Genomic DNA, 230,686 nt, shown 5'->3' on the forward strand with positions numbered 1-230,686 from the left:
TTCGCCACCGTCATGTCGTCGAGCCCCGGGCCGTAGAACTCGACGAATTTGCCGACCACACCGCGCTTGCGCAGCATCTGCGTCACCGTCAACACGAGATCGGTCGCCGTGACGCCCTCCTTGAGCCGGCCGGTGAGCTTGAAACCGACGACTTGCGGCAGCAGCATCGAAATTTGCTGGCCGAGCATAACAGCCTCGGCCTCGATTCCGCCGACGCCCCATCCGAGCACGGCCAGGCCGTTGACCATCGTGGTGTGGGAATCCGTGCCGACGAGCGTATCGGGATAGGCCAGGTCATTCCCGCCGTCTTCAGCCCGGCCGATCCAGATCGTCTGAGCCAGGTATTCCAGATTGACCTGATGGCAGATACCGGTCCCCGGAGGGACCACCCGGAAATTCGAAAATGCGCCCTGTCCCCATTTCAGAAAGCGATATCGCTCACCGTTGCGCTGGTATTCGAGCTCGACGTTCCTGGCCAGTGCCTGACCATTGCCGAACGCATCGACGATGACGGAGTGATCGATGACGAGATCCACAGGTATCAGCGGATTGATCTTTTGTGGATCGCCGCCGAGGGATTTCATAGCGTCCCGCATCGTGGCAAGATCGACCACGGCCGGAACGCCGGTGAAATTCTGCATCAGCACCCGGGCCGGCCTGAAGGCGATTTCCTTCTCGGCCGAGCCCTTGTCTTGGCTCCCCAGCGCGGCATGCTCGATGTCAGCCTTGCTCATGCTGCGGCCGTCTTCGTTGCGCAGCATGTTCTCGATGATGACTTTCAGGGAGAATGGCAGTCTCGAGACGCTGGGAAGGCCATTCTTTTCCGCCGCGGCAAGCGAATAGTAGGCGTAGGTCTTTGCACCGACGACAAGTGTCTGGCGTGCGCCGAAGCTGTTGAGATACTGCTTCACAATCGAGTCCCCCTTCGCTGGAATCGTCCGCCTCCCGCAGATCTGAAGCCGGTCTATTTCTCCGATGCTGCAAAGGGATCGAGACCCGCTTTTTTCAGGGCCGGAGCGGCTGCAGCTGAAGCGAGGAAGGCAATGAGAGCCCGTCCGGCTTCCGGCTGACTGGCACTGGAGGTTATGCCTGCAGAAAAGATCGTGATTTTCTGGACGTCTGCCGGGAGCGGCCCGACAAGGTCGGCACCAGCGATCGGCAAAAGTTCACTGATCTGCTGAAAGCCGAGTTCGGCGTCACCGCGTGCAACAACACTCGCGACCGGCTCCGCGGGAATCATTTTGGCTTTGTCCTTCATCTCGGCGGCAATCCCGAGACGCTTGAACAGCTCGGTGCCTACATAGACGCCGCTGGCGCTATCGGAGTATGCAACTGACTTCGCGTTCAACAGTGCCTGCTTCAATGCGTCAGGCGTACCGATATCAGGCTTTGGAGTCCCGGCGCGTACAGCGATCCCGATCGGCGAGCGTACCAGGTCGACGCGGCTGGTTCTGACCGCCCTGCCCTGCTCGATCATCTCGCCAAGCGCATCGCCGACCATGATGAGCACGTCCGCCGCCTCGCCGCGCGCCAGTCCCACGGGGATGGCGTTCTCCGTCGTTCCCATCGAAGGGCCATTGGCCGTGACAACCGTGTTTCCCGTCGCGCGTTCGAATTGCGGTACGAGTTCCTTGTAAGGTGTCGCCAAGCCTCCCGAGATCATGACCCTGACCTCGGACGCCCCGGCTAGTCCCGCCGCGGCCGTCAAAACAATCAGCAAGCTCAGCGCAACTAGCCTGCGCACGACGATCGTCACGCTCATCGGCAATTTCCTTCGATGCAATTATTCGGGGACTGTGCTTGCTCGATGATGGTCGACGTCATCGAGCACTTTGGTGGTCACGTCCCTATCACCGTCTCGGCCGAACTGGCCCCGGATAGCGCGCGTCGTTCCTGCGGCCTGTAAACGAGGTACGTCCCGGCCAGACCACAGAGTGCTGCCGCGCTCATCCAATATCCCGGCGACGCATTGTCACCAGTGGCAGCGATCAGCCACGTGCAGATCGCTGCCGTAAACCCGCCGAACGTCGTTGCCAGACTATATGCGAGGGAGAATCCAGACGTTCGTACACCCACCGGCATGACTTCGGTCAATGCGACGATCATCGCGCCGTTGTAGCTGGCGTAGATGAAAGACAACCAAAGCAGGACCGTCAGCATTTTCGGGAACGTCGGGCCTGCGGCCAACCAGGAAAGCGCGGGATATGCAGTCAGAAATGCCAAAGTCGAAAAGGCGATGAGGATCGGCCGACGACCAATCCGATCGGACAACGAGCCCATGATGGGAAGCCAGATGAAGTTCGATATTCCCACGCAAATCGTCACGATCAGGCCATCGGCCGCGGTCAGCTTGAGGACCGATTTGCCGAATGTCGGCGTGTAGACGGTAATGAGGTAGAAAGACACCGTGGTCATGATCACCATCATCATCCCGGCAAGAACAATGCTCCAATTTGCGAGGATGGAGCGATAGATCTCGCGGGGTGTTGGATGATGCTTCCGCGCCAGGAATTCATCGGTTTCCTGCAGCGAGCGTCGAATGAAGAATACGAAAGGAACGATCAGGCAGCCGATGAAGAACGGAATGCGCCAACCCCAATCGTCAAGTTGCGCCGGTGCAAGCCATGCATTCAGAGCGAAACCCAGCGAGGCCGAGACGATGATCGCGACCTGTTGACTCGCCGATTGCCAGCTGGCGTAAAAACCCTTCTTTCCCGGCGTGGCCATTTCCGAGAGATAGACGGAAACACCACCAAGCTCGACGCCAGCCGAGAAGCCCTGCAGCAGGCGTCCAATCAAGACGAGAATCGGGGCCAAGATGCCAATGGTTGCGTAACTTGGCACGAACGCGATGAGCACCGTCCCGGCAGCCATGATGGACAATGTAACGATCAGGCCTTGGCGCCGGCCGATCCGATCCACGTAGGCTCCGAGGATGATGGCGCCGAGCGGACGCATCAGAAAGCCTGCGCCAAACGCGACAAAGGTCAGCAGCAGTGACGCGTATTCATTTTCGAGCGGGAAGAATGCCTTGGCGATGTACGATGCGTAGACGCCCGACAGAAAGAAATCGAACATCTCAAGAAAGTTGCCACTGGTGACGCGGAGCACCATGCCAAGCTTCGACTGTCCGGTGGTAGCCGTCATGCCGTCCTCCCATTTTATCGTTTGTGATTCTTTGTCTTGTTCACCCGTCAGGCAGGTGTTGCAAACTTGATCGCGGCCGGATTGACCGATGCGCAAGGCGCTATCATTCAAGCTAGGCTGCCTCACCGTATATCAGCTGCCTGTCATCAACCTGTCGCTGATGCACCCTGCAGGAGAATCTGGTCGGAGTCGGAGTGAAGACGGTGCGCTTGGCGAGCCGGCAGATATGGGGGGTTCTCTCGGATGTTATTCCGTTTGAAATCCAAATCCGTGGATTTCTATCGATCCTGCAATGCGCGGCGCCACTCTTTGAGAAAGCTCGCTCGTTTCGACTGATCGAGATAGGTGAGCAATTCTGCACCAATATGGATTGGTTTGACGGCGTTGCTGCGATCCGCAGGTATGACACCTTCTGCACCGAGGCCGAGGCGCACAGGACCGACCGACCGGGCCAGGAGAAACTTCTGACCGCGTTCCGAAAGCAAGTAATCGAGGAACAGTTTCGCGGATTCTGGGTGCGGCGCGGTGACCGGTATGAAGGCTATGCGCGACATCAACGTGATGTAGTCGGCAGGAAACACTATTCCGATTGAGGCATCTTCCTTGGCCCGTTCGATCGCGTAAGACCCTATCATATTGTAGGCAATCAAATGTTCGCCGGATGAAATTCGATCAAGCACCGTTCCGGTGGTCGAGTAGAGCTTGATACCGGCGCCGCCGAAGGCACGGACCAAATCCCACGTTGTCCTCGTGATTCCGGCATCGCGCGTGATGAACAGGAATCCGGTCCCGCTCTGCTCCGGGTCATAGGTTGCGATCTTGCCCCGATAGGTGTCAGGCTTTCGGCTTAGAAGGCTCTTCAGATCAGCGCGGGATCGGGGAACATCAGACTCCGCAACGAGGTTCTTGTTATAAACAATGACAATCGGTTCCGCCGTGATGGCGTAGGCTTCGTCTTTCCAGATTGCCCAATCCGGGATATGCGCAATTTCCTTCGACACATAGGGTTGGGCATAGCCGTCATTGACGAGCTTGATCTGCAGATCCATCGCGGAGCTCCAGACAATGTCTCCGGGTGCTGCGCTGGAGGTCGAGGGATCCACGACTTGATTGTAGATCTCGTTGGAGTTGATCTTTGTATGGACGATCTCGATGTCCGGATGACTTGCCCGGAAATCGGCAAGCAAGTCGGCGACGTCCGCGTCCTGGGTCGTCGATACGATGTTGAGTTGCTCTCGAGCTCCGGCGATAGCGGATGCTTGCCCCTTGAGAGGGCCGAGCTGCGCCTGCTCCGACCTGGCAGGCCATGCGAGCAAGACTCCAACGCACAAGGCCAAGGCTTTGGCAGCCCCCATCGGGACGTTTCCTCATCGATAATCCGCTTTGCAGACTTCAGTTTGTTCGGAACTGCAGCCACTTCTACAGCAGCGCACAATCCGGCCTCAACTTGAGCTTTCACTATCACGCTTGGCAAGAGGAAAGCTCACGGAAACCCGCAGGCCCCGGCCTTCCGGGCCAGGTGCGAGCACGATTTGAGCCCCGAGACGGTCCGACAACGCTTTCACGATTGCCAGTCCAAGGCCGCTTCCCTCAGGGCCGTTCGCCATCGGAATCCGATAAAAGCGTTCGAAGACACGGGCCAGATGGGCCTCCGGAATTCCCGGACCGGTATCCTCGACTTCAATTCGCGCGGTCGTGGCGTCAACAACCGCGCGAACCAGGACCAACCCGCCGGGTCGGTTGTAGCGGATGGCATTGTCGATCAGGTTTGCCAGCAACTCGCCAATCAGGACGGTATTGCCGGCGATAATCGCGGGACCGTCAAATCGATCGAACTGGACGTCGATATCGCGCGCGAAAGCCTGTGGGGCACGCTCCGACAGGACATTGAAGGCGACCTCGTTCAGGTCAACGTTCTCCGCGGCCGGTTGCGCAATGTTCTGCTCGTCGACCCGAGCCAGTGTCACAAGTTGCCCGAGCAGCCGTTCAAGGCGGTTGATGGCGTTATCGACCTCGTTGAGGGCAGATTGGCCCGCCGGCGTCTCCGACCCCAGGCGTCGCACCAGATCGAGATGCGTCCGCAATATCGCCAATGGCGTTCGCATCTGATGCGAGGCATCGGCGGTGAACCGGCGCACCAGTCCAATGGCCAGATCCAGCCGCTGTAGCAGGGAATTTACCGCGAGCGCCGGTGCTAAAGCTTCCTGCGGCACCCGGGAAAGGTCGAGCGGACTGAGATTTGGACCGCCCTGAATACCGCGCGCATCGATTTCTTGCTTGAGTTCGCCAAGCGGCCTCAGGCCTCGATCGACTGCGTACCAGCCCAGGCAAGCGATGAGGCTAATCAACCCGGCCTCGAGCATCGCCAGTCCGATCAGCATTTCACGTTCGACGACGCGGCGCGCCTGCACCGTTTCGGCCACTGCGACGAGGACCAGCCCTGGCCTGCCGTAGACCTGCCGCGCCTGCGCGCCGATACGAACCGTCTTGCCGCGATACGCACCATCGCGATGGCCGGTTTCGCCAGCCTTCAATCGATCGAAGCCGGCCAATGGAAGATCCTTGTACCCGGTGATCAATTCGCCGAGGTAAGTCACGCTGTAGTAAATGCTATCGTGCGACTGGCTTTCCAGCATGCCGAGCGCAACCTGCGGCAAGTCGACGGTCAGTTCGCCATCTTCCACGCCGACACGTTCGGCGATGGCGAGAACCGACCCATCGAGCAACCGGTCATGGACCGTCTGGACAACGCGCTGGATCAGCAACATACCGCCGATTCCAAGCACGATCGCCAATACAATGGCGGGCGCCACCAGATTGGTGAGGAGCGTTCGCCTCAACGACGGCCGCCAGGTGGCGATCACTATACCTCCAGCAGATACCCTAGCCCACGGACGGTGCGGATCCGCGGCCCGTCGGGACCGAGTTTCTGGCGAACGCGACCAACATAGAGTTCCGCCGCGTTCGGCGCTACCGCCTCGTCGAAGCCAAATACCTCCGCGATCAGACGCTCCTTGGACACGACTTTGCCGGCGCGGGTCATCAGCACTTCCAACACGGCAAACTCGCGCCGTCGCAACTCAAGCGGCCGGCCGCTCAGCGTAATCGTGCCCGCGGCGCGGTCGTACGCGAGCGGGCCACAGATCAAGGTCGGATTGGGCAGCCCCTGCCCCCTTCTCACGAGCGCACGGACGCGGGCATCAAACTCGGCGATATCAAACGGCTTGGAGAGGTAATCGTCGGCGCCGAGATCGAGCCCGCTGACCTTGTCGCCGACCGTATAACGGGCAGTCAGAATCATGACCGGAACGGTTGACCCCGCCTGCCGTATCTTGTGCAGGACTCCGAAACCCGACACGTTCGGCAAGTTGATGTCCAGGATGATGAGGCTGTAGGGTTCCAGCAACGCGGTCTGCGCCGCCGAAGCCCCGTCAGACTCGATATCGACGGCGAACCCAGACAGCTTGAGCCGCTCGGCAAGGCCCCGCGCCATGGCGGCATCGTCCTCGACAATCAGAATCCTCACTGAACAAGCCCTTGCGTTCGCACCACCCGTGCCAGGGAGACGTCACCGTGAGGCTAGAAGGACAGTATCGAAAGATCAAATCGGAGCTTCCTCGCGGATACTAGGTCTTGGCGCAGACAGAAATCACTCGCGCGCGGCCTGTATTGCTCCTGACCAGCGATGTCGACACAGTCTTGGCTCCGAACACAAACACATCGAGCGCAAATTCCGCCCTGCTCCCTTTCGAGAGCCCTTTGCGCGATTCAGATCGAGGTCGCTCAAATGGCGTTCGGACTTTCCAGGATTTTTTCAGTCCACGCATCGTGCACACGTCGCTCTCTAACCAATTGGAAAAATTAAACTCTCGCTCCAATCCATGCTGGCCCCTACGGCAACCGAGGCCCAACCAGATCCAATCAGAGACGGTCTCTCCAACTAAGGACAGCAACTGCGATTCGAGGATCACGTCAAGGACGTCGCCTTATGGCGGGCGGCCGGCCAACCTTGTCCGAATTGAGCGGTTAGTTTTGCCCCATGCGAAGGCTGGATACGAACATGTGACCGGTATGATCTTCGGACTTGAGACGGCCATCGCCCCCACGCACGAGCGGCACAGTTGAGCAGCAACGTGTTGAGCCCGATCAGATCAGGCTCGACCTGCCGCGGCTGAGAATGTCGCCTGCGCCTTTGTCGCCGACGATCCTGCCGTGCTCGTACACCACCCGGCCACGGGCGATCGTCGTTACCGGCCATCCCGTGACGTCGAACCCTTCCCATGGCGTGTAGTCCGAGCCGTGATGCAGATCGGCCTGCCGAATGGGTTTCTTCAATTTGGGGTCCCACAGCACGATATCCGCATCGAAGCCGACACCGATCGAGCCCTTGCGCGGATAGAGGCCGTAGATGCGTGCATGGTTGGTCGCGGTCAGCTCGACGAATTTCTGCAGGCTGATCCGTCCCTTCGACACGCCTTCGGAGAACAGAATCGGCAGCCGGGTCTCGACACCCGGAATGCCGTTCGGCACCCAGCGGAACGAGGTGCGGCCGTTCGGCGTCAGCTTGCCCCTGGCATCGTCGTAACGGAACGGGCAGTGATCGGACGAGAAAGTCTGGAACACGCCTGACGTGATGCCTTCCCAGATCGCCTGCTGGCTTTCGGCATCGCGCGGCGGCGGCGAGCAGACATATTTCGCGCCCGTGATGTCCATGTTGAGGCCCTTCATGTCGTCGGCCGTCAGCGTGATGTATTGCGGGCAGGTCTCGGCATGCACAGGCAATCCGCGCTGCTGGGCCCAGCGCACCTGCTCCATCGCCTCGCGCCCGGAGACGTGCACGATCATGATGGGAACGCCGATCACTTCGGCGTGACTGATGGCGCGATGCGTGGCTTCGCGCTCGACCGCCTGTGGCCGCGACACGCCGTGATAATACGGCGCGATATGGCCCTCGCGTTCCAGCCTGTTGGTCAGAAAGCGGATGGCGTCGTAACCTTCGCAATGAACCATCACCAGCGCTTCCTCGCGGCGCGCGACCTCAAAGACCTCAAGCAGCTGCTTGTCGCTGAGCACGAGGTCGTCATAGGTCATGAACACCTTGAACGAGGTGTAGCCGTCCTTGACCAGCGCCGGTAGTTCCTGCCCGAGCACGACCGCGGTCGGATCGGAGATGATGAGATGGAACGCCGTGTCGATATAGCACTCGCCTTCGGCAAGCTTGCGGTAGTTCTCGACGCAGGTCCGCAGCGACGTGCCTTTCTCCTGAAGCGCAAACGGGAGGACCATGGTGTTGCCGCCGGCGGCTGCCGAACGGGTCGCTGAGGCGAAGTCGTCGGCCATCACCACGTCGGGGCCGGAGGCCTGAGAGATGTGGACGTGGCTGTCGATCCCGCCGGGCAGCGCCAGCAGACCTGTTGCGTCGATCTCGCGGGCAGCACCCTCGAGATGATCAGCAATACTGACGATGCGGCCGTCGCGAATGCCGATATCGGCGCGAAACTCGTCGCTAGCCGTCACGATGGTGCCGCCGCGAATGGCGAGATCGAACTGCGTCACGGGAGTCTCCGTCACTTGATGACCGCCGATGTCTGGAAGATCCGGCCCCAATCGACAAGAGCCCCGATGTCGCCACCCGCGAGCTCCAGGGTTCGCCATAGCGTAACCGCTACCGAATCGAGCACCGCGACTTTCAATTCCGGTTCGAGCGAGTCCGCCAGCGCGGCGCCGTCGAGGTTGGTGCAGAGGATGACGACAGCATCGGCGCCGTCAGCCGCCACAGCGCGGATCATGCCAGCAATCGTCGCAGGCGCGACCTCGCCGAACGAGAAATTGTCGCGCAGGCCGAGGTGCCGCTCCGTGTGCGGGGCGATCCCCTCCTCGGCCCAGACGTCACCGATCCGCCGCTGCACGTCATCGGTATAGGGCGATACGAGACCGACGCGCTTGGCGCCGAGCGCACGGGCGGCATCGATGCAGGCAAGCGTCGACGTCGTCGCGGGCACGCCGGTGCGCGTCGTGATTGCCTCGCAAAGGTTCCGGTCTCGGCCGATGCCGAGCCAGCTTGCGGACGTTCCGTTCCAGGCGATGGCATCGACCTTGGCATCGGCCAGCAGGTCCGCCGCCGGAAGCATCACCGAGGCGTCGAACTGGCTCAGCGCCGCAGCATCGAGCGCGATCTCGGTGACCCGGAAGCGTGAAAAATGGGCGGTGACGCCATCAACATCGGCGAGCATCGCCGCGGTAACGGGTTCGAGCACCGAGTTGGAGGACGGCGTGATCATGCCGAGGCGCTTGCGCAGAACTAACATCGATCGCGTCCGCTCCATTTTCGGCGAAGCGCGGTTGCGCTCCTCGGCAGGATCATCCGCATCCCGCGTACCCGCGCAACCCGCAATCTGCATACTGCATGCAATTTGTTCGAAATGCTTTTATTTTGAGCTACATACGTCTTCTATTTGAGCACGGATTTTGACAGCGATTGACTAGGATTGCGCGCAAGCAGCGAGGTTTGCGTGCAGCAAAAATCCGAGCCGACCCCGGGACGAAAGTCGCCCAAACTCAAGCGGATGGGCCTGCATGAGCGCGCCGCCGCACGGATGCGAGCGATGATCATTCGCGGCGAGCTGCCGCCGGGATCGCAGACCCAGGAGACCAGGTTGTCGAAGGAGCTGGGCGTATCGCGCACGCCCTTGCGCGAGGCGATGAAGGTGCTGGCGGCCGAGGGATTGATCGAACTGCGCCCCAACCGCAGCCCGCGCATCGCCGACATCGCCGTCGACGGCATCTCGGAATTGTTCGAGGCACTGGCTGGCGTCGAGCGGCTGGCCGCGGAGCTCGCCGCGGAGCGCGCCACGGAGCGCGATCTCGCCCGCCTGCGCACGCTCCAGACCCGCATGGAAGGTCATCATCGCAACGGCAAGCTCGACGAGTACTTCGCCATCAACGGCGAGATCCACAACACCATCGTCCGCATGGCGCGCAACACGCCGCTGCGCGAGGCGCACGAGACGCTGATCTCCCGCGCCGAACGCGCGCGTTATCTCGCGCTCGGCGCCGACCGCCGCTGGAGCAATTCGGTCGACGAGCACGCCGGCATCCTTGCCGCGCTCGAGGCGCGCGATAGCGAAACCGCAGGACGCCTGCTTGGCGCTCATGTCCGGCGCACCGGCACCGCTCTGCTCGAAGTGATCGGCACCTCTCAAGCCAAGCAGACGGCGGCGTAATCATGAAGCTGCTGCTGCTCAACCCGAACACCAGCACCGCTGTCACCCAGTTGATGACGGATGTCGGGCAGCGCGCGGCTTCGGCCGGGACCGAGTTGATCCCCTGCACCGCGACCCGCGGCGTCCCCTACATCTCGACGCGCACCGAGGCGCAGATCGGCGGCGCTATCGCACTGGAAATGCTGGCCGAGCAGCACCGCAAGGTCGACGCAGCGATCATCGCCGCCTTCGGCGATCCCGGCCTGTTCGCCGCGCGCGAAACCTTCGACATTCCCGTGGTCGGCATGGCGGAAGCGGCAATGCTGACCGCTTGCATGGCCGGCCGCCGCTTCGCCATCGTCACCTTCGCCCAGGCGCTCGGCCCTTGGTACGAGGAATGCGTCCGCGCCCACGGGCTGTGGGAGCGTTGTGCCGGCATCCGCATGCTCGATACGCCATTCCAGGCGATCTCGGAGGTCGGCACCGAGAAGGAGGATGTGCTGGTAGATCTCGCCCGGCGCGCGATCGTGGAAGACGACGCGGACGTGTTGATTTTTGCGGGTGCGCCGCTCTCGGGCCTCGCCGAGCGCGTCGCCGACCGGATCTCCGTCCCCGTGGTCGATCAAGTCATAGCCTCGGTGAAGCAGGCCGAGGCGCTGGTAGCGCAGCGCCTGCGCAAGGCAACTGCAGGCACGTACCGCCGCCCCGCCGCCAAACCCACCCTTGGCCTTGCCGATGCGCTCGCCGCCCGGCTCGAGCATCGCGACAGCTAGGGGAGCTTCGGCCAGCGATGGGAAAAACCGAGTTCGTTCTCGATGGCACGGCCGAAGGCAAACAGGCGGGATTCGCATCCCGGTGGGGCAATGATCTGGATGCCGAACGGCAGCTCGTTCTCCCCTCGCGGCGCCGGCAGGGTCAGGACCGGGAAACCGACCAGCGACACGATGAAGGTGATGGCGAGATAGTCGATCGGCGTCTCCAGCGCCGCGCCATCGATCGCGGTGACATCGCTGATTTCGTTCGGCCAGGGCAAGACGGACGCCGCCGGCGCCACCAGGAAATCGGCGCGGGTGAACAGCTCGCGAAAGCTGCGGTAGATCGCGGTGCGGCGACGCTCGGCGTTGAGATAATCCTCCGCGGAGAGCTTTGCGCCCGCCTCGATGTTCCAGATCACGGTGGGCGTGAGCTCGACGCGGTGCGTTTTCAACAGCTCGCCATAGCTGTTGGCGATGTGCGCGGCGCGCAGCGTCCGGAATGTCTCGATCGCACCGCCGCAATCGGGCGCGGACGGCACCACATCGGCAGCGGCCGCGAGCGCCTCGCAGGCCGCGGCGAACCGCGCACGGACTTCGCGCGCCACGGGCGCGACACCGAAATCGGGCGTCACTGCGATGCGGGGACGTGCTGCAACCGGCCGGTCGTCATTGACGACGCCCATCGAGAGCGGGTCGTGCACATCGCCTCCCGCAAAGACCGACAGCGCCAGTTCGAGATCGTCAACACCGCGGGCCAGAAAACCGTGGGTGGCGAGCATGTCCCAGCCGAGCGGGCGATGCGGCGACGGGATGCGACCGGGCGTCGGCCGGATCGAGGCGACGCCGCAGAAGCTTGCGGGCGTCCGCACCGAGCCGCCGAAATCTGTGCCGTGCGCCAGTGGCACCATGCCAGCCGCGACCGCGACAGCGGAGCCGCCGGACGAACCGCCCGAGGTCAGCGCGGAATCGAACGGATTGCGGGTCGGGCCGCACAATTTGTTGGTGCAGACCGCACCGAAGCCGAATTCCGGCGTGTTGGTCTTGCCCAAGATGATCGCGCCGGCACGCCGCAGCCGCGCGACCACGAGATCGTCGTCGGCCGGGACGTGATCACGAAACAGAGCCGATCCGTAGGTGGTCGCAAGTCCCGCAGTGTCGGTGAGATCCTTGATCCCGACGGGCATCCCATGCAGCGCGCCGATCGGAGCGGGCGCGGCGTCGCAGATATCCGCAGCACGGCGAGCCCGGTCCGCGTCGACGGTCACGAACGCCGCCAATTGCACGTCTTGGTGCGCAATCCGTTCGAGATGCGCCTCGACAACTTCGCGCGACGACAGCTCGCCCTTCGCAATGGCGCGCGCAAGGGTTGTGGCAGTGAGGTCGCAAACCGATCGATCCGATGTCATCGCCCCACCATGCCAAACCTCGCATCGAAAGGCGAGCGCGGCGGGCACGAGACTTGCTTTCTGCTTTGGGGTAACGGGAGGCAACATCATGGCTGAAGTGCAAGGCGGCCGATCGCTCGTCGTGGACGCCGTCACCCACCGCTATCCGAGCGGCGCGCTCGCCGTCGAGAACATCAATCTCGACATCAAGGGCGGCGAGATCATCGCGCTGCTTGGGCCCTCCGGTTGCGGCAAGACCACCCTGCTGCGGATCATCGCTGGCTTCATCGCACAGACGCAGGGGCGGATCATCATCGGCGACGACATCGTCGACCCGCTGCCGCCGAACCGTCGCGCGGTCGGCATCGTGTTCCAGAACTACGCACTATTCCCCCATCTCAGCATCGGCGAGAACGTCGCTTATGGGCTTGCCGCGCGCGGTATCGACAAGACGACCCGCCAGCGCGAAGCGCAGCGCCTGCTGGATCTGGTGCAACTGCCGACCATGTCGGAACGGTTGCCACGGCAGCTCTCCGGCGGCCAGCAGCAGCGCGTGGCGCTCGCTCGCGCACTGGCGATCAAGCCGTCGATCCTGTTGCTCGACGAGCCCTTTGCCGCGCTCGACAAGAATTTGCGGCTCGACATGCAGATCGAGGTCAAGCGGCTCCAGCGCGTCTCCGGCATCACCACGGTGATCGTGACCCATGACCAGGAAGAAGCGCTGTCGATGGCTGACCGCGTCGCGGTGCTGAGCCACGGCAAGCTCGAGCAGTTCGGATCGCCGTCCGACGTCTACGACCGGCCGCAGACGCTGTTCGTGAACACGTTCGTCGGCGCCAGCAACCGCATGCCTGGCGTGGTCGTCTCGGCGGACCGGACGGCCGCCAAAGTCCGCCTCGATGCTGGCGCTGAGATCATCGCGCGGCCGGCGGATGGCGCGTTTGCCGAAGGCGGCCGCGTCACCGTCTGTATCCGCCCCGAGCATCTGCAATTCGTCGGTGACGAGACCGGCTTTGCCGGAGTGGTCGGCATGTCGCTGCCGCTCGGGGCCACGGTCGTGCACGAGATCACCACCGCCGACGGCTCCAGCGTCAAGATCTCACAGGCGCGCATCGGCGAGACGCGCACGCTGGGGAGCGGCGCCGCGGTGCGCCTCGCGCCACTCGCCCCGTCGCTCGCCAACGCTTTTCCTGCAACGCTTTAGATCCAGTTTTTGTCCAGAGGGAGTTCGACCATGATCATGAACCGCCGAAGCCTGATAACGACCGCACTCACACTCGGTGCCATGAAGGCGTTTCCCGGATTGAGCTATGCCCAGGCCCGCCCGCTAGTGTTTGCGACCTTCACCGGAAGCTGGGAGGAGGCGCACAAGGCCGTGCTGGTGCCGGCGTTCCGCAAGGCCAACGCGGACGCCGCAATGGTGCTCGATCCCATGCTCTCGGTCGACCAGATCGCCAAGGTGAACGCCGCCAAGGCCAATCCGCCGATCGACGTCATGCTGCACGATCCCGGCCCCGCCCTGGTCGCGATCGGCCAGGACCTGGTTGAGCCCTATCCGGTCGAGAAGAGCGCCTATTACAAGGACCTCATCGCCGAGGCACAGGAGCCGATGGGCCCCGCCCCGTTCTTCCAGGTCGTCGGCCTCACCTACAATCCGGAGGCGGTCAAGACGCCGCCGACCTCATGGGCCGATCTGTGGAAGTCCGAGTTCAAGGGCCGCGTCGGCATCACCAATCTTAACTCGACGCTCGGGACCGGCTGGCTGGTCGAGATCGCCAAGATGCGCGGCGGCTCGGAAGCCAATGTCGATCCCGGCTTCAAGGCGATCGAGGAGCTGAAGCCCAATCTCGCCGCGGTCGCGGCCAATCCCGGCGCGCTCGCCACCCTGTTCCAGCAGGGCCAGATCGACATCTCGCCCGGCAATTTCAACGCCATCCAGATCCTGAAAGCGCGCGGCGTGCCGGTCGAGTTCGTGGCCCCGAAGGAAGGTGCCATCGCCTTCAAGACCACGATCCACATCGTCAAGAACTCGCCCAACCGCGAGCTCGCCTTCAAGCTGATCGAGGCGTCGTTGACTCCCGAGGTGCAGACCACGCTGATGAACCCGCCCTATCTGATCGTGCCGACCAATTCCAAGGTGACGATGGGCGGCGAGATTGCGCGCGTGCTCGCCAAGGACACCGCCGAGCTGAAGCAGAAATTCGTGTTCCAGGACTGGAAGAAGATCAACGAGCAGCGCTCGGCCTGGATCGAGCGTTTCAACCGCGAGATCAAGATCTAAGAGCTTTAGGGATCCGACGATGGGCGCAGCACCGGCACCACGGGACGTGACCTCCCACGGGATGGGATTGGCAGTGCCGCTGGCGCTGTTCTTCCTGGTCTTCTTCTTGGCGCCGCTGCTGCAACTGCTTTGGCTCTCGCTCCACAACGACACGGCCGCGCTCCATTGGGGGCTCGGCCAATATTTGCACTTCCTCACCGACCCCTTCAGCCTCAGCGTGCTCGGCTCGACGCTGCTGCTCGGGGCGGAGGTGACAGCCGTCTGCCTGGTGCTCGGCTTTTCCATCGCCTGGCTCTACCAGCGGGTCGGGCCGCGGCTTCAGACCATCATTATCCTGATCGTGCTACTACCGCTCCTGACCAGCGTCGTGGTGCGCACCTTCGCCTGGATCGTCATTCTGGGCCGCCAAGGCATTATCAACGCGACGCTGCAATCGCTTGGCATCATCAATTCGCCCTTGAAGCTGCTCTACACCCAGTTCGGCGTGGTGATCGCGCTGGCGCAAGTGCAGATGCCGCTGATGACGTTGCCGCTGATCACCGCGCTCGGCCGGATCGATTCCAATCTCGACGATGCCTCCTGCTCGCTCGGCGCCGGAAGCTGGCGCACCTTCTTCAAGATCGTGCTGCCGCTGTCGCTGCCCGGCGTGATCGCTGGTTGCACACTGACCTACGCCGCCGCAATCACGGCCTTTATAACCCAGTCGCTGATCGGCGGCGGCCAGATGCTGTTCATGCCGATGTATCTCTATCAGCAGGCCTCGACGCTGCAGAACTGGCCGTTTGCCTCCGCAATCTCGATCATCTTTTTGCTGGCCGTGCTCGCGGTCGTTTCCGTCTTCACCACACTCGGCCGCCTGTCGCGCGGCTATGGAGGTGCGTGATGAGCCGGCGCAAGCGTACTCTGGAGGCGTTCAGTTTCGAGCTGGTCATGAGCCTGATCGCCGTGATCGCGCTGATCATCATCATCGCGCCGTCGCTGGTGGTGTTGATCGTCTCCTTCACCAGCGGCTTCTCGCTGCGTTTTCCGCCGCCGGGCTATTCGCTGCGCTGGTACGCCGAATTGTGGAACGCCTGGCAGCTGCACTTCGCAGCCAAGAACAGCCTCATCGTGGCACTGTGGGCGACGGGCCTGTCGGTGGTGCTCGGCGTTGCCGCCGCGCTCGCGATCTCGCGCTCGCCGAGGCTGTCGGCCCGGCTGCTCGATTCCCTCTTCATGTCGCCGCTGGTGCTGCCGGCGCTGGCCTTCGGCCTGGCCGCGTTGATGCTGTTCTCGTTGGTCGGATTGCCAGTGTCGCCGCTGACATTGGTGATTGGCCACACCGTCGTCTGCGTCCCCTATGTGGTGCGCAACACGATTGCCGCGCTCGCTCAGCTGGAGCCGACCCTGCTCGAAAGCTCGGCGGTCCTTGGCGCGAGCCGGCTTTACACGTTCCGGAGGATTGTGCTGCCGCTGATCCGGCCGGGCATCATTGCGGGCGCTTTCATCGCCTTCATGTCGTCCTTCGACAACGTGCCGGTGTCGCTGTTCCTGCGTGATGCCGCCACCGACATGCTGCCGATTCGGATGTGGCAGGACCTCGAGGGCAAGCTCGACGTCACCATCGCCGCGCTGTCGGGCGTGCTGATCATCGCAACCGTAGCGCTGGTCGCGATCATGGAGCGTGTCACGGGACTGTCGCGGCGGCTAACCAACTGATCAAGCGCCGCGGAACAGCGAATAGCCCCAGCGCGTGAATTTCAGCGGTAGATGAAAATGCTCGTCGACATCCTTGATGCGAAAGCGGAACGGCGTCACCGTAAGGAACTCCTCGCGCTCGCCAAAGAACTCGCCGAGATGAAACAGGACCTCGTACTCGCCTGCCGTCACGCCCGCGCCCTGCGCAACGGGATGATCGAGCACGCCGTTGGCACCAAGCCGACCGTCGGCGACGCGCAACGAGTCCGGATCGATCCGCCAGATCTCGACACGCAGACCCTGCGCCGGACGTCCGCTCGCCACATCGACCGCGTGAATGGAAATACCGCCTGCCACAATGTTCCTCCCGTGAGCGCAGCACCATGGTAGACGCAAACACGGCCGTTCGACCAGCGCCGGCATTGCTGCCGGCGCTTGGCGCCATGACCTCACTGCAGGCGCTGGTGGCGCTGGCTCTGTTCGCGCCGGGCGTGGTGGCACCGCGCGCCCAGATCGAAGTCTGGCAGCTCTCGATGTTCTCCTGCGCCGTGTTCGCGGTCGGCATTCCCGCCTCGTTCTGGGGCGGCGGGTTCATCGCCCGCTTGGGCTCGCTGCGGATCGCGAGCCTCTGCGCGGCGGCGATCATCGCCAGCATGGCGCTGGCTTCGCTCGGCTCGACGGCGGCCCTGCTCGCAGCCGGCCTCTGTCTTGGCCTCGCCTTCGGACCGGAGACGCCCGCAAGCGCGGCGCTGCTGGCGCGGCTCGTGACGACCGAGCGGCGCGCGTTCGTGTTCTCGGTTCGCCAGACCGGAAACCAGATCGGCGCCGTCTGCGGCTCGCTGGTTCTGCCCGCGATCGCAATCTCGCTCGGGCCCGCCTGGTGCTATGCCGCCGTGGGTGCCTGTGCGCTGCTGGCGATAGCGTGGTTCGAGTGCTTGCGGCCGGCTTACGCCGCCAAGGTCATTCCGCAGCCACAGCTTGGCCTTCGCATGCGGCTGGCATTGGTGACCGCGGATCGACGCATCGGAATGCTGGCGCTGGCCTCGATGCCGTTCAGCGCAATGCAGGTGTCGCTCAATACGGTCTTCGTCACGCTCGGCACCCGCGAACTCGGCCTCAGCCATGTCGAGGCCGGTATGGCGCTCGCCTGCGCCCAGGCCGGCGGGCTGGTCGGCCGGCTCGGCTGGGGCCTCGTCGCAATGCGCCTCAACGCCTCACGCGGAGTTCTCGTCGTCATCGGCCTCGGCATGACTTTCTGCGCCGCGCTGCTGGGTCTCGATGGCGCATCGCTCGGACGGACGGGCCAGTTTGCGATTGCAACTCTGTTCGGCCTGACCGCCTCGGGCTGGAACGGTGTCTTCGTGGCCGAGATCGCCCGCCTCGCGCCGCAGGACAGGATCGGCGAAACCACCGGCGCGGTGCTGACAGCATCCTACGCCGGCCTCTTGGCAGCACCGGCACTGGTGTCGCTCCTGGACGGCGCAGCCAGTCTCGGTGCCGCCTTCTTCGCCTTGGCGTGCCTCGCCCTCTGCGGCACATTGGCACTGATCTGGGGAGGCCATGACAACCCGAAAAAGTAGAGCGTGCGAGATTGCGGCCGACGTCTCCGCCGGACGAACGAGTGCGGTCGAGACCGCCAAGGCCGCGCTTGCGCGCATCGAGGCCGCCAAGGCGCTGAACGCGGTGGTGACGACCGCTCCCGCGCGTACGCTTGCCGACGCCACAGCGGTCGATGATCGCTTGCGTGCCGGCGAGGCGATGCCGCTCGCCGGTGTCCCCGTCATCGTCAAGGACAACATCTGGGTCGGCGGCTGGCGTGTGACACAGGGCTCGCGCCTGTTCGCTGAATTCGTCGCGCCGCAGGATGCGATTGCGATCGAGCGGCTGCGCAAGGCCGGCGCCGTCGTCGTCGGCATCGGCGCAACGTCGGAATTCGCCTGCAAGGGCGTGACAACCTCGCCGCTGTATGGGCCGACGCGGCATCCACTCGATCCCACGTTGACCCCCGGTGGCTCGTCGGGCGGCCCTGCTGCCGCGGTTGCGGCCGGCCTCGTGCCGCTGGCGATCGGTACCGATGCGGGCGGATCGAGCCGCAGGCCGCCGGCTCATGTCGGCATCGCCGGGTTCAAGCCGTCGTATGGCGCGATCCCCTATGGGCCCGGCTTCGCCGAACCGTTCTTCGGCCTCTCCGTCATCGCGCCGATCGCCACCGATATCGCCGATATCGCGTTGGCGTTCGAGGCCATGGCCGGTATCGATCCGCGCGACCCGGATTCAGCCCCCATCGCTCAAGGGGCTAAAAACATCGCCGGTCTGCGCATCGCGTTCTCGCCACGCCTTGGGCTCGACGTCGCCGTCGATGATGTTGTCGCTAACGGGCTCGTTTTCGCCATCGCGCGTCTCTCCGCCGCAGGCCTCGGCATCGCGCAGCGCGATCCCGTCTGGCCGGCGGGCGCGACGGAAGAGGCCATCATGCCGCTTCAGCACGCCGGGCTCGCCGCACTCTATCGAGACGCGTTCCGCGAGAATCCGGCGGTCTTCGATCCTGACATCGCCAGGCAGATCGAGCGAGGGATGTCGTGGTCGGGCGCCGACGTTGCCGGTGCGTTGCTGGCAAGTGCCGGGATCGCCAATGCTTTCGCGGCATTCTTCGCCGAGGTCGATCTGCTGCTGGCGCCCACCGTCCCCTGTGTCGCGTGGCCATTCACCCAGTCCGGACCCGACAGGATCGGTGGCCGCGCGGCGAGCCCGCGCGCGCATGCGGCGTTAACGCCCTTCGTCAATCATGCCCGGCTGCCTGCGATTTCGATACCGTGCGGAACGGACCGGTCCGGACTTCCATTCGGCCTCCAGGTCATCGCCGCGCGCGGACAAGACCGCACGCTGCTTGAAGCAGCGCAAGATATCGAGGCGATGCTGCGAACATAAGTCCGGCCGTCAGATGTCTCTTCCGAAGACGCCGATCCCCCTTATGGGCTTTCAACGGGCGCGGGGACGAGTAAGATGCTGTCTCGTGGTCCCGGAGGCGGAATGAGCCAGCGCAAGTTCATGGGACTTGGCGGCGGTGCGACAGCATCGGGGCCGGGCATTGCGCGAGCGAGCCAACGATCGGCCAACGCAGCCGCCGAGCCCGCCTACGATGATGAGCAAGAATTCCCATTGATCATCGCGAACATGCCCGCGACCCCTCGTCAAAAGGCCTGGGCGGTGGGTGTCGCCGTCTTGCTCATCGTCCTTGCAGCGGCCATCGCGCCGTTCGCCCGGATCCAATTGGGCCAGATCAATGGTTTCGTTCCAGTATTGCAGACCGCGTTGGCCCTGGCCGAATTCATCACGGCAGCCCTGCTGTTTGCTCAATTTTCGATCCAGCCTCAGCGGGCACTTCTCGCACTCGCGAGCGGGTACGTTTTCAGCGGATCGTTCGCATTCCTGCAAACGCTCGCCTTTCCGAACGGATACGCCACCGCAGGTGTCATTGGAAATGGACTGGATAGCCCCGCTTGGCTTTACGTGCTTTGGCACACCGCTTTTCCCGCGGCTATCCTGGTGTACGGATTCACAAAGGATCACTCCGCCGCCGGCCGACCAGGCAGACCTGCAATAGCCGCGATCGCACTAGCTTTCGGCTGCATCGCTGCCACCGTGGCAGCACTGACGTGGATGGTGACCGCGAAAGCCGAATTTCTCCCTAGCTTCTACGTGAACGACGTCAGGCATCAGACCCCTCTCGGTAATCAGGTCAACCTGATACTTTTGCTTTGGAATGTGACCGCTCTCACCGTCCTGTTTGCGCGCATGCGCACCATTCTTGACCTTTGGCTAATGGTGACTTTACTCGCCTACCTGCCCAATTTCCTGGTGGCGATCATCGGCAGTTCGGTTCGGTTCACCATCGGTTGGTACGCAGCACGCGGTTTCGTTCTGGTCGGCAGTTGCATGTTGCTGACCGTATTGCTCATCGAAACGATGTTTATCTATTCGCGCCTTGCCAGCGTCATTGCCCTGCAGCGACGCGAACGAGCGAACCGGCTTCTCAGCATCGACGCGGTCACTGGCGCGATCGCCCATGAGCTGAGGTCGCCATTAGGGGCCATCTCGCTCAATGCTGCGACCGGGTTGAGTCACTTGCGAGCTGCCTCCCCTGAACTCGAGGAACTCGAGAACATCCTCTGTGACATCGAAGCCGACGGCGGTCGGGCGGCTGACATCATATCGAGCATTCGCGAGATTACAATCAAAACGGCGCGCGGCGGCGCTTCGGCAAACGTCGAGGACATCGCGGAGCTTACGCTGAGACTGTTGAAGCACGATCTCCTGGCCAATGGCGTATCAGTGACGACGGAGCTTCAGGGCAACATACCTCCAGTCGCACTGGACGGCACTGAGCTTCAGCAGATTGTCCTGAACCTCTGCAAAAACGCGATTGACGCAATGAGCTCTGTCCCCGCCGACCAACGAGAGCTCCGTCTGAAAACCGCCCTCGATGGTGGCGCAACGGTCCATTTGTCCGTCGAGGACTCGGGCACCGGCATCACACCGCGTCATCAAGAGCGCATCTTCGACCCTTTCTTCACGACGAAGCAAGGCGGTATGGGGTTGGGACTGGCCATCTCCTCCAACCTCGTCGCAAGGTGCGGAGGAAGGTTGAGGCTGGTCAAATCGGACGTCAGGGGCTCCGTTTTCGAGTTGGAGATGCCAATCTCCGCTCCCACTTCGTCGCAATGACACCACGAGACCCTCACGATCGTTCCGCCTTTCGCTCACTTCATAGAGATCATGATCGTGCTAAGGTTGGCGACCGATACGAGGGTGCCAGACGCACTATCTGCGTACGTCGCTCAGGGTTTTGCACCATCGACCTTCTTCCAGGTCTGGTCCGGATCGAATGCAGTCATGCGGGACACGAGAACCTTGGTCCGATAACCGAGATCCTTCTGGTAGATAACGCCCGCATGGTTGACCAGGAAGGTCATGACGCCGGAATTGCCGTACTCGGCAGGCCAGGCGACCAGTGCAAAACCTCCGATCATCTTGCCATTGACCACATAGTTGAGCGCGCCGCCTGGCGCGTTCGACCCCTGCCCCTTCAGGATCCGGAAATAATAGCCGTGGTAGGGCGCCGCACCCTCCTCGGCCTTGTAGCCTTCAGCCGAAGCCTGCGCTGCTAACGCGCCGAGCGGGCTCTGGTCATTGTCGTCACGCCAGAACAACCCGTCCTTCTTGCCCGCGCTGCTGACGATGCGTTGTGCGTACACGCCGGCCCCCTCGCCGCGATCCTTGTCGGCGTAGTCGTTCTCGGCATCGACAAAGGCGAGACTGGTCTGGATGGCGTCGAGCTCATTGCGGCCGATGCGGCGATAGAGCACCTCGATGCGACCTTCGGCGATATCGAATTCCCAGCCGGTCCTGGTGTTGACGAGCGGGATCGGGAACGGGAATTCGTCCGGACCCAACATCAGCATTGCCTTCTTGTTACCCTCCGCTTTGATCGAATGCTTGGCGTCGTACATCGAGGTGAAACGTTTCCGGATGTCGACGTCGGCGACCTCATCACCGGACGAGACGATGTCCTCGGCAGCGCTGCCGAGCACTTTCAGGATAGCCCGTTCCGGTCCGTTCTTGACCGCCGACGCGAGCGCCGCCGCTGCATCCTCCGGTGTCGGATACGATTGCTGCGCCCGGGATGGCGAACTCGTGAGCGCCAGCGCCATGATGGCCGGCAGGGCGACGCGATGAAGCGACTTGAAGCTTATCATGGCATCACCTGCGCAGGAATCGTCGCGCCGCCGGCGAGCCAATCCCGATACGTACGGAATTTTAGACCGAGCTTCTCGTAATAGACCCGGAGATAACCATCGGCTCCGCGGGTAACGGCTTCTGGCTTCACCTCTTCGACTTCCTGCGCAATGATCCCGACATAGGCCTTGTCGCTGCCGATATAGCTGAAGCGGTAGTAACCAAGGCCGCTTGCGAGATGGCCGAGCAGAACGACATCATGCTTCAGCCCGATATCGGAACGCCGTCCGCCACCGCCACCACCACCGCGGCCACCGCCACCGCCACCTTGGAAGCCTCCGCCGCCGCCTCGGCCGGCGAAGCTCGCACCTCCGCCGCCGCCACCGCGCGGTCCCATGCTCGCCATGCTCGCCTGGCCACGGGCCGATGCTGCAGCCGCCGAGCGGCCCGACGACACGTTCAGGGCGCCGCCACCCCCGCGGTTCGCTGCCTTGGCGCCACCGCCGCCCTTGGCGCCGCCCGCTTTAGAGCTGGCACTTTTTGCGCCGGCATTCTTGGCACCACCACCCTTGGCCGCGCGATCGCCACCACCTTTAGCACGATCGCCCCCCGCCTTGGCACGATCCCCCGGGCCTTGTCGGTCACCGCCTCGATCACCTGCGCGGTCGCCGGCACGATCTCCTGCGCGATCTCCCGCACCAGGCCGATCCTGTCCCGGCTTCTGCTGTCCGTCGCGGCCGCGGAAATCCATCCGGTCGGCGGCGCCGGCCTTCAGATTGCTATTGCCGAAGCGCTGCTGAACATTTGAATTGTTGTAGCGAACGCCCTGGCGATGCGACGGATTGTGTTGCCAGGCGTTTCCGATGTTGGTAGTTCGGTGATTGATATAGACGTTGCGGTTGCCCCAGTTGCAGCCGCCGCCCCAATAATTGCCCCAGCGGCCAATGGCCCAAGCCGTGCCGAATGCAAGACCAGCCGCGACCACACCCGCGCCGATATAGGAGGGATAGCCAAAGTAATACGGTGGATACTCGGTGTAGGGCCACGCGCCGTAGACTGTCGCAGGCTCGTAGTACGGCACGTACATCGTATCGGGAACTGCCGGCTCGATCACGACCACCTGCCTGCTTTCCTCGGTCTTGACGCTGACCTTCTGCTGCGTGGTGGTCACCAGCTTCTTGTTGTCATAGGCCTTGGTGCGCAGCCGCTGCACCGCATCCATCACATCCGGTTGCTGCGCGAGCACGGCGTCGCCCAGCGCCTTGGTCCAGTCGAGCTTGTCGCTCATCATGGTCAACACTTCGGCGGTTGAGGCCAACGCCTTGACGCTGTCATCCCAAGGCTGCTTCTCGACTTCCGTCTTCAAGGGATCACCCTTTAGAGTCTTGCGCTCCTTCAGCCAGCGATCGGCCTGCACGACTTCCAAGGGATAGGTGGACGCGGCCAGCACGTTTGCAAGCAGTTCGTCCGGATAGAGCGCAATCGGTGCGACCAGAGCTTCGAGCTGCTCGGGCTTGAGCAACTCAGCAGCCGCTGGAGGCTTGCCGGCGGTTTGGACTTGGCTACTTGGGGCCGCCGGAGCGTCTGCGGTTTGGGCTACTGCGGCGACAGGCATCGCCAAGAGCAACGCCATCGCGATCAGAGTGTTCCCGCAACGAAGCATCACGTCCTCCCTTGAGCTCCCGTTGGACCAAGCATCTTGGACGATCAGTATCTTCTATTGATCAAGATCAAAGAAGATGGAGCTCTCCCGGAGGTCGGAGCTATTCACTCCGCGGCCGGACGTTCGATCCGGTCGATGTCCGGCCGCACCGCTTGGCCGCTGCTGCCCAGCCGCGCAGAAAGTAAGATCCGGCGATCGTGGATCAGGCTTTGAAGGCGGTGCGCGGCTACATTCAGTGTGGAGACATCGAGCGCATTCTCGTCTCCTGCAGCGGCCTTGGCGCGCTGGCCCTGGAGCACCCGGTCGATCTCGACCTCGATATCGGACAGTTCGGCCTCCGCCTCAGTCCTGCGTATCCGCGCGCCCAGCGCATACAGCAAGTCCAGGCCTCGTTCGTCTTTAGAGGAATCACGCACCTGAAGGAATTTCCAAGCCGCCGCCAATACGGAGATGAGGCCGCCGAAAATCATGGGCGCGAGAAAGATCGCGTTTCCCCATTCGTCCAGAAAGCTCTGCTGCGTTCCGTTGTAGAATGCTGCGGCGCCGGGATGGACCGGGAGGAAGGCGTCCGAATCCGTGCTCGGCGCGGTCATTTGCGAGAGGATCGGCAATTCGCCGAGCAGGTCCCTGCGTGCCTTCATCAGCGCGTCGGCCAGGCTGCCCGCCACCTCTGCGCTGAGCTGCTTTTGCGCGACCACATAGAACGAAACCCGCAGCGTGGTGATATCCTCGCTCGGGACAGGCGGCGAACCGCGCAGCGTGCCCTTCGGGACATCGAAGCTTTCATAGGCGCGCTGCTTTTCCGCGATGGCACCAGCCGCCTCGACGGGAAGGAGGACCGGCGCGGTCTTCGGCGTCTGCAGAAAGAGGCCGCGCAAGAGGGCCAGATACTTTTCGGCAAGAGGAACGACGATCAAAATCGCTCGTACCTCCTTGGCATCGAGTGCCCGCCGCGCGTCTGCCGGCTGGAGATTGCGGAATGTCACGTTGGCGCGTCCAAGGCCGTATTCGTCGCTGAGGACGTCGACGACCTTGCGATTCATCTCGCCGCCGATCACGCCGACGCTGGTGCGCTTCAGACCAGCGATTTCGGTAATCGAGGAGCCCGGCGGCGCAACCAACAGGACAACGGCATGGGCGAGGACCACGATAGCCTGCGCCTGCGATAGGTCGCCGACGTCACCGCGGACGACAGCAAGCTCGACCTTTTCCGCCGCAAACTGCTCGGCGGCATCAAGCGCGTTGGTGGTTTCCACCAGCTTGAGCCGGACCGGCGCGTTCGCGACGGCAAGCCGGCTTGCCAACGCCGATACCAGACGCGTGGCTTCGCCATCCAGCGATCCGACCGCGATGGTCAGCGTCGTCGGGCGAGAGTACCAGCGGTAGCCGAACAGCCCAGCTCCAAGCACAAGCACAACAGCGCTGGCGACAATGATAGAACGAAGCCAAACCGGCATTCTCGCAGGGACCATGTGGCGCTCACAGTTGATATGCGCTCGGTGGTCGGACTGGCTCATGAGGCCAGACCGGCTCAACTGAGGCGCATCGCTGAACCGAAGTGCGATTCAAACCAAAGCGAAGCCTGTCAGTGCCCGCTCAGCACCAGCGTTTTGATCGGCAGCAAGAGCGCCTGAATTCTCAAGAGCATGGCATGCACGAGGCCAACACCATCGACGACGTGCAAGGCAATTGCCCGCCCCGTGCCCGTCTCCTTCGCGGAGATCTCCTCATGATTGCTGGTATAGGCATTGACGATGCAGCTGCTGCCCGGCGTCACGCCTTCTAGCCCGCCCTTGTAGAGCGGCTCCAGGAAAGCCAGAATCGTTCCAGGTCGCCCGACATTCTGCGCCTCGATCAGTTGCTCGCCGGTTCGGAACTGCCCGGCCGCGATGAAATCCTGGACGCTGGTGACGACCATGGGAATGATCACCCACGGCTTCGAGATGCAGGTTGCTTCCGCCACCATGCCGACCTTCATCACCTGCGCCTCGATCTGACCAAAGCCGGCCTGCAAGGCGCGCCTGCCGGCACCGTCCGGAACCAGCACACCGGCCGGGCGCATCAGCTGATTGACGACATCGCCGGTGCGGACCAAGAATTGCTCCACGCGGCCGTCGACCCCGGCGCGAACAAAGGTCTTGTCCAGATCGACCTGCGCTTCCGCCAAGGCCGCCTGGGCGCTCGCCTTTTCAGCCGGCAACAGCGTTGAAAGTCGCAACGTCGCTGACGTCTTGGACGCGGTGGCAGAGTCCACACCAGCCTGCCGCTGGTTGACCACGACCTGTAATTTCTCGATATCGCGCTGCGGGACGATACCGGGGTTGCGGCGCTGCAACTCCGTCTTGACGTCCAGTTCGTCCTTGGCCTGCTGAAGGCTGGCCTTGGCTTCCTGGATTTGCGCTTCGGCTTTGACGACGTCGTTTTCGGCGCTTGTCATCGCAGCGTCGACCTCGACGATCTTGCGGGTGGCTGTTTCCAAAGCAGCCTTCTGCTTCGAACCGTCCAACCTGAACAGCACGTCACCCTTCTTCACGGCCTCGCTGTAGCCGACATTGACTTCCGCCACCCGGCCGGAGCCCTCGGGCAGGATCGGCACCGTGCGAAAATAGAGCGTGGCCGAGGTGGTTGACGGGTGAAAGTAGAAGATCATGGTGATCAGAGAAATCGTCAGCATCAGGCAGCCGGTGATGCCCCATCGCAATTCATACCAGATGGAAAAGAAGGTGATCTCCTTGCCGAAACGTTTGCCCTGGGCATAGCGGCGGTAGAGGTAGTCCGGCAGGATGGTCAGAAGGGAGCAGAACATGAGCTCAAACATGGCTATGCTCCTTCTTGGCGATCGGCTTCTCGACCGGCGGCAAGCCTGGTAGTTCGGGCTCCCGACCCTCACCTGGCGCGGCGTCAGCGATCCTCTCGACCGAGCCTGCGATACTCCGCAGCGGCGTGCCGAAATCTGGCAAGTCGATCATCGCGAGCAGAAGGCCGGCCACCCAGAAAATGTGCATGTGCGTAAAGAGCGAGATGATGCCCAGCACGGCCACGATCTCGAACTGCAGCTTCTGCGACTTGTGCGCCATTCGTTCGGGCAGGCTGTGCAGCTTCCAATAGAGCGTACCGACCCAGAGCACGGTGCCGACCAGGAAGATTCCCATCACGACCATCAACACGTCCGTGCCGCTTCCCGGCGCGAGATAGAACGGCAGATGATGCGGGGCCATCGGATGAAGTTGCTCGCTCAATGGTCGCCTCCACAGAAGGGATCAGGGCGGTCTGCGCGCCGGCTCGTTACCGTGGCCGCGCAGGTGAGAAAATTGCTTGATATGAATCAAAGGTCCGAACGGCGCGAAACCTAGCTTAGCCCTGACTCCGCTCCCACAGCAAGCCAGGAACGTACCAATCATGCCCGGCATCGATGAGCTCATTCCCAACGCACTGCAAATTCGCAAGGAAGCTGCACTCGAGGAAGCCAGAAAGGCCGAGGAATATGTTCGCCTCGCCGCCGCGGCCGAAGCCGAGAAGCGCGACTTGATCGAACGGCTGAGCAAACCGTCCGGCAAATCCGAGGAGGAGAAAATCAAGCTCGCCTCGACCATCATCCAGCGCGCGGTTCGCAACGGCCTGACCGAAGTGCAGGTCTATCGCTTCCCGAACACCCTGTGCACCGACAAGGGCCGCGCGATCAACCAAATGGAGGCGGGCTGGGAGAAAACGCTGACGGGAATTCCAAAAGAGATCTTCGAGCTCTGGTCCGAATACCTCAAGCCTCGCGGCTATCGCATCGGCTATCAGATCATCGATTTTCCTGACGGCGTGCCCGGCGACATCGGCGTCATCATTTCCTGGGGCGACTGATCACGTTTCGGCCGAGTTAAGAGAAGGCGGAGCGGCATGGCAAAGGACGAAGCCTCAGAGCGGATGAAACGCAAGGACTACGAGAAGGAGCTCGAAAAGCTCCAGATCGAGCTTTGCCATCTCCAGGATTATGTAAAGGAAAACAAGCTTCGAGTCATCGTCCTGTTCGAAGGCCGCGACGCGGCCGGCAAGGGCGGTACGATCAAGGCGATCACCGAAAAGGTCAGCCCGCGCGTATTCCGGGTGGTGGCGCTGCCGGCGCCATCGGATCGCGAAAAGACGCAGCTTTTCTTCCAGCGCTACATGAAGCAGTTTCCGGCCGGCGGCGAGATCGTGATCTTCGACCGGAGCTGGTACAATCGCGCCGGCGTCGAATATGTCATGGGGTTCTGCTCGCCCGCCGAGCACGATCGTTTCCTCGCGCTCTGCCCGCAGATGGAAAAGTACGCCATCGACGGCGGCATCATCCTGATCAAGATCTGGCTCGAGGTCGGGATGGACGAGCAGGAGCGCCGCTTCAACGCCCGCATTGACGATCCGGTGCGGCAATGGAAGCTGAGTCCGATGGACCTCGAATCCTTCAAACGCTGGTATGATTATTCGCGCGCGCGCGACCTGATGCTCAAGAAGACGAGCACGAAGGACGCGCCTTGGTACATCATTCGCTCCGACGACAAGCGGCGGGCGCGGCTGAACTGTATCGCGCACATCCTGGAGGCTATCCCGCACAAGCGGATCAAGAAGGACAAGGTGAAGCTGCCGAAGCGTTCAGACAAGGGGCGCTACAATGACCAGGCGGTTCTGCGCGGGATGAACTTCGTCACCGAACGCTATTGACGAGGTGATCGGGCCGCACGGCGGGCGCGGTCCGATCGATGCTGCCGACGGACTTCGCTGGGCCCGTCAGCAACGCATTCTTTCAATACGGGTACTGATTGGGACAGACCCAGTTGCCGTACGTGTCCTGATAACAACCGTTGTTGTAGTTGTTGTTGTAGTATCCATAGGCGCCGGCGGCGGCCGCACCGACGGCAGCAGCACCGTAAGCCGCGCCTCGATAGCCATATCGCGGATAGCCTCCAGGATAACCTGCGATCGGACGGCCGGGACGGCCCGCAACAGGGTAACCGGGGCGACCCGGACGACCGGCGATCGGATGGCTTGGCCGCGGACCTCCTGCGTAATGGCGTCCGCCTCCGCCATGGATCCGACCGGCGTGAACGGCGCCGCCATGGAAACCTCCGGCGCGCATGCCCCCTCCACCTCCGCGATAGCCGCCACCGCCTCCGCGGCGGGCATAGGCGTCATCAGGAATGAGCGTGGCCGTGAGAAGAACGAAGGTCGCAGCAAGAGCTAGGAGATAACGAAGCATGGCATGTCCTCCTCGGTATGGGTGCCGTGATCCGCTTTTCGACGATGCCTCGCGAAACGCGGTTGGCACCCGAACCTGGCGCTGATCTGCGGCCGCTTCCCTGACTTACGTGCCTGAGAGAAGCAGCCGCCATTCTGGCTTGAACGCCGCGACCGCCAAAGCGGCCCGACTGCCGCTCTAGCGCTTCAAACTTATCGTCACGCCCCCCACCGCAGCTGACAGCTCGGCTCCGACCTTCGGTCCGCTGAGCTGCAGAATCACGCCGTTGCCGTTTTGCAGCTGAACGGCACCTGCGCCGGCGGCGATGGCACCGCCCGCCCCGCCCACAGCATAGGAGCCTTCGATCGACTCCGGCCCCCTCAGGTTGAGGGCGCGGCCGACCAGCTTGGTGGTCGAGGCGCCGATCGTGAAGCCGACGCTCATGCCCGAGACGGTGAAGGGATATTTGTGGCCCCGGAGCAGCAGAACGCCCTCGCCGCCACCGACACCAACGATGAAACCGCCCTTGGTGAAGACAACGGCCACCTGACCGGTCTCTGCCCGCGAGGGCGTGCTGAAGCCGGCGACGCCTGCCAGCGAGGCGACCAGGGCGGCATAGATAGCGACTTTTCTCATGAGTTTTATTTCCTCTGGTTGTGACGCCGAGCTATTGAGCCAGGATCATCGCGAAGTAGCCGAACACGGTGAGCAGAATGCCGGACACCGCGTAGCCGACCGGGAATCCGATCCAGGGCACGGAGCTCTGGATTTCCACCGCGGCTTCGCGGCACGGACCGGAGTGCGACCGCGCACCGGCAACGCCGCCCATCAACACGGCCGGATTAATTTTGAACACGTGATAGCCGATTGCCCAGACGATGAACGGCGGGATCGTGCAGGCAATGAAGCCGGCGACGAAGATCTTCAAGGCAACCGCGCCCGTGAGTTGCGCCAACAGTCCGGCGCCGGCATTGATACCGACGATGGCGACGAAGACCACGAGGCCGAGATCCTCCAGCACGTTGCGCGCCGCGTTCGGCGTATTGCCGAAGAAGCGGAGCCGCGAGACCAGCGACGAGACGATCACGCCGGACAGCAACAATCCACCGGCATTGCCGAGGCCGATCTTGGCGCCGAAGGCTGGAAATTCGATCATCCCGATCAGGAAGCCGATGATCATGCCTGAGGCAAGCGTCAACAAGTCGGTTGAGGTGTTGGTCCGCGCAATACGTCCCCACATCTCACCGAGCTCGCTGACTGCCGACTTGATGCCGACCACCGAGACGATGTCCATCCGCTGCAACTCAGTCTTGAGACCCGCAGGGATCTGTACGCCGCCACGTTCCACCTTGGTGACCTGCAGCTGGCCCGCGATGGCCGTATCGCGGAAGGATTCAAAGGTCCGTCCGGCCATCTCCTTGTTGGTGACGAGGATGTCCGCCTGATCCATGGGAATGCCGAGCGCCTTGGCGTCGGCAACCTCGGGACCGATCAGGCCCATCTTGTCGGTCAGATGTTCGGTCGAGCCGCCGAGCGCGACGACGTCGCCCTTTTGCAGGACGAATTCGGGATCGGCGCCCTGCGGCTCTCCGCCGCGCGCCACGTTGACGATGCGGTATTCGGGATTCATCACACGGAATTTGGCGATGCTCATGCCGACCTGGGCCGGGTTTTCGAGCCGGTAGGCGCGCAGGCCGAACTGCCGGTAACCCGTCAGGCCGCCGCCTTCGAGATCCTTGACGCCGAACTCCTGCTCGTACTGCCTGGCAGCCGCCTTGGCGTCGACGCCCCACCAGCGCGGCAGGTACTTGCAGATCAAGATGATGCCGACCGTGCCCCAGATGTAGGTGATGCCGTAGGACAGCGCGATCATGCCCGACGCGTCCTCGGCCTTCATGCCGTCAGGAAGCTTCACGACACCGGAGGTGATGGCTTGCTCGGCCGAACCGATCGCGGCCGACATGGTCTGCGACCCCGCCAGCATGCCGCCGGCAGCCCCGATCGGCAGCGCGAAGAGTTTTGAGCAGATGACGACAAGCGCCAGACCAAGGACGCTCGACACCAGGGCAAGGATACAGAATTTCAACCCATCGCCCTTCAGGCTGTTGATGAAGGACGGCCCCACGCGCAGGCCGACGCCATACATGAACAGATAGTAGAAGAGGCTCTTGGCGAAGGTGTTGAGCTCAAGCTTCACGCCGTAGGTCGAGGCCCAGACCGAAAGGGCTGCGCCCACTACGATGGCGCCGGCAACCATGCCGAGGCCGTACCCCTTGATGCTGGCCCGGCCGATCCAGACGGCGAGCCCGACGACGAAGAACAGCAACAGAAACGGGTTCTGCTGCAAGAACGTGAAAAACCCTTGCATGTCCGTCCCCTTTATTATGATGCGGCCTTCAGCTTCGGCGCGGCGCCGGGCTTGGGCCGACCGATCTTTGCCAGGGCTTCGGCGCGTACGAGCTTCAGCCCTTCCTTGGCGTCGTAGCCGTGGATTTCCTTCACATCGAGCTTGCGCATGAAGTCGATGGTTTCCTGGGTGATGACCTGCCCCGGCACCATGATCGGGAAGCCAGGCGGATACGGGATCACGAAACTCGCGGAGACGAGGTCCGGCCCGGCCTTGAGGCGACGGTCGATCTCGGAATCGCCGAGCCGGATATATTCGCATCCCGCTGCGTCATAGGCCGAGTAGAAGCCGCTGCGGATGTCGCCCTCGTTGGTCTTGGTGCCGGCATCGCCACGGAAACTGTCGTGAAACTGCGAGAAGTTCGGCAGGTCGGGCACATCGGTCATCAGACTCTTGACCCGCGCCTCGAAGGTCTTCTTCGCATTGGCACCGCCCTGAACCAGCCCGCGGTCGACCTCGCCCGCGATCTCGGCCAGCACCCTCACCAGATGCGCAACATCGCTACGGGTGTTGTTGATGTTGGACTGGAATAGCACCGAATTGCGCGACGTCTTGTTGATCTGGATATTGTAATCATTGGCAAGGATGCCCTTGAACTGCGTGCCGTCGTAGCCGGCGGTGCCGCACACCAAGGTCATGCGGGTCGGATCGAGGCAGAACTCGTCGTCGTCCAGGCTCTTCAGGATGCTCGCCCAGTTCATGCCTGTTGCGAGATAGTCGGTGAAGCCGCTCTGGCGATATTGCGCCGGCACCATCGCGTCCGCGCCGAGAATCCGGAAGTATTTCGAGATCAGCGGATTGCCGTTGACCGCCCTGCGGATCGCGAACGCGATTTCGATCGCGTTGGCCACCAGGCCGTAGCCCTCGAGCTCCATCTGGCGACGCGAGACGTCGAGGCTGGCGATGAGCTGCTGGTTCGGGCTGGTCGACGCGTGCGTGAACACCGCCTCCTTGAATTGCTGCTCGACGGTGTGGAATTCGACGTCCTTGACCGACAGCATCGAGCCCTGACGGATCGCCGACATCGACTTATGGGTCGAGTTGGTCTGGTAGACGCGCAAGCGGATCTGCCGCGGATCGGGAACCAGTCGGGTCTTGAGCAGTACCTCGTCCGACGGAGTCTTGCCGAGCTCGGCCTGCTGCTTCTCGTAAGCCGCGACCGATTTCGGGTCGTGCATCCAGGCCTCGATCTCGTTGGCGGCGCCCATCGCGGTCCGTCGCCGCAGGAACGGCGAGAAGCGCGCGAAGCCGAACCAGGCTTCGTCCCACAGGAAGATCAAATCCGGCTTGATCGCGAGACACTCCTCCATCACCCGTCGGGTGTTGTAGATGTGGCCGTCGAAGGTGCAGTTGGTCAGGTCGAGCATCTTGACGCGGTCCAGCCTGCCGTCGGCCCTCGCGTTCAACAGCGCCTGCTTGATGGTCTTCAGCGGCACCGCGCCGTACATCGAATACTCCGTCATCGGGAACGCTTCGACATAAATCGGCTGGGCGCCGGCCAGCACCATGCCGTAGTGGTGCGACTTGTGACAGTTGCGATCGACGATCGCGATGTCGCCCGGCCCAAGCAGCGCCTGCACTGCCATCTTGTTTGAAGTCGAGGTGCCGTTGGTCACGAAGAACACGCGATCGGCGCCGAGCGCTCGCGCCGCCTTGTCCTGTGCTTTCTTGATGGTGCCGGTCGGCTCCAGCAGGCTGTCGAGGCCGCCGGTGGTCGCGCTGCTTTCGGCCAGGAACAGGTTCAAGCCGTAGAACTCGCCCATATCGCGGATCCAGTCCGACCTGAAGACAGACTTGCCGCGAGCGATCGGCAGCGCGTGGAACGTGCCGATCGGGCGTTGCGCGTATTTCTTGAGATTGTCGAAGAATGGCGTATCGAAGCGGTCCTGGATCCCTTCGAGGATGGAGAGATGGAGCTCGAGGAGCTCCTCGATGGAGTAGAATATCCGCCGGACCACATTGGCTTCGGGGTTCCCCGCCATTGCCTCCACGTCGCGATTCGACATCAGATAGATGTCGAGCTCGGGACGGACCCGCTTGATGACGTGCGCGAGCCGGAGCGCGGACGCGTCCGCCTCGTCATTGATGCCGGCGGCGGCGGTCATGGTGCGGAGTATCGGCGCGTCGTGACGCGAGCGCAGGCCGAAACCTTCGTTGATGACGACGGCGGCGATATTGGGGTTGAGCATTGTCGCGCAGAAGGCGTCTTCGAGGCTGCCGACGATCACCGGCTCATAGGCGAAAGAATCGACCGGACGGCGCAACTTGCGCCATTCGGCAGCGAGAGCCGGCCACTTCTCGGAGGAGATGCCGGTGACGACCAACGTTTCGAAATAGGGTCGCCGGGCTGCATGTGAGCCGAAAGTCGAGGACACGAGTTCGGGTGCGTCGCCACTGCCGTCGTCCTTGGGATCCCAATCGCCGGCATGTTGGCGGAAGGATCTTGTCATCAGGGCCTGCGTAATCCGCGTCGCAAGACCAAGTGAACCCGCCGCATCCCCGGCCGAAGCCGCTTCGCGCAAAGCGGCCATCAGTTGTAGCCCGGGATACCCGTGAAACTCTTCAATGACGGAGAGATCGGCCAGTGCCGCATCGTACCTGGCGCGATCGCCGGCGCGCGCCCATGCTTTGGCTGCTTCGACCAGATCGCGCCAGTCGTCCGCCCGGCCGCCGGGCCCGGAAATGAACTGATCGATGCGCTTTTCTGCAGCCTTGGCGTCCTTGGACATGTCTTTCTCCGGATCTTTGCGATGTCACGGCTAGGATCGTGGTGCCCGCTCACCTCGGTCTATTGATCCAAGTCAAGGGTCGAGCATCTTGAAGAGGCCTGGAGTAATTTCCGGTGCGACATCGTCCAAAGCGCTGCCGCATGACGGATCGAGGACGATGGCGAGATCGCATCAGAGCCGACTGGCCAATAAGTCGGGCGGATCCTATGGATTGGGATCAGATGATTGTCCAGTCATGCTTTCCCCGAGCACGCTGTCGACCGAACGAAGCCACGCCCCGCTGTCGGTCTTTTCCGCCAGCCCCTCAGCCCGCAGCAGATCGCGCAATTGCGCGTGCGCGCCGACGATGCGGAAGGTGATATTTCGGGAGGCGAGTTCGTCATAGAGATCATGCAACATGCGCGCGCCGGCCAGATCGATGTAGGGTGACGCCGACAGATCGCAGACAACCAGCCTGACGCCGACCGATAGCGGCAAGGTGCCTAACACTGTTTCCAGGATCGTTTCAGCATTGATGTAAAGCAGCGAGGCTTCGGGTCGAAACGCGATGATGCCGACCAATGGCTCGACGCCATCGTGCCTCGCATTGTCGGAGTAACGGCCAGTACCGGGGAGCCGGCCGAGGAACGCGACATTCGGACGCGAGGCCCGCGCCAGCAGCAGAACGATCGACGCAATGGCCGCCAGCAGGACGCCTTGCAATATCCCCAGGAGCAACACGGCCAGCAGCGCAATCGCCGCGGCATGAAAGTCGATGCGGCTGACTTGCCACATCCGCAACAGCGCGCGGATGTCCACCAGCCTGTAGACGGCGGCAAAGACGATCGCCGCAAGCACTGCCTTGGGCAGGTTCGTCAACAACCCCGTGAAGAACAGCAGGCATAGCGCAAGCGTCACCGAGCAGATCACCAGGGCCAGCGGCGTGCGCGCTCCGGCATTGTCGTTGACCGCGGATTGCGACAGCCCGCCGGCCACGGGATAGCCGTGGCCGAAGGCGGTAACGAGGTTCGCCGCGCCCAGCCCCAAAAACTCCTGCCGGACATCGAGCGCATAGCCGTGTTTGGCAGCAAAGCTGCGGGCGGCGGAGACGCCTTCGATATAGGCCAGGAGCACGCATCCCGCAGCCAGCGGGAAGAGCTCGTCGGGCTCCAACAGGCCAAAACTCGGCAACCCGATAGCCGGCAATCCCTCTGGGATTTTCCCGGTGACCGGCACGCCAAGGGACGGAAGGCCAAGCAATGTCGCCACCACAATCGACAACGCCATGATCGTGAGCCCGACCGGCCTTCCGGGCAGCCGCCGTTCTCCCACCAACAGGAACAAGAGCGCGAGGGCTCCGATCGCCAGAACCAGCCAATTGATGCCGCCGAGCTGACCGGCGAGCTTGATGGCGCGATCGAAAAAATTGTGACCGCCTCCGGCGACGCCGAACAGGCTCGGCAACTGGCTCATCATGATGGTAAGTCCCGCGCCGGCCTTGAAGCCGACCAGGATACTGTCGCTCACCAGGCGGACGAGAACGCTGAGCTTGAACAACCATGCGATCAGGCACAGCAGCGCCACCGCGCATGCGGCCAGGCTTGCGATCTCGGCGTATTTCGCCGCGTCTCCGCCGGACAATGTCCCAACCGTCGCCGCAATCATCAGCGAGATCGCCGAGGTCGGACCGACCGCAAGCTGGCGCGACGACCCGAGCAGCGCATAGCCGATGCCGCCGAGCATGTAGCCGTAGATTCCGATCTGGGGCGGCAGGCCCGCCAGCGTGGCATAGGCCAGTGACACGGGGATCGCATAAGCCGCGAGGGTGATTCCGGCGATCGCGTCCGAACGCAGCCAGGCACTGTGATACCCCGCCAGCCAAGCCGCGGGCGGAAACAGGAAGGGCCGGCGCGATCTACGGTCCGATGAGGTCATGGGCTGGCCTCGTCGTCCGGACTTTCGCAACGCAACAGCACAACCAGGAGCGCGATCACGGGGACACCGAGCGCCAGGTCCGGGATCTGCTTGGTCGCGAAGGCGCCAAGAGCGGCGCCAAGGCCGAACGTGATGCACAAGACAGCAAAAATGCCTGGCGGCCGTAGCGAGCCATTCCGGGAGGCCACAGCGAACATGCCTTCAATCGCTTGCCGCATGTTGCCCGTGATCATGACGGAGCTGTAGAGCACGCCCTCAACCCTCGTGAAAACGGCGCTCTGTACGGCGGCGACGAACGAAATCCCAAGCGTTCCCGCGAGATCCGGCAAGCGATTGTGCAGGACTGCGATGATGACGAGCAGGAGAATCTCGAGCAGCGTGCTGATGGCACTGGCGCGCTCGCGCGCCGCCCGACGCAGCCATGACGCGGCGACAATACCGACCGCGAACGCAAGGATCGGTGGGACGAAGTGGAGCGCCTTCGTCCAGTCGCCGACCGAGCCATAAACCCACAGCAGGACGAGATTGGCCGTCTGGGCGTTAGCCATGACGCCGTGGATGATCCACGTATAGGCGTCGAGGTAGCCACCGGTGAAGGCCAGCAACAGCGCGACTGGCAGCGTTTCGTCGCGGCGTATCGACGAAGCAGCGGTGGCATCCATCGTGCTCATGTCCCAACGTCGGGTTCTGAAATCCTGCGCTTGAATAGGGAGCGTCTGGCCGATCGCGAGGGTTGATCTGGATCAAGCATCGCCGGGTATCGCCAACCAGATTGGCGCAAATGGCTGGAGGGCCTGCACCATGAGCACGGTCAGATGGATCATCTCCGCCGCTCCGGAAATCTTCCTGCTGCTGTCAGTCGCGCTCGGGACCATTCTTGGCCGCGTCCGGATCCGCGGCTTTTCGATCGGCACCACGGCGTGCACGCTCATCGTTGCCGTCCTGATCGGGCAGCTCGGCACCTTCACGTTTCCTTCCCTGCTCAGGGTCATTCTCTTCAGCCTGTTCGTGTTCACGATCGGCTACCGGTCCGGACCCGAGTTCTTTGCCTCGCTGAGCATCCGGACCCTGGCTCAGGTCGCGCTCGCGCTCGTGCTTGGTGGTACCGGCCTCATCATCGTTCTCGTATTTGCCCATGTGTTCGCGCTCGGTCCCGGCACCGCCTCCGGTCTTGCAGCGGGAGCTCTGACACAGTCGTCGGTCATCGGCACCGCATCTGGCGCGCTAGCCCAGCTTGGACTGGCCAAAGAGGTGCTGCAGCAGCAGGACGCCAATATCGCCGCCGGCTACGCCGTCACCTACGTGCTCGGCTATATCCTCACGCTCCTGTACGTGCCGTTTGTCGCGCCGAAATTGATGGGGATCGATCTGAAAGCGGAAGCTGCAAAGCTCGAGGCGGAGCTTTCGGGTGGCAACCCGCAACAAAATGAGAATCTGCATTATCGAAAATTCCAGGCGCGCGCGTACCGGGTGTCGGCAGCGGCGGGACGGACCGTCGGCGCCGTCGAAGACGAGATCGGCAGCCGCAGCGTGATCGAGCGGATCGTGCGCCAGGGCGCCGATGTCGAGCCGCATCGCGACACCGTCCTTCAAGTGAGCGACGACATCGTCATTGCGGGACGCACCGCCGCCATTGTCGCCGCGAAACCGATTGTTGGCACAGAAATCGACGCCGATGAGATCCTGAAGGCGCTTCCGGGCAACGTGATCGACGTCCTTGTCGACAATCGCAAGCTCCATGGCCGCTCCGTCAAGGACGTGGCCGATCGTGTCGGCGATGCCGCACGAGGCGTGTTCCTCCGAACGTTGACGCGAATGGGACGTGAAGTCCCCTTGAGCGCGGACACCCGCGTCTATGTCGGTGACGTCATGACGCTGGTCGGCAGCACCCGCAACATCGAGCGCGCCGCCTCGCATGTAGGACAGATTCTGCGCTCCGAAGATCGCACCGACATTGCATTCCTTGCCGCAGGCATCGCCGTGGGTCTGCTCGCCGGTCTCGCAAGCGTAAAGATCGGGTCGGTGCCCCTGACGTTGGGAGGTGGCGGCGGCGCCCTGATTGCGGGGCTCTTCTGCGGCTGGCTACGCTCGCGGCGGCCGACAATGGGCGCAATGCCGCCCGCAGCGCAGCAGACGCTGAGCGATCTCGGCCTTGGCGGCTTCATCGCGGCGATCGGGCTCGGCAACGGCCACGCAGCCTGGGTCGCGATCCAGTCGCAAGGCATGCTGCTGGTCGGCATGGGCCTGGTGGTCACGCTGGTGCCGCTGATCGTGACGACCCTGTTTGCCCATCGCGTGCTCCGCATGAACCCGGTCATCATCTGCGGCGCGCTGGCCGGCGCCATGACCGTCGACGCCGCCGTTACCGGCGCCTGCGAAGTTGCAGAAAGCCAGACGCCCGTGCTCGGCGTCGCCGTGCCTTACGCTGTCGGCAATGTTGTGCTGACCGTGCTTGGACCGATCATCGTGGCCAGCACTTTCGCCGGTTGAAGGAGGCGCGCGTGAATTTGCGGTCAACAGTGACCTACCTGGCGGCGGCATTGAGCATTTCGGCCTGCTTTCTTGCCCCTGTACGCGCCGACGACAATGTCCGGATCCAGGAAGAGATGTGGGCCCTGCCGCTACCGCTGCCGATGTTCGCCTATGTCGTGCGGCCCGTCGGCGACGGCCCCTTCCCGCTGGCGATCATGAACCACGGCGTGTCGCTCAAGGCCGTCGATCGCAGCTTCTTCCCGCTGGTGGAGTTCCGCGACGCCGCCAAGTGGTTTGCCAAGCGCGGCTACCTCGTGGTGGCACCAGTCGGCACCGGCTACGGCGCAGCCGCGATCGATATTCCCGAGCACGGTCTCTATGGACCGTTCTTCTCCAAGGTCGGAAACTGCACCAATCCGAACTTCCACGACGCCGGGCGTGCGGTGGCGCAGGTCGATCTCTGGATCATCGACTACATGGTGGCCGAGAAACGCGTTCTGCCGATGGACGTGGTCGTCGTCGGACAGTCCGCGGGCGGCTGGGCGTCCATTGCGCTCTCGAGCGCAAACCCACCGCAGGTGAAGGCAATCATCACATTCGCCGCAGGACGCGGCGGGCGCGTCGACGGCAAACCCAACAACAATTGCGCACCGGACAAGCTGGTCGAAGCAACTGCCGATTTCGGCCGAACCTCGCGGGTGCCAATGCTGTGGTTCTATATCGAGAACGACACGTTTTTCGGTCCGGCCTTGTCGAAGCGCATGCATGACGCCTTTACCGCTGCCGGCGGCAGGGCCGAATATCATCTGATGCCGCCCTTTGGCAACGAAGGGCATTTCTTCATCGGCTCGCCCGACACGATCGCGACGTGGTCACCACTGGTCGAAAAATTCCTCAATGCGCAAAAGTAGCCGCAGACGCCGACGCCTGGAGGCGCAATATGATCAACCCTGCTCTCAAGCCGCGACGTAGGCCTACGCGAGCCCATCTGTTGCTTTTGTTCGCAACGGCTATTGCCGCACCCGCTTCGTCCCAGAATGCTGCAGCGCAACAGCATGCGCGCGAGGCAAAACCCACCGAACTCGCGCCTCGCGGACAGCGCGAAGCCAGAGACATCACCTATGGCGACTGGCGGAAGCTTTGCGTCAAGCCCGGCGGTGCGCCGATGCTGTGCCGGACCTCGATCACCGGCAAGTTCGCAACGGGCCAGATGGCGGTGCGCGTGGACCTGATCGAGCGTGACGCCGACCCCACTGCTCGGCTACAAGTGTTTGTCCCCGTCGGGATGTATCTGCAACGGCCTGCCAAGCTGACCGTCGATCAGGGACATTCCCAGTCGTTGCCCTACACCTGGTGCCTGAGCAATGCCTGTATCGCCGCCGACGCCGCCGATCCCAAGTTCGTCAAGGACATGGAAGCCGGCAAGGCGCTGGTGCTCGAGGTCACCGATTCCAATCTTCTGTCTCTGACGACATCGTTGCCGCTGGCGCAATTCGCCGCAGCTCACAATGGCCCGCCCGCTCAGACGCTGGAGCAGGATATCGAGGAGTGAGCAACGGCGAGATCAGCTATGCCTGGCGCAGGCGCGTTCAATGGAGTCGATGAGTGCGCTTGCCGCGAAGGGCTTGGCCAGATAGGCGGCGCACCCGGACTGAATCGCGGCCACTTGATTCGCCTGGCAGTCGTTGCCGGTAATGTAGATGATGGGGGTCGTGGCACCCTCGCTAGCGAGCCTGCGGCGGAGTGAGATGCCCGACTCTCCGTTCAGATTGATATCCAGAACGATGCAGCACGCCTCGTCGATGCAGCCATAACGAAGCAGCGCGGCGGCGGAATCAAAAGCAACCGCATCAAAGCCATGCTTTCGAAGCAACCGCTCCAAGCTTCGGCGCATTGATAAATCATCATCCACGACGTAAATCGGCTTACGTGCAAACAATGGGTCCGTCTTTCTCATTCGAAACCTGGCACTCGCGTCGTAACGACGTTACCCGGCAAAGGTTCCTGCGCTGATCTGACGGCTAACGATGCCAGTATGTAGGCGGTCCAGGCCGAACTATGTCAATAACATTTCATATTGTCCCATCGTACAGGTCTCACCGCAGACCTGACGAAGCGCACGAAAATAGGCCCGCACTACGCCTTTTCCGAATCCAGAAGACCGAGCCGCTCGGCAGCGGACACCAGTTCGGCAAACGACAGTACCTGCATCTTTGTCATCACTTGGTGGCGGTGCGCTTTCACCGTACGTTCGGTCGTTCCAAGCTCATAGGCGATCTGCTTGTTGATTTTACCGCGTACGATCAGGTCGAACACCTGTCGTTCACGCCGCGACAAAGACGTCAAGCGAGAACGCAGCGAATCGAGCTTGCTCTGTTGGCTGCGCACCGCCTCCTGTTGAGCCATCGCGCGCTCAATCGCATCGATCAACTGTTCTGACGATACCGGCTTGGTCAGAAAATCCTCCGCGCCGGCCTTGATCGCACGGACCGTCGTCGCGGTATCGGCATGTCCGGTCAGGAAGACGATGGGCAGCGGCGACTGGCATTGGAGGAGCGAGGTTTGCAACTCCGGCCCGCTCAGGCCCGGAAGCTGCACATCAAGCAAGATACATCCCGGATGGCTGGACCCTGGCGGATCATCCAGTAGCTGCTGCGCGGACGCGTAGGTCACAACTTCATACCCGGCCAGTTTGAGTCGACGCTGGATCGCCATCCGGAAGGATGCGTCGTCGTCCACGACATAAACGAAGCCGGGCAAGTTTTTCTCCCTCGACGGGTACTTCAAATGCAGAAACCAGACGTGCCGTTAATGCCTGAGCAAAGCAGCCCGATTGGGATGCCACAACCGCGAACGGAGCGTCCGTTTTCGGCATATTGCCGCACCATCTGACAGACACTCTGACGGGTTCTCAATCCAGCGCGTCGAACCCTACCTGTACCTTGGTACAATGCACCTACAGACAATGGTTGAAAACCCCACTTATGACCTAAACAACCCTCGCGGGAAGCGGATTTTCGGCGGCTCCTTACTCCCGGCCATGGAAATATCGCGCCACCATCAGTTCGGGAGTTGGCCATGTTCGTTCGCACCGCTGCCGACGCCTCTTCGCCGCTTCATTCGCTCCGGGAGCTCGGGCTAAACACCGAGTCAAATCCAATCATCAGTTTAAACGAATTTACCTATAAGAAGGGCTCGGAAGTCTACGGCGAAAAGGAGGCCGCGGAGTACGTCTATCAGGTGAAGAAGGGTGCTGTGCGGAGCTACAAGCTCCTGTCGGACGGCCGACGCCAAATCGGCGCATTTCATCTTGCGGGTGACATCTTTGGGCTCGAGAACGGGGGCGTGCACCGATTCACGACCGAAGCGATCGTCGACACCACGGTTCGCCTGGTTAGGCGCCAAAGCCTCGAACTGGTTGCGCAGGACGACGCCGTGGTGGCTCGTAACCTGCTGAGCATGACCACGACCAACCTTCAGCATGCGGAAGACCATATGCTGCTGCTCGGCCGCAAGACGTCGCTGGAGCGGGTCGCAGCCTTCCTGATCGAGATGGACAAGCGGCTGACGGCCGCCGGGATCATGGCGCTGCCGATGTCGCGGCGCGATATCGCTGACTATCTCGGATTAACGCTGGAAACCGTATCCCGGGCACTTTCGCGGTTGCATGAGCTCGGTATCCTCGGCTTCATCGGAAATACCCAGCGCCAGATCGTGCTGCTGGACAGGCTGAAGCTCGCTAGCCTCGATCTCCAGAATTAGACTGGGGCGCCGCGATCGCCGCAAGATGCTCCACCGTCTTGCGCAGCACCTCGAAAAGAACTGCGGTTGACCAACCAAACATCAGGATGCCGTTCATCGCTGTCATGGGTCCCGTCAGCCGCCACCCCGCGGCGGGCGTGATGTCCCCATAGCCGAGCGTGGTGTAGTTCACGAAGGTGAAATATAGCAGATCGCTCCCCGAAGGCGCCGCGCCGACCGTCGCATAGGCGAGCGCCCAAATGAGAACCTCGACAGTGTGCGCAACCATCAAAATGACGGCAGTGGTGACCATCACGGCCATCAGGTGGGACCGGGGCCGCCCCGTGTGCTTCAATCCGGCAGTACGGGCGATGTCGATGGCCGCAACGGTCACCAGCGCGTGAATCATGATGTTGATCACGCTGATCAAGGTACCGAGCAGGAACTGGACCGCCATTGCGCACTCCTAGCGCGGACATCGAAGAAGTCGTCCGATGATCCGGCAAGCGCCGACCACCAAAGCTCTCTACGTTTGACTGCAACCCCGATCAAGCAGAACCGATCACGATGCCCCCTTTGATGCTGTCGCGCTGCTGTTCATCAGCAGCGCCAACGTGTGTCTCGCGATCATGAGATCCACGTCGGACGGCACGACGTAAACCGGAATGCGGCTCGCTGAAGACGATATCAGCTGCGATTGCCGCGCGTTCTGCGCCACATCAAGCTCGACACCGAGCCATGCGAGCCGCTCCGCCACGCGCAAACGGATCGACGCGGAGCTTTCGCCGATCCCGGCGGTGAAGACGAACGCATCGAGCCCCTGCAACGCAGCTGAGAGCATACCGGCGTTAAGCCCGACCCAGTGAACGAAATAGTCGATCGCGAATTTCGCGCTGACATCTTCACTTGCCTCGAGCTGACGGATATCGCCGCTGAGGCCCGAGAGGCCGTTCAGCCCGCAATCCCCGTGGAGAAACTCCTGCACCCTGGACGCCGCCATTCCCTTCTCCGAAATGAGATAGAGCACAACCCCCGCGTCGATCTGCCCTGGTCGCGCTTCCATCGGCCGTCCGTCAATCGCGGTGAAGCCCATGGTGCTCTCGACGCTCCGTCCTCCATGGAGGGCGCACATTGATGCCCCGCTCCCGAGATGCGCGACAATCACGCGTCCCATCGCGATTTTCGGCGCAACCCTGAGCAAGGTCTTCGCGATGTATTCGTAGGAGAGGCCATGAAATCCATAGCGCCGTACGCCCTCGGCATGAAGCCCACGAGGGATCGCGTAGTGATCGGCCACCGCAGCATGGGCTCGATGAAATGCGGTCTCGAAGCAGGCGACCTGCGGGAGCGTTGGGAAGTCAGTCAGGATCGATCGTATGGGCGCCAGATTATGCGGCAGATGAAGCGGCGCCAACGCGGTCATTCCTTCCAGGCGCGCCAGGATCCGATGATCAATCAGGACCGGCCGGTCATGCTCTGCACCGCCGTGAACGACGCGGTGCCCGATAGCAATGGGGCTGATATGAAGCTCATCCCGCAACCAGGTACCTGCAATGTTCAGTGCGGCCGGAATATCCGGCACTGCGTCGATCGGATAGGCGCGATTGGCAAGCGGATCGCCGCCGGCGCTGCTCGCTTGCAGTCGCGGGCAACGCCCGATCCCGTCGATCCGTCCCTTGATCTGTTGCCGCAGGCTTCCTTCTCCTTCGATCGAATAGATCCGGAACCTGAGGCGGGAAGAGCCGGCATCGATGACAAGGATAGTATCCATGGCACTCACGTCGCACTCGTCGGAGCATGTCGAAGCCCTGCATCAGCACCGGCGGCCACAGCAGCTGGACCAGGCGGGTCAGGCATTTCCACCACCACGTTCCGACCTCGTGGTTGTATCGCTTTACCTGAAAGGCTCGGTCGAATTGATATGGGTCAAAGCTCGATCGCCAGTTTCGCCGGCACGGCACGTTCGGTACGAATCCAGGCCACCGTCAGCTCCCAGACCACAGATAGGATGATAGGTCCGATGAAGAGGCCGATGATCCCATGGAAGAGGGTTCCTCCGATCACCCCGATCAGGATCACGAGCGCTGGCGTGGTCAGGCCGCGGCCCATGACAAGTGGTTTCAGGATGTTGTCGAGAACCGAAACGATCACGAAAAACACCGTCAGCAGGAGCGCGATCGGAAATTCCTTGTCGGTCCAGATCCAGATGATGACCGGCAGGATGACAATAGCGCCGCCTATTTGCACGATCGACAACAACAACACCGCAAATGCCAGCAGCCCCGCGCTGGCGATGCCGGCCAGCTTGAATCCGATGCCCGCCAGCAATGCCTGGATGATGGCGACGCCGATCACGCCTTGGGCCACAGCACGGATCGTGGCACCTGCCAGGTCGAGAAAGTGCTCGCTCTGGTCGGGCACGACGCGCGACAGAAAGCTGCGCCCCGCCCCCACGAGCTGAGGTCCATACGGAAACAGCACCCCGGCCACCGCCACCGACAGCAGAAACTTGACCGTACCTACCCCGGCATTGCCTGCAAATCCGAGCAGAGTCGCCGCGAATGGCTTCAGGTAGGGCACCACAGCGCGCAAGAGCGATCGGAGATTGGTCGTCGCTTGGTCCCAGAGATCGAAGAGCTGAGGGCCGATGACGGGCCAATCCTTGAGAGACTGCGGCGGCGAAGGCACGTGCAGTTCGCCAGCCGTCATTTGGGCGGCAAGATCGGTGATCCCGTCGACCGCGCCCATGCCCAGCCAGGTCGCGGGTCCGATCACAACAGCAAGATTGACGAGAGTAAGGATCGTTGCTGCAAGCTTCGGTCGGCCACCGAGAATGTCACTGAGGCGCCGAAACACCGGATTAAGGGCAGCGGCAAGCACGACACTCCAGGCCAATATGGGCACGAATGGGCGGACCAGGAGGAGCGCCCAGATGAGCAACAGCCCCAGCAACCCCAGCCGGATGAGAAGCTGGATGATCTCGTCTCCGGAGAATATCTGGCGGAGTGTTTTCACGGACTCGCCTTCAGCTCATGCCGCGCATGCTGAGGCGAACTAGCCCCCTGCTCTCGCTCAGCTGGCTTGATCCAGATCAAGCGTCGCGGCTCTCCTACAGCTGAAGTCCGGGCGGGTTCAGCTCACGCTTGGCCTCAAACACTGTAACGATCGCAACATTTCATATGCACGGTCATGCGGCCGGCGCGACGGAATCCCTCCCTCGCCGGTCAGTCGAGATTTCAACCAGGTGGAGGACATGATGAGGTTCATCAAAGGGGCATTTGCAGCAATTGTTACTGTCGCGAGCGCCATGATTTCCGTGCCCGAAAGCGAAGCAGCGCCTTTGCCCACCAATGTTGGCGCGATGAGAGCCACGCTTGATAACGACGTGGTGAAAGTGCGCTACGGAGGCTGGGGTTATCGCGGCGGATGGGGCGGAGGCTACCGCGGAGCGGGATTGGGCTATCGTGGCTTGGGGTATCGCGGCGTCGGATATGGCTACAGAGGTTACGGATCTAGAGGCTACCGTGGCTGGGGCGCCGGCGCAGTGGTCGCGGGGGCGGTCGTCGGTGGCGCGATCGCAAGCTCCGGCTACTATGGTGCATATCCCTACTACGGCGGCGGATACTCCTCTTACGGCGGAGGATACGGCTATGATTATTGTCCGCCCAGTGCCTACAGCGCCTACGGAAGCTATGGCGGTTATGGCGGCTACTACGCGAGGCGGAGCTACTATTCCGGCTGGTAGATTTGCCTCGGATTCTCTCGAGCACGCGCGCCTGGTGTCGCCGTGGCGCAACGCGCAATGGCAGCGCGAGCGCGATACCTTCATTGACCTGGATCAGCTCGCAGGCAGGAGCGCTGACATCGACTTGCGGTTTCGAACAGAGGAGGCGCATCGACTAACAGCTGCATTCATGACGACCGAGCTGGTTCTCGCGAGTCCTGAAAGCGCCAACGTCATTATATACTGCCAAAACGTGGACTATCCGGCGCATTGCGTCGCGAGGCCAGGCGTCGTCTTGGGAGTGCGTCCCGTCGCGCGCGCTGCCGCACGGGAAGCGGTGCGGCCCGGCACTCCGACCAACCGCGGCGGTCCGGTCGATCGCGCCGACAGGCGCTGACCGGCTTGCGCGGTACGGCCACAAAAATGAGGGCCGACATGACTGCCGGCCCCCTGAAGACGTCAGACCCTGGAGAGCTCAGTACCTTGCGACGACCGGGTTGGCCCCGCCGAAGCGGTAGTTGAAGCGCACGGTGAGCATATCGACGTCCTGGGTGATCCGGTCGTTCACAAAAGCGGCAAGGCGCGGATCGGCGACCGTGAACGAATTATTCCGGTGCCCCATGAACAGATGATCGTATTCGAGCCCCACCGACCAATTCGGGGTGAAGCCGTACTCGAATCCAACACCAATGACGCCACCCCAACGGGTCGCACTTTGCGCGGCGAGTTCGACGCCGGACGCAGTATCAAGGACGCTCAGCCGGTTGTCTGTCACCGCCGCGCCGCCCTTCACGTAGAGCAGTGACGCATTCCAGGCGTAGCCGATCTGGCCGGTGAAGAGGCCGATGGCGCTCGTTTTGGCGCGCGTGGAGAGCGTCGGATCGAACAGGCTGACGCGCTGGTTACTGAGATCCGCCCAATCGCCCTGAGCCTCCAGACCAAACACCCACTGGCTGGCCTGCCAGCGATAGCCAAGCTGGCCACCGATGACGCCACCGGATCGATCGCGGCAGCCGGAAGCGACGGCGACGCCGGCCGCGTCAAGGAAATCCACGCAGTTGTGGTTCTGCGCCCAGCCACCATTGCCGCCGATGTAGAACCCCGTCCAATTGTAGATCGGAATAATCGGTGCCGGAGGCGGCGCCTTCACGGCCATATCGGCAGCCATGGCGGGTCCCATGGCCAACGCCACCAGGCCAATTGTTGTCAGCAGAAGTCTTTTCATCATGCTCTCTCCTTGCCAGCCGCTTTTTGATTGCTCGAACGGCGGCTTGTTGCATTGCAATCATCCCCCAACTTCCAGCTGAAACTCTACGGGCGAGGCCGCAAACTCCACGTGCCAAAATGGCAACACTCAAGACATTTCGAACCAGGCTTCGGTTTGCCTCGCCCGCGGAGTCGAACGACTTGCGCCAGTATCCGAATTGGCCGAAAGGCAGCCGTCCGCTCCGAGTCACCTCCAGTCATCCGCATCAACCACCGTGATGGCCCGCCTATTTCTCCGGGTCGCGCTTGGCATCGGGGCCGGTAATCTCGTCGCCTCGGCCTTGCTCGATCCAGGACGGAATGTCGCTCGAGGGAATCAACCGTCGCGGCAAAAAGGGATTGAGCGTGCCTGCGAACACGATCAATCCCTCGTTGAATTTCTCTCGCGCGAAGGTCCGCGCCTCGGCTTCGCTCTCGAATGTGCGCGTTTCCCGGGGACTTCGCCGCTTCGGCAAGGTCCCGCGCTTGTGCACCTCGAACGTGACGTACCAGGTTTGCGGCATCCGCCAGCTTCCGGATCTCAATCAAGCGGACATCTGTCGGCAAATGAAGATCGGTAAGATCATGTGACGTCCTAGTTGCGCCGCTCTTCGCGGCGCTCCGTGCGCCCTGTCCGCCTTTCCTGACGGCGTTCAGTCTGGCCCCGTGCGCCGTTCCTGACGCCGCTCGTGGCGGGCTCCCCGCCTCTCCTGGCGTCGCTCCATGCCGATCGTCTGCGCCGGCGCTTCTGTTCCGAACAGGAACGTGCCGGATGTCGCCGATCCGAGTACAGCGGCCCATCCGAGCAACGAAAAAGCCTCGCGACGATCGACCCGTCCAGACCTTAACGTTTCACTCATGTCAGTTACTCCCGATCTTGAGGACGTTTGATTGGGCAATGCCTCGACGTGCGCTCGTTGACAGTATCATGGCGGGCGCCCCACTCCGAAGATGCGACCATCGGAGACGCTCACCAAACCTGGTTACCAAACCAACCGTACTGCGGCGGCCGCGCGACGAGCCGGATATTTTTTTCGATGTGCCTCCTCACAATTTTGTTTTGACGCTGCGGCTTCGCATCAGCCTTTGCCGACGAACGCGCTGGCGGTCGTTCGGCATCGAGCGGTCCGAGCTGAGCAAAGGCCTCGCGAACGCGCGTCAGTTGGAAGTCGGCGCCCGGCAGGGCGCCAAGCTCGACCTTGGCGATGTCGGTTGCGACAATCGTGGGCCGGCTCGTGTCGAGAACGACCCGCTCCGGCAATTTCCAATCGGAATGGATGCGGATGGTGGCGGAGCGCGCAGCTTCACCGCGTACGGCAGACCGATCCGGCACCAGGGCATCCGCAACGAAGAGCATCGCGAGCAACGTACCGCCGACATAGAACAGATATCGTGAGATGGGCATCGTCAGCGCCATTGCCGCCGCAGATCTCCGTCTGGCAAGCAACGGCCCACGGCGGCAGAATTGGCGCAGCAATGCAACCTGCATGGACGTGGCACCTAAATCGACCCGCCGTTGCGTCAGCTGCGGCGCGCCCCTGGTGAAGCACTTGCTGAGGCATGGCGGCACTTCGTCGGTAAGCGCATGCACGCTGCAGCAAGGCTAATGTTCACCGCGTCCGAACGCGGCTTCGCTTGAGCCAGATCAACGAATTGAATTGTCCCAAACGCGGCCTCGCGTAGTGCCGCACGGCTTGGTCAGTGTCAGTGACATGCCCTTTGGTACGATGGCCGGGAGGGCAATTGCAGAGATGCAGCAGGCAAGGCAGATTTCTCACCGCGTACATCGAGCTTCTGGCAGGAAGGGCCGATGATGAGCCAATTCGAACTGAGCTCGCGTGCAGCACTTTGCCGGCAGCTTGCAAGCGAGGATCCGGCAAACCAAACGGCCTGGATGGCCGAGGCAAGAAGCTGGTCACGCCTGGCGGCCGAGGCGCTTCCTGATGAGCACCGATGGAAAGGCGGTATCACCGCCCGGCTATTCTTCGCCTTCAACCAATTGGTCGCGGCGCAACACGAGCCTACGCCGGCAGAAATGATGAAGAGCAGATCCAAACGCGTTATGCCGTCTCGGAGCTTGTCACCGACGGCCTGACGCATTCGAGCGAGAAGCGTTCGCACGATGGCATACTTGGCTCAAGTGTGGAGAGAGCCGGCGCACCACGTGACAGCATGCTTTCCGATGCGACCCGGCGGGCTGCACTCGACGTCAAAGCGTCGTCATCCAGATTCCCTTAACGCGATCCGAACTTGACCCGGTAAAATCGAAGACGAAGCAGATGCGATTTGTTGAATCCCTTGATCTAAAGCAAGCCACGGCCCTGGTGCTGCGTTGGTCTTATGACGTTGAAGTTCATTTTTGGAGAAGGTCCATGAACTCAGCGAGCGCAAGGAAGATTGCCGCTGCCGTCGCCGTCCTCGTATGCGGCACGACGTTGTCCATCGGCTGGAACGACCAAGGCGGAATTTCGCTGCAGGTCGACAAGGCGCAAGCGGCGACGCGATTATACGTCACTCCCTATTATCGCGGTCACTACTACACGAATGACGGTCTGCCCTGGTACGCGGTGCGAGCCTATTATTTTACCGGACCGTGGAGCTACGGCTATAGCGGCTGGACCGACTATGCGGCGCGCAACGGCATCGGTTGCGTCCCAGGCTCGTTGGTGAAGGGCGGCGAAGGCATCATGTACGTGTGCCAATAGAGCTTTATGATGGCGCGATGGGCGGCGCTCATTAAGCCGCCTCTCGCGCTAATCTGCGCTTAGGAGGTGACGGCTGAGGGGAGGATACCATGACCTATGTTCTGGTCGTCATCGGCTGGCTTGACGTCGCGAATGGCGCCGTCATATCGACACAAGAATTTCAAGCGCAGAGCGTTGCGAAGCAGCCCGGACGGCGCTGATGGAATACGCGAAAGCGCGCAGCAGCGACGAGAAACTGAGGCCGCTCTGCATACAGAAGTAAAAAAGCGGCGAAAAGGGTGACGCATGTACCCGAACCCGACTGAATCGTTCTGGTGTTTCGCTTTCGCTTAACAGCTTCACGATTTCGACGGTTCCTTGATCTTGATCAATGGTCCGAGCGCCAGTCCGTGGAGCGATCCAAATTCACTCTCACAGGCGGAGACTATCATGAAGCGTGGTTTGGTCACAAAGCTATCACTCGCGGTTGCCGTGGTCGCCCTCGGAGTGTCCGGCTCGATCGACTGGTCGGCGGAGGAAGGCCTTTCGCTCTCGCTCGGCCGGGCTGAAGCACGAGTCGGGCGGCCCTTGACGCCCGTATCAGTCGCCGGCGTAGCACGGCGCACCACCAGGCGCGCGGTCGTCGGCGGCGCGGCAGTCGGTGCAGCCGCTGTCGGCACGGCATGTGTCCGCGTTCTGGTCAATGGCAGCTACGTCTGCCGCTGACAGCCCTCGTTGCCGGCTCCGCACATCGCATCCTGCCAGATAATTTTTTTTCGGCAGGATGTGCGGATCAGGTTTCGGAGCGCGATTGGCGTTGCCACGTGCGAGCGGCGATGTACCGACCAAATCCTCGTTGGCCACCTTAGATTTTTCAGTCTCCCAGCGGCCCTTTGGCGTCCCCGTCGCTCCCCTTCAGCAACTCGTACTTAATCCGCCGCATGCGTGCCTGGGCTTCGAGCGGCTTGCAATAGGCGGTTGACGCTGCGAGCAGATCGATGGTGGCGAGAAATGCATAGCGCGACGCCGTCGGCTTAAGCGCGTCTGGCGCTTCGGGCACGTGCACGCCAAGCGCAATATCGGCGATTGAAGCCAGCCTGCTTTGCGGCTTGGTGATTGCGACGACCAAGGCGCCGTATTGCTTGGCGATAGTGGCTGCCTCGATCACTTCGTTCGCCGCACCGGTGGTCGAGATGGCAACGACGACGTCATCCCGCCCGAAAGTCGCGGCGATCATGCGCATCAAGCTCGGATCGGAGGCATGCGAGACGGCGATCCCAAGACGAAAGAACCGGTTCTGAACTTCCGCCGCCGCAAGAGTGGAACCGCCCCCCACCCCGAACGCAGCAAGCTTCGAACAGCGGGAGATCGCTTCGGCAGCCCTCTCGATGTCGTCCTTGCGAAGTCCCTCCTCGGCAGCGGCAATTGCACGACGAATTTCCTGAAACACCGACCGCCAGAGCGCGGGGCGTGCCAGATCGGTCCCGAGATGCGGGGGAGGCTCAACGTAAATCCGCCCAACCGCCATTGCTTGAGCCAGCCTCACCTTGAGATCGCGGACGCCCCGGCAACCGACGGAGCGGCTGAACCGGGTTACCGTCGGCTCGCTGACGCGCGCCCGACGGGCCAACTCGGAATTGCTGGCGTGAACGGCAAATTCCATATCGGCCAGCAGCACCGTGGCAACGCGCTGCTCCGACGGGCTGAGGCTTGGAGCGCTCTGCCTGATGAGGGAGATGATGTCGCCGGCCACGACATTGTCGTCGCCCGGCGGCTTCGAGATCGCTGCACCAACGGCTCTCGCCGGATGATTTCGCTTTGCACGCGCCATTGCCTGCCCTTCCCCAGGTCAGATCCACCTGCGCCCTTGGCACTAAAGCTGCCGTAAGAAATCTTCAGCATCGACCAAACGTATATCGACATGCCCCATCAATAACAGCATTTTCCGCTTGATAATTGCCAAATTGTGTATGTAACTTTCAAACAAGCAATAGCGTGCCATCAGCTCAACAGCTGAAAGGCACATCCCCTGCACCGGGAAGCAGGCGGTCAGCAAGGCGGGAGGGCGATCATGAGATACGGTCCAAGTGTCTTGATGCGTGGCGTCGTGGGGCTGGCCACCGCGTCATTCTTGCTTGCACAGGCCAATGCCGCCACGCTGCTGCGCGAAGCCACCATCGGAGAACCGCCGCCGCTCGATGTCATGCTGACGACAGCCGACGTCGCATCGGTCATCGGCCGCCACATCTTCGAGACCCTGTATGCGCTGGATTCGACCTATACGCCGCGTCCGCTGCTGGCCGAGAGCGATCGCACGGAAGACGGCGGTCGGACCATCGTCATCAAGCTCCGCGAAGGTGTCCTCTTCCACAACGGCAAGGAGATGACCGCCAAGGACGTGGCCGCCTCGATGACGCGATGGGGCAGTTTCGGTGCCCGCGGCAAGCTCCTGATGGCGGCGGCTACGTCGGTCGAGGCCACCGGACAGTATGAAGTCACCCTGAAATTGTCCGCGCCGAACGGCGCCTGGAAGGCTCTCATTGCGGACGTCAATGGCGGTCTTGCGATCTATCCGGAAGACATAGCCGCCAAAGCGGGGAACCGGCCGATCGAGCAAAAGGACTATATCGGCACCGGGCCTTACAAGTTCGTGGAGTGGCGGCCGAACCGCTATGTCGAGGTGGAGAGGTTCGACGGCTACAAGCCGGTGAAGGAAAAGGGTGACGGCTTCGCCGGCGCCCGCGTTGCGAGCTTCGACAAGATCCGGTTCATTCCGGTGCCTGACGTCGGAACGCGCGTGAGCGGCGTGCAGGCGGGCGACTACGACTATGCGGAAATGATCTCCGGTGATCTGTACGAGTCCCTGAGCAAAGATCCATCGGTTCAGGTGCAGCGTACCAACGCGCCGATCTTCGGCCTGTTCTTCATGAACTCGAAGCAGGGAATCCTGAAGGACAATTACAAGCTCCGTCGCGCTATCCAGACCGCGCTGGATAAGTCGCAGGCGCTGCGCGTCGCCTTCGGTCCCAAGGACCTATGGACTGCCGAAGGATCGATCTTTCCAAACGGCACACCCTGGTACTCGAGCGAAGGCGTCTCCAATTACAGTGCGCACGACCCGAAGAAGGCCAAGGAGCTCGCAAAGGAGGCGGACTACACGGGGACGCCGATCCGCCTGCTGGTCTCGACGAACTACCAGGCACACTATGACGAAGCCTCCGTCTTCACCCGCCAGCTGGCCGACGCCGGGATCAATGTTCAGATGATGGTCGTCGATTGGGCGACCCTTCTGAAGATGCGCGGCCAGCCGGAACAATGGGACATCTTCGTCACCCACCATTCCTTCGCGCCCGACCCGCTGCTGCTCACGTTCTTGAATGCGAGCTATCCCGGCTGGTGGGACAGCCCCGAGATCGGCTCACTTAGAGCTGAGTTGATCAACACGACCGATCCAGCCGCGCGCAAGTCGACTTGGGGCAAGATCCAGTCGCTGATCTATGAGCAGGTACCGGTGATGAAAGTAGGCGATGCCTACACCTATGACATTGCTTCTCCCAAGCTCAAGGGGCTCAACCCAAACGGCCCCGTGTTCTGGAATGTGTCCACGAAATAAGGACGGGCAATGAGGCCGCGAAGACTGTCGAGCGCCGGCGCCGGCGCGCATCGTTGCAGCTGACCAGGCGCTCAATCACATGTGGTCTTACGCATTCAAGCGCGCAGCAACGACGGCGGTGACGCTGCTGGCAGCGTCCATCATCATCTTCGCGTTCATCCATATCGTGCCGGGTGACCCGATTTATGTTCTGCTCGGTGACACCGCGACCCCCGACCAGATCGACGCCTTGCGACACCAGCTCGGTCTCGACCAACCGATTATCCTGCAATATCTCACTTGGGCCGGCCATGTGCTCGAGGGCGACCTCGGGCGGTCGATCTTCTTCCAGGCGCCCGTGCTGTCGGTAATTGCCGATGGCGCCGAGACCAGCACTTTGCTCGCCACCATGACGATGATCTGGGTTGCGGTCATCGGGGTGCCGATCGGCATGATTGCGGCGGTCCGGCACGGCACGTGGCTCGATCAGGGATTGTCCGGCGGGGCGATGCTGATGGCCTCGATACCCACGTTCTGGGTCGGGCTCTATCTGATCCTAATCTTTGCGGCCTGGCTTGGTTGGTTTCCGAGCTCCGGCTATCCGTCGATCTTCGAAGGTGGTGTCCTCAATCTCCGCTATCTCGTCCTCCCAAGCCTGGCGCTTGCGGCTCCGAATGCCGCTTTGATCCTGCGGCTGACGCGCGCCAGCATGCTCGACGTCTCCCGGGAGGACTATGTACGCACGGCCCGTGCAAAGGGAATCCGGCCGTGGCAGGTCGTGCGCCGCCACATCTGGCGTAATGCACTCCTGGCGGTCGTGTCGGCATTCGGCTTCACCTTCGCCGCGCTGCTGTCCGAAGCGGTGGTGACCGAAACCGTGTTTGCCCTGCCCGGCATCGGCCGCCTTGTCGTTCAGTCGATCCTTCGCCGAGACTACCCTGTGATCCAGGGCGTCATCCTGGTCATCGTGGTGGTTTATCTCCTGATCAATCTGATCGTCGATCTGAGCTATCGTCTGCTCGATCCGCGGGTTGAACTTCAATGAGCAGCAACAGCGTGACATTGTGGCTCAAGCCGTTTGTCGCCCGCCCGATCGCGCTGGCCGGGCTCGGGGTTCTTCTGGCGACTGTGCTCGCCGCCGTATTCGCACCCTGGCTGTCGCCTTACGATCCGTATGCCATCGATCCCCTGATCCGCCTGACGCCCCCGAACGTGACCCACTGGTTCGGCACCGACCAATTCGGCCGGGATACCCTGTCGCGCACCATTCATTCAGCACGCATGGCACTTCTGATCGGCTCCGGCGTGGTCGTCTTCGCTCTCGCGACCGGCGTTCCGGCCGGCGTACTTTCCGCTCTGTTCCCGCGGCTGGGGCACCTGCTGATGCGCATAGTCGACGTGCTGATGGCTTTCCCGACTCTGCTTCTCGCACTCGGCCTGATTGTCATCTTGAGCCCGAGTGTGGCCACCGTCATTCTGGCCATCGGGATCGGCTACATGACGACGACGACCCGCATCGTCTATGGACTGACACTGCGCTTGCGCGCGGAAACCTACGTCGAGGCGTCTCGCAGCATGGGCGCCGGAGCGGCGTGGCTCATCACTCGGCACATCTTGCCGAACCTGGTCTCACCACTTCTCGTGCAGGCCAGCTTCGTCTTCGCGTTCGCGCAGCTCGGCGCGGCTTCACTCGACTTCCTGGGCCTCGGCGCCCCGCCGGACATTCCGAGCTGGGGCAATATGCTGGCGGAATCGCGGACTTTCATCACGCGCGCTCCGTGGCTGCTCTTCTTCCCGGGCATGATGATCGTGGCGACCGCATTTTCTCTGAACCTGGTCGGCGATGCATTGCGCGATCGACTCGATCCGCGGTTCCGTCAAGTCTTCGGTGAGAAGGGTTAGGCCGTGCTGACAGTTTGCGACCTTACGGTGTCAGTGGGGACGGAAACCGCGCCGGTCGACATCGTCGCGGGCGTGTCCTTCGGATTGGCCAAGGGCGAGATCCTCGGTCTCGTCGGCGAGTCCGGTTGTGGAAAGAGCATGACCTCGCTTGCAGTCATGGGATTGCTGCCGCAGCCCGGTCCCCGGGTCCGGGCCGGGCGGGTCCTGTTGGAGGGCTGCGACGTAACGCAGCTGCAGCCCTGGCAACGTGTCGAAGCCGGCCACGGCCGCATGGCAATGATCTTTCAGGAGCCGATGACCTCACTCAACCCGGTTCGTCGGATCGGCGATCAGATCGCCGAAGCCGTACGCGTACATGAGGGAATTTCGGGCGCGGCGGCGCTCGTCCGCGCTCGCGAGCTGCTCGAACTGGTCCGCATGCCCGACCCCAAAATGCAGCTGTCCGCGTATCCACACCAGTTGTCCGGAGGCCAACGCCAGCGGGTCATGATCGCGATTGCGCTGGCCTGCAGGCCACAGGTGCTGGTCGCCGATGAACCGACCACCGCGCTGGACGTCACCATACAGGTTCAGATTCTCGGGCTCTTGCGCGAGCTCTGCAATCGGCTCGATATGGCGATATTGTTCATCACCCACGACATGGGGGTCATTGCGCAGCTCGCCGATCGCGTTGCTGTCATGTACGCCGGCCGGATTGTGGAAACTGCGGCAGTCGATGCGCTGTTCGGCGCACCCCGTCATCATTACACCCGCGGACTGATGGATTGCATGCCGTCGCGAAATTCCGGCGCGCGCCGGCTGCCTACAATTTCTGGTCAGCCGCCGCTGCCAGGTTCGGTCGCTGCTGGCTGCGTGTTTGCCTTGCGTTGCGCAGCGGTACGCGATGAGTGCCGCGTGGCGACCCCGCCTCGCCTGGAGGCCTCCCAAGGGCACGAGGTGCTCTGCGCATTTCCACTGGCCGGCGGGGAGCTGCCATGAGCGGCAATGCCATCCTCGACGTCCGGGACATGATGGTCTCGTTCAGTGCTAGGCGAGCCGGTCGGAAATATCGGGTGCAGGCGGTGGACGGTGTATCGCTGTCGCTGGCCCAAGGCGAGGTCCTCGGGATTGTCGGCGAGTCCGGCTGCGGCAAGACCACGCTGGGCCGCACCCTCGTCGGGCTGGTCCAGCCCGACAGCGGCAACATCAAATTGAAGGGAACCGAATTGATCGGAGCCGGCGGCTCCGGCCTCCGTGAGAAGCGTCTAAGCGTTCGAATGGTTTTCCAGGATCCCAATGCATCGCTCAACCCGCGGCGCGCTATTGGAGATTCGGTGGCGGAGGCGGCCGACATCAGCGGCTTCTTCAAGAGCCGCGCCGAGCGAAGCGCAGCCATAGCTGCCACCTTAACGGCCGTCGGGTTGAACCCCTCTTTCGCCGCTCGCTATCCCTACGAGCTGAGTGGCGGGCAGCGGCAGCGGGTCGGAATCGCACGCGCCATTCTTCCCACCCCGTCCATCATCGTCGCCGACGAGCCGGTCTCGGCCCTCGACGTTTCCGTGCAGGCGCAGGTGCTCAATCTGATGATGGATCTGCGTGACCAGTTGAGACTGTCGATGCTCTTCATCTCGCACGACCTTGGCGTGATCGGACAGATCAGCAGCCGCGTTGCTGTCATGTATATGGGCCGGATCGTAGAGCAGGCCGGGACGCGGACGGTCCTCGATTATCCGCTCCATCCCTATACGCGCGCGTTGGTGGCAGCAATTCCGAAGCCCGATCCATCGAAACGGATCCAGGGCGCGATCGAAATGGGTGAACCGCCAAGTCTCTTCACGCGACCGCGCGGTTGTGCATATGCGCCCCGCTGTCCAATGGCCAGCGATCGCTGTCTCGTCGATGTGCCACAACTTCGATCTGCCGGCGCGGACGGTAGGACAATCGCTTGCCACAACGTATAACCAGCGAGTGCCGCGCGCGGGCGAAATCACGCAACGCCTACGATTGATTTCTCCTCTATTCGAGCGATCCTGTTCACGCGGCCGCAGTCGCAACCGCCATGCGGCTGGCGGGTGCCAATTCGGGAAGCCTGACGCCTGTTGCACCGCGATGTTAATCGCGACGCAACATTCAAAATGAGACTGCCCGTTAAGCCGCCCACGGCTCCGACACGTGCACTGCATCCGAGTTCGGATAGCCTCCCTTCAAGAACCGTTGGCCTTGTCCGAACGCCGCATCGCGCGGCGGACGCGTCAGGGCGCGGTGAAAAACAGCGACAAGAACGCCCTGGGAGGAGAGCAATGTTGAAAGGCAGTCTAGGACTGATCGCGTTGAGCAGCCTGTTACTTTCGGGCACCGCCTTCGCACAGGAGAAGATCAAGGTCGGCGTCACCGCGACGCTCGAAGGTACCTACACCGTGCTCGGCGAGGACGGTATCCGCGGCTTCCAGACGGCCCTCAACGTGCTCGGCAAGAAGGTCGGCGACAAGGAACTCGAATTTGTCATCGCTTCGACCGACGCGACGCCGGACTCCGCCGTGCGAGCCGTGCGCAAGCTGATCGAGCAGGACAAGGTACAGATCCTGCTGTCGCCGCTCTCTGGCGACGAAGGCATCGCGGTCAAGAATTTTGCAAAGACCCATCCCGAACTGACCTTCATCAATGCCGCCTCCGGGGCCCAGGAAACGACCTATGTCGATCCCGCTCCGAACTTTTTCCGCTACAACATGGACGGCGCGCAATGGCAGGTGGGTCTCGGCAAATACGCTTATGACCAAAAGAAGTATCGCAAGATCGCGACCGTCGGCGAAGACTACTCCTTCATCTATACGCAAGTGTTCGGCCTCGTGCTCGAGTTCTGCGGTGCTGGCGGACAGGTCACCAACCGGCAATGGGTGCCGCTCGGCACCAAGGACTTTGCCTCGGTTATCGCCGCACTGCCCGACGACGTCGACGCAATCTATCTCGGCCTCGGCGGCGCCGACGCCGTCAACTTCCTGAACCAATACCAGCAGGCCGGCGGCAAGGCGCATCTGATGGGCGGGTCGATCATGATCGACCAGACCATCCTGTCGTCCAAGGGAAACGCCAAGAATGCCCTGATTGGCACGCTGGCCGCGAGCGGCCAGGCCGATACCTGGGAGAACCCGAGTTGGCAGAAGTTCGTGAAGGACTATCAGGACGCCTTCCCGCCCAACAAGCGCTTCCCGAGCCCATCGCTGCTCGCCACCAACTATTATGGCTCGACAATGGCGCTGATCCTGGCGCTGCGTCAGGTCAACGGAGATCTCTCCAACAATCAAGCCAAGTACAAGGAGGCCCTTGCCAAGATCGAACTCGACGCACCCAACGGAAAGATCAAGCTGGACTCCAACCGCCAGGCGATCGGCACCAACTTCGTCACCGAGGTTGTCGACGACGGCAAGGGCGCGCTGTTCTCAAAGGTCGTGAACGTGATCCCGAACGTCAACCAAACGCTCGGCTACGATCCCGCGGTGTTCGCCAAAATCGGTTTACCGAGCCGCACAGTACCGGAATGTAAGAAATACTGACCTAGTCTCATTCGCGAACGATGACCGGCCGGGGAGAGATTTGCCAGAAGCGCGACACGTGCGCCCTTGCATTCTCTCCCCGGTTGTTGAACGCTACCAAAAAATACAAGAGCTTTTGGGAGGAGAGGCATGAGCCGGGCGCTCGCCGTCTTCCACGGCCGCTTTGGTCGGGCGACGGTCTATCAGTTGAACCGCCCTTTCAACATCCACGCACATCGCGAAGGTCATTTGATCTTCCATGTCGGCGGGCGTTCCGCATGCATCGATGTCAGCGACGGACGCTACGAGCTCACCGAAGGTTCCGTCGTCGCGATCAATCCGTGGGAGCCGCATAATTTCCTGCCGTCCGATCTCGAAGGCGGCGCCGTTTTCTTCGTGCTCTACGTCAATGCCGAGTGGTTTGCGCCCGATGCGCCCGGCGCCGACCGCCTGCGCTTCGGCCGCACCCAGTTCACGCGGTCCGTTGCGCTGGACAAGCATATCAGGCACGCAGCCGCCCTCGTGTGCGGCGCTCCCTCGCTCAACAGCCTCGATGGCGAGCTGAGAAGCCTGATCGACATCTGTTACGACGAAAGCTGGCAACAGGCGGCGACCGCGCGCGATCCACGCGCAAACGGCTCCGTCACGGATTTTCGCGTTCGCAAATGCATCAAGATGATGTCGGAGAGTCCTGGCGCCGAGATCGAGCTCGACACCATCGCGCGCGAATCCGGCCTGTCGCGGCCGCATTTCTACCGGCTCTTCCGCACCCAGACCGGCGTCACGCCACACCTCTATCTCAACACGCTGATGATGGAGCAGGCACTGGAGGCGCTGGTGGCGAGCGAAGCGCCGATCGCCGATATCGGCTTCGATCTCGGCTTCTCGTCGCAGAGCGGATTCACCCGCTTCTTCGCCGCCAATGTCGGCATGGCGCCGACCGATTATCGCCGCGCGGCCAAGGTTTTGCGCGCCTGAGGCCACGCGAAAAGATACTCACGATCAAGCGCCTCCCTTACAGCCGCATTAGGATGCGCCAAACGCGGTCCCGAAACGAGGATCGCGCGCGATAGGGAGCGCACGTGCATGGCAGGGCTTGCGGCCGGCAACGGTCTGCGTGCCCCTCCGCCCCGCTTGCGGGGCGGGAGATGGGGTGACGTGAAGACGGAGCGGCGATCATGACCCGCTTTGTCGAACGCCATCCCGCCTGGGCACTGATCGTCATCATTGCGATCGCGTTAGGACTCTGGCTGATTTTCGCGGTCTGGCCGCAGGGCGTTGAAGATGCGTTCGGCCGCAAGCGGGTCTTCCTCAACGCTCTCTTCAACGGCATCACACTCGGCGGTCTCTATTTCCTCGTCGCCAGCGGTTTTACGCTGATCTTCGGCCTGATGCGCAACGTCAACCTCGCACACGGCTCGCTCTATTTGTTCGGCGGCTATGTCGGCTACGCCATCAGCGCCGCGACCGGCTCATGGGTCCTCAGCTTCATCGTCGCTTTCATCCTGACGGCGCTGGTCGGCGTCCTGCTCCAGGTCCTCGTCTTCCGCCGCATGGAAGGCCAGGACCTGCGCCAGACCATGGTGACGATCGGACTCTCGATCGTATTCGCCGATTTAATGCTGTGGGCTTGTGGCGGCGATTTCTATCAGATCCAGACTCCGAACTGGCTGATCGGACCCGTGGAGCTTCCGCTGGTCACCGCGGTCAAATCCTCAGGCGAGCCGGTCTATCTCCGCTATCCCATGGTCCGACTCGTGATCTTCGCCGCCTCCGTCGTGATCGGCGTGGCGATGTGGCTGGCGCTCAACCGCACGCGCATCGGCATGATCATCCGCGCCGGGGTCGACGATCGCGACATCCTGGCGGCGACCGGAGTGCGGATCCAACTCGTTTTCGTGGTGGTGTTTGCGCTCGGCGCCGGCCTCGCCGGCGTCGCCGGCGTCGTCGGCGGAACGTTCCAGTCGCTCTCGCCCGGCGAGGATATCCGCTTCCTGCTCGCCTCCCTCGTCGTCGTGATCGTCGGCGGCATGGGCTCGATCCCGGGGGCTGCGCTGGGCGCGCTCATCATCGGCCTCGCCGAGCAGCTCGGCTCGGTCTACATCCCAACCTACGCCATCGTCGTGACCTTCCTGATCATGGTTCTGGTGCTGGCAATTCGGCCGCAGGGCCTGTTGGCGAGGCGCTGACATGTCCCTCGCTCACGACGCCCGCGTCCCGGTTCGTCCCACCGCTGCTGTGCAACGCTCCAGATTGCGCGGATGGCCGGAGATCGACAATCCGGCGGCCTGGACCGTCGCGGCCATTCTCCTGATCATGCCCCTGATCGCCAACGGCTTCTTCCTGATCGAGATCTTTGCGACCACGCTGATCCTTGGAACCATGGCGCTGAGTCTGATGTTTCTTGCCGGCTATGGCGGCATGGTCAGCCTGATGCAGCTCACCATCGCGGGTTTCTCCGCCTATATGGTCGCGGTGTTTGGCGTCAGCGGCAACGCCAATATCAGCCTGGGATGGCCGTGGTGGCTTGCGGTCCCGATGGCGCTCGCGCTCGCGACCATCTTCGGCACGCTCGGCGGCGCGCTGGCGGTACGCACCGAGGGCATCTACACCATCATGATCACGCTCGCGATCGGCGCGGCGTTCTATTATTTCACCAACCAGAACTGGGCGATTTTCAACGGCCATACCGGCATCAATACCATTGCCACGCCGCATTTCTGGGGCGTCAACTGGCGTGCCGACATTCCCTTCTATTATATCGTCCTCGCGGTAGCCGCGCTGTGCTACTTCGCCGTGGACTACATCTCCCGCGCGCCGTTCGGCCTCGCGCTGCAAGGCGTACGCGACAATCCCCGCCGCATGGCAGCGCTCGGCTTCAACGTCAATGCGCATCGCGTTGCGGCCTACGCCTTCGCGTCCTTCGTCGCGGCGCTGGCTGGGGTACTCCAGGTCTGGAACTACCGGCAGATTTCGCCGGGATCCGTGAGCGTTGGAGCGTGCATCGATATCCTCATCATCGCGATCGTCGGCGGCATCACGCGCCCCGTCGGACCCTTTATCGGCGCGCTGATCTTCGTGCTGCTGCGCACCTTCGCACTCGACTTCCTGGTCAAGCTGGGGCTCGACGGCAACCGCTTTCGGCTCCTGATCGGCCTCGGCTTCCTCGCCATCGTGTTCTGGTCCTCCGACGGCGTCATCGGGCTCTGGCAGAGCTGGCGGCGCCGCCAACGCTCCGGCGCGGCAAGTTCAAGTGGACGACATGGCCGAGAACTTGGCCGAGACTCTGGCCAAGGAACCACCCAAGGATCCCGCCATGGATAGCGTCGCGCACCGCCTCTCTGTCGTGGGCGCCGGCGCGGCGCTGGAGCTGCGCGGCGTGACGCGTCTGTTCGGCGCGCTCGCGGCACTCACCGACATCACTATTACCGTCCGCCCCGGCGAACGGCGCGCCGTGCTTGGCTCCAACGGCGCCGGCAAGACCACGCTGTTCAACTGCATCACCGGCGACTTCCCACCTTCTAGTGGCACCATCCGCTTCTTCGGCGAGGACGTCACGCACTTCCCGCCCTATGAGCGCATCCGCCGTGGCCTGCGCCGGACTTACCAGATCTCCGCGCTGTTTCCCGGCCTCACCGTCCAGGACAATGTCTACCTCGCCTGCCGGGGCGTCTCACGCGGGCGCTTCTCGTTTCTCCGCCCCGGTCAGAACGATGCGTTGATGCACGCGGCCGAAAATCTCGTGCAGGCCGTCCATCTCTCGGGTGTGAAGGATCAGCGCGTTGCCGAGCTCGCGCATGGCCAGCAGCGCCAGCTCGAGATTGCACTTGCGCTTGCCGGCGCGCCGCGATTCGTCCTGTTCGATGAACCCGCCGCGGGGCTGTCGCCGACCGAGCGTGCCGAGCTGATCGAGATATTGACCTCCCTGCCCGCGCATATCGGTTACATCATCATCGAGCACGACATGGACGTGGCCCTGCGCGTCGTCGAGAGCGTCACAATGATGCACAACGGGCGGATCTTCAAGGAAGGCCGTCCGCAGGAGATCGAGTCCGATCCCGAAGTGCAGGAGCTTTACCTCGGAGGCGGCCATGAGTGAGGTCCGCCGTACCGCCGCCGCGCTCGAAGTCCGCGGCCTGGACGTCTATTACGGCCATTCGCACGCGCTGCAGGGCGTGGACCTGACGCTCGAGGTCGGCGTGTTCTCGGTCGTCGGCCGCAACGGCATGGGCAAGACCACGCTGTGCAAGGCCATCATGGGGCTGGTGCCGGTCAGCGGCGGCTCGATCCGCATCCGCGGCGATGACATCACCCGACAGCCGCCTGCCCACATAGCTCGACTCGGCGTCGGCTACGTTCCGCAGGGACGGCGGCTATGGCGTTCGCTCAGTGTCGGCGAGCATCTGCAGCTTGCCGCCGGCTTGCGCCGCGGCGCCTGGACGGTCGAGCGCATCTACAAGACGTTTCCGCGGTTGGCCGAGCGCAAGGATCACGGCGGCGGCCAGCTCTCCGGCGGCGAGCAACAGATGCTTGCGATCTCCCGCGCGTTGCTGACCAACCCGCGGCTCCTGATCATGGACGAGCCCACCGAGGGGCTCGCGCCGGTCATCGTGGCCCAGGTCGAGGAGATGCTGCTACGGCTTGGCGAGGACGGCGAGATGTCCGTGCTCGTGATCGAGCAGAATATCGGCGTGGCGACGGCCGTGTCGCGTAACGTCGCGATCATGGTCAACGGCCGCGTCAACCGCATCATCGATTCGGTGCGGCTTGCCGCCGATCGAGAACTGCAGCAGCGCCTGCTCGGTGTCGGAATGCACGCCGGACTCGAGCTCGACCTCGACGTGCCGCCGGCGGATACGGAACCGAAGCCTTCTCCGCAGCAGACGCGGCCAGGCGGCGCGATCCGCATCTACATGTCCAACCCGACGCCGCCGACACGCTGGTCGCAACCGGTGCCGATCGCCCGCATCGAGGCCGCGGCCCGCACGTTCTCGACACAGGTGATGCGTCTCGACGAGGCGGCACGACGCCGGCGCGAACCGGTCGCGGCACAAACGCAGGGCTCTCCGGTCGTGCTCGTCGTCGGTACGCTCGACACCAAGGGCACCGAGCTCCGCTTCATCCGCGACATCATCGCCGGGACCGGCCTGCGAACCCGACTGGTCGATGTCTCCACCAGCGGCAGGCACGCGACCAGCGACGTCTCCGCCCAGGAGATCGCCTTGAACCATGGTCGCGGCGGATCGGCGGTATTCGGACCCGACCGCGGCGCCGCCGTCACCGCGATGGCCGAGGCCTTCGCCAGCTGGCTGCGGCGCCAGAGCAATGTTGCCGGCGTGATTTCGGCCGGCGGCTCGGGCGCAGCGTCACTGGTCGCGCCCGGTATGCGGACTCTTCCTGTCGGAGTGCCGAAACTTATCATCTCGTCCGTCGCCTCCGGTGACGTCGGGCCCTATGTCGGCCCCGCGGACATCACCATGATGCATTCGGTCGCCGACGTGCAGGGCCTCAACTCCATCTCGCGCGCCGTGCTGGCCAACGGCGCCAACGCGCTGGCCGGCATGGTCAAGGCGCGCCTTGATCAGCATGCAGGAAAGGATCGGAGCGACAGCGGATTGCCGTCGGTCGGCATCACCATGTTTGGTGTCACTACGCCGGCGGTGCAGAAGATCGCGGCCGACTTGCGCGAAGATTTCGAGTGTCTGGTTTTCCACGCCACCGGCGTCGGCGGGCGCTCAATGGAAGCACTCGTCGATTCCGGGCAACTCGCAGGCGTCATCGACCTCACGACCACGGAGGTCGGGGACCTCCTGATGGGTGGCGTGTTCCCGGCCACCGACGACCGCTTTGGCGCCATCATCCGCAGCCGGGTGCCTTATGTCGGCTCGGCGGGCGCGCTGGACATGGTGAATTTCGGCGCGCCCGAGACCATCCCGGAGCGCTACCGCGGCAGGAAATTCCACGTCCACAACCCGCAGGTTACCTTGATGCGGACCACGGCGGAGGAGAACGAGCGCATGGCGCACTGGATCTCCGATCGACTCAACCGAATGGACGGCCCGGTGCGCTTCTTCCTGCCCGAGGGCGGCGTCTCCGCGCTCGACGCGCGAGGACAGCCGTTCTGGGATCCGGACACCGATGCGGCGCTGTTCCGCACGCTTGAGCGCAACGTGCGGCAGACCGCCAATCGTCAGCTCATCCGCGTTCCCAAGAACATCAATGACCCCGAGTTCGCCTCCACCATTGTCAGCGCGTTCCGAACACTGTTCGGCCGCACTGGGGCGCGCCGGAGACTAGCGAGGTGACCGATGGCCCGGTTTGAACGCGCTGCACTGTTGAAGCGCTTCCGCGACATGGCAAGGCGCGGCGAGCCCATCGTCGGCGGCGGCGCCGGCACCGGCCTTTCGGCCAAATGCGAGGAGGCCGGCGGTGTCGACCTCATCGTCATCTACAATTCCGGCCGCTACCGAATGGCCGGCCGAGGCTCGCTCGCGGGATTGATGGCTTACGGCGACGCCAACGCCATCGTGCTGGAGATGGCCGGCGAAGTGCTGCCCGTCGTGACCAGGACGCCAGTGCTCGCCGGCGTCAATGGGACCGATCCGTTCCGCGACATGGATCTTTTTCTGGACCAATTGAAAACGCTCGGCTTCGCCGGTGTGCAGAACTTTCCGACCGTCGGCCTTATCGACGGCGTGTTCCGCGCCAATCTCGAAGAGACCGGCATGTCCTATGCGCTCGAGATCGACATGATCGCAAAGGCACGCGAGAAGGACCTGCTGACGACGCCCTACGTCTTTAGCGAGAAGGAAGCCGCCGCGATGGCGATCGCGGGCGCGGATATCATCGTCTGTCATCTGGGCCTGACGACCGGGGGCACCATCGGCGCGCAGACCGCACTCAAGCTGACGGATTGCCCGGCGCACATCGACACCTGGGCCTCCGCCGCGCTCGGCGTCAATCCGGACATTCTGGTGCTCGCTCATGGCGGACCGATCTCCGATCCGGACGATGCTGATTTCATCATGAGGAACACACGAAATTGCCACGGCTTCTACGGCGCCTCCTCGATGGAGCGGCTGCCGGTCGAACGGGCGCTGACGGATCAGGTTCGCAAATTCAAGGCGATCGGCGCGCGATAACGCCGAAAGGTCGAGGGAGAGAAACATGTCAGGGACTCTGGTCGGTGAATTGATCCTTTGGCTGATCGTCGCCGTCGTGGTGATCGTGGTCGGCGTCTACATCGTGAACTGGCTCTATCACCGCTCGTCCAAGGAGACCTCATTCGTTCGTACCGGCCTGCTCGGCGAGCGCGTTGTGATCAACGGCGGCGCCTTCGTGCTGCCGTTCATCCACGACTACACGCCGGTCAACATGAACGTGCAGCCGATGGGCATCGTGCGCTCGCGGCAGGACGCCGTGATCACCCGTGATCGCATGCGCGTCGACATCGAGGCCGATTTCTATGTCCGAGTCCAGGCGACTCGCGAAGCCGTGTCCATCGCGGCTGCCACGCTCGGCCGCCGTACCATGGAGCCCGAACAGCTCCACGCCCTCCTCGCCGGCAAATTCATCTCGGCCATTCGGTCCGTTGCCTCGGAGATGACCCTCGAGCAGATGCATGAGCAACGCGGCGAGTACGTCGCCCGCCTCAAGGCGAACGCGGCCGAGGCACTTGCCCAGAACGGACTCGAGCTGGAGTCAGTCGCGATCACCGATCTTGACCAGACCGATCTCGAATTCTTCAACCCCTCGAACCGTTTCGACGCCGAAGGTCTGACCCGCCTGATGGAGGATATCGAGGCCAAGCGCAAGCTGCGCAACGACATCGAGCAGGATTCGATGATCAAGATCCGCTCTCGCAACCTGGAGGCCGAGCGGCAGGCGCTCGAGATCGAGCGCGAAAGCGAGACGGCGCGCCTCGAACAGGAGCGTGACATCGAGATGCGCCGCGCCCTGCAACGCACCGAGGTCGCGCGCGAGCGGGCCCTGCGCGAGACCGAAGCGGAGCAGGCGCAGATTTCCGCCCGTGAAACGATCGAGAAGGCGCGAATCGCCAACGACCAGGCGATCGCCGAAGCCCGTATCGCCTCGGAGCGCGAGACCCGCCAGCGGGAGATCGAGCGCACCCGCACCATCGAGGAGAAGGAACTGCTCGCACGGGAAGAAATCGAGAAGGCCCGGATCGCCAACCAGCGCTCGATCGATACCAGCCGCATCGCTTCCGAGCGCGAGGTGCGCCAGCGCGAAATCGAGCGGATGCAGACCGTCGAGGAAGCCGAGATCACCGCCCGCGAGGCGATCGAGAAAGCGCGTATCCAGCAGGACCGCGTCGTGACCGACGCCCGCATCGCCAACGAAGAGGAGACCCGGCGCCGCGAGATCGACCGGACCCGCGCCGTGGACGAAGCCGAGATCGCTGCCCGCGAGACGACCGAAAAGGCCCGCATCGCCCAGACCATGATTGTCAATGTCGAGCGCATCGCATCCGATGAGCGCACCCGTGCGCTGGAGATCCAGCAGGTGCGTAACATCCAGGAAGCCGAGATCGAGGCGCAGCGCGCGGTCGAGGCGGCGCGCATCGCCCGCGAGCACAGGCTCGCTGTCGAGCGCATCGCAGTCGAGCAGAATACGCGGCAGTTGGAGATCGAACGCAACCAGACGCTGGAAGTCGCAGAGGTCACCGCGCGCGAAGCCACGGAAGCTGCCCGCATCACTCAGCAAGAACGCGTGCGCTCCCTGGAGATCGCCCGCAACCGCGCCGTCGAGGAAGCCGACATCGCCTCACGCGAAGCCATCGAAGCCGCCCGGATCGCGCAGGAGAAATCCGTTGCAGCCGAGCGTATCCAGGCCGAGCGTGACACACGTGCGCTCGAGATCGAGCGCACAGCCGTGCTCGAGGCCGCCGAGCTGAAGCGTCGCGACACCATCGAGCGCCAGCGCATCGGCGTCGATCTCGCGCTAGAAGCCGAGCGCATCACCTCCTCCAGGAAGCGCGAAGTCCTCAACATCGAGCACAAGAAGGCGATCGAGATCGCGGACGAGGACCGCGTCATTGCGCTCTCGACCAAGAAATCCGAGCGCATCGACGCCGACCGCCAGGTCAGGCAGGCCGAGATTGTCGCGCGCAAGGAGATCGAGACCACGGACGTCTCGCGCGAACAAGCGCTGGAGGCGGCGCGAATCGAACGGCGACGTTCGATCGAACAACTCGAAGTCGCCCGTGTCCAGTCGCTTCAGGAAGCCGAGATTGCCGCGCGTGAAGAGGTCGACCGCGCCCGCATTGCCTCCGATCGCGGCCTCGACGAGGCCCGCATCGGCCGCGAGCGCGAGCTGCGCAAGCTTGAAATCAATCGCGAGAAGGAGGTCGAGACCGTTCTGATGGAGAAGGCGATTGCCATTCACCTGAAGTCGCTCGAAGAATCTGCGGCCAAGGCCTCGGCCGAGGAAGCGCGGGTGCATGCCACTGAAGCCACCGAGCGCGTCATTACCGCGCGCGAGAGCGAGATCGCGAAGCGCCGTAAGACCGTGGAGATCCTGATCGCCGAGAAGCAGGCCGAGGAAACGCGAATTGCCGCGGAAGCCGAACGGATCCGCGCTGCAGTCGAGGCCGAGGCGCAGCGTATGCTCAACGAGGCCGAGAACGTGCTGACCGACCAGGCACGCTACTCGCTGTTCCGTAGAAAGCTGCTCGACCGCATCGAGGGTATCGTCCGCGAGAGCGTCAAGCCGATGGAGAAGATCGAGGGCATCCGCATCCTTCAGGTCGATGGCCTCAACGGCAACGGCCATGGTGGCAATGGCGGCCGTAGCGCCACCGACGAGGTGATCGACTCGGCGCTGCGCTACCGCGTCCAGGCGCCGCTGATCGACTCGCTTCTGGCGGACATCGGCGTCGAAGGTGGCAGCCTCGCCAAGATGCCAGGCCTGATCCGGGAAGCTCGCGACATGCAGGGCATCAAGGACTCCGCACGCAAGGGCAGCGACAGTGGCGGTGGCGAGAAGCCAGCTGCTGTGCCCTCGCCCGACGGGGAGCCGCCCCCCGAGCGCAGCCCCCGGAAGAAGAGCTGAGGTGGCACCATGGCCCGGGTCTACGTCTCAACCGTCGTCAACGCACGCAACGATCGCGTCTGGGCGCGGGTGCGCGACTTCAACGGTCTGCCGAACTGGCATCCCGCGATTGCGGAAAGCCGCATCGAGGGCGGCGAGCCATCCGACAAGATAGGCTGCGTCAGGGATTTTCGCCTGCGCAACGGCGATCGTATCCGGGAAAAGCTGCTCGGCTTGTCCGATTACGACATGTTCTGCACCTACTCGATCCTCGAATCCCCGATGGGGGTCGAGGACTACGTCGCGACGCTTCGGCTGACGCCGGTCACGGATGGCGACCAGACCTTCATGGAATGGACCGCTGAGTTCGACTGCGCACCCGAGCGGGAGGCGGAGCTCGTCGCGAATATCGGCGGCGGCGTGTTCCAGGGCGGCTTCGATGCCCTCAAACGCCAGTTCGGAGGCTGAGCGCCGTGCCGCATATCGTCAAGAGCACGATCCTGGACGCGCCGACCGGCTCCGTGTGGCCCGTACTGCGCGACTTCAACGGCCACGATCGCTGGCATCCGGCGGTTGCGACCTCCACGATCGAGCGCGCGCAGGCCTCAGACAAGATCGGCTGTGTCAGGCGCTTCAAGCTGCAGGACGGCTCCGAGCTGCGCGAGCAATTGCTGACGCTGTCGGATCTGGAGCAGACCTTCAGCTATTGCCTGCTCGATACGCCGGTCCCGATGTTCAACTACGTAGCTCACGTCCGCCTGCTGCCCGTGACGGACGGCGACCGTACCTTCTGGCACTGGGAATCCCGCTTCTCGACACGGCCCGGGGACAAGGACCGGATCACCCACATGGTCGCGGAAGATATCTACCAAGCGGGATTCGACGCGATCCGCCGGTACCTCAAGGAGGCTGTATCAACATGACTGTGACGGTGAAGACCTTCATGAGCTCGAGCGAGGCCGCCGCCGCGCTGTCGTCCGATCGTAACGCGCGCTATCTCGGCGGCGGCACGCTCGTGATGCGCGCACTGAACGAAGGTGACATCTCGGTCTCGACCGTGGTGCGCGCCAACGACCATGCCTTGACGCGCATCGACCCATCCGGCCCGCGGATCACCTTGGGTGCTGGCGTCACTTTCGCCCGGATTCTGGGCGAGCGCGACCTTGCTTTCCTGCACGCTCCCGCCCGCTCGATCGGTGGCCCGGCGGTGCGCAACATGGGTACGGTGGGCGGCAATCTGTTCGCGCCCAGCCCCTATGGCGATTTCACCGTCGCCCTGCTTGCGCTCGATGCCACCGTGGCTCTGCAAGGCGGTTTTGGATCGCGCGACATTCCAATCGAGGAATTTTTGCAGTCGCGCGAAAGGCAGGCGGGCACGCTCGTGCTGTCGGTGTCGTGCACACGACCGACAAACCCAGAGGCTTTCCGCTACCGCAAGATCGCACGGATCAAGCCCAAGGGCGGCTCGGTCATCACGCTCGCCGCACATCTGCCCATCAGTGGCGGACGGATCGCCGGGGCACGCATTGCATTGGGATCGATGGCGCCGACGCAAATACGCGCGCGGGCGGCCGAACGCGCTCTCGAAGGCCGCGCGCTCGATGCCGCGACCGTTGCGGCCGCAGCCTCGGCAGCTGCGGAGGGAACATCGCCGTCCGACAACGCGCTCGGCAGCGCCTGGTATCGCCGCGAGATCGTCGGGGTCCATCTGCGTCGTCTTCTTTTGGGTCAGGAATAGATCGTATGGCCAAGACTGCCCTGCAATTTCGTCACAACGGCAGCGAAGTTGCCATTTTCGTTGACGGCGGCACCAACCTGCTCGTCGCGCTTCGCGAATTGATCGGCGACATGACGCCGAAATTCGGCTGCGGCCAGGGCGGCTGCGGCACCTGCAGCGTCCTGATCGAAGGCGAGCTCCATCTCTCCTGTCTGACGCTGGCCGAGACCGTCGCCGGCCGCTCCGTCGAGACGCTGGATAGCCTGAAGCAAGGACCCAACCTCCACCCGCTGCAACGCGCCTTTGCCGAGAATTTTGCTGCCCAGTGCGGCTATTGCACGCCGGGCATGCTGATGGCCGCCAAGGCACTACTCGATCACAATCCCTCCCCGAGCCGCGCCGAGATCGTCGAGGCGATCTCCGGCAACATCTGCCGCTGCACCGGCTACGAGCCGATCATCAACGCCATCCTCGCCGCCTCCGGCGGCCGGGTGAGCGCCTGAAGGACCACATCATGCTGGAACTGCGCAAAGATATTTTCGCCGACGAGCGCGACGACAATCTCAAGGAGATTGGCAAGGGCACGCAGCGCCAGGACATGCTCGGCCATGTCACAGGCACATCGAGCTATTTCAACGACCACAAGCTCCAGGGGATGCTGCACCTGAAAGTCGTCCGCTCGATCCATTCGCATGCAAGGATCCGGCGGATCGACACCGCTGAGGCCGAGCGCTCAGCCGGCGTGCGCCGGATCATCCGCGGCTCCGACGTACCCCGCAACCTCAATACGCTCTTGAGCCTGATCAATTTCGGCAAGGACGACGAGCCCTCGCTCGCCGTCGACAAGGTCCGCTACAAGGGGGAGCCGATCCTGGCCATCGTCGCCGACAGCGAGCGCGAGGCCTTTGAGGCTATCTCGAAAGTCCGCATCGACTACGAGCCGTTGCCAACCGTGTTCGATGTCGAAGATGCGCTGAAGGCCGGCGCACCCGTCGTCAACGACACCTATCCGAAGAATGCCTTCATTTATCACGACACATATGATCACCAGAAACTCCGCTTCGGCGATGCCGATGCCGCACTCGCGACCGCCGATCACGTGCTCGAACAGCGCTACCAGATGTCGCCTATCGAGCACGCGCCGACTGAAACCAACGGGTCGATCGCGGCGCCCGACACCAACGGGCGCTATGTCGTCTATACGTCGACGCAGGCGCTGTTCTTTTCGGTCGACACCTGCGCCAAGATCCTCGATGTCCCCTCCAACACCTTTCATTTCATCGGCGGCACCGTCGGTGGCGGCTTTGGCGGCAAGGTGGACACGCTGACCGAACCGTTATGCATCCTGGGTGCGATGCTGACGGGACGTCCCGTGCGCTACGTGTTCGGACGCGAAGAAGAGATGCAATACGGCCCGCCGCGCGGCGCCGAGCGCATCTACATCAAGGATGGCGTGATGCGTGACGGCCGTGTCGTCGCGCGAAAGATCCGCGCGTATTTCGACAGCGGCGCATATACGCGGCTCTCGAGCTATGCAGCGGTGAAATGCGCGGCCCATCTACCAGGGCCCTACACCATCCCCAACGTCTATGGCGACGTCTACTGCGTCTTCACCAACCGTACGCCGGCAACCGCGATGCGCGGCTTCGGCGTCACCGCAATGGATTTTGCGATCGAGTGCCAGATGGACAAGCTCGCGAACCTCGTCGGCATGGATCCGATGGAGTTCCGCATTCTCAATGCCTATCGCGACGGTGACATGAAGGCGCATCGGCGCGAGGCCAAGAACACGGCGCTGATCGAGTGCGTCCAGGTCGCCGCGGAGAAAGCCAAATGGCCGATCCGCGACGAGTTCAAGCGCGCCTCCTCCCGCAAGGACGGCGGCGGCAGCCGCGCCGCCATTCCGCGGACGCCTGCCGAGACCCCGGCGAGGACGACCACCCCAGCGCAGCAGCGCACGAGCTATGATCGCCTGCCGACGGCCGCGTTGCGCGAACCGCCGCGCGAGCCCCCACCGCCCGCGCCCTTCCCGCCGCAGCCACCGCGACCGGCATCGCCCTCGCATGGGGCGGGCCGATTCTCATCCGTGTTCGGCACCAGGAGGCGTTGAGATGACCCGACATCGCGGACGCGGCATCGCATCGGTCAATTATCCCATCGGCATGAACCTCGGCGGCGATCCCAGCCAGGCCCTGGTTCACTCCAATCCGAGCGGTAAATTCACCGTGGCGCTATCCTCGATCGATCTCGGCCAAGGCATGAAGTCGGTCACGCGGCAGATCTGCGCAGAGACGCTCGGCGTACCCGTCGAGGACGTCTACGTCGACACCGCCGATTCCGACACCGGCCCGCATTGCATGGGCTCGTTCGCTTCGCGCGGCACCCATCGCGTCGGCAATGCCGTGATGGCGGCGGCGCGCGAGGCGCGCGGCGTGATGATGGAGGCCGCCGCCGAGGAACTCGAGGTCAACGCCGCCGATCTCGAAACCGACGGGCGTGGCAACATCCACGTCAAGGGCGCGCCGCACCGCTCGATCTCCACCAAAGACGTCGCCATCGCCGCGCAGTTCAAGCAAGGCAAGACCATCGCCGGCCGTGGCATCTTTCTCGTTCCTCTGTCCAATGTCGATCCCGAGACCGGCGAGATGTCGCCGGCGACCTGCTACGCCCATGCCTGTCTTGTCGCCGAGGTTGAGGTCGACGACGAGACCGGCGAGGTCACGATGATCCGCATGGACTCTGCCTACGAGCTCGGCCGCGCGCTCAACCCGCGCCTGGTCGAGCAACAGCTCGTTGGCGGCGCCTGGATGGGCGTCAGTCACGCGCTCTACGAGACGCCCGAACCCTATTATCCCGACCCTGTCCACGGCCCTCGCGACTTCGTCGAATATGTGATGCCCGGTCCTGGCGACATCTGCCCCCACGACATCGCCGTGTTGGAACGCCCCGCTCCCGATGGCCCCTTCGGCGCCAAGGGCCCCGGGGAAATGTGCGCAAATCCCGTATTGCCGGCCGTTGCGAATGCCATCTTCAACGCCGTCGGCGTCCGGATCGACGATCTGCCGATTACGCCGGAGAAGCTGCTGCGCGCGATCAAGGCCGAGGGCGGCGCGCGCCCTCAGGCGCGGCGCTGAGGTCTCGATGGCCGTCCGCAGCAACATCGTCGGCATCGACAGCCCCGAGGCACTGGAGAAGGCGCTTCGGGCCGCCTATTACCTCGCCGACGAGGGACTGGCGACCGCCGCCTATCTCGGGCTGGCACTAGGCAAGCCATTGCTGCTCGAGGGTGCGCCGGGCGTCGGGAAGACCGAGGCCGCCAAAGCCATTGCTGCCGTCCTCGGCCGCCGCCTGATCCGCCTGCAATGCTACGAAGGCATCGACGCGTCCGCCGCACTCTACGAATGGAACTATCCGCGCCAGATGCTCGCCATCCGCCAGGCCGGCGATGAGAGCATCGACATCTACGGCGAAACGTTTCTGATCGAGCGACCAATGCTGGCGACGCTGCGCGCGCCTGACTCAACAGTGCTGCTGATCGACGAAATCGACCGCGCCGACCAGGAGTTCGAAGCCTTCCTGCTCGAGTTTCTGTCCGACTTCCAGATCTCGATCCCAGAGCGCGGTACCGTGCGCGCCTCGGAACGGCCGGTTGTCGTCCTCACCTCAAACCGCACGCGGGATCTTCATGAAGCGTTGCGGAGGCGGTGCGTCTATCACTGGATCGACTATCCCTCGGCCGAGCGCGAAGCGCGCATCGTGATGATGCGGGCCTCCAGCGTCGCCGAGGGGACCGCGCGCGCCGTCGTCGCGGCCGTCGAGAAGCTGCGACGCGAGCCGCTCAGCAAGGCGCCCGGGATCGCCGAGGCGGTCGACTGGGCTGAGGCCGCCACGCTGCTGCACAAGGGCGGCGCGCGGTGGCCTGATGCCTTCAGGCGCTCGATCGGCGTTGCCCTGAAAGACGAGGAGGATCTGCACTTCATTTCGCCGCGCCTCGACGCTCTGCTGGCGGAGGCCTCTGCATGAGTACCGAATCCGAACTGCCGCGCGCTGCGCGTGTCTTCATCTCGTTCGTCGGGCTGTTGCGAACGAACAGGTTTGCCGTCGCGCCGGAACAGACGACATCGTTCCTGGCCGCGATCCAGTTGCTCGGCCCCCGCAGCCTGGAAGACATTCGGCAGGCAGCCCTCGCGACACTGGCCTCTCCCCCGGAGCGTCGCGCAACGTTCGACCGGCTGTTCGATCTGCACTTTCGCGGAAACGAGGCCATCGAGCACGTCGATGACGGTGAGGACGACGAGACAGTTCGGCTGCAAGAGGAGGCTCGTGGAAACGACGAGCCGCTGTTGTCGGACGAGGCCAACGAGTCCGGTCTCGCAGCTGCGCGCGCCGAAGCCCTGGCCGAGCGCCGCTTTGCGCAGCTCTCGACCACCGATGCGCTGCGCCGGCTTGCCCGCGAGGCGCCGAGGCGCCTGCCGAAGCGGCGCGGCCATCGCCGCATGCGGGCTCGCAGCGGGCCCTACGCGGATTTGCGCCGCACCCTACGCGACTCCGTTCGCAGCGACGGCGAAATTCTCCGGCTGGGACGTTTGAAGCGGCGGCAGCGTCCACGCAAGGTGTTGCTACTGATTGACGTCTCTGGCTCGATGAAGACCCGCACCGAAGAGAATATGAAGTTCGCGCACACCCTGGTGCAGGCGGCGCCCAACGTCGAGGTCTTCACCTTCGGCACGCGGCTGACCCGCATCACCCGGCCGTTGCGTCTCAAGCGGCGCGAGCAAGCGCTCAACGCCGCGGCCTATGCAGTCAGCGACTGGGACGGCGGCACCCGAATCGGCGACGCCCTGCAGGCCTTTCTCGCCGTGCCCCGCTTCGGCGGATACGCGCGCGGCGCCGCCGTGATCATCGTTTCCGACGGCCTTGAGCGGGGCGAACCCGATGCGTTGTGCGATGCGGTCGCGAAACTATCGCGCCGCGCGTGGCGCGTGAGCTGGCTGACGCCGCTCGCGTCTGGTCCCGGCTTTCGCCCGCAGACCGAAGCGCTGGTCGCGATCGAACGCTTCGTCGACGACCTCGTCGATGGTGGATCGAGCGCGTCGATCGTCGCGCATGTGCTGGCGCTGGGACAAAGGAGAGTTGCGTGACCGACATCGTCGATGGGCACCATCATATCTGGCGCCAGGCCGACTTGCCCTGGCTGGTGGGTCCGATGCAGCCGCGCATCTTCGGTCCGTACGAGCCGATCCGGCGCGATTACCCGATAGAGGAATATCTCCGCGACCTCGAAGGCAGCGGCGTCACCCGCTCGGTCTATGTCCAGACCAACTGGGCCCATGACCGCTACGAGGACGAGGCCGCCTGGGTGCAGCAGACGGCCGAGGAGCACGGCTGGCCGCATGCCATCGTGGCTTACGCCGATTTTTCAGTCGACGACGTGCGTCCACAACTCGATCGCCTGAAGCGCTATGCCCTCGTGCGCGGCGTCCGCATGCAACTTCATTGGCACGAGAACCCGCTTTATCGCTTTGCCGCGCGGCCGGATCTCTGCACCGATCCCGTGATCCAGCGCAACATCGCCCGGCTAGCGGACTATGGCTGGAGCTTTGACCTTCAGGTGTTCACGCCGCAGATGCCGGACGCCGCACACCTTGCGGAAGCCTGCCCGAAGGTGACCTTTATCCTGCAGCACGCTGGCATGCTGGAGGACCTTTCACCCTCAGGCCGCGCCGCGTGGCGCGCCGGGATGGCCCGCCTCACCGCATGCCCGAACGTCGTGTCGAAACTGTCGGGGCTCGGAACCTTCATCCACCGCAACGACCCCGCGCATATCGCATCCGTCCTGATCGATACGATCGCGATCTTCGGCGCCGAACGCTGCCTGTTCGGTTCGAATTTCCCAATCGAGAAATTGTGGACCAGTTACCGCGAGCTGATCGATGCCTTCCGTGCCGCCGCGGCGCCGCTGCGCGATGATCAGCGCGAAGCCATTTTCAGAACCACCGCCATACGCGTCTATCGGCTTTGAGCGCTGAGGAAACGAACAAAAACGGATACAGGGAGGGACGGAATGCCGCTGGAGATCAAGATCCTGGACTATGGCGATATCGAGCTGGAATCGAGTTTTCTGGTTCTCGGCCACGACTGCGGCCGGACCCGCCGTGTCCTCACACTCGGCTTCCTGATCCTCGGCGGCAAATATCCGGTCGTGGTAGATACGGGTTATCGCTCCAACCAGATCATGGAAACGCTGGGGATGCGCGGCCTGCAGTATCACGAGCACATGATCGAGAACCAGCTTGCGCGGCACGGCGTGCGGATGGGCGATGTGCGCTTCGTCTGCCACACCCATCTGCATATCGACCACGCCGGCAAGGACGATCTGTTTCCGATGAACACGACCGTCGTCCTCAACCGCCGCGAGCTCGAATATTCCGTGTCCGGCCTGATGCATCCGCAATATCCGGCGCCGGATATCAAGCATCTGATCGACCGTCTGCACACCAAGAGCGCGCTGCGCTTTCTCGACCTCGAGATCACAGGTCCGATCGAGTTGATGCCGGGCGTCTACTGCGACGCAGCGAATGCGCATACCGAGGGCTCGATGAACATCATCGTCGAAACCGCCGACGGCATCGCCACGATCTGCGGCGACGTGATCTATGATTTCAACGACCAGATCGTGACGCCCTTCAACGAGATCCACGACTGGGAGCCACGCACCACGGGCAACCACGGCACCACCAAGCGCGCCGAGAAGGCCGCCATCAAGAAGCTGCTCAGCAATTCGCGCTATCTGCTGCCGGTCCACGACCGTCCCGCCAAGATCGAGGGCGGCAACGTCGTCGGCAGGCTACACGACCAGGTGCCTGGGCCGATCGTGCAATCCCTGCCCCAGCGCAACTGGTTTCCGGCCTAGACGCCAGAGGATCGACCGATGACGCACGTCACCTTGCGTTCCGAATTCGAGACCCTGATCGACCCCTACGCGCCAGTCGCGCAGATCGGCACCGGTTTTGACTTCACGGAGGGACCGATCTGGCATCCGGTCGATCATTATCTGCTGTTCTCCGACATGCCGGGCGACGTACGCCGGCGCTGGGATGCGCGGCACGGCGTCGCCGAGGTCAAGCGTCCCTCGAACAAATGCAACGGCATGACCTATGACGCCGAGCTCAATTTGATCGTTTGCGAGCACGCGACATCGTCGCTGATCCGCGAGCGGCCGGACGGGCGGCGCGAGGTGCTGGCCTCCCACTTTGGGGGACAGGAGCTCAACAGCCCCAACGACGTCTGCCTGCACTCCTCCGGCGCGATCTATTTCTCGGATCCCTGGTATGGCCGCATGCCGGTCTATGGCGTCGAGCGGCCGAGGCAGCTCGGCTTCCAGGGCGTCTATCGCGTCGTGCCCGGCGCCGAGCCGAAGCTCGTCGTCGAGCGCAATCTGTTCGACCAGCCGAACGGGCTGTGCTTTTCGCCCGACGAGAAACTGCTCTATGTCAACGACACCGTGCAGGCACTGATCCGCGTATTCGACGTCAACGGCGACGGCTCGCTGTCGAGTGCGCGTGTGTTCGCGAGCGGCATCCGCTCCGAGCTCGAGCCCGGCTTGCCCGACGGCATGAAGTGCGACCAGCACGGCAACGTCTGGGTTACGGCACCCGGCGGGGTCTGGGTCTATTCGCCGCGGAGCGAGCTGCTCGGCAAGCTCCGCTTGCCCGAACTCGTCGCTAACCTTACCTGGGGCGGGCCGGATTTCCGCACGCTGTACCTGACTTCGACACACTCGGTCTATGCTATTCCCACCAAGGTCGGACCGCGCCACGAGCCCTATATGAGCGGCAAGCGAGGCGGCGGCACAGCAGCCGCCGGCTCTGCTTCCGCTGCACCCGTCCTCGCCGAGGGCGAGATGCAGCTCGACCCGCGACGCTGTGCCATGATCATCCAGGATCTCCAGAACGACGTCATCATGGACGGGGGCGCATTCGCCGATTCCGGCGCACCAGGTCACGCGAAGCAGCAGCACGTCGTCGAGAATGTCCGCCGCCTGGCTGAAACCGCCCGGGCGCGCGGCGTCGCCATCATTCATGTCTGGTTCGTCGTCGAGCCCGGCGCGCCCGGCGTGACGCTGAATGCGCCGCTGTTCGAGGGTCTCGTCGACAGTAAGGCGATGGTGCGCGGAAGCTGGGGGGCAGCACCGGTGTCAGGTCTCGAGCCGAGGCCCGGCGATTTCGTGGTCGAGAAGGTGCGAATGAGCGCCTGGGAAGGCACGAGGCTCGAAACGATCCTGAAAGCCACCGGCCGCGACATGATCATCAACACCGGCGCCTGGACCAACATGTCGGTCGAGCACACGGCGCGGACCGGTGCCGACAAGGGCTACTTCATGATCGTTCCTGAGGATTGCTGCTCGACCATGAATGCCGATTGGCACGCGGCCTCGATCAACTTCGCCATGCAGAACGTCGCCGTCGTAACCAAGGCCGATGCGGTCATCAAAGCGCTGGGATGAGCGGTGGCGAAGCTCCTGCACCTGTCCTGCTCGCCCCGCGACGACTCCTTGTCAAGCGCCGGCGCACGCGTTTTCCTCGACGGCTTTCGCCGAGCTCGGCCCGATTGGGACGTGGACGTCATGGATCTCTGGCGCGAGCGCCTGCCGGAGTTTTCAGGCCCCATTGTCGAAGCCAAATATGCACGGATGAAGGCGCAAGCCTTCAACGACACGCAGCGGGACAGCTTCGCGGAAGCCGAGCGGATGGCGGTGCGCTTAGCGCTCGCCGAGCGGGTGCTGATTTCGACGCCGATGTGGAACTTCAGCATTCCCTAAAAGCTCAAGCAATTCTTCGACGTCATCGTCCAGCCCGGGCTTAACTTTCGGTTCGACCCATCCCTTGGATACATCCCGTTGCTGAAAGACCGGCCGACCATCGTCATCATTGCCAGTGGCAGCGATTTCGCCACCGGAATGAACCGCGGGCGCATCGACATGGCAACGCCTTACCTGCGCGAAATTTTGCGTTTTGTCGGTATCAACAATGTCCGTTTCATTCCGATCGGGCCAACCACCGGACCGCAACAGCCCATTGAGGCGGCCCGCGAAAGAGCCCACCAACGTCTGGCCGTAATGGCCGCGAGCTTCTGATGCACCCCGCAGGCCATTCAAAGGTTACGGCAAATTGTCCCGCAGAAAAATGTCGATGCGGATGCGCTCCTGGTCGGGGCTGATGGGCTCACCCGAACAATGCGCGAGCAGGACTCGCGCTGCGGACCGGGCCTCGTGGCCGGGATCCTGGTTGATGATGGCATCGAGGGTGCCACGGACCAGGAAACGCCGCGTGTATTGAGTCAGCTCGTGGGCAATCCAGACCACCTCACGCGCCCGTCCCGAGGCCTCGAGCGCATCGGCGATGCCACGGTTCCCGGCGCCACAGCAGTATATGCCGCGCAGATCTGGCTGGCGCGCGAGCAGTGCCGCAGTGAGCTCCCGCGTCCGCTCGCTGTCGTCGCGACCCTCGATCACCGGCAGCGCGAGCAGGTTCGGATACTCGCTGGACAGGATTTGGTGGAAGCCGAACTGCCGCTCAGTGTGATCGCGCAGCGACAACGATCCTGCGATCACGGCAACCGTCCCCTCGCGACCAGTGAGGAACCGTCCCATCAGCGTTGCAGCGGTGCGGCCTGCCGCCGGGTTGTCGATGCCGACATAGTGCAGACGGCGCGAGCTCGGCGCGTCCGACACAAGGGTCACCACAGCGACCCCGCGCGCGGTGAGTTCGTCGATCGCGGCGCGCACCCTGGGATGATCGAGCGCGATGACGGCGACGCCCTGATAGGCAGGCGAGAGACTTTCCAGCGCGGCGGCGAGTACGTCCGGATCGAACACGTCAACACGGAGGATAGCAATGAAGCCGCGCTGGCCGGCGAGCCAGTCCGCGGTGCGCTGGACCTGCTCGGTTAGGTTGGTCATGAAGCTGTTGGTACCGGTCGGCAGCACGAAGGCAAAGCGGAACGTCTGCCCCCGTGCAAGCCGAGCGGCCGCGACGTCGGCTCGATAGCCGAGTTTTGCCACCGCGGCCTCGACCCGCGCCACGGTCTTGGCGCGCACGCCCTCGCGCCGGTTGACGACGCGATCGACCGTGGCGAGCGAAACACCCGCCGTGCGCGCGACGTCTTCAAGCGTAGCGCGAACCACCGACTGGGTCGCAACGGCTGTCATTCGCGCGCCGCCCACAACATGCCACGGGTCATCAACGTCCGGATCTCCGGTACGTCGAGCTCGTAAGCGCGGTGGCCGAGCGAGGAATAGAACACCCTGCCCGCGCCGTATCGCTTCTTCCAGACCACGGGCATCACCACGCCCTCGATCCAGGGCGCGTGCTCGCCGGTGAAGGTCGTCGTCGCCAACACCTCGTTGGCGGGGTCGACATGCATGTAGTATTGCTCGGAACGATGCTCGAAACTCTTCAGGCCCTTCATGATGGGATCATCCGGCTTCGTCAAGTCGACCTTGTAGTCGATGATGTTGCCGGGATGCGCAACCCACTGCCCGCCGCACAGGAACTGGTAATCGACGGAATCGCGGAATGCGTCGCCCATGCCGCCATGATGGCCGGCGAACCCAACGCCGCTACGGACCGCAGCGCAGAGATTGAGCGCTTCCGCCTTCTCGATTGTCGACATGGTATAGATCGGGATGATCAGCGACAGGTCGTGAATCGCGGGATCGGCGAACGCTGCGGTGGTGGTTTCGGTCCGCACCTCGAAGCCTTCCGCCTTCAGCCAACCACGGATCATCGAAGCACAGAGATCGGGATCGTGCCCTGGCCAACCGCCCCATACAATCATTGCCTTGCGCATGTTTCTGTCCTTAGTCGATCTGTCCGGTTTCACGCCCGGCCGGCAGCATCGCCGGCCGCTCGACGCAGCTCTCGATCTTAACGCGTCGCCCTTCGTCGGCAGAGGTCTGGAACGCTTCCATCACCTCCAGCACGTGGAACGCGAGCGCGCCGCTGGCACGATGCGGCCGGTTGTTCAGGATCGCGGAGGCCATGTCCGCGACGCCAATGGAACGGAACTCGCCATCGACATGACCGTGGGTCAGCGGCACCGGCTCCCAGTCGCCGCCGGTCTTGGCGACTTGTACTTCGCCGCCGAAGCGGTTCGGGTCGGGCACGAGCATGCTGCCCTTGTCGCCATAGATCTCGATTGGCGCGTGCCGGTGCTTGGGGACATCAAAGCTCATCGCGATCGAGACGACCGCCCCGCTCTCGAATTCGAGCGTGCCGGCGACATGGGTCGCAACTTCGACCGGAATCAACGTCCCGTTCATCGGCTGGCTGGCGACCAGCCGCTCGGATTTCGGACGCGCGGTCGAGCCCATCACGCTCGCCACGGGGCCGAGCAGCTGCACGAGATCGGTGATGTAGTACGGACCCATGTCAAGCATAGGCCCGCCGCCGCGCAAATAGTAGAAACCCGGCGCCGGATGCCAACGCTCGTGGCCGGGGCAGCCGAAGAACGCGCTACCGGCCACGGGCGTGCCTATCGCGCCATCGTCGATCAGCTTGCGCGCGGTCTGATGCCCACCGCCAAGGAACGTATCGGGCGCGCAGCCGACGCGAAGGCTCTTCTGCGCGGCGAGGTCCATCACCTTGCGGGCTTCCGTGACGTTGATGCCGAGCGGCTTCTCGGAATGAACGTGCTTGCCGGCGTTCAGCACCGCGAGGCTGACGTCAGTGTGGGCGAGTGGCACAGTGAGATTGATGACGATCTCGACGTCGTCTCGCTTGAGCAGCTGATCAACCCGCATTGCCGGCAGCCCGAAGGCGGCGCCCTGCCGCTCTGCCGCATCGCTGCGCATGTCGGCGAGCGCCTTGATTTCCATGACTGCGAAGCGCTGGGCCGCCTTCAGATAAGCGGTGCTGATATTGCCGCAGCCGATGATGCCGATGCCTACTTTTCTCATTGTGATCTCCGTGAGGTACCGTTCATCCCTTGACCGCACCGGCGGTGAGGCCTGCGACGATGTGTTTCTGCGCCAGAAGAAATAAAATGATCGTCGGCAGGATGGTAAGCGTGATGAAGGCCAGGATCAGATGCCACTCGGACGAATACTCGCCCTGATAAACCATGATGCCGAGCGGCCAGGGATAGAACGCGTCGGTGTTGAGCATCACCAGCGGCAGCAGATAGGCGTTCCAGCTGTTGACGAAGGTGATGGTACCGACGGTCGCCAGGATCGGCCGCGATAACGGCAACGTTACATAGCGGAAGAATTTGATATAGCTGCAGCCGTCGACCAGCGCGGCCTCCAGCAGTTCGTAGGGGATGTCCTTGAAGAAACGCCGCAGCAGCAGCACGCTCATCGCAAGACTGAAGGCCGCCTGCGGCAGGGCTACCCCGAGATATGTATCGAGCAACCCGAGGTCGCGCACCTTGATGAAGAGCGGCAGCACCGCCGTCGCGGCCGGAAACAGCAGGCCCAGCGTCAGGTAGCTCAGCAGCATCGAGCTGCCGTAGAACCTGATATGGGCGAAGGTGAACGCCGCCATTGAGGCGACGATCAGGGTCAGTGCCACCGTGAGGGTCGAGATGATCAGCGAGTTGCGCAAGAGCTGCCAGTAGCGTGCAGAGAACAGGATGTCAGCATAGTTCTGCCACTCCCAGTGACGTGGCAGGCCGAACGGATTGACGCGCAGTTCGCCGAGCGATTTGAAGCCACCGAACAAGGTCGCAAGCAGCGGTACCATTACGATGATGGCAATGACGGCCAGGAACACCAGCTTGAACAGCATTGAGAGCTCGAACGGCGCATGGAAGGTCCTGGCGTTACTCATCGCGCATGAACCATCGCTTGTACGTGAAAGCAAAGGTCACGCAGATCGCAAACAGGATGACCCCGATGGCGCTGCCGTAGCCGACCCGCATGCGCGAGATGCCGTTGTTGTAGAGAAAGCTCACCATCGTGTTCGAGGAGTCCGCTGGCCCGCCGCGCGTCAGGGGCATAACGAGGTCGAACAGCTGCAGCGAACCGACGATAGCGAAGAACACGGAGAGCCTTATCGTCGGATAGAGCAACGGGATGACCACATGTCGCAGGGCTTGCGATCGGGTCGCGCCGTCGATACGCGCCGCGTCGACCAGGCTCTTGTCGAGGCCCTGGAGCGCTGCGATGAACAGCATCATGTGGAAGCCAAAGTACTTCCAGACGATCACGATCAGCACCGCCAGCATGGCCGTATCGGTCGAGGCAAGCAGATGCGGAGGCTCGGCGCCGAAGCTACGCCAGATCGAAGCCACAAGGCCATAGTCGCCATCATAGACGAAGCTGAAGATCAGCCCGGTCGCGATCTCCGCCAGGATATAGGGCATGAAGAACAGCATGCGCAGCGCCACTGCCCCGCGAAAGCGCTCGGCGAGCATCAAGGCCAGCGTGAGCGCAAGCGGCAGCTGGATGGAGAGCGAAACAGCGATGATCAGCCCGTTGTTGCGCAGCGCGAGCCAGAAGGCGCGGGTCTCGAGCACGAAGCGGTAATTGTCCAAGCCACTCCAGTTGGTCGGCCTGCCGAACCCGTTCCAGTTGAACCCCGAATACCAGGCCGCTTCGCCGATCGGCAGCACAACGAACAACGTGAACAATAGCAGCGCCGGCGGCAGGAACAGGATGAGCACCGTCAGCCTGCCGTCCCAACTCGGGCCACGGACCGTGACCTTGGGCACTATCTCGCCAGCAGCGCCGATCGCCGACACGCTCGCGGTCCGCCGCGCCACCGTCAGTTGCCCTGCTTCCACGCCGTTTCGATCGCCTTGGCAGCCTCTTGCGGGCTCATGCTGCCGCCGGCGATCTCGGCCGTGACGTCGTTGACGACGCGGCCGACCGACGGACCCAGGCTCTGGTCATAAAAGTTCTGGTGGTAGTTCGACTTCGCCAGATTGGCGGCGATCAGCTTCATGAAGCTGTTGTTCAGCCCTGCGTCCGCGCCCTGCACCACTGGGATGATGAAGTTGCCGGCGGCAAGCCGCGTCTGCACCTCTTTGGAGACGAAGTATTTCAGGAAATCGACAGCCTCCTTCGGCGAGCCTTTCGTAATCAGCCAACCGGTGATGCCGCCGAGCGTATCGGTGGGCGCACCCTTGCCGCCAGTCACGACCGGGAAGTCGAACCAGCACATCTTGTCCTCGGTCAATCCGACCTTGTCGGCGGCGAGAGCGCGCTGCAGATGATAGACCGTGCTGATCGCCAGCGTCATCGCCGCCTTGCCATCGCCGAAATAGCCGACCGCCTGCGGATTCTTGAAACCCAGGAAGCCATTCTGGAACGGCTGGAGATCCACGAGCTGCTTGAACAGCTCGCCGGATTTCTGGAAGGTTTCCCCGGCAAAGCCGCCGTTCTCGCCGCGCAGCGCCGCATCGAACGCCGCCTTGCCGCCGATGCGCACCGCAAGATGCGTCCAGTAGAAGTGCAGCGGCCATTTGTCGGCGCCGCCGACCACGATCGGGGTCACGCCGGCGGATTTCAACGCCTTCACGGCAGCAAGCAGATCGTCCCAGCTCTTGATCCCGGCAGGATCGACCTTCCCCTTAGCCATCAGCTCCTTGTTGCAGAGGAAGCCGACCTGCGAGAGCGCTGTGGGCAGACCATAAACCCGGCCGTTGCTGGTGAAGGCGGCGAGTGCCGCGGGTGTGAGATTGTCGCTGTAGCCCTTCACAGAATCGGTGATGTCGTCGAGCACGCCGGCCTCGATCTGCGTCTTCAGGACACCGCCGGCCCAACTGTAGATGATATTGGGCCGGTCTTTGGATTGCAGGATGGTCGGCAGCTTGGCCTTGTAGGCCTCGTTCTCGAGGAACTGCATCTCGACCTTGACGCCCGGGTGCGACCCCTCATAGGCACGCGCGACCTCCTCCCAGATTTTGACCTGGGCCGGATTGGCCTCGATGTGCAGCCATTTCACCGTCGTATCGGCCGCAGCGAGTTTCGCTCCGAACAGGCATGCGACAACGGCCAGTCCCAGTTTCCCGAGCAGTCTCATCACATTCCTCCCAACGGCTCTTATTCTTGGTGCAATCCTGCCTTCGATTTTTGAGGTACGCAACTGAAATTCTGATCTATGCACCTCACGAAGGAGATCGCTAAGGTGCGCGGGAGAGTCGGGCGGCGCGTCGCGCTGCCCCAACGCAAATCGAGGGATATCCATGGCTGCCGTTTATTCCGACCTCGCCGGCAAGGTCGTTCTCGTCACCGGGGGCGCATCTGGAATTGGCGCTGCGATCGTGCGGCGCTTCGCCCAGCAGAAATCCAATGTCGTGTTCTTCGACATCAAAGTCGACGAGGGCCAATCCCTGGCACGCGAGCTGTCGGATCAAGGTCTTGGCGCGCGTTTCATGCGTGTCGACTTGACCGATATCGCCGCGTTACGTGCCAGCGTTGCGGAGGCGCGCAACATGCACGGCGCGATCAACATCCTCGTCAACAACGCCGCGCATGACGAGCGGCACAGCACCGAGGAAATGACACCGGAATATTGGGACAACCGTATCGCGGTCAACTTGAAGCACCAGTTCTTTGCTGCGCAGGCCGTGTTGCCGGACATGAAGGCGGCGAACGCCGGCGCCATCGTCAATTTCGGCTCGGTGTCGTGGATCGCCGGACAGGGCGGCATGGCCGCCTACACCGCCAGCAAATCAGGCGTGATCGGTCTCACGCGCTCTCTGGCGCGCGATTACGGCGCCTACAACATCCGCGTGAACGCAATCGCGCCGGGATGGATCATGACCGAGCGCCAGCTCGATAAATGGATGACGCCACAGGGCGAAGTCGAGCTGATGCAACGACAATGCCTGAAGCGTAAGCTCGTGCCGGATGAGGTCGCGAAGTTCACCATCTTCCTCGCTTCCGACGAGGCCTCCGCCTGCACAGCTCAGCACTACATCGTCGATGGCGGCTGGGTCTGAGGCGGACCAAACCCAGATCGTGCAATCGCTGGCGAACGGCTCGAACCTCGTCAACCAAGCTCCTGCCGAACCTTGGCCGCCGCATCGCACATCGCTTTCAATTTCCCAAACGCGACGGCGCGCGGCATGTATTTCATGCCGCAATCGGGCGCCGGAACGAGACGATCGGGCGACACATATTTCAGGCCGTTGCGAATGCGGTCGGCGACCGTGTCGACGCTCTCAATCTGGGGGTCCGCGAGGTCGAGCACACCAAGCATGATTTTCTTTGAGGAGAGGTCCTTCAGAACGCCGAGGTCGAGCTTTGGCTGCGCAGCCTCGATCGAGATCTGGTCGGCAGTCGTATCGTCGAGCTCGGCGAGGAACGAATAGCCGGCCGGCTTGTTCGAGCCTGGCACGACCGCCGCATAGCCGAAACAGAGATGCACGACGGTCGGCACCGTGATGCCCTTCAGCGCGCGGTTGATTGCCTTGACGGCGTAGCGCTTGGCAGAATCCGGATTGTTCCGCACCCAGGGCTCGTCCAGCTGGATCACGTCTGCGCCTGCTCTTTGCAGATCGAGCGCCTCGGCATTGACGGCCTCCGCCAAGGCCATCGCGAGCTCTTCGTCGTCCTTGTAGAACTCGTTCTTGGCCTGCTGGCTCATGGTGAACGGACCCGGCAGGGTGATCTTCGCTGCACGATCGGTATTCCTGCGCAGGAACTGCATGTCATGCAGCTCGACCGGTCCCTTGCGTTTCACCGGGCCGACGACGCGCGGCACCGCGGTCTGGGTGTTACCGGTGCGCGCAACGATCATCGCGGGATTGTCTCCGTCGATCCCGTCGAGCGCCGTGGCGAAGCGGTTGGAGTAGCTCTCGCGACGGATTTCGCCATCGGTCACGATATCGATGCCGGCGCGCTCCATGTCGCGGATCGCGACGATCGTCGCATCGTCCTGGGCCTCCTCCAGATGTTCCGCTGGCAGCCGCCACATGTCGTGCAGGCGGGTGCGCGGCACCACCTTCGACAGCATGGCGCGATTCACCAGCCATTCCGGTTGCGGATAACTTCCGACCACCGTGGTCGGGAGGATATGCGTTGGCATCGGCATGAGGGTCTCCTTCTTGTTGTTGTCGAGCGCAGCCAATCAGGCTGCGCGCGTCGCCTTAGCCGGCTCTTCGTCCTTGACGGGATTGCGGAGAATCCCGATCCCGGAAATCTCGATCTCCACGATGTCGCCGCCCTTCATCCACAGCGGCGGATTGCGATAAGCGCCGACGCCGCCGGTCGTGCCTGTGACGATGACGTCGCCTGGCGCGAGCTCGGTGAAGGTCGAGCAATAAGCAATCAGCGCCGGCACGTCGAAGACGAGATCGGAGATCGGGGCCTTCTGTACCTCGACGCCGTTGAGCCGGGTAATCAAGATCTGTTTGCTGACGTCGGTCAACTCGTCGGTCGTGACCATCCATGGCCCAAAGCCGCCTGTGCCGGCGAAATTCTTGCCAGGCGCGAATTGCGAGGTGTGGCGCTGCCAGTCGCGGATGCTACCGTCATTGTAGCAGGCATAACCGGCGACATGGCTCAACGCGGCTTCGCGCGAGATGCGGCGGCCGGCCTTGCCGATGACAACCGCCATCTCGCCCTCATAGTCGAAGCGCTCGGATTCGAGCGGCCGGATCATCGGCCGGCCATGTCCGACCTGGCTGTTGGCGAAGCGGGTGAAGATCATCGGGTGTGGCGGAGTGGGATGGCCGCTTTCGGCCAGATGGGTGGCGTAATTGACGCCGATGCAGAAGATCTTGTCGGGATCAGGGACCGTCGGCAGCAGCGTGACGTCCTGCAGCGCGTAGTCGGGCTTCTCGCCCGCAAGCTTTTTCAGTTCGTCGAGCGATCCCTTGGCAAGCAGCGTCTTCAGCGTCGGACAGGTCTTGAGACGCTTGCCCGCATCGATGACGCCGTTGTCGGTGACAATGCCAAAGCTCGCTGTGCCGGCGATCGTGAAACTTGCGATTTTCATCAGTCAAACGCTCTCTTCGATGGAGGAAACATAGTCGTTGATCGGAAGTGCTATCGCGCCGTTGCGGATCGGAACGCATTGCGGCGGGAAATCCTGGCGGAAGCGGGCACCGGCCGCCTCGGCGCGGTCGAGGAACCGCTCAAGATGGTCCATCGCCCCGGTTGGAAGATCGTGCAGAACCATCAGCGTCCAGGGCTGCCGGCTGCACTGGACAATGGCGCGCTCGGTCCAGCCGTCGGGATCGTCCCAGTCGCGGGGGATCGCGTTCCAGAGCACGCAGCTGTGCTTGTGGCGGGTGAGATAGTCGACGACGCATGGCTTCAGCAGCCGCGTATCGAGATTGCCGCCGCCACCGAACGGCCGGAACCAGCGCTGTGGATGGACGAGATCACCGATCGCGGCCTGTGTGCGGCCAATTTCGCTCTTCGCTGTATCGCGATCCGGCTGCTCACCGAGCGGGACGCTGTGGGTGAAGGTGTGATTGCCGATCCAGTGTCCCTCCCCGTGCGCGCGCATCGCAAGGCCATGCCGCGCGGGATCGGCGAGCTTCTCGCCGATGACGAAGAACGTGGTCTTGATGCCGCGCTCGCCCAGGATGTCGAGCACGCGCGGCGTCACGTCGGGATCGGGGCCGTTGTCGAATGTCAGGGTCAGATCGAACACGCGAAATTTCCTCAGGTCGCCGGCTGCATCGCGCCCGATGCGATGTCATCGTTGGCCTGACCGGCGCGCGTGCCGGTCTGCCAGATCGCCGCCTTGCGCTCGATCCACCGGATCGCGGCATTGAAGGCGATCGCCATGAACAGCACGAGGAGGACGCCGGCGAACACGTGCGGACTGTCGAGGATCGTGCGGTAGCGCGAGATCAGATAACCGATGCCGGCCGAGGAGATCAGCATCTCCGAGACGACGACGCCAACGATCACCAGCGCGCCTCCCACGCGGAGCCCCGACAGCACGGTCGGAATCGCCGCGGGAATGATGACGCGAACCAGCCGCTGGCTCAGCGTGGCGCCCATGCTGCGTGCCGCGAGCAGGAGTTGAGGGTCGATGGTCTGGATGCCGGCGGCGGTGGCCAGCATCGTTGGCAGGAAACCGTAAATCGAGGCGAAGGCGATCTTGGATTCCGAGCCGATGCCGAGCCACACCGTGAAAACGGGATAGAGGATCACGAGCGGCACTGCATAGAGGCTCGACACCATCGGCATGATCAGGACGCGCGGACCCGGCAGGCTGCCGACGATAGCGCCAAGCAGGATGCCGCCGCCGCAGGCGAAGGCCATGGAGACCACGACTTCGTAGAGCGTCACCGCGAGCGCATGACCGTATTCGGGTGCCTCGGTCCATCCGGCCATCAGCGTCGATGACAGGGACGGCAGGAACAGCTCGGGAACGAGACCGGTGCGCGGCAGCAGCTCCCACAGCGCAATCAGGCCGATCACGATCAGGTATCGCAGTGTCTTCGCACTTATCTTCGCAGTCAGCTTGGCGCTCATCTCCGCCTCACGCCGATTTGCGGATATGCCGCCAGATGCGGTCGCGCAAGCTCCCGAAGGCATCGCCGCTGAGCATCTCGTAGGTGCGGGGCCGCGGCAGCTGGACTTGGAGATGATCGACGATGCGGCCGGGCCGCGCCGACATCACGATCACCTCGTCGGCGAGATAAACCGCTTCGGTGAGGCTGTGCGTGACGAAGACCACGGTCTTGCCGGTCGCCGCCCAGATGCGCAGCAGCTCGTCACCCATGGTCATGCGGGTCTGCTCGTCGAGCGCAGCAAACGGCTCATCCATCAGCAGCACCGGCGGGTCCTGCACCAGCCCGCGCGCGATCGAGACGCGTTGCTTCATGCCGCCCGAGAGCTCGTGCGGATGGCGCCTGCCGAATCCGTCGAGGCCGACCAGCGTGAGCGCATCCTGCGCCTTGGCGCGGCGCTCCGCCTTGGGCACGCCACGCAGGGCCAGCGGAAACTCGACATTGTCTTCGGCCGTCAGCCAGGGAAACAGGCTCGCCTCCTGGAACACCACGCCGACCCTGTCCGGATCGGGCTGCGGAATCGGCGCGCCATTGATCGTGATCGTGCCCGAGGTCTGCTGGCGCAGGCCCGCCATCATCATCAAAAGCGTCGACTTGCCGCAACCGCTCGGGCCGACCAGCACGACGAAGCGACCCGGCTTGATATCGAGCGAAACGTCTTCCAGGGCGACCACGTCCTGGGACCTGGTCTTGAAGACCTGGCCGACATTCTTCACCTCGATCGCGCCGGCGCGCGCGGGAGGCTTCAACAGGGTCACGTTCGCCAATGGCTGCATCGCGTTTCCACCCATCTGACAAGTTCGTTGAAGGTCATGGCGATCGCGGCGACCATCACGACGCCGGCGAGGAGTTGCTTCATCTGAAAGTTCTCGCCCCAGGTCGCGATCTGGTGGCCGATGCCGTCGCGAGAGGCGTACATCTCGGCAAGGATCACGCCGGTGAGGTTGAAGATCATGGAGATTCGCAGGGCCTCCAGCAGCACCGGCAGCATGCTCGGCAGATAGACCCGGAACGCGGCCTGCATCGGAGTTGCGCCATAGGAGCGCGCCACCGTGAGATGCTCGACCTTGACCGACTCCACCGCCGTGGTCGTCGACATGATCACGATGAAGATCGTGGAAAAGAAGCCAAAGCCGACCTTCTGGGCGAAGCCGACGCCGAATACGAGGATGAACATCGGCAGGAAGATCGACTTCGGGATACTGAACGCGAAGAACAGCAGCGGCTTGGCCACGTCAGCGAAGTAACGGTTCTCCGCAACCAGGAAGCCGATCACGGCACCGAAGGGGACGGCTAGCGCGAACGCAGCCAGCACTTCGGTCGCGGTCACCATCAGGTCTTTCCGCACGGCCGCGCGCTGCAGGAGATCGCCTAGCGTCGCAAACGTGTCGGACGCCGAGGGCAGCAGGCGCGGATTGACGATGCCGGTGCGCGACAGCAACTCCCATAGCGCCGGGACCGCGATGACGATCGCGATCCGTGCGAGCTTGATGGCGAGCGAGTTCTGCATCGTTACGGCTTGGTTGGAACCGGCTTGAACCTGGTCGAGATGACGTCCTCGACCGGCACGATGTCCTTGAGCCCGCCGAGCTTGGCGAGGTCCAGCGACAGCTGCACGGCCGCGTTCACGTCAGGCGCGCCCATGTCGCCGCTGGTCTCGAGCTTCATGATGGTGTTGTCGTATTCCAGGGCGGCGATCTCGGCCGGCATTTCGTAGAGCTCGGCGATCAGCTTGACGGTCACATCGCGATTGGCACGCATGAACGCAACCGCGCCATAGAGAGCGTTCACCGCCTTCTGAACCAGCTGAGGCTTTGTCTCCGCCAATTTGTCGAGCACGATCCAGCCTGCCGTGAGGTTCGGCGGCACCGCCGTGGCGTAATCGAGGATCGACTTGGCTTCGCCCGACTTCGAGATCTGGAAGCTCAGCGGCGAATAGACCACGGCGGCCTCGACGTTGCCTGCCAAGAGGTTCGGCACCAGACCGCCGCCCCCAACCGGGACGCGCGTGAAATCGATTTTCTTGTCCTGGAGTGTCCACAGTGCGAGCAGGTCGGAACCGGAGCCGGCGGCGGTGATTCCGACCTTCTTGCCGTTGAGGCCCTTGACGTCGAGCGTCGACTTGGCCGGGACCATCAACTGCCAGCCAAAATTTCCCATCGCGGCATTGGCCACGATCCGTGACATCACACCCTTCTTGCGTCCCGCGGAGACCAGCGAGGGCGGATCGAGGATGATATCGGCCGCGCCCGCAGCCATGCCTTCGAACGTCTCTGCACCGCTGCGGTAGATCGTCAGCTCGGCCTGGATGCCTTCCTTCTCGAACAATTTCTGCCGCACGGCCGTCTCGGCGATCGTCGTCGGCCAGTAGGTCTTGGTCGGCAGGCCGACGCGAATGGTTTCGGCGGCGGTGGCAGGGCCGGCGAGCACGCCGGCTGCGAAGAGCGACGCCAATAGCGCCTTGCGGCGAGTTATTTTCATGATCTGTTTCCTCCCGGTCCCTGGTTTTTCTTTGCCGGATTTTTCCGGATTGTCAGTTCGCGCCGTTCACCTCCGCAATGCGAGGCGCGGCGAGCTCGACAAACTCTTTGGTGATGCCGAAGTGCTTTGCCAATGCGCGAACCGCCGCATCCGCGTCGCGCTTGACGACGGCAGCGACAATCGCCTTGTGTTCAGCCTCGACGTCGCGCGGCTTGCCGACCTCCCTGCGGATCGAGAGGCGGCGATATCGCTCGCTTTGTTCGTGCAGCACGTCGCGGAAGCCGAGCAGCCACGGCGAGCCGCAGGCATTGACCAGTGCACGATGGAAGATGCGATGGCGGACCACCCACTCCTCATAATGCACTGTCGGATCGTCGGGGTAGCGATAGGGAACGGCCTTCAGGTCGGCCCAGGCGGATTTCACGGAGGCAAGCCAGGCATCGTCGCCCCGCTCGATCGAGCGACGGAGCGCAAGGCCCTCGATGTCGATCCGGGTCTGCGTCACGTCGGCGAGATCGGCGAGTGACACCGGGCTCACCCGGAAGCCACGCTGGTCGGACGCCAGCACGAGCCCGTCGGCGACCAGTCGGGAAAGTGCCTCACGTACGGCGGCAAGGCTCACGGAAAACTGCTTGGCGAGGCCGGCGATATGCAGCTTCTGGCCCGGAAGCAGCCGCGTCGCCAGGATGTCGGCGCGCAAGCGCTCGTGCAACGCAGATGTCAGGCTGCGCGGACCGTCCCCGGGGCTTCCGGACACATGAAACTGAAGCGGACCCATGGGTCGAATGATGGCAAGGCAACGCGGAGGGGTCAATAGAAAATCGAAAATCGATTTTTCTGCTGAACGCCCGGGAATGGTACGCCCCTATCCCCGCTCAACCATCTCTGGATCCCAAACGCACCATCAACCAGGATCAGCGTAGTCGTGGTTTCCCGCGCCCACCACCTCGTACAAGATTTGATTGGCGCGCCGCTACTTTGCCAGCCGGAACTTCCCGCCTTCGACCTTGATGAGAAAGGCCGAGCGCTCATCATAGCCGTTGTGATCGGCCTTGCTCATGTTCGACAGCCCATTGTTGAGATAGATGTTCTGCCCTCGCTCGAGTGCGTCCCGCAGAGCCGCGCGAAATTCGGTTGTGCCAGGCTTTGCTGTCTTCAGCGCATCCGGTGCAGCTTTTCCGATCAGCGCGACGACATCCCAGAGGTGAGCAGCAAACATGTTGGGCTTTTGCCCGTTCGCCGCTTCATACGCGGTCACGAACTCCTCCGTCGAGCGACGGAACGGATCCCTCGTGGGAAGATCGGCGGCAATGGTAAAAGCCTCGCCCGCGAATACGGCACCTTCGACGTTCGCGCCACCGAGCTTGATGAACTCCTCACTGGCCACGCCGTGTGTCTGAAATATCTTCCCAGCGTATCCGCGCTCGCGGAGCGCCTGCTGCGGCAAGACTGCCGGAGTTCCTGCGGAAGCAATGAAGACGGCGTCGGGATTGGTCGACATCACCTTGAGCGCCTGACCCGTGACGCTGGTGTCGGCGCGTGCATAGACCTCGTGTGTGGTCACGGTCAGGCCCAACGCGGGCGCGAGGCGGCTCACCTCCTTGTAGTAGCCCTCGCCGTATCCATCAGAAACGCCAATATAGCCGAGCGTCTTCACGCCTGATGTCGCGATATGCTTGAGGATGGCGGCCGCCATGAGGTCATCATTGGGAACGACCTTGAAAGCCCAGGCGCGCTTCTCATCCATCGGTTGGACGATGGCGGTAGCGGCGGCGAGCGACAGCAGCGGCGTCTTTGATTCGAGCGCGACATCCAGCATCGGCATGGTCACCGGGGTCAGAGAAGAGCCGACCAACACGTCGACCTTGTCCTGGATCACCAGCCGGCGTGCGTTCTGGACCCCTTTGGTCGAATCCGACTCGTCGTCCAGGACGATATAGGTCACCTTCTCTCCACCGATCTCTTTCGGAAGAGCTGCAACCGTCTTGAGCTGCGGCTGTCCCAGCGCGGATCCCGGGCCGCTTGCCGAAATCACGATTCCAATCTTGATGTCCGCGTGAGCAGCATTCCCATAGAGGACGCATGCCACAAGAAGCGAGACTCGCGCGAAACCGATCTTCATGTCCTGTTCCTCCACGTCCGCTTTGATGACTCCGCCGGCTGCATCGGCGCCCCGGCTCGAGCTTGCAGTGCTCCCCAGGGCACCGTCGCCGCTCAAGAGGCATGTCGTCCGACATACGCGTTTCCTCCGGCGGTCCCGAGCAACCGGGACGGGCCATGCTAAGCGGATCCCAGCAACGTGTCTGTCCCTAGCGTTAGGGACAAGTCATCGGTGCCCGAACCGGAATATTGGGGTGGGCGGACGCACAGCCGCGTTCTCGCGGCGCGTTTCGCCCGAGCTTTGCTTCGTCACTTCACCCTCGTGTCCAAGAGGGCGCAGGGAAGGCCGGGTGCCGGCTGGCACCCGCGGTCCGCTGCGCGAAAAGCACACGCAGGAAGAACCGCACAGCAGCATACAGGTGTAGCCAATCACTCGGCCTTCCCTGCGCGATGGTTGGACGGCTCATGCCGTGCTCTCCCGGGAGCCGAGTTCCTTTTGGCCTCCCTCACCCTCGCGAAATTCACCGACACCACGCCGGTTGACGCAGATGCCGCATTCGCCAGAGCTTGACCGTAGCAACGACGGCCAGGACCACACGGTTTTGCCGTACGCACGGCCCGCCATTTCGTCACCGGTTTCGACGACGTTGTGCACGTTGCCGCCGACCTGATGACGAGACGAAGCCTAGCAGCGCCGCTCGTCGGAACGAAGCCTCGGGCTCACGGAGAGCAATCCGCCCTGCCCTTGGCCTCTCGTACCCGAACGCTGCCGCGTCCACCGCAAGCCCGGCTCGCGAACATGACGACCACAAGATCGCCCCTCAAGGATGAGCCGCGATGGGCGACACATACGCCCTTTCCGAATTTCGGTAAAGCGGAATATTTTTGTAGGATGGGGTCGACGGGGTGGCGGGTGTTTTGCCCGACGGGTCCGGCCCCGGCACCCCTTCCGCAAAATGAGCGGACTCGGGACGCGATTTCAACGCGTCGGCGGCATCAGCGCACGCAGGATACCCGGTTTCCAGGCTTGGCGCGCACTGTCGAACGCCGCGAAGTCGTGATCGAACTGCCAGTAGGCCCATGACCAGCCGAGCCTGTCGGCGCTTCTCGCCACGAATGACAAATACCGCTGTCGGCTGTCGGATGGCGCACGCTCGTACACTCCGAACTCACCGACATAGACCGGGCGCTGCTCTTTCTCCGCCCAGAGGCTCATCTTCCTGAAGTCGGCGGCAGCCTTGGCTTCATCCTCCGGACTGCCCCAGTCCAGGGGCCCGATCCGCGAAAACGTCGGAGACCACGGCGCGCCCTGATGGGTGAACCGTATCGGCGCGTAATAATGAAACGTGACGATGAGATGCCTGTCCTCGGCCGGCAGAACCAGCTCGTCGACAGGGATCTCATCGATGTTGAGAACGGCGGCGATGACCGGCCGTTCGGGATTGGTGCGGCGGATAATGCCGAGACATTCATTGAGGAGCGAATTCCAGCTGGCGGACGTCATTTCTCCACCAGGCTCGTTCAACACCTCGAAGACGAGTGCCGGATATCTGCCGGCATAGCGCTCGGCGATCTGCCGCCAGAACGCCTTGAGCTTCTCGGCGCATTCGGAAACATCGCGCTGGCAAAGGTGGGTGTCGTGCTCGTCGACGATGGGAACGAGCTTCCTCGCGAGAACCTCCTCGATGACGGCGTCAAGCCGCCTCAGGACGATCTCGTCCAGGACATTCCCCGGGCCCATGAACTTGAAGCCGAAGAAATTGATCCTGACATGCGCGAACCCGGCCTTCTTGATCGCGGTCAAATTGTCCAGGCGAAATGGCGCGTTTTCGCCGCCTTCCCAGATTCCATCGTAGCCGAGAATGTTGATACCGCGACCCAGTTTTGGCGTGTCACGGGAGGCGGCCTGCTCGGCCCCCTGGGCGTGGGAGGACAGCGATGCAAGGAAAACCAACATAGCCGCAAGATTGAAGCTTCTCGGCCAACGCGAGCGCATGGCGGTCATACTGCTTCCATTCCTGAAGCCTGGAATTCCGCCGGTCGCACCGGCCTGCACGTCGCAAAGAAAAAGCCCACCAGGAGCACCGATGTGAACATCGTCGAACGAAGGAACGTCGTCTCCGTAAAATTGGTCTGAAAGCTGAGGACGACAAATCCGATGATGAGGGCACAATGCGATCGGTCGATCGTGCGAGCGGAAATCAGATGGAGGATCTTGTGCGAGAACAGGAGGACGCTCGTGGCAAAGAGCGTATACCCCAGAAATCCGGTTTCCATCAGGATCGCGATGTAGCCGCTATGATAATTGTCGAGCACCCAGCCGTGGTTCTGTTCGAAATAGTCGTAGATCGACGGGACCGTCCAGAAGCCGTTGATGCCGAATCCGAGCAGCGGCGCATCGTTGAAATGGCTGATCGCGTAGTGCCAGATGAAGGTCCGCTCGGTGAAATCGATACTGGAATCGCCGATATGGATGGCGTCATATCCCGTCGCGTAAAAATACAGGATCAGAAGTCCGGCCAGAATGCACATGACGAACGGCAGGAGCGCATAGAGCCTCATGCAGCCGACCGACCACATCGAGGTCACGAGCATGGCGCAGGCGGCCAGAGCGACAGCGCCGGCGCCGCGCGATTCCGACGCGAAGACACAGGTTGACGCCAGCAGGAACACCGCGAGGAATGCCAGCCACCCCTGCCCCGTCATCTTTCGATAGCAGGCCAAGAACATCAGATACGCGCCGACGAAGCCGAGCGTCTGCTTCGATTCGTAGACGCCCTGCCATTGACCGTTGTGCATCCAGCTGTGATCGATCCCGATGTCGGGCACGGCCACCGCACAGACAGCCGACGCGGCGACCAATATGAACAGCCCAAAGGCCGTGGCTTTCACGATTTCGTCCAGGTCGACGCGCGTGACGAGGCAAAATGCACCGAACGTCGTCATCGCAAGCGCCGCGCTCTTCATGATCGCCGCGACGCTCAGGCTGGACCAGAACACCGAGACAATTGCGAAGGCGTAGAATGCGACCAGCGCCGCCATATCGGGGTTGACCTGCAACCGCGGGCGCGGCTGCACGAATGCACTTGCGTAGATCAGGACAGCCCACATCAGAAGGGCTATGGCCTGTTGCAGAAAGCTCAGCTCCGCCGGCAGTAGCGCGGCGTTGAAGATGCCCATCGATGCGACCACGTTGATGGTGATCGAACAGGTGATCGCGAACCTGGCTATCTTCTCGACGCCAACGCTGCGCGTCGTCCAGATCGCGCTCCCGGGTGCTCCGGAATCCACCTCGGTCTGCAGGCTGGCCATTAGATGACCTTCCTTAAGCGCGGTTAATAATTTGCTAGCGCAGGTCGATCTCCATCGCTGCGACGCGACGCCGTTGCGAAATTAACATTTTGTTAACGATATGAGCCTTGCGCGACGCATTAATGCAAACTGCACGCCGCCGGTGTCTCGCCCGTAACGACCCTGCTATAAAGCGCAGGTCCGGCTCGACCGTCCCGAGCTATCCGGTTTCCCTGGTATCATGAACAGACCTAGCAGCACGTTCAACATCGCCATCGAGCAGGGATTCGACTTCCTGTCGCCTGATTACGCGGAGCTGTTTGACAACTCGGCCGCCACCGCGTTCCAGCATCCGCTCTGGCTCGACACCCTCTACACCCGGCTCGCGTCTCATGCAGGCGCAACGCCTCTGGTTGTCGTGGTCCGCCACCGCGCGACGGGCGCCCTTGCGATGGTGCTGCCCTTGCTGCGGATCCGGCGCGGCCCGATACGGACCATCGAATTCGCAGACCTCCGCGTCTCCGACTACCTGGCGCCGGTGTGCAGCCCGCAGGTATTTTCCGAGCTGCTCAAGGACGAGAGTGCGTGCGCGGAAATCAGGTACCTCGTCCGCCCGTTCGATCTGCTCCGAATGACCAAGCTGCCGGACGGACGGCTTCCGATCGAGAACCTCCTGGCTACGCCCCGCCGTGTCGCGATGGAGTCCAATGCCTACGCGACCGTCCTTGTCGCGCCGTTCGAGCAATGGCGCGCCAGCGCGATCGACCGTTCCTACCAGAAGGAGCTCGCAAAGAAGTCCCGGCAGCTCCAGAAGAAGGGCGATCTGAGTTTTTCATGCTGCGGCGACAGCGCCTCCGTGATCGAGGCGCTAGACGTGATGCGCAAATTCCGCGGTCCGCGCTTTCAGGCGCAAGGCGACGGAGATCTGCTCCAGCGCCCCGAATATTACGGCTTCTATTCCGAGATGGCGCAGCGCGGCCTCGGCTCCTTTGTCCGGCTCTATGCCATGAAGATGGATGGCGAGGTGATCGCCGCCGTGCTCGGGCTCTGCCATCAAGGCAGCTTCCTCGTCATCATGAGCGCCTTCGACATTGCGGGATACAAGAGCCAGTCCCTGGGCGCGCTGATGTTCGAGCAGGTCGCGAAGGACTGCATCGAGCGCGGGGATCAGATGCTCGATTTCACTATCGGTGACGAGCCCTACAAGAAATTGTTCGGCGCGCAGCCCTCGCCGATGTGGGCGGTCACGCAGGCCGGCAGCACCGTGGGCGCCATTTCCTTGTTCGCACTGAAACAGGCTCCCTGGCTCAAACTGGCCGCCAAGCGAATGTCGGAGTTCAGGCTTCTGCCGACGCGGACGTCAACGCCCACGCGCTGACCGGCGCGAGGCCCCCCCGACGATACAACGGCTCTCAGGCGCGTAGCGCGCTTCGAACATGCGAGAGCCAGCCTGGCCGCATTTGATCGACCCGGTGGGTGATCGTGCGTCGCAGGAAGTGCAGCCGCCGCCGCACGTCCCAGCCGATATCGTTGCGGGACGTCAGGGCCTGCCGGAAGCGCGCCATCTTCAGCGACTGCTGGTCAGCCGCGATCTTGTCAGGGTCGGAATAGAATTCCGAAATCTTCTCCTGGCTCATGCCCTCGGTCACCAGCCAACGCGGCGCATATTCAGTGCAGAGGCGGTCGACGTCGACCAGCAGGCGGGCAACGCCCGTACCCGCGGCCGGGCAATTGGTCTGGAAGGCATCGCCGATGAGCACGACGCCGGGCTGGAGATGCCCTTCCACGACGGACAGGTCCATCACCCAATTCTGCACCCGGTCGATCACGTGGAAATCGCCGAGGTAAGGCCGCAATCCCGGCAGCAGGCGCAACACCGTCGCTTCCGGTTCGCGGCGCAGCTCGCGCATAACAGGATCGGCCGGGTCGCGGAACATGAAGAGATTTGCCCGCATGCCGGCCCGCACGGGAAACAGGCTGAGATAATCGATGCCGTCCGCCGTGCGCTCGCCGTAACAGGTTAGCGCCTCGAAATCGAACGGCACATCGTCCCGGCGCGCGATCGTGAAGCCAAACGTGACCGAATGGCGCTCGGCCAGCACCCGCCGCTTGATACCGAGCTTGTAGCCGAGAACGCCCGCCATGCCCGTGGCCAGCACGACAAGGCGCGCTGTCATGCGCCTTCCGGACGCGAGCTCGATATGCTGGATATCTCCGCTACAGTTGACGGCCGTGACCTCGTCGACGATCAGGCTGGACGGATCGGGCAGTTGACTGCGCGCCATGGCGACGAGATCGGCATACGGAAGTCCGTAAGCCCGTCCGACGCTGACATCGACCACCTTGCCGTCCCTGATATTGAGCACCTGATCATATCGGCAGGCCACCTTGTCGAGCGCGTCGAGGAAGCCCAGCTTACGCAACATCTCCAGCTGGTGGCCGCCGATTTTCTCGACCCGGAACTCGTCGGGATGGACCGCGCGCTTGTCGACGAGAGCGACACGATGCCCTGCCCGCGCGAGCACGGCCGCCGCGAGCGAGCCCGCGAGGCCGCCGCCCACGATCGCGATGTCGGCGACGATCGTCGGCGGGTCGGCTTCGGCAATCGGCTCCGTCACGTTGCTATCCGCCGTCATGGTCCAGGCTCCCACGGTCAACGATGATTGCCCGTGCAATTCTCTCGCCTGATGTCGCATCGCAGGACCAAACGCGATCATTTCTCGATATCTCGGTTAATGCAGCGGAGACCTGCCCGGCCCGATGAGAACCGGCACGCGCCTTGCTCGGGATGGCCCATTCCCGGCGAGCCGGTCCGCATTCCAGCGGCTCATCTCGCCTCATCGGCCGCCGATGCGGCGCTATGCCGCCACGCGATCAGGCCGCAGTTTGCTCTATCTGGGACAATGGGGTCAGCGATGTTCCATAGTGAAGCAACAGACATGGCCGCGACATCGCGGCGGTCGGCGGGATCATGGAGGCCGCTCATTAACACTCGTGGTTTTTCGCCATGCTAGGCTGTCGCAAGTAATCGGAAAGTGTCTCTTCAAGGAAAGTTGCCTCTTAAATTTCCATGATCGAATCCATCGTCCAGTTCATGCGGCGCGACGTGACGCGCGGTGTTGCCGGAACCATCCTTCTCAAGGTTGGTAGCGGTGCGCTTGCGTTCGCGTTGTTCTCGCTTGCGGCACGAACGATGTCGCCCGATGGGTTCGGCATCTTTGCGACCTGGCTTTCGGTGGCCCAGATGGCAGCGGTCGTCGGTCTGGTCGGCCAGGAATCGCTGCTGGTGCGATTTCTGAACGAGTATCGGGTGGGAAATCAGCCCGATCTCACCAAAGGCGTGCTGCTATCGAGCCTGAAGATTTCCTCCGTCGCGATGCTGATCGCGATCGGCGCAATGGCGATCGGCGCGAACATCAAGGGCGCCTCGTGGCTGCTGGTCATCGCGGTGTCGGCCTACACGGCCGTGAATGCGGGACTGATGCTTGGCAGCCAGATCGCTCGCTCGCTGGTCAGCATTCTCATGGGGGAAGGAAACAGGGAGTTCTTCTGGCGCGTCAGCGTCGTGCTGTTCCTGCTCGCAATCATGTGCGGCCATCGCCAGCTCGATCCCGCCGAATTGATCGCCGTGATGACGATTGCCATGTCGGTCGGACTGATTGCACAGATCATCGCGATTGCGCGAACCCTGCCGGATTTCCGCGGCACGGCGGCGGGGTCCGAAACGTCGCGCTGGAGATCGAGCGCGCTTCATTTCTGGGTCGCATCCATCCTCGAAGCCGCGAACCAGTATTTCGACGTCATTCTGGTCTACTGGATGCTGGACCCGACAACCGCCGGAATTTACTTCGCCGCTTCGCGCCTGGCCAACATCTTCGCCATGCTGTCGGCCGCACTGTACAGTTTTGGCGCACGTCGGCTCCCCTCGCTGTACTTCAGCAAGAACCACCAGGAATTCGAGCGAACGTTGCGGCTCATGGCGGAAGTGACCGCGGTGTGCGTGGTCAGCGGACTTCTCCTGATCTGGGTTGGAGGTCCCCATCTGCTCAACCTGTTCGGGCCACATTTCGCTGCGCAGCACTGGGTCCTGATCGTGCTCGCGCTCGGAACGGCGTTCCAGGCGGCGGGCGGTCCTTCTGCGGCGATCTTGCAGCTGACCGGCTATGAGCGCGAGTATGTCCCCGTGATTGCCGGAAACGTAGCGCTGCGGCTGATCGGATTTCTCGTCCTCATTCCCTGGCTCGGCGTTCTTGGCGCAGCGATCTCGGCCACTGTGTCGCTGGCGCTCGCGACCATCGCTCTCAACATCCTCTGTCGCCGGCGAACCGGGGTCGATCCTTCGATTTTGGGACTTCTGCGCTTCTCGCCATCGAAACCTAGCGCCTATGCGGTCCGTGGCGCGGACTCCGGCGAATAGATCTCTGGTCAGCCGAGGCAATGGCGCGGCTCGGCAATCCGTTGCCGGGTGGCGTCAACCAGCCAGCCCCAGCACTTCGCCGCGACGCGACGCGGACGGGCCGGCCGGCACACGATTGACGACGATGCCGGTCGGCACGCCGGCAAACCGGGAGAGCGCAGCGATCGCCCTGCGCATGGCGGCCGAGTCGACTGCGTCTTCGCGCGCGACCAGCATGACAAGATCAGCGTGAGCAGCCAGCGCCGCCGCCTCCGGCTGCAACGCCAGGGAGGTGGCGTGGACGACGATCAGATCGAACTCCGAACGAATATCGTCCGCGGGCGGCGGCGCCGGCCTCTTGCTGGCGCTCAGAAGCTCATCGACGCTGCGGAAATCTGCAGTGGTCATGCCGTCGGCCTGGCCCTTGGCGAGGCCGGCCCCGGCACCGCCGAGATCTGGCTCGACCCGGATCAGGACGCTCAGCCTCCCGGTGTTCACAGCCCATCGATTCAGCGACCGCGCGACGGTGTTGCCGCCGGCGCGCTGCCCGACCGACATCACGAGGACGACCTTGCCACGAGGTCCCGGCACCTTCTCCAGCCGCTCCAACAGCGGACGCAGATGGGGACCGAGATCGAGTTCGGTCGTCGCGGACACCGGAGCTTGCCAGATGTTTCTGGGGACTTCGCCAGGCGTCAGGTCGGGAATGCGGGCCCACACCGGCGGACGTGACCAGGTCGCGGGCTGGCGCGGAGCCGACTCGGGGTCGCGGGTATCAGGAACGGATTTGTCCGATCCGCGTCCCGTGGCGGCAACGACCGCCGTCGATGTCAGCAGCGAACCGATCGCGAGAGCGGCGAGCAGCAAAGACAGCGGTGGAAGGGTCGAGCGCAGCGGCGGAATGGCGGACGACGCAATCTTCGTCTGGGAGCTCTGCAAGAGGCGCTGCTCGTTCGTCGTCTTGGAGCGCGAGAGGAACTGCTCGTAGATGTTTCTGTTGGCCTCGGCGTCGCGCTGCAGCTCCTGGAGGCGGACCAGAGCCTGACCATCGACCAGAAGCTGCGATTCCGCCGCCTTCATCTGGCCTTCCAGCGCCTTCTGCTGCTCGCGCTGGGCCTCGTATTCCGATTTTGCGGTATCGATGCCCTTCGTCCGCTCGACCTCGATCTGCCTGTTGAGATCGGTCAACTGGCTGTACGACATGACGAGGTCGGGATGACGATCGCCGAACACCGCCCGCTTCTGCGCAATCTGGTCATTGAGCGCCGACCGCTGTGCGCGCAGGGCGCTCAGCAGATCCTGCTTGACGGGGCTATCGACATTCGCCTTCACGTCGCGCTGTGCCTGCTCGTAGCGGGCCTTCGCCTCTTCGGTCCGGGCCCGCGCAGCGGCAACCTGCTGCGACAGTTCGGTGACCCGCAATTGCTGGGTGGTGGAATCCTTGCCCGCGTTGACGATCCTGTGCTCGAGCTTGAACGTGGCCACGGCGTCCTCTGACGCCTTCAACCGTTCGTTCAATGATTTGAGCCGGCCACTGAGCCAGTCGGCGGCCTCGTCGGTCGCATCGGTGCGGCTGCGGCCCTGGCTGGCGACGAACGCCTCGGCGATGGCATTGGCGTAGTAGGCCGCCCGCTCCGGCCGGTTCGAGGTGAAGCGGATGGCGATGACATAGGTCAGCCCGCGACGGGAAATGTCGAGGCGGTTGCGGAATCTCTCGAGCAGGCGCGCGGGGTCGCTATGCCCCCCGGAAATGTCCTGGTCATCCCGAATCTTAAGCTGCTCGATCAGCGGCTCGAGAAAGCCGTCGGACTTCGCCACTTCGACCAGGCTTTGCAGCGCGGCGCTATCCTGCCCGATGCCCGGCAGAACGTCCTGCTCCGAGGTCACGCGTTGCTCGCGGGGATCGACCACGACCAGCGCGGTCGCCGCAAATCGCACCGGGATCACCAAGAGAACGACGACGCCAAGGCCAAAAATCGCGAGAGCGAGCGTCAGGATGCGGCGAGCGTTGTCCCGCATGAAGGAGAGCGCGCCCGCGGCCGTGAGCGCACCGCCCAAGCGCGCGGCGGACTCGCGCGACTCGCCGCTCGACGCATTTTGAGTCTGCCACGACGCGGCAACACCGGTCGATCCGGAGCTTGTCGGGTCTGCGCGGCGACCGAACGTCATGGATTTTACTCGGATTCAACTGGCGAACACTGTTCAGTGCCTGCTCCAACGTAAATATCTATGGTTAATCCGCGGTTACCCGCGCCTGGCGCGGTCATGACCAATTGGTTAACGCGCTCGCTTCACTTCGTCCGGAACCAGCGGAATTCCCTCGCGAACCGTGCCCTTGCGGCAGGGCGCACATTAACTCCGTTTATCGCTAGTCGGTGTCCGGGCGAGGCCTCCATGGTAAGCACGGAGTTAAGAATGCGAAAAAACTCGTTTCTCTAGTGGGTCGGGATCCGTGCTCCATTACCAGCCAAACAAGGCGTTGGGCGAGACCACTGCGACAGCACTCGCGCCACCCAACGGTGGCGGACGAAAGCTGCACGTGCTTCTCGTACAGACCCAGGCGGAGAACGCGGGTGCGCAGGAGATCTCGCGCCTGCTTGGCGCCGGGCTGACCGCCCGCGGCTATCGCGTCACCAATCTGTTCTTCTTCCGCAAGTCGGATTCGTTCGATGAGCCGCCCGACACCATCTATTGCGCGTCGAGCCGGCCGGGAAATCCGCTGGCGCTGCTGCAAATGCTGTGGACACTCGGCGGCCATCTCAGGGCCACCAGGCCCGACGCCGTTCTGACCTTTCAGCACTTCGGCAATGTCATCGGCGCCGGTGTGGCGCGCCTGATCTGCCGCGTGCCTGTCATCGCCAATCAGGTTTCATCCGCGCTGTCGATGAGCTGGCCGGTCCGCACCGCCGACATCGTCATGGGCAGCCTCGGCTTCTTCGACCGCATCACGCTCAACTCGCAGGACATGCAGCGCGAGTATTCGCGCTACCCCAAAGCTTATCGCGCGCGCATGGTGCACGTCCCGCACGGCTTCGACGACAAGGCGCTCACCCTGACGAAGCAAGCTGCGCGACAGAAATTCAATCTGCCGCCGGAAAGCACCCTGCTCGGCTGCGCAGCAAGATTGCACCCGCACAAGCGGCTCGACGCGGCGATACGGCTGCTGCCGGATCAACCCTCCTGGCACCTCGCACTGGCCGGCCAGGGAGCCGACGAGGCCCGGCTGCGGCAGTTGGCGGACGAGCTGAGAGTATCGGACAGACTGCATCTGCTCGGCGAAATCACCCCGCGCCAGATGGCGGAGTTTCTCGCCGCTCTCGACGTGTTCGTATTTCCGACGCAGGCGGAGACCTTCGGCCTCGCCGCTGTGGAGGCCGCAAACGCCGGCGTTCCCTCGGTCGTCACCGATCTCCCGGTCTTGCGCGAGGTGTTGTCCGTCGAGGGAAAGCCGACAGCGCTGTTCGTCGATGCCGCCGATCATACCAAGCTGTCGGCCGCGGTCTCCAGGCTCCTGACGGACCAAAAACTGAGCGACGAACTGCGGCAAAACGCCAAAGGCCTGAAGCTGCGCTATTCAGTGGACGCCATGGTGGAGGAATACGTTCGAATTCTCGGCCAGGTCATCTGATCGGGACGCATTGAAACGGATCGGCTCGACATGACCATCGAGTTTCGCTGTGAAATTGAGCATGCGCGGCAGTGGATGGGCCGCGACACGCTGTCGGTTGACGGCCGGGATGTACCGGTCCAGATCGCATGGACGGCAACGGCGGAGCCGCGGCCGACCGGTCTCGACATGCTGTTCGAGCTCGAACGTTTGGTGTTGCACAAGGGCAAGCACAGCGGCACCGACAGGCTGAAGATCAGTCCCGAACGAATGCAGGCTCGCGCCGGCACGGCAGACGTCATCGTCGATTTCACCGGTGGCGCGCGGGATCCGAACTGCTCCGCCCGGCAGTATCTCCGCCCGCTGTTCAATGGAGTCGCAGGCGAAAACGCAGCTCTTGCCGCCATTCTCGCCGGCGATCTGCCGGTGATCGAAATCGTCGACGAGGTCGACGGTGCCGTCCTCGATCGCGGCCACCCCTCCGCCGAAATCGCGGCCGGTCTGAGCGGCGGACTGGAAACCGTCATGGCGCGAACCCTGACCATGGTGGCGGCCATCCTGTCGGGACGGCCGCGCATCGTGCCGCTGATGGCACGACCCGCCCGAATTGGTAACGGCCGCCCGCCGGCGGCGTACGTCGCGCGCGGCCTAGCGACATCGATTGCCAAGGAGATCTATCGCCTCTGCTGCTATGCCCCGCACTGGCATGTCGGATGGCGCTTCAATGATGGCGCCGGCGTCTGGCAGACCGGAAATCTGTCGGGGTCCCGCTGGAACGTCCTTGCCGATCCCGGAAACCACTTCTACGCCGATCCTTTCCCCATCACCTGGCAGGGGCGAACATTCGTCTTCTTTGAAGACCTCGATCACCGGGTTGGAAAAGGAATCATTTCGGCAATCGAGTTCGACGATGCCGGTCCCGTCGGAGAGGTTGTGCCCGTGCTGAACGAGCCTTGGCACCTCTCCTATCCGTTCTTGATCGAGGACGATGGCGCGTTGTGGATGATCCCGGAGAGCTCGACCAATGGGGATGTCGCCATCTACAAATGCGTTCGGTTTCCGGACAAATGGGAGCGGCATGCGACGCTGCTTTCGGGCGTCGAGCTGGCCGATGCCACGATCACGCGGCACAACGGCCTGAACTATCTGTTCGGGGCTTGGCGCGACGGCACCGGCGGCTATTCGGATTCGCTGGCGATCTATTACGCCGAGCACCTCATGGGCCCGTGGTTGCCGCATGCCAGCAACCCCGTGCTGATCGATCGCGCGACCACGCGGCCTGCGGGGAATTTCGTCACCATCAATGACAAATTGTGGCGCCCGGTCCAGGACTGTGCCGGCGGATACGGGGCAGCGCTTGCCCTGGCGGAAATCGTCGAACTCTCGCCGACGACGTTCAAGCAGATCATCCGCCACTCTCTTCGGCCAGGGCCAGCATGGCCCGGCAGGAAGTTGCACACCTTGAACCGCTGCGGCCGCCTCGAGGTGATCGACGGATCGCGTGTCCAACCCAAGACCCGCGCCCTCACGAGCAAATTGCCATCGGGCGTCTTGTCGCCGCGGACCAGTCCCTCTACCGCCAGCTAGCGCGGATGGCTGAACAGGTCGGTCGTGGCGTCGTCGACGGCGATATCGACCAGCGCGGGACCGCTCGATGCCAACGCTTCGGTCAAGATGGCGTCGACGTCGCCGACATCGGTCACGCGCTGCCCCGGACAACCCATTCCCCTTGCGAGCGCCACGAAGTCGAGCCCGGGCAGGTCGATCCCGGGCGGGCGATGCGCCTGCATCAGCTCGCTGAAGGCGCGCATCGCGCCATAGCCTGAATTGTTCATGATCACGAAGGTGATCGGCAACCGGCGTTGCACCGCGGTCCAGATCGCCTGGATGCAATACATCGCCGATCCGTCACCGATCAGGGCGACGATGCGGCGACCCGGCCGCGCCAGCGCTACGCCGACGGAGGCCGGCAGGCTGTAACCAAGTCCCCCGCTCGCCATCGTGTAGAAGCTGTCCGCGCCCGGCCGAGGCAGGAATTGCTGAATGGCGGGGCGATGCGACGGCGCCTCCTCGACCACGATCGCATCGCCCGGCATCAACGCCGAGAGCCGGGCGAGCGCATAGCCCGGCGGAATCGGATTTTGCGCGGCAGGAGCGGCAGGCCGCAACCGCGCGGCCGGCACTTCGCGCTCCGCAATGTCAGGCATCGCCGACAGCAGCCCAGCTAGCGCCTTCGGGAGCGTGCTGATGATGGTGTCACCGACAGAAGCGGATGCGGCTTCTGTCGGATCATCCGTGATCTGCCAGACCGGCGTTCCGTCGTCGAGCAATTCGCATTGTCCTTCGACATGGAAAGTAAACACCGGCGCGCCGACCACGACGATCAGATCGGCGTCGCGCAGGGCACGGGCGAGCCCTCCCGGTGCTGCCGGAAGGAAGCCGGCGAACCGTGGATGCAATTCCGGAAAGCTGGAACGGCTCGACATCGGACTTGCCCAAACGGCCGCGCTCGCCTGCTCGGCCACAGCGACCATCGCCTCGACGCAGCCGCTGCGATCGATTTCGGGTCCGACAACGAAGATAGGTCTCTTGGCGGCTCGGATCGCCGCGCCGAGCCGGACGATCGCCGCCGGATCCGGCGCAAACTCCGTCGCGATGTGGCGGACCGGCGGAGCGACTGCAGGCCGCGCCCAATCATCCGACGGCACGGACACGAATGTCGGACCGCGCGGATGCTGCATGGCAGTAAGGAAGGCCTGCGCAATTGCCGCTGGAACATCTTCGGCGCGCGCCGGTTCCGCGCTCCATTTCACATAGGGCTTTGGAAACTGTGCGGCGTCCTCGGCGAAGAGATAGGGTCGCATCCGCAACAGGCTGCGCGCCTGCTGCCCGGCTGTCACGACCATCGGCGTCTTGTTGCGGAACGCGGTGAAGAGATTGCCGAGGGCATGACCGAGCCCGGCCGCCGAGTGCAAATTGACGAAAGCCAGACGCCCCGTCGCCTGCGCATAGCCGTCGGCCATGCCGACGACACAGGCTTCCTGCAGACCGAGCACGTAGTCGATGTCGTCGGGCCAGTCGCCCAGGAAGGCAAGCTCGGTCGAGCCGGGATTGCCGAAAACGCGATCGACGCCAAAGGAGCGAAGCACACCGAGGGTCGCTTCCCGAACCGTGAGAACTTTCGAATTCATGAATGGACGTCCTGGTGGGCTTCGCTTGCGGCGCGGTTAGAAGGGATAGTGCTGCGGCTGCGTCTCGATGGTGATCCAGCGCAAATCGGTGAACTCGGCGATGCCGGCCTGGCCGCCGAAGCGGCCGTAGCCCGATCCCTTCACGCCGCCGAACGGCATCTGCGCCTCGTCATGCACGGTCGGGCCGTTGACGTGGCAGATGCCGCTTTCGATCCGCTGCGCCACCGTCAGTGCACGCGCGACGTCGCGGCCGAACACGGCAGCCGAAAGGCCATACTCCGTGTCGTTGGCGAGCCGCACGGCCTCGTCCACGCCACGCGCGCGGACCACCGAGACGACGGGACCAAAGCTCTCCTCGGTGTAGATGCGCATGCCGGGCACCACGCGATCGAGCACGGTGGCCGGGACGACTGTGCCAACCCGGTCGCCGCCCGCGAGCTTGACGGCCCCTTTGGCGATCGCGTCGTCGATCAGTGCAACGACATGCTTGGCCGGCGCTTCGTCGATCATCGAGCCGACCACCACCGGACCGTGGCGCGGGTCGCCGGCCGGAAGCGCAGCCGTTTTCTTCGCAAGCTTCTCGACAAAGGCGGCCGCCACCGCCTCGTCGACGATCACCCGCTCGGTCGACATGCAAACCTGGCCCTGATTGATGAAGGCGCCGAACGCGACCGCCGCGACGGCGGCATCGAGGTCGGCATCGTCGAGCACGATCAGAGGCGCCTTGCCGCCAAGCTCGAGCAGCGCCGGCTTGAGGTGGCGACCGGCGAGTTCGGCGATGACTCGACCGACCCGGGTCGAGCCGGTAAAATTGACCCGCCGCACGGCAGGATTGGCGATGAGGCGCTCGACCAGCGCGGGCGCGTCGGCCGGTGCGTTGGTCAGGACATTCACGACGCCGGGCGGAAAGCCTGCGTCCTTGAAAACCTCGCCGATCAACCGGTGTGTTCCCGGGCAGATCTCGGACGCCTTGAGCACGACCGTATTGCCGCAGGCGAGCGCCGTCGCCACGGCGCGAACGCCGAGAATGATCGGCGCGTTCCACGGCGCGATGCCGAGGCAGACGCCGGCTGGCTGGCGAACCGACATCGCGAGACATCCCGGCTTGTCCGACGGAATCACCTCGCCCGCGATCTGCGTGGTGAGCGACGCCGCTTCGCGCAGCATGCCGGTCGCGAGCTTGACGTTGAAGGCCGACCAGATCTCCGTCGTGCCGATCTCGGCCATCATGATCGAGACGAAGGCGTCGCGCTTGGCCTCAAGCGCATCTGCGGCCTTCAGCAACAGGGCTCGCCTCGCATTCGGGCCAAGTGCCGACCATCCTGGCAATGCGGCGGAAGCCGCCGCCACTGCGGCGTCGGCATCGGAAGCCGTGGCAGCGGCCGCGCGGCTTGCGACCTCCTGCGACAGCGGATTGCGCCGCTCGAACACCTCGCCGCCGGAAGCGGCCTGATCCTGCCCGTTGACGAGAAGACTGACGTCCATGAAAACCTCCCTGATGTTGATGATGGCGCTCGGCCTAGCCGAGCAGGCGCGATTTTCCGGTTTCGCGCGCGAAGCCGAGCGCGATCATCGCCGCGAGCGCGAGCACAACGTAGTATCCTGTGATCGCGTAGGTGGAGCCCGTCTGCGCAAACAGGCTGGTGGCGACCAGCGGCGCAATGCCGCCGCCGAGCACCGTCCCGAGTTGCTTTCCGATCGACACGCCGCTGAAGCGAATGCGGGTCGGAAACAGCTCCGGGAAATAGCTCCCTTCGCTGCCGAACATCAGCGGATGGATTATCCCCGCGGCGAGGATCACCGCGCACGTCACCAGCATCGTGTCACGGCTCGCGACCACACCGTAGAATGCAAACATCGAGATGGCTGCGAGCACGACGCCGGCCAGGAACAGACGCTTTCGTCCGATGCGGTCGGACCAGGCGCCGATGAGGGGCATCGCAACGAGCCCGACGAGATTGGCAAACAGCACGGCCTGCGTGATGACGTCCTTCTGGACGCCGAGCTGACGGGTCGCGAAGGAGATGGTGAAGATGGCGGTCAGATAGAAATAGGAAGTCTGCGCCATCTCGGCGAAGAACACGATGAGGATCGGCCGCCAGTGCTCCCTCAGGGCTTCGACCACAGGCGCCCCTTCAGTCACCTTCGCTTCGCGGAACGTCGCGCTCTCCTCGATGCGCAGGCGCATGTAGACGCCGAGCGCGACCAGCACCGCACTGATCAGGAACGGCACGCGCCAGCCCCATGACAGCAGGTCCGCCTCCGGCAGCCTTGAAATCGTGAGCGCCGCGAACGAGGCGAGCACGACACCGACGGGTCCTGCGGCCTGGATCACCGCGGCCGAGAAGCCGCGCCGGTGCCCGGGCGCCGTCTCGATCGCCATAAGGATCGCCGCGGTCGACTCGCCGCCGAGCGCAAACCCCTGGACGAAGCGCAACGCCACGAGCGCGACGGTCGCGGCCACGCCTGCACTGGCGTAGGTCGGCAACAATCCGATCGACATGGTCGCAAGTCCCATCATGAGCAGCGTACACAGCAAGACCGACTTTCGGCCGAGGCGGTCACCGAAATGGCCGAACACAAGCCCGCCGAGCGGACGCGCCAAAAATCCGACGGCAAACGTCGCGAACACCGCAATGGTCGCCGTGAGCTGGTCGAATTTCGGAAAGAACAGCTGATCGAACACCAGCGGCGCGATCAGGCCGTAGATGAAAAAGTCGTACCATTCGATCGCGGTGCCGATGGTGCCGGCAATCAGGATACGCCGGCGGCTGCTCGCCGTCTGCCCGGCAGTGGCGGCGGTCGCAACATGATCGTCGTAGTGCTCCAATGCTCTTGTCGTCACGGTTTCCTCCTCCGGTGTCATTTGCCGTTTTGTTGTCTTGTTGTTATTGGCCGCGCAGCCGCTGGTCGGATGCGACGGCAAGAGTCGATCAGCTGGCCAGCCGTGCGCTGTCGCTCGCATTGTGTCCGAGTGCTCGGGCGAGCACGCGCTCGATCATGCCGGCCTGTGATGCGCTGCCACGCCAGGCCACGATCTGGTCGGGGCGTATCAAAGCCAGATCCGCCTGGTAGAGATCGCGCAGCGATTTCGGCAGCGTGACGAGTTTCACATCGACCCCGATCGCCCGGATGGTCTCGGCGAATGACGCATGCGCGGACATGACCTCGCCAAACTGGAGCAGCGTCCACTCGAACCCGAACAGGTCGTACAGGGAGACGCCGTCTTCCAGCCACGCATGCGGGGCGCGGCCGCCGGGACAGGCGCTCGGAACGTAGACGTTCGCGGCATCGGGCGGCGGCTGGCTGCCGTCGGAAACGATGATCGGCGAGCCGTCGTAGCGCCCACCGAAGGTCACGCCAGGGATGTTGAATTCGGCGCGGGCGTGCTGTTCGAGATAGACGCCCGCCGTCCGCCGCGCCTCGTCGCCGGCATCCGTGGCGTCCTCGATCTCAGGCGCCGGCGCGAACAGACCCAGGGAGTCGGCAAAGCGGCGCGCATAGTCGGTGTTACGAAGCGCCACCGGACGCCGCTCGACCTCGTAGCTGTCGAGCAGCCCCGCCGGGCTCACGCCCTTGACGACGCTTGCGAGCTTCCAGCCGAGGTTGACCGCATCCTCGATCGCCGTGTTGTAGCCAAGCCCGCCGGTCGGCGTGAACAGATGCGCCGCGTCGCCGCCGAGAAACACCCTGCCCCGCTGCATTCCATTCGCGACCAGCGCGTGCCCGGCGGTCCAGGTCAGGAACGACAGCACTTCGCAGTTGATCGGCGCGCCGCAGGCGCGCTGGAACGCTGCTTTGGCTTCATCGATCGTGATCGCACTTTCGTTCTCATCGGGCCGAAGCTGCGTGTGAAACGCAAACTCGTCGCGACCGTTCACTGATGCCATAAACGCACGGCGGTCGCCGTTGAAGCAATTGTACATCCACGCCTTGGCGTGCGGGATGCTCGCGTAGAATCCGGGCGAACGGAGATAGACCGCCAGCATGCGGCCGCCCATGAAGTCGCGCTGCGCTCCGGTTTCGCCGCCGTAAACGATCCCGAGCGACTGCCGGACTTGCGAGCGCGGCCCGTCGGCCCCGACCAGGAAGTCGGCCCGGACCTGAAAGCGGTTGTTGTCATCGAGACATTCGATCTCGGCGACGACGCCGTCATCGCTCTCGACGTAGCTGATCAGACGATAACCGTAGCTGAGCCGTATTCCGGGAAGGCGTTCGGCGTGACGGCGCAGCACTGCCTCGACATATTTTTGCGAGACCCGATGCGGCAGCTCGGCCGCGCTCCAGGAGCCCGACATGCCCTTGACGAGTTCGCCCGCGCGTGACGACGACGGCAACTGAAATCGGGCCAGCTCGTAGCCGGTGTAGCGCGTGAAATACGCAACGTCGGTCGGATAATCCGCTGGCAGACCCTCGCGTCGGATCTCGTCGGCAAAACCCAGCCGCCGATAGTGCTCCATCGAGCGCGCCTGCGTCGCATTGGCTTGCGGATTGAATGCCGTGCCCGGTTTTTCATCGACCAGGATCGCGGACACGCCGCGCCGGCCGAGCTCGTTGGCGAGCATCAGGCCGCAGGGCCCCCCACCCACGATGAGCACCGAGGCCGTCAGACATGTTTCCAAGACGCTTCTCCCTACCAGCATTATCCTACATGGTAAGGTTGCCTGACGATATCGTCAAGTGGCCTGACTAATCGGGCTCGTGGAGCGTGTCGAATTGCGCGCCGTAGACTGCCAATCCCTTCAGGATCGTGTCCATCGTGGCCTTGCCGAGTTCGGCGCGCATCTCCTGCTCGGCAACGTCGACGGCGTCGCGGAACGCATCGAGCCATTTGCGTCCCGCCGGCGTGAACATGACGATGCGCGCACGCCGATCGGTCGGATCGGCGATGCGATCGACCAGGCCGAGCTCGGCGCATTGATCGACCAGCTCGCCCATCGCTTGCTTGCTCATGGAGGCGCGGCGGGCGAGTTCCGTTAGTCTGGTCCCCTCGACGTCGAGATTGCGTGTGAGGCCGACATGCGCGATCCGGGTTTCGTCATGCCCCTTATCGCTCATCAGCTCGAGCACACGACCTTCGAAGCGCCGCACCGCGTTGTTGAGCAGCCGACCGATGTTGGCATGCCGCCATGCGGTGCCGGATGTCCTGGCTTTCAATGGATGTGCCTTCTGCAAAGCCGCCTGAATTCGAAAATGTCGCTCACTTCGCCGCGTCGATCCAGATCCCCGGCTGCGAATGCTCTCGGATGTGGGTGACCAGAAAGTCGGAAAAGACCCTGATCTTGGCGGGCAGTCCGGCGCGGTTCTGGTAGGCGATGTTCATCGTCAGCAGCGGCAGCTCCCAGTCCATCAAAACCGGGACGAGACGGCCCGCCGCGATGTCGCTTTGCACGATATAGAGCGGCTGGATGAGGATGCCGAGCCCCGCCAGCGCGGCGCCGCGGATGACCTGGCCGTCATTGCTGTCGAGCGTCGGCGTGACGCGGACAGTCTGCGCGCCGTTGCCTTTGCGCAGGCGTAGCGAATAGGGATCGTTGGCGAGATTATAGACCAGCATGTTGTGGCGCGCGAGATCGACCGGCTGCTCCGGCTCGCCGCAGCTTGCGAGATAGGACGGCGCAGCAGCGAGCACCCGCCGCATCTGGCCGATGCGGCGGACGATGATGTTCGAATCCGGCTCCTGCTCGCGCGTCCTGATCGCCACGTCGATGCCGGCCTCGATGAAATCGGAGTAGCGGTTGGCGGTGGTGATCTGCATGTTGAGCTTCGGATAGCGCGCGCGGAAGGCCGGCAGCATCGGCGCCAGATAGATCACCGCAAAGGACAGCGAGCTCGTGACCCGCAGCGTGCCTTGCGGCGACAGCGCGCGATCGCTGACGATGTCCTCGGCTTCCGCCAGCTCGCTCAAAACCCGGCTCGAGCGCTCCAGCAGTACCTGGCCCGCCTCCGTCAACCACAGCCGACGGGTGTTGCGCTCGATCAGCCGGACCGCAAGGCGCTCCTCGAGCGCGCTGAGATGGCGGCTCGCGGCAGCATTCGACATGCGCAGGGCTTCGGCAGCTTTGGACATGCTGCCGAGCTCGGCCGTCTTGGCGAACACTTCCAATTGGAGCAGGCGGTCCATTTTTTCGCAAACAGGAAAAGAGACTTACGATTATTGAGCTTTATTTCCACATCCCGCAAGTCAAAATGGACAAAACACAAGCAGGATAGCAGGCGAGGAAACAGGGAAATGTCGGGCCGGATCAGGCACATCGTGATGTGGCGGCTGCGCGGGGAGACGCCCGCGGAGCGGGCCGCCGCCCGGGTCAAGGTCAAGACCCTATTCGAGGGCTTGCGCGGCCGGATCGACGGCCTCACCCATATCGAAGTCGGTCTCGACGTCAGTGATGTCGACTACGCCTGCGACGTCGTTCTGTTCTCCGAATTTACCGACCACGCTGCGCTCCAGGCCTACGCCACCCACCCGGAACATTTGCGCGTACGCGAGGCGCTGGGCGACTTGCGGATCGGGCGCTTCCAGGTCGATTATCCCATCAAAGAGACCGGCGCATGATCGGTACGTTCACCTTTGAAAACCTGCCCTGCCGCGTCGTGTTCGGCAGCGGAACATTGGCTAGCGCCAAGGCCGAGGTCGAGCGGCTCGGCGGCAAGCGCGCGCTGGTGCTGACGACGCCCCAGCAGGAGGCGCAAGGCAAGAGCTTGGGCGCGGCGCTCGGTTCGCTCTACGCCGGCATTTTTCCGGGCGCGACCATGCACACGCCGGTCGAGGTCACGGAGCGGGCGCTCGCGGCGATGAAGGCGTGCGAGGCCGACTGCGTCATTTCCCTCGGTGGCGGATCCACGACCGGCCTCGGCAAGGCGCTCGCCTTGCGCACAGGAATCAACCAGCTCTGCATTCCCACCACCTATGCCGGCTCCGAGATGACGCCGATCGTCGGCCAGACCGAGAACGGACTTAAGACCACTGTGCGCGATGCCGCCATCCTGCCGGAGACGGTGATCTACGATGTCGACCTCACGTTGACTTTGCCGGCGAGCCTGGCCGCGACATCAGGCATCAACGCGATCGCGCATGCGGTCGAGGCGCTCTACGCGCGCGACACCAATCCCGTCACGTCGCTGATGGCGGAAGACGGCATTCGCGCGTTGGCACGTGCGCTGCCCGCCATCGCCGCGAAGGGCGACGATCGCGAGGCTCGCACCGCAGCGCTCTATGGCGCCTGGCTGTGCGGCGTCTGCCTCGGCACCGTCGGCATGGCGCTGCATCACAAGCTCTGCCACACGCTCGGCGGCACCTTTGACCTGCCGCATGCCGAGACCCACACCATCGTGCTGCCGCACGCGCTGGCCTACAACGCGCCGGCCGTGCCCGACGCGATGGCGCGGATCTCCCGCGCCATCGGCGCCGCCGATGCATCGCAGGGGCTTTTCGAGCTGGCGAAGCGGCTGGGTGCGAAGGTCGCATTGCGCGACATCGGCATGCCCGAAAGCGGCATCGACAAGGCCGCGGATCTCGCGGTCACCAACGCCTATTGGAACCCGCGCCCGCTCGAACGCGACGCCATCCGCGACCTGATCGCGCGCGCCTGGGCCGGTGAGCCGCCTGTCACCGGCAAAGCGGTGGCTTGAAGCGATGCGGCGCACGCTGATCAAATCCGCCACGATCATCAGCATGGATGACACGATCGGCGACTTCGACATCGGCGACGTGCTGATCGAGGGCAGCCGCATCGTTGACGTGCGTCCATCGATCGACGTCGGCGGCAGTGCGGCCGAGACCGAGATCGTGGACGGTACCGGCCGCATCGTCATCCCCGGCCTGATCAACGCCCATATGCACACTTGGCAGACGGGCCTGCGCGGCTATGCCGCCAACTGGACGCTGCTGGAATATTTCCGCCACATGCATGCCGGGCTCGCTACGGTCTTCAGGCCCGAGGACATTTATATCGCGACCTTGGTGGGTGCGCTGAACCAGATCAACCAAGGCACCACGACGCTGGTCGACTGGTGCCACAACAATCCGACGCCCGATCATACCAACGCCGCCGTGCGCGGCCTGATCGAGAGCGGTATTCGCGCGGCCTTCTTCCACGGCTCGCCAAAGCCCGAGCCCAAATCGGGCGAGCCGCATTTCTCGGAGATCCCGCATCCACGCCGTGAGGTCGAGCGACTGCTGGCGGGGCCCCTCGCCGACCGCGACGGCCTGGTCACGCTTGGGCTCGCGATCCTCGGCCCGCATTATTCGACGCTGGACGTCGCCATGCACGATTTCGGCATGGCACGCGAGCTCAAGCTGATCGCATCCATGCATCAGGGCGGCGGTCCCGCCAAGACGCCCGGTGGCTGGGAGAAGCTGATCGAGGCGGGTCTCGTCGGCGCCGGCACCAACATCGTCCATGGCAACGACCTGCCTGACGCACTGCTGGACCGGATGGTCGATCTCGGCGTCTCCTTCTCGGTGACGCCGGAGAACGAGATGATCCAGGGCCACGGCTTTCCAATCACCGGACGGCTGCTCAAGCGCGGCGTGCGGCCGACCATCGGCATCGATCTGGAATCCGTGCTGGCCGGCGACCTCTTCTCCGCCGCGCGCGTTGCGCTCTCGATGCAGCGAGCACTGGACAACGCGGAATCGCGCAAGGCCAGCGGCACCATTCCGGCGACGACCACGATCCCCGTCCGCGAGGCGCTGCGCTGGATCACGACGGAAGGCGCCCGCATGCTCGGTCGCGAAGGCCAGATCGGCTCGCTGACGCCGGGCAAGCTCGCCGACCTCGTCATCATCAATGCCAGCGATCTCAACCTCGTACCTGTGCACGATCCCGTCTCCACCGTGGTGATGCAGACCAGCCTTGCGAATATTGAGGCCGTGATGATCGGCGGCGTGTGGAAGAAGCGGAATGGACGGCTGCTGGCCGACGGCCTGGAGGCGAAGAAGGAACTGCTCCTGCAATCAGGCCGGCGGCTGGTGCACGACATCGAACGACAGGGACATTCCGCCTGATGGCGTCAAGGACAACAACAATGACTGATACGCCAAAGAACATCGCTTTCATCGGGATCGGCAAGATGGGCCTGCCGATGTCGGTGCTCGTCGCCAAGGCTGGTTACGCCGTGACCGCGTTCGACCGGAGTGCCGAACGGCTCGACGAGGCGCGCGCGCAAGGCATTTCGACTGCCGCTTCGCCGGCCGAAGCCGTGGACGGCAAGGCCGCGATCGTCACCTCCCTGCCCGATGACGTGGCCTTGCGCGGCGCATTGCTCGGCCCCACCGGCCTCATCGCCGCGATGGCTGCTGGATCTGTTGTGATCGAGACCAGCACCGTGAGCGTCGACGCTTCCGCAGAGGTCGACGCCGCCGCCCAGGCGCGCGGTGTCCTCTACCTGCGGGCGCCGGTCTCCGGCAACGCCAGCATCGTCCACACCGGCGCGCTGAGCTGCTTCGTCTCGGGCCCGAAGGACGCCTACGAAAACGCAAAACCGCTGTTCGCCGTCTTCACCCGCGCCCAGACCTATCTCGGGTCCGGCGAGGAAGCGCGATATGCCAAGCTTGCGGTCAATTTAATGATTGCGGTGTCGGCCGCCATGATGGCGGAGAGCCTGGCGCTGGCGCGCAAGGGCGGCATCGGCTGGCAGGACATTCTGAAAGTTCTCGACGACAGCGCAGTCGCCTCACCGATGGTGAAGTACAAGACCGCGCCGCTGCGTAACCGCGATTTCGACTCGACCTTCTCCTGCAGGCAGATGGCCAAGGATCTCGACCTGATCCTCGGCGCCGGCCACGCCGTCGGCGTGCCGCTTCAGCTCGCGGCCCAAGTGCGCGAGACCTATGGCTCGCTGGTCGCGCAGGGCGACGGCGACGCCGACTTCATCGCGACCGTCAAGCATCTGGAACGTCTGTCCGGGCTTGGCGAGCCCAAACTCTGATCGCGGAGACACCCATGCGCAATTTCAACGAGAACACGATCACGGATGCAGTGCTGGAGCGGGTCGCGGGCGCGACCGACCCGCGCATGAAGCAGGTCAGCGAAGCGCTGGTGCGCCACCTCCATGCCTTCGTCCGCGAGGTGCGACCCACCCAGAAGGAATGGGAATACGGCATCGACTTCCTGACCCGCACCGGTCACATGTGCGACGACAAGCGCCAGGAATTCATCCTGCTGTCGGACGCGCTCGGCGTCTCGATGCTGGTCGACGCCATCAACCATCCGGTGCCGGAAGGCGCCACCGAAACCACGGTGCTCGGTCCGTTCTTCGTGCAGGCGTCGCCCGAGAAAGACAACGGCGCTGACATCTCCGGCCCGATGGAAGGCGATCCGATGCTCGTCACCGGCTCGGTGTCGACCGTCGACGGACGGCCGCTTGCCGGCGCCGTCGTGGATGTCTGGCATTCCGACGATGATGGCTATTACGACGTGCAGCAGCTCGACAAGATCGGCGACCTCGCGATGCGGGCGCGCTTCCACACCGACCAGAATGGCCGCTTCAATTTCTGGTCGATCAAACCGGCTGCCTATCCGATCCCGCATGACGGCACGGTTGGCGACATGCTGGCGGTCCAGGGCCGCCATCCCTGGCGCCCGGCACACGTGCATTTCATGATCTCGGCGCCCGGCTTCGAGCAACTCGTGACCCACGTGTTCGTCGCCGGCGACCAGTATCTCGACTCCGACGTGGTGTTCGGCGTCAAGGACAGCCTGATCCGCGAATTTGTGCGGTGCCCGCCCGGCCGTGCGCCCGATGGTCGCATGGTGGACAGCGAGTATTTTCACCTCAACTATGATTTCGGCCTGAAGCAGGTCGCTAGCAACGCAAGAGCCGCTTAAGCTGAACATCGCGGACCAGACAAGAGTCCGACAACAAGGCAGACAGGGAGCAAGGATGGGACCGCGGGTCAGCACGAGCATATTGGCCGATCGCCTCATGGGCATGATCGGCCCGCGCGCGAGCGTCGCGCGTGGCATGCTCGATCAGCATGGGCAGAGCGAGTCGCATTATCGCAACCTGCCGCCCGACATCGTCGTCTTTCCCGAAACCACGCAGGAGGTCGCGGAGATCGTCAAGCTGTGCGCTGGCGCGAATATGCCCATCGTGCCCTTCGGCGCTGGGACCTCGCTCGAAGGCAATGCGGCCGCGGTCGCGGGCGGCGTCTGCTTCGACTTCGCACGCATGAACAAGGTGCTGACGGTGCACGAGAGCGACATGGACGTCGTCGTGCAGCCGGGCATCACGCGAAAGCAGCTCAATGCGGAGCTGCGCGGCACCGGACTTTTCTTTCCGATCGATCCCGGCGCCGACGCCTCGATCGGCGGCATGACGTCCACGCGCGCCTCCGGCACCATGGCGGTGCGCTACGGCACCATGAAGGACAGCGTCATGGCGCTGGAGGTGGTTCTGGCCGACGGCCGCGTGATCCGGACCGCCAGACGCGCGCGCAAGTCAGCCGCCGGCTACGACCTGACCCGCATGTTCGTCGGCGCCGAGGGCACGCTCGGCATCATCACCGAGATCACGCTGAAGGTGCATCCCGTGCCGCAGGCGATCTCGGCCGCGGTTTGCAGCTTCGACACCCTGCACGACGCCGTCGATACCGCGATTTCCGTGATCCAGTCCGCGATCCCCGTCGCGCGCATCGAGTTGCTCGACGACGTCATGATGCGCGGTATCAACGCCTATGCGAAGCTCGGCTATCGCGAAGCCCCGACCCTGTTCTTCGAATTCCATGGTTCCGAGACTTCCGTCGCCGAGCAGGCCGAAGCTGCACAGGCCATTGCCGCCGACCATCGTGGTCATGGCTTTGCCTGGGCCAAGGCGCAGGAGGATCGCAGCCGGCTGTGGCACGCCCGCGACAACACGCTCTATGCCGGCCTGGGCCTGCGCCCCGGCGCGCGTGCCGTGATCACCGACGTCTGCGTGCCGATCTCGCGATTGGCGGAATGCCTCACGGATACCCGGCGCGATGCGGACGAGCACGGTTTCACGGCGCCTATCGTCGGCCATGTCGGCGACGGCAATTTCCACATGCTGATCCTGATCGACCCGGCAAGGCCCGCGGAAGCCGAAGGCGCCAAGGCGCTCCAGGCCCGCATGGTCGCCCGCGCGATTGCCATGGACGGCACCTGCACCGGCGAGCACGGCATCGGGCTCGGCAAGATCGACTATCTCACCGATGAGCTCGGCGAGGCCGTCGATGTGATGAGGTCAATCAAGACCGCGCTCGACCCTGACGGACTGATGAATCCCGGGAAGATCTTTGCAGGCGGAGCGCGCGCATGAGCACCGCCGCATTGGCCGTCGAGCCCGCCGCCCCCACGCCGCTGCTGGAGCTGCGCGGCATCAGCAAGGAGTTTCCCGGCGTCAAGGCGCTGGATGACGTGTCCTTTGCCGTCTTCCCTGGCGAAGTCCATATGCTGCTGGGCGAGAACGGCGCCGGCAAGTCGAGCCTGATGAAGGTGCTGTGCGGGGCCTACCGCGCCGATGCAGGCGAGTTCTACTGCAAGGGCGAGCCGGTCGCGATCAACTCGGCCGCGGACGCGCAGAAGCTCGGCATTGCCGTGATCTTCCAGGAATTCTCCCTCGTCCCCCATCTCGATATCGCCCAGAACATCTTCCTCGGCCGCGAGCCGAAGGGCCGTATCCCCGGCACCATCGACCGGCGCAGGATTCTGGCCGACGCCGCGCGCGTGCTCGGCACGATCGGCTTCGAGATCGATCCCTCCACCATCATCGACAAGTTGGGGGTGGCGCAGCAGCAGATGGTCGAGATCGCCAAGGCGATCAGCCAGAACGCGCGCATCCTCGTGATGGACGAGCCAACCGCGGCGCTGTCCGATCGCGAGACCGAGCTGCTGTTCGCGCTGATCGCGCGGCTCAAGGCCGACGGCGTCTCCATCGTCTACATCTCGCACCGCATGGCGGAGGTGTTCGCGCTCGGAGACCGTATCACCGTTCTGCGCGATGGTCGCCGCATCGACGGCATTCGCCCGGCCGACGTCACGCCGGACCAGCTCGTCCGCATGATGGTCGGTCGCAACGTCGACATGACCTACCCGCGCAATTTTGCCGACAAACCCGGCGACGTTCTGCTCGAGGTCAAGGGCCTGAGCGCCTCCACAGGAATCTCGGACATCAACATCGAGGTGCGCCGCGGCGAGATCGTCGGCCTGTGTGGCCTGGTCGGCTCCGGTCGCAGCGAGGTCGCACGCGCGATCTTTGGCGCCGATCCCGTGACATCAGGCGAGATCGTCTTCGACGGCAAGACTATCTCCGGCGAGCCTGATCTTGCCGCCCGCCGCGGCATTGCGCTGATCCCGGAGAGCCGCAAGAGCGAGGGCCTGGCGCTGCTGCGATCGGTGAGCGACAATCTGGTGGTGTCGGCGCTGCGAAAGCTGTTTCCAAGCGGTCTGTTCGACCAGCGCAGCGCGCATCGCACCGCCGACGGCCTGATCAGACAACTGCGCATTGCGACGCCCAGCGCGCGCCAGATCGTCGGCCTGCTCTCGGGCGGCAATCAGCAGAAGGTCGTGATCGGCAAGTGGCTCGCCGCCGGCTCGAAGCTCTTCATCTTCGACGAGCCGACCCGGGGCATCGACATCGGTGCCAAGGCCGAAATCTTCGCCCTGATCGACCGCCTTGTCGCCGAAGGCGCGGCGGCGCTGATGATCTCGTCCGAACAGGTCGAGATCTGCCACGTCTGCGACCGCGCCTATGTGATGCGCGAGGGGCGCATCGCCGGGCACCTCGCGCGCAATGAGCTGACAGAGGAGAACATCGTGCGACTGGGGATGCATCATGCGTGAGGCCGCGGTCGCCTCTCAACCGAATCCGCTGCAGCGCGTTCCCGGCGTTGCCATCGTGCTGGTGCTGCTGATCGCGCTGTTCAGCACGATCGCGCCCGGCTTTCTGTCGGTTGCCAACCTCTCCAATGTGCTGGTGCAGTCGACGATCCTAACCATGCTCGCGCTGCCGATGACACTGATCATCATGACCGAGGGGCTGGACCTGTCGATGGGCGCGGTGCTGACGCTGACCTCGCTCTGCGTCGCAATCGTCTCGCTCGCAACCCACTCGATGTTGCTGGGCTTAGGTGCCGGACTCCTCGTCGGCACAGCCTTCGGCTTCGCCAATGGCTGGCTGGTCGCCATCGTGGGCATCCCGCCCTTCGTGGCGACGCTCGGTACGCTCGGCATGGCGCAAGGCCTGTCGCTGATCGTCAGCGACGGCCAGAGCGTGGTCGGCATCCCCCACAGTGTGCGCGACATCTATTCGGCGACGCTTCTCGGCGTGCCCGTGCCGATCGTGATGGCGCTGGTGACCTATGCCGCCTTTCACAGCCTGCTCTATCACACCCGCTTCGGCACCTATATCTTTGCGCTCGGCGGCAACCCGGAGGCGCTGCGCTACGCCGGCCTCTCACCGAACAAGCTGCTGATCGCGGTCTATGCAATTGGCGGCGCCATGGCCGGCATCGCCGGCCTGCTGATGACAGCGCGCATGAATTCTGGGCATCCAACCGCGGGCCTCGGTCTCGAATTCGATGCGATCGCGGCCGTCGCCGTCGGCGGCACGTCGTTCGAGCGCGGCAATGGCTGGCTGCTCGGCACGCTGCTCGGCGTGCTCTCGGTCGGCGTGCTGCGCAACGGGCTGAACCTGATCTCGCTGCCCTCCTCGGTGCAGGTCGCGAGCGTCGGCGTCCTCGTCATCGTTGCCCTCTTCCTTGACGGCCTGCGGAGCCGCGCATGACCGACATCAGCAAGGAGGCCATTGCGCCGCCCCGCTCGTTCCTGTCACAGGACGCGATCCAGGTATTCTATCGCCTGCTCGCGGCGCTGCTGATCTGTGCGGTGCTCGCCGTGCTCAGCGATTCCTTCCTGAGCCTCGGCAACATCCTCAATGTGCTCAGGCAGGCGAGCCTGACCTTCTTCATCGCCTCCGGCCTGACCCTGGTGGTGCTGACCGCGGGCCTCGATCTCTCCGTCGGCGCCAATGTCGCGCTGTCCGCCTGCATCGCCGGGACCGTGATCCACAAGACCGGCTCGCCGGCGCTCGGCATCCTCACCGGGCTTGCCTGCGGCGGCATGGTTGGGCTCCTCAACGGCGTCATGGTCACCGCGCTGCGCATCCCCTCCTTCATCGCCACCTACGGCATGCTCTGGGTGCTGAACGGCCTCACCTATTGGTACATGGCGGGCGAAACCCTTCACGGCTTCCCGGCCGGCTTTCGCCAGATCGGCAGCGGCTATCTCTTCGGCTTGCCGATCCCGGTCTACCTGCTGCTGGTGTTCCTGGGGATCGGAACGTTGTTTGCGCAGCGAACGGTCTGGGGCCAGGAGATCTATGCGATCGGTGCCAATCCGGTCGCGGCACGGCTCTCCGGCATTCCGGTCGCGCGCCGCCTGCTGCTGGTCTACGCCGTCTCGGGCACCATGGCCGGGCTCGCCTCGATCATCTTCCTGTCGCGGCTCAATTCGGCCGAGGCCGACATCGGCGAAAGCCTGACGCTGCCTGCGATCGCCGCCGTGCTGATCGGCGGCACCTCGCTGTTCGGCGGCGTCGGCACCGTGTTCGGCACTTTCATCGGCGCATTGATCCTGACGCTGGTGCTGAACGGCATGAACCTCTTGTCGGTCAGCGCCAACTGGCAGCCGCTGGTCACCGGCATCATCGTCATTCTCGCGGTCTGGCTCGACATGAAGACCCGCCGCCGCGCGCAATGAGTTCTTGAACGACCAACAAGCAAAATGAGGGATGGAGGCAACATGAAACAGACACTGGGTTATTTGGCGCTGCCGCTGCTGATGGCGGCCGCGCTCACCACGCCAGCGCGCGCGGACGGCGAGACCATCGCCGTCTTCACCAAGAACCAGACCAACCCGTTCTTCCAGACGGTGCGGGTCGGCGCCGACAACATGGCCAAGACGCTAAACGCGAAGACGCTGCAGTACATTCCGACCAAGCCCGACAGCATTCCCGAGCAGCTCAGCCAGATCGAGGACGTCGTGGTGAAGAAGCCGAGCGCCATCGTCTTCACGCCGGTCGACTACAAGGCGATGGTGCCGGGTGTCGAGAAGATCAACGACGCCAAAATTCCCGTCGTCAACATCACCGACCGCTCGGCCGGTGGCAAGTTCCTGTCCTTCGTCGGCGCCGACGATTACAGCCTCGGGCTCGAGACCGCGCGCTTCCTGCTGAAGACGCTGGGCGGCAAGGGCAACATCGTCATCATCGAGGGCGTCAAGGGCTCGCTGACCAATGTCGACCGCGTCCGCGGCTTCAATGACGCGCTGAAGGAAAATGCCGGTGCGAAACTGCTGGCCTCGCAGCCCGGCAACTACCAGCGGCTCCAGGCGCTCCAGGTGATGGAGAATCTGATGCAGTCGAACGCGCAGATCGACGGCGTGCTCGCCGCAAACGACGCCATGGCGGTTGGCGCCATCGAGGCGCTCGACGGCGCCAACCGCAAGGCGCAGGTGATCGGCATCAACGGCACCAAGGAAGCGATCGACGCGATCAAGTCCGGCAAGCTGCTCGCGAGCGGCGACTACAACGGATTTTTTCAAGGCTGCCTCGGCACCATGATGGCGATCCGCTCCTTGCGCAACCAGCCTGTCATCGCCGAGATCGTGCTGAAGCCAACCGTCATCACCAAGGACAATTACCAGCCGTTCGACGTGCCGCTGGAGCAGCGCAGCTGCCCGACTTTCGAGGAAGCCAGCAAGCTCGGCGGCAAGTAAGTCAGCACACCTTCACGACAAGCTCGGACGGCCGCAGCCGCGGCCGTCCCAAGAACACGAGACATAAACGGAGACCATCATGCTGTTCGCCATTCACGCCCTCGACCGCGCCGGCGCGCTACCGACCCGGCTCGCCAATTACGACGCCCACAAGGCTTTCCTGAGCGACACCTCGCGCTTCGGCGTCAAGATCGTGATGTCGGGGCCGCTCGTCTCCGACGACGGCGCGACCATGATCGGCAGCCTGTTCCTGATCGAGGCAGCGGGCCGTGGCGACGTCGAGGCTTTCAATCGCGCCGATCCGTTTGCAGCGGCCGATATCTGGGAAAAGGTCACGATCACGGGCTTCCTGCGCCGCCAGGGTTGAAGGCGGCTAAACAAAAACGCGAAAACAACCCCATGCACAGTAGAATGAGGTTGTTTTTACACATGAATTTTCGTCGCAAACGTTTTTGACTCGTCGGGCAAAACAGGAGCAGAGTGCCATCCTCACCCGATTGTCGCCCCCAAGCCTCGATCGAAAGGTTTGCCGCCGGCCTAACGGCTAGCTGCTCGCCACCGCTGCACTATCTTCGAGATGACAGGCCACCCACTGCTCGGGTCCAGCCGCGCGCAATGTCGGCTCTTCGCTCCGGCAGCGGTCGAACACGTATGGGCAACGGGTGTGGAAGCGGCACCCGCTCGGTGGATTGATCGGGCTCGGCACGTCTCCCTTGAGGATGATCGGATTGCGCTGGGCCCCCGGCTCGGGCAGCGGCACCGCCGAGAGCAACGCCTTGGTGTAAGGATGCTTTGGCGCGGCGAAGATCTCGTAGCGCGGCGCCACCTCGACGATCTTGCCGAGATACATCACCGCGACGCGATGGGTCATGTGTTCGACGATCGCGAGGTCGTGGCTGATGAACAGCAGCGCCAGGCCGAACTCGCGCTGGAGATCCTGCAGCAGATTGACGATCTGGGCCTTGACCGAGACGTCGAGCGCCGAGACCGCCTCGTCGCAGACGATCAGGTCGGGCTCGGCGGCGAGCGCCCGCGCGATGCCGATGCGCTGGCGCTGGCCGCCGGAGAATTCGTGCGGCCTGCGGTTCAGCGCCTCGCGCGGCAGGCGCACGGTATCCATCAGCGCCGTCACGCGGGTCTCGAGATCGATCGCGGATTTGGCGAGGCCGAAATTGCGGATCGGCTCGGCCAGGATATCGCGCACGCGCATGCGCGGATTGAGGCTCGAGAACGGGTCCTGGAACACCACCTGCACGCGGCGGCGCATCTGGCGCATCGTGCTCGGATGGGCGTCGTCGATACGCTGACCGTCGAGGATGACCTGCCCCGCCGTGATGTCGAACAGACGCAGGATCGCACGGCCGACCGTCGATTTGCCGCAGCCGGACTCGCCGACCAGCGAGAGCGTCTCGCCGCGCGCGATCTCGAACGACACGCCGTCCACCGCATAGACCCATTCGGACTTGCGGCTGAACAGGCCCTTTTTGACCGGGAAGTGCTTCTTGAGGTCGTTGACCTGGAGCAGCGGGGGACTCATGCCGCGACCGCTCCCTTGGCCGCATAGTGGCAGGCCGCGACGTGACGTGGCCCCTTCTCTTCGAGCCCCGGCGCGTACTGCCGGCACAGATCGGTCGCGAGCGCGCAACGTCCGGCGAAGACGCAGCCGACGATGGGCTTGCGCAGATCAGGCACCTGCCCGGGGATCTCTGCCAGCCGCCTCGCGGTGCCGGTCAGCGACGAGCCGAGCCGCGGCACTGCACCGAGCAGGCCCTGCGTGTACGGATGACGCGGCGAACGGAACAGGTCCGCCACCGGCGCCTCCTCGACCTTACGGCCGGCATACATGACCATGACGCGCTCGGCGATCTCGGCGACCACGCCGAGATCGTGGGTGATCAGGATGATCGCCGCGCCAACCCGGTGCTTGAGATCCAGCATCAGCTTCAGGATCTGCGCCTGGATCGTCACGTCGAGCGCGGTGGTCGGCTCGTCGGCAATGAGAAGTTTTGGATTGCAGGCGAGTGCAATGGCGATCATGACGCGCTGGCGCATGCCGCCGGAAAGCTGATGCGGATATTCGCGCACGCGGCGCTTCGGCTCGGGAATGCCGACCAGAATCAACATCTCGATCGCGTGTGCCTCCGCGGCTTGCTTGTCCAGGCCCTGGTGGATCATCAGTGTTTCGCGGATTTGACGCCCGACGGTCAGGACCGGGTTGAGGCTGGTCATCGGCTCCTGAAAAATCATCGAGATGTCGTTGCCGCGGATCGCGCGCATCTCGCGATCCGACATTTGCAGCAGGTCCTTGCCCGCGAAACGGATGCTGCCGGCGATCCTGCCCGGCGGTTCCGGGATCAGCCGCATCAGCGACATCGAGGTCACCGACTTGCCGCAGCCGGACTCGCCGACGATGGCGAGCGTCTCGCCCTCGTTGACATGGAACGACACGCCTTCCACCGCGCGGTTGATGCCGCTGGGCGTACGGAAGTGGGTTTGCAAATTCTCGACTTCGAGCAGTGCCATCGCGATCAGCCCCTCGCCATCAGAGGCTCTTGGCCATGCGCGGATCGAGCGCATCGCGAAGGCCATCGCCGAGCAGGTTGACGGCGAGCACGGTGACGGACAGAAAGGCCGCCGGAAAGAACACGATGTAGGGCTTGACCTGCCACAGCGCCCGCCCCTCCGCCATGATGTTGCCCCAGGACGGAATGGTCGGCGGCGTTCCCGCGCCGATGAAGGACAGGATCGCCTCCGTGATCATCGCACTGGCGCAAATGTAAGTCGCCTGGATCAGCATCGGCGCCAGCGTGTTGGGCAGGATGTGGCGCAGGATGATCATCGGTGTGCGCGTGCCGCATGCCACCGCCGCGTCCACGTAGGGCTGCTCGCGCAGCGACAGCACGACACTACGGACAAGACGGGAAACCCGCGGTATCTCGGCAACGGTAATCGCCAGAATGACGTTGCCGACGCTGCCGCGCGTCAGCGCCATCAGCGCGATCGCCAGCAGGATCGGCGGGATCGACATCAGGCCGTCCATGAAGCGCATCAAGATGCCGTCGGCCCAGCGGATGAAGCCGGAGACGATGCCGATGGCGAGACCGACTGCGGAGGCAAATATCGCAACCGAGAGTCCGACCGTGAGCGAGACGCGCGCGCCGAACAGCACGCGCGAATAGATGTCGCGGCCGAGCACGTCGCTGCCAAACCAGTAAAGGGCCGACGGCGCGCGAGTGCGCTTGGCCGGCGCGAGCGCGGTCGGATCCACCGTTCCAAGATAAGGCGCAAAGATCGCGATCAGGACGAGCAACAGCAGCAACGTGCCGCCGATGGCAACGGTGGGATGGCCGCGCAGCAGCCCGACGAAGCCGCGCCGGATCGTAACCGGCCGGAGTATCTCGGGCAGTTGCGGCGCGAGGACGAAGCCCGCCGGCAGCGCTTGCGGATTGACGGTCGTGTCGGTCAATAGCGGATCCTCGGGTCAACGAGCGTATAAATGACGTCGATCATCAGATTGACGAGGACGTAGACGAAGCTGAACAGCAACACGATGCCCTGGATGACGGGATAATCGCGACGCAGGATCGCGTCGATCGTGAGCCGGCCGAGGCCGGGAATGGCGAACACGCTCTCCGTGACGACCGCGCCACCGATCAGGAGCGCGATGCCGATCCCGATCACCGTGACGATCGGCACCGCCGCGTTCTTCAGCGCGTGGACGAACAGGATGCCGCCCTGCCCGAGGCCCTTGGCGCGCGCAGTGCGGATATAGTCCTGCTGCAACACTTCGAGCATGGTGGCGCGCGTGATACGCGCGATCAGTGCGATGTAGACACAGCCGAGTGCGATCGCGGGCAGGATCAGGTTTTGCAGCCATGGCCAGAAGCCTTGGGCGAGCGGCGTATAGCCCTGCACGGGAAGCCATTCGAGCTCCAGTGCGAAAACGTAGGCGAGGACATAGCCGACGACGAAGACCGGCAGGGAGAAGCCGAACACGGCAAAGGCCATGATGGCCCGGTCGATCAGGCTTCCCGCCTTCCACGCCGCCAGCACGCCGAGCGGCACCGCGACCACGATCGTGAGCAGGAGCGTGACCATCATCAGCGACAGCGTCGGCCCGAGACGCTGGCCGATCATCGTCGAGACCGGCAGATTGGTGAAGATCGAGGTGCCGAGATCGCCGTGCAGAATGCGCCAGACCCAGCTGCCGAACTGGATCAGGAAGGGTCGATCGAGGCCGAGGCTCTGACGGATGCGCTCCACATCCTCCGGACTTGCCTGATCGCCTGCGATCACCACGGCGGGATCACCCGGCGCGATGTAGAGCAGGCTGAACACGAACAGCGCGACGATCGCCATCACTGGCAAGGTCGAGGCGATACGCCGGAGGATGTAGGAGAGCATCTGGCTTCAGCGCAAGGTCATGCGGATTTCGACACGCCCCAGAAGAACGGCAGCGGCCCTTTCGTGATGCCGGAGACGTTCTTGCGCCAGGCCGTGTAGCTGAGGAAGAACCCAGTCGGCGCGTAGACGACGTCCTCGAGCGCGACCTTGTTGAGGCGAGCGACCGCGGCCTTCTCCTCGTCGAGGTTCTTGGCCTCGAACCAGGACGTGACCTCCTTCTCGGTGCCGGGGCTGTTGGGCCAGCCGAACCAGGCCTTGTCGCCATTGGCACGGATGGCGGTGTAGGGCGCCGGATTGATGCAGTCCGAACCCGCGTGCCAGGTGTGGAACATGTTCCAGCCGCCCTGTCCGGGCGGTGTCTTCTGTGCGCGGCGGGAGCCGACCGTGCCCCAATCGGTCGCGACGAAGTCGACATTCATACCGAGCTTCTTCAAGAGATCGGCGGTCACATCGCCAAACGCCTTGGTGATCGGCTGGTCCTGCGCCACCAGGCACGTCACCGGCTGGCCGGAGTAGCCGCTCTCGGCGAGCAGCTTCTTGGCAGCGTCGAGATCGCGCTTGCCCTTCAGGACCTCGCCGCCCGCCTCGGTGTAGAGCGGCGTGTCGGGTGTGAAGAAGCCGGGCAACGACTTCCACAGCGAATTGTCGTCGCCGACGAGCGCACGCATATAGTCTTCCTGGCTCATCGCCATCAGCACTGCGCGCCGGGCCCGCACGTCGTTGAAGGGCGGATACAGGAAGTTCATGCGGAACGACCCGACATTGCCGAGGGGATCGCCGATGTCGACGCTGATGTTCTTGTTCTTCTTCAGGACCGGGACGAGGTCCGCGATCGGGTTCTCCCACCAGTCGATCTCGCCGTTCTGCAACGCGGCCGCAGCGGTCGCCGGATCCGGCATCACGATCCATTCGACGCGGTCGAGCAGCATCTGCTTGCCGCCGGCGAGCCACGACGCCTTCTCCTGCCGCGGCACATAGTCGGTGAATTTTTCGAACACGGCTTTCGCGCCGGGGACCCATTCGCCCTTGGCGAACTTCATCGGCCCCGAGCCGACATAATCGCCGATCTGCTTGAACGGGTCGGTCTGCGCGATGCGCTCCGGCATGATGAAGGCGCAAGGCGAGTTGTTCTTGCCAAGCGCATAGAGCATCTTCGGGAACGGCTGCTTCAGCACCCATTTGAAGGTGCGGTCGTCGACAGCGGTGAGTTCCTGCTGCAGTGCCTTGAGCATCAGTCCCATCGGGTCGCGTGCCGCCCAGCGCGTCAGGCTCGCAACGACGTCCTTGCTCAGCACCGGCTCGCCGTCGTGGAATTTGAGCCCCGACCGCAATTTGAACGTCCAGGTGGTGCCATCGTCGGTCACTTCCTCGGACTCGACCATCTGCCGCTGCGGCTGCAGCGAGGAATCGACGCCGTAGAGCGTATCCCAGACCAGCGCGGCGGCATTGCGCACGACATATTGCGTGCCCCAGATCGGGTCGAAATTGGCAAGGTTTGCTTGCGGCACGAAGCGCAGGGTGCGCGCGGAGGCGCCTTGTGCGATCGCCGGGGCCGAGAGGCCGCTCAATGCCAGACCGCCCGCGCCGGCCAGTCCCTTCAATACGGTCCTGCGATCCATGAAATCCTCCCAATAGTGCCGTGATGCCGGCCATCGTTGGCCAAGAACAGGTGAAACCAGAGCTCATTGGCGTGCAAATGGTATGCCACTAACCGGACCTTCGCCAGCGGGATATCCGCACCATTGGGACCGGTCGAGACCTCAAAGCGCGGCCGCCAGCACTGGCCCGGTCTCGATATGCGGGATCGCCTCGATCAGCTTGCGCGTGTAGTCGGTCTTGGGATTGTCGAACAGCGCCCGGCTCTCGCCCTGCTCCACGATGCCGCCATTGCGCAGCACGATGGTGCGGTCGCAAAGCATGCGCACCACGTTGAGATCATGGCTGACGAACAGCAGTGCGATGTCGTTCTCCCGCCGCAGGCGGTCGAGCAGTTGCAGCACTACGGCCTGCACGGAGACGTCCAGCGCGGCGGTCGGCTCGTCCAGCACCAGAAGCCGCGGCCGGCAGGCGATGGCGCGGGCGATGCCGACGCGGGCCTTCTGGCCGCCGGAGAGCTGATGCGGAAAGCGCGGCAACAGATCCAGCGGCAGCCCCACACGAACGGCGCAGTCTTCCACCCGCTTGCGCAGCGCATCGCCCCCACGCATGCCGTCGAGCCGCATCAGGGGATGGGCGATGCAATCGAAGGCGGTGAAGCGCGGGTTGAGGCTCTCGTTCGGGTCCTGGAACACCATCTGGATGTCTTTGCGGAAGCGCGAGCGGTGAAAGTCGCGCGACGCCACGTGGCCGATCGACTGCCCGTCGAACACGATCTCGCCTTCGCTCGGATCGATCAGGCGGCAGATCATCCGCGACGTCGTGCTCTTGCCGGAGCCGGATTCGCCGACGAGGCCGACGCTCTCGCCGCCGGCCATCGTCATGGAGAAGTCCGCCACCGCCGCAGCGCCCTCGTCGAAGCGTTTTGCGAGCTTGCGCACTTCCAGCAGCGGCGGAGTCCCGTGAACGGGCTCCTGCCTGGGCCTGCTGACGACAGCCACGTAGCCTTCCCGCTCTTCTTCCGTCACGAGGTCCGCGATCCCGGAGGTCGCGGTCGGCGACGCCGCCACCAGGCGCCTGGTATAGGCATGCTGCGGCGCCCCGAACAGCGTCCTGGGGCTTGCCTCTTCGACGATGCGGCCGCGCTCCATCACCGCGATACGGCGACAATATCGCGCCGCAAGTCCGAGATCGTGCGTGATCAGGATCGTCGCCATGCCGCGCGCGGCGGCAATCTCCGCCAGGAGGTCCATCACCACCTTCTGCGTGGTGACGTCGAGTCCGGTCGTCGGCTCATCGGCGATCAACAGCGCGGGATTGCAGGAGATCGCTATCGCGATCATGACGCGCTGGCACATGCCGCCGGAGAGTTCGTGCGGATAGGCGTTCATCCGCGTCTCGGGGTCGCGGATCTGGACGGCGCGCAACAGCTCCAGCGCCTCGGCGCGGGCGGCGTCCTTCGATATCCGCTTGTGCGTGAGGATCGCGTCCGCGATCTGCAGGCCGATCGCGCGGATCGGATTGAGCGCCGCCCGCGGGTTCTGGAAGATCATCGACATCGCGGCGCCCTGGAGGTGCCGGAGATCGTCACCCCTGAGTTTTGTGACGTCCTGGCCGCGAAACAGTATCTTGCCTGCGGTGACGCGGCCGGCCGCATCCAGCAGCCGCGTCGTCGCAAAACCGGTCACCGACTTGCCCGATCCGCTTTCGCCGACGAGGCCGAGCATCTCGCCGGCCTCAACCTTGAGCGTCACCCCGCGCACAGCCTCGACCATCCCGCGTCGCGTCGAGAATGCGACGTGGAGATCGTCGATCCTGAGCAATTCCTCGCTCATGTGCGCATGCGCGGATCGAGAATGTCCCGCATCCCGTCGCCGAGGAGATTGAAGCACAGCACGGCCATCATCAACGCGAGGCCCGGAAAGGCCACCAGCCACCACCGCCCCGTCGAGATGAAGCGAGCACCCTCCGCGACCATGATGCCCCATTCCGGTGTCGGCGGCTTGACGCCAAGGCCGATGAAGGAAAGACCGGCAGCGTTCAGGATCGCCCAGCCGAGGTTGAGCGAGATCTGCACCGCCATCGCCGGCAGGATGTTCGGCAGTAGGAAGCGCAGCACCACCGAGAAATCGCTCTCGCCGCAGGAACGCGCCGCCTCCACCCAGCCGACATTGCTCCGGACGTTGACCTCGGCGCGCGCGAAGCGGATGTAGAACGGAAGGTTGATGATCGCGGTCGCAATCACGATGTTCTCGATCCGGTTGCCGAGCGCCGCAACCATCGCCATCGCCAGCACAAACAGCGGAAAGGCCATCATGACATCGACGAAGCGGCCGACCGAGCGGTCGAGCCTGCCGCCGGCATAGCCGCAGAAGGAGCCGACGACGGCGCCGATCACGAACGAGATGCCGACCGCCGAGACCGCGATGGCGAGGTCGAGCCGCGCCGCAACGACGAGGCGGCTGAACACGTCGCGCCCGAGCTGGTCGGTGCCGGCAAGGTGCGCCGCGCTCGGCGGCTGCAGAGCCTCCGAGACATTGGAGACAATGGGATCATAGGGCACGAGCCACGGTCCGAAGATCGCGACAAGGACGAACAGCAGGACACCGGCCGCGGCGACGCCGGTCAGCGGGTTGCCGCGCAAAATCCAGACCGAATGGCGGAGGGTTGCGCTGGTCATCCGATCGACACCCTAGGATCGGCGATGCCGTAGCAGATATCGACCACGAGATTGACCAGCACGAAGATGCCAGCCATCAGCAGCACAAAACCCTGCACCGGCGCATAGTCAGACGACAGCAGCGCATCGAGCGCGTAGGAGGCAACGCCCGGCCAGGAGAACACCTTCTCCACCAGGACGTTCGCGCCAAGCATGGTCGAGAACACGATGCCGGCAATGGTGATGACGGGCAGGATCGCATTGCGGAGCGCATAGGTGACGACGACCTTCTGCCAGGACAATCCGACCGAGCGCGCGGTGCGCACGAAATCGCTGCCGAGCGAGACCAGCATCGAGGCACGGGTGATCCGCGCCAGCGGCGCGATGACGAACAGGGCCATGCTCAGCGCGGGCAGGATCAGCTGCTTGCAGGTCGCCCACCAGCCCTCGATGTCTCCCGCGAGCAGGAAATCGATCGACAGGAATCCGGTGCGCTGCGGCGGCAGCGAGGTGAAGACGTCGATCCGCCCGGTCGGATCAGGCGCAAGACCGAGCAGATAGTAGAACACGTAGATCAGCAGCAGGCCCGACACGAAGGTCGGCACGCAGACGCCGAGCGCGCAGAACAGCCGCACGCCGTGATCGACCAGCGATCCCGGTTTCAAGGCTGCGACCACGCCGAGCGGCACCGCCGCAATCAATGCGATCAGCAACGCCGTGAAAGTCAGTTCGAGCGAGGCCGGCAGCCGTTCGCGAAGGTCCTTCAGGACCGGCTGCCCCGTCATCATGGAGCGGCCGAGATTGCCGCGGCCGATATCGGACAGATAGAACACGAGCTGCTCCGGCACCGACTTGTCGAGCCCCATCTGCTTGCGGATCTGCTCGATCTCCTCCTTGCCGGCGTTGGGCCCCGAGGCGAAGAACACCGCGGGATCTCCGGGGAGGACCCGCATCAGCAGAAAGGTGAAGACCAGCACGCCGAACAACGCCGGCAGCGACGACAGAAGCCGCCTTCCCGCCCGCACCACCGTCGCACCAAAACCGGTCATCACCTTTCAGAGCCCTTGCATGTCGAGATCACTTGCGGCTGACGTCGCGATAGTCGACCTGACGGTGGAATTCGTAGGTGTAGCCCTCGATCGACGAGGCCATCACAGCGTCCTGGTTCGGCTGCCACAGCGGAATCTGAGGCATCTCGCTGAAATGGATCGCATTGAGCTTGCGGCCGGCTTCCTCGTACTTGGCCTTGTCGGGCTCGAAGCGCGCTTCCTGCGCGATAGTCGCCAGCTCCGGATTGTTGATCGAGCTGTAGTTCCAGCGCTGATTGCCGGTGTAGAAGTTGCGGTAGAAGTAATCGGTCGAGGGCAGCCAGGCGACGATGCCTTCCGTGAACAAGGGCAGCTTCTTCTCGTTGATCTGCGTCGACATCTGCGCGTCCGGCAGCTTCTGGATGTCGACCTTGATCCCGATCTTGGCAAGCGATTCCTTCACGAGAGCAGCCATCGGCTCCGCGGTCGAGGCCTGGCCGACATTGAAGCTGAAGGTGGTCGAAAAACCCTCCGGGAGACCGGCAGCTTTCAGATATTCACGGGCCTTGTCGAGATCGGTCTTCACCGGTGCCTGGAACGGATAGATGCCGTTCAGCGGCTTGCCATCAGGCCAAGTCGCACCGAACAGCGGAGCTCCGCGGCCGAACAGGGCAGCCTTGAACATGTCCTCATAGGGCAACGCGAACGCGACGGCGCGGCGCACGTTGACGTTGTCGAAGGGCGGGATCTGATTGTTCATCGAGACGAAGGTGATCGAATTATATTGCGGCGTCGAGATCACCTTGAGCTTGCCCTTGGCCTCGAGCGACTGCACGTCGCTGGCCTGGAGATCGACGACGAGATCGGCGTCGCCGCGCTCGACAAGGTTGGCGCGGGTCGCGGGCTCCGGCACGGACTGCACGATCACGCGCTTGAAAAACGCCGGCTTGTCGGGCGAGCCGCGGTTCCAATCCTCGTTGCGCTTGATGATCACCTGCTCGCCGGGCTTGAAGCTCTCGATGACATAGGCACCGCTGCCGGCGGTGTGCTCCTTCAGCCAGGCGGTGGCCCAGGGATCTTCCGGGGTCGCGTGCTCCTTGGCGACCTTCGAGTTGATGATCAGCGGGTAGACCGTGGCGAGATTCGGTAGCGCGAGCTTATCAGGCTTCGGCAGCGTCACTTCGATCGTGAGGGGATCGATCACCTTGAACTGGTCGGCCGACGTCAACGATCCCGTCAGCAATTGTGCCTTGCCGAGGATCGGCGCGGTGACGCAGCGATCGAGCGACCATTTGACGTCCTCGGCGGTCACGGGCGAGCCGTCCTGGAACTTGGCATCCTTGCGCAGACGGAACGTCAGCTTCAGTCCGTCCGGACTGACGTCGTAGGATTCGGCGAGCTCGCCGGTAATCTTGTCGAGATCGAACACCCATTTGCCGTTGAGCTGCTTGCGGCCGAACGCCACCAGGCGGTCGTAGGTGCTCATGCTCAGCGCGAAGGATTCGCGCGTCGAGCCCGGGATGTTGGGATCGAGCGTGTTGACGGATGCTCCGGTGACATAGCGCAACGTCTCGGCCCTGGTCTGCGCTTGCGAGGGCGCGGTGGCGACGAGCAACAACGCGGTGGTGGCGAGCACGGAGGATGCCGACCTGAAAGACACAAAACGCATTCGTTTTCCCCAAAAATTTTCGACAAGAACGCCGACAGGACAGGTTAAGAAAGAAGCAAGTTGCGCGCCAGTCTCATGATGCGCTCTTGTGGACGCTTTGTCGCGGCGGCGCATGGACGATCATCGCGATTCCTCCATTTTTCGCGCCGGCCGCGTGACCATGGCCTGCGGCACGTCATAGGCGCGGAGCGAGGCCCAGTGTCGTTCGATATCGGCGCGGAACAGGCCGCGCGTCAGGCCATTGACCAGCTTCGGCACTGCGGTGGTCATCGCGTTGATCGATGATCCCGACGGACCAAAACTCATGGTGGAGGCGATGGCGAAGAGATGGATATTCGAGATCCACGGCGTTTCGCCCGCGACACGTTCGGTGAAGGCGTAATCGTCGGCGAGATAGGGAAAGCGGCCGAGTCGCGCGCTGCGTTCGCTCTCCGGGGGCTCGTAGCGGTCGGCCCAGGTTGCGATATTGCCGGCAAATGTGCGCAGCTCGCCACGTCCGGAAAAATCCATGTCGATGCCGGTGCCGCAGATGACGAAATCCGCTGCGATGACGCCGCGCGGCGTCTGCAATTCGATGCCCTGGCCGGTCTGGCGCGCGGCCTCAAGCGGCGCGCCCTCGTGCAATGTGAAATTGGCATGGCGCGCGCAGCGATCATAGGTCGGCTGCGGAAAGCCTTCGCGCATGTCGAGGATGGTGCGCATGAAGCGCCAGCGCCAGGCATCGTCGAGATCGCTGAGATGGCGGAGGAAGCCGCGAAAAGTCAGCCAGCGATAGGGCTGGATCAGCTGGATCTGCGCCCGACGACACAGCAGATGCACCTCCGCCGCGCCAGCCTCGAGCGCGGTCGCCGCATTGTCGAAAGCGGATGCGCCGGCGCCGATCACGGCGACACACTTGCCGCGAAGGGTTTCGAAGTCGATATCATCGGCGACGGTTGCGACCGAGCCGCCCGGCAGGTCGCGCAACGGCTCGGGGACCATCCAGTTCCCCATTCCCTCCTGCCCGGTCGCCAGCACGATCTTGCGCGCATGGAGCGTCTCGATACCGCCGCCACGTTTCACGCGTGCGGCGAGCAAATCACCCGCCGCTGGCCGGATTTCCAGAAGCTCGCTCCCGTTGCTCACGGGCAAGCCGATCGTGCGCCGTAGCCAGAGCAGATACTCAGCCCAGTGCTCTCTCAGGATCAGGTTCAGCGTCTGCCAGCTCACCTTGCCGAAACGGGCCTCATGCCAGGACTGGTAGGTCAGGCTCGGAAGATCGAGGTCGGGTCCTGTATAATCTTTCGGGCTGCGCAGCGTCGGCATGCGGGCATAGGTGAGCCAAGGGCCTTCCATCCCCTCCTCGGCCTTGTCCAGCAGCAGGATGTTGCCGACGCGGGAGCGCATCAGGCCGAAGCCGATGGCGATGCCAGATTGGCCGGCGCCGATCACGAGTACATCCAGCGCCGGCTTGCCGTCCGGCCCCGCCTTCGGTTCGAGCCAGGCGGCACGGGGATGCGCGATCCGCGCGAGATCGGCGCGAACGTTCACTTCCAGCTCTGTCAGCGCATCACTCATGCCGCGAGCCAGCCTCCGTCGACCACCATCACGGTGCCGGTCGTAAATGAGGACGCATCGCTGGCGAGATGCAGCGCGGCCTGCGCGATCTCCTCGGCCTGGCCGAATCGTTTCATGGCATGGCGGTTGCGGGAGGTTTCGCGCACCTCCTCCGCATTGGCGTGTCGAGCAAAGCTGCGGCGAAGCATCGGCGTGTCGATCGCACCGGGCGCAATCGCGTTGACGCGAATGCCGTCGGTCGCGAAGTCCACGGCCATGGTCCGGGTCAGGCTGACGATCGCGCCCTTGGCGGCGATATAGGCGCTGTTGCCCTTGCCGCCGGCAATCGCAAGCTGCGACGCCAGCGTGATGATCGAACCGCTCTTCTGCCGCTGCATCTGCGGTACGGCCGCCCGCGCCCATAGCCAGGTGCCGCCCACATTGGTGCGGAACACCGCATCCCAGTCGGCGGGGTCCGTTGTCAACACGGTGCCACCACAGGAGAAGCCAGCGGCAGTCATCAAGATGTCGAGCCGACCGTGTCGCGCCATGACCTCTCCGACGACGGTCTCGGCAAAGCTGGCATCGCCGACGTCACCGACATGCGCCGTCGCTCCGCCCACAAGGCTCAGCGTTTCCTGAAGGCCTGCGGCATCGCGGTCGACCAGAGCGAGATGCGCGCCCTCCTCTGCAAACAGCTTCGCGCTGGCGCGGCCGATACCCGAACCCGCGCCCGTAATGATGGCCGTGCGCCCTTGCAGCCGCATCTCAGATCCACTCCTTGTGCTGCGTCAACCAGGCGCTCATCGCAGCCGCCGACTCGGCGCAGCCGAACCTCGCCCGCCAGCCGAATTCATCCGCCATCCGATTCACCGACAGCGGCGCGCGATAGGCCCCATGCAGCTTGATGACGGTTTTCTCGCCGGGCGCCGCGAGCCGGCATTGCAGGCCGGGATGCAACGCTGCATAGGCCTCGCCCCATTGCAGCGCAGGCCAAAGCCCTCCGCGGGAGATGTTGTAGAGCCGGTGACGCGGCCGCTCGGCTTCGATCAGCAGTGCGACGGCCTCGGCCGCATCCGGCGCGTAGATCCAGTCCCGCATGCCCACTTCGGGCATGACCGCCGGCTCGCCGCGAGCGAATGCCGCCAGAATCTGGAACTGGAGGCTTGGCGTGTCGCGTACGGAGCTCGGTCGCTCCCACGGGCCGAACAGGGCGCTCAGCCGTACACTCAGGAAATCGCCGCCGAAGAGCTCGGCATGACGCGCAACCGATCGCTCCGAGGTGAACTTGCTGATGGCGTAGAACGAGACCGGATCGCAAGGCGTTTCCTCGTCGAGAATCTCGACCCGCGCACCCGTGGCGCCGTAGGCCGATGCCGAGGAGAGATTGACGACCCGGCGCACGCCATGACGGATCGCGGAGAGCAGGATCGGGATCTGGGCCATCACGTTGATCTCGAGAACGCGCGCGGTCGATGCTCTCTCCAATTCGTCACCGGCGGTGATCGCAGCTCCAAGCACGATCGCATCAACGCCTTCGGCGATGAGGGCATCGATGGCATCTGCGTCGGTGATATCGCCCTGCACGGCTTTGAGTCGGGCGCCGTAGTCGGCAAGAGACCGCCGCGCGGATGGCGGCAACTCTGCACGGTCATACAGCGTCACTTCGTGCCCACGCGCCAGCAGCGCCTCCGCAACATTGAGGCCGACAAAGCCGGTGCCGCCGAAGATGACGATCTTCATCGCGCGCGATCCGCCGTCACAGCAGTTTTGCCCCGAAACTCCGCTCCGGATCCATGTCGGCGACGAGCCGTCCCGTCGGCTTGGCCGCCTCGCCCCCGCTGCGTGCCAGGAACTGGCCGCTGCCGGCGCTCGCGAGGCACTTGTTGCCGTCGATGATCACCCGGCCACGCGACAGAACTGACACGGGCCAGCCCTTCAGCTTGCGCCCTGCAAACGGCGTATAGCCGGTGAGATCGTGCATCATCTCATCGGCGATCTCGACCGCGCGATTGGGATCCCAGATTGCGATATCGGCATCGGCGCCGACCGCGATCGAGCCCTTGCGCGGATGCAGATTGTAGATCTTGGCCGGCGCGGTCGACGTCAGCTCGACGAACTTTTCCAGGCCCAGCCGTCCTTTCGACACCATCGCGTCGAACAGCAGCGGCAGGCGCAGCTCCAGCCCCGGCAGGCCGTTCGCGACCTGCTTGAAATTGGGATTTGGACCGGCTCGCAGCTTGCCGCTCTCGTCGTAACGATAAGGCGCGTGATCCGACGAGATGGTCTGGAGATCGCCGAGCGACAGCGCCTGCCACAGCGCCTCCTGATCGGCATGCGTCCGCGGCGGCGGACTGCACATCCACTTGGCGCCCTCGGCACCCGGCTTGTCGAGATCGGCGGCGGTCAGGAACAGATATTGCGGACAGGTCTCGGCAAACACCTTCAACCCCTGCCCGCGCGAGTCGCGGATGACCTTGGCGCCCTCGGCGGTCGAGACGTGGAAGATCATGATCGGCTGGTCGATCAGCGCCGCCATGCCGATCAGCCGGGTAAAGGCCTCCGCCTCCGACACGCGGGCGTGGCTGACGGCGTGATATTTCGGCATCGTGTAGCCGCGCGCGAGCAGCCGCTTCACCATCCAGGCGATGATGCCGTGGTTTTCGGCATGGGCGCACAGCATCGCGCCGGACTGGCGCGCGGCAAGTAGGATGTCCAGCAGCGGCTCGTCGTCGACCTTGAGCCGGTCATAGGTCATGAAAATCTTGATCGAGGCGTGGCCCTGCTTCACCAGCGCCGGAATGTGCTCCTCGACCGTTTCCCTGGTCGCGTCGGCGATGATCATGTGAAAGGCGTAGTCGATCACCGCCCCCTTCTTCGCCAGCGCGTGATAATCCTCCACCACTTGCGGCAGCTTCATGCCGACGTGCTGCGCGGCAAACGGGATCACCGTGGTCGTACCGCCAAAGGCGGCCGAGACGGTCGCGCTCTCGAACGTGTCGGCATTCATGATGCCGGCAGCGGACAACTGCTCGATATGGGCGTGGCTGTCGACGCCGCCTGGCAGCACCAGCTTGCCGCGGGCGTCAATCTCGCGCTTCGCGGACGGAAGCCCGCGGCCGATCGCGGCGATGGTTTCGCCGGAGATGGCAACGTCGGCTTCAAAGACGTCGGTCGTCGTCGCGACGCGCCCACCGCGAATGATCAGGTCGTAAGTGGGTTCAGTCATGAGGCACTCCATGATAGGCTCAAGCCAAGTGATCGAAATTTTGCAGGAAGACCAGTATGTCCCGACCGCGCATCCTCGTCATCAATCCGAACTCCAACCCTGCGGTCACGCAGGGGCTGGAGGACGCGCTGAAGCCGCTCGGTTTCGAGGGCGGGCCGGAGGTGGTCTGCCAGACGCTGGCCGAGGGTCCGTTCGGCATTGAGAGCCAGGCCGATGTCGATGGCGTCGCCATGCCGCTGCGCCGGCTGGTCGAGGGCGACAACAGCTCGGCTGCCTTTGTCATCGCCTGCTACAGCGATCCCGGGCTCCAGGTCTGTCGCGAAGGCACCGACCGCCCCGTGTTCGGCATCGCCGAATGCGGCGTGCTGACCGCGCTGGCCCGCGCCGAAACCTTTGGCGTCATCGCGATCGCCCAGCGCTCGATCCCGCGTCACATGCGCTATCTCAGGCAGATGGGACTGACCGAACGCCTCGCCGGCGAGCGGCCGCTCAACATGAGCGTCGCGGAAACCGCCTCGGGCGAAGGCACGCTGGCCAGGATGATCGACGTCGGCCGCGCGCTGCGCGACGAGGACGGCGCCCGTGCCATCGTGATGGGCTGCGCCGGCATGGCCCGCCATCGCCGGCCCCTCGAAGACGCGCTCGGCATTGCCGTGATCGACCCGACACAGGCGGCGGTCACCATGGCGCTGGGTAGCGTGCAGTTCTCGAACCACTAGGCGTCCTTCAGCTCTTTGGCGCCCTGCCGCGCGAGCCATTGCGCGTGACTCTCGCGGACAAGCGCAAACGTATCCCTCTGCGTCGTGTAGAGATTGCCGAACATGCGACCGATCGGCCGGTAGGCGTCGAGGTCGACATACATATTGGCCTCGTCGACGAGGCCCTCGCGGGCGTGAACCCGGAGGACCTCGCCGACCAGCAGTTCGCGATCGGGCGAGAAGGTCAGCGCGACATGGCGCCGGCATTCGAGCGCAAAGGGTGCCGCGGCGAGGCGCGGCACCTTCACGTCTACAGAGGGAAGCGTCGCCAGCCCTGCCGCGGCGACCTCGCTGTCACCGGACGGGAAATCGACCGCGCAGTCATTCATCGCCGCGGAGAGCGCCTCATCAACCATGTGAACGACGAACTCGCCGTCGCGATGGATGTTGCGGGTGGTGTCCTTCGGGCTGTGATCCGGCTTGTGCTGGAGACCGAGCACGATCAGCGCCGGACTCTCCGAAAACACGTTGAAGAAGCTGAACGGCGCGGCGTTGACCGCCCCGTTGGCATCGAGCGTCGTCACCAGCGCAATCGGCCGCGGCACCACCACGCCGCAGAGCAGCTTGTAGCGGTCGCGCGGATCGAGCTCGCGCAAGGATATGCCGGATGTGCTCTGGCCAGTCATCGACGTCACGTCTCCGGCGGCGGCACCGCGCCGGTACGGCTGGTGATCAGGCCGTAATGCTCGGTGCGGCGGTGCTGCGCGAAATTGAAGATCGTGGTCTTGCCGAAGGTGGTGGCATCGAGGTCGCAAGGATGGACCAGCAGTTCGTCCTCCTCCGTCTTCGCTTCGGCGACGATTTCGCCATTGGGATCGACGATCAGGCTGCCGCCGAACAGCGGGTGTCCGTCCTCGTTACCGGCCTTGGCCACCGCGACGACCCAGGTCGCGTTCTGATAGGCGCCGGCCTGCGCCGAGAGGCGGTTGTGGAAAAGGCGTTTCTCGACGCCCTCATCGCTCCTCTCCGCATTAACGGACGGCGTGTTGTAGCCGATCAGCACCATCTCGACGCCTTGCAAGCCCATGACGCGATAGGTCTCGGGCCAACGCCGGTCGTTGCAGATGGCCATGCCAATGATGCCGCCGAGCTCGCGCCAGACATTGAAGCCGAGATCACCCGGCTCGAAATAGCGCTTCTCCAGATGCTGGTGCGAGCGCTTCGTGTCGTATTCCACATGGCCCGGCAGATGGATCTTTCGATATTTGCCGACGATCTTGCCGGATTTGTCGGTGAGAACAGCAGTGTTGAAATGATGCCCGTCCGGCGTCAGCTCCGCATAGCCGAAATTCATCGCCATCTGGTGCTGCGCCGCGCGCTCGAACAGCGGTTTCGTCGCCGCGTTCGGCATCTCGCGCTCGAACCAATTGTCGAACTCAGCCCGGTCCTCCGCATACCAGCGCGGGAAGAAGGTCGTGAGCGCCAGTTCCGGATAGACGATCAGGTCGGCGCCCTTGCTTTTGGCCTCATCCATCAGCGCGATCATGCGCTTGACCACGGCCTCGCGGCTGTCGGCTTTCTGGATCGGGCCCATCTGGGCGGCGGCAACATTGACGATACGCATCAGCGAATTCCTGGTGATGTCTTGTGTGAAGATAAAGTTTCAATCACGTGCCGGCGCGAGCAGCATAACGCAGCATCGCCCGGACTTTCCAGCCTGTGCCTGCCGATCGGCACAGTGTGCGTTGCACGATCTAACCTCATGTCTGCTCGTCATCCGCAACATCGAGACCGTGGTCGAGTGCATCCAGAAGCTGCCCGGCCTCATGCTCGGAGATCACCAGTGGCGGCGCGAGGAACAGCGAAGTCTGCTCGCCGCTGGTCCCGATCACGGCGCCCGCCTCCAGCGCCCGTTCCGCGACGCGCGAGGCGATCGGCACCTCGGTGGTGTCGGCGTGCCAAGAGCGCCAGTCCGGCCCGTGCAGCTCCACGGTCCAGTGCAGCCCCTGCCCCGCCACGCGCCGCACGCTCGGATGTTTCTGCGCGATGGCGAGAAGGCGGCGGGTGAAAAGCTTTTCGAGGCCCCTCACGTGCTCCAAAATCTTGTCATCGTTGACGACCTTCAGATAGGCGCTGACGGCAGCCATGCTGATGGGATGCCCGCGCAGCGTGCCGTAATTCTGCCAGCTCGTGCCCTTGAGCCGTTCGACGATGTCTTTCGATACCACGACCGCGGCAACCGCCGCCGCGCCGCCACCGAGCGATTTTCCGAGTGTCACGATGTCAGGACGGCTTTCGGCGCCCTGGAAGGCGAACCAGCGCCCGGCGCGGCCGGCGCCGGTCACCACTTCGTCGGCGATCCAGTAGGAGCCAGCCTGCCGCGCGCACCGCGCCACCTCGTCCTGATACGCGCCGTCGTAGTAGATGCCGCCTTGGGTGTAGTCGATGATCGTCGCTGCGGTATCCGAAAGCAGGCGCGTGGCATCGGCCAGATATTCGCTGGGGGGAGCATTGTTGGCCGGCGCGCCGTAGATCGCGCCCTGCGGCGCCGGCAATATCCGCACCGGCGCCATCGGCGCCGGCAGCTTTGAGCCGCCTGAGTGCACCGCAAGGCCGCCATGCCATTGCGGCTGCACCGTCATGCTGCGCGACAGGCCCGTAATGCCGTGATAGGCGCGTTCGCGCGTCGCCAGCGCGGACCGCTGCGTCAACGCCTGGCACAGCGACAGCGCCATGTCGTTGGCCTCGCTGCCGCTGATGCAGAAGCGCACCGCGCCGACCCAATCCTCTTCGCCTCTGAACGCGGTGGCCATCAAATCGTCAGCGGCCTGCTCACGGCCGACCCAGGTCCACCCCTCGTTCACGACGGGCGTATCCGCGGCGCGGCGGATCGCCTCCACCATCGCGGAATGACGATGTCCGAGGCCGCCGCCGGTGTTGCTGCCGTCGATGAGCTTGCGACCATCCGACAGATGGAAATAAACGCCCTCGCCGCCGACCACGGCCATGGGCGCGCTGTCGCCGGCATTCAGCCCGGTTCGCAACAATCTACTCATCGCAATCCCTTCATTGCGCAGCCTCGACGCCGTAGCCACCGCCGCCGCACGTCTCGATCGTGACGAGATCGCCTTGCTGCAGCACCAGGTTCGACTTGCCGTCGATCGCGACGTTCGCGCCCTGCCGGATCAGCGAGATGCGGCAGGCCTTGCCGGGTTCGCCGCCCTGCATGCCGAACGGCGCCATCACCATGCGCTCGATGCAGGTGGTCAGATGCATCGACGGCGCCAGGATGCGATAGCTACGAATGACGCCGTCCCCGCCGCGATGGGCGCCCGTGCCGCCGGACTGCCGGCGAATGGCCTGCTGCTCGATTTGGATCGCGTAATTCGCCTCGATCACCTCGACCGGTGTGTTCGAGGTGTTGGACAGATGCACCCGCGTTGCCGAGATGCCGGCCCGATCATGCCGCGCGCCCTCGCCACCGCCGTGGACCTCGTAGAGCATCTTCCATGAACCGTTCTGTTGCGGCTCGGCGAAGAACAGGACACCCGCCGTGGTCGCCCCACCGGCCGACAGACGTTCGGGAATGGTGTGCTGCATGGCGCGGAAGATCGCATCGACGATGCGCATCGAGGTCTCGTGATTGCCGGCCGCAACCGAGGCATTCCACCCCGGCTCCAGGATCGAGCCCGGGCGCGTGACGATGGTCAGCGGCCGCAACGCGCCCGCGTTCTGGTTCATGTCGCGCCCGCTCATGATGCGCGCGGCATAGGCCACCGCCGAACGCGCCATGAACGGCGTCGTGTTGCAGAAATTCGAGACGCGGTCGCAGCTTCCCGAGAGGTCGAAGGTAGCTTCGTCGCCTGCAATGGTGATCTTGACATGAATGCGCGCGGGCGCGTCATCGACGCCGCCGTCGTCCAGATAATCCTCGCCCTCGTAGACGCCATCAGGCAGATCGCGCAACGCCTCGCGCATCTCGATTTCGGAGAGATCGTGCAGGCGCGACTGCGCCGCCGTGAAGACCGCCTTGCCGTGCTCGCGGCAGAGCTCGACGATGCGCTTCTCACCGGCTTTCGTTGCGGCGATCTGAGCGAGAAGATCGCCCTCGCAGGATTCGGGATCCCGAACATTGGCCTTGAGCAGCTGCACGATCGGCGTATTGACGCCGGCCGCCGTGGCGATCAGAACCGGCGGAATGCGCATCGCCTCCTGGAAGGTGTCGATGGCTTTCGCAAAATAGCTGCCGGGCCAGGTGCCGCCGATATCGGGCCAATGCGCGAGGCTGACCGCGAACGCCACGATCTCGCCATCGACGAAGACGGGCCGCACGACCTTGACGTCGTTGAGATGATTGCCGCCGAGCGGGCCCACATTGTAGATCAGTGCGTCGCCGTCGTTCAGGCTGTCGCGCGACACCACCTTCAGCAATTCGAGGACCGTGTAGGCCATCGCGCCGAGATGGATCGGGATGTCGCGCCCCTGCCCGACCAGGTCGCCGCGGCCGTCCGTCATCGCCGACGAGAGGTCACCGGCCTCGCGCAGCAGCGGCGAGCGCGCCGAGCGTGTCATCACCAGGCTCATCTCCTCGGCCGCGGCCGAGAGCCCGTGCCTGATGACCTCGACGACGAACGGATCGAGCTTCATGCGGTCCCCCGCGTCAGGAACAGATTGCCTGAAACATCCGGCCGCGCCTGCCAGCCGGGCGGGACCACCACGGTCGACCATGCATCTTCAATGATCGCCGGGCCGCTGACGATTTCGGTCAGCGAGGCACGGTCGATGATGCTTGTGGCGATGTCGTGAAAGCCATCGAACGAGCAGATGCGCTCGCCTTTGGAGACCGTTCTGACCGCGATGGCCGGCCGGCTCACGACGGTCGTCGATGGACGGCGTGCCTGCACCCGCACGGATTCGATGACGCAGCTCTCGCCCGTCGCATAGCCGAACAGCTCGTGGTGCCGGGCCAGAAAGTCCTTCTTCAGCGTGATGACGTCGAGCGGTCGCGCGAACGGCACCGGAATGGCGTCGTTCTGCGCCGCGTAGCGCATCAAGGCCACCAGTTCGACCTGAATCGCGGTCGTGGCCACGCCGTTGGCGACGAGCGGCGCCGAGGCATCGTCAATCAGCACCCCGATCCGCTCCGACACACGGGCGAGGTCGATGCCGTCAAGCGCCGCGCGCAGGGTCTGCTGCTGGAGGAAGCTGAAATCGGCGGTGAGACAGCCCAGCGCCGAGAACGCGCTCGATGCGCTGGGAACGACGACCTCGGCGATCCCGTAGAGATCGGCAAGGCCCGCCGCGTGCATCGGGCCACCACCGCCAAAGGCGAGCAGCGTGCAGTCGCGCCCGTCGATGCCGCGCTCCACGGTGACGCGGCGGAGCGCACGCGCCATTGTCGCATTCGCGACCTTGATGATGCCGAGCGCGGTTTCGGTCAGGCTCAGCCCCAAGGCGCGCGCGAACGGCGCGATGACATCAGTCGCTGCCTGGATGTCGATTCCGATCCGGTCGCCAAGCCTGGTTTCGGGATTGAGATAACCAAGCACGGCGTTGGCGTCGGTGATGGTCGGCTCGGTACCGCCGCGGCCGTAGCAGGCCGGTCCCGGCTCGGAGCCGGCGCTTTCCGGTCCGACGGTCAGGCCACCGGGACCATGGCGCACGATCGATCCGCCGCCCGCTCCGATGGAATGAACCGCAAGCATCGGCTGACGCAGCGGCTTGTCACCGAGCATGCGGCCGTCGGTCATCTCGGCCTGGCCGTCGACGATCAGGCAGACGTCGGTCGTGGTGCCGCCCATGTCGAACGTCAGCATGCGCGATGTGCCGAGCTGACGCGCGATGCTGACCGATGCCGCGACGCCGGCCGCCGGACCCGACATCGCCATCACCAGCGGCCGCCGCTTCACGGCCGAGATCGGGACCATGGCGCCGGCCGAATGAAACACCTGCAGGCCGGGGCCGATCGGCAGCCGCTGCTCCAGCTCGCTGAGATATTCCACCGCGATCGGCATGGCAGCCGCGTTGAACACGGTTGCCGAAGTCCGCTCGTATTCGCGCGCCTCGGGATTGACCTCGTGCGACAGCGAGACGTGGGCAACGACGCCCTTGAGCCGCTCGCCGAGCACCTTCTCGTGCACCGGATTGGCGTAGGCATGAAGCAGCGCGACCGCGACGCTCTGCACGCCGGTTGTTTTCAGCCACGCCACCAGGCGCTCGATCTCCGCCTCATCCAGCGCCTTCAGTACCTGCCCCTCGTGGTCGAGGCGCTCGGCAAGCCCAAAACATCGTTCCGGCGGCACCAGCGGCGGCGATTTCGGCGGGATGTCGAGACGGTAGAGATCGCGGCGGCGATAGCGCGCGATCTCCAGCACGTCGGCAAAGCCTTCGGTCGCGACCAGCGCCACTTTCGGCAGCCGTCCCTCGACGATTGCGTTGGTCACACGCGTGGTGCCGTGGACGAAGCGCTTGACCTCGCTCTTGCGCAGGCCCACCGCCTCGATCGCCTCCAGCATCGCCTGAACTGGAGCCTGCGGGCGCGACGGCACTTTCGCGATCCGCGCCTCCGCGGGGGAGTGTCGGATCGCGATGATATCGGTGAAGGTGCCGCCGATATCGGTGCCGACTTCCCAGTGATTTTCGTCAGCGCTCATGTGTGGGTCAGCTGCGGACGACATTCGAACCGGAGGGCGGGTGGTTCCCATCCGTCGCGAAGTACAATCCCAAGCCGAGAGCGCTCATCGTCATCCCCTGTCATGCCACCGCTTGCGAGCGTGCGACAGAGCGATGGGCTCGGGATAGGTCAGAGTTGTCGCAACGCACTGGAGCAGCCCGCGACCGGCGCGGCGCGCCAAGGCACATTTTAGGGCAGCGCTGCCCGCGGGGAGTGCAGGCCAGTGCGGATCGTTCCACGCGAGATAAGTGCGGCGCACCACGAGTTTTCCCGAACGAAACGCGACATCCGCTGCACTGCAATCCACACGCCGCGCACGGACTGTCTAATTTGCAGGCGATCGACCGGCGCTACGGGCCGTGCGATTGCTCACGAGCTATGCATGGCAGTCGGCTCAGCCTCTCTTTATTGTACGATCAGTAAGCAGTGGTTTTGCCGCTCAACGCATCGCGACCAAGCGGCGCCAGCCGATGACGATGCCCGTGATGGAGAACAGAAGGCCGAGGGTGCAGAGCCCGACGACCAAGCCGTCGCGCAGCAACGGACGCGTCAGCAGGACCGGAAAATCCAGCGTGTGCAGCGCGCCGTAGAACCAGCGATAAGCCCGCCGCGACGAATCCAGCCTTTGCAGCAAATTGCCGTCGGCGCCGTCGATGTCAAACCAGAGGTCACCGCAGTACGAGCGGTAGACCGGGGCGCGCGGGACATTGGACTGCGCGGGATAGTCGTCGTTGTCGGCAAGTACGGACGGACCGCTGCAGCCGGCCGCAAGGCGCGCGGTCAGCCCCTGGACCTCCTGCACATCCAGAGATCCCGTTGGTCCATCGCGGGGCGCGTCGCCTGCCTTGATCAAGGTCTGGCCGGCAAGGCCCGTCCGGTCCCGCCGATAGAGAGTGCCGTTGAAGGCAAACCATTCGATCTCGCGGGTCGACGGCGATACAGGCTGCCGATCGAGCGATGCAGCCGCCGCCCAGTTCGGTGAAGCGTTCATCACGCTGGATTCAGCCGAGGTCAATTGCCCACGCGAGAACAGCCGCCCATGATCCATGGAGAGCCAGCCACTGAAAATCCAGCTCAGTACGAACACCATGGCCGCGAGGCCGATGAGATGATGCAGGGCATGCCAGCCACGATAGGGCGATCCGATTAGACCGCTTCGAGGTTTGATCCGCCCAAGTCCGAGCACAGCGCCAAGCAAAGCTGCGATCAGCGCCAGCAGCGACAAGGTCCAGACCACGCGATCCCACAACGACCAATTGCTTCGCAGAACTGTTGGATAGATCCAGTGCAGCACACTGCCGACGAGATTCCAGGTCCGCTCGCTGCGCGTCGTATCCAGGACGATCTCGCCGCCGAGCGAGGAGACATAGACTTCCGTTCCAGCGGAGTCGCCCAAGGCAACCCGAAACAAGGGCCGGTGGCGGTCAAAGCCGTTCGGCACGCTCCATTGGTCGTAGTCCAAGCGCGCAACGATCGCGGCCTGCGCGGCATCGAGCCCGCGGCTGCGGGCGTGATCCCGCGCGATGGCCAGCGCGACCTCGGAAGACGCGACCGACGCGTCGACCCCGTGGGCGGCGAGGACTGCGCCTGCGCGCGATGGCCCCGAAACGACATAGACTGGTCCGTCGCTGCGCTGGATCAGGCGAACGCGCGTCGCATCCGCGATCCCGCTCGCGGCAACGGCATCGGCGACCGCGATCGTCGTCTCAACGCGATCCAGCGGCACGAGGCCGGCAAAGCGTTCCGCTTCCGTCAGGGACGGAAACGGAACGAAGTGCATCACGATTCCCGTCGCGAACCACATCGCGAACAGCAGGCAGAACGCGATCCCGAGCCATCGATGCAGCAGGACGATCGCGCGCATCATCGGTCAGCGTCCTACCATTTGAACGCGGCCGAAATTTCGTAGGTCCTGGGCGCGCCCAGCAGGATCTGATCGGGATAGAACGGATCGCCCCAGATCGCATAACGCTTGTCGGCGATGTTACGCACCCGGAATGTCAGGCGGGCCTGATCGACCGCGTTGAACACCGTCTTCGGGATATCGACGAAGGCGTAGACATCGGCCACTGTATAGGCCTTCAGCGTCACGACATTGGCATCGGTGTTGTAGCGGTCGCCGACATGGCGGCCGGTGATGCCGAGCTCGACCGCCCAGGGCGTGAAGAACCGGTACGACGCGCCGGCATTGGCGACGACGCGCGGCACGTTCGGCGGCGTATTGCCGGAGAACGAGCCGCCGACGAAATCGTAATCGGCATAGCGGGCGTCGACATAGGCGATGTTGCCCCAGAGGCGCAGCGGCTCGATCGGACGCACCGAGGCGGCAAGCTCGACGCCCTTCGACTCCTGCCGCCCGGCGAGGTTGAGCTGCATGCCGCCTGCCGCCGCATAGACGTTCTTGCGCAAGATGTCATAGGCCGAGAACGACCACTCCGCCCGATTGTCCCAGAACAGGTGCTTGACGCCGGTCTCGTAGGTGCGCGCGGTGGTCAGGTTGAGCGGATCGGTCGGATTGAGCAGAAAGATGTTGTTGGCTGCGATGTCGGCGCCGGTCGCGTATTGGCTGAAAAAGGTCAGGCCCGGAACGGCTTCCCACGTGTAGCCGATACGGCCCGTCGTCGGGACCCAGGATTGCGAGAACGGGAAACCCGCGTTCACGAGCCCGGTCTTGTCGGTCGAGTTGCGGTCGAGCCCGATATGCTCGACGCGGAGGCCGCCGACTAGCGCAAGGGTCCGTGTCAACTTCAACCGGTCCTCGAACGACAGCGCCTCGTTGTCGATCCGCGCGGTCTGCTGCTTAGTCGTGAGCAGGCCGTAATAGCCGCGATCGGGATTGACCAGCGAGACGGAATCATCGGGGAAATTTGCGGCGCCCGGCCTTACGAAATCAAGGTAGCTTGAGGAAAGCGTCGTGACCAAGCGGTTGTCAAAGCCGGCGATATTCGCATCCCAGATCAAGTCGGTGATGTTGCCGACCAAGCGTTGGCTGTGCGCGACATAGAAACGCTCGCGATCCACCATGTTCGAGTTAGGGAGGCCCGAACTGGCATTGAACGCCTCGACCTCATTGTTGAACCATGTGCGCTCTGCGCCATAACCATAGGCCTGGCTTTTCAGCGTCAGGTCAGGCGCCAGCTTCAGCTCGAAGCCGCCGCGCAGCCACACTTCCTTCGCCACGTTCTTGTTGTCGAAGACGTTGTAGTTGGTGTTGAAGGTGCGGTCATCGATCGTGACCGCACCGAGATTGGTTTTATTGTAGTTCGAGACGTAATTGCCGGACACGATCCCCGTCGTCGCGTGCGAACCACTGAAGGCAATCGGCACCAGCGGCACACCCCAATAGGCTTTCGAGCGATCCTCGCGGTATTCGATCGCGCCCCAAACCTTTAGGCTGTTGGAGATGCGGTAGTTGAGCTGGCCCGAGACGTCGAGCGTCTTGGTGTTGGTGTCGTCGGCAAAGCCGTTGAGCGAGGAACGACTGACGTCGAAGCGGTAGTCGAGTCCCTGCACGTTCGTGCTGCCGCCCGATCCGTAATACGCCCGGAACGAGTTCAGCGAATCCCAGGAGAAATCCGCCTCGTTCCGGATCGGACCGGTGTGCGGCTGTTTGGTGACGAAGTTGATCGCGCCGCCGGCGGCGCCCTCGCCCGACATCAGCGAGGCCGGTCCCTTCAGGAATTCGACGGCCTCCAGGTTGGCCGTGTCGGTGATCCTCGAGGTCATGTTCTGCGGACCGATCTTGATGCCGTTGTAGAGCGTGTTGATCTGGCTGTTGGTGAAGCCGCGCATGGAGAAAGCCGACGGCTCGGCCGGATTGTCGCCGGATGTGACGCCCACCGCGCCCTGCGCGACGTCGGACGCGGTGCGATAGCCCTGCTCGCGCATGGTTGCGGCCGAGATCACCTCCACGGTCGCGGGCGTTTCGCGAACGGTCAGGCCAAGGCGCGAGGCGCTTTCGGCGACGGCATTGGTATTGAGCGGCGTCTGTGCTGCCGCAGTCGGCACGACAGGCTTGGGCACTGCGGATGCAGTCTCCGGCCGGCGCGCTGCTGCGCGGCGTGAGCTCTGCGCGTCCCGTCCGGCCGGGCTGGCCTGCCTGCGGGATTGTGGCGCCGACACCTCGACGGGCGGCAGTGGCTCGCGGGCCTGCTGCGCCAAGGCCGCTGGCATGTCGATGGCGACGAAAGATGTGAGAGCGGCGCATGCCAGTAAGAAATGGCGTGGTCGTACGATACAAAGGGAATACACGGTCTTGGACCTCGGTGTGACGTCAGTGGCACGTCACCGCGAACCAAGGTCCCATCTTCCGGCTCATAAGCCTTCCGATGAAGCCGAATGTCTGTACTCCCCGACCGACATTTTCGCGTGTGACCACGGCTGACGGCAGGTCTCCTGGCTCGCGGGTCACTACCTTGCGTCGCCTTCCCGGGACCGAGATACCCAGTGGCATGTGATGCAAGATTCGCCGCTTACAGTTGCGGGGGCAGCCACGGCATTGGGGACAATGTCCCCGCACCGCATTCCCTTTTCATCCCCTCTCGGGGAAACCGTCGCGAGCATCTAGGATTACGATCCAGACAGAGTCAATGTGCCAGTTGCGGCGTTATTGCCACAACGACCAGTTTCCTTGGAGATAAGCATGGAAGGCGAGACCTTCCTTTGGCTGATACGGCACGCGCCCGTCGATGGCGTCGCGGGGACGATCCATGCGGCCGACGCACCGGCCGATCTCGGCGCTCGCGCGCAGCTGGAGGCGCTGCGGCAGGGCCTGCCGCGCGAGGCCGCGAGCTATGCCAGCCCGTCGCGGCGCACGGTCGAGACAGCCCGCGCGCTGGGGCTCGAGCCGCTGCAGGTGGACGAATTCAGCGAGCAAGACTTTGGCGACTGGACCGGCCGTCGGCATGACGAACTCGCCGCGACCGGCGGCGAGGCCTATGCACAGTTCTGGAGCGATCCGGCGCGCGGACGGCCGCCGGGCGGCGAGAGCTTTGAGGAACAGGTCGCGCGGGTCCGGCTGGGTCTGTCGAGGGTCGGTGCCGGGACCGCAACGCTCGTCGTGCATTCCGGCACGATCCGCGCGGCGCTGTGCATCGCGCTCGATCTGACACCACAAGCTGCCCTGCGCTTCGTGATCGATCCGCTGTCGCTGACCAGGATCGACCGGCTCGCGACCGGCTGGCGCGTCGTCTACGTCAATCAGCGGACGATTTGATCAGGCCGGACGATCAGGCACATTGGCCTGCGCAAAGGTCGCCATGCCGTTGTGGAGCGCGCAGGCCGACCGCACCAGCGGCAGCGCGATTGCCGCGCCCGATCCTTCGCCGAGCCTGAGATCGAGGCTGATCAGCGGTTGCACGTTCAGCGCGCGCAGCACCAGCCGATGGCCCTGCTCGGCGGATTGATGCGAAGCCAGCAGGAACGGCTGGCACGAGGGGTTGAGCCGCGCCGCCGCCAGCGCCGCCACCGACACGATGAAACCGTCGATCAACACGGGGATGCGGCGCTGTGCAGCCGCGATAATTGCACCGCAGATGGCCGCGATTTCGAGACCGCCGACGGCGCACAGGATCTTTTCCGGCGAAGCGCCCGCAATGCCATGGCGTGCAATCGCGGCGTCGATCACCCGCGCCTTGTGCACACGGCCGGCCGCGTCAACGCCGGTCCCGCTGCCCGCGATCTCCTCAGCGCTCACGCCGAGCAGGCTCGCCGCAATCGCAGCCGACGTCGTGGTGTTGCCGATACCCATCTCGCCGAAGATCAGAACATCGGGCTGCCCGGCCTGCGCGCGTGTCACCGCACGTCGGCCGGCTTCGAACGCAAATGCCAGCTCTGCGGGGGTGAGCGCAGCTTCGATGCTGAAATCGCGCGTGCCGCTGCGCGGCTTGTCGGTCACGATTCCAGCGATCTCCTCCTGCGCCAGCGTGCCGGCGTCGATAACCTCCAGGCTGGAGCCCAGCTCACGCGCGAGCACCGAGATCGCGGCACCGCCGGAGGCGAAGTTCGCCAGCATCGCGATGGTCACTTCCTGCGGATAGGCCGAGACGCCCTGCGCGACGATGCCGTGATCGCCGGCGAAGATGACGATCGGCACCCGCGCCGCGCGCGGTTGCTCGGTCGCTTGCAGGCCCGCAAGCTCGATCGCGAGCTGCTCGAGCCGGCCGAGCGCGCCGGTCGGTTTCGTCAGTTGCGCCTGCCGCGCCACCGCCGCCTCGCGATGGACTGCGGAGATGTCGGGGCATTGTTGGGTGACCCATTCGGGGAGCATGCTGCCTCGCTGCCTCACGGCCTGCGCTTGAGGATGTAATTGTCCATGATCCAGCCGTGCCGTTCGCGCGCCTCTTGCCGCACCGCGACGATACGCGGGCCGATCTCGGCCAGCGCGCCGGACATCACGATCTGATCGGGCATGCCGAGATAGGCCCCCCACCAGATGTGCAGGCCCGCCGGATCAAGCGACTGGAACGCCGTGCCGCCGTCGAGCATCACCACCACGGTATCGACGCCCTGCGGCCAGCCGCCATCGCGCAAGCGACGTCCCGTCGTGACCAGAAAAGGCTCGCCGATGTCGTTGAGCGGCAGCGCATGCGCCGCACAAAGCGCCTGGATCGAGGTGATGCCGGGCACGACCTCGATCTTTGGCGAGGGATTGAGCCGCCGCGCAATGCGCAGCGAGGAGTCGTAAAGCGAGGGATCGCCCCAGATCAGCAGCGCGACCTTGCCCTTGCCTTCGAGATGATCTGCGATCGTCTGCGACCAGGCCGCGGCGACGGCATCGTGCCAATCGTCCACGCCCTTGCGATAGTCCGCTTCCGCGGCGTCGCGGACGGGCAGATCGAACTCGGCGATGCGGGTCGTGTCGCTGGTGAGCACATCGGCGCAGATCGTCCGCCTGAGATCGGCGAGATCGGATTTTGCGGTTCCCTTGCGCGGGATCAGGACGAGATCGGCCGCGTTGATGGCAGTGATCGCGGCGCGCGTGAGCTGCTCGGGATCGCCGCAACCGATGCCTATCAGGGAGAGCGTGAGCATCGTAGCTGCGAAGGGCGGCCATAACGGCCGCCCATTCGCTTGTCTCTAGGCCGCGTTGTGCAAACGCGGAGTGACGAGGCCGGCCGCGGTGACGCCTCGCAGCGACTTCGCCAGCGCCAGCACGCCGAGATCGGCGAGCGGCTCGATCACGATAACGAGCGCATAGGACGCCGCGAAGGTCGCGATGTTGGCGAGGTTGGTCGCACCGAAGCCGGAGCCATAAATCGCCCAGAACGCCACCCAGGCGATGACACCCGCCTGATAGGTCGTCGAAAGCGCCAGCGCCTGGCGGTACTTCAGATCGACATAGGCCGTGTTGCTCGAAATGATCCGCGTAGCGATTGCCTGGATCCCGAACAGCGGCACCAGCAGCGTGGTGACGTTCATGCCATATTGCGGCAAGTCGGGCGGCTCGAAGAAGATGCCCTGGAACAGCAGGCCGAACGCGAGGCCGAAGGCCGCAGGCGCAGCTCCAAACAGCAGGAACAAGGTCGAGCCGAGGATGAAGTGCACTTCGGAGACGCCGACCGGGAAGTGCGGCAGAATCTCAAAGAAGATAAACACGAGGCCGGTGGTGGCGAGCGTGCGCGCCGCGAACGACGTGATGCCCTGCTCGCGCACGGTCTCGACCGCGAGCTTCAAGGCAACACCGCCCACGGCGATGCCGGTTGCGTAACTCAGCACGAGCTTGGCGTCCGAGACTAGTCCGGGTTCGATATGCATGGCTCAGATCCTTCTTGCCGTCACACCCGACGGCCTTGGCCTCAAAACGTGCACGGCCGGTCTCCTGGCTCGCGGTTCACTGGGAGTCTCCGGCCTTCCCGAGCCTTGCGGCCCAGTGGCTGATCGAAGTCCCTCACCGCTTACAGTCGCGGGGGCGGCTGGGGTTTTGGGCGCCGCAACTGGGTCCGCCCATCCCCATTCCCGATTATGCTCCGGCGCTTTGCGCCGCGTCGAGCACCATGCGTCTCCTGTGTGCCCCTTTCGCCAGCCGGGCGTCAAGGGGCGAAGGGCGGCCGAGACCGTCATGACCGATAATCCCCCGCCAGCGCGCCGAACAGGATGACGGCCGCCGTGGAGGCCGCCCCGCCCCGCGCAAGCTGCTCGGCAAGTTCCGAAATGGTGGTGCGGACCAGCCGCTCATCGGGACGGCCGAGCGATTCGGCAAACAACGCCGGCGTGGTTGGGACGAGCCCGTGCTCGATCAATTTGACGACAAGCGCCGGAAACGTCCGCCGGCCCATATAGACTACGGTCGTCGCCTCCGGATCGGCCAACGCCGCCCAATTGAGGTCTGGCGGCAGCTCGCCGGTGACGTCCGCCCCGGTCACGAACTGCACGCGGCGCGAGGTGTGACGCCGGGTCAGCGGAATGCCGGCTTGCGCGGCGGCGACACAGGCCGACGTGACGCCGGGAATGATCTCGTAGCCGATGCCCGCTTCGCGCAACGTCTCGAGCTCCTCCTCGAGCCGGCCAAAGATGCCGGCATCGCCCGACTTCAATCGCACCACGCGCGCGCCTGTTGCGGCGTAGTCGACCAGCAGGCGGTTGACGTGGTGCTGCTTGGTCGAGGCGCGCCCTGCCCGCTTTCCCACCGCGACGAGATTGGCGCCGGGCCGGGCCAGATCGAGGATCGCCCCCGAAGCAAGATCGTCATAGAGCACGACATCAGCTTCGCGCAGCCGCGCGGCACCCTTGAGCGTGAGGAGCTCGGGATCGCCGGGCCCGGCGGAGACAAAGGACACAAAACCGCTCACCGGTCCTCCGCGATCAGGTGGAAGAACGTGCCGGTGGCTTGTCCCCGCCGCGAGCCGGTCTCGGCGATGACGGCGCCTGTCGCGTCGTGCACGACGGCCAGCGGCGTATCGGGTTGCGCGACGATCGTCGAATAGTGGAATTCATGGCCACGCAGGCGTGCACCCGCCTGATGACCCGGCATCGGCGCGGCGAGTTCGGCCAGACGATAGCCCAGATGCATGCGGCGTTTGGCAAAGCTCGTCTCCAGGCCAAGCAGGCCCGTCATCTCGTGGCGGATACCGTCGGCATCGGTCAAAGCGGTGCCCAGCACCATATAGCCTCCGCATTCGCCATGCACCGGGCGCGTTTCCGCGAAGGCCCGCAATCCGCTGCGGAAGCGCGCATTGGCCGCGATCTTGCCGGCCTGCAGCTCGGGATAGCCGCCAGGCAGCCAACACACATCGGCGCTCGGATCAGGGCCCTCGTCCGCCAGTGGCGAGAATGTCGAGATCTCCGCACCCGCCGCGCGCCACGCTTCCAGCATATGCGGATAGACGAAGGAGAACGCGGCGTCACGGGCAAGCGCAATGCGCTGGCCGGGCGGCGTCACGTTCACGCCGCTTGCGGCAGGTTGCGGCGACCAGGTGGCAGCCGAGCGAAGCACCGCGTCGAGATCGACATGCTCGGCAACGAAGCGTGCGGCCTCGTCGATCAGCTTACCGATCTCCGCCTGCTCCTCGGCCTGGACCAGTCCGAGATGCCGCTTCGGCAGGCTGATCTCGGCATGGCGCGGCAACGCGCCGAACACGGCGATGCCGGCGTCCAGCAGCGCACGCCGCACGAGGGCTTCATGGCGCGGGCTGGCAACGCGATTGAGCACGACGCCCGCAAGGCGCACACCGGGACGGTAGTCGCGAAGGCCCGCCGCGATTGCCGCCGCAGTTTGTGCCTGTCCCGAGGGATCGATCACCAGCAGCACCGGCCAGTCCAGCATCTCTGCGATATCGGCGGTCGCCCCGGTGCCGCAGACGCCACGCGCAGCCACTCCGTCGAACAGGCCCATCGAGCCTTCGGCCAGCACGACATCGGCGTCAATGCCGCGACTGACGAGATGCGAGATTGTCCCGCGATCCATCGCCCAGCTGTCGACGTTGACCGAGGCGCGTCCCGTAGCGGCGGCATGAAACGCGGGATCGATATAATCGGGGCCGCTCTTGAAGCACTGCACCCGCAATCCGCCGTTGCGCCAGGCGCGCGCGAGCGCAAGCGTCAGCGTGGTCTTGCCGACGCCCGAGGCCGGCGCGGAGATGACGAGCCCTGCTGCCATCACGACACCTCCGGAAAGCGCGGTTCGGCGCCCACCGGCCGATAGCGGCGGTCATAGTCAGCAGCATAGAGACGGCTCTCGGAAAAAACCGCCGAGCCCAGCGTCTTGCCGACCAGGATGAGCGCGGTGCGCTCCATCTCGCTGCCGACAGCCGCGTCGAGTGTTGCGAGCGTGGCGCGGACGATGCGCTGGTCGGGCCAGCTCGCGCGCCAGACGATCGCGACCGGACAATCCGCGCCGTAATGCGGCGTCAGTTCGGCGACGACCTTGTCGAGCAGATGGATCGACAGATGAATCGCGAGCACCGCGCCGGTGGCGGCGAAGGCGGCGAGCTTCTCGCCTTCGGGCATCGCACTGGCGCGTCCCGGCGTGCGCGTCAGCACCACCGTCTGGGCAAGGCCGGGCAGCGTCAGCTCGGCCTCCAGCGCAGCCGCGGCGGCCGAGAAAGAGGGAACGCCAGGCGTCACCGTGTAGGGAATGTCGAGCGTGCGCAGGCGGCGAAGCTGTTCGCCCATCGCTGACCAGATCGAGAGATCGCCCGAGTGCAGCCGCGCAACGTCCTTGCCGTCGGCATGTGCGGCGGCGATCTCCGCGACGATCTCATCGAGCGAGAGCGGCGCGGTGTTGACGATCCGCGCCCCGGGCGAGCAATGCGCCAGTACGCCTTCGGGGACAAGCGAGCCGGCATAGAGACAGACCGGACAGGCGGCGATGAGGTCGCGGCCGCGCAATGTCAGCAAATCAGGGGCGCCCGGCCCCGCGCCGATGAAATGCACCGTCATGCGCCGTCTCCTTCCGCGATCGCCGCGGTCGCGGTGCGATCCTGCGAGACCACCCGCGTCGCGATCAATCGCGCGCCAGGTCCAGCTGCCGCAAGCGCTGCCGCTTCGGCGACTGATCCCGTCCCGAACTTTTTCGCGATGAGGTTTGACTGCGTCGGCGTGTCGATGCCGGCCAACATTTCGGCGGCGACCGCCTTGATCGGCACGCCGCATTCGCGCGCGAGCTGCTTCAGAACCTCCGCGTCGGCCTTGTCGCTGACCGTCGCCACTGCTGCGAGGCCTTCGGGACCACCGGCCGCCATCAGCACCTCGCGCAGCGAGGCCAGCGTGACATCCTTTTTGAACCCGAGCCCGGCGACCTTCATCGGACTGCGCTCCATTGCACCACGGGCCGCACCGCCTCCCAGGACCGGTAGCGGCCGAGGGAAGCGGCGTGCGCAATCTCCACGCGCATCAGTTCGCCGCCGTGGCGCTGGTGCAGCTCACCCAGCAGCGCTTCCGTTTCCAACGTTACTGAATGCGCGACCAGCCGCGTACCGGGCGAGAGCCGCGACCAGACCGCGTCGAACATCGCGATGTCGAGACCGCCGCCGATGAAGACGGCATCAGGTGCGTCCAGCGCGGCAAGGGCTCCAGGCGCTTTTCCCGTGATGACTGTGATCCGATGTGCCAACCCGAACGCCGCTGCATTGCTGCGAATGTTGGCGGCGCGATCCTCGCGCGCCTCGACGGCGATCGCGGTGCCGCCGCACAGCGTCCACTCGACCGAGATCGAACCCGAGCCCGCGCCAATGTCCCACAGCCGTTCACCGGGACGCGGCGCCAACGCCGAGAGCGCGAGCGCACGGATCGGACGCTTGGTGATCTGGCCGTCATGGACGAAGAGTTCGTCCGATAGTCCCGAGCTGCGGGGAAGGCCCTGCGCTCCTCTCGCCTCCACCGCCACCGTCACCAGGCTCCCGGCAAGATCACCTGCAAAACTGTCGGCGCGATGCGCGTTGATAATTTCGCGCGGCCCGCCAAGCGCGGTGAGTGTCCAGAATGTCGAGGCACCCCATCCGCGCGCCGTCAGCCATTTCGCGAGATCGCCTGCCGCCTTCGCGTCGCGCACGAGGCAAATGATGCGTGCGCCTCGCGCCAGATGCGGCACCAGACGCTCGAATGGCGCGGCGTGGAGACCGAGGCACGCCACGGACTCAAGGCGCCAGCCTAGTCGCGCCGTGGCGAGCGAGAAGGTCGACGGCGCGGAATGCGCAATCCACTCGCCCGCGTCCAGCTTCTTGGCGAGGCTCGCGCCGGCGCCGTACCAGAACGGATCGCCGGAGGCGAGCACCGCTGTGGGGCGGCCGCGGCAGCTCAGCACGACATCTGCATCGAACGGCACCGGCCATGGACGGCCGCGCCCGGTTATGCCGGCAAGCGCAAGATGCCGTTCACCGCCGAAGACAGTTTCGGCATCATCGAGCGCCTTTCGGCTTGCCTCGGACAGCCCGGCAAGGCCATCCTCGCCGATACCGATGATGGTCAGCCAGGGATCAGCCATGACGCGCGCCCTCATTCTGGGCGGAACGGCCGACGCGAGCCTGCTCGCGGCGGAGATCGCGCGCGCCGGCATTGACGCTGTGTATTCCTATGGCGGCCGCACCCGCGCGCCCGCCGGTCAGCCGTTGCCGACGCGTATCGGCGGTTTTGGCGGCGTCGGCGGTCTTGCCGATTACATTCGTCGGGAAGAGATCACGCACGTGATCGACTCGACCCATCCCTTTGCCGCCGAGATGAGCCGCAATGCGGTCGCAGCATGCGCGGAAACCGGGACGCCGCTGATCGCTCTGGAGCGGGCGCCCTGGACCAAAGCGCCCGGCGACAACTGGATCGAAATACCTGATGTCAACGCCGCGGTCGCCGCACTGCCGGAGGCGGCGGCAAATGTGTTCCTCGCGATCGGCCGCCAGCACATCGCACCGTTCGCGACCAGGCCGCAGCACGCCTACACGCTGAGATTCATCGATCCGCCCGATGCGCCCCTGCCCTTTGCCGCGGACGTGATCGTGTCGCGTGGGCCATTCACGCTTGAGGGCGAGCTGGAGATGATGCGCAAACGCAGCATCACCCGGATCGTCGCCCGCAATTCGGGCGGCGACGGCGCGCGCGCCAAGATCGACGCTGCGCGGGTACTCGGCCTGCCGGTGATCATGATCGCACGACCGCAACTGCCGGAAAGATTGCGGGTCGAGAGCGTGGCCGAGATCATGCAATGGCTCGGTCATCGCACCTGCCTCGGCGCATAGACCCAGCGGCCGACGCGGCGTGTCTGCGAGTTGCCCACGATCACCAGCGTGCGCATGTCGGCCATTTCGGGTGTCGCTTCCTTCAGCCTGACGGTCTCGATCTTTTCATCGGCGGCGCTGATCGCGCGCGCGAAGATCACGAGGCGCTCGCCGCAGCCGGCCTCCTTCAGCACCGCAAGCGCGCGGCCAAAACCCTCCGGTCGGCTCGCCGAGCGGGGATTATACATCGCAATGGCAAAGTCGGCTTCCGCGGCGAGCCGCAGGCGCTTCTCGATCACCGCCCACGGCTTGAGATTGTCCGAGAGATTGATCGCACAGAAATCATGGCCGAGCGGCGCGCCAACGCGCGCGGCAGCGGCCAGCATCGCAGTGACGCCAGGCAGCACACGGATCGGCAGCTCCTGCCATTGCGGCGCCTGTTCGAGCGCCTCGAACACGGCAGAAGCCATTGCGAAGACGCCGGGGTCGCCGGAGGACACGATAACGACTTGCCCGCCTTCGGCCGCGAGCCGCAGCGCCTCGCTTGCGCGCTGCAGCTCTTCGCGATTGTCGGAAGGATGCAAAGTGAGCCCTGCCCGCGCTGGCACGCGCGCGACATAGGGCGCGTAGCCCAGAATATCGGTCGCGGCGGCAAGCGCGGCGGAGACCTCGGGCGTCACCAGCGCATCGCTGCCCGGCCCGAGGCCCGCGATGGTCAGCGTGCCCGTCATTCGGCGGCGTCCGGATGCCGGCCCTTGCCGTGCACGAGCACGATCGCGAAATAGGGGCAGTCGGCGGCATCGATCTCCGCGAGCCGCACCACGCGCTCGCCCGGCATGGTGCCGCGCTCGACCAGCCAGGCGTCGTCCAGCCGTCCGGCGGCAGCGAGCGCGCGGCGGACCTTTGCCAGATTGCGCCCGGTCTTCATGATCACGAGCGCATCGGAATCGCGCATGCGGCGCTCGAGCTCGGCCTCGGCGAGCGTGCCCATGAGCACCGTCGTCACGTCATCACCGAGCGCGATCGGCTGTCCCACGCCATTCCAGCAGCCGACCATGCCGGGAATGCCGGCGATCACCTCGATCTCGACACGGCCCTGCAGGCGCGTGTGCAGATGCATGAAGGAGCCGTAGAAGTAAGGATCGCCCTCGCAGAGCACGACGACGTCGACCGCGCGCGCCAGCCGGGCCAGACGTTCCGCCCATTCGCCGTGGAAGCCGGCAAGCAGCTGGACATATTCAGGCGTGTCGAAGGCGATTTCCGTGGTGACCGGATATTCCATCGGATATTCGGTGACGTCGGCCGCCAACATGCCCTCGACGATGCGGCGCGCCTGGCCGGGCCGGCCCTTCTTGCGGAAATAGGCGACATGCTTTGCGCCGCGCACCGTGCGATCGGCGCGCACGCTCATCAAATCGGGATCACCGGGGCCGAGACCGCAGCAGATGATGCGTCCCATCTATTCGCTCCGGCTCGCCAGCGCGTTCACGGCGGCGACCGTGATCGCGGAACCGCCGAGGCGGCCCTCAACCGTGAGCGCCGGCACCTTCGGATCGGCCATCAGCGCAGCCTTGGATTCGGCCGCGCCGACAAAGCCGACGGGACAGCCGATGATCGCCGCGGGCCGCGGGCAGCTCCGGTCCTCCAGCATGTTGAGGAGATGAAACAACGCGGTCGGCGCATTGCCGATCGCCACGACCGCGCCGTCGAGATGCGGCCGCCACAGCTCCAGGGCCGCAGCCGAACGGGTGTTGCGCATGGACTGCGCGAGCGCGGGAACGGTCTCGTCGCCCAGCGTGCAGATGACCGCGTTGGCGGCGGGAAGCCGCGCGCGCGTAATTCCTTCGGAGACCATGCGCGCGTCGCACAGGATCGGTGCGCCCTTCTGCAACGCCGCGCGGGCGGCGACCGCCATGCCTGATGTGAAGCGGATATGCGCCTCCAGGCCGACCATGCCGGCGGCATGGATCATCCGCACCACCACCTGCTCCTCGTCCGGCGTGAAGTGCGCAAGATCAGCTTCAGCCCGGATGGTCGCAAAGGACTGCCGGTAGATCGCCGCGCCGTCGGTCTCGTAAATGTGCGGCATCAGTGTCCTCCCATCAGGATGGAGGGATCTCTGACGATGTCGTCGCGGGTCAACCCCCGCAGGATGGGCTCATCGCGCGTCGACCCGGCACGCACGAGGTCGAAGCCGGCGCTGGTCGCAACCAGAGTGATGGCGGCGGGACCGGAATGGGCGCAACCCTTGGCACAGCCGGAGACGTGGAGCCGTGCGGCCGCGCCGATGTTCGGGGCCAGGGCCGCGGCAAGGCCGCGGGTATCGGCATGCGCCTCGCGACAGCGTGGCGCACCGCTGCAAGCGATGACGCGCAGCGCAGGGTCGTAGGCCTCGGTGATAAGACCGGTCACGCTCGGCATCGCGCGCTTGCCCTCGCTCAAAACCATCCGCCATGGCGTCATGCGCAGCGCATGTCCGCAACCGGCGAACTGGTTGAGCGTCGCATGCGCCATCTGCCCGAAGGCGACGCCGACCATCGCACCTTGCGCATAGAGGCCGGGACGCGCCGCGGCCATGATCGGCGCCGGCTCGGCCTCGCCGCGCAATGCCTCCGGCAGGATTGCGCCAGCGGCAAGATGCGCCGCCATCCGCCCTCGCCCGCCTCTGGCGCCGCCTGAGATCACGAACCAGTCGGCGAATGCGAGCGCGGTGGTCACGGCCTCGCCACGCACGACGGAGCGGCCGAGTTTGTCGCCATCAGCCCGGACCAGCAGTGCGCCGGAATGATCGCGCTCGATCCGCACGTCCGCGGAATCGCCCGCAAGCACGCGTGAGGTGCCGTCGTCGATGGCGAAGCCGAACTTGGTTGGAAGTTCGAGCGAGCTATCGGCGAGCGCCTCCTCGAGCTCGGCGGCGAGCGATTGGGTCGCGTCGCCGGCACGCCAGAACGGCGTCACAAGGATGTTGCGACGGGATTCGGTGTCAGCGTCCGGATCGAGCAGCGCCAGTTGGGCAAGGCCCTCGAGCAGCAGCCTGTGGCTGGTCTCGTTGACGCCCCTGATCTGGAGATTGGCCCGGCTGGTCACGTCGACCAGGCCGTTGCCATGGCGCTCGGCAAGATGGGCCAGTCCGGAGATCTGGGCCGCGTCGAGCCGTCCGCCGAACGGACGCACGCGGACCACGAGCCCGTCGCCCGATTGCATCGGGCGCAGGGCGCCGGGACACCAGCCCTTGACCACGGAAGCGCTCATGACGCCTCCCGCAGCGCAGCCGCAATCGAATTGCGGCGCGTTCGCCAGAGCGAGGCTTCATGCAGGCGCGTGAAACACGTCTCCATCGCCGCGAGTGCCGCCGGATTTTCGCGGGCCATGAAGGCCCGGACCTCGTCATGTCCGAGCGTCGCATCGTAGTAGAGGTCGAACAGATGCGGTGGCACGGCGCCGGCCAGATGCGCGAAGGCGGCCATATGCTCGAGCGTTGCGGTGATCTCGGCCGCCCCGCGAAAACCGTGGCGCATCATGCCGGCGATCCAGGCCGGATTGGCCGCGCGCGCGCGGACGACACGGGAGATTTCCTCGGTCAGCGTACGCGCATGCGGCTGCTCGGGGCGCGTCGCATCGAGATGATAGAGCGATGGCCCTGCCGCACCGAGATGTGCCGCGGCGGCCGCAATGCCGGCCTCATGCGCGGCATAGTCGGCCGCGAGCAGAAGATCGGTTTCCGGCAAATCCTGCACGTGCACGAAAGCATCGGCGGATGCGAGCCGCTTCTCGATACCGGCACGATCGAGCCTGATCTCGCCATCGGCCGAAAACGCCCATGACGATGCCGAGAGCCAGGCTTCGCCGGCGGCTTCGCGCGTCTCGGGCGTGAAGGCGTCCGGGATTGCCGAGAGGCCGACGCCGTATTGTCCGGGACGCGGCGCGAACACGCGCGATGTGCGATGGCGATATGGATTTTCGTCGCCCTCGTCCTCGCGGGCCGACAGCGCCTCGGCTGCCGCCTCGAACAATTGCGCAAGACCTGAGAAGACGTCGCGAAACAGGCCCGAGACCCGCAGCGTGACGTCGATGCGGGGCCGGCCAAGCTCGGCAGGCGCGATGATGTCGTAGCCGGTGACGCGGCCGGAAGCGTGATCCCAGCGCGGTGCGAGGCCGGCCAGATGCAGCGCCATGGCAAACTCCTCGCCCGCGGTGCGCATCGTCGCCGAGCCCCAGAGGTCGACGACAAGTCCCTTTGGCCAGTCGCCATGATCCTGCAGATGACGACGTAGCAATTCTTCGGCGAGCTTGATGCCTTGCGCATGCGCCGACGGCGTCGGTACCGCGCGCGGATCGATGGCGAAAAGGTTGCGTCCCGTGGGCAGCACGTCCTGCCGGCCGCGATAGGGTGAGCCTGACGGCCCCGGCGCGACGCGCTGTCCTGCAAGCGCGGCCCGCAAAGCGTCGCGCTCCGCGTCGCCGCAGGCGCCACGGCCGAACACGTGGAGGCCGTCACCGAACTGGCTTTCCTTGAGATCGCAGACGAAGCGGTCGATCCGCGGGATCGCTTCGGCCGGTGCGGCGGCTGCATCGAGGCCGAGATCGTCTTCGAGGCCTGCCGCGCGCGCCTCGTCACGGATCGCGGCGATCAGACGCTGGCGGCGGGCGGGATCGAGGCCGTCAGCCGTCGAGTACTCGTCGAGGAGCTGTTCAAGCCTGCGCAATCCGTCCGGCACCGCCGATGCTGCGAGCTGCGGCGGCAGATGGCCGATCGTGACGGCACCCAGGCGCCGCTTGGCCTGCGCGGCCTCGCCGGGATCGTTGACGATGAAGGGATAGATGACGGGCAGATCGCCAATCAGGGCTTCCGGCCAGCACGCCTGCGACAGCGCCACCGATTTTCCGGGCAGCCATTCCAGCGTGCCGTGCGCGCCCATGTGCACGACGGCATCATAGCGCTGCTGCCGGAGCCAGAAATAGAACGCGACATAGGCGTGGCACGGCGTGCGCGCGAGATCGTGATAGTCGGCATCGCGCGTCGCCGCATCGCCACGCTCTGGCTGAACCGCGATGATCGACCGGCCGCACTGAATCGCGGCGAAATGAAACGCGCCGTCGCGACAACCCGGATCGTTCTCCGGCGCGCCCCAGGCTTGCGCGAGATCATCCTGCAACACTTGCGGAAGGCGCGACAGCGCAGCGCGGTAATCGGCAACGCTCCAGCTCAAGGTCCGCTCGAGCAGCGTCTCGCCCAGTCCATGGACCGGCGCAACATCGAAGCCGGCCTCCGCTAGGTCCGACACCAATGCGTCGACCGAGGCCAGCGCATCGAGACCCACCGCATGCGCGATCTGATGCGGACGGCCCGGATAGTTCGAGAGCACGAGTGCCATCCGCTTGTCGGCGGCCGGCGTCTCCGCAAGGCGACGCCAGGCCGCAACGCGCGCGGCCACGGCCTTCACGCGCTCCTCGTCCGGCCCGTGTGCCAGATGCGAAAATTGCAGATCGGGATCGCGCATCGCTGCTGATTTGAAGCTCACCACGCCCGCAAACATGCGGCCGTCGACCTCGGGCAGCACCACATGCATCGCGAGGTCGCCGGGCGACAGGCCGCGGAGCGAACTCGCCCAGTCCTCGCGGCGTGCCGTGGAGAGTGCGACCTGGAACACCGGGCAGGATGCGGCATCGAACGGCGTCCTGCCGTCGTCGCCCATCGCCGAGAACGCCGTCGCATTGACGATCGCGGCAGGAGGATTTTGCGCAAGATGCACCCGCAACCAATCCGCGACCCCCGCGGCTTTCAGCGAGGTGACGAACACACCATGCGCGTCGAACCCCTTCTCGCGCAATGCGGCGATCAGGGCATCGACCGGGCCAGTGTCGGCAGCGGTGAGATAGGAGCGATAGAAGGTCACGAGCGCACGCGGCCTGCCCTCACCCAACGCCGGCGCGGCAATGACACCGCGCGCCGGATCGTAAAAGCCCATCTCGGGCACGGCCGTCTCGCCGATCACGGGGCCGGCATAGAGGCCCGAAGCCAGCGCAAGCTGCGCGATCGCGGCTTGCGATGCGACGGGGCCGCCGGTGTCGCAGAGCACCTTGAGCCGCCGCAGCGTCGAGACCGGCAGGGTGGAATACGCATCCAGACGCGTGTCGTCGCGGCCGTCGGCCGGCAGCACGGCTAGCACGATGCCGCGCTCCTTCGCCAGTTGCTGCAGGGCCCCGAGCCCATACGACCAGTAGGATTCCCCCCCGATCAGGCGCACGAGGATGCCGCGCGCCTGCGTAAGCGTGCGCTCGATATAGGTGTCGACCGAGAGCGGATGACGGAGTTCTGCGAGATTAACGAGCCGTAGCGACGGCAGGCTGTCGCGGCCACGGCGCCAACCGGCCGCGAACGCCGCCAGATCGGAATCCGAATAAGAGAGCACCACGAGATCGGCCGCGTCCTGGCCGATGTCCCTTGGTATCGCGGTCTCCTCGAGACCGCGGCTCTCGCGGAAGACGACGTGCATCAGATACCGAGTCCCGCCTTGATCGCGGCTTCATCAATGTTTCCGTGCTCGCCGATCACTACGAGCTTTGACCGCCTCGCACCCGCGCCCCAGGGCTTGTCGAACTGGTGCCGCACGCGCTCGCCGACCGCTTGCAGCAAGAGACGCATCGGCTTGCCCTCTACCGCGATGTAACCCTTGACGCGCAGCACGTTCTGTTCGCGCGCCAGACGCTGAACGGATGCGACCAGCGCGTCGATATCGGTGACTTCAGGAAGATCGATCACGACGGACGCAAAATCGTCGTGCTCGTGATCCTCCTCGCCGTCGTGATGCGAGGGACGCGCGGCGAGATCGTTCTCGGCGGCAGCACCGAGGCCGAGGATGACGCGCGCGTCGATCGCGCCGTCGGTAATCGCCAGCATCGGCACGCGGCGCGACATCTCGGCGGTGATCGCCGCTTTGGCTGCTTCGAGCCCTGCCGCACCCGCAAGATCGGCCTTGGTCAGCAGCACGATGTCGGCGCAGGCGATCTGGTCCTCGAACACTTCCGACAGCGGCGTCTCATGGTCGAGATTGCCGTCCGCCGCGCGCTGCGCCTCGACCGCAATTGGGTCGGGCGCGAAACGGCCGGCAGCAACAGCTTCGGCGTCGGCCAGCGCGATCACGCCGTCGACCGTAATGCGCGAACGGATCTCCGGCCAGTCGAATGCCTTGAGCAGCGGCTTCGGCAGTGCCAGGCCCGAAGTCTCGATCAGGATGTGGTCGGGCCTGACCGGCCTCGACAGCAGCTTCTCCATGGTCGGAATGAAATCGTCCGCGACGGTGCAGCAGATGCAGCCATTGGCGAGCTCGATGATGTTCTCTTCCGGGCAATTCGCATCGGCGCAGGATTTCAGAATCTCGCCATCGACGCCCTCGCTGCCGAACTCGTTGACGAGCACCGCGAGCTTCTTGCCGTTAGCGTTGGCAAGCAGATGCTGGATCAGCGTGGTCTTGCCGGAGCCGAGAAAGCCCGTGACGACCGTGACGGGGACTTTTGCGAGCGAATTCATTCGGCGGCCTCCGGCACGACGGCCAAGGGGAGAATGGGGGGAATGCGGGCAAGCGATTGCTTGCGGAAGATCTCCGGGCGGCTGCGCCAGGGCACGAGGCCATCGGGTGCGGCCGCGTAGGCCGCGGCGCCCGCGACCACGTCGCTGGCATTCGCATCCGACAGACGGCCATAGACATAGGACCAGCGGCCGGGCGCGCTGAGCGCGACCGAGCAACCCTGGTTGCATGCAGACAGGCATTCGACCGGAACCACGCTGACGCCGTCGGGCACGCCGGCCTCGAGGATCGCACCATGCAGGCGCTTGCCGGGCGTCGTCTCGCCTTCGCCAAGTGTCTCGCCGGCGCGGCAGGTGATGCAGACATGAAGTGTGACGGTCATCGCTTCTTCCAGAATAAACAGCGGGAAGCGAAGAGGCCCACGAACCGTTCTTGCGAAGGCCCGTTTCCCCGTCGCGGAACACCCCGTCCGCCGGTCCAAAATCGTCCGCGCTGGCAGGTCTCCCGGCTTGCGGAGCAGGGTTTCCCCTTCGATCCCCGCCTTCCCGATCCCAAGGGGATCAGTGGCTTCGGGCATCTCTCCGGTCACGGTCGCGGGGGCGGCTGCATTTTGGAACCAAATCTTGCCGATTCGGACCCTATCGCATTCCCTCTTCGCCTGTCGTAGGACAGGAACCAACGCCGGGTCACCATTTGCCCCCGACCGCCTCTTGTCAAGCCGAAGGACCCCGTCCGATGACGTCAGAACCGGATACCCAGACGGGCGACCAAACCGACGCCCGCCACGCCTCTAAAATGGCGAAGAAGAAGGTCGCCCGCGACAAGATCATGGCGACCAAGAGCGGCGAAAAGGGCCTCATCATCGTCCACACCGGCGCAGGCAAGGGCAAGTCCTCCTCGGCCTTCGGAATGATCGTCCGCTGCGTCGCCCATGGCTTCCCCTGCGCGGTCGTGCAGTTCATCAAGGGTGCCTGGGATACCGGCGAACGCCGCATGCTCACCGGCCATTTCGGCGACCTCTGCCAATTCCACGCCATGGGCGAAGGTTTTACCTGGGAGACGCAGGACCGCGCCCGCGACATCGCCGCCGCCCGCGCCGGCTGGGAGAAGGCCAAAGAGCTGATCCTTGACCAGAATCTTCGCATGGTCGTGCTCGACGAGATCAACATCGCGCTGCGCTACGACTATCTCGACATCGCGGAGGTCATCGAATTCCTCACGACGCAGAAGCCGCCGATGACGCATGTCGTGCTCACCGGACGCAACGCCAAGGACGAGCTGATCGAGATCGCCGATCTCGTCACCGAGATGACGCTGGTCAAGCATCCCTTCCGTTCCGGCATCAAGGCGCAAGCCGGCGTCGAGTTCTAAGAACTCGCGATGGCGCGCGCATTGATGATCCAGGGGGCCGGCTCGGACGTGGGCAAGTCGCTCATCGTCGCCGGCCTCGCGCGCGCCTTTGTACGACGCGGCCTGCGCGTGCTCCCGTTCAAGCCGCAGAACATGTCGAACAATGCTGCCGTCACGGTCGACGGCGGCGAGATCGGCCGCGCCCAGGCGCTCCAGGCGCTCGCCGCCGGCGTCGAGCCGCACACGGACATGAACCCGGTGCTGCTGAAGCCCGAGACGGATGTCGGCGCGCAGGTGATCGTGCAGGGAAAGCGCATCGCGACCGCGCGTGCGCGTGAATATGCGGCGATGAAGCCGTCATTGATGGGTGCGGTGCTGGAGAGCTTCGAGCGGCTGAAGGCGCGCGCCGATCTCGTGCTGGTGGAAGGCGCCGGCAGCCCAGCCGAGGTGAACCTGCGCAAGGCCGACATCGCCAATATGGGTTTTGCGCGCAAGGCCGACGTGCCGGTCGTGCTGGTCGGCGACATCGACCGCGGCGGTGTCATCGCGCAACTCGTCGGCATCAAGGCGGTGATCGACCCGGATGATGCCGCGATGATCCAGGGATTTGTCATCAACAAGTTCCGCGGCGATCCCACGCTGTTCGACGACGGCTACAAGCTGATCGAAGAAAAGACCGCATGGCGCGGCTTTGGCGTGCTGCCCTGGTTCGCGCGCGCCGGCGAACTGCCGGCAGAGGATGCGCTGGGCCTGAGCGATGCGCGCAAGCCGGGCCAATGCAAGATCGCCTGTCTCGCGCTGTCGCGGATTGCCAATTTCGACGATCTCGATCCGCTCAAGCTCGAGCCTGGCGTCGATCTCGTGATGGTGCGGCCGGGCGAGGCCATTCCCGGCGACGTCAGGCTCGTCATCATCCCCGGCTCGAAATCCACCCGTGGCGATCTCGCCTTTCTGCGCGCGCAAGGCTGGGACATCGATCTTCTGGCGCATCACCGCAGAGGCGGCCACGTGCTCGGCCTCTGCGGCGGCTATCAGATGCTCGGACACAGCGTCACCGATCCCGAGGGGATCGAAGGCCCCGCCGGCGACACACCGGGTCTCGGACTTCTGGACGTAGAAACTGTAATGAGCCCGCAGAAGACGCTGACGCGTGTCGCGGCCGTGCACGCCGCGACAGATCAGCCGATTCAGGCTTATGAAATCCACATCGGTCGCACCGATGGTCCGGATCGCGCGCGGCCATTCGCAAAGCTGAACGGCGAACCGGAGGGCGCGATCTCGCGCGACGGACGCGTGCAGGGCAGCTATCTGCATGGCCTGTTCACGTCCGATGAGTTCCGCAAGGCGTTTTTGGCGAAGCTCGACATTCCTGCCGGCGACGAGCCCTATCACGCCAGGGTCGAGAGCGCGCTCGATGCCCTTGCCGATCACATCGAAGGCCATCTCGACGTCGAAGGCCTGCTCGCGCTAGCGCGCTAGAGCCTCGGCCAGGCGCGTCCATTCGGGTTCGCCGCCCGGAAGTCCGAGGCGTAGCCATGTCGGCTCTCGCGCGAACACGCGCGACCAGATATGGCGACGCGCCAGCTTCTCCTGCGCGGCAAGCGCGTCAGGCGTCGCGTAGAGACGAAACAGCTGCGTCCCGCCAATGACCGTCCAGCCTTGCGCCTGCACCATGCCATCGAGGCGAGCGCAGTCACGCGCGAGCCGCACGGACGTGGCCTCGGCCCAGGCATCGTCATGCAGAGCGCGGCAACCGATCGCGATTGCCGCTCCCGAGACCGGCCAAGGTCCCGACATCGCCGCAAGCTTGGCGATGTCGGACGAATTGCCGAGCGCGAAGCCGAGCCGCAGGCCGGCAAGGCCGTAAAACTTTCCGAAGGAGCGCAGGATCAGCAGCCCCGGCCGGTCCTCGGATGCAAGTGACAGCTGCGGGGCCACATCGGCAAAACTCTCGTCGATGACGAGACGGCCCACGCGTGGCAGCAGCGCCAGCAAATCCCTTGGTGTGTGGCATCGGCCGTCGGGATTGTTGGGATTGATGACAATGGCGAGGTCGGCGCCCGCCAGCGCGTCGAGCTCCGCGACCTCCTGGACCTCCCAGCCCGCGGCCGAGAGGACCCCGGCATATTCGTTGTAGGTCGGCGCGAGGATGCGCGCGCGGCCGGGTGGTGCGAGTTGCGGCAGCAATTGAATTGCGGCCTGTGCGCCGCCAAGCGCGACGACCGCCGCGCTCGTGCGGTAAGCGTGCCGCGCCGCCCGATGCAGCGCCTCGATCTCGGCGCGCGACGGCAACGCGCTCCACGCGCGCGAGCTCACCTCGCCCACGGGATAAGGCAGGCGGTTGATCCCGGTCGACAGATCGATCCAGTCCTCCGCGCGACCGCCGAAGCGCTGCTGGGCCTGATCGAGATTTCCACCGTGCTCGCGCATGCGCTGTTCTTTCACGCGAAGGCCAGGATCGCAAGGAGGCCGGCGAGCAGCAGCATGGCGCGGCGGTAAACCGTCAATCCCCGATCGATGTCGGCGGCAAGCGGATCGCGCGCACCTTGATTCAACCAGGGCTCGTTGGTGGTGCTGCCGTGATAGACCCGCGGACCGCTGAGCCGCACGCCGAGCGCACCCGCCATGGCGGCTTCCGGCCAGCCGGCATTGGGCGAACGATGACGGCGTGCGTCCCGCGTCATGCACGACAGCGCCTCGGATCGCCGTGGCGCCAGCAGCACGAACAGAAATCCGGTCAGCCGCGCCGGAATGAAATTGGCGACATCGTCGATGCGCGCCGCGGCCCAGCCGAAGGCTTCGTGCCGTTCGGAGCGATGGCCGATCATGGAGTCCAGCGTGTTGATCGCCTTGTAGCCCAAAATGCCGGGAAGACCGAACAGCGCGCCCCAGAACACCGGTGCGACGATGCCGTCGGAGGCATTCTCCGCGAGGCTCTCGATCGCCGCACGCGCGATCCCGGCCTCGTCGAGCGTCAGGGGATCGCGGCCAACGATGCGCGAGACCGCGTCTCGGGCGGCGGCGATGTCACCCGCTCGCATCGGGTTTGCGACGGCAGCAACGTGGTCGTGCAAGGAGCGCAGGGCGACCAGCGGCCAGGCGAGGACGCCGACCAGCACGATCTGGATCCAGCCCAAGGGAAGCAAGGACTGAAGCGTCCAGCCGAGCGCGACGGAGAGCGCGATCACCAGGAGCGCACCGGCGAGACCAGCGGCACGGCGAAATGCCGGCGGATCAGACGGTCGATTCCAGGCAGCGTCGATGGCAGAAATCAGCCAGCCCAGCCAGGTGACGGGATGGCCGATCCGCGCGAACAACCGCGACGGCCAGCCCAACAGGGCATCCACCGCCATCGCCACGACCATCGCACCGGCAAAACCCACGCACGCCTCCTGTCCCGCCCCTGTTGCGCAAACCCCAGCCGGAGCGCAAGCCCCCGGCCGGCGGATTTCGGCTTTGTCTTTGCCCAAGTTTGGTGATTAGTGCTGGCCGACAGGAGACTTCATGGCCGTCATTTTGATCACCGGCGGAGCACGGTCCGGCAAGAGCAAACGTGCGGAAACGCGCACGCGCGCCTTTCCCGGGCAGCCGGTCTATGTCGCAACGGCCGAGGCGCTCGATGCGGAAATGGAGACGCGTATTGCCATGCATCGCGCGCGCCGCGGAACCGACTGGATCGAACGCGAAGTGCCGCTCGATCTCGTCGAGTCGCTGCTCGCAACTGATGGCGGCGGCGCAAGGCTGGTCGACTGCCTGACGCTGTGGCTCTCCAACCTCATGCATGCGGAGCGCGACTGGGAGCGCGAGGTGAGCGAGCTCGCCGCCGCCCTGCTCCGCCTGAAGAGCCCCGTCGTCCTTGTCACCAATGAAGTCGGCCTCGGTATCGTGCCCGACAACGCGCTGGCGCGCAGCTTTCGCGACGCCGCCGGGATCATGAACCAGACCATCGCTGATGTCGCCGACGAGGTCGAGTTCGTCGTCGCCGGCCTGCCGATGAAACTGAAATGATGCCGCGCGCCGAGCTTCTGCGGGATCTCATCGCCGATCTCAGGATCGCGGCGTCCTTTGTCACGATCCTGCCGGTGGCATCGTCGGAGCCAGCCGGCGACGGCGCCATCGCGCGCGCGACCTGGGCGCTTCCCGTTGCGGGACTGGTGGTCGGCCTTGCCGGCGCTTTGGTTTATGCGATTTCCAGCCGGTTCGGACTGACATCGAGCCTCGCCGCCTTGCTCGCGCTGGCCGCGACCGCCCTCATCACCGGCGCGCTGCACGAGGACGGCCTTGCCGATACTGCCGACGGGCTCGGCGGCGGCCGCACGCGCGAGCGCAAGCTCGAGATCATGCGCGACAGCCGGATCGGCACCTATGGCGTCTGCGCGCTGATCCTGTCGTTCGGCCTGCGCTGGAGCGCGCTCGCGGCGATCGCCAATCCGTGGGCCGTCGCGCTCGCGCTGTGCGCTGCGCATACAGCGGCCCGCGCGGGCTTGCCGGCCTTCATGTCGCAGGTCGCGCCTGCGCGACCTGACGGCCTGTCGGCGAGCACCGGATCACCGCCGGGCCGCAGCATCGCGATCGCATTCGTTGTTGGAACCCTCGCGCTCACGCTCGCGCTTGGGCCGGGCAAGGCGCTGGTGAGCCTGATCCTGCTCTCCCTCGCCGGCCTGATGCTGGCGCGACTTGCCATCCGCCAGATTGGCGGGCAGACCGGCGACATCCTCGGCGCATTCGAGCAGACCGGCGAGATCCTGATCCTGCTGGTTGCCGCAGCTTTCCAGATCGGAGGGTGATGCGATGGTCGAATTCGACGACACCTTCCGTCAACACTTGCGCGAGCTGTTCGTGTGGCGCCGCGACGTGCGCCGCTTTCGGAGTGATCCGTTGCCGGCCGACGCCATCGATCGTCTGATCGAGACGGCCTGTCTCTCACCCTCGGTGGGCCTCAGCCAGCCCTGGCGCTTCGTCATCGTCGATGATGCCGCGCTACGCCGCGCCGTGATCGACGACTTCAAAACGTGCAACGCCGATGCGCTGAATGCCTACGCCGGTGAGCGCGCAGCGCGCTATGCCACACTGAAGCTGTCGGGTCTCGAACAGGCTCCCGGCCACCTCGCCGTGTTCGCGGACAAGGCCAGCGACGTCGGTCACGGCCTCGGCCGCGCGACAATGCCGGAGACGACGGAATATTCCGTGGTCGCGGCGATCACCGCGATGTGGCTCGCCGCGCGCGCCGAGGGCATCGGGCTTGGCTGGGTATCGATCCTCCATCCAGATCGCATCCATGCCATTCTCGACGTCCCGGACACCTGGAAGTTCATCGCCTATCTCTGCATTGGCTATCCGGAGGTCGAATGCGACCGGCCCGAGCTGGAACAGGCGAAGTGGGAGCAGCGGCGCGGCGCGGAAGAATTTACGTTGCGGCGTTAATCAGACCGCATCGCAGTCCATCGCCTGTCATTGCGAGCGCAGCGAAGCAATCCAGAATCTTGCCGCCGAAGCAGTCTGGATTGCTTCGTCGCAAGAGCTCCTCGCAAAGACGACGGAGAGAGCTTCAGCTACGACTTGCTCCTGCCGGCTACTGCCGCGACAGGCGCCGGACTTTCCTGCTTCTGGAACATCAACAACGGCCGGAAGATGACGCGGCCATAGGCCTCGTAATGGTTCTGGGTCGAGACAGCCATCTTCAACGGCGTCGCGTAATTCGCCTCGAACGTCATGAACGAGGCGTAGGTCCAGGAGAAGCCGATGCCGACCGAGCCCAACTCGGTGATCCCGGGGAACGTCGAATACACCGCACCCCAGTCGGTGAAGATGTAGGTGTCGAAACCCCTGAGCCATTGCGACCAATTGTAGTGCAGCTCGGCGTTGAAATAATAGCCGCTGTCACCGGATGCCGAGTTGGAGGGATAACCGCGCACGGTGGTGGGACCGCCGATCGAGAAGATCTGGTCGCCCGGCAGCAGCTTCTCCTGTGTGTACTGCCAGCTCGCCAGCACATTGGTGCTGAAATTTGCAGGCCCTGCGGCGCTGGTCGCGAACATCGAGCCGGTATAGGTGTTGAACGTGCGATTATTGCCGAGCACGTGGTCTTGCCACGTGATGTAGTTCACCGCCGGCGAGACCGTGATCGAATAGGTGTTGCCGGAATTGGTCACCGAGAGGCCCGCCGTGGCCTTGTCGTAATGATCCTGAGTCACGGCGACGGTGGCGAAGCGGCTGACCGTCTTGCCCTCGGTCTCCGCGGCGTTGAGCAGCACCAGCCAGTTCTGCGTCACCCAGACCGGCTGGCTGAAATTGACCGCGGCCTGGCTCGAGCGTCCGGTGACGTCGAGCGCGACGAACGGTCCCTGGATGATCTTGATCTTGCCTTCGGTATAGCTGACGCCGGCGCGGCCGCCCCAGGGATTGACCGGGATGCTGTAGGCGACATTGCCGTTGAGATTGCCGTCGGAACGAACGCCGTAGAAGGTCAGGCGGTCGTCGACGCCGAACAGGCCGTGGCGCTTGTAGAAGGCCCCACCCTCCCAACGCCCGGTGTTTTCCGCGCCCTGGTTGTCGGTGAAGAGCTGCAAGGTGTCGACCGGAGGCTCGATCACGGCGAACTGGAGATCGGTCAGGCCGAAGCTCGTGCCGGGCTGCAGCAGCGCCTTGATCTGCACGTCGTTGGTTCGGTTGAACCAGATCACGTCGCGATTGAGTTTGGGAACGTCGAGGACCTCGCCTTCGGGCTCCTTCACGCGCTGAAGGATGTATTCGGTGCGGGTCTGTTTGTTGCCCTCGATGGTCGTCTTCTGCAGCCGGCCTTCGGTCAGCTTGACGCGGACGATGCCGCCCTTGGCATCCTGCTCGGGCAGCGTCGCGATGCCCGTGACGATGCCGCGCTCGGTATAGATGGCGTTGATGTCGGCGACGAGCTGCAGCAGCGAGGCGATGTCGACGTTCGTGCCGACGTACTTCTTCGCGATCTCATCGAGCTCGGCCGGCGTGATGAACTTGGAGGCGTCGAACTCGACCTTGCGCAGGCGGAATTTCGGCCCGCCCGGCTTCAGGAGCTGGGACTTCTCCCGCTCGCCGCCAATCACCGCCGGCCCGTTGAGCTTGGGCGGCGCGCTCTGCTGTTCGAGCTGCCGGCGTTGCCGGTCGACGTCGTTCTGGATCACGCCGGGATTGATCGAGGGCACCTGCGCGCGCGCAGGAGCGATCCAGCTAGCTGCTAGCCCAATCCCTAACGCTGCCCCCCAAATCCGCATCCCGAGTCCCGTTACCATGCCTGTGCGAGACGGCCGATGGCCGGCTTCGTCGCCTCAATCGCCGCGTCCTTCCAGCCGGCGCGTCCCACGCGCTGACCCTGCCGGCGCAGCTTGCGCATGTCGCTCAGTCCCTCGATGTTGACGGCGGGACCAGAGCCGATGGTCTCGACCGGCCGCGGCGTCAGCAGCGCATCGAGCCGCGCCTTGCCGGAGAGACCGAGCAGGTAGAACGTCCCCCCGTCCTTCTTCGCGAGCCAGGTCTCGATGTTCTCGGTGCCCTCGCCGTCGACCGAGATGTTGCGCACCATGCTGGCGCCGGTGAAGTCGTTGCAGCAGGTGTGGGTCGGCCCGTAATTGGTGACGGTCGCGGAGACGTTGCCGGTGTAGAACACCACATAGGCGTTGCTAACATTGGCATTCCCGACCTGGCTCATCGTGAACACGCCACCCGGCTGGTAGAGTTGGAGCGACGGCCAGTTGGACGGCGCGGGCGTACGGTTGTTGAGCAGCACCTGCTGGGTTGCTGTGGTCAGCATCAACTGGCCTGGGACATAGCCGTTCAGGATCGCGACCGCGTGCGCATCAGTCCAGAAGTTCGCGTCCACCACCTTGAACTGGTTGATGATGATGCTGTCCGGATCGATCGAGATATTGGCCGAAGTCGCGACGCCGCCGTTATGGCCGGTGATGTTCATGATCAGCGGAACCGACGGGTTCGAGCGGACCTGCTCGCCCTTGACGTTGATGGTATCGGCGGCGAGATCGAGCTCCCTGACCACGCTGACCCAATCGATGGTCAGGTCGCCCGATGAAGTCAGCTTGATCACATTGCCGCTGACCCGGTCGAGCGAGACCGATCCGGCCACATCGAAATGCGTATCTCCGCTGGCCGAGATCGATCCGCCACGGAGCGAGCCGGTGTCGGACTTGACGTTGAGGTCGCCGGCGTCGCCCGGGATGCCTGTCGTGGTGAGCTGGCTGAAGACGATGTCGTTGACGGCGTGCAAGGTCTGTGTGCCGCCGCTGATGGCGGTGCCAACGGTAATCCCCCCGGCAGTCGCGGTGACGTCGAGTGTGCCGCCGGCCGTGAGGTTATCCCAATGGACCACGGTGCCGCTCAGGACCGCGGTGCCGGTCGTCGCCGTGAGGTTATGACCGGTGTTGCTGCCCGCCGCGATCAGCCTTGCCGAGCCGTGGGCGGAGACCGAGCCGAGCGTCGTCACGCCGCCCGACATCACCGTCTGCGCCAGGATGAAGCCGTTGTCCGCATTGACGTTGATGCCGCCGGCATCGCCGCTGTAGCCGGTGGACGTGAGCGACTTGAACGTCACGTTCTGGGTGGCATGGACCGTCTGCGAGCCGCTGCTGTCGGCGGTGCCGATGACGATGCTGCCGTTGTTCGCGACGGCGCTGAAGGTGCCGCTTGCGCCTGCATCCGTACCTGCCAGCACCTGGTCGAGCGTCAGGCCGCCGGTGCCGAGGATGTCCACGCTGCCCTTGACCGCCGAGAGCAGGCTCGCCTCGGTGTCGGTCAGAGACTTCAGATAGATGTCCCCGGCACTCGTGCTTGCCGACAGCCGCGCGGCACTGAGGATGAACCGGCTCGCCGCGGTGCCGATGCCGTTGGACGCGCTCAGCGAAACTTCGGCGCCCGAGCCGGCCGCGACGAATTTGGTCTGGCCGTCGCCATTGTCGATGATCGCTCCGAGCGAGGCAACGCCGCCAGCGGTGACGATGATCGAAGGCGCGTTCGAGGCCGCCGCATAGGACAGCGACGAATTCAGCTGGCCGATGGTCGCGTCGCCGGTGGTGGTCACGGAGATCACGCCGGCCCCGTTGATGGCGGAGTAAGCTCCCATCGACAGTGTCGCGGCTACCAGCGTCACCCCGCCGGCGCTGCTGGTCGCAACCACCGGCGCCGTGCCGGTGCCGGCCGCGAAGGTCATGCCACGGTTGGCGAGGAGCTGCATCAGGCCGCCGCTGGCGAGGTCGGCATTGATGGTGAGCGCGCCGCGCGCAACGTTCAGCGTCAGTGCGCCGCCGGATGTCAGCGTCCCATAGGCGCCGTTGGTGCCGATCACGAGATCGCCGGTGACCGCGAGGATGCTGAGATCGCCGACCGCCGAGCCGGTCACGGCGCCGGAGATATTCACCTGCACCGGCTGGAAGGTCGAGCCGTTGAAGCCGATGCTGCCGGCGGCGCGCAAATCGAGGTCGGTGCCGAGAATATGGATCGCGGTACGGTCCGTGAAGCCGGACTCGGCGTAGATGCTGCCGGTCGCCGCGAGCTGGATTGCATTCCCGGCAGCGATGTTGCCGAGGATGAGATCGCCGGTGGTCTGCTTCACATAGATGCCCTGCGCCGACGAGACCTGGTCGAGCTGGTCGTTGGCCGGGTCGGCGAAGGCGATCTGGATCGCGTTCGCGTTGGTCGCGGGATTGCTTCCGGCAGCGCCGGGGGCACCGACATTGCCGTGCTCGGCGATCAGAGTCAGATTGCCGATATCGCCGGAGATCACCGGCGTACCGGTCACGCCGGCGGCGGCGGTGATGCTGGTCACGGCGTCGAGCTTGACGTCCCCGCGGCCGGTCACCTCGATGCCGTTGGCCTGCGCGGCCGCGATCGGGCCGTAATTCGCGGTGATGCCGCCGAGCGTGAGGCTGTTCTTGCTGCCGAGATAGATGTTGGTCAGCGCCTTGGCCGAGATCGCGATCGGGTTGTCGACAACGACCAGGTTCTGCTGCGACAGGCTGACCGTATAGGTCACGACGTGGGTGGTCGGATCCGTGACCGCGCCGACGGTGAGCTGACCCGGACCGGCCGTCGCGAGCAATCCCCTCTGCGCCGGCGTCAGCGACGAGGAATCGACGCTGGTGAACGTGAACGTCTGAGGCGCTGCCGAATTGCCGACCGAGCCGTGCGGCGCGTAGAGCATGATCTGGTTGGCGCTGACATTGGCCACGACGTTCTCGTCGATCGGCGGCGGCGCCGCGCCGACGGCCGACGACGACACGGTGTAGGCGAGCTGGCTCTGCGTCCACTGCGCGCCCGCGGTGATGATGCCGTAGACCCGCTCGGTCGACGCGAGCGCATAGGCGTAGTTCGCATTGTAAGTGTTCAGCGCCGTTTGCAGCGCCGTATTGCTCGGTAGGCGCTGATTGGCTGTCGTTACGCCGTCGAACAGCTTCGTGAACAGCGTCGACGACAACGAACTGCCGAACACGGTCCCCAGCGGATCTGCCGGTGCCGTGCCGAGCAATGTCGTCAGTGACGTCTTGAGCTCGTCGGTCGTGATCTTGCCGAGCAGGAACTGGTCCCTCAGGAACCGCGTCGTGGCCTCGACCTTCATGTCCGTCGTCGAGACGTTTGCGGGATCGATGCCGAGCTTGGCCGCCACCTGCGCCCGCAGCACCGTCAATCCCACCGAAGTCGGGTTGTAGGTGCTGCCGTTCGCGAAGGCGATGTTCTTGAGCTGGAAGTAGTCGTTATAGGCCGACGTCACCATCGACTGGTAGCTGTTGACGGCGTTGGTGGCGGCGTTGCCGCTGAGCAGGTCGAGGCTGGTCCAGACGTCCTGGAGATGCTGGCTCTGCGCCTGGGTGAGACCAACCGCCCCCCTTCCGTTCAGGATGCTGGCCTGGTTGCCGTCCGAGCCGGCCGCCTCGAGGAACACCGGGCCGCCGCTCGACTGGACCGTGCCGAGACGCAGGTCGCCCTTGGACTGCACGATGTAGGTGCCGGTCGCCGATGCGCTGTCGAGAACCCCGCCGTCGACGGTGCCGCCGGCCTGCGTCGTGCCCGTCGCCTGGATCACCAGCGGATTGATATTGGTCAGGGTGCTCGCGCCGTTGATGACGGCGCTCGTCGCGCCGATCGCGCCGGCGGTGGAGTTGATCTCGACGTTCTTGCCGATCACGACGGGGTTGGCGACGTCGTAGGGCGAGGCCGAGTTGATGTCGCCGGTCGCCGAGATAAAGACGCTGCCCTGCGGCGTGCTTCCTGCCGAATTCACCTTCACCTGGTTGATCGAAAGCGAGCCGACGGCCGCGATCGCGATGTCGTGGTCGATCGAACTGGCCGTCAGGCTGCCGCCATAGACCTGCACCTGGACGGGAACACCATTCGCGCCGATCGTGCCGATGCCGCCATCCGCCGAGAGAATGACGCTCCGGCCCGATATCATCGGGTTATTCGCGTTCGTGCCGCTGGTGATAGCCGAATTGGCCCCCGTGGCGCTGACCGTCGTCGTGCCCGAGAGGTTGTTGATCGGACCGTTGACGACGATGCCGGAGTTGGACGTGACCAGAACCGTGCTGTTACCGCCGCCGCTGAACGAGATGTTGATCGGGTTCGACGCCTTGACCGTATTGGTCAGCGTCAAGGTCAGGTGATCATAGATATTCTGGTACCAATTGTATTGGTTGTCCGTGCCGCAGCACTTCTCGGGATGGGTGTTGCCGCCACCGGTGTGATAGGAACCGGTTGCGGTGACGACTTCCTGGAAGTTCGAGGTCTGTGGGCCAGTGCTGCCGCCGCCGCCCTGGGCCTGCTGCACGTCCGAAACCAGGCTGATGGTGCGGGTCCAGTTCTGCCCGGTCGCCGAGTTGGGCGTGTAGTGCCATCCGTAGTCGAACTGCGTCGAGCTGGTCGGACGATCCAGCGTAGCCGTATCGACCCACTGGTAGAACATGTTTGCCTTGGTCGCGTACTGGATGCCTGCCGTGCCGCTGAGGCCGGTCAGCATCGTGTCGGTATAGTGGCTCGCATTGACCCCGCTCGTTTGATACGTCGACACCTGCTGGCCGCCCGCAGCGGACGGATTGTAGACGTACCACGTCGTCTGCTGCTTGAGCTGATCGACGATCTCGATCACGCTCGGCGCGCTGACGCCGGTATTGATGGTGTTGGTGACGAGCTGCAGACCGGTCGTGTTGTTGACCGTGATCGAGCCGGCGCCACCTTTGACCGCGATCGTGCCTTGGGAGACACCGTCCTGGGTCGAGGTCGAGATGATCCTGCCGTTCAGATAGACGTAGCCGCCCGAGCCCTGCACCACGCCGTTCACGAGGATCTGGTCGGTGAGAGCGTTGTACTTCACGCCGATCTTGATGTCGCCGGCAGCTTCCGTCGTCGCAGACGCCGTGATGTCGTAATAGCTGCCATTCCGGGCGTTGACCTGAGCCTGGGCAAAGTCCGCGCCCGCATTGCGGCTCTTGAGGTCGTTGATGGCGGTCAACGTGGAGCCGCCGATATCGACCGAGTAATCGCTGCTCGTGCCGCTCTGGATGGTGCCGTTGATGTTGATGACCCCCGCCGAGATGATGATCGCCTTGCCGAAGATGAAGGGCGCGTTAGCCGGCGGGTTGGTCCCCGTGCTCGAGTTCGCGGCTGAGTTCGAAGACGCGGTCTTCGGCGTGATCACGTCGGGCTGGATATTGACGACCTGGAAGTAGGCAGAGCACCCCGCGCAATTGAACGGTGAGTAATACGTAGCCGTGTGGTTGGTGGTGGTGGTGTTGCCCTGTGCGTCTGTCGAGGTCGTGGTGTAATCGTAGGTCGAGTTGCTGTAGACGCCTTGCCCGGTATAGGTATTTCGCTCCCACGGCGCGGTGGAGATGGTCTGAGCCGTCGGGCCCTCCATGATCGCGAGCGTAGCAGCGTTAGGCACGCCGCCGACGTTCGGGTTACCGGCGCCGGGCGCACCCTGGCCCATCGGCAGGAAGATCGCCGAATAGAGCGACAGGCCGTCGTAATACAGATCCAGCATGCGCGCGGTGAAGATGGTGCTGTTGCTCGCCGTTTGCTGAACGCCGTTATTGCCGTCGACGCAGCAATAGTAGGAATACGGGTGACCGCCGCCCGCGCCGATATGCGGGCTGTTCGCGTAATCGCCATAGGCGCCGAGATAGGTCGCCGCCGCCATCACCGCCGTCAGCGTGTCGTTATCACCCGGCTTGAATTCGACACCCGACCATTGCGAGAGAACATCGTGGTTGGAGGTGTAGAAGCTGCCGATGCCGCCGAGGAAGACGAACGAGCCGTTGGGCGCCACCATCTGGACAGTCGCGGCGTTGAGCGACTGCGACGCGACGATGCTGCCGAGATTGTTGGTGATCTTGAGCAGGCCGTTCTCGTTGTTGACGACGCCGTCGAAATAGATGTCGGGCGTGCGGGTCAGCTGGTTGCCGTTCTGGTCGACGCCGAGTCCGCTGGAGGGATCCAGGCGGTTGTAGGTGGCCGAGATGTCGATGATCGGCGTCGCGCTCGGCGTGGCGGTGAAGGTCACATTGGAGTGCGAATCCGGGTCGACATGGTCGATCTGGCGATAGGTGATGTTTCCTCCGGTGATATTGGTGACCGTGAGGTTGGCCAGGTCCATGAAGTCGAGACCCCTGTTCTCGATCTTGATCATCGGCGAACTGCGCGCGATGACCGCCGGCGCAATCGGATTCGTGCCGCTGTTTCCGGTCAGCTTCTGCGCCAGGATCGAGACGTTGCCGGCGGACACCAGCATATCGCCGAACGCGAAGGCGTTGCCGGCGGCATCGGAGGTATACGGTGCCTGCTGGATCAACGCGTTGATCTGGCGCTGGAAGTCGCCGGTCGGATCGGTGCCTGACGGCGACATCGTGGCAGGCGCGGCAGGCGTCGCCGCCGCGAGCTGCGAGCGGATCTGCGTCTCGGTCAGGCCGGTCAGCGTGGCGAGCTGGTTGACGACGCTCTGGTAGGGATTGAAGCCGCCGACGATGGTGTACTGGACCACCTGGTGGTTCCAGCTCATCATCGGGTTGAAGTGATCGACGTCGGCGACATATTCGAGGGTGGGCGTCGACGAACCGCCGGACAGCAGTGACGAGTAAGGACTCGTCGTGCTCGCGGTCGGTGCGCCCGCACCAACGTCGATCGTAATGGTGATATCGTTGTTGATGCCCGCTACCACCAGGCCATTGAGTGCGACGTCGCCGGTTCCGCTGGTATGGCTGTGGTTGTCGCTGTTCTTGGCGCTGAAGATGTCCAGATACGGATTGTAGTTGCTGCCGTTGCCGGAGGCGGTGACCTGTCCCTGGGTCGCTCCCAGGGAAATGTTCTGGACGCCGAGCACGGTCGAGATGTTGGCGAGCGTCAGGCTCGTGGTGTCATCGGCATTGGCCGTGCCGCGGTAGAGCGTGGAGATCGGAATCGCGGTGTTGTTGTAGACGACCGTCGTCGCGGTAGCCTGAACGCTGCTGAAGATGATGGTGTCGCCCGACATGCCGGCATAGATGTTGATCTGGCCCCAGGCCTCGACCTTGGCGTTGTTGCCGACGTTGACGGCCTGGTTGGCGTGAACCCAGCTGTTGGTGCTGGCGCCGACGCCGGCGATCGCGCCGTAGAGACTGGCATTGGCGTTGTTGGACGCCGCCATCTTCGCAGCCGTGCCGATATAGATCTTGCCGGCGCTGAAGAGTTCGCGGGCATTGATGTTGACCGCGAGCGTGGCGTTCGCCGTCATGTTGGATTCGGCGCCGCCGCCGGCGAAGAACGCGGCTGTGGCCAGGCTCGCCGTGTCGTTGGTATTGAGCGTGTTGTAGGCCTCGATGTTGATCACCGCCGCCGATGTCCGCGGATCGCCGTTGAGGCTCAGCACCGTCCCGGCGCCGATATTGGTGGTGACGGTCTGGGTGACATGCGTGTTGCTCAGTGCCGCAGCACCCGCGAACACGCCACCGGAGCCCGACCGCGCGCCGCCACCAGCCTGGTTGACGATGTCGTTGGCGATGACGACCATGTCGCCGCCGGCCGAGTTGATGATCAGATGAGGTCCAATGTCGACGGTGGTGGTCGCGTTGACGTCGTTCTGCGCGCTGCCTCCGGAGACGCCGGCCGTGGACGCCTGGTACGCATCGCCGCTGGCGGCATAGTTCGTGGTGTGCTTGGCCTGGATGTTGAGGCCGCCGAAGAACAGCGTGTCATCCGTTGCGCCGCCGTCGAACCGCGCATTGGTCACCGCGGTCGAGCTGGTCGTTGCGACCGCGGCAGCGCCGGCATAAGTGCCACCCGCGCCAACGGTCGCGTTGGAGACGTTGATGTCCTTGCCGGTCGCCGTGATCTGGAGGATGCCGGTGTAGTCGGCGTGATTCAGATGGGTCGCGTCCATATCGTCGGGGGCGCCCAGATAAGCGTAAGTGTGCGCGCTCGACGACGTCTGGGCGACCGTCGCACCCACTGCCAGGAAGCCGGTCGAAAGGCCGGTTGCCTGGGCGTATTGGCTGCTGTCGTTCTGGGCCGTGATGACCACGTCGGCGTTGGGAAGCGTAATCCCGGTGCCGCCATACGCGCTCACCGTCGCGTTCTCGGACGCCCTGGCGTAGCTGCCCTGTGCACCGATCAGCGAGCCACCGCCGCCAGCGAGCGACCAGGCGTAGGTCGTCGTGCCGCTCGTCGGAACCAGCGCCATCGCGGTCACGGCGAGCGCACCGCCCGAGAAGCTGGTGTTGTCGCCGACATCGGCCGTGACGGTGGCCGTCACCATCGATTCCGCGACCGACACGCCGATGGCGCCGCCGCCGACCGCGACGCCAATCGCTTTGCTCGAAAGATTGGGGGTGAGCGATGCCGAGACCAGCGTGCCGACGCCGGTCGCGGAGGTGGTGATCGATGCGCTGGAACCGATCTCGGCCAGAACAGTCGAATTTTCCTTTGCCGTCGCGACTGCGCCGTCACCGGCGACGATGCCCCCCGCGACCGCGGTCGCGGACGCCGACATTGCGCCGGCCTCGCCTGCGCCAACCGCAAGGGTCGAGCTGTTCACCGTCGCGTTCGACAGCACCTTTGCCGCGACTGAACTGGATCGTCCCGTGGTGGCGATCGATACCCCGATGGCCGCAAGGCCGCCGGTGCCGCCGCCCGCGGTCACGCTCTGGGTCGAGCTGTCCATCGCCATGACGGCGACGCCGGTGCCGCCCGTGCCGGTGACGGAGCCGCCGAGCTGGGCTGTCACGGTGTTGGCGACGTTGCCGACAGCGACGGCCGCGTCCGCGCCGAAGTAGAGCGCTGCACCGCCGGCGATCGCCTCGCTGTCGACGGTCTTGCCCGAATAAGGTCCGGTGTCGGCATCCTTGACCCGCGCGGCGACCGTCACGGAAGGCGCCGCAACGATCGCGCTCAGATTGGCGAGCACGCTGCTGTTGACGCTGGTGTAGCCGATGCCGGCGCCGATCCCGAGATTCTTGGCAAAGCCGGCGCCGAGCAGGAACATCTTGGTCGCGTTGGCGCTGGTGGCGGCGACGTTGACCTGCGTGCCGGTGACGTTGCCGCCCGCGATCTGGGCGGTGACGCCGTCATTGCCGCCCGTCAAAACGGTGCTGACGTCGTAGGTCGAGTTTGCGTTGGCGTTGCCTGGATTGCCCGATGTGCCGCTCGCGACCGCGTCGCTGCCGTGCGAGGAATTGGTGCCCGCGTTCACCGACGCGAGGGTGCCGTTGTTGCCCTGGTTGAGCTGGCCGGTCTGCTCGCCCTGCGTATCCGGATCGGCGGTGTTGGTGCCGACGATGATGACGCCGACGGTTGCGCCGATGCCGACGCTGCCGCCGATGCCGGCGGTGACTGCGTAGGACAACACTTCCTTGGTGCTGAGCGCGCCGACATTGATCGCGCCGGACGAACTGAGGTTGCTGTTGCGGCTTTCCGCAATGGTCTGGCTCTTGAAGACGATGACGTTGGCCGCCGCGCCAACGCCAACGCCGGATCCGCTGGCGGCAATCGAGAGCGCGCCGGCAATCTCCTTGATCGCGACGTCTTCGGTGGCGTTGATGGTGACCGCGCCGGCCGCGCCGCCCGTGGGCGATTGCAGCGTGGTGTCGTAGATGCCCGCGATGGTGGTGTTGTTGGCGATCTCGATATTGGCCATGCCGGCGATCGCCGCCGTGCCGGTCGAAAGCGCCCCGCCGATCGAATAGGCCTGGAAGCGGTTCTTCGTCGTTGCCTCGACATCGAGCGCGCCGCTCAAATTGACCGCGGTCGTGTGCGCCGCACCGTTGCCCTGGTAGTGGAACTCGTCGCCGACATAGGCCTCCGTCCGGTTCGCCGAGACCTGAACCAGGAACGCCGCGCCGATCGCGGCCTGGCTGCCATACGCGCCCGAGCCGTTCGCCGACGCGATACCTGTGGCGTCGTAGGCGTTGACCGTGAGCGACGACGCCGTGAGGGAGCCGCCGTCGACATAGGCCTCGGTAGTCGCGACGAAGACGTTCAGCCCGACCGAGCCGGTGCCGAAACCGACCGCGATCGATGACGCGTCCTGCTCGGCATTGGCTTTCACGGTGACGGCGCCCACCGTTGCGCTCGTCGACTGCACGCCGCCAACGGTCGCATTGGTGGTGTACGCCTCGGTGTCACGCGACATCGTCGTGCTGAGAATGGTCGCGCCGCCGCCCCCGCTCCCGGTTGGCGGCACCACGCCGGCGCCGAACGCGCCCGAATAGGAGAAGCTGCTGGCGGCCACGTCGATCTGCGGGTCCAGCGTCGAACTTGCCAGCCGCGTGTCGATCGCCGCGCCGTCGATATAGGCCTTGGTGGATCCGCTCATCACATTGGTGATCGGATTGATCATGATGGAAATGCCCGAGCCCGCAGACAGGGTGGCGACGTTGGTGACGACGGCCTGGTGCGAGCTGGCGACGACGGCGAGGCCGCGTACACTCTCCTGAGTCTCGCTCAGATCGGGCGTGGTGTCGGTGGGCGCGCTGAAGCCGCCGAGATCGATCGCGTGCGCGAGCGTGCCGCTGTTGACCGAAAGCACGTCGCTCGTGCTGGTTCCGCGCGCATCCACTTTGGTTGTCGTCCCGCTGATATAGGCCGCGGTGGTGCCGGTGATCTTGTTCGTGACCATCGAGCCCGCGCCGCCGGCCGCGCCCTTGCTGATGGACACGGCGCCGGCGAAAACACCCGCTTTGTCATTATTGCCGGCAAGCACGGCAACGTTGTTGTTCGCGATGACGTCGGCCCCGCTGGCAATGCTGGCGGTGACGTTGGTTCCCATCAGATTGGTAGCGACCGAACCTGCAAGGCCGATCTGCGAAGAAATCGCGATACCCACGGCAACTGTCGAGATGCTGGCGTTCGAGTTCGCGTTGACGGCGACACTGCCCGAGGCGGTCAGCTTGGAGCCGGTGACACCGGCGCTGACATTATTGGCAATGCTGCTGTAGACGAGCGCCAGGCCCGCGGCGCTGCCTTGCGTCGAGCCACCAGCGACGGCGGCGGCTCCGGTGATGCTGGAATTCTCGGTCGCGGTGACGGAGATGTTGGAGGCCGTCACGGTCGATTGCGTCGTGTCGGACTGGTTGTTGCCGATAGCCGCCGAAACGGTATTGGCGATCGAGCTGATCGTCATGCCGCCGACGCCGGCAAACTGGCCGCTCGCCAGACCGAACCCGATCGTGACCGACTGGATCTTCGTGGTGTCGACCGCATTTACGCTGACTGTGCCGAGGGCCGACATCCGGACGTTGGCGATATAGGCCGAATGCGTCGTCGCGATGGTGTCATACACCATCGAAGCGCCGACATTGTTCTTGCCGGCCTGGATGGTGCCCGCAACGGAGACGATGCCGGCGCCCGGACCGTTACCCGCGCCGCCGTTGAGCGCCGCCGCGCTGAAATCTATGCAATTCGCCGTGCCGTTTCCGGCGGCGGCCGTGCACGTGTCCGATGCGAGATGACCGCTGTTCGACTTCTTGACCAGATTTCCGAGCGCCGTATCGAGGTCCGACACAGCGCCACTGTCCGCCAGCACCGTCACGCGCCCGACATTGATGTTCACCGTCGCGCTGCTGCTGATATACGCCGTCGTCGTGGGCGTAATCTCGTCGACGACGATTGCCCCGGCAAGTCCGTTGGCGTTGCTCCCTGCCCCGCCCGAGGCCGCACCCGCCGCAATCACGCTGGCGCTGTCGGCCAGCACCAGCAGGCTGTCATAGTTCGAGATCGACGTATTGCGGATATGCGCGTCGGTGGCATTACCGCCCGAGGGATCGGCAATCGACGCATAGGTCAGCGCGATGCCGACACCGGCCTTGCCGCCCGACAGATAGAGCGAACCGCCGCCGATCGCGATGTTTGTGGTCTGATAGGCATCGACCTCGATCGCGCGGTTGGTCCCCGTCGCGAAGCCTGTGATCGTCGAGTTCTCGATATAGGCATTAGCACTGTCCGTGACGATGCCGACAGATTCCGACAGAGCGAGCGCATTGGCTGACGTTCCGCCGGCCACGCCGAGGGCGACGACGGTTTCCGACCCGCCATTAAGTGCCTGCACCGTCACAGACATCTGGTTCTGCATCGTGGTGCCGGAGATATAGGCGAGCGTGGCATTGTTGGACATCGCAGCCGCGATAGCGGCGCCGATCGCGGCTCCCTGAGACGACCCGCCCGACATGTTGGCCGCGGCGGAGCCGGAGCCGTTGCTGAGGATCGTGTCGTTGAGCGCCTGCACGATCGTATTCGTGTTCACCGCGGTCGCCGTGGTGAATTTGTTGACCGACGTATTCTTTATATAAGCACTGGTCCCGAGCGAGACGTCGCTCACGGACGAACTGCCCGCAAGGTCCATGGTGAAGCCGCTCGTGCTCGATCCCGAGCCCGAGCTGATCTTGTTTGCAGCCAGCGCAATCCCAGCCGGCCCGCCAGTCGCGGCGGCACCGGCGGCGTTCGCCTTGTCGGCGAAGCTGGACAATGACGGCTCGCTAATCGAAGCCGCGACGGCCGCGGACGTGATTCGGCCAGAGGTGGTGGCGCTGATCGTGAGGTTGTCGGCGTTGACCGAGCCGCTTCCGCCGCCGTTGCCGGCAAACGGATCGTTGCTGCTGAACGGACCGGGCCGGATGTCGGAATGGTTGTCGCCGATATAGGCGGACGTATCCATATTCGCGCCCAGATAGGCAACGGACAATCCAACCGCCGAACCGCCGCCGACATTGGCCGCGCCTGCGATCGTCACGACCGAGAGATCCTGCTGCGCCAGGACGTTGAGCGTCGGAGAAAAGACGCTGGCCTGGCTGGAGATCGAGGCGTGCGTCGTGTTGTTGAGGAAGCCGAGCGAGGTGATGCCGTTCAGAGCCAGCGCGCCGCCGGCCTTTCCGGACGACGGCGCGACCGCGACGAACTGATCCGAGGTGATCGCGTTGACGGCGATATCGTCCGCCGCCCGCAGCGATGCACTCTCCGAAACGCCGGCGATCGTGCTGGTGTTGAACTGGACGAAATTGAGCGATCCGCCCACCGAGGAGCCGCCGGAGGTGTTGCCGGGCAGGAAGCCGAGTGTACCGACATTGCCGGCGGCGTCGATCGACGCCGTCGTCGTCGTCGCCGCGATCTGGATGCTGGCGTCGTAAGTGTGGACGTCCCCGTTGTTCGCCGTCGCGGACCAGCTGCTGCCGCAAGCCGCCGTGCATGTCGCGGTCAGGCTGGCGCCGCTGGCCACCCACGCCGTCGTATCGTTGTTCACGACGAAATGGTTCACCGAGCCGGCCACGGCGGCGGTATCGCCCGCGTCGGCCGTGGCGTTGGCATAGCTGGTCAGGATGTTGCCGCCGACGCCGAGATTGCCGTTGAGGTGGCTGAGAACCTCGGTCAATCCGTCCCACTTCAGCCAGGTATTGGTGATCGGCATCCAGGTGCTGGCGTCGACAGCGATGTTGGCCGCATTGATCACGGTACCGCCGCCGACATAGGCGTTCGAATTGTGATTGAAGTTGCCCCATGCGACCGCGGCGCTGATCGCGACCCCCTCGCCGCTCGTCGGGTCCGAGGCGATCGCGGAAGCCGTGGCGTTGCTGCGCACGCCGCGGTCGACGAGGGTGCTGACGACGGCGACGTTGCCACTGACATAGAGGTTCGGTGCGCCGCCGCTCGGATTCTGGCCGATCGACGCGGTGGCGTTTTCGGTGCTGTTGGCCAGCGACAGCGCGGCGGCGGCCTTCAAATTGAAATTCACCGGCATCAGCGGGATCATATGCTGAGCGATGATCGAACCCGGGCTGGCCGTGGAGACCATGAAATCCTGGATCGCGCCGATCACGGCCGGTGTACCGACGATGGTCGAAGCCATGGTCGAGTTGCTCGTGGTGTTCGACGTCGCCTCGACCATCACAGAGCCGTTCATCCGGGACGACGTGCTGGTGCCCAGGGACGCGCCAAGCTTTGCGGTGGCCGACGTGGTGACGTCGCTGATGGCGAGCGCCCCGCCGATGCCGCCGCTCGCGTTTGGCGTGCTCAGCCCGACCGCGGTGGCACTGGTCGCGAACGAGTTGTTGTTGATCGCACGCACCGTCAGCGCGTTGCCGGATGCAATCACGTTACCGACGGAAAGGTTCGCGCCGGTCGCGACATTGGCGGTGGTCGAGACCGAGCCGGTGGAATAGGCAACTGTCGCGACGAACTGCGCGCTGGACGTCGCCGCGACCGCAGTCACGTTCAGCGTGGCGTCGTTGATGGCGTGGATGTTGAGGTTGCCGCCCGCGCTGATCGTGGCGCCGGAGGCCACGTTGGTGGTGACGTTGCCGTCGAGCTTGCCGACGACGGCGGCGGCTCCGATCGGCGAGCCGCCGAGCAAGGTGCTCGCCAGCGCCGGATCCTGCGCCGTTTCCGAACCGTGCGACTTGATGTCGACGTTGCCGATGCCGTTGATGTTGGCGTGGCTGTTGATGTTGACCGTCGCCGTGGCGCTCGCGGCCACATAGCCGCCGTTGAGGCCGAGCAGCGAGGCTGCAAGCGTGGTGCCGACCAGCGTGAAGAGGCCGGGCACCGAGCTGGTGAAGCTCGATGTCGCCGTCGAGGTCGCACCAATCGAGATGTCGCCGCCGGTGATCTGGCCGTCGATGGTGATTCCTGTGGTCGCGGTGGCCTGGCCCGAGAGCTTGGTATCAGTCGCCGTCGCGGTCAACGTGACACTGCCGCTGGCGTAGTTCGTTCCACCAACATTGATCGCCTGGGCGAGAATCTTCGCTCCGTTGACGATGCTGATGGTCGGCGCGTCGATCTCGACATTGATGGCGTTGCCGACGGAATGAGTCTTGGTGGCGTCGAGGTTGCGGGCATCGATCACCGCATGCGCCGCCAGTGTGACCGAATTGTCGGCCTGAACCAGATAGGTGCCACCAGCGCTGAGCGCCGCGATGGCGTTGGCGACGGACGTGTTGCCGAGGGTTACGCCGACGTCGCCCTGGCTGGCGTCGCCGATCACCACATCGGTTGGGTCGATCAGCAGCGTGCCGGCCCGGCCGTTCGGTGCGGCAAGGTTGATCGTAACGCCGGTGCCGACGTCGATGACGCCGTTTCCGCTCAGCTCGACCAGGCCCGCATTGCCGGTTTTCGAGCTGGCATCGATCTTCGCGCCGGTCTTCACCGTCACGTCGTTGCCGGCCTTGACGAGGACGCCGCCGGCATCCGCAGTCCTGCTCGCCGTGCTCAAGCGCGCATTCTTGCCGAGTTCGGCCTGGTTGCCGGCCACGACCGTGATATTGCTCGGCGTCGTGGTCCTGCTGCGCGCGGTCAGCCGTCCGTTGACGCTGGCGCTGTTGACGGCGCCGATGTGAATGGAGCCGTTGCGCACGGAAATCGCGGCAGCGCTCCGCAGCCCCTTGGAATTGACCGAGGCCGCGAACTTCGCGGCATGATCGAGATTGGCAATGTCGCGTTGGCTCGCGCCACCGACAAGGACGTTCTGCCCGGTCAGGCGCACGCCATCGATGGCATTGACCCGGCCGTAGATCCGGATGTTGCCGTCCGGCGAGACTGGGAACGAGCCCGCCATCAGATTGGCGACGGCCGATCCGTTGATCTGCCCCTGCGCGCCGATCAGGCTGTCGGTGAACTCGCGCGTCGGCGTCGAGACGTTGAGGCTGCCGACATTGACCGTGCCGCTGCGGCCGACCACGAAACCCTTGGGATCGGCGAAATAGACGTTACCGCCGATCGCGCCATTCATGTAGGAGTTCAGCGTGCCGTTGACGTAGACCGGTGCGTCGCGAACGATGTTGACGAGATTTTGCGTGCCGGTCGGCAACTGCAGATTAACCGTGTTGCCCTGCCCGACGCTGAACTGCGAGAACGAGTTGAAGGCACTGGTGCCGGAGACGGTCGACGTCGTGACGTTGGTCACGCTGCCAGACGTCTGAAGGCTGGTCCCGGTGCGGCCGTCCGGCGTGATCACGTTCGCCGGCTGCGCCTGCAGGCGGACGCTGAACACCGGCAGGAAGACCATCTGCATCGCGCAGAGCAGTGACATCGAGCGGAAACGCGCGAGCCCCCGCAGCGTCAGCTCGTCATTGTCTCGCCTTGCAGATGGTCGGCGCATTTCAGATCCTCTTCATCGGCACTGGGGCCGATCCACAACCGGGTGGGAGAATGTCGTGGCAGCGCCGCATCAGAACTGGCCGGGCGGCAGCTTGAAGATGTCGGGGCTCTTGGCGTCGGCCACGTAGAACAGCAGCAGGCTGGTCGGCGTCAGCACTCGCTGGTTGTTGTCCTTGTTCTCGAACGTGCCCTGGAGAAGCAAAATGACCGAGCGGTCCTTGGCGTCGCTGCCGCGGAACATCACGATGCCGCCGTTGACGGGCATGTTGACCGCGATGGAGTCGGGCTTGAAGCCCTCGCTGAGGAAATGGGCGCGCAGGATGTTGGCGTTGGAGAACAGCTTCTCCGGCGTGATCGCCGCGTCGGTGCCCTTCGACCAGACCGCGCCGACCTGGATCAGAGACTTCGACTTGTAGCCGAACACGTAGGAGAGCTCCGCGGTGCCGCCGTTCGGCAGCAGCTCGGGCGCCGAATAGAGCAGGCTGTGCGTCAGCTCGGATGCATTGTCCTGCGCCCTGACGGCGTCGGGCTTCGCGCCGAAATCCTTGGCTATCGCCGCGCGCACGTCGACCTCGTTCATCCCAAATTTGGCCGAGCGGAAGCCGTCGATCGCCTTGGAGTCGATCGCCTTGGACTTGTCGTCCGGGGCCGCTGTCTCGGCCGCGGCCGCCGACGTCGCGCCGGCAGCGACCGGCGTCCCGGCTGCTGCGGGAGCCGCACCGGCGGCGGCTCTCGGTGCCGTCGCAGCTTTCTGCTTTGGCACGGCGCCCTGGGCCGCAAGGGGGCCCGCTGCAACGGAGGTGAGCAGGCCGACGAGGGCCGGAACGAGATAGATCTTGCGCATCGAAAACCTTCGAAAAAAATTTGAAACAACGCTTCAAAAATCAGCAGCTACGAAATCGGCCTCCCCGAACCGTCATCACGACCGAGACGGAAAATGTTGCAACGCCGCAGTGCGTTACAAGGTGTCACGGAGGAGGCAAGGTTCGAACAGCGACTCTTTGGCGGCGTAGGAATACGGTATCGGGCTGCCAAACGCTGCGAATGAGCAGTCACAAACGCAATTTTTCATCAATTGTGGATGCCGGCCGTTCGCGCTAAGCATCGGCTTGGGGCAAAGCATCATGCAAAGACTTTCATGACCGAACGGCCTTCCGCGCTCGCGGTCGATCGCCGCGGGTTCATTCGCCTTGCGGGCACAACCGCCGCAGGATGGCTGGCGCTCGGCGCAACATCTGATCGCGTGAGGATCGTGGCATCGCTGACGGCGTTGCCGCTCGACGACGAACTGACCAGAAGGAGCATGATCGACAGCCCGACCTCCCGCCTGGGTGGCCTCATCGTGGGCTTGAGGCAGCGAGGCTGGGTCGAAGGCGTCAATTTCCGCCTCGAACTCCGTTCGACCTTCGGCGCGCCGGACAGACTGAAAACCGCGGTCCAGGAATTGCTGGCGCTCAAGCCGGATGTGATCCTGACCGGCTCGACGGTCGAAACCGCAGCAGTCCTGGCGGCCACCAAAACCATCCCGATCGTGTTCGCGACCGCCAACGATCCCGTCGGCAACGGCTTCGTCGAAAGCCTCGCCCATCCCGGCGGCAACGTGACCGGCTTCACCAACAGCAGCGCCGAGATGGGCGGCAAATGGCTTCAGCTCATCCGGGAGGCGGTACCGGATCTTGCGCGCGTCGGTATCTTGTACAACCCGGCGACCACGCCTCGCGGCGGCCGCTTCTTCCTCGATTCCATCGAGCAAGAGGCAGCACTGGCCGGCGTGTCTGTGGTCCCCGCCCCCGTCAGCGCGCCAACCGAGATCGACGAAGCCGTCAGGCCCTTCTCCGAACCGCCCAAGGCGGCGATGATTGCGCTGGTCGACAGCTTCCTGGTGGTCCACCGGCAGGCTGCGGTGGCCGCGGCGGCCAAATATCGCGTGCCCACGATTTACCCGTTCTATTATTTCATGGATGCGGGCGGCCTGATGAGCTACGGGCCGACGCTCGAAGTGCGCTCGGCTGACTATGTCGATCTCATCCTGCGCGGCACCAAGGCCGGCGATCTGCCGGTGCAATCGCCGCGGAAATACGAACTCCTGATCAACCGCACGGTCGCCCGCACGCTGGATTTGACCATACCATTCACGCTGCTCGCGCGCGCCGACGAGATCCGCGAGTGAACGAGACGATCGACCGGGGAGATTTGCGGCCACCTCCCGGCCGGCTGTTCCGCAAATACCTCTACTCGATCGTCGCGCTCGCTTTCGCCGCGCTCGCCATCAACACCGGCTTCGACGTCTGGTTCTCCTATCGCGAGCAGAAGCAACTACTGGCGGCGACCCAGCGCGAGCAGGCAGCAAGCGCCGCCATCCAGATCGGCCAGTTCATTGGCCAGATCGAAAACCAGATCAGATGGCTCTCGCGCCTGCCCCCGGAACTGTCCACGAACGAGGACCAGCGGCTGAACGCCATCCGCCTCCTGCGCCTCTCGCCGGCGATCGCGGAAATCGCCGAGCTCGACGCCCAAGGCCGCGAGCAGGTGCGCGTGTCGCGCCGTGTCGCGGACAGGATCGGCAGCAAGGCCGACCTCTCCGCTTCGCAGGCCTTCCGCGGCGCCAATGAAAGCCGCGCCTATTACGGGCCGGTCTACTTCCTCGGCGACACCGAGCCGTTCATGACGCTCGCGACGCGCGGAACCGGCCTGACGCCGGATGTGATTGTCGCCGAGGTCAATCTTCGCTTCATCTGGGACCTCGTCGCCGGGATCCGGGTCGGCAACACCGGCAAGGCCTATGTGGTCGATCGGATGGGGTTGTTGATCGCGCATCCCGATTTGTGGCCGGCACTGCGTCGCAGCGATCTCTCCGGCCATGCCGACGTCCGCGCCGCGCTCGATGGCGTCGGGCCGCCCTCCGGCGGCCTGGTCAAGGAGGATCTGTCCGGTCAACGCGTGCTGTCGACCTATGCGACGGTCCCCTCGCTGGGCTGGTTGGTGTTCGTCGAGCTGCCGCTCACCGAAGCCTATGCGCCGATCTACGGGTCGATCGGACGCTCGACTTTTCTCCTGGTCATCCTGCTGGCATGCGCGGTGCTGGTCTCTCTCTTTCTGAGCCGGCGCATGACCGTGCCGATCCAGATCCTGACGCAGGGCGCGCGGCGGATCGGCAGCGGCGACCTCGGCCTGCGGCTCGCGATCAAGACCGGTGACGAGCTGGAGGCGCTCGGCGATCAGTTCAACCGGATGGCCGCTCACTTGCGCGAATCCTATGCGACGCTCGAGCGCAAGGTGATCGAGCGCACCTCCGAACTGGAAAAGACCCGTGACCAGGCCCTTGCCGAGCACGATGCCGCCGAGCGCGCGCGCAGCGCGGCGGTCGCGGCCAACGAGACCAAATCGCGCTTTCTCGCGGTCGTCAGCCACGAGCTGCGCACGCCGCTGAACGGCGTCATGGGGGTGCTGCAACTGCTCGACGACGGCAGCCTCGGCGAAGCGCAGCGGCGCCACCTCACGACCGCGGCCGCGTCGGGCGAAACGTTGATCGCGCTGGTCGACGGCATCCTCGAATATGCGCGCCTGGAGGCCAGCGCCGAGACTCTGGAGACCCGCGATTTCCGCCTCGACCAGCTCGTCGAAACGGCAGCCGATCTGATGCGTCCGCAGGCCTCTCACAAGGGTCTCGCCTTCGATCTGGCCTGCGATGCGACGATCAATACCTCCGTGCACGGCGATCCGGTGCGTCTCAATCGCATTCTGCTCAATCTGATCGGCAACGCGATCAAGTTCACCCCGCGCGGCGGCATCGGCTTGAGCGCGGCCGCCGAGGCACATGACCATCATGTGCTGCTGCGCATCACCGTTCGCGATACCGGCATCGGCATCGCGCCCGACATGCACGAGCGGATCTTCGAGGATTTCGTCCAGGCCGACGACAGCATCGCGCGGCGGTTTGGCGGCACCGGCCTGGGCCTCGCGATCGCGCGGCGCCTCACCCGCCTGATGCGCGGCGAGTTGACGGTGGCGAGCACGCCGGGTACGGGCAGCTCGTTCATGCTTGAGATACCGCTTGGCCTCGCCGCGAACGGCATCGTGCAAGGCGCAGTTCAGCCGCCATCGCGGCAGCTTCGCGTGCTGCTCGTCGACGACGACCCCGTCAATTGCGAGGTCGGCGAAGCGATGTTGAAGAGGCTCGGCTACCACGCCACCATCGCCACGAACGGCGCGTCGGCCATCGCTCACGCGCGCGATCAGGCATTCGACATCATCCTGATGGATCTGCACATGCCCGACATGGACGGCGTCGAGGCGGCATCGCGGATCCGAACGCTCGGTCTGCCGACCATGCCGCGCATCATCGCGGTAACCGCCGACATGTCGCGCCGCGCCCGCGAGCGGCTCGCGGGGGCAGGCATTGCCAGGATCGTCAGCAAGCCGATCCTGATCAACGCGCTGCGCGAGGCGATCGAGGACGATGCCCAGAACCAGCCCGCCGCGGCGCAGCTCGCGGCAGGCGCTTTGATCGACCGGCATTTCCTCGATGACCAGAAGGAGCTGCTCGGCGCGGCGCAGGTCGCAAAACTCCACGACCTGCTGGAAGAGACGAGCGAAAAGCTGATCGAGGACATCACTAGGGCTGCGGCGACTGGCGATCCCGCGCAGCTCGCGCGATCCGCACACCAACTCGGTAGCGGCGCGAGTGCGCTCGGCCTCGTCCGCCTGTTCGAGCGCAGCCGCGAGGTCGAGCTGGCAGCAGCCTCGATGTCCTCGCCCGAATCCCAGAGCGCCGCCCGCGAGCTCGCCGTGCTTCGAGAGGCCTCGATGAGCGCGCTGGACGATCTGCTCCGGCCGGCGGAGCAGCGTACGATCAGCTAGATGCGCTCGAGTTCTTCATTTTGGACCCGAAGAAATATCTGGCGGAGCCCTATCAGTCCAGATCAAGGCAGGCGCCTTGCATCAGACTGCCGGCGCGACCTTTTCCGCACTCGACTGCACCGGCTTTGTCGCCTCCAACTCTCCCCCCCTCATGGTTTTTCGATACCAGTACGGAATCGTGACGCCAAAGAGCGCACCGATTGAGGCGCTGAGCAGGCACGGTATCAACAGCAGGTGCTGTACTGTTGGCTGGTTCACGCTCAACCAGTGCATCACGAGAAAGCCTGAAAAGCCCATGAGTACAGCCAGCCCGGCGCTCTCCGCCCACCTGAGCCACCACGGTTCGTGATCCGCTTCGATTGTATCGTCACACGCAAAAGCCAATGCTATTGAAAGCACGGTGGGTAGCAGCAGCCATTTGGCCTGGGCCACGAACGGCAGGACCGGATGAACGGCATCGACTGGAAAATGCGCCCGGAGCAGATAGAAGCAAAACGAAATCGGCAGCGTTATCGTGAGGGTACATGCGCCGGAGATCAGATAAGACAGAGTAGGCCTTTCCCTGACGCAACGATAATCGGCAAAGTTCCACAGCTGCTTCGGTGCGAGGGCACACACCGCCGCGATTGACTGATTGACCGCCACAAGCATCCCAATGCCTAATGCCCTGCCCAAATCGCCGCCGGCCAGGGAAATCGTCACTATGACGAACAGCGCAACGACCCCGGCGAAGTCCAAGCTCAGCAGATTTAACGGCAGGCGGATCAGAGACGGCCGTTGTATGGAAAAGCCAATCCTTGCAAACTGGTGAGCGACTTCGCTGTCGCTATTGCAACTGTACAGGAGCACTCTGGCAAGCATCAACCGAATGTCCTCGTAGGCTTCGAGTGCATAAGAACGAAACTGGTCAACCGGCTCCGCCGCTGGCTCAAGCTGACGCTGAGCGATCTGACTTGTGAGAGTGAAAAACGCCACGGACTGAGCGAAGAAGCTGCTCATCTTCTTCTCGAAAGTAGCTCGCTCTTCGGGAAAGTCGGCGGAATAAGCAGTCCAACCGGGCAGATTGCTCAAGGCAACGTAGAGCGCCAGACATCGCGTAAACCGAAAGCGCACGCTATCCAACGTGAAATCGGGCTGCAGCTGCGCGGCCAGAGAGTCGGGCAGAAGCGTGCTGTTAGCGATATAAAACTTGGTGTCTGCGACCAATCTTTCAGAAATCGTAAGCTGCGTCATGTTGATCCGCTGCGCCCAGCGAACAGCTCCAAGCGGGATCGCGCCCATACGGTGAAAAAAACGCAGCATGGCATCGTCAATATCCCGCAGAACAGGAACCGATGGCAGCAACGTCGTTAGGATAAGCGCGGCCACAAGTGGCGCATCAAGGCTCTTCAATCCTTCAGGAATGGGGCTTGGCGAGTACAGGAGACCAAGCAATTCCGGCTTGTGGGCAAGGGTCCAGCTCAAGAACATCAGAAGCCCGATGCACGATATGATATACGTCACGTAGCTGCTGTAATATTGAAAGCGGGTCGTCTCTGACCTGAGCGTCCTGGGCGTGGCAAAACGATGACCGGCGTAAAAGGCCGTCAACACTCCCGCCACAAGGTGCGCGGCGTCGAGGTGGATTGTTGTGAAAAACTGATCGATCATAGCGTGCCTCCAAAACAATAAGGCATCTGCAATCGGCTGAATCCATTCGCACAGCCGCACTACGCGTTACATTGCCAGAAACACTGACAAGCGGTTGTGAACCAGCTCACAATGCTCGCGACGTTTGGTCTCGGACGGACTCTCGCAAACCCTCGGCTTCGTCGCCCTCCCGGCCAAACCGCTCAACCAGAAAATCAATGAACAGCCGCACTTTCACCGAAAGATGCCGGGTCGGCGGATAGACCGCATAGAGCGCGAGCGGCGGCGCGGAATAATCGTTCAGCACCGTTCGCAGTTCGCCTTTCCTCAAGGCATCGGCGGCGATGAACTCCGGGAGCAGCGCGAGCCCCCTGCCCTTGATCGCGACGTCGCGCAGCACTTCGGCATTGTTGACGCAGAGCGACCAGGCCGGCTGAATCCAGTGATCGCCGTCGGTGCCGGTGAGCTTCCACTGATTGCCCGTCAGCAGGAAGCCGTAGGTCAGCGAGGCGTGGCCGCGCAGATCCTGCGGATGTTTCGGTGTGCCGTGACGTGCGAGATAATCAGGTGAAGCGCAGATCATGCGCGCCACCGGCATGATTTTTCGCGCGATCAAACTCGATGATTCCAATTCCGCGATCCGCAAGGTCACGTCAAAACCGTCCTGGACGGGATCGAGCAGATCGTCGCTGAGCACGAGCTGGAGCTGCAGCTCCGGATATCGCGCCATGAAATCGGCGAGCACCGGCCCGAGCCGCAGGGTACCGAACGACATCGGCGCGTTGACGCGCAACAGGCCGCGCGGCGCCGACTGGGCTTGCGCTACGGCCTGGTCGGCCGCCTCGATCTCCGACAGGATCACGACCGCGCGCTCGAAATAGCGCTGGCCGTTCTCGGTCGGGCTCGCATGGCGCGTGGTCCGGTTCAGGAGTTGCACGCCGAGGCTTTCTTCGAGGTCGGCGATGTATTTGCTGATCGCCGAGCGTGACAGCCGCAACTGCCGGCCCGCCTCGGCAAAACTGCCGCTTTCGACCACCTTTACGAAGGCCCGGAGGCTGGCGACCTTATCCATGGGCTGGCGCCGGCGATTGTTTCCAAATCGTAGACATAGACGTCATATTTGCATGGATTGTCTCCAATCCAAAGCGGAACGATATTTCGGGTCAGAGCAAGACCGCTCCCCGAGCTTTGGAGGACGACAATGTCTGGACTGCACCACGTGACCGCGATCGCCGGCGACCCGATCAGGAATTTTGGCTTCTACACCCGGGATCTCGGCCTGCGCTTCGTCAAGAAGACGGTCAATTTCGACGATCCCGGCACCTATCACTTCTACTATGGCGACGAGACCGGCCGCCCCGGCACCATCCTGACCTTCTTTCCCTGGGCCGGTGTGCCAGCCGGGCGGCGCGGCGTCGGCGAGACCCACCAGACCGCCTTCCGCGTGCCGCAACGCTCGCTCGGCTATTGGACGCAGCGCTTCGTCGAGAAGGGCATCGCCTACGAGGCGCTGGAGAAGCGCTTTGGCGAGTCCGTGCTGCCGTTCACAGACCCTGATGGCATGGCACTCGCGCTGGTCGGCATTCCCGGTGCCGAGAGCGAGCCCGGCTGGAGCAATGGCGACGTGCCGGCCGAGCATGCGATCCGCGGCTTCCACGGGGTGACCTTGCTGCTCGACAGCGCGGCGAAGACGGCGGCCGTCCTCACCGACGTGTTCGGCTTCAAGGAGACGGCGCGCGAAGGCTCCGTGATCCGCTTCAAGGCACCGGGCGATGTCGAAGGCCGCGTCGTCGACATCTACGAGGCCAAGGGCTTTTTGCGCGGGCACCAAGGTGGCGGCTCCGTGCATCACATCGCCTTCCGCGCGGCCGATGACGCCGAGCAGGGCAAGATGGCGCGAAGGCTCGTGAGCGATCACGGCCTGCACCCGACCGAGCAGCGGGACCGCAACTACTTCCGCTCGATCTACTTTCGCGAGCCTGGCGGCGTGCTGTTCGAGATCGCGACCGACATCCCCGGCTTCGCGGTCGACGAGCCCGTCGAGACGCTGGGACGCGACCTGAAGCTGCCGAGCTTCCTCGAAGCGCAGCGCAAGCAGATCGAAGGTGTTCTGCCGAATTTGGAAGAGAGGGTGTCGTGACCGAGAGTTCATTCATCCATCGTTTGGAGCCCGCGACCGGCGCGGGCTCCCCTCCGCTCCTGCTGCTGCACGGCACCGGTGGCGACGAGAACGATCTGCTCGGGCTTGGCAAGATGGTCTCGCCCGGCTCGGCCCTGCTCTCGCCGCGCGGCCGCGTGCTCGAGCATGGCATGCCCCGTTTCTTCCGCCGCCTGGCCGAAGGCGTGTTCGACGAGGACGACGTGCGCCGCCGCGCGCACGAACTCGGCGGCTTCGTCGCGGAGGCGCGGCAGCGATATGGCCTCGCCGCGCCGGTCGCGGTCGGCTTCTCCAACGGCGCCAACATCGCAGCCGCGCTGTTGCTGCTGGAGCCGGACGTGCTGGCAGGCGCGATCCTGCTCCGCGCCATGGTGCCGCTGTCGGATCCGCCGAAGGCTGAGCTCGGCGGCAAGCCCGTCCTGCTTCTGTCAGGGCAGGCTGATCCGATCGTTCCGGCGAGCAATTCCGCGAAGCTAGCCTCGTTGTTGTCGGGAGCCGGAGCGCGGGTCGAACACAAGGTGTTGCCGGCGGGCCATCAATTGTCGCAAGCGGACGTGACGCTCGCCCGCGACTGGATCGGCAAACTCACCGTCGAAGTCGCCTGATCCGGAAAAAGCGGCGCATCGTTTTCGAACGGTGCGCCGCGGCTTCATTCGAACCAGCCGCGCCGCTTGAACCAGATCAGCGGCAGCACGCCGCTGGCAATGATGGCAAGCCACGCCAGCGGATAGCCGAACGTCCAGTCCAGCTCCGGCATGTGCTTGAAGTTCATGCCCCAGATTCCGACCATGATCGTGGGCGGCACGCCGACGACCGAGACGATCGTCAGGATCTTGAACAGCTCGTTCTGCTGGATGTTGATGAAGCCGAGCACGGCATCGAGCAGAAGCTGGATCTTGTCCGACAATCGCGTCTCGTAGTCGCCGAGCGAAACGACGTCCTTCGAGACGGCCTCGAGGCGCTTCTTCGACGCGGGCGTGATCCATTCACCCCCGACATCGCCGGCAAACGAGGCGACGCGGCCGACGCCAAGCAGGACATCGCGCGCCTTGGCGAGCCGATCGGCCAACTCACCGATGTTCTCCAGCGCCTCGCGCATCCTGCGGCTGGAGCGAACCGGCCGCTTCGAGCGAACGAGCCCGCCCTTGAACACGCCCCGCGAGAGCCTGTCGACCTTTGCGCCGAGATGCTCAAGGACATCGGCGCCGCGGTCGACCATGGCCTCGACCAGGCTGGTGAACACGCACATGCCGTTCTCCAGGCTGTCATCGGAACCGATACGCTTGCCGATATCGTCGAAGATCGGCAGCTGCGCGAAGCGCACCGTCACCAGCACGCGCGGGCCGATGACGAATCCCACCGGCGTGATCTCGGCCTCGTTGTCCTCGTTAAGCCGGACCGCCGGCGAGCTGAGATAGAGCGTGCCGTTGTCGAGGATCAGGCGGCTCGACGCTTCGATCTCGCTGAGCGAATCCTCGGACGGAACGCGTATCCCGAGCAATCGTTCGACGAACTGCTTTTCTTCTGCGGTCGCGTCCAAAAGATCAGCCCAGATGATCTCGGACGGCATCTGCGCGCCGATCTTCTGCCAGTCGTCGGACGGCCACCTGTACAGCTTGAGCAAGGAACCGAACTCCGTACGTCGTCACGCCGGATGGTTCATTGGGCTGCCATCCACCGGGCTAACGTCTGACGGTTCCAAACGTTCAGTGCCTTTGCCGCGCGGACCCGAGCTGAAGAGCTGGCCGCGATCGCCAACTGAAATCTACGCAAGGACCGCTCAAGCCGCCACGTTGGCGAGGAAGCGATCCACCGACGAGCGCAGCTGTGCCGCCTGGCTGGACAGATCGTGGGCGGTTGCCAGAACCATGTCGGCGGAACGGTTGGCATTATCCGTAGCTTCGGCCGTTCCGGCAATGCTTCGGGCAACCTGGGCCGTACCGGTGGCGGCCTGACCGATACTTCTCGAGATCTCTCCCGCCGCCGCATTCTGCTGACTGACAGCCGCGGCGATCCGGCCTGTGAAACTGTCGATGTCGCCAATGATCAAGGCGATCGCTCCAACGTTGTCGACTGCCTGCCGTGTCGCCAACTGCACCTCGTTGATTTGCGACGAAATCTCCTCGGTTGCCTTCGCAGTCTGGGTTGCAAGCGCCTTGACCTCCGACGCGACGACGGCAAAGCCCCGACCCGCCTCGCCGGCCCGCGCGGCCTCGATGGTGGCGTTGAGCGCAAGCAGGTTGGTCTGCCCGGCAATGGTCCGGATGAAACCGACCACTTCGTCGATCTGCTGTGCCGCGCTTGCAAGCCTGCCGATGGTCTGGTTGGCGGACTCCGCCATACCGGAGGCGCGCTGGACGATTGTGGAGGCGTCGGCCAGCTGAGAGCTAATGGCCTGCACGGATTGACCGAGTTCGCTCGCGGCGCTCGCAACGGTCTGGACGTTGCTGGACGTTTGCTTGGCAGTCGAAGCCGCCTCGCTCGAACGTGTGCCAGCGACGCGCGCCGTCTCGGCCAGGTTCTGCGCCGTGTCCGTCAACTCCCCGGTCATGCGGTCGGTGTGGCTGAGCACGGAGCTGAAGGCGGCGCGGAACGCATCGATCTCGGCCTCCACACGTTGCCGGCGGCCGATCTGCGCGGCGCTGCTCTGATCTTTGGCGGCGATCAAGGCCAAGTCCTCATCGGCGCGGGCTTTCAGGCTGGATTGCATCACGGCCAGAGACTTCAGGAGCCGACCAAGCTCGTCGCGACGACGGACGGATATATCGTCCATGAAGTTGCCGGCTGCCACGCGTTCAGCGATCCGGACTGCGGCCGAAATCGGCCGGCTCATCGAGTAAGTGAAGGCGAGCGCGATGACGAGTCCGATCAGCGCCGTCCCGACCGCCACTGACACCATCGTGGTGCGGGCCGAATTGACCGCTGCTTCCGCCTCCGTGCGATATTCATAGCCGTAAGCCGCGACAAGCTCGACGAGATCGTCGATCGACGTCATCAACCGGTCGCCCTGTTGCGCGAGCAGGAAGCTGGTCGGAATCTCCGTTGTACCGCCGGCGGACGACTTGAGAATCTTCAGCGCGCCGCTGGACCACTCCTTGAGCTGGCCCTCGACCTTCTCGCGGACATTCGTGACATTCGGCGATGAGGTGCGTTCGCGCACGACTTTCAGATCTTCGAAGCTGCTGCGCACCAGATCCTCGAACTTCTTGACCTGTTCGCCCGAGCTGCCCGCGAGCAGGTTTCGCTGGAGCACGAGGCGGGCCTCATGCAGCGCCGCGTGGGCGGCCCGCGCATGGTTGATCCCCATCAGCGGCCCGTCATAGAGACGGATCACCAGATCGCCGGAATTGCCGATGGCGCGTATGCCGTAGAACGCGATCCCGCAGGCCAGCAGGATCACGACACTGAAGGCACCGAATATCTTGTAGCGTATCGACATCATCAATCTCCGGCGCCACGTGGTCGTTAGTCAGTTACCTTCACCATCATCTTCATGCGCGGATGGATGGCGCAGATCACCAGGACCTCGCCGGCATCCTTGAAGCTGACGTCCGTCGAGGTACCGGGCGCCTGCGATCCGAGGTTGAATTCGTTGCCTTTGCTGGCCGACATGATGTTGTGGGGCACCGTGTCGTCGTTCAAAAACGTGACGGCAGCGCCCTTCTTGACCGAGATGTTCTCGGCTGAGAAGACGCGCCCCTGCTGGTGGATGACTTCGGTGGCCGCATAAGCGCCTACCGAAAGCCCGCTGACGATGACGCAAGTGAACAGAGCAAGTGCACGCATGGGGTATCCTTTTAAATTTAGCGCGGCAGGACCGGCACGGCCGTCGGGGCGAGTTCGCTGGTCAATGTCTTGAGGAACGCAACGAGATCGGCCTTCTCCTGCGCTGTCAGTTCGAGAGGGCGCATGAGATCCGAGCGGCTAGGTCGATCGATACCCGCGTGATCGTAGTGCTCGATGACCTCTTCGAGCGTTGCGAGCGAGCCGTCGTGCATGAAGGGGCTGCGGCGGCTGATCTCGCGAAGGCCCGGGGTTTTGAAGGCGTGCTTCATCTTGATGACACCGGGAAGGTACTCGCCACGGCCGACGTCGCTGCTCGGCAGCCCGATATCCTGAAAACCTTCATTGGTGAAGTTCCAGCCTTCGTGACACGCTGCGCACTGCGCCTTGCCGTTGAACACGGCAAAGCCCCGCTTGGCATCTTCCGAGATCGCCTTCTCGTCGCCCTCGATCCAGCCGTCGAACGGCGCCCGTTCGGAGACGACGGTACGCTCATAGGTCGCGATCGCCTGGCCCAGCGTCTTGGCCTTGATTCCCTCGCCCGGGAAGGCGGCCTCGAACATCGGCTTATATTCGGGAATGCCGGAAAGCCGCTGCATGAGCTCGTCGAGCTTCATGTTCATTTCGCCGGGGGACTGGATCGGGCCGAGCGCCTGCTCCTCCAGTGTCGGAAGACGGCCATCCCACATGAAGATGGCGCTCCAGGCCGCGTTGACGATGGTCGGTGAATGACGCCCGAGCTTCGCCATGCCGTGGCCGACGCCGACCGCCAGCCCGTCGCCCCAGCCGAACCCGGGGCTGTGGCAGCTCGCGCAGGACTGCGCCGATGTCACCGAGAGGCGGGTGTCGAAATACAGCTTCTTGCCGAGCGCGGCTTTCTCGGGCGTGTACGGATTTTCTTTCGGGAACGGGATTGTCGAGGGTCTGCGATACAGGGCCTTGAGGGCGTCGAGCCCGCCCGGCGCCTTCTGTGTGATCTCGACCTTGCGGCTTTCACCGATGACGGCTGCGCCGAAACCGATCGTGCTGAAGCCGATAGCGCCAATACCGGCCGATGCGACTGCGGCGGCGAAGATGGTATAACGTGAGGAGCCGAACATCGGCATGCAATGTCCCTCGAGAGGGTGTCATTCGCGACACTGGAAAACCTTCGAGGCAATGCACCGCCCTTCTGGCGTGATGAAAATAGAGGCAGATCGTTAAAATAAAATGTTGGCGCCAGCAGATCGGCATGTATTTTCGGCAAACCAGCAAATACAAATTGCAGGAAAAAGCGGCAACAACCGTCATGATACCGAAGTTGCAGGGTGGGCCGTCTGAGTTGGAATCATGTCAATACGGAGTATTTAGCCTTTCCCGGTGCGTGCGCCTCCGCACGCGTGAACCGGGAAGCAGTGGCAATTGAATTGCGGCGCAAGAGCAATCCGCGGCCAAGAATGGATAGCCGGACGACTTGGCGATCATGCTTGAGCAGCGATCCTGTTCAGGGCTCGACTTGGTACAGGGTGCCAGAGACCGCGGCTCGACATGCCTGCCGATGGTACAGTCGAAATTGTCTTCACGTGCCGGAACGCTTCGCCGTAATCGCAAGGCGCACCAGCTCGGCGGGATTTTTCGCGCCGACCTTCTGCATGATATTGACCCGATGGCTCTCGATGGTGCGTGGGCTCAGATCCATGCGGTCTGCGATCTCCTTGGTCGACCTCCCGCCGATCAGCTCGGACAGAACTTCCCGCTCGCGAACCGTGAGCGGCGGCCGTCCGGGGAAATGAAACACAGGCCCCGAGCTCCTGGACTCCCCAGGTTTCAGAGCTGCCGCAACCCGCGCAACGAGGTCGTTGCCCCGAAATGGCTTCTCGATGAAATCAAAGGCGCCCTGCTTGATCGCGCGGACAGCCGTTACGACGTCGCTGCAACCGGACACCATGATGATGGGCCGATCAAAACCTCGGTTCCGGAGTTCCCCCAGTATTTCCAACCCCGAAGTGTCATTCAGAACGACGTCGACGAGGACGCAAGAAGGATTGGAATCGAGGCACAACGAAATGAATGACTTCGGATCGCTGCAGCCGATCACATCGAACCCCGCCCTGGTAAGCACGAGCGAGACCGTCTGGCAGACCGTGGGTTCGTCATCCAGCACCAGAACAGGTCCGGCAGGCACTTGAACGGAAGGACTACCCGTACAATTACGTCTCGCGCGATTCATATGCTGTATGCCAAAAGGTCAGTGCTGATGCTCGCCGAATCGAGCGAGGCTTTGCATCGACGCTTAAACAGGCGCGGTTCATCCGCTCGGCTTGTTGGGTCCAATCCATCGGCCAACGGGGAATTGGGAGGAGATTTATGGAGGTCGCATTCTCCACCGCAGACGTGCATCCGCGGGACCGTTTCGACTATTGGCAAGCTGCCACGCGCGAGCGGATCGCCGACCACGACTCCTCGATTTCCTCTCGCGACGGTTTCAAAGCAGAGCTGTCGATCGGACGCGTTGGGTCGCTGGGCTTGGTTAGATCACGTAACTCCGAGATTCAGGTCGCTTCCACAAACCGGCATGCGGCCCGCTCGGACCCCAGCGAAGTCCTGTTATTCTGTTTGCTCGCTGGCCGAATCCTGCTGGAACAAAGCGATCGCAGGGTGTCCTTGGACGCAGGCTCACTCGCGTGTGTGGACCCGCGGCTCGCCCACACGATGCACTTTCTCGATCAGTCGTCCACGCTGATCATCAAAGTTCCGCGAACGGAACTTGAAGCAAGGCTCGGTACGAACTTCGATATTGCGGCTTGCCGCATCGCTCCGTTGGGTCCGCAGGAGCGCCTAACCCTATACTTTGCAGCCAAGCTGGAACAGCTGAGCGGTACACTCGATAGGACAAGCGAGGAAACCATCTCGACGCAGGCAATCGACTTGATTGCGCTCTCCCTCGGGAACGCGGTCGATAGGCCAACGCAACTTCCGGCCAATAAATCGCGCCTTGTCTGGCACATTCACCGCGCCATCGACGCGAGATTACAGAATACCGACCTCACGCCGGAGCGAATCGCCGAACGTGTCGGAATTAGCGTTCGCCAAGCCAACAGATTGCTCGGAACGCAGGGCAGCTCACTCATGCGGCTCGTCCAAACCAAACGACTGGCGCGATGTCGCCACGCGCTGGAAGACCCGAGACAAATACACCGTTCAGTCAGTGACATCGCTCTCGGCTGGGGATTTTCGGACCTGACCCACTTCAGCCGATCATTCAAAAGAGCTTATGGAATTTTGCCCAGCGACCTCCGAAAGCTCAAAGAAAGCCGGTGAAAGCGGCCCCTTCGTTTCGGCCACGGCTTGGCGCGCGACGTATCGGCGAATGTCGCAGAGCTGCTTCTCCAACAGCACCAGCTCCTCGAGGGCAGCTTTCAGCTCGCTCTGAAGCCGCCGAAAGCGCATGCGATAGCCGTGCCGCTTCGCACCGTTCAACGCTTCAATGGTCGATTCCAGTTCGGCGAAACACTGTGCAAATTTCGCCCTCTTTTCCCTGGTCTCCTTGCTTTGCGCAATGAGATCGGCTGCGATGAGACGCTGTTTCAACACAGGCTCGCTAAGGTGCAAGGTTGTGACGTTCGACATCTTGGACAATCGATACTGGAGAGAACGGGATGGCGCCTGGCGTTCACCAGGCGCCCGTTGCTTTTCAGATCAGGCGGCGCGTACGGTGGAGAGGAACCGCTGTACCTGAGCTTTCAGCCTGTTGCTGTCGGAGGACAGTGATTGCGCCGAGGACAGCACCTGGCTGGACGCCCCGCCCGTCTCCGTCGCCCCCCTCTGAACGTCGACGATGTTGGAGGAAACCTGCTGAGTGCCTTGGGACGCCTGCTGGACATTGCGCGCGATCTCCTGAGTGGCGGCGCCCTGTTCCTCCACCGCTGCCGCAATGGTCGACGAAATTTCAGAAAGTCGTTCGATCGTACCGCTGATACTTTTGATCGCCGTGACGGATTCCTGCGTTGCGGCCTGAATGCTGGTGATCTGCTGTCCGATGTCGCCGGTTGCCCGCGCGGTCTGCTCGGCCAACGCCTTCACCTCGGAGGCAACCACTGCAAAGCCGCGGCCCGCATCGCCGGCCCGCGCTGCCTCGATCGTTGCATTCAGCGCCAGCAGGTTGGTCTGTCCGGCGATCGTGTTGATGAGCTCAACCACGTCGCCAATGCGGGTCGAGGCCCGCGACAGCTCGCTGACCTGGTTCATTGTGTTGCGGGCCTGGCCGACGGCTTCGCCAGCCATCCGCGCCGATTCCTGAACCTGCCGGCCGATTTCGTTAACCGACGTCGACAGTTCTTCCGTTGCGCTCGCAACCGACTGGACGTTGGCAGAAGCCTGCTCGGACGCGGCGGCAACGGTCGTGGTGACCTCCTGAGCACGTGTCGCGGAATGGGTCAACGTGTTGGCTGAGGCTTCCAGCTCGGTAGAAGCGGACGCCACGGCGTCCACGATCTCGCCGACAGCGTGCTCGAACTCGTTGGCAAGCTTCTCCATTTCCAGCTTGCGACGCCTTGCTTCCGCCTGCTCGTTGGCCTTTTGCTCATCCTCCATCCGGCGCACGCGCAGGCCGTTCTCCCTGAAAACGAGGAGTGCCTTGGCCATGTCGCCGATTTCGTCGTTGCGCGTCGTATATACGACTTCGGTGTCGAGGTTCCCGTCGGCGATAGTCCGCATCGTGCCGTTCAGCCGCTGGAGCGGCGAAGTCACCCGCATCAACACAAAGCATGCAGCGACGAGACCCATCAAGAGTGCGACGCCCCCGACCGTGAACGTCACCAGTTTTGCGAGCGAATAGCTGCCGCGTGCCTCTGAAACGGCCTCAGCGGCACCCTTCTCATTGAATTCGACAACGGCGTCGATGGCGTTCTGCGCCTCACTGAACGCTGCACTCCCCAAGCCATTGTAGTCGCTTATCGCCTTGGCCGGATCACTCGCGGCCAGCATCAGGATGCGATCCTGCTCATTCTTATAGAAACCTGACTTTTGCTGGAACTTATCCCAAAGCGCCCTTTCCTGAGGCGATACGATGGTAGCCTCATAGACCTTCCCGGCCTTCTCGGCATTAGCCATATATTGCGAGAGCTGCCCTTCTGTAGTTCTGCGCTGCAACGGGTCGGTGGTCACGATCAGGCGGCTGCCGGCGACCCGGCCGCGTGTCGACCAATACTTGACGTCACCCAGCGCTTTCGTCGCAGGCAACCAATTGGTGGCAAGGTCTTCCGCATTCGCATTTAGCGCTGCCGCGCGGGAAAGTGCCATCCATGCCTGCGCCATTAGAATAAGCACAAGGAGGGAAACGATTCCAAGTAGGCAAATTTTAACACTCAGGCGCATGTTTGCTCCCGCAAGCAAAGGGTTAATAAAACGCCCTGCATCCTTGTTCGAGTTGGTTGACGAAAGCTAACCGATGACCATCGTGTGACTACGGGATTGCCGCAGCAGATGCCGGGCGGCGCGTTCAACTGCGGCGCTCCGGCTCAGACTGACGTGAGACGGACGGTCTGTTGTGAGTCAGCGGGAAAGAAGCGAGAGACGCTGCTTGGAAGACCAAGGTTGGTTTTGGTCTGCCTGGCCACGAGGTCTTGGCGATGACGCGCCTGCAAGGTTTGCTCGCAATCGAGACGGCCGGTCAGATCTTCACCTCGTCCGGGCAGACTTGGCATGTGGTGGCGACGGCGGCCGACGAGTTCTGCGACGATGCCATCATGCCAGTGTTTTGCCCGACGCGTCAACGGCATCGCGCTACGCGAAGCCATTCGATGGCGTGCCGCGCAAGTCATTGAAACAACTACCCTCGGCTACTGTGCATGGGGTTGTTTTTCAGGTTTTTTGTTTGGACCGGTGTTGTGACGATCTCTGCCGGTGGGAGAGATCGTCACCGACATCGCGCAATCGACCTGCGCGACCTACTCCCACGCCCATGTCGAGAAATCGTTCTCGTACTGCGGCACGTCCTTCCAGACGCCTTTCAGCTTCTTGTTGGTGATGGTGATCAGCTGCGGCTGGTACAGATAGCCGGAGACCGCGTCGGTTGCCAGCATGCGCTGGGCGTCGCCGAGAAGCTTGACACGGGCGGCTTCATCCGGCGTCGACACGATCTGCTTGTAGAGCGCGTTGAAGGCGTCGTTGTTGTAGCCGAGATAGTAGTCCGGCTCGGTGATCTTGACGAGATCGAACGGCTCGACATGGCTGACGATGGTGAGGTCGAAATTGTGCGGACCATTGCCGGCGAATACCTGCGACAGCCACTGCGCCCATTCGACGTTCTCGATCTTGGCGATGATGCCGACCTTGGCGAGTTGGGCTGCGAGGATCTCGCCGCCCTGCCGCGCATAGGATGGCGGCGGCAGCTTCAGCGACAGCTCGAGCGGCGTGGTGATTCCGGCCTCGGCGAGCAGCTTCTTGGCTTTCTCGGGATCGAACGGGTTGATGCCTGTGGTGTCGACATAGCCGAGCGCGGTCGGGACGTAGAAGCTGCCGATCGGCGTGCCGAAACCATCGACGGCGCCGTCGATCATCGCCTTGCGATCGACCGCGGCGAGAATGGCACGGCGCACGCGGACGTCGTCGAGCGGCTTCTTGCGATGGTTGATGCCGACGATGGTCTTCGCCCGGGAGCCGCCGACCATAACGTTGAAGCGCGGATCGGCCTTGAACTGCGCGATGGTGCGCTGGGCCGACACGCGCGGAAACGCGTCGACGTCGCCCGACAGCAGCGCCGCCGCCTGCGCCGACGGATCGGAGATGAAGCGGACCGTCACCTTCGAGAGCTTGATCGCGGCGGCGTTGCGATAGTCGGCCCATTTGGTCAGGGTCATCGAGGAGCCCTTGGCCCAGGCGCCGAGCTGATAGGGCCCGGTCCCGACCGGCTGCGTGATATTGGTGGCAGCGCTCTTCGGCTCGACGATCGAGCCGCTCGCCTGCCCCAGCAGGAACGGCAGGTTCGGCTCGGAATTCTTCAGGCTGATCACGACCGTATTGGGATCGGGCGCGGCAACGGACTCGAAGCTCTGGAACAGGCTCTTGTCCTTGTTGGTGCTGGTGGCGACAGCATTGCGCTCAAACGAGAACTTCACGGCCGCGGAGTCGAACGGCTCGCCATTGTGGAACTTGACGCCCTTGCGCAGCTTGAACGTATAGGTCTTCAGATCGGGCGATGCGGTCCAGCTCTCCGCCAGCAGGGGCGACGTGGTGCCGTCCTCGTTGATCTTGGTCAGGGTCTCATAGATGTTGTAGAGCGTGACCTCGGCGATCGCTGCGGCGGCGGCATTGGTGGGATCGAGCCCGGGCGGCTCCAGCGCCATCGCCATGACGACGCTGTCCTTCTTGGACTGCGCCAGCACCGGCAACGGAGCCACGGCAAGCGCGGCGGCGAATGCGACGATCGATAGTTTCCTGAACATGCGTAACTCCCCGGCCTTGTCTCGTCTCAAGCCTACGCCAATCCCGCCGCGGACGCTAACCTTCCACGGGCAATTGCGGCAACGCCATCACGGCTTCCGCCTTATGGCAGGCGGCCAGATGCGTCTCGCCCACCTTGCGTAGCTCAGGCAGAACCTCGCGGCAATGCTGGTCGGCGAGCGCGCATCGCGAGACATAGGGGCACCCGGTCGCCGCCGCCGATTGCGAGGCAATCGCCTGGGCCCCGCGCCGGCGCCGGCCGCCGCCGGCGCGCACCCGCGGCACGGCGTCCAGCAGTGTTCGCGTGTAGGGATGGGCGCAGCGCTCGAACAAATCCTCTGGCCTGCCCTGCTCGACGATGCGGCCGAGATACATCACCGCGACCTCGTCGCAGAGATAGTCGACGACGGCGAGGTCGTGACTGATCAGGACGTAACTGAGGCCGAACTGTTCCTGGAGGTCCTGCATCAGATTCAAGACTTGCGCCTGCACGGAAACGTCGAGCGCGGAGACCGGCTCGTCGGCAACGATCAGCTTCGGCTGGGTGATCAGCGCGCGCGCAATAGCGATGCGCTGGCGCTGGCCGCCGGAGAATTCGTGCGGATACTTCTCCATGTCGGCATCGCGCAGCCCCACCTGCCGCAGCACCGCGGAGACGCGGGCACGGAACGTATTCCGGTCGGCGTCTTCCAGCACAGTGAGCGGTTCGGCAACAATGCGCGCGACGGTCTGGCGTGGGTCCAGCGATCCGTAGGGATCCTGGAACACCATCTGGAAATCACGGCGGGCGCGGCGCAGCTCGTCAGCGGAGATGCGGTTGAGGTCGCGGCCGAGCAGCGCGACCTGCCCCGATGTCGGCCGTTCCAGCGCCATCACCACCCGCGCGAAAGTCGACTTGCCTGAACCGGACTCGCCGACGATGCCGAGGCTCTTGCCGGCGTCGACCCGCACGCTCACACCGTTGAGCGCGCGCACCTGCCCCGGCGGGCGAAACACGCTTTCGCGCGGCAGCGTGTAGCGCTGCTCGAGATCCTTCACGTCGAGAAGAGGCGCCGTGCTCATGCGGTCAGCGCTCCGACGCGTTCGGCCATGGAGACGTCCGTCCGGATGCAGCGCACGAAGTGGCCGGGTCCGACGTCCACCATCGGTGGAAGCGCGGCCCGGCAATGCTCGATCACGAGCGGACAGCGATCGGCGAAGGTGCAACCGGAAGGCAGATCGGCGAGCTCCGGCACCGAGCCCGATATCGTCGTCAGCCGCGTCCCCTTGCGTGCGCCGAGTTTCGGTCGGGCGCGGAACAGGCCCTGCGTATAAGGATGGCCCATCCGGCGGAACACTTCGTCGGTCGGCCCGCTCTCGATGATCGTGCCGCCGTACATCACCATCATCCGTTGCACGTTCTCGGCGATGACGCCGAGATCGTGCGAGATCAGGATCATCGACATGCCGCGCTCTTCGACGAGATCGGCGATGAGGTCGAGGATCTGGCCCTGAATGGTGACGTCGAGCGCCGTGGTCGGCTCGTCCGCGATCAGAAGGTCGGGCTCGCAGGCGAGCGCCATCGCAATGGTGACGCGCTGACGCTGGCCGCCGGAAAACTGGTGCGGATAGGCGTCGACGCGCCTCGCCGGATCGGGCAATCCAACGCGGTCGAGCAAGGCGATCGCTTCCTTGCGCGCCTGCGCGGCCGAAAATTTCCTGTGACGCCGCAGCGGCTCGGCGACCTGGTGTCCGATCGTGTGCATCGGATTGAGCGCGGTCATCGGCTCCTGGAAGATCATGCTGATGCGATTGCCGCGCAGCCGACAATAGTCTGCGTCCGACAATCCAGCGAGTTCGCCGCCATCCAGCTTGATGCTGCCGGTGACGGACGCGCTGTCCGGCAGCAGCCCCATCAGCGACAACGCCGTCACCGACTTGCCGCAGCCGGATTCGCCGACAAGCCCGAGCGTCTCGCTGCGCTTCAGGGCGAAGCTGACGCCGCGCACGGCCTGTGCCGGCCCGCGGCTGGTGTTGAGGCGCACGCCGAGATTTTCGACCTCGATCAACGGCATGGTCGAGCGCTCGCCCATCGTCATCGCTCCCGCGCCAGTCGTGGATCGAGCAGATCGCGCAGTCCGTCGCCGAGCAGATTGAGGCCGAGCACCGCGATCGCGATCGCAGCGCCCGGATAGACCGCGAGCATCGGCGACTGGAACAGCAGCGTCTGCGCGTCGTTCAGCATCCGTCCCCAGGACGGCTGCGGCGGCTGCGTGCCGAGACCGAGATAGGACAAAGCGGCCTCGGCAAGAATCGCGAGCGCAAACTGGATCGTCGCCTGCACGATCAGGATCGACATGATGTTGGGCAGCACGTGCTCGATGGTGATGCGAAACTTGCCCTTCCCCGCCGCGCGCGCGGCCAGCACAAATTCGCGCGCCCAGATCGCGTTGGCCGAGCCGCGCGTCAGCCGGATCAGCGTCGGGATCTGGAAGATGCCGATGGCGACGATCGAGGTCACCATGCCCGGCCCCACGACTGCGGCGAGCATGATGGCGGACAGCACGGCCGGAAAGGCGAAGGTGAAATCGGAGAAGCGCATGATGATCTCCTCGGTCCAGCCACGCCTGGCCGAGGCGATCAGGCCGAGACAGACGCCGAAGGTGAGACCGATGCTCACCGCGATGATGCCGACCATGATGGTGGAGCGGGCGCCGGCGAGCAGCAGCGAAACGATGTCGCGGCCGAAGACGTCGGTGCCGAGCCAGTGCGCGGCCGAGGGCGGCCGGAGCTTTGACGCGATGTCGATCTCATAGGGCGACCAGGGCGTCCACAGCAGCGACAGCAGCGCCGAGGCGAGCACCAGCAGGCTCAGCGCGCCGCCGAGCACGAAGCTGCGATGACGCAGCGCGCGGCGCCAGAAGGTCCGGGCCGGCAGAGGGCGCGCCATGGCCGGCGCCTCGACGAGGGTGGTCAGCGGCGCGCTCACAGATCGTGGACCTTGATGCGGGGATCGACGAAGGCATAGAGCACGTCGACCACGAAATTGACGATGACGACCATGGTCGCGAGCAGCATCACGCAGTTGCGCACCACGATGAGGTCGCGGTTGGCAATCGACTGGAAGATCAGGCGGCCGAGGCCGGGTAGATAGAACACGTTCTCGATCACGATGGTGCCGGCGAGCAGATTGGCGAATTGCAGGCCCATCACGGTCATCACGGGGATCATGGCGTTGCGCAGCACGTGTTTCCACATCACCTCGCGCTTGCCGAGGCCCTTCGCGCGCGCCGTGCGGACGAAGTCTTCACGCAGCACTTCCAGCACCGCCGAGCGCGTGACGCGTGCGAGGATCGCGGCCTGCACCACCGCGAGCGACACCGCCGGCAGCAGCAGCGACTTGATGCCGGGCCAGATGCCGTCCTCCCAACCGGGAAAGCCGCCCGCGGATAGCCATTGCAGCCGCACCGAGAACAACAGCACCAGCAGGATAGCGAACCAGAAATTCGGCAGCGCGATGCCCACCTGCGTCAGCGACATCACGCCGACGTCGCCGATCTTGTTGTGGTTGGCGGCGGTGTAGATGCCGGCCGAGAGCGCCAGCGTCACCGTGATTAACATCGACATCATCGCGAGCGGAATGGTCAGCACCAGCCGCTCCGCGATCAAGGCGGCAACCGGCGTACCGTAGACATAGGAGTTGCCGAGATCGCCGACCAGCAGTCCCTTGACCCATTGCAAATAGCGAACCGCCAGCGGCTGGTCGAGCCCGAGCTTGACCGTGAGCGCGCGGACCGCATCTGGCGAGGCGTCGGCGCCCATCAGCATCTGCGCAGCGTTGCCCGGGAGAGCATCCAGCACCAGGAAAATGATCACGGATGCGCCGACCAGCGTCGCCAGCAAGGTCAGCAGACGTCGGAGGACAAATACGCTCATGCGCGCTCGGATTCAGGGTTCATCCGTTGGACGATCAACATGTCCGGGCACCGGAGGCAAGTGCTTTGCAAACAGGTCCTTTGCATGCCCCTCACCCTCAGCCGGGCCAGCGGGACAGAAGGCCTTGCGAGGCCTCGAACAGCGCGCTCACGCGCAGCAAGTCCGCATCGGCGCGGAAGCGGCCGACGAGTTGCAATCCGATCGGCAGGCCGTCGCGGCCGAAGCCGCAGGGCAGGCTGATCGCGGGGTGTCCGGTCATGTTGAACGGCATGGTCCAGGGGAACCAGTGCGGCCGGACGCTGTCAAACTGCTTGCCGTCGATCTCGATGGTGCCGAACAGGTCCTGATCGATCGGCAGGGCGGTGCGGGTGATGGTTGGCATCGCTAGCAGATGCCCGCGCGCAAGCAGGGATTGCACCCGGCGGAACAGCGCCGTGCGCGCGAACATCGCCTCCTGATAGGCGACGCCGCTGACGTCGGTGGCAAGCGCAAGCTGCTTGAGGAAGGCCTCGCTCAGCGCGTCCCCATGCTCGGCCGCGAGTTTGGCAAAGCGCGTGCGCCAGACCGTGTGATTGATGGCGCGCCAGATCGGCTCGATGTCGAACCCCTCGCCCGAAAATTCCTCGAGCTCGGCACCCAGGCCCGCGAGCCGATCGAGGCTGGCCTTGAAGCCGGCTGCGACATCGGCAGAGACAGGGCGTCCGGGCGGCGACAGGCAGTACAGGATTTTCTGCCCACGCAGATCGCCGCGCGGGGCGGCCGCGCCGATGAAGTCGGGCACGGGAACACCGATCGACCAGGGGTCGCAAGAATCCTCGCCGGCCATCGCCTGCATCATCAACGCGGTGTCGGCGACGGTCCGCGTCATCGGCGTGACATAGGTCTGGTTGCCGAACGCGTCCAGCGCCTGGCTGTGCGGGATTACGCCGTTGCTCTGCTTCAGCCCGACCACGCCGTTGCAGGCGGCGGGAATCCGCGTCGAGCCGCCGCCATCGGTCGCGATCGCAAGCGGCGCGATGCCGCTCGCCACCGCCACCGCCGCGCCGCCGCTGGAGCCGCCCGGCGAGCGCTCGGCGCTCCACGCATTGCGGGTGCGGCCGAACAGGGGCGAGTCGGTCAGGCACTTGCTGCCGAATTCGGGCGTCGTGGTCTTGCCGATCAGGATCGCGCCTTGCGCGCGCAGCCTTGCAACCGCGACGGCATCCTCGTTCGGAACATTGTCCTTGTAGGGAACGGCACCGAAGGTGGTCTTGACGCCCCTGGTGTTGACGATGTCCTTGACGGTGACGGGGATGCCGTGCAGCAGGCCGAGCGGCTCGCCGGCCATCACCTTGCGCTCGGCCTCGCGCGCGGCGGCAAGCGCCTCGTCGCCGCAGATCGTGATGAAGCAGTTCAGCTCAGGCTGGAGCGCCTCGGCACGGGCGAGCACCGCACTGACGAGTTCGACGGGGGAGACCTCCTTGCGGTCGATGCTCGCGCGCAATTCGGTGGCGGACAAGAAACAGAGATCATCGTTCATGGAAGGACCGGCTCGCTTCAGGATGCGCGGACCTTGCCAGCGTGCACCGATCCTGTCCATTTCGGCTTGCGCATGGCCGCTGGCCACCGAAACAACTCGGAAGTGCGGCGAGGTCTGCCCTAGCTACCAGCTCCAGGTGACCTCATGGCTCCAGGGCGGATCGGCACCGCGACGGGTGCAGGTGAGACCGGCGCAATTGGCGGCAAAGAACAGTGCACGGCGAAGCTCGTCTGCGCCGATATCCTTCAATTGCTGTCGAGGGAGACGTCCCTGCTTGTGCAGGGCGAACAACAACGCCGCCTGAAAACTGTCGCCCGCGCCGATGGTGTCGGCGACCACGACTTTGGGCGCGGCGACCTCGATCTGCCCTGCCCCCGCATGCCACGCGATCGCGCCGCTGTCGCCACGGGTGATGACGACCAGGCTCGCGCCCCCCGCGAGCAGCGTGCTCGCACGCTGGTAATACGGCTCGTCGCCGAACAAATAGGCAAAATCGACGTCCGACATCTTGATGAGATCGGCGCTGGCCGCAAACGCGGCCATGCGCGCGAGATAAGCCGGTTTGTCCTTCACGAGGTTGGGTCGGCAGTTCGGATCAAAGGAGATTGTCGAGGACGCCCGCGCGTCCGCGATCAGGGCCTTGGTCTCGGTCGCGCCCTGGTCGTTAACGAGTGTGGTCGAGCCGACGTGGAGAACTTCGATCGCGTCGAAGGGAATGGAGCCGCGCTGGTAGACCCAGTTCCGCGCCGCCGTCTCGGCATCGTAGAACGCGTAATGCGACTCGCCCGCGACAATACGAACGAAAGCGAGCGTGGTCTGGTGATCGCTGCTTGTGGCGAGACCGAGCTCTACATTGGATGCAGCGGCGTGGTCGGTGATCATGCGCCCGAACATGTCGGTCGAGATTCCGCCGACAAAGCCGGTCGGCGCGCCGAGCCGCGCCATACCGATTGCGACGTTAAGGCAGGAGCCGCCGACCGCCGGCATCACCGCTTCGCGCCCGTCGGTGTTTCGCGTCGGGACGAAATCGATCAGCGCATCGCCGCAGGAAATCAGCATCCGTCTCACCCTCTCGCGATGTCGCGCATCGCGACGCGGCTGCCGCGATCGACCTCGCGCAGCAGCTTGTAGACCTCGCGCTTGCGGGCGTGAAAGGCGGCGATGTCGGGCGTGGTCGGCTCGCTCTTGCGTCCCAGCGCCGACATCTTTGCCATGGTCTCGCCGATCGAGGCATAGGCGCCGCCGGCGACTGCGCCGAGCATGGCAGCGCCGAGCAGCACGGGTTCTTTGGTCTGCGGCAGCGCGACCGTGAGGCCGGTGGTGTCCGCCATGACCTGCCGCACCAGCGGACTGCGGCTGGCGCCGCCGCCCATGATCATGATGCCGGAATGGACGCCATGCGCGGCAAAGGCCTCGATCACCTCGGCAAGCCCATAGGCGAGCCCGCACAGACCGGCGACGAACAGCCGTTCCATCGAGGCGATGCCGGTGTCGAGATCGAGGCCGGCGATCACCGCGCGCGTGTCAGGGTCGGCGTAGGGCGAGCGGTTGCCGATGAATTCAGGAAGTACATGGACGTCGCTGGCCAGCAGCGCGGCACGGCTGGCGCCGCCTGCGCGCGCGATGATGCGGCGCTCGAGGAACTCGATGAGGTCGAGGCCCTCGCTGCGCGCCGCCGCGCTCGCCTCGGCGTGGCCAGGATGCGACTTGAGAAGATGGTCGATCGCAGCGCCCGCAGCCGACTGCCCGCCCTCGTTGAGCCAGAAATTCGGCACCATGCCGGAATAGTAAGGACCCCACACGCCCGGCACGAAGCACGGTTCTTTCGTCGTCGCCATGATGCAGGCCGACGTTCCCATGATGTAGGCGAGACGGTCGGAGACATCTGTCGCGCCGTCCGATTCATCGCGCCCGCCGATCGCCCCGATGCCGCCGGCATGCGCGTCGATCAGGGACGCTCCGACCGGTGTGCCCGCTGACAGGCCGAGATCGGCCGCGGCAGTGCGGGAGAGACCTGCGCCCAGGCGCGTACCGGGGGCGACGATCTCGGTGCCGATCCGGGCGTATTTCTCGTTGACGAAATCCGACAGGCCGATGCGCTTGAAGAATGGCGCGCTCCAGCCGCCGCCGTCGTGGGCGAGATAGTTCCATTTGCAGGTGACCGTGCAGGTCGAGCGCTGAAGCGAGCCGGTTGCGCGCCAGGTCAAGTAATCCGCCAGATCGAAGAAGTGCCCTGCAGCATCGAAGCTCGCGCGCATGTGCCGCTTCAGCCACAGCAGTTTCGGCATCTCCATCTCGGGCGAGATCGAACCGCCGACATAGCGCAGCACGGCATCACCGGTTTCGTTGATCAGCCGCGCCTCGGCCGTGGCGCGGTGATCCATCCAGACGATGACGTTGCGCTGCCTGTCGCCGGAGGCGCTGACGGTGAGCGGTTCGCCTTGCCGGTCGAGCACCACGAGGGAACAGGTGGCGTCGAAACCGATACCGCCGACGCTGTCGGGCGCGATGGCAGCTTCCGCCATCGCGGCCCGCACCGACGCAGTGCAAGCGTCCCAGATATCCTGGGACGATTGTTCGACGATGTCGCCGGCCTCGTGCCATATCCTGATCGGATGCCGTGCGATCGCCAGCAAGGTGCCCGCCTCGTCGAACACCCCTGCCCGCGTGCTCGTGGTCCCTACATCGATGCCGATATACGCTCGCGGCATTGTCGCCCCCGGAAGCTCTCGTCAGTTTTGACGCAAGCCTACCAGCAAGTGTAGCCGCCATCCACCAGCACGATGCTGCCGGTCATCAGGCTCGCGGCTTCGGAGGCCAGGAACAGCACGACGGAAGCGATCTCATCGACCTGCCCCATCCGTGCCATCGGGGTTCCACCGATCCAGGCGTCGTACATTCTCGGATTGCTTTTCACGAAGGCGTTGAGCGGCGTCTCGATATAAGTCGGCGCCACCGCGTTGACGCGGATGCCACGCGTGCCCCATTCGGCGGCGAGCGATTTCGTCAGATGATGCACGCCGGCCTTGGACGCATTGTAGAAGCACTGCTCCTGCGGTTTGTTGACGATGAAACCGGACATCGATCCGACATTGACGATGGCGCCGCTCCTGGCATTGAGCATGTGCTTGCCGAACTCGCGGCAGCACCAGAAGGTGCCGTTGAGATTGACGTCGATGACGTTGAGCCAGTGCTCGTCGGTCACGGTCTCCGCCGGCGTCTCGCTGCGGGCGATGCCGGCGTTGTTGACGAGGATGTCCACCTTGCCGTGGCGCGCGACGAGGTCGCTCGCCACTTCCGCCACGCGCTTGGTATCGGTGACATCCATGATCGCCGTCTCGGCGTCGAAGCCTTTCGCTTTCAGCTCGGCTTTCGCGCTGTCGGCGACTCTGCTGTCGCGGTCGCCGATGACGACCCTGGCGCCGGCTTCAGCCAGCGCTTCGGCGCAGGCGAGCCCGATCCCCTGCCCGCCGCCGGTGATGAACGCGGTCTTGCCGTTCAGCTTGAACTTTTCCAGGTACATGTTGCTCTTCCGCTTCTTGCCGCTTCTTGCCGTTTCCTGTCAGTTCCGAATGGCGTTGCCGCTCGCGTCGAAGCGATGGATGCGCGCGGGCTCCGGCACCAGCGACACATGATCGCCGGCATGCAGGCTCAATTCACCGATGTAGCGCGCCGTCAGCATGCCGAGCTGTCCGGCATCGACATAAAGGAAGGTGTCGCTGCCGAGGTGCTCGGCCACCGCGATCGTTCCCTGCCAGCCGCCGGCACCGTCGCGTTCGATCTTGAGATGCTCCGGCCGCACCCCGATCGTCGCCGCGCCCTTCTGCAGGGCGTGCTCGCCGGTGACGAAGTTCATCTTCGGCGAACCGATGAAGCCGGCGACGAAGAGATTAGCCGGCCTCTCGTAGAGCTCCAGCGGCGAGCCGTATTGCTCGATCTTACCGCCGTTGAGCACCACGATCTTGTCGGCCATGGTCATGGCCTCAACCTGGTCGTGGGTGACATAGATCGCGGTAGTGCCGAGCTGCTTCTGGAGCCGCGTCACCTCGATGCGCATCTGGACGCGCAGCGCCGCGTCGAGGTTGGAGAGCGGCTCGTCGAATAAAAACGCCTTGGGCTCGCGGACGATGGCACGCCCGATCGCGACGCGCTGGCGCTGGCCGCCGGAGAGCTCGCGCGGCTTACGGTCGAGATAGGGCGTGAGGTTCAGCGTCGCGGCGGCGGCCTCGACCTTGCGGTTGGTCTCGTCCTTGGAAAGACCCGCCATCTTCAGGCCGAAGCCGATGTTGCCGCGCACGCTCATATGCGGATAGAGCGCATAGGACTGGAACACCATTGACAGCCCGCGCTTGGCGGGCGGCGTGTCGACCACGTTCTTGCCGTCGATCAGGATCTTTCCGCCCGAGACGTCCTCGAGCCCCGCGATGAGCCGCAAGAGCGTGGTCTTGCCGCAGCCTGAGGGACCTACGAACACCACGAAGGAGCCGTCGGCAATCTCGAGGTCTGCGCCCTTGATGATGTGCACGGGGCCGAAGGATTTCTGCACGTCCTGAAGTGTGATCTGACCCATGATCCGGCAGCCCTTCCTACTTTACCGCGCCAAAGGTGAGCCCGCGCACGAGCTGCTTCTGGCTGAACCAACCGAGGACAAGAATGGGCGCGATCGCCAGCGTCGACGCCGCCGACAGCTTTGCCCAGAACAGCCCTTCCGGGCTCGAATAGGACGCGATGAACGTGGTGAGCGGCGCAGCGTTCGAGGTCGACAGATTGAGCGTCCAGAACGCCTCGTTCCAGGCCAGGATCAAGTTCAGCAGCATGGTCGATGCGAGTCCCGGGATTGCCATCGGCGTCAGGACATAGACCAGCTCGCGGCCGATGGTGGCGCCGTCCATGCGCGCGGCTTCCAGGATGTCGCGCGGGATCTCCTTGAAATAGGTGAAGAGCATCCAGATCACGATCGGCAAGTTTCCCAGGCACAGGATGAAGACGAGGCCGATGCGGGAATCGAGCAAGCCGAAGGACTTGTAGATCAGGTAGATCGGCACCAGCACGCCGACTGGCGGCATCATCTTGGTCGAGAGCATCCAGAGCAGGATGTCCTTGGTGCGTTTGGTCGGCGAGAACGCCATCGACCAGGCGGCGGGGATCGCGATCAGCAGCGCGATCAAGGTCGAGCCGCCGGCGATGATGATCGAGTTCATCGCGTGGAGGAAATAGTCGCTGCGCTCCTGGACCGTTGCGTAGTTCTCGGTGGTCCAGTGGAAGAACAGGAAGGACGGCGGAATCGCGAAGGCCTCAAGTTCGGTCTTGAAGCTCGCCAATACCATCCAGAGGATCGGGAAGAAGATCAGGAAGCCGAAGAACCACGCCCCGATGGTCGAGACCACCACCCGCTGCCTCGTCGCTATCCGCGCCATGTCTCAAGCCTCCAGATTGCGGCCGACGATGCGGACCAGGAAGAAAGCTACGACGTTGGCGATCACGACGGCGACGAGGCCGCCCGCCGAGGCGGTGCCGACATCGTATTGGATCAGTGCCTGCGAATAGATCAGGAAAGCGATGTTGGTGGTCGACAGTCCCGGACCGCCGCCCGTGGTGACGTAGATTTCGGCAAAGACGGTGAGCAGGAATATCGTCTCGATCAGGATCACCACCGTAATGGGACGCGCGAGGTGCGGCAGGGTGATGTAGATGAAGGTCGAGACTGCGCTGGCACCGTCCATTTCGGCGGCTTCCTTCTGCTCCTCGTCGAGCGACTGCATCGCAGTGAGCAAAATCAGCGTCGCGAACGGCAGCCATTGCCAAGACACGATCAGAATCACCGCGAGCAGCGGCGCGTCGGTGAACCAGTCGATCGGCGTCAACCCGAACAGCGACGCGATCCAGGCAAACAGCCCGGACACCGGATGCATCAACAGGTTCTTCCAGACCAAGGCGCTCACCGTCGGCATGACGAAGAACGGCGCGATGACCATCAGCCGCACGATGTTGAGGCCGATCACGGGCTGGTCGAGCAGCAGCGCCAGCGGAATTCCGAGCAGGACAGTCAGCGCCAGCACCGAGCCGACCAGCACCAGCGTGTTCTGGAGTGAGGCGAGGAACGCGGGATCGGTCAGGAAGTAGCGGAAATTTTCCAGCCCGACGAACGATTCCGAGCCGGGATCGAGCAGGCTGTAATGCAGCGTCGAGAAATAGATCGTCAACGCCAGCGGGACGATCATCCAGATGAACAGCAGCCCGACGGCCGGCGTCAGGAGCGTCCGTGCGAGAAGCTGCGTCTGCCGGGTTGCCATTCTTGGCTTCTCTCCGCTTGCGGGAAGAAGGCGGCCATCCATCCTTAGCGGTGGATGGCCGCAAGTCTGAGCTCAGGAGGGAGAGCTAGAGCTCACTTGATATAACCCGCGCGCTTCATCTCGCGCTCGGTTGAGGATTGCGCCGCGGTGAGCGCGGCATCGACCGTCATCGATCCCGCAAGCGCGGCCGAGAACTGCTGGCCCACCTGCGTGCCGATGCCCTGGAATTCGGGGATCGCCGCATATTGCACGCCGACGTAGGGCACCGGCTTCACCGTAGGCTTGTTCGGATCGGCGGCATCGATCGAGGCCAGCGTCAGCTTCGCAAACGGGGCGACCTTCAGATAATCAGGATTTTGGTAGAGCGAGGTTCGGGTGCCCGGCGGCACGTTGGCCCAGCCCTCTTTCGCGGCGACGGTCCTGGTGTAATCCTTGCTCGTCGCCCAGGCGATGAACTTCTCGGCGGCTTCCGCCTTCTTCGAACCGGCGGGGATTGCGAGATTCCAGGCCCACAGCCAGTTGGCGTTCTTGCCGAGCCCGGTGTTGGGCGCCATCGCAAAGCCGACCTTGTCGGCGACCTTGGAGTCCTTCGGGTTGGTGACGAAGGACGCCGCGACGGTGGCGTCGATCCACATCGCGCACTTGCCGGCATTGAACAGCGCCAGGTTCTCGTTGAAGCCGTTCGAGCTCGCACCAGGAGGGCCGGCCTGCTTCATCAGGTCGACATAGGTCGTGAGTGTCGCCTTCCATTCCGGGGTGTTGAACTGCGGCTGCCACTTCTCGTCGAACCAGCGTGCGCCATAGGAATTGGCCATGGCGGAGAGGAACGCCATGTTCTCGCCCCAGCCGGCCTTCCCGCGGAGGCAGATGCCGTAGACGCCAGTGCTCTTGTCGGTGAGCTTCTTGGCGGCGTCCACGACGAAATCCCAGGTCGGCTTTTCCGGCATCTTGAGGCCGGCCTTGTCGAACAGGTCGGTGCGGTACATCACCATCGAGCTCTCGCCGTAGAACGGCGCGGCGTAGAGCTTGCCGTCGACGGAGACCGCATCCTTGATCTTGGGCAGGAGGTCGGCGACGTCGTAGTCGGCGCCGAGATTCGCGAGCGGCACCAGCCAGCCCTTCTTGGCCCAGATCGGCACCTCGTAGGTGCCGATGGTGAGGACGTCGAACTGGCCGCCCTTGGTGGCGATGTCGGTGGTGACGCGCTGGCGCAGCACGTTCTCCTCAAGCGTCACCCATTTGACCGATATATCGGGGTTCTTCTTGGTGAATTCAGCCGTCAGCCCCTGCATGCGGATCATGTCGCCGTTGTTCACGGTGGCGATCGTCAGGGTCGTTTCGGCCATCGCAGGGACGGCCAGCAACAGGCAAGACGCGCCGCAGACGGCGCCGAGGACGTGTTTCACGGTGACCTCCCTAGGATCGCGCTTTTGAGCATATGCCCACGCGTTGGGCGTATGTTCGACTGAGGGCGGGCCGTTGTCAAGCAGGCGCAAAGCTGTTCGCGCAACTTATGAGTGCTGCGGTGCGGGAGATGGGCTGAGCTCTCGTCTCACACTCAGTGTCTTGCCCCGCGAAAGCGGGGCATCCAGTACGCCGTGTCGTCTATTGGTTTGCCCTAAGAGGAGCCGCGGCGTACTGGATCGTCCGCCTGCGCGGACGATGACAGTGTGGTGTAGGAAAAGACCGCCTGCCTCGCCAACGCGAAGAGCGAGCCTGCCTCAGCGCTCCAGAATCGCCCTTGCGGTCGCCTCGTCCGTGATCAGCCCGTTGATCAACTGTCCATTCAACGCCGCGGCGATCGCCGGCACCTTGGCCGCACCGACCGCGGCGCCGATCGTCGTGGTCTTCGCGGGTACTTCCGGCGGGATGCTGGTCAGGCGCCTGTTGGTGCCGGCCTTCAGCAGGCGGCCCTTGGAATCATAAGCCCAGCCGGTGATCTCGCCGATTGCCCCTTGCCGCATCATCTCGAACAATTCGTCGCGGGTGACGAAGCCGTCGACATGGACCTGCGCCTTCTGGTCCATCTGGCCGATGCCGACGAGGCGCAAATCTGCCTTGGCCGCGACCGCCTTCACCTTCGCGATCGGCTCGATCCGGACCATCTTGTTGCGCTCGTCCTCGGACGACATCAGGAACGGCAGCGGCATCGGATAGTGCCGCGCGCCGGTGCGGTCGGCGAGCCGGCCGACGGTGTCGTAGAAGCTCGCGGAACCGTCGGCGGAGATATTGCCGACCAGCGAGACGATCTGGTGATTGGGCCGGTCGATCGGCGTGACGCGCTCGACCGCGGCGCGCACGGCGCGTCCCGTGCCGAGCGCGACGATGACGGGGGTCTCCGAACGCAGGGTGGAATCGAGCAGGTTGGCGCAGCGTTCGGCAATGCCTGCTGTGGCCTGGGGCGCAGCGGAATCTGCCGGCACCACCTCGCAATGGGTAAGCTCGAAACGCTCCTTCAGACGCGCCGCCAATTCCATGCACGCGGCGATGGGATGTTCCAGCCGGAAGGTGATGAGCCGTTCGGCGAGACACAGCGACACCAGCCGCTGCGCCGACGCGCGCGACACCTGGAGCATCTTCGCGATCTCGTCCTGGGTGTGACCGGCAATGAAATACAGCCAGCCGGCACGCGCGGCGTCATCGAGCCTGGTCTTTTCGTTCTCGGCGGCCATGGCGGGCGTCAGGCGTCCTTCCAGAAATCAATCATGCGCGCGAAGACCCGGTCGGCCCCCGCACCCGACAGTATAGCGTGCCCGTCGCGTCCGCGATAATGGCTGCCGCCGGCAAATCCCCAGACCATCATGCCGGCCGCCTTACCCGCCAGCACGCCGCTCGCACTGTCCTCGATCACCAGCGTGCGCGCAGGTTGCGCGCCCATCTGCTCGGCCGCGTGGAGAAAGAGATCGGGCGCCGGCTTGCCGTGCCTGACCATCTGCGCGGTGTAAATCCGGTCGCCGAAATGCGCCCGCAGGCCGGTGACGTCAAGGGAGAGCGCGATACGGTCGATGTCGCTGGACGAGGCCACGCAGAATGGTGTCCGCAATTCCGATATCACGGCGGCAACACCCACGATCGGCTGGAGTGATCCGGCGAACGTGCTCAACACATGCGACTTCAAGCGCGGCAGAAAGCCGTCCGGCACGACCTGCCCGAGGTCCCGATAGTGCTGATCGACCGCTTTGGTGCTGCGTCCGAGAAAGAGTTCGAACGCCTGCTCCGGGCTCAGCGCGATGCCGCATTCGGCCAGCACGTCGGACAGACACCGACAGCTCAACAGCTCACTATCGACCAGCACGCCGTCGCAGTCGAAGATGATCAGATCGGGTTTCGGCCGGCCCTGGTCCATCCCGCCATTCGATCATATACCCAATTGGTGGGCAATAGCTCACTCAAGGCCCCGGAACGCCGCACTCTTTCCTGGATCAGTGCGCCACCTGCCGGTAGATCGCCGGCAGCGCCGCGGGCAGTCGGCGGATATTACCGACGATGGCGTAGCCGCCACGCCCGAACAGCGTCGGGAAATAGGATTGCGCGGTTGCGTCCACCGTGACGCCGAAGGCGGCGATGCCGAGCCGGCGCGCCTCCTGCACCGATTTGCGGGTGTCCTCGACCGCGAAGCGGCCTTCGTAATGATCGACATCGTTCGGCTTGCCGTCGGTGAGGACGAGCAGCAGCTTCTTGCGCTGCGGCTGACGCGCGAGCTCGGCCGAGGCGTGGCGCACCGCCGCGCCGATCCGCGTGTAGTAGCCGGGCTTCAGCGCACCGATACGACGCTCCACTGCCCCGCTCATCGGCTCGCCGAAGGCCTTGACGGTTTCGAGCCGCACCCAGGACCGCCGGCGCGACGTGAAGGTCAGGATGCTGTGGTGGTCGCCGCAGGCCGACAGGCCGTGCGCGAGCACGAGCAGTGCCTCCTTCTCGACGTCGAGCACGCGATGGCCCTCGACCCAGGCGTCCGTCGAGAGCGAGACATCGACAAGCAGCGT

General features: G+C 64.1%; 194 protein-coding genes, 1 pseudogene and 3 riboswitches (2 of these 198 running past the window's edge). Of the genes and pseudogenes, 75 read left to right on the plus strand and 120 right to left on the minus strand.

Annotation, left to right across the window (positions count from 1 at the left end; genetic code table 11):
* The 8 genes from acnA to IVB40_RS23120 all read right to left on the minus strand — a co-directional run.
* Nucleotides 1–914, minus strand: the beginning of a protein-coding gene (gene acnA, locus IVB40_RS23085; RefSeq protein ID WP_247819580.1) for an aconitate hydratase AcnA. It extends 1,798 nt beyond the left edge of the window; the window shows 914 of its 2,712 coding nt (coding positions 1–914); it begins with the start codon at nucleotides 912–914; its stop codon lies beyond the left edge, outside the window.
* 50 nt (nucleotides 915–964) lie between these two features.
* Complete coding sequence (locus IVB40_RS23090) at nucleotides 965–1,762, minus strand: substrate-binding domain-containing protein (RefSeq protein WP_247816430.1); 798 nt, start codon at nucleotides 1,760–1,762, stop codon at nucleotides 965–967.
* A 77-nt stretch (nucleotides 1,763–1,839) separates the two neighbouring features.
* Complete coding sequence (locus tag IVB40_RS23095) at nucleotides 1,840–3,147, minus strand: MFS transporter (protein WP_247433539.1); 1,308 nt, start codon at nucleotides 3,145–3,147, stop codon at nucleotides 1,840–1,842.
* Nucleotides 3,148–3,425: 278 nt separating this feature from the next.
* A complete protein-coding gene (locus tag IVB40_RS23100) occupies nucleotides 3,426–4,502 on the minus strand; it encodes an ABC transporter substrate-binding protein (RefSeq protein ID WP_247816431.1) in 1,077 nt (358 codons plus the stop codon).
* Nucleotides 4,503–4,589: 87 nt separating this feature from the next.
* Nucleotides 4,590–6,011: a sensor histidine kinase gene (locus IVB40_RS23105; RefSeq protein ID WP_247816432.1), complete on the minus strand. Its 1,422-nt coding sequence runs from the start codon at nucleotides 6,009–6,011 to the stop codon at nucleotides 4,590–4,592.
* On the minus strand, nucleotides 6,011–6,673 hold the full coding sequence (locus IVB40_RS23110; protein ID WP_027517213.1) for a response regulator transcription factor: 663 nt from the start codon (nucleotides 6,671–6,673) through the stop codon (nucleotides 6,011–6,013). The genes IVB40_RS23105 and IVB40_RS23110 overlap by 1 nt, the downstream gene beginning before the upstream one ends.
* Nucleotides 6,674–7,293: 620 nt before the next feature.
* Nucleotides 7,294–8,703, minus strand: coding sequence for a dihydropyrimidinase (hydA, locus tag IVB40_RS23115; protein ID WP_247816433.1), 1,410 nt, complete (start codon nucleotides 8,701–8,703; stop codon nucleotides 7,294–7,296).
* Nucleotides 8,704–8,714: 11 nt separating this feature from the next.
* A complete protein-coding gene (locus tag IVB40_RS23120) occupies nucleotides 8,715–9,455 on the minus strand; it encodes an aspartate/glutamate racemase family protein (RefSeq protein ID WP_247816434.1) in 741 nt (246 codons plus the stop codon).
* Between the two features lie 204 nt (nucleotides 9,456–9,659).
* Between IVB40_RS23120 and IVB40_RS23125 the strand changes: the two genes are divergently transcribed.
* Together IVB40_RS23125 and IVB40_RS23130 are read left to right on the plus strand one after the other, a co-directional pair.
* Nucleotides 9,660–10,370: a GntR family transcriptional regulator gene (locus IVB40_RS23125; RefSeq protein WP_247816435.1), complete on the plus strand. Its 711-nt coding sequence runs from the start codon at nucleotides 9,660–9,662 to the stop codon at nucleotides 10,368–10,370.
* Nucleotides 10,371–10,372: 2 nt separating this feature from the next.
* Complete coding sequence (locus IVB40_RS23130; RefSeq protein WP_247816436.1) at nucleotides 10,373–11,122, plus strand: aspartate/glutamate racemase family protein; 750 nt, start codon at nucleotides 10,373–10,375, stop codon at nucleotides 11,120–11,122.
* On the opposite strand, the gene IVB40_RS23135 is transcribed toward IVB40_RS23130, so the two are convergent.
* Complete coding sequence (locus tag IVB40_RS23135; protein WP_247816437.1) at nucleotides 11,119–12,510, minus strand: amidase; 1,392 nt, start codon at nucleotides 12,508–12,510, stop codon at nucleotides 11,119–11,121. The two genes, IVB40_RS23130 and IVB40_RS23135, sit on opposite strands and share 4 nt — an antisense overlap.
* Nucleotides 12,511–12,598: 88 nt before the next feature.
* Here IVB40_RS23135 and IVB40_RS23140 point away from each other — a divergent pair, with 88 nt between their 5' ends.
* From IVB40_RS23140 to IVB40_RS23155, 4 genes are read left to right on the plus strand one after another with little or no spacing between them, the layout of a single operon-like run.
* Nucleotides 12,599–13,693: an ABC transporter ATP-binding protein gene (locus tag IVB40_RS23140; RefSeq protein WP_247816438.1), complete on the plus strand. Its 1,095-nt coding sequence runs from the start codon at nucleotides 12,599–12,601 to the stop codon at nucleotides 13,691–13,693.
* 30 nt (nucleotides 13,694–13,723) lie between these two features.
* Nucleotides 13,724–14,770: an ABC transporter substrate-binding protein gene (locus IVB40_RS23145; RefSeq protein ID WP_247282375.1), complete on the plus strand. Its 1,047-nt coding sequence runs from the start codon at nucleotides 13,724–13,726 to the stop codon at nucleotides 14,768–14,770.
* A 19-nt stretch (nucleotides 14,771–14,789) separates the two neighbouring features.
* Nucleotides 14,790–15,653: an ABC transporter permease gene (locus tag IVB40_RS23150; RefSeq protein ID WP_247816439.1), complete on the plus strand. Its 864-nt coding sequence runs from the start codon at nucleotides 14,790–14,792 to the stop codon at nucleotides 15,651–15,653.
* On the plus strand, nucleotides 15,653–16,468 hold the full coding sequence (locus IVB40_RS23155; RefSeq protein WP_247359640.1) for an ABC transporter permease: 816 nt from the start codon (nucleotides 15,653–15,655) through the stop codon (nucleotides 16,466–16,468). Before IVB40_RS23150 ends, IVB40_RS23155 begins: the two co-directional genes overlap by 1 nt.
* Here the strand turns inward: IVB40_RS23155 and IVB40_RS23160 are convergent, their stop codons facing one another.
* Nucleotides 16,469–16,804 carry a hydroxyisourate hydrolase gene (locus IVB40_RS23160; protein ID WP_027569358.1) on the minus strand — a complete coding sequence of 112 codons (336 nt, stop codon included), beginning with the start codon at nucleotides 16,802–16,804 and terminating at the stop codon, nucleotides 16,469–16,471.
* Nucleotides 16,805–16,830: 26 nt separating this feature from the next.
* Here IVB40_RS23160 and IVB40_RS23165 point away from each other — a divergent pair, with 26 nt between their 5' ends.
* From IVB40_RS23165 to IVB40_RS23175, 3 genes are all read left to right on the plus strand, one after another.
* Nucleotides 16,831–18,027 carry an MFS transporter gene (locus IVB40_RS23165; protein WP_247282371.1) on the plus strand — a complete coding sequence of 399 codons (1,197 nt, stop codon included), beginning with the start codon at nucleotides 16,831–16,833 and terminating at the stop codon, nucleotides 18,025–18,027.
* The gene (locus IVB40_RS23170) at nucleotides 18,008–19,375 is read left to right on the plus strand and encodes an amidase (protein ID WP_247816440.1); all 1,368 of its coding nucleotides are present in this window, start codon (nucleotides 18,008–18,010) and stop codon (nucleotides 19,373–19,375) included. Before IVB40_RS23165 ends, IVB40_RS23170 begins: the two co-directional genes overlap by 20 nt.
* Before the next feature lie 102 nt (nucleotides 19,376–19,477).
* Nucleotides 19,478–21,172, plus strand: a complete 1,695-nt coding sequence (locus IVB40_RS23175) for an MASE4 domain-containing protein (protein WP_247359642.1) — start codon at nucleotides 19,478–19,480, stop codon at nucleotides 21,170–21,172.
* A 113-nt stretch (nucleotides 21,173–21,285) separates the two neighbouring features.
* Here the strand turns inward: IVB40_RS23175 and IVB40_RS23180 are convergent, their stop codons facing one another.
* From IVB40_RS23180 to IVB40_RS23200, 5 genes are all read right to left on the minus strand, one after another.
* Nucleotides 21,286–22,203 (minus strand): DUF2950 domain-containing protein, encoded by a 918-nt coding sequence (locus tag IVB40_RS23180; protein WP_247359643.1) that lies wholly within the window; start codon nucleotides 22,201–22,203, stop codon nucleotides 21,286–21,288.
* The gene (locus tag IVB40_RS23185) at nucleotides 22,200–23,846 is read right to left on the minus strand and encodes a DUF3300 domain-containing protein (RefSeq protein WP_247816441.1); all 1,647 of its coding nucleotides are present in this window, start codon (nucleotides 23,844–23,846) and stop codon (nucleotides 22,200–22,202) included. Before IVB40_RS23185 ends, IVB40_RS23180 begins: the two co-directional genes overlap by 4 nt.
* Before the next feature lie 104 nt (nucleotides 23,847–23,950).
* Nucleotides 23,951–25,318 (minus strand): TAXI family TRAP transporter solute-binding subunit, encoded by a 1,368-nt coding sequence (locus IVB40_RS23190; RefSeq protein ID WP_247819581.1) that lies wholly within the window; start codon nucleotides 25,316–25,318, stop codon nucleotides 23,951–23,953.
* 113 nt (nucleotides 25,319–25,431) lie between these two features.
* Complete coding sequence (locus IVB40_RS23195) at nucleotides 25,432–26,664, minus strand: biotin/lipoyl-binding protein (protein WP_247816442.1); 1,233 nt, start codon at nucleotides 26,662–26,664, stop codon at nucleotides 25,432–25,434.
* Entirely contained in the window at nucleotides 26,657–27,064 is a 408-nt protein-coding gene (locus tag IVB40_RS23200) for a hypothetical protein (RefSeq protein ID WP_035962349.1), read from the minus strand. The genes IVB40_RS23195 and IVB40_RS23200 overlap by 8 nt, the downstream gene beginning before the upstream one ends.
* A 181-nt stretch (nucleotides 27,065–27,245) precedes the next feature.
* On the opposite strand from IVB40_RS23200, the gene IVB40_RS23205 reads away from it, so the two are divergent.
* Both IVB40_RS23205 and ppk2 read left to right on the plus strand, forming a co-directional pair.
* Nucleotides 27,246–27,698, plus strand: coding sequence for a hypothetical protein (locus IVB40_RS23205; protein WP_247282365.1), 453 nt, complete (start codon nucleotides 27,246–27,248; stop codon nucleotides 27,696–27,698).
* A gap of 36 nt (nucleotides 27,699–27,734) precedes the next feature.
* Nucleotides 27,735–28,535 (plus strand): polyphosphate kinase 2, encoded by an 801-nt coding sequence (ppk2, locus tag IVB40_RS23210; protein ID WP_247282364.1) that lies wholly within the window; start codon nucleotides 27,735–27,737, stop codon nucleotides 28,533–28,535.
* Nucleotides 28,536–28,617: 82 nt separating this feature from the next.
* Here ppk2 and IVB40_RS23215 read toward each other — a convergent pair whose 3' ends face one another.
* The 6 genes from IVB40_RS23215 to IVB40_RS23240 form a co-directional block, all read right to left on the minus strand.
* Entirely contained in the window at nucleotides 28,618–29,070 is a 453-nt protein-coding gene (locus tag IVB40_RS23215) for a hypothetical protein (protein ID WP_247467997.1), read from the minus strand.
* Between the two features lie 177 nt (nucleotides 29,071–29,247).
* Nucleotides 29,248–29,685, minus strand: coding sequence for a hypothetical protein (locus IVB40_RS23220; protein ID WP_027569347.1), 438 nt, complete (start codon nucleotides 29,683–29,685; stop codon nucleotides 29,248–29,250).
* A gap of 31 nt (nucleotides 29,686–29,716) precedes the next feature.
* Complete coding sequence (locus tag IVB40_RS23225; protein WP_027569346.1) at nucleotides 29,717–31,417, minus strand: transporter; 1,701 nt, start codon at nucleotides 31,415–31,417, stop codon at nucleotides 29,717–29,719.
* Nucleotides 31,418–31,431: 14 nt separating this feature from the next.
* Nucleotides 31,432–34,185: a decarboxylase gene (locus IVB40_RS23230; RefSeq protein WP_247816443.1), complete on the minus strand. Its 2,754-nt coding sequence runs from the start codon at nucleotides 34,183–34,185 to the stop codon at nucleotides 31,432–31,434.
* Between the two features lie 204 nt (nucleotides 34,186–34,389).
* Nucleotides 34,390–36,099, minus strand: a complete 1,710-nt coding sequence (locus tag IVB40_RS23235) for a SulP family inorganic anion transporter (protein ID WP_027569344.1) — start codon at nucleotides 36,097–36,099, stop codon at nucleotides 34,390–34,392.
* Nucleotides 36,096–36,770, minus strand: a complete 675-nt coding sequence (locus IVB40_RS23240; RefSeq protein WP_027569343.1) for a YoaK family protein — start codon at nucleotides 36,768–36,770, stop codon at nucleotides 36,096–36,098. The genes IVB40_RS23235 and IVB40_RS23240 overlap by 4 nt, the downstream gene beginning before the upstream one ends.
* A gap of 130 nt (nucleotides 36,771–36,900) precedes the next feature.
* On the opposite strand from IVB40_RS23240, the gene IVB40_RS23245 reads away from it, so the two are divergent.
* From IVB40_RS23245 to IVB40_RS23255, 3 genes are read left to right on the plus strand one after another with little or no spacing between them, the layout of a single operon-like run.
* On the plus strand, nucleotides 36,901–38,589 hold the full coding sequence (locus IVB40_RS23245; protein WP_027569342.1) for a transporter: 1,689 nt from the start codon (nucleotides 36,901–36,903) through the stop codon (nucleotides 38,587–38,589).
* Nucleotides 38,590–38,606: 17 nt separating this feature from the next.
* Nucleotides 38,607–39,482: a dienelactone hydrolase family protein gene (locus tag IVB40_RS23250; protein WP_247282425.1), complete on the plus strand. Its 876-nt coding sequence runs from the start codon at nucleotides 38,607–38,609 to the stop codon at nucleotides 39,480–39,482.
* Between the two features lie 29 nt (nucleotides 39,483–39,511).
* Nucleotides 39,512–40,123: an invasion associated locus B family protein gene (locus tag IVB40_RS23255; RefSeq protein ID WP_247816444.1), complete on the plus strand. Its 612-nt coding sequence runs from the start codon at nucleotides 39,512–39,514 to the stop codon at nucleotides 40,121–40,123.
* Between the two features lie 12 nt (nucleotides 40,124–40,135).
* Here IVB40_RS23255 and IVB40_RS23260 read toward each other — a convergent pair whose 3' ends face one another.
* On the minus strand, nucleotides 40,136–40,510 hold the full coding sequence (locus tag IVB40_RS23260; RefSeq protein ID WP_247819582.1) for a response regulator: 375 nt from the start codon (nucleotides 40,508–40,510) through the stop codon (nucleotides 40,136–40,138).
* Nucleotides 40,511–40,707: 197 nt separating this feature from the next.
* On the minus strand, nucleotides 40,708–41,331 hold the full coding sequence (locus IVB40_RS23265) for a response regulator (protein ID WP_027569338.1): 624 nt from the start codon (nucleotides 41,329–41,331) through the stop codon (nucleotides 40,708–40,710).
* Nucleotides 41,332–41,649: 318 nt separating this feature from the next.
* Here IVB40_RS23265 and IVB40_RS23270 point away from each other — a divergent pair, with 318 nt between their 5' ends.
* Nucleotides 41,650–42,333 (plus strand): helix-turn-helix domain-containing protein, encoded by a 684-nt coding sequence (locus IVB40_RS23270; protein WP_247816445.1) that lies wholly within the window; start codon nucleotides 41,650–41,652, stop codon nucleotides 42,331–42,333.
* Here IVB40_RS23270 and IVB40_RS23275 read toward each other — a convergent pair.
* From IVB40_RS23275 to IVB40_RS23285, 3 genes are all read right to left on the minus strand, one after another.
* Complete coding sequence (locus IVB40_RS23275; RefSeq protein WP_247816446.1) at nucleotides 42,311–42,769, minus strand: potassium channel family protein; 459 nt, start codon at nucleotides 42,767–42,769, stop codon at nucleotides 42,311–42,313. The two genes, IVB40_RS23270 and IVB40_RS23275, sit on opposite strands and share 23 nt — an antisense overlap.
* A 105-nt stretch (nucleotides 42,770–42,874) precedes the next feature.
* A complete protein-coding gene (locus IVB40_RS23280) occupies nucleotides 42,875–44,083 on the minus strand; it encodes an acetate kinase (RefSeq protein WP_247816447.1) in 1,209 nt (402 codons plus the stop codon).
* A gap of 155 nt (nucleotides 44,084–44,238) precedes the next feature.
* On the minus strand, nucleotides 44,239–45,327 hold the full coding sequence (locus IVB40_RS23285) for an AI-2E family transporter (RefSeq protein ID WP_027569334.1): 1,089 nt from the start codon (nucleotides 45,325–45,327) through the stop codon (nucleotides 44,239–44,241).
* A gap of 346 nt (nucleotides 45,328–45,673) precedes the next feature.
* Here IVB40_RS23285 and IVB40_RS23290 point away from each other — a divergent pair, with 346 nt between their 5' ends.
* Both IVB40_RS23290 and IVB40_RS23295 read left to right on the plus strand, forming a co-directional pair.
* A complete protein-coding gene (locus tag IVB40_RS23290; protein ID WP_247816448.1) occupies nucleotides 45,674–46,057 on the plus strand; it encodes a hypothetical protein in 384 nt (127 codons plus the stop codon).
* A 169-nt stretch (nucleotides 46,058–46,226) separates the two neighbouring features.
* Complete coding sequence (locus IVB40_RS23295) at nucleotides 46,227–46,433, plus strand: hypothetical protein (RefSeq protein WP_081747942.1); 207 nt, start codon at nucleotides 46,227–46,229, stop codon at nucleotides 46,431–46,433.
* 78 nt (nucleotides 46,434–46,511) lie between these two features.
* Here the strand turns inward: IVB40_RS23295 and IVB40_RS23300 are convergent, their stop codons facing one another.
* The 3 genes from IVB40_RS23300 to IVB40_RS23310 all read right to left on the minus strand — a co-directional run bounded on the left by IVB40_RS23300 (nucleotide 46,512) and on the right by IVB40_RS23310 (nucleotide 48,698).
* Nucleotides 46,512–47,264 (minus strand): outer membrane beta-barrel protein, encoded by a 753-nt coding sequence (locus IVB40_RS23300; protein WP_035962339.1) that lies wholly within the window; start codon nucleotides 47,262–47,264, stop codon nucleotides 46,512–46,514.
* Nucleotides 47,265–47,529: 265 nt separating this feature from the next.
* Complete coding sequence (locus tag IVB40_RS23305) at nucleotides 47,530–47,805, minus strand: hypothetical protein (protein WP_027569331.1); 276 nt, start codon at nucleotides 47,803–47,805, stop codon at nucleotides 47,530–47,532.
* Between the two features lie 446 nt (nucleotides 47,806–48,251).
* Nucleotides 48,252–48,698 (minus strand): hypothetical protein, encoded by a 447-nt coding sequence (locus IVB40_RS23310; RefSeq protein ID WP_247816449.1) that lies wholly within the window; start codon nucleotides 48,696–48,698, stop codon nucleotides 48,252–48,254.
* A 393-nt stretch (nucleotides 48,699–49,091) separates the two neighbouring features.
* On the opposite strand from IVB40_RS23310, the gene IVB40_RS23315 reads away from it, so the two are divergent.
* From IVB40_RS23315 to IVB40_RS23325, 3 genes are all read left to right on the plus strand, one after another.
* Nucleotides 49,092–49,376 (plus strand): hypothetical protein, encoded by a 285-nt coding sequence (locus IVB40_RS23315; protein WP_247816450.1) that lies wholly within the window; start codon nucleotides 49,092–49,094, stop codon nucleotides 49,374–49,376.
* A 277-nt stretch (nucleotides 49,377–49,653) separates the two neighbouring features.
* Nucleotides 49,654–49,986 (plus strand): hypothetical protein, encoded by a 333-nt coding sequence (locus IVB40_RS23320; protein WP_247816451.1) that lies wholly within the window; start codon nucleotides 49,654–49,656, stop codon nucleotides 49,984–49,986.
* Between the two features lie 429 nt (nucleotides 49,987–50,415).
* The gene (locus tag IVB40_RS23325; protein WP_027569328.1) at nucleotides 50,416–50,691 is read left to right on the plus strand and encodes a hypothetical protein; all 276 of its coding nucleotides are present in this window, start codon (nucleotides 50,416–50,418) and stop codon (nucleotides 50,689–50,691) included.
* Between the two features lie 148 nt (nucleotides 50,692–50,839).
* Here the strand turns inward: IVB40_RS23325 and IVB40_RS23330 are convergent, their stop codons facing one another.
* Nucleotides 50,840–51,796 carry a MurR/RpiR family transcriptional regulator gene (locus IVB40_RS23330; RefSeq protein WP_247816452.1) on the minus strand — a complete coding sequence of 319 codons (957 nt, stop codon included), beginning with the start codon at nucleotides 51,794–51,796 and terminating at the stop codon, nucleotides 50,840–50,842.
* A 240-nt stretch (nucleotides 51,797–52,036) separates the two neighbouring features.
* Here IVB40_RS23330 and IVB40_RS23335 point away from each other — a divergent pair, with 240 nt between their 5' ends.
* From IVB40_RS23335 to IVB40_RS23455, 25 genes and pseudogenes are all read left to right on the plus strand, one after another.
* Nucleotides 52,037–53,578 carry an ABC transporter substrate-binding protein gene (locus IVB40_RS23335; protein WP_247359662.1) on the plus strand — a complete coding sequence of 514 codons (1,542 nt, stop codon included), beginning with the start codon at nucleotides 52,037–52,039 and terminating at the stop codon, nucleotides 53,576–53,578.
* A gap of 79 nt (nucleotides 53,579–53,657) precedes the next feature.
* Nucleotides 53,658–54,602 (plus strand): ABC transporter permease, encoded by a 945-nt coding sequence (locus IVB40_RS23340; protein WP_247359663.1) that lies wholly within the window; start codon nucleotides 53,658–53,660, stop codon nucleotides 54,600–54,602.
* An 11-nt stretch (nucleotides 54,603–54,613) separates the two neighbouring features.
* Entirely contained in the window at nucleotides 54,614–55,459 is an 846-nt protein-coding gene (locus tag IVB40_RS23345) for an ABC transporter permease (protein WP_247819583.1), read from the plus strand.
* A 3-nt stretch (nucleotides 55,460–55,462) separates the two neighbouring features.
* Entirely contained in the window at nucleotides 55,463–56,437 is a 975-nt protein-coding gene (locus IVB40_RS23350; protein ID WP_247359666.1) for an ABC transporter ATP-binding protein, read from the plus strand.
* A complete protein-coding gene (locus IVB40_RS23355; protein WP_247816453.1) occupies nucleotides 56,434–57,399 on the plus strand; it encodes an ABC transporter ATP-binding protein in 966 nt (321 codons plus the stop codon). Before IVB40_RS23350 ends, IVB40_RS23355 begins: the two co-directional genes overlap by 4 nt.
* A 339-nt stretch (nucleotides 57,400–57,738) precedes the next feature.
* On the plus strand, nucleotides 57,739–58,989 hold the full coding sequence (locus IVB40_RS23360) for an ABC transporter substrate-binding protein (protein ID WP_007593010.1): 1,251 nt from the start codon (nucleotides 57,739–57,741) through the stop codon (nucleotides 58,987–58,989).
* 129 nt (nucleotides 58,990–59,118) lie between these two features.
* Nucleotides 59,119–59,946, plus strand: coding sequence for an AraC family transcriptional regulator (locus IVB40_RS23365; protein WP_247816454.1), 828 nt, complete (start codon nucleotides 59,119–59,121; stop codon nucleotides 59,944–59,946).
* Between the two features lie 200 nt (nucleotides 59,947–60,146).
* Nucleotides 60,147–61,157, plus strand: coding sequence for a branched-chain amino acid ABC transporter permease (locus tag IVB40_RS23370; RefSeq protein WP_247359669.1), 1,011 nt, complete (start codon nucleotides 60,147–60,149; stop codon nucleotides 61,155–61,157).
* 1 nt (nucleotide 61,158) lies between these two features.
* Complete coding sequence (locus IVB40_RS23375) at nucleotides 61,159–62,292, plus strand: branched-chain amino acid ABC transporter permease (protein ID WP_247816455.1); 1,134 nt, start codon at nucleotides 61,159–61,161, stop codon at nucleotides 62,290–62,292.
* Nucleotides 62,285–63,067: an ABC transporter ATP-binding protein gene (locus IVB40_RS23380; RefSeq protein WP_247816456.1), complete on the plus strand. Its 783-nt coding sequence runs from the start codon at nucleotides 62,285–62,287 to the stop codon at nucleotides 63,065–63,067. Before IVB40_RS23375 ends, IVB40_RS23380 begins: the two co-directional genes overlap by 8 nt.
* Complete coding sequence (locus IVB40_RS23385) at nucleotides 63,060–65,273, plus strand: ABC transporter permease (RefSeq protein WP_247816457.1); 2,214 nt, start codon at nucleotides 63,060–63,062, stop codon at nucleotides 65,271–65,273. Before IVB40_RS23380 ends, IVB40_RS23385 begins: the two co-directional genes overlap by 8 nt.
* A 3-nt stretch (nucleotides 65,274–65,276) precedes the next feature.
* Entirely contained in the window at nucleotides 65,277–66,110 is an 834-nt protein-coding gene (locus IVB40_RS23390) for a phosphoenolpyruvate hydrolase family protein (RefSeq protein WP_247282346.1), read from the plus strand.
* Between the two features lie 25 nt (nucleotides 66,111–66,135).
* Nucleotides 66,136–69,039: a flotillin family protein gene (locus IVB40_RS23395; RefSeq protein ID WP_247816458.1), complete on the plus strand. Its 2,904-nt coding sequence runs from the start codon at nucleotides 66,136–66,138 to the stop codon at nucleotides 69,037–69,039.
* A gap of 9 nt (nucleotides 69,040–69,048) precedes the next feature.
* Nucleotides 69,049–69,486 (plus strand): SRPBCC family protein, encoded by a 438-nt coding sequence (locus IVB40_RS23400; protein WP_007593021.1) that lies wholly within the window; start codon nucleotides 69,049–69,051, stop codon nucleotides 69,484–69,486.
* A gap of 5 nt (nucleotides 69,487–69,491) precedes the next feature.
* Nucleotides 69,492–69,941, plus strand: coding sequence for an SRPBCC family protein (locus IVB40_RS23405; protein ID WP_247816459.1), 450 nt, complete (start codon nucleotides 69,492–69,494; stop codon nucleotides 69,939–69,941).
* Nucleotides 69,938–70,756 (plus strand): FAD binding domain-containing protein, encoded by an 819-nt coding sequence (locus tag IVB40_RS23410; protein WP_027569313.1) that lies wholly within the window; start codon nucleotides 69,938–69,940, stop codon nucleotides 70,754–70,756. The genes IVB40_RS23405 and IVB40_RS23410 overlap by 4 nt, the downstream gene beginning before the upstream one ends.
* 5 nt (nucleotides 70,757–70,761) lie before the next feature.
* A complete protein-coding gene (locus IVB40_RS23415) occupies nucleotides 70,762–71,238 on the plus strand; it encodes a (2Fe-2S)-binding protein (protein ID WP_247816460.1) in 477 nt (158 codons plus the stop codon).
* An 11-nt stretch (nucleotides 71,239–71,249) separates the two neighbouring features.
* Nucleotides 71,250–72,845: a molybdopterin cofactor-binding domain-containing protein gene (locus IVB40_RS23420; RefSeq protein ID WP_247816461.1), complete on the plus strand. Its 1,596-nt coding sequence runs from the start codon at nucleotides 71,250–71,252 to the stop codon at nucleotides 72,843–72,845.
* A 1-nt stretch (nucleotide 72,846) separates the two neighbouring features.
* On the plus strand, nucleotides 72,847–73,869 hold the full coding sequence (locus IVB40_RS23425; RefSeq protein WP_247816462.1) for a molybdopterin cofactor-binding domain-containing protein: 1,023 nt from the start codon (nucleotides 72,847–72,849) through the stop codon (nucleotides 73,867–73,869).
* Between the two features lie 7 nt (nucleotides 73,870–73,876).
* Nucleotides 73,877–74,758, plus strand: a complete 882-nt coding sequence (locus IVB40_RS23430) for a MoxR family ATPase (protein WP_027569309.1) — start codon at nucleotides 73,877–73,879, stop codon at nucleotides 74,756–74,758.
* The gene (locus tag IVB40_RS23435) at nucleotides 74,755–75,876 is read left to right on the plus strand and encodes a VWA domain-containing protein (protein WP_247816463.1); all 1,122 of its coding nucleotides are present in this window, start codon (nucleotides 74,755–74,757) and stop codon (nucleotides 75,874–75,876) included. The genes IVB40_RS23430 and IVB40_RS23435 overlap by 4 nt, the downstream gene beginning before the upstream one ends.
* On the plus strand, nucleotides 75,873–76,757 hold the full coding sequence (locus tag IVB40_RS23440) for an amidohydrolase family protein (RefSeq protein WP_027569307.1): 885 nt from the start codon (nucleotides 75,873–75,875) through the stop codon (nucleotides 76,755–76,757). Before IVB40_RS23435 ends, IVB40_RS23440 begins: the two co-directional genes overlap by 4 nt.
* A 42-nt stretch (nucleotides 76,758–76,799) precedes the next feature.
* Nucleotides 76,800–77,648 carry an MBL fold metallo-hydrolase gene (locus IVB40_RS23445; protein WP_027569306.1) on the plus strand — a complete coding sequence of 283 codons (849 nt, stop codon included), beginning with the start codon at nucleotides 76,800–76,802 and terminating at the stop codon, nucleotides 77,646–77,648.
* A gap of 18 nt (nucleotides 77,649–77,666) precedes the next feature.
* Nucleotides 77,667–79,241 (plus strand): isochorismatase family protein, encoded by a 1,575-nt coding sequence (locus IVB40_RS23450; RefSeq protein WP_247816464.1) that lies wholly within the window; start codon nucleotides 77,667–77,669, stop codon nucleotides 79,239–79,241.
* A 3-nt stretch (nucleotides 79,242–79,244) separates the two neighbouring features.
* Nucleotides 79,245–79,871: pseudogene (locus IVB40_RS23455) on the plus strand (NAD(P)H-dependent oxidoreductase).
* Between the two features lie 24 nt (nucleotides 79,872–79,895).
* On the opposite strand, the gene IVB40_RS23460 reads toward IVB40_RS23455, so the two are convergent.
* Genes IVB40_RS23460 through IVB40_RS23485 form a run of 6 tightly spaced genes read right to left on the minus strand, consistent with a single transcriptional unit; the run spans nucleotide 79,896 to nucleotide 85,761 of the window.
* Nucleotides 79,896–80,945: a LacI family DNA-binding transcriptional regulator gene (locus tag IVB40_RS23460; protein WP_247816465.1), complete on the minus strand. Its 1,050-nt coding sequence runs from the start codon at nucleotides 80,943–80,945 to the stop codon at nucleotides 79,896–79,898.
* Nucleotides 80,942–81,586, minus strand: a complete 645-nt coding sequence (locus IVB40_RS23465) for a ThuA domain-containing protein (RefSeq protein ID WP_247282335.1) — start codon at nucleotides 81,584–81,586, stop codon at nucleotides 80,942–80,944. The genes IVB40_RS23460 and IVB40_RS23465 overlap by 4 nt, the downstream gene beginning before the upstream one ends.
* A gap of 10 nt (nucleotides 81,587–81,596) precedes the next feature.
* Nucleotides 81,597–82,694 carry a Gfo/Idh/MocA family oxidoreductase gene (locus IVB40_RS23470; RefSeq protein ID WP_247816466.1) on the minus strand — a complete coding sequence of 366 codons (1,098 nt, stop codon included), beginning with the start codon at nucleotides 82,692–82,694 and terminating at the stop codon, nucleotides 81,597–81,599.
* A 22-nt stretch (nucleotides 82,695–82,716) separates the two neighbouring features.
* Nucleotides 82,717–83,565, minus strand: coding sequence for a carbohydrate ABC transporter permease (locus tag IVB40_RS23475; RefSeq protein ID WP_247816467.1), 849 nt, complete (start codon nucleotides 83,563–83,565; stop codon nucleotides 82,717–82,719).
* Nucleotides 83,558–84,478, minus strand: a complete 921-nt coding sequence (locus IVB40_RS23480; protein ID WP_247819584.1) for a sugar ABC transporter permease — start codon at nucleotides 84,476–84,478, stop codon at nucleotides 83,558–83,560. The genes IVB40_RS23475 and IVB40_RS23480 overlap by 8 nt, the downstream gene beginning before the upstream one ends.
* 23 nt (nucleotides 84,479–84,501) lie before the next feature.
* Nucleotides 84,502–85,761, minus strand: a complete 1,260-nt coding sequence (locus tag IVB40_RS23485) for an extracellular solute-binding protein (RefSeq protein WP_247407912.1) — start codon at nucleotides 85,759–85,761, stop codon at nucleotides 84,502–84,504.
* Between the two features lie 163 nt (nucleotides 85,762–85,924).
* Between IVB40_RS23485 and IVB40_RS23490 the strand changes: the two genes are divergently transcribed.
* Nucleotides 85,925–86,683 (plus strand): SDR family NAD(P)-dependent oxidoreductase, encoded by a 759-nt coding sequence (locus IVB40_RS23490; RefSeq protein ID WP_247816468.1) that lies wholly within the window; start codon nucleotides 85,925–85,927, stop codon nucleotides 86,681–86,683.
* A gap of 50 nt (nucleotides 86,684–86,733) precedes the next feature.
* Here IVB40_RS23490 and IVB40_RS23495 read toward each other — a convergent pair whose 3' ends face one another.
* The 11 genes from IVB40_RS23495 to IVB40_RS23545 form a co-directional block, all read right to left on the minus strand.
* Nucleotides 86,734–87,777, minus strand: coding sequence for a 5-methyltetrahydropteroyltriglutamate--homocysteine methyltransferase (locus tag IVB40_RS23495; protein ID WP_247282330.1), 1,044 nt, complete (start codon nucleotides 87,775–87,777; stop codon nucleotides 86,734–86,736).
* A 36-nt stretch (nucleotides 87,778–87,813) separates the two neighbouring features.
* On the minus strand, nucleotides 87,814–88,683 hold the full coding sequence (locus tag IVB40_RS23500; RefSeq protein WP_247467899.1) for a fumarylacetoacetate hydrolase family protein: 870 nt from the start codon (nucleotides 88,681–88,683) through the stop codon (nucleotides 87,814–87,816).
* Nucleotides 88,684–88,686: 3 nt separating this feature from the next.
* Nucleotides 88,687–89,346, minus strand: a complete 660-nt coding sequence (locus tag IVB40_RS23505) for a polysaccharide deacetylase family protein (protein ID WP_247816469.1) — start codon at nucleotides 89,344–89,346, stop codon at nucleotides 88,687–88,689.
* Between the two features lie 11 nt (nucleotides 89,347–89,357).
* Nucleotides 89,358–90,179, minus strand: coding sequence for an ABC transporter permease (locus IVB40_RS23510; protein ID WP_247467895.1), 822 nt, complete (start codon nucleotides 90,177–90,179; stop codon nucleotides 89,358–89,360).
* A 7-nt stretch (nucleotides 90,180–90,186) separates the two neighbouring features.
* Entirely contained in the window at nucleotides 90,187–90,993 is an 807-nt protein-coding gene (locus tag IVB40_RS23515; protein ID WP_051462902.1) for an ABC transporter ATP-binding protein, read from the minus strand.
* Nucleotides 90,972–91,727 (minus strand): ABC transporter permease, encoded by a 756-nt coding sequence (locus IVB40_RS23520; protein ID WP_247816470.1) that lies wholly within the window; start codon nucleotides 91,725–91,727, stop codon nucleotides 90,972–90,974. The genes IVB40_RS23515 and IVB40_RS23520 overlap by 22 nt, the downstream gene beginning before the upstream one ends.
* A 2-nt stretch (nucleotides 91,728–91,729) precedes the next feature.
* Nucleotides 91,730–92,698, minus strand: coding sequence for an ABC transporter substrate-binding protein (locus IVB40_RS23525; RefSeq protein ID WP_247816471.1), 969 nt, complete (start codon nucleotides 92,696–92,698; stop codon nucleotides 91,730–91,732).
* A 52-nt stretch (nucleotides 92,699–92,750) separates the two neighbouring features.
* Nucleotides 92,751–93,410, minus strand: a complete 660-nt coding sequence (locus IVB40_RS23530; protein WP_247282326.1) for an FCD domain-containing protein — start codon at nucleotides 93,408–93,410, stop codon at nucleotides 92,751–92,753.
* Between the two features lie 261 nt (nucleotides 93,411–93,671).
* Nucleotides 93,672–94,820: an ABC transporter substrate-binding protein gene (locus tag IVB40_RS23535; protein WP_247816472.1), complete on the minus strand. Its 1,149-nt coding sequence runs from the start codon at nucleotides 94,818–94,820 to the stop codon at nucleotides 93,672–93,674.
* A gap of 957 nt (nucleotides 94,821–95,777) precedes the next feature.
* A complete protein-coding gene (locus IVB40_RS23540; RefSeq protein ID WP_247816473.1) occupies nucleotides 95,778–96,803 on the minus strand; it encodes a cellulase family glycosylhydrolase in 1,026 nt (341 codons plus the stop codon).
* On the minus strand, nucleotides 96,800–98,110 hold the full coding sequence (locus IVB40_RS23545) for an O-antigen ligase family protein (protein ID WP_247816474.1): 1,311 nt from the start codon (nucleotides 98,108–98,110) through the stop codon (nucleotides 96,800–96,802). Before IVB40_RS23545 ends, IVB40_RS23540 begins: the two co-directional genes overlap by 4 nt.
* A gap of 220 nt (nucleotides 98,111–98,330) precedes the next feature.
* On the opposite strand from IVB40_RS23545, the gene IVB40_RS23550 reads away from it, so the two are divergent.
* Complete coding sequence (locus IVB40_RS23550; RefSeq protein WP_027569287.1) at nucleotides 98,331–99,467, plus strand: GNAT family N-acetyltransferase; 1,137 nt, start codon at nucleotides 98,331–98,333, stop codon at nucleotides 99,465–99,467.
* Between the two features lie 34 nt (nucleotides 99,468–99,501).
* Here the strand turns inward: IVB40_RS23550 and IVB40_RS23555 are convergent, their stop codons facing one another.
* Nucleotides 99,502–100,725: an NAD(P)/FAD-dependent oxidoreductase gene (locus IVB40_RS23555; RefSeq protein WP_247816475.1), complete on the minus strand. Its 1,224-nt coding sequence runs from the start codon at nucleotides 100,723–100,725 to the stop codon at nucleotides 99,502–99,504.
* Between the two features lie 434 nt (nucleotides 100,726–101,159).
* On the opposite strand from IVB40_RS23555, the gene IVB40_RS23560 reads away from it, so the two are divergent.
* Nucleotides 101,160–102,506 carry a polysaccharide biosynthesis C-terminal domain-containing protein gene (locus IVB40_RS23560; protein WP_247816476.1) on the plus strand — a complete coding sequence of 449 codons (1,347 nt, stop codon included), beginning with the start codon at nucleotides 101,160–101,162 and terminating at the stop codon, nucleotides 102,504–102,506.
* 54 nt (nucleotides 102,507–102,560) lie between these two features.
* Here the strand turns inward: IVB40_RS23560 and IVB40_RS23565 are convergent, their stop codons facing one another.
* Nucleotides 102,561–104,654 (minus strand): GumC family protein, encoded by a 2,094-nt coding sequence (locus tag IVB40_RS23565; RefSeq protein ID WP_247816477.1) that lies wholly within the window; start codon nucleotides 104,652–104,654, stop codon nucleotides 102,561–102,563.
* A gap of 283 nt (nucleotides 104,655–104,937) precedes the next feature.
* On the opposite strand from IVB40_RS23565, the gene IVB40_RS23570 reads away from it, so the two are divergent.
* Nucleotides 104,938–106,113 (plus strand): glycosyltransferase family 4 protein, encoded by a 1,176-nt coding sequence (locus IVB40_RS23570; protein WP_027569283.1) that lies wholly within the window; start codon nucleotides 104,938–104,940, stop codon nucleotides 106,111–106,113.
* 30 nt (nucleotides 106,114–106,143) lie between these two features.
* A complete protein-coding gene (locus IVB40_RS23575; protein ID WP_247816478.1) occupies nucleotides 106,144–107,679 on the plus strand; it encodes a hypothetical protein in 1,536 nt (511 codons plus the stop codon).
* On the opposite strand, the gene mdlC is transcribed toward IVB40_RS23575, so the two are convergent.
* The 6 genes from mdlC to IVB40_RS23605 form a co-directional block, all read right to left on the minus strand.
* The gene (mdlC, locus tag IVB40_RS23580) at nucleotides 107,676–109,283 is read right to left on the minus strand and encodes a benzoylformate decarboxylase (RefSeq protein ID WP_247816479.1); all 1,608 of its coding nucleotides are present in this window, start codon (nucleotides 109,281–109,283) and stop codon (nucleotides 107,676–107,678) included. The two genes, IVB40_RS23575 and mdlC, sit on opposite strands and share 4 nt — an antisense overlap.
* A 36-nt stretch (nucleotides 109,284–109,319) precedes the next feature.
* Entirely contained in the window at nucleotides 109,320–110,768 is a 1,449-nt protein-coding gene (locus IVB40_RS23585) for an aldehyde dehydrogenase (RefSeq protein ID WP_247816480.1), read from the minus strand.
* 34 nt (nucleotides 110,769–110,802) lie between these two features.
* Entirely contained in the window at nucleotides 110,803–112,128 is a 1,326-nt protein-coding gene (locus IVB40_RS23590; RefSeq protein ID WP_247816481.1) for an MFS transporter, read from the minus strand.
* Nucleotides 112,129–112,216: 88 nt separating this feature from the next.
* Nucleotides 112,217–113,926 carry an FAD-dependent oxidoreductase gene (locus tag IVB40_RS23595; RefSeq protein ID WP_247816482.1) on the minus strand — a complete coding sequence of 570 codons (1,710 nt, stop codon included), beginning with the start codon at nucleotides 113,924–113,926 and terminating at the stop codon, nucleotides 112,217–112,219.
* A 46-nt stretch (nucleotides 113,927–113,972) separates the two neighbouring features.
* Nucleotides 113,973–114,440 carry a MarR family transcriptional regulator gene (locus IVB40_RS23600; protein ID WP_247816483.1) on the minus strand — a complete coding sequence of 156 codons (468 nt, stop codon included), beginning with the start codon at nucleotides 114,438–114,440 and terminating at the stop codon, nucleotides 113,973–113,975.
* Nucleotides 114,441–114,483: 43 nt separating this feature from the next.
* On the minus strand, nucleotides 114,484–115,407 hold the full coding sequence (locus IVB40_RS23605) for a LysR family transcriptional regulator (RefSeq protein ID WP_247816484.1): 924 nt from the start codon (nucleotides 115,405–115,407) through the stop codon (nucleotides 114,484–114,486).
* Nucleotides 115,408–115,515: 108 nt separating this feature from the next.
* Between IVB40_RS23605 and IVB40_RS23610 the strand changes: the two genes are divergently transcribed.
* From IVB40_RS23610 to IVB40_RS23660, 11 genes are all read left to right on the plus strand, one after another.
* Nucleotides 115,516–115,839, plus strand: coding sequence for a Dabb family protein (locus IVB40_RS23610; RefSeq protein WP_247407882.1), 324 nt, complete (start codon nucleotides 115,516–115,518; stop codon nucleotides 115,837–115,839).
* Nucleotides 115,836–116,915 (plus strand): maleylacetate reductase, encoded by a 1,080-nt coding sequence (locus IVB40_RS23615; protein ID WP_247407880.1) that lies wholly within the window; start codon nucleotides 115,836–115,838, stop codon nucleotides 116,913–116,915. Before IVB40_RS23610 ends, IVB40_RS23615 begins: the two co-directional genes overlap by 4 nt.
* Before the next feature lie 4 nt (nucleotides 116,916–116,919).
* On the plus strand, nucleotides 116,920–118,293 hold the full coding sequence (locus IVB40_RS23620; RefSeq protein ID WP_247407878.1) for an amidohydrolase family protein: 1,374 nt from the start codon (nucleotides 116,920–116,922) through the stop codon (nucleotides 118,291–118,293).
* A 20-nt stretch (nucleotides 118,294–118,313) separates the two neighbouring features.
* The gene (locus IVB40_RS23625) at nucleotides 118,314–119,216 is read left to right on the plus strand and encodes an NAD(P)-dependent oxidoreductase (protein ID WP_247816485.1); all 903 of its coding nucleotides are present in this window, start codon (nucleotides 118,314–118,316) and stop codon (nucleotides 119,214–119,216) included.
* A gap of 14 nt (nucleotides 119,217–119,230) precedes the next feature.
* A complete protein-coding gene (locus IVB40_RS23630) occupies nucleotides 119,231–120,115 on the plus strand; it encodes an intradiol ring-cleavage dioxygenase (RefSeq protein WP_247816486.1) in 885 nt (294 codons plus the stop codon).
* 55 nt (nucleotides 120,116–120,170) lie between these two features.
* Nucleotides 120,171–121,565 (plus strand): FAD-linked oxidase C-terminal domain-containing protein, encoded by a 1,395-nt coding sequence (locus tag IVB40_RS23635; RefSeq protein WP_247816487.1) that lies wholly within the window; start codon nucleotides 120,171–120,173, stop codon nucleotides 121,563–121,565.
* Nucleotides 121,562–123,088, plus strand: coding sequence for a sugar ABC transporter ATP-binding protein (locus IVB40_RS23640; RefSeq protein WP_247359717.1), 1,527 nt, complete (start codon nucleotides 121,562–121,564; stop codon nucleotides 123,086–123,088). Before IVB40_RS23635 ends, IVB40_RS23640 begins: the two co-directional genes overlap by 4 nt.
* Complete coding sequence (locus IVB40_RS23645; RefSeq protein ID WP_247407872.1) at nucleotides 123,081–124,031, plus strand: ABC transporter permease; 951 nt, start codon at nucleotides 123,081–123,083, stop codon at nucleotides 124,029–124,031. Before IVB40_RS23640 ends, IVB40_RS23645 begins: the two co-directional genes overlap by 8 nt.
* On the plus strand, nucleotides 124,028–125,005 hold the full coding sequence (locus IVB40_RS23650) for an ABC transporter permease (RefSeq protein ID WP_247359718.1): 978 nt from the start codon (nucleotides 124,028–124,030) through the stop codon (nucleotides 125,003–125,005). Before IVB40_RS23645 ends, IVB40_RS23650 begins: the two co-directional genes overlap by 4 nt.
* A 42-nt stretch (nucleotides 125,006–125,047) precedes the next feature.
* The gene (locus IVB40_RS23655; protein ID WP_247359719.1) at nucleotides 125,048–126,022 is read left to right on the plus strand and encodes a sugar ABC transporter substrate-binding protein; all 975 of its coding nucleotides are present in this window, start codon (nucleotides 125,048–125,050) and stop codon (nucleotides 126,020–126,022) included.
* A 79-nt stretch (nucleotides 126,023–126,101) separates the two neighbouring features.
* Nucleotides 126,102–126,389 carry a YciI family protein gene (locus IVB40_RS23660; RefSeq protein ID WP_247359720.1) on the plus strand — a complete coding sequence of 96 codons (288 nt, stop codon included), beginning with the start codon at nucleotides 126,102–126,104 and terminating at the stop codon, nucleotides 126,387–126,389.
* Nucleotides 126,390–126,566: 177 nt separating this feature from the next.
* Here IVB40_RS23660 and IVB40_RS23665 read toward each other — a convergent pair whose 3' ends face one another.
* The 13 genes from IVB40_RS23665 to hydA (IVB40_RS23725) all read right to left on the minus strand — a co-directional run bounded on the left by IVB40_RS23665 (nucleotide 126,567) and on the right by hydA (IVB40_RS23725) (nucleotide 142,143).
* Entirely contained in the window at nucleotides 126,567–127,559 is a 993-nt protein-coding gene (locus IVB40_RS23665; RefSeq protein ID WP_247289043.1) for a dipeptide ABC transporter ATP-binding protein, read from the minus strand.
* Nucleotides 127,556–128,545: an ABC transporter ATP-binding protein gene (locus IVB40_RS23670; RefSeq protein ID WP_027517118.1), complete on the minus strand. Its 990-nt coding sequence runs from the start codon at nucleotides 128,543–128,545 to the stop codon at nucleotides 127,556–127,558. The genes IVB40_RS23665 and IVB40_RS23670 overlap by 4 nt, the downstream gene beginning before the upstream one ends.
* A gap of 19 nt (nucleotides 128,546–128,564) precedes the next feature.
* Nucleotides 128,565–129,488 carry an ABC transporter permease gene (locus IVB40_RS23675; RefSeq protein WP_247816488.1) on the minus strand — a complete coding sequence of 308 codons (924 nt, stop codon included), beginning with the start codon at nucleotides 129,486–129,488 and terminating at the stop codon, nucleotides 128,565–128,567.
* Nucleotides 129,485–130,426, minus strand: a complete 942-nt coding sequence (locus tag IVB40_RS23680; RefSeq protein ID WP_027569268.1) for an ABC transporter permease — start codon at nucleotides 130,424–130,426, stop codon at nucleotides 129,485–129,487. The genes IVB40_RS23675 and IVB40_RS23680 overlap by 4 nt, the downstream gene beginning before the upstream one ends.
* A gap of 17 nt (nucleotides 130,427–130,443) precedes the next feature.
* Complete coding sequence (locus IVB40_RS23685; protein ID WP_247816489.1) at nucleotides 130,444–132,045, minus strand: ABC transporter substrate-binding protein; 1,602 nt, start codon at nucleotides 132,043–132,045, stop codon at nucleotides 130,444–130,446.
* A 141-nt stretch (nucleotides 132,046–132,186) separates the two neighbouring features.
* A complete protein-coding gene (locus IVB40_RS23690; protein WP_247816490.1) occupies nucleotides 132,187–133,857 on the minus strand; it encodes an ABC transporter ATP-binding protein in 1,671 nt (556 codons plus the stop codon).
* Nucleotides 133,854–134,702: an ABC transporter permease gene (locus IVB40_RS23695; protein WP_247816491.1), complete on the minus strand. Its 849-nt coding sequence runs from the start codon at nucleotides 134,700–134,702 to the stop codon at nucleotides 133,854–133,856. The genes IVB40_RS23690 and IVB40_RS23695 overlap by 4 nt, the downstream gene beginning before the upstream one ends.
* Nucleotides 134,699–135,730, minus strand: coding sequence for an ABC transporter permease (locus tag IVB40_RS23700; RefSeq protein ID WP_197031190.1), 1,032 nt, complete (start codon nucleotides 135,728–135,730; stop codon nucleotides 134,699–134,701). The genes IVB40_RS23695 and IVB40_RS23700 overlap by 4 nt, the downstream gene beginning before the upstream one ends.
* Before the next feature lie 28 nt (nucleotides 135,731–135,758).
* Entirely contained in the window at nucleotides 135,759–137,378 is a 1,620-nt protein-coding gene (locus tag IVB40_RS23705) for an ABC transporter substrate-binding protein (RefSeq protein ID WP_247433265.1), read from the minus strand.
* A 120-nt stretch (nucleotides 137,379–137,498) separates the two neighbouring features.
* Nucleotides 137,499–138,935 carry an NAD(P)/FAD-dependent oxidoreductase gene (locus tag IVB40_RS23710; protein ID WP_247816492.1) on the minus strand — a complete coding sequence of 479 codons (1,437 nt, stop codon included), beginning with the start codon at nucleotides 138,933–138,935 and terminating at the stop codon, nucleotides 137,499–137,501.
* On the minus strand, nucleotides 138,932–139,681 hold the full coding sequence (locus tag IVB40_RS23715; protein ID WP_247816493.1) for an SDR family oxidoreductase: 750 nt from the start codon (nucleotides 139,679–139,681) through the stop codon (nucleotides 138,932–138,934). The genes IVB40_RS23710 and IVB40_RS23715 overlap by 4 nt, the downstream gene beginning before the upstream one ends.
* Before the next feature lies 1 nt (nucleotide 139,682).
* The gene (locus IVB40_RS23720; protein WP_247816494.1) at nucleotides 139,683–140,657 is read right to left on the minus strand and encodes an NAD(P)-dependent oxidoreductase; all 975 of its coding nucleotides are present in this window, start codon (nucleotides 140,655–140,657) and stop codon (nucleotides 139,683–139,685) included.
* A gap of 16 nt (nucleotides 140,658–140,673) precedes the next feature.
* On the minus strand, nucleotides 140,674–142,143 hold the full coding sequence (gene hydA / locus IVB40_RS23725; protein WP_247816495.1) for a dihydropyrimidinase: 1,470 nt from the start codon (nucleotides 142,141–142,143) through the stop codon (nucleotides 140,674–140,676).
* 56 nt (nucleotides 142,144–142,199) lie between these two features.
* On the opposite strand from hydA (IVB40_RS23725), the gene IVB40_RS23730 reads away from it, so the two are divergent.
* Nucleotides 142,200–142,862 carry an aspartate/glutamate racemase family protein gene (locus IVB40_RS23730; RefSeq protein WP_247289033.1) on the plus strand — a complete coding sequence of 221 codons (663 nt, stop codon included), beginning with the start codon at nucleotides 142,200–142,202 and terminating at the stop codon, nucleotides 142,860–142,862.
* Here the strand turns inward: IVB40_RS23730 and IVB40_RS23735 are convergent.
* The 7 genes from IVB40_RS23735 to IVB40_RS23765 all read right to left on the minus strand — a co-directional run bounded on the left by IVB40_RS23735 (nucleotide 142,859) and on the right by IVB40_RS23765 (nucleotide 153,765).
* Nucleotides 142,859–143,527, minus strand: a complete 669-nt coding sequence (locus tag IVB40_RS23735) for a flavin reductase family protein (protein WP_247289032.1) — start codon at nucleotides 143,525–143,527, stop codon at nucleotides 142,859–142,861. The genes IVB40_RS23730 and IVB40_RS23735 overlap by 4 nt on opposite strands.
* Before the next feature lie 5 nt (nucleotides 143,528–143,532).
* The gene (locus IVB40_RS23740) at nucleotides 143,533–144,465 is read right to left on the minus strand and encodes an N-carbamoyl-D-amino-acid hydrolase (protein WP_247289031.1); all 933 of its coding nucleotides are present in this window, start codon (nucleotides 144,463–144,465) and stop codon (nucleotides 143,533–143,535) included.
* A 136-nt stretch (nucleotides 144,466–144,601) separates the two neighbouring features.
* Complete coding sequence (locus IVB40_RS23745) at nucleotides 144,602–145,897, minus strand: aminotransferase class III-fold pyridoxal phosphate-dependent enzyme (RefSeq protein WP_247433244.1); 1,296 nt, start codon at nucleotides 145,895–145,897, stop codon at nucleotides 144,602–144,604.
* Nucleotides 145,898–145,907: 10 nt separating this feature from the next.
* Nucleotides 145,908–147,488 carry a hydantoinase B/oxoprolinase family protein gene (locus IVB40_RS23750; RefSeq protein WP_247816496.1) on the minus strand — a complete coding sequence of 527 codons (1,581 nt, stop codon included), beginning with the start codon at nucleotides 147,486–147,488 and terminating at the stop codon, nucleotides 145,908–145,910.
* The gene (locus IVB40_RS23755; protein WP_247816497.1) at nucleotides 147,485–149,494 is read right to left on the minus strand and encodes a hydantoinase/oxoprolinase family protein; all 2,010 of its coding nucleotides are present in this window, start codon (nucleotides 149,492–149,494) and stop codon (nucleotides 147,485–147,487) included. Before IVB40_RS23755 ends, IVB40_RS23750 begins: the two co-directional genes overlap by 4 nt.
* 459 nt (nucleotides 149,495–149,953) lie before the next feature.
* Nucleotides 149,954–151,381 carry a PepSY domain-containing protein gene (locus IVB40_RS23760; protein ID WP_247816498.1) on the minus strand — a complete coding sequence of 476 codons (1,428 nt, stop codon included), beginning with the start codon at nucleotides 151,379–151,381 and terminating at the stop codon, nucleotides 149,954–149,956.
* A gap of 11 nt (nucleotides 151,382–151,392) precedes the next feature.
* Nucleotides 151,393–153,765, minus strand: a complete 2,373-nt coding sequence (locus IVB40_RS23765; protein ID WP_247816499.1) for a TonB-dependent receptor — start codon at nucleotides 153,763–153,765, stop codon at nucleotides 151,393–151,395.
* Nucleotides 153,766–153,881: 116 nt separating this feature from the next.
* A riboswitch (cobalamin riboswitch) is annotated at nucleotides 153,882–154,084 on the minus strand.
* A 72-nt stretch (nucleotides 154,085–154,156) separates the two neighbouring features.
* Between IVB40_RS23765 and IVB40_RS23770 the strand changes: the two genes are divergently transcribed.
* On the plus strand, nucleotides 154,157–154,729 hold the full coding sequence (locus IVB40_RS23770) for a histidine phosphatase family protein (RefSeq protein ID WP_247816500.1): 573 nt from the start codon (nucleotides 154,157–154,159) through the stop codon (nucleotides 154,727–154,729).
* Here IVB40_RS23770 and cobT read toward each other — a convergent pair whose 3' ends face one another.
* The 8 genes from cobT to cbiT all read right to left on the minus strand — a co-directional run bounded on the left by cobT (nucleotide 154,730) and on the right by cbiT (nucleotide 161,935).
* Nucleotides 154,730–155,782 carry a nicotinate-nucleotide--dimethylbenzimidazole phosphoribosyltransferase gene (cobT, locus tag IVB40_RS23775; RefSeq protein WP_247816501.1) on the minus strand — a complete coding sequence of 351 codons (1,053 nt, stop codon included), beginning with the start codon at nucleotides 155,780–155,782 and terminating at the stop codon, nucleotides 154,730–154,732.
* A gap of 14 nt (nucleotides 155,783–155,796) precedes the next feature.
* A complete protein-coding gene (gene cobF, locus IVB40_RS23780) occupies nucleotides 155,797–156,546 on the minus strand; it encodes a precorrin-6A synthase (deacetylating) (protein ID WP_247816502.1) in 750 nt (249 codons plus the stop codon).
* A 45-nt stretch (nucleotides 156,547–156,591) separates the two neighbouring features.
* A complete protein-coding gene (locus IVB40_RS23785; RefSeq protein WP_247359743.1) occupies nucleotides 156,592–157,269 on the minus strand; it encodes an energy-coupling factor ABC transporter permease in 678 nt (225 codons plus the stop codon).
* 36 nt (nucleotides 157,270–157,305) lie between these two features.
* A riboswitch (cobalamin riboswitch) is annotated at nucleotides 157,306–157,526 on the minus strand.
* Between the two features lie 45 nt (nucleotides 157,527–157,571).
* Complete coding sequence (gene cobA, locus IVB40_RS23790) at nucleotides 157,572–158,303, minus strand: uroporphyrinogen-III C-methyltransferase (protein ID WP_247816503.1); 732 nt, start codon at nucleotides 158,301–158,303, stop codon at nucleotides 157,572–157,574.
* Nucleotides 158,300–159,610 (minus strand): cobyrinate a,c-diamide synthase, encoded by a 1,311-nt coding sequence (locus IVB40_RS23795; RefSeq protein WP_247816504.1) that lies wholly within the window; start codon nucleotides 159,608–159,610, stop codon nucleotides 158,300–158,302. The genes cobA and IVB40_RS23795 overlap by 4 nt, the downstream gene beginning before the upstream one ends.
* Entirely contained in the window at nucleotides 159,610–160,392 is a 783-nt protein-coding gene (cobM, locus tag IVB40_RS23800; protein ID WP_247816505.1) for a precorrin-4 C(11)-methyltransferase, read from the minus strand. The genes IVB40_RS23795 and cobM overlap by 1 nt, the downstream gene beginning before the upstream one ends.
* On the minus strand, nucleotides 160,389–160,757 hold the full coding sequence (locus tag IVB40_RS23805) for a cobalamin biosynthesis protein (RefSeq protein ID WP_247816506.1): 369 nt from the start codon (nucleotides 160,755–160,757) through the stop codon (nucleotides 160,389–160,391). Before IVB40_RS23805 ends, cobM begins: the two co-directional genes overlap by 4 nt.
* Nucleotides 160,754–161,935, minus strand: coding sequence for a precorrin-6Y C5,15-methyltransferase (decarboxylating) subunit CbiT (gene cbiT, locus IVB40_RS23810; protein ID WP_247816507.1), 1,182 nt, complete (start codon nucleotides 161,933–161,935; stop codon nucleotides 160,754–160,756). The genes IVB40_RS23805 and cbiT overlap by 4 nt, the downstream gene beginning before the upstream one ends.
* Here cbiT and IVB40_RS23815 point away from each other — a divergent pair.
* On the plus strand, nucleotides 161,934–162,680 hold the full coding sequence (locus IVB40_RS23815) for a cobalt-precorrin-6A reductase (protein ID WP_247816508.1): 747 nt from the start codon (nucleotides 161,934–161,936) through the stop codon (nucleotides 162,678–162,680). The genes cbiT and IVB40_RS23815 overlap by 2 nt on opposite strands.
* On the opposite strand, the gene cobJ is transcribed toward IVB40_RS23815, so the two are convergent.
* Genes cobJ through IVB40_RS23850 form a run of 7 tightly spaced genes read right to left on the minus strand, consistent with a single transcriptional unit; the run spans nucleotide 162,656 to nucleotide 170,570 of the window.
* Nucleotides 162,656–163,390: a precorrin-3B C(17)-methyltransferase gene (gene cobJ, locus IVB40_RS23820; RefSeq protein WP_247816509.1), complete on the minus strand. Its 735-nt coding sequence runs from the start codon at nucleotides 163,388–163,390 to the stop codon at nucleotides 162,656–162,658. The genes IVB40_RS23815 and cobJ overlap by 25 nt on opposite strands.
* On the minus strand, nucleotides 163,387–164,118 hold the full coding sequence (locus tag IVB40_RS23825) for a precorrin-2 C(20)-methyltransferase (protein WP_247816510.1): 732 nt from the start codon (nucleotides 164,116–164,118) through the stop codon (nucleotides 163,387–163,389). Before IVB40_RS23825 ends, cobJ begins: the two co-directional genes overlap by 4 nt.
* Complete coding sequence (locus IVB40_RS23830; protein ID WP_247433194.1) at nucleotides 164,119–164,748, minus strand: precorrin-8X methylmutase; 630 nt, start codon at nucleotides 164,746–164,748, stop codon at nucleotides 164,119–164,121.
* Entirely contained in the window at nucleotides 164,748–165,911 is a 1,164-nt protein-coding gene (gene cobG, locus IVB40_RS23835; RefSeq protein WP_247816511.1) for a precorrin-3B synthase, read from the minus strand. The genes IVB40_RS23830 and cobG overlap by 1 nt, the downstream gene beginning before the upstream one ends.
* A complete protein-coding gene (gene cobN, locus IVB40_RS23840; protein WP_247816512.1) occupies nucleotides 165,908–169,156 on the minus strand; it encodes a cobaltochelatase subunit CobN in 3,249 nt (1,082 codons plus the stop codon). The genes cobG and cobN overlap by 4 nt, the downstream gene beginning before the upstream one ends.
* Nucleotides 169,156–170,190: a cobalamin biosynthesis protein CobW gene (gene cobW, locus IVB40_RS23845; protein WP_247816513.1), complete on the minus strand. Its 1,035-nt coding sequence runs from the start codon at nucleotides 170,188–170,190 to the stop codon at nucleotides 169,156–169,158. The genes cobN and cobW overlap by 1 nt, the downstream gene beginning before the upstream one ends.
* Nucleotides 170,187–170,570 carry a DUF1636 domain-containing protein gene (locus IVB40_RS23850; RefSeq protein WP_247816514.1) on the minus strand — a complete coding sequence of 128 codons (384 nt, stop codon included), beginning with the start codon at nucleotides 170,568–170,570 and terminating at the stop codon, nucleotides 170,187–170,189. Before IVB40_RS23850 ends, cobW begins: the two co-directional genes overlap by 4 nt.
* 94 nt (nucleotides 170,571–170,664) lie before the next feature.
* Nucleotides 170,665–170,883, minus strand: a riboswitch (cobalamin riboswitch).
* A 40-nt stretch (nucleotides 170,884–170,923) separates the two neighbouring features.
* On the opposite strand from IVB40_RS23850, the gene cobO reads away from it, so the two are divergent.
* Nucleotides 170,924–171,559, plus strand: a complete 636-nt coding sequence (gene cobO / locus IVB40_RS23855) for a cob(I)yrinic acid a,c-diamide adenosyltransferase (protein WP_247816515.1) — start codon at nucleotides 170,924–170,926, stop codon at nucleotides 171,557–171,559.
* 9 nt (nucleotides 171,560–171,568) lie between these two features.
* Nucleotides 171,569–173,017 (plus strand): cobyric acid synthase, encoded by a 1,449-nt coding sequence (locus tag IVB40_RS23860; protein WP_247816516.1) that lies wholly within the window; start codon nucleotides 171,569–171,571, stop codon nucleotides 173,015–173,017.
* Here IVB40_RS23860 and cobD read toward each other — a convergent pair.
* Both cobD and cbiB read right to left on the minus strand, forming a co-directional pair.
* Nucleotides 173,006–173,968 carry a threonine-phosphate decarboxylase CobD gene (gene cobD / locus IVB40_RS23865; RefSeq protein WP_247816517.1) on the minus strand — a complete coding sequence of 321 codons (963 nt, stop codon included), beginning with the start codon at nucleotides 173,966–173,968 and terminating at the stop codon, nucleotides 173,006–173,008. The genes IVB40_RS23860 and cobD overlap by 12 nt on opposite strands.
* Before the next feature lie 11 nt (nucleotides 173,969–173,979).
* Entirely contained in the window at nucleotides 173,980–174,921 is a 942-nt protein-coding gene (gene cbiB / locus IVB40_RS23870; RefSeq protein WP_247816518.1) for an adenosylcobinamide-phosphate synthase CbiB, read from the minus strand.
* 121 nt (nucleotides 174,922–175,042) lie between these two features.
* On the opposite strand from cbiB, the gene cobU reads away from it, so the two are divergent.
* Genes cobU through bluB form a run of 3 tightly spaced genes read left to right on the plus strand, consistent with a single transcriptional unit; the run spans nucleotide 175,043 to nucleotide 176,962 of the window.
* A complete protein-coding gene (gene cobU, locus IVB40_RS23875; protein ID WP_247816519.1) occupies nucleotides 175,043–175,546 on the plus strand; it encodes a bifunctional adenosylcobinamide kinase/adenosylcobinamide-phosphate guanylyltransferase in 504 nt (167 codons plus the stop codon).
* Nucleotides 175,543–176,325, plus strand: coding sequence for an adenosylcobinamide-GDP ribazoletransferase (gene cobS, locus IVB40_RS23880; RefSeq protein ID WP_247816520.1), 783 nt, complete (start codon nucleotides 175,543–175,545; stop codon nucleotides 176,323–176,325). The genes cobU and cobS overlap by 4 nt, the downstream gene beginning before the upstream one ends.
* Nucleotides 176,326–176,329: 4 nt before the next feature.
* Nucleotides 176,330–176,962: a 5,6-dimethylbenzimidazole synthase gene (gene bluB / locus IVB40_RS23885; protein WP_247816521.1), complete on the plus strand. Its 633-nt coding sequence runs from the start codon at nucleotides 176,330–176,332 to the stop codon at nucleotides 176,960–176,962.
* Nucleotides 176,963–177,090: 128 nt separating this feature from the next.
* Here bluB and IVB40_RS23890 read toward each other — a convergent pair whose 3' ends face one another.
* The 3 genes from IVB40_RS23890 to IVB40_RS23900 form a co-directional block, all read right to left on the minus strand.
* Nucleotides 177,091–178,785 carry a ShlB/FhaC/HecB family hemolysin secretion/activation protein gene (locus IVB40_RS23890; RefSeq protein ID WP_247816522.1) on the minus strand — a complete coding sequence of 565 codons (1,695 nt, stop codon included), beginning with the start codon at nucleotides 178,783–178,785 and terminating at the stop codon, nucleotides 177,091–177,093.
* 11 nt (nucleotides 178,786–178,796) lie between these two features.
* Nucleotides 178,797–195,122, minus strand: coding sequence for a leukotoxin LktA family filamentous adhesin (locus IVB40_RS23895; protein WP_247816523.1), 16,326 nt, complete (start codon nucleotides 195,120–195,122; stop codon nucleotides 178,797–178,799).
* 69 nt (nucleotides 195,123–195,191) lie between these two features.
* On the minus strand, nucleotides 195,192–195,965 hold the full coding sequence (locus IVB40_RS23900; RefSeq protein ID WP_247816524.1) for a hypothetical protein: 774 nt from the start codon (nucleotides 195,963–195,965) through the stop codon (nucleotides 195,192–195,194).
* A gap of 294 nt (nucleotides 195,966–196,259) precedes the next feature.
* Here IVB40_RS23900 and IVB40_RS23905 point away from each other — a divergent pair, with 294 nt between their 5' ends.
* Both IVB40_RS23905 and IVB40_RS23910 read left to right on the plus strand, forming a co-directional pair.
* Nucleotides 196,260–197,291, plus strand: a complete 1,032-nt coding sequence (locus IVB40_RS23905; RefSeq protein WP_027569223.1) for an ABC transporter substrate-binding protein — start codon at nucleotides 196,260–196,262, stop codon at nucleotides 197,289–197,291.
* Entirely contained in the window at nucleotides 197,288–199,981 is a 2,694-nt protein-coding gene (locus tag IVB40_RS23910; RefSeq protein ID WP_247816525.1) for a hybrid sensor histidine kinase/response regulator, read from the plus strand. The genes IVB40_RS23905 and IVB40_RS23910 overlap by 4 nt, the downstream gene beginning before the upstream one ends.
* A gap of 81 nt (nucleotides 199,982–200,062) precedes the next feature.
* Here IVB40_RS23910 and IVB40_RS23915 read toward each other — a convergent pair whose 3' ends face one another.
* Both IVB40_RS23915 and IVB40_RS23920 read right to left on the minus strand, forming a co-directional pair.
* Entirely contained in the window at nucleotides 200,063–201,631 is a 1,569-nt protein-coding gene (locus IVB40_RS23915) for a hypothetical protein (protein WP_247816526.1), read from the minus strand.
* A gap of 106 nt (nucleotides 201,632–201,737) precedes the next feature.
* Complete coding sequence (locus IVB40_RS23920; RefSeq protein ID WP_247816527.1) at nucleotides 201,738–202,682, minus strand: LysR family transcriptional regulator; 945 nt, start codon at nucleotides 202,680–202,682, stop codon at nucleotides 201,738–201,740.
* A gap of 129 nt (nucleotides 202,683–202,811) precedes the next feature.
* On the opposite strand from IVB40_RS23920, the gene IVB40_RS23925 reads away from it, so the two are divergent.
* Both IVB40_RS23925 and IVB40_RS23930 read left to right on the plus strand, forming a co-directional pair.
* The gene (locus tag IVB40_RS23925; protein ID WP_247816528.1) at nucleotides 202,812–203,750 is read left to right on the plus strand and encodes a ring-cleaving dioxygenase; all 939 of its coding nucleotides are present in this window, start codon (nucleotides 202,812–202,814) and stop codon (nucleotides 203,748–203,750) included.
* Nucleotides 203,747–204,373, plus strand: a complete 627-nt coding sequence (locus IVB40_RS23930; RefSeq protein WP_247816529.1) for an alpha/beta hydrolase — start codon at nucleotides 203,747–203,749, stop codon at nucleotides 204,371–204,373. The genes IVB40_RS23925 and IVB40_RS23930 overlap by 4 nt, the downstream gene beginning before the upstream one ends.
* A gap of 44 nt (nucleotides 204,374–204,417) precedes the next feature.
* On the opposite strand, the gene IVB40_RS23935 is transcribed toward IVB40_RS23930, so the two are convergent.
* The 5 genes from IVB40_RS23935 to IVB40_RS23955 all read right to left on the minus strand — a co-directional run bounded on the left by IVB40_RS23935 (nucleotide 204,418) and on the right by IVB40_RS23955 (nucleotide 209,694).
* Entirely contained in the window at nucleotides 204,418–205,392 is a 975-nt protein-coding gene (locus IVB40_RS23935) for a magnesium transporter CorA family protein (RefSeq protein ID WP_247359771.1), read from the minus strand.
* 156 nt (nucleotides 205,393–205,548) lie between these two features.
* On the minus strand, nucleotides 205,549–207,168 hold the full coding sequence (locus tag IVB40_RS23940) for a methyl-accepting chemotaxis protein (RefSeq protein WP_247816530.1): 1,620 nt from the start codon (nucleotides 207,166–207,168) through the stop codon (nucleotides 205,549–205,551).
* Between the two features lie 65 nt (nucleotides 207,169–207,233).
* Entirely contained in the window at nucleotides 207,234–207,554 is a 321-nt protein-coding gene (locus tag IVB40_RS23945; protein WP_027569212.1) for a plastocyanin/azurin family copper-binding protein, read from the minus strand.
* 17 nt (nucleotides 207,555–207,571) lie between these two features.
* Nucleotides 207,572–208,657 carry a cytochrome c peroxidase gene (locus IVB40_RS23950; protein WP_247288959.1) on the minus strand — a complete coding sequence of 362 codons (1,086 nt, stop codon included), beginning with the start codon at nucleotides 208,655–208,657 and terminating at the stop codon, nucleotides 207,572–207,574.
* Between the two features lie 452 nt (nucleotides 208,658–209,109).
* A complete protein-coding gene (locus IVB40_RS23955) occupies nucleotides 209,110–209,694 on the minus strand; it encodes a response regulator (protein ID WP_247816531.1) in 585 nt (194 codons plus the stop codon).
* 203 nt (nucleotides 209,695–209,897) lie between these two features.
* Here IVB40_RS23955 and IVB40_RS23960 point away from each other — a divergent pair, with 203 nt between their 5' ends.
* A complete protein-coding gene (locus tag IVB40_RS23960) occupies nucleotides 209,898–210,851 on the plus strand; it encodes a helix-turn-helix domain-containing protein (protein ID WP_247816532.1) in 954 nt (317 codons plus the stop codon).
* Here IVB40_RS23960 and IVB40_RS23965 read toward each other — a convergent pair.
* Both IVB40_RS23965 and IVB40_RS23970 read right to left on the minus strand, forming a co-directional pair.
* The gene (locus IVB40_RS23965) at nucleotides 210,789–211,160 is read right to left on the minus strand and encodes a hypothetical protein (protein ID WP_247816533.1); all 372 of its coding nucleotides are present in this window, start codon (nucleotides 211,158–211,160) and stop codon (nucleotides 210,789–210,791) included. The genes IVB40_RS23960 and IVB40_RS23965 overlap by 63 nt on opposite strands.
* Before the next feature lie 69 nt (nucleotides 211,161–211,229).
* Entirely contained in the window at nucleotides 211,230–212,906 is a 1,677-nt protein-coding gene (locus tag IVB40_RS23970; protein WP_247816534.1) for a methyl-accepting chemotaxis protein, read from the minus strand.
* Between the two features lie 254 nt (nucleotides 212,907–213,160).
* Between IVB40_RS23970 and IVB40_RS23975 the strand changes: the two genes are divergently transcribed.
* On the plus strand, nucleotides 213,161–213,355 hold the full coding sequence (locus tag IVB40_RS23975) for a hypothetical protein (protein WP_027569207.1): 195 nt from the start codon (nucleotides 213,161–213,163) through the stop codon (nucleotides 213,353–213,355).
* A 123-nt stretch (nucleotides 213,356–213,478) separates the two neighbouring features.
* On the opposite strand, the gene IVB40_RS23980 is transcribed toward IVB40_RS23975, so the two are convergent.
* The 16 genes from IVB40_RS23980 to IVB40_RS24055 form a co-directional block, all read right to left on the minus strand.
* Complete coding sequence (locus IVB40_RS23980; protein WP_247816535.1) at nucleotides 213,479–214,975, minus strand: ABC transporter substrate-binding protein; 1,497 nt, start codon at nucleotides 214,973–214,975, stop codon at nucleotides 213,479–213,481.
* 55 nt (nucleotides 214,976–215,030) lie between these two features.
* The gene (locus IVB40_RS23985) at nucleotides 215,031–216,035 is read right to left on the minus strand and encodes an oligopeptide/dipeptide ABC transporter ATP-binding protein (RefSeq protein WP_027569205.1); all 1,005 of its coding nucleotides are present in this window, start codon (nucleotides 216,033–216,035) and stop codon (nucleotides 215,031–215,033) included.
* Nucleotides 216,032–217,045 carry an ABC transporter ATP-binding protein gene (locus IVB40_RS23990; protein WP_027569204.1) on the minus strand — a complete coding sequence of 338 codons (1,014 nt, stop codon included), beginning with the start codon at nucleotides 217,043–217,045 and terminating at the stop codon, nucleotides 216,032–216,034. The genes IVB40_RS23985 and IVB40_RS23990 overlap by 4 nt, the downstream gene beginning before the upstream one ends.
* A gap of 2 nt (nucleotides 217,046–217,047) precedes the next feature.
* Nucleotides 217,048–217,941, minus strand: a complete 894-nt coding sequence (locus IVB40_RS23995; RefSeq protein ID WP_027569203.1) for an ABC transporter permease — start codon at nucleotides 217,939–217,941, stop codon at nucleotides 217,048–217,050.
* Nucleotides 217,938–218,888 (minus strand): ABC transporter permease, encoded by a 951-nt coding sequence (locus IVB40_RS24000; protein WP_027569202.1) that lies wholly within the window; start codon nucleotides 218,886–218,888, stop codon nucleotides 217,938–217,940. Before IVB40_RS24000 ends, IVB40_RS23995 begins: the two co-directional genes overlap by 4 nt.
* A gap of 97 nt (nucleotides 218,889–218,985) precedes the next feature.
* On the minus strand, nucleotides 218,986–220,407 hold the full coding sequence (locus tag IVB40_RS24005) for an amidase (RefSeq protein ID WP_247816536.1): 1,422 nt from the start codon (nucleotides 220,405–220,407) through the stop codon (nucleotides 218,986–218,988).
* 123 nt (nucleotides 220,408–220,530) lie between these two features.
* Nucleotides 220,531–221,466: a carbohydrate kinase gene (locus IVB40_RS24010; RefSeq protein WP_027569200.1), complete on the minus strand. Its 936-nt coding sequence runs from the start codon at nucleotides 221,464–221,466 to the stop codon at nucleotides 220,531–220,533.
* 5 nt (nucleotides 221,467–221,471) lie between these two features.
* The gene (locus IVB40_RS24015) at nucleotides 221,472–223,118 is read right to left on the minus strand and encodes an FGGY-family carbohydrate kinase (protein ID WP_027569199.1); all 1,647 of its coding nucleotides are present in this window, start codon (nucleotides 223,116–223,118) and stop codon (nucleotides 221,472–221,474) included.
* Nucleotides 223,119–223,156: 38 nt separating this feature from the next.
* Nucleotides 223,157–223,930, minus strand: a complete 774-nt coding sequence (locus IVB40_RS24020; protein ID WP_027569198.1) for an SDR family NAD(P)-dependent oxidoreductase — start codon at nucleotides 223,928–223,930, stop codon at nucleotides 223,157–223,159.
* Nucleotides 223,931–223,969: 39 nt separating this feature from the next.
* Nucleotides 223,970–224,977, minus strand: coding sequence for an ABC transporter ATP-binding protein (locus IVB40_RS24025; protein WP_027569197.1), 1,008 nt, complete (start codon nucleotides 224,975–224,977; stop codon nucleotides 223,970–223,972).
* 16 nt (nucleotides 224,978–224,993) lie between these two features.
* Nucleotides 224,994–225,824, minus strand: coding sequence for a carbohydrate ABC transporter permease (locus tag IVB40_RS24030; protein ID WP_027569196.1), 831 nt, complete (start codon nucleotides 225,822–225,824; stop codon nucleotides 224,994–224,996).
* Nucleotides 225,825–225,827: 3 nt separating this feature from the next.
* Nucleotides 225,828–226,700, minus strand: a complete 873-nt coding sequence (locus IVB40_RS24035) for a sugar ABC transporter permease (RefSeq protein ID WP_247288934.1) — start codon at nucleotides 226,698–226,700, stop codon at nucleotides 225,828–225,830.
* Between the two features lie 92 nt (nucleotides 226,701–226,792).
* Entirely contained in the window at nucleotides 226,793–228,106 is a 1,314-nt protein-coding gene (locus IVB40_RS24040) for a sugar ABC transporter substrate-binding protein (protein ID WP_247288933.1), read from the minus strand.
* 315 nt (nucleotides 228,107–228,421) lie between these two features.
* Nucleotides 228,422–229,372: a sugar-binding domain-containing protein gene (locus IVB40_RS24045; RefSeq protein ID WP_247288932.1), complete on the minus strand. Its 951-nt coding sequence runs from the start codon at nucleotides 229,370–229,372 to the stop codon at nucleotides 228,422–228,424.
* Between the two features lie 8 nt (nucleotides 229,373–229,380).
* The gene (locus IVB40_RS24050; RefSeq protein ID WP_247288931.1) at nucleotides 229,381–230,046 is read right to left on the minus strand and encodes an HAD family hydrolase; all 666 of its coding nucleotides are present in this window, start codon (nucleotides 230,044–230,046) and stop codon (nucleotides 229,381–229,383) included.
* Between the two features lie 76 nt (nucleotides 230,047–230,122).
* A protein-coding gene (locus IVB40_RS24055; protein ID WP_247816537.1) for a VWA domain-containing protein crosses the window boundary here: on the minus strand, nucleotides 230,123–230,686 show its final stretch. 1,353 nt of this gene lie beyond the right edge of the window; only the last 564 of its 1,917 coding nucleotides appear in the window; its start codon lies beyond the right edge, outside the window; its stop codon occupies nucleotides 230,123–230,125.

Origin of the sequence: Bradyrhizobium sp. 40 (assembly GCF_023100925.1) — a bacterium.
Lineage (GTDB): Bacteria > Pseudomonadota > Alphaproteobacteria > Rhizobiales > Xanthobacteraceae > Bradyrhizobium.

What these genes read in the sequence shown, in the direction of transcription:
- IVB40_RS23090 (WP_247816430.1), bottom strand. Translation starts at nt 1,762, where the DNA reads ATGAGCGTGACGATCGTCGTGCGCAGGCTAGTTGCGCTGAGCTTGCTG.
- IVB40_RS23095 (WP_247433539.1), bottom strand. Translation starts at nt 3,147, where the DNA reads ATGACGGCTACCACCGGACAGTCGAAGCTTGGCATGGTGCTCCGCGTC.
- IVB40_RS23100 (WP_247816431.1), bottom strand. Translation starts at nt 4,502, where the DNA reads ATGGGGGCTGCCAAAGCCTTGGCCTTGTGCGTTGGAGTCTTGCTCGCA.
- IVB40_RS23120 (WP_247816434.1), bottom strand. Translation starts at nt 9,455, where the DNA reads ATGTTAGTTCTGCGCAAGCGCCTCGGCATGATCACGCCGTCCTCCAAC.
- IVB40_RS23130 (WP_247816436.1), top strand. Translation starts at nt 10,373, where the DNA reads ATGAAGCTGCTGCTGCTCAACCCGAACACCAGCACCGCTGTCACCCAG.
- IVB40_RS23135 (WP_247816437.1), bottom strand. Translation starts at nt 12,510, where the DNA reads ATGACATCGGATCGATCGGTTTGCGACCTCACTGCCACAACCCTTGCG.
- IVB40_RS23140 (WP_247816438.1), top strand. Translation starts at nt 12,599, where the DNA reads ATGGCTGAAGTGCAAGGCGGCCGATCGCTCGTCGTGGACGCCGTCACC.
- IVB40_RS23145 (WP_247282375.1), top strand. Translation starts at nt 13,724, where the DNA reads ATGATCATGAACCGCCGAAGCCTGATAACGACCGCACTCACACTCGGT.
- IVB40_RS23150 (WP_247816439.1), top strand. Translation starts at nt 14,790, where the DNA reads ATGGGCGCAGCACCGGCACCACGGGACGTGACCTCCCACGGGATGGGA.
- IVB40_RS23155 (WP_247359640.1), top strand. Translation starts at nt 15,653, where the DNA reads ATGAGCCGGCGCAAGCGTACTCTGGAGGCGTTCAGTTTCGAGCTGGTC.
- IVB40_RS23165 (WP_247282371.1), top strand. Translation starts at nt 16,831, where the DNA reads ATGGTAGACGCAAACACGGCCGTTCGACCAGCGCCGGCATTGCTGCCG.
- IVB40_RS23170 (WP_247816440.1), top strand. Translation starts at nt 18,008, where the DNA reads ATGACAACCCGAAAAAGTAGAGCGTGCGAGATTGCGGCCGACGTCTCC.
- IVB40_RS23175 (WP_247359642.1), top strand. Translation starts at nt 19,478, where the DNA reads ATGAGCCAGCGCAAGTTCATGGGACTTGGCGGCGGTGCGACAGCATCG.
- IVB40_RS23180 (WP_247359643.1), bottom strand. Translation starts at nt 22,203, where the DNA reads ATGATAAGCTTCAAGTCGCTTCATCGCGTCGCCCTGCCGGCCATCATG.
- IVB40_RS23185 (WP_247816441.1), bottom strand. Translation starts at nt 23,846, where the DNA reads ATGCTTCGTTGCGGGAACACTCTGATCGCGATGGCGTTGCTCTTGGCG.
- IVB40_RS23190 (WP_247819581.1), bottom strand. Translation starts at nt 25,318, where the DNA reads ATGGTCCCTGCGAGAATGCCGGTTTGGCTTCGTTCTATCATTGTCGCC.
- IVB40_RS23195 (WP_247816442.1), bottom strand. Translation starts at nt 26,664, where the DNA reads ATGTTTGAGCTCATGTTCTGCTCCCTTCTGACCATCCTGCCGGACTAC.
- IVB40_RS23200 (WP_035962349.1), bottom strand. Translation starts at nt 27,064, where the DNA reads ATGGCCCCGCATCATCTGCCGTTCTATCTCGCGCCGGGAAGCGGCACG.
- IVB40_RS23205 (WP_247282365.1), top strand. Translation starts at nt 27,246, where the DNA reads ATGCCCGGCATCGATGAGCTCATTCCCAACGCACTGCAAATTCGCAAG.
- ppk2 (WP_247282364.1), top strand. Translation starts at nt 27,735, where the DNA reads ATGGCAAAGGACGAAGCCTCAGAGCGGATGAAACGCAAGGACTACGAG.
- IVB40_RS23215 (WP_247467997.1), bottom strand. Translation starts at nt 29,070, where the DNA reads ATGCTTCGTTATCTCCTAGCTCTTGCTGCGACCTTCGTTCTTCTCACG.
- IVB40_RS23220 (WP_027569347.1), bottom strand. Translation starts at nt 29,685, where the DNA reads ATGAGAAAAGTCGCTATCTATGCCGCCCTGGTCGCCTCGCTGGCAGGC.
- IVB40_RS23225 (WP_027569346.1), bottom strand. Translation starts at nt 31,417, where the DNA reads ATGCAAGGGTTTTTCACGTTCTTGCAGCAGAACCCGTTTCTGTTGCTG.
- IVB40_RS23230 (WP_247816443.1), bottom strand. Translation starts at nt 34,185, where the DNA reads ATGTCCAAGGACGCCAAGGCTGCAGAAAAGCGCATCGATCAGTTCATT.
- IVB40_RS23235 (WP_027569344.1), bottom strand. Translation starts at nt 36,099, where the DNA reads ATGACCTCATCGGACCGTAGATCGCGCCGGCCCTTCCTGTTTCCGCCC.
- IVB40_RS23240 (WP_027569343.1), bottom strand. Translation starts at nt 36,770, where the DNA reads ATGAGCACGATGGATGCCACCGCTGCTTCGTCGATACGCCGCGACGAA.
- IVB40_RS23245 (WP_027569342.1), top strand. Translation starts at nt 36,901, where the DNA reads ATGAGCACGGTCAGATGGATCATCTCCGCCGCTCCGGAAATCTTCCTG.
- IVB40_RS23255 (WP_247816444.1), top strand. Translation starts at nt 39,512, where the DNA reads ATGATCAACCCTGCTCTCAAGCCGCGACGTAGGCCTACGCGAGCCCAT.
- IVB40_RS23270 (WP_247816445.1), top strand. Translation starts at nt 41,650, where the DNA reads ATGTTCGTTCGCACCGCTGCCGACGCCTCTTCGCCGCTTCATTCGCTC.
- IVB40_RS23275 (WP_247816446.1), bottom strand. Translation starts at nt 42,769, where the DNA reads ATGGCGGTCCAGTTCCTGCTCGGTACCTTGATCAGCGTGATCAACATC.
- IVB40_RS23280 (WP_247816447.1), bottom strand. Translation starts at nt 44,083, where the DNA reads ATGGATACTATCCTTGTCATCGATGCCGGCTCTTCCCGCCTCAGGTTC.
- IVB40_RS23290 (WP_247816448.1), top strand. Translation starts at nt 45,674, where the DNA reads ATGAGAGCCACGCTTGATAACGACGTGGTGAAAGTGCGCTACGGAGGC.
- IVB40_RS23295 (WP_081747942.1), top strand. Translation starts at nt 46,227, where the DNA reads ATGACGACCGAGCTGGTTCTCGCGAGTCCTGAAAGCGCCAACGTCATT.
- IVB40_RS23300 (WP_035962339.1), bottom strand. Translation starts at nt 47,264, where the DNA reads ATGATGAAAAGACTTCTGCTGACAACAATTGGCCTGGTGGCGTTGGCC.
- IVB40_RS23305 (WP_027569331.1), bottom strand. Translation starts at nt 47,805, where the DNA reads ATGCCGCAAACCTGGTACGTCACGTTCGAGGTGCACAAGCGCGGGACC.
- IVB40_RS23310 (WP_247816449.1), bottom strand. Translation starts at nt 48,698, where the DNA reads ATGGCGCTGACGATGCCCATCTCACGATATCTGTTCTATGTCGGCGGT.
- IVB40_RS23315 (WP_247816450.1), top strand. Translation starts at nt 49,092, where the DNA reads ATGATGAGCCAATTCGAACTGAGCTCGCGTGCAGCACTTTGCCGGCAG.
- IVB40_RS23320 (WP_247816451.1), top strand. Translation starts at nt 49,654, where the DNA reads ATGAACTCAGCGAGCGCAAGGAAGATTGCCGCTGCCGTCGCCGTCCTC.
- IVB40_RS23325 (WP_027569328.1), top strand. Translation starts at nt 50,416, where the DNA reads ATGAAGCGTGGTTTGGTCACAAAGCTATCACTCGCGGTTGCCGTGGTC.
- IVB40_RS23330 (WP_247816452.1), bottom strand. Translation starts at nt 51,796, where the DNA reads ATGGCGCGTGCAAAGCGAAATCATCCGGCGAGAGCCGTTGGTGCAGCG.
- IVB40_RS23335 (WP_247359662.1), top strand. Translation starts at nt 52,037, where the DNA reads ATGAGATACGGTCCAAGTGTCTTGATGCGTGGCGTCGTGGGGCTGGCC.
- IVB40_RS23340 (WP_247359663.1), top strand. Translation starts at nt 53,658, where the DNA reads ATGTGGTCTTACGCATTCAAGCGCGCAGCAACGACGGCGGTGACGCTG.
- IVB40_RS23355 (WP_247816453.1), top strand. Translation starts at nt 56,434, where the DNA reads ATGAGCGGCAATGCCATCCTCGACGTCCGGGACATGATGGTCTCGTTC.
- IVB40_RS23360 (WP_007593010.1), top strand. Translation starts at nt 57,739, where the DNA reads ATGTTGAAAGGCAGTCTAGGACTGATCGCGTTGAGCAGCCTGTTACTT.
- IVB40_RS23365 (WP_247816454.1), top strand. Translation starts at nt 59,119, where the DNA reads ATGAGCCGGGCGCTCGCCGTCTTCCACGGCCGCTTTGGTCGGGCGACG.
- IVB40_RS23370 (WP_247359669.1), top strand. Translation starts at nt 60,147, where the DNA reads ATGACCCGCTTTGTCGAACGCCATCCCGCCTGGGCACTGATCGTCATC.
- IVB40_RS23375 (WP_247816455.1), top strand. Translation starts at nt 61,159, where the DNA reads ATGTCCCTCGCTCACGACGCCCGCGTCCCGGTTCGTCCCACCGCTGCT.
- IVB40_RS23380 (WP_247816456.1), top strand. Translation starts at nt 62,285, where the DNA reads ATGGATAGCGTCGCGCACCGCCTCTCTGTCGTGGGCGCCGGCGCGGCG.
- IVB40_RS23385 (WP_247816457.1), top strand. Translation starts at nt 63,060, where the DNA reads ATGAGTGAGGTCCGCCGTACCGCCGCCGCGCTCGAAGTCCGCGGCCTG.
- IVB40_RS23390 (WP_247282346.1), top strand. Translation starts at nt 65,277, where the DNA reads ATGGCCCGGTTTGAACGCGCTGCACTGTTGAAGCGCTTCCGCGACATG.
- IVB40_RS23395 (WP_247816458.1), top strand. Translation starts at nt 66,136, where the DNA reads ATGTCAGGGACTCTGGTCGGTGAATTGATCCTTTGGCTGATCGTCGCC.
- IVB40_RS23400 (WP_007593021.1), top strand. Translation starts at nt 69,049, where the DNA reads ATGGCCCGGGTCTACGTCTCAACCGTCGTCAACGCACGCAACGATCGC.
- IVB40_RS23410 (WP_027569313.1), top strand. Translation starts at nt 69,938, where the DNA reads ATGACTGTGACGGTGAAGACCTTCATGAGCTCGAGCGAGGCCGCCGCC.
- IVB40_RS23415 (WP_247816460.1), top strand. Translation starts at nt 70,762, where the DNA reads ATGGCCAAGACTGCCCTGCAATTTCGTCACAACGGCAGCGAAGTTGCC.
- IVB40_RS23420 (WP_247816461.1), top strand. Translation starts at nt 71,250, where the DNA reads ATGCTGGAACTGCGCAAAGATATTTTCGCCGACGAGCGCGACGACAAT.
- IVB40_RS23425 (WP_247816462.1), top strand. Translation starts at nt 72,847, where the DNA reads ATGACCCGACATCGCGGACGCGGCATCGCATCGGTCAATTATCCCATC.
- IVB40_RS23430 (WP_027569309.1), top strand. Translation starts at nt 73,877, where the DNA reads ATGGCCGTCCGCAGCAACATCGTCGGCATCGACAGCCCCGAGGCACTG.
- IVB40_RS23435 (WP_247816463.1), top strand. Translation starts at nt 74,755, where the DNA reads ATGAGTACCGAATCCGAACTGCCGCGCGCTGCGCGTGTCTTCATCTCG.
- IVB40_RS23445 (WP_027569306.1), top strand. Translation starts at nt 76,800, where the DNA reads ATGCCGCTGGAGATCAAGATCCTGGACTATGGCGATATCGAGCTGGAA.
- IVB40_RS23450 (WP_247816464.1), top strand. Translation starts at nt 77,667, where the DNA reads ATGACGCACGTCACCTTGCGTTCCGAATTCGAGACCCTGATCGACCCC.
- IVB40_RS23460 (WP_247816465.1), bottom strand. Translation starts at nt 80,945, where the DNA reads ATGACAGCCGTTGCGACCCAGTCGGTGGTTCGCGCTACGCTTGAAGAC.
- IVB40_RS23465 (WP_247282335.1), bottom strand. Translation starts at nt 81,586, where the DNA reads ATGCGCAAGGCAATGATTGTATGGGGCGGTTGGCCAGGGCACGATCCC.
- IVB40_RS23470 (WP_247816466.1), bottom strand. Translation starts at nt 82,694, where the DNA reads ATGAGAAAAGTAGGCATCGGCATCATCGGCTGCGGCAATATCAGCACC.
- IVB40_RS23475 (WP_247816467.1), bottom strand. Translation starts at nt 83,565, where the DNA reads ATGAGTAACGCCAGGACCTTCCATGCGCCGTTCGAGCTCTCAATGCTG.
- IVB40_RS23485 (WP_247407912.1), bottom strand. Translation starts at nt 85,761, where the DNA reads ATGAGACTGCTCGGGAAACTGGGACTGGCCGTTGTCGCATGCCTGTTC.
- IVB40_RS23490 (WP_247816468.1), top strand. Translation starts at nt 85,925, where the DNA reads ATGGCTGCCGTTTATTCCGACCTCGCCGGCAAGGTCGTTCTCGTCACC.
- IVB40_RS23495 (WP_247282330.1), bottom strand. Translation starts at nt 87,777, where the DNA reads ATGCCGATGCCAACGCATATCCTCCCGACCACGGTGGTCGGAAGTTAT.
- IVB40_RS23500 (WP_247467899.1), bottom strand. Translation starts at nt 88,683, where the DNA reads ATGAAAATCGCAAGTTTCACGATCGCCGGCACAGCGAGCTTTGGCATT.
- IVB40_RS23510 (WP_247467895.1), bottom strand. Translation starts at nt 90,179, where the DNA reads ATGAGCGCCAAGCTGACTGCGAAGATAAGTGCGAAGACACTGCGATAC.
- IVB40_RS23515 (WP_051462902.1), bottom strand. Translation starts at nt 90,993, where the DNA reads ATGCAGCCATTGGCGAACGTGACCCTGTTGAAGCCTCCCGCGCGCGCC.
- IVB40_RS23520 (WP_247816470.1), bottom strand. Translation starts at nt 91,727, where the DNA reads ATGCAGAACTCGCTCGCCATCAAGCTCGCACGGATCGCGATCGTCATC.
- IVB40_RS23525 (WP_247816471.1), bottom strand. Translation starts at nt 92,698, where the DNA reads ATGAAAATAACTCGCCGCAAGGCGCTATTGGCGTCGCTCTTCGCAGCC.
- IVB40_RS23535 (WP_247816472.1), bottom strand. Translation starts at nt 94,820, where the DNA reads ATGAAGATCGGTTTCGCGCGAGTCTCGCTTCTTGTGGCATGCGTCCTC.
- IVB40_RS23540 (WP_247816473.1), bottom strand. Translation starts at nt 96,803, where the DNA reads ATGACCGCCATGCGCTCGCGTTGGCCGAGAAGCTTCAATCTTGCGGCT.
- IVB40_RS23545 (WP_247816474.1), bottom strand. Translation starts at nt 98,110, where the DNA reads ATGGCCAGCCTGCAGACCGAGGTGGATTCCGGAGCACCCGGGAGCGCG.
- IVB40_RS23550 (WP_027569287.1), top strand. Translation starts at nt 98,331, where the DNA reads ATGAACAGACCTAGCAGCACGTTCAACATCGCCATCGAGCAGGGATTC.
- IVB40_RS23555 (WP_247816475.1), bottom strand. Translation starts at nt 100,725, where the DNA reads ATGACGGCGGATAGCAACGTGACGGAGCCGATTGCCGAAGCCGACCCG.
- IVB40_RS23560 (WP_247816476.1), top strand. Translation starts at nt 101,160, where the DNA reads ATGATCGAATCCATCGTCCAGTTCATGCGGCGCGACGTGACGCGCGGT.
- IVB40_RS23565 (WP_247816477.1), bottom strand. Translation starts at nt 104,654, where the DNA reads ATGACGTTCGGTCGCCGCGCAGACCCGACAAGCTCCGGATCGACCGGT.
- IVB40_RS23575 (WP_247816478.1), top strand. Translation starts at nt 106,144, where the DNA reads ATGACCATCGAGTTTCGCTGTGAAATTGAGCATGCGCGGCAGTGGATG.
- mdlC (WP_247816479.1), bottom strand. Translation starts at nt 109,283, where the DNA reads ATGAATTCGAAAGTTCTCACGGTTCGGGAAGCGACCCTCGGTGTGCTT.
- IVB40_RS23585 (WP_247816480.1), bottom strand. Translation starts at nt 110,768, where the DNA reads ATGGACGTCAGTCTTCTCGTCAACGGGCAGGATCAGGCCGCTTCCGGC.
- IVB40_RS23595 (WP_247816482.1), bottom strand. Translation starts at nt 113,926, where the DNA reads ATGCTGGTAGGGAGAAGCGTCTTGGAAACATGTCTGACGGCCTCGGTG.
- IVB40_RS23605 (WP_247816484.1), bottom strand. Translation starts at nt 115,407, where the DNA reads ATGGACCGCCTGCTCCAATTGGAAGTGTTCGCCAAGACGGCCGAGCTC.
- IVB40_RS23610 (WP_247407882.1), top strand. Translation starts at nt 115,516, where the DNA reads ATGTCGGGCCGGATCAGGCACATCGTGATGTGGCGGCTGCGCGGGGAG.
- IVB40_RS23615 (WP_247407880.1), top strand. Translation starts at nt 115,836, where the DNA reads ATGATCGGTACGTTCACCTTTGAAAACCTGCCCTGCCGCGTCGTGTTC.
- IVB40_RS23620 (WP_247407878.1), top strand. Translation starts at nt 116,920, where the DNA reads ATGCGGCGCACGCTGATCAAATCCGCCACGATCATCAGCATGGATGAC.
- IVB40_RS23625 (WP_247816485.1), top strand. Translation starts at nt 118,314, where the DNA reads ATGACTGATACGCCAAAGAACATCGCTTTCATCGGGATCGGCAAGATG.
- IVB40_RS23630 (WP_247816486.1), top strand. Translation starts at nt 119,231, where the DNA reads ATGCGCAATTTCAACGAGAACACGATCACGGATGCAGTGCTGGAGCGG.
- IVB40_RS23635 (WP_247816487.1), top strand. Translation starts at nt 120,171, where the DNA reads ATGGGACCGCGGGTCAGCACGAGCATATTGGCCGATCGCCTCATGGGC.
- IVB40_RS23640 (WP_247359717.1), top strand. Translation starts at nt 121,562, where the DNA reads ATGAGCACCGCCGCATTGGCCGTCGAGCCCGCCGCCCCCACGCCGCTG.
- IVB40_RS23645 (WP_247407872.1), top strand. Translation starts at nt 123,081, where the DNA reads ATGCGTGAGGCCGCGGTCGCCTCTCAACCGAATCCGCTGCAGCGCGTT.
- IVB40_RS23650 (WP_247359718.1), top strand. Translation starts at nt 124,028, where the DNA reads ATGACCGACATCAGCAAGGAGGCCATTGCGCCGCCCCGCTCGTTCCTG.
- IVB40_RS23655 (WP_247359719.1), top strand. Translation starts at nt 125,048, where the DNA reads ATGAAACAGACACTGGGTTATTTGGCGCTGCCGCTGCTGATGGCGGCC.
- IVB40_RS23660 (WP_247359720.1), top strand. Translation starts at nt 126,102, where the DNA reads ATGCTGTTCGCCATTCACGCCCTCGACCGCGCCGGCGCGCTACCGACC.
- IVB40_RS23665 (WP_247289043.1), bottom strand. Translation starts at nt 127,559, where the DNA reads ATGAGTCCCCCGCTGCTCCAGGTCAACGACCTCAAGAAGCACTTCCCG.
- IVB40_RS23670 (WP_027517118.1), bottom strand. Translation starts at nt 128,545, where the DNA reads ATGGCACTGCTCGAAGTCGAGAATTTGCAAACCCACTTCCGTACGCCC.
- IVB40_RS23680 (WP_027569268.1), bottom strand. Translation starts at nt 130,426, where the DNA reads ATGCTCTCCTACATCCTCCGGCGTATCGCCTCGACCTTGCCAGTGATG.
- IVB40_RS23685 (WP_247816489.1), bottom strand. Translation starts at nt 132,045, where the DNA reads ATGGATCGCAGGACCGTATTGAAGGGACTGGCCGGCGCGGGCGGTCTG.
- IVB40_RS23690 (WP_247816490.1), bottom strand. Translation starts at nt 133,857, where the DNA reads ATGAGCGAGGAATTGCTCAGGATCGACGATCTCCACGTCGCATTCTCG.
- IVB40_RS23695 (WP_247816491.1), bottom strand. Translation starts at nt 134,702, where the DNA reads ATGACCAGCGCAACCCTCCGCCATTCGGTCTGGATTTTGCGCGGCAAC.
- IVB40_RS23700 (WP_197031190.1), bottom strand. Translation starts at nt 135,730, where the DNA reads ATGACCGGTTTTGGTGCGACGGTGGTGCGGGCGGGAAGGCGGCTTCTG.
- IVB40_RS23705 (WP_247433265.1), bottom strand. Translation starts at nt 137,378, where the DNA reads ATGCGTTTTGTGTCTTTCAGGTCGGCATCCTCCGTGCTCGCCACCACC.
- IVB40_RS23710 (WP_247816492.1), bottom strand. Translation starts at nt 138,935, where the DNA reads ATGAGTGATGCGCTGACAGAGCTGGAAGTGAACGTTCGCGCCGATCTC.
- IVB40_RS23715 (WP_247816493.1), bottom strand. Translation starts at nt 139,681, where the DNA reads ATGCGGCTGCAAGGGCGCACGGCCATCATTACGGGCGCGGGTTCGGGT.
- IVB40_RS23720 (WP_247816494.1), bottom strand. Translation starts at nt 140,657, where the DNA reads ATGAAGATCGTCATCTTCGGCGGCACCGGCTTTGTCGGCCTCAATGTT.
- hydA (WP_247816495.1), bottom strand. Translation starts at nt 142,143, where the DNA reads ATGACTGAACCCACTTACGACCTGATCATTCGCGGTGGGCGCGTCGCG.
- IVB40_RS23730 (WP_247289033.1), top strand. Translation starts at nt 142,200, where the DNA reads ATGTCCCGACCGCGCATCCTCGTCATCAATCCGAACTCCAACCCTGCG.
- IVB40_RS23735 (WP_247289032.1), bottom strand. Translation starts at nt 143,527, where the DNA reads ATGACTGGCCAGAGCACATCCGGCATATCCTTGCGCGAGCTCGATCCG.
- IVB40_RS23740 (WP_247289031.1), bottom strand. Translation starts at nt 144,465, where the DNA reads ATGCGTATCGTCAATGTTGCCGCCGCCCAGATGGGCCCGATCCAGAAA.
- IVB40_RS23745 (WP_247433244.1), bottom strand. Translation starts at nt 145,897, where the DNA reads ATGAGTAGATTGTTGCGAACCGGGCTGAATGCCGGCGACAGCGCGCCC.
- IVB40_RS23750 (WP_247816496.1), bottom strand. Translation starts at nt 147,488, where the DNA reads ATGAAGCTCGATCCGTTCGTCGTCGAGGTCATCAGGCACGGGCTCTCG.
- IVB40_RS23755 (WP_247816497.1), bottom strand. Translation starts at nt 149,494, where the DNA reads ATGAGCGCTGACGAAAATCACTGGGAAGTCGGCACCGATATCGGCGGC.
- IVB40_RS23760 (WP_247816498.1), bottom strand. Translation starts at nt 151,381, where the DNA reads ATGATGCGCGCGATCGTCCTGCTGCATCGATGGCTCGGGATCGCGTTC.
- IVB40_RS23770 (WP_247816500.1), top strand. Translation starts at nt 154,157, where the DNA reads ATGGAAGGCGAGACCTTCCTTTGGCTGATACGGCACGCGCCCGTCGAT.
- cobT (WP_247816501.1), bottom strand. Translation starts at nt 155,782, where the DNA reads ATGCTCCCCGAATGGGTCACCCAACAATGCCCCGACATCTCCGCAGTC.
- cobF (WP_247816502.1), bottom strand. Translation starts at nt 156,546, where the DNA reads ATGCTCACGCTCTCCCTGATAGGCATCGGTTGCGGCGATCCCGAGCAG.
- IVB40_RS23785 (WP_247359743.1), bottom strand. Translation starts at nt 157,269, where the DNA reads ATGCATATCGAACCCGGACTAGTCTCGGACGCCAAGCTCGTGCTGAGT.
- IVB40_RS23795 (WP_247816504.1), bottom strand. Translation starts at nt 159,610, where the DNA reads ATGGCAGCAGGGCTCGTCATCTCCGCGCCGGCCTCGGGCGTCGGCAAG.
- cobM (WP_247816505.1), bottom strand. Translation starts at nt 160,392, where the DNA reads ATGACGGTGCATTTCATCGGCGCGGGGCCGGGCGCCCCTGATTTGCTG.
- IVB40_RS23805 (WP_247816506.1), bottom strand. Translation starts at nt 160,757, where the DNA reads ATGAAGGTCGCCGGGCTCGGGTTCAAAAAGGATGTCACGCTGGCCTCG.
- IVB40_RS23815 (WP_247816508.1), top strand. Translation starts at nt 161,934, where the DNA reads ATGACGCGCGCCCTCATTCTGGGCGGAACGGCCGACGCGAGCCTGCTC.
- cbiT (WP_247816507.1), bottom strand. Translation starts at nt 161,935, where the DNA reads ATGGCTGATCCCTGGCTGACCATCATCGGTATCGGCGAGGATGGCCTT.
- cobJ (WP_247816509.1), bottom strand. Translation starts at nt 163,390, where the DNA reads ATGACGGGCACGCTGACCATCGCGGGCCTCGGGCCGGGCAGCGATGCG.
- IVB40_RS23825 (WP_247816510.1), bottom strand. Translation starts at nt 164,118, where the DNA reads ATGGGACGCATCATCTGCTGCGGTCTCGGCCCCGGTGATCCCGATTTG.
- IVB40_RS23830 (WP_247433194.1), bottom strand. Translation starts at nt 164,748, where the DNA reads ATGCCGCACATTTACGAGACCGACGGCGCGGCGATCTACCGGCAGTCC.
- cobG (WP_247816511.1), bottom strand. Translation starts at nt 165,911, where the DNA reads ATGAGCGCTTCCGTGGTCAAGGGCTGGTGTCCCGGCGCCCTGCGCCCG.
- cobN (WP_247816512.1), bottom strand. Translation starts at nt 169,156, where the DNA reads ATGCACGTCGTCTTCCGCGAGAGCCGCGGTCTCGAGGAGACCGCGATA.
- cobW (WP_247816513.1), bottom strand. Translation starts at nt 170,190, where the DNA reads ATGAATTCGCTCGCAAAAGTCCCCGTCACGGTCGTCACGGGCTTTCTC.
- IVB40_RS23850 (WP_247816514.1), bottom strand. Translation starts at nt 170,570, where the DNA reads ATGACCGTCACACTTCATGTCTGCATCACCTGCCGCGCCGGCGAGACA.
- cobO (WP_247816515.1), top strand. Translation starts at nt 170,924, where the DNA reads ATGACGTCAGAACCGGATACCCAGACGGGCGACCAAACCGACGCCCGC.
- IVB40_RS23860 (WP_247816516.1), top strand. Translation starts at nt 171,569, where the DNA reads ATGGCGCGCGCATTGATGATCCAGGGGGCCGGCTCGGACGTGGGCAAG.
- cobD (WP_247816517.1), bottom strand. Translation starts at nt 173,968, where the DNA reads ATGCGCGAGCACGGTGGAAATCTCGATCAGGCCCAGCAGCGCTTCGGC.
- cobU (WP_247816519.1), top strand. Translation starts at nt 175,043, where the DNA reads ATGGCCGTCATTTTGATCACCGGCGGAGCACGGTCCGGCAAGAGCAAA.
- cobS (WP_247816520.1), top strand. Translation starts at nt 175,543, where the DNA reads ATGATGCCGCGCGCCGAGCTTCTGCGGGATCTCATCGCCGATCTCAGG.
- bluB (WP_247816521.1), top strand. Translation starts at nt 176,330, where the DNA reads ATGGTCGAATTCGACGACACCTTCCGTCAACACTTGCGCGAGCTGTTC.
- IVB40_RS23890 (WP_247816522.1), bottom strand. Translation starts at nt 178,785, where the DNA reads ATGCGGATTTGGGGGGCAGCGTTAGGGATTGGGCTAGCAGCTAGCTGG.
- IVB40_RS23895 (WP_247816523.1), bottom strand. Translation starts at nt 195,122, where the DNA reads ATGCGCCGACCATCTGCAAGGCGAGACAATGACGAGCTGACGCTGCGG.
- IVB40_RS23900 (WP_247816524.1), bottom strand. Translation starts at nt 195,965, where the DNA reads ATGCGCAAGATCTATCTCGTTCCGGCCCTCGTCGGCCTGCTCACCTCC.
- IVB40_RS23905 (WP_027569223.1), top strand. Translation starts at nt 196,260, where the DNA reads ATGACCGAACGGCCTTCCGCGCTCGCGGTCGATCGCCGCGGGTTCATT.
- IVB40_RS23915 (WP_247816526.1), bottom strand. Translation starts at nt 201,631, where the DNA reads ATGATCGATCAGTTTTTCACAACAATCCACCTCGACGCCGCGCACCTT.
- IVB40_RS23920 (WP_247816527.1), bottom strand. Translation starts at nt 202,682, where the DNA reads ATGGATAAGGTCGCCAGCCTCCGGGCCTTCGTAAAGGTGGTCGAAAGC.
- IVB40_RS23925 (WP_247816528.1), top strand. Translation starts at nt 202,812, where the DNA reads ATGTCTGGACTGCACCACGTGACCGCGATCGCCGGCGACCCGATCAGG.
- IVB40_RS23945 (WP_027569212.1), bottom strand. Translation starts at nt 207,554, where the DNA reads ATGCGTGCACTTGCTCTGTTCACTTGCGTCATCGTCAGCGGGCTTTCG.
- IVB40_RS23950 (WP_247288959.1), bottom strand. Translation starts at nt 208,657, where the DNA reads ATGCCGATGTTCGGCTCCTCACGTTATACCATCTTCGCCGCCGCAGTC.
- IVB40_RS23960 (WP_247816532.1), top strand. Translation starts at nt 209,898, where the DNA reads ATGGAGGTCGCATTCTCCACCGCAGACGTGCATCCGCGGGACCGTTTC.
- IVB40_RS23965 (WP_247816533.1), bottom strand. Translation starts at nt 211,160, where the DNA reads ATGTCGAACGTCACAACCTTGCACCTTAGCGAGCCTGTGTTGAAACAG.
- IVB40_RS23970 (WP_247816534.1), bottom strand. Translation starts at nt 212,906, where the DNA reads ATGCGCCTGAGTGTTAAAATTTGCCTACTTGGAATCGTTTCCCTCCTT.
- IVB40_RS23975 (WP_027569207.1), top strand. Translation starts at nt 213,161, where the DNA reads ATGACGCGCCTGCAAGGTTTGCTCGCAATCGAGACGGCCGGTCAGATC.
- IVB40_RS23980 (WP_247816535.1), bottom strand. Translation starts at nt 214,975, where the DNA reads ATGTTCAGGAAACTATCGATCGTCGCATTCGCCGCCGCGCTTGCCGTG.
- IVB40_RS23985 (WP_027569205.1), bottom strand. Translation starts at nt 216,035, where the DNA reads ATGAGCACGGCGCCTCTTCTCGACGTGAAGGATCTCGAGCAGCGCTAC.
- IVB40_RS23990 (WP_027569204.1), bottom strand. Translation starts at nt 217,045, where the DNA reads ATGGGCGAGCGCTCGACCATGCCGTTGATCGAGGTCGAAAATCTCGGC.
- IVB40_RS24000 (WP_027569202.1), bottom strand. Translation starts at nt 218,888, where the DNA reads ATGAGCGTATTTGTCCTCCGACGTCTGCTGACCTTGCTGGCGACGCTG.
- IVB40_RS24005 (WP_247816536.1), bottom strand. Translation starts at nt 220,407, where the DNA reads ATGAACGATGATCTCTGTTTCTTGTCCGCCACCGAATTGCGCGCGAGC.
- IVB40_RS24010 (WP_027569200.1), bottom strand. Translation starts at nt 221,466, where the DNA reads ATGCTGATTTCCTGCGGCGATGCGCTGATCGATTTCGTCCCGACGCGA.
- IVB40_RS24015 (WP_027569199.1), bottom strand. Translation starts at nt 223,118, where the DNA reads ATGCCGCGAGCGTATATCGGCATCGATGTAGGGACCACGAGCACGCGG.
- IVB40_RS24020 (WP_027569198.1), bottom strand. Translation starts at nt 223,930, where the DNA reads ATGTACCTGGAAAAGTTCAAGCTGAACGGCAAGACCGCGTTCATCACC.
- IVB40_RS24025 (WP_027569197.1), bottom strand. Translation starts at nt 224,977, where the DNA reads ATGGGTCAGATCACACTTCAGGACGTGCAGAAATCCTTCGGCCCCGTG.
- IVB40_RS24030 (WP_027569196.1), bottom strand. Translation starts at nt 225,824, where the DNA reads ATGGCGCGGATAGCGACGAGGCAGCGGGTGGTGGTCTCGACCATCGGG.
- IVB40_RS24035 (WP_247288934.1), bottom strand. Translation starts at nt 226,700, where the DNA reads ATGGCAACCCGGCAGACGCAGCTTCTCGCACGGACGCTCCTGACGCCG.
- IVB40_RS24045 (WP_247288932.1), bottom strand. Translation starts at nt 229,372, where the DNA reads ATGGCCGCCGAGAACGAAAAGACCAGGCTCGATGACGCCGCGCGTGCC.
- IVB40_RS24050 (WP_247288931.1), bottom strand. Translation starts at nt 230,046, where the DNA reads ATGGACCAGGGCCGGCCGAAACCCGATCTGATCATCTTCGACTGCGAC.